The organism is Saccharobesus litoralis, from assembly GCF_003063625.1.
GTDB classification, from domain to species: domain Bacteria; phylum Pseudomonadota; class Gammaproteobacteria; order Enterobacterales; family Alteromonadaceae; genus Saccharobesus; species Saccharobesus litoralis.
Genome location: NZ_CP026604.1, coordinates 5017420 through 5248105 on the forward strand (window position 1 = coordinate 5017420; position 230686 = coordinate 5248105).

Annotated in this window: 186 protein-coding genes, 5 tRNA genes, 1 other RNA gene, 3 pseudogenes and 2 CRISPR repeat arrays (1 of these 197 cut by a window edge); of the genes and pseudogenes, 96 read left to right on the forward strand and 99 right to left on the reverse strand. The window is 41.4% G+C overall.

Going from position 1 to position 230686, the window contains the following annotated elements; genetic code table 11:
• Positions 1-328, reverse strand: partial view of a YgjP-like metallopeptidase domain-containing protein gene (locus C2869_RS18900; protein ID WP_108604410.1) — the 5' portion only. The gene continues 161 nt to the left of window position 1, outside the view; only the first 328 of its 489 coding nucleotides appear in the window; the start codon lies at positions 326-328; the stop codon falls past the left edge of the window.
• 89 nt (positions 329-417) lie between these two features.
• On the reverse strand, positions 418-1272 hold the full coding sequence (gene purU / locus C2869_RS18905; protein ID WP_228710842.1) for a formyltetrahydrofolate deformylase: 855 nt from the start codon (positions 1270-1272) through the stop codon (positions 418-420).
• 151 nt (positions 1273-1423) lie between these two features.
• Here purU and ppa point away from each other — a divergent pair, with 151 nt between their 5' ends.
• Entirely contained in the window at positions 1424-1957 is a 534-nt protein-coding gene (ppa, locus tag C2869_RS18910) for an inorganic diphosphatase (RefSeq protein ID WP_108604412.1), read from the forward strand.
• A 72-nt stretch (positions 1958-2029) separates the two neighbouring features.
• On the opposite strand, the gene C2869_RS18915 is transcribed toward ppa, so the two are convergent.
• On the reverse strand, positions 2030-2431 hold the full coding sequence (locus tag C2869_RS18915) for a globin family protein (protein ID WP_108604413.1): 402 nt from the start codon (positions 2429-2431) through the stop codon (positions 2030-2032).
• Between the two features lie 525 nt (positions 2432-2956).
• Here C2869_RS18915 and C2869_RS18920 point away from each other — a divergent pair.
• The 8 genes from C2869_RS18920 (at position 2957) to cysG (ending at position 14389) form a co-directional block, all read left to right on the forward strand.
• Positions 2957-3766, forward strand: a complete 810-nt coding sequence (locus C2869_RS18920) for a 5'-nucleotidase, lipoprotein e(P4) family (protein ID WP_108604414.1) — start codon at positions 2957-2959, stop codon at positions 3764-3766.
• A gap of 17 nt (positions 3767-3783) precedes the next feature.
• Positions 3784-4260, forward strand: coding sequence for a copper chaperone PCu(A)C (locus C2869_RS18925; RefSeq protein WP_159084239.1), 477 nt, complete (start codon positions 3784-3786; stop codon positions 4258-4260).
• A 63-nt stretch (positions 4261-4323) separates the two neighbouring features.
• Entirely contained in the window at positions 4324-5295 is a 972-nt protein-coding gene (locus tag C2869_RS18930; protein WP_108605128.1) for a DUF2333 family protein, read from the forward strand.
• A 245-nt stretch (positions 5296-5540) separates the two neighbouring features.
• On the forward strand, positions 5541-8306 hold the full coding sequence (locus tag C2869_RS18935; RefSeq protein ID WP_108604416.1) for an ATP-binding protein: 2766 nt from the start codon (positions 5541-5543) through the stop codon (positions 8304-8306).
• A 173-nt stretch (positions 8307-8479) separates the two neighbouring features.
• Complete coding sequence (locus C2869_RS18940; RefSeq protein WP_108604417.1) at positions 8480-10279, forward strand: assimilatory sulfite reductase (NADPH) flavoprotein subunit; 1800 nt, start codon at positions 8480-8482, stop codon at positions 10277-10279.
• Complete coding sequence (gene cysI, locus C2869_RS18945; RefSeq protein ID WP_108604418.1) at positions 10279-11985, forward strand: assimilatory sulfite reductase (NADPH) hemoprotein subunit; 1707 nt, start codon at positions 10279-10281, stop codon at positions 11983-11985. Before C2869_RS18940 ends, cysI begins: the two co-directional genes overlap by 1 nt.
• Positions 11978-12724, forward strand: coding sequence for a phosphoadenylyl-sulfate reductase (locus tag C2869_RS18950; RefSeq protein WP_199915596.1), 747 nt, complete (start codon positions 11978-11980; stop codon positions 12722-12724). The genes cysI and C2869_RS18950 overlap by 8 nt, the downstream gene beginning before the upstream one ends.
• Positions 12725-12943: 219 nt before the next feature.
• Positions 12944-14389 carry a siroheme synthase CysG gene (cysG, locus tag C2869_RS18955; protein WP_108605129.1) on the forward strand — a complete coding sequence of 482 codons (1446 nt, stop codon included), beginning with the start codon at positions 12944-12946 and terminating at the stop codon, positions 14387-14389.
• Here the strand turns inward: cysG and C2869_RS18960 are convergent.
• Complete coding sequence (locus C2869_RS18960; RefSeq protein WP_108604420.1) at positions 14360-15259, reverse strand: TIGR03899 family protein; 900 nt, start codon at positions 15257-15259, stop codon at positions 14360-14362. The two genes, cysG and C2869_RS18960, sit on opposite strands and share 30 nt — an antisense overlap.
• Before the next feature lie 291 nt (positions 15260-15550).
• Between C2869_RS18960 and C2869_RS18965 the strand changes: the two genes are divergently transcribed.
• Together C2869_RS18965 and C2869_RS18970 are read left to right on the forward strand one after the other, a co-directional pair.
• Positions 15551-17788, forward strand: coding sequence for a bifunctional diguanylate cyclase/phosphodiesterase (locus tag C2869_RS18965; RefSeq protein ID WP_108604421.1), 2238 nt, complete (start codon positions 15551-15553; stop codon positions 17786-17788).
• 277 nt (positions 17789-18065) lie between these two features.
• Positions 18066-19292 (forward strand): EAL and HDOD domain-containing protein, encoded by a 1227-nt coding sequence (locus tag C2869_RS18970; RefSeq protein ID WP_108604422.1) that lies wholly within the window; start codon positions 18066-18068, stop codon positions 19290-19292.
• A 99-nt stretch (positions 19293-19391) separates the two neighbouring features.
• Here the strand turns inward: C2869_RS18970 and C2869_RS18975 are convergent, their stop codons facing one another.
• From C2869_RS18975 to C2869_RS19020, 10 genes are all read right to left on the reverse strand, one after another.
• Entirely contained in the window at positions 19392-21287 is a 1896-nt protein-coding gene (locus C2869_RS18975) for a SurA N-terminal domain-containing protein (RefSeq protein ID WP_108604423.1), read from the reverse strand.
• A gap of 203 nt (positions 21288-21490) precedes the next feature.
• Complete coding sequence (gene hupB, locus C2869_RS18980; RefSeq protein ID WP_108604424.1) at positions 21491-21766, reverse strand: nucleoid-associated protein HU-beta; 276 nt, start codon at positions 21764-21766, stop codon at positions 21491-21493.
• Between the two features lie 231 nt (positions 21767-21997).
• A complete protein-coding gene (lon, locus tag C2869_RS18985; RefSeq protein WP_108604425.1) occupies positions 21998-24385 on the reverse strand; it encodes an endopeptidase La in 2388 nt (795 codons plus the stop codon).
• Positions 24386-24604: 219 nt separating this feature from the next.
• Positions 24605-25897: an ATP-dependent protease ATP-binding subunit ClpX gene (gene clpX, locus C2869_RS18990; protein ID WP_108604426.1), complete on the reverse strand. Its 1293-nt coding sequence runs from the start codon at positions 25895-25897 to the stop codon at positions 24605-24607.
• Between the two features lie 134 nt (positions 25898-26031).
• Positions 26032-26643 carry an ATP-dependent Clp endopeptidase proteolytic subunit ClpP gene (gene clpP, locus C2869_RS18995; RefSeq protein ID WP_408011871.1) on the reverse strand — a complete coding sequence of 204 codons (612 nt, stop codon included), beginning with the start codon at positions 26641-26643 and terminating at the stop codon, positions 26032-26034.
• Positions 26644-26737: 94 nt separating this feature from the next.
• Positions 26738-28036, reverse strand: a complete 1299-nt coding sequence (gene tig, locus C2869_RS19000) for a trigger factor (RefSeq protein WP_108604427.1) — start codon at positions 28034-28036, stop codon at positions 26738-26740.
• A 251-nt stretch (positions 28037-28287) separates the two neighbouring features.
• A tRNA-Pro gene (locus C2869_RS19005) sits at positions 28288-28364 on the reverse strand.
• Positions 28365-28379: 15 nt separating this feature from the next.
• A tRNA-His gene (locus tag C2869_RS19010) sits at positions 28380-28455 on the reverse strand.
• Positions 28456-28474: 19 nt separating this feature from the next.
• A tRNA-Arg gene (locus C2869_RS19015) sits at positions 28475-28551 on the reverse strand.
• Positions 28552-28585: 34 nt separating this feature from the next.
• A tRNA-Pro gene (locus C2869_RS19020) sits at positions 28586-28662 on the reverse strand.
• A gap of 228 nt (positions 28663-28890) precedes the next feature.
• On the opposite strand from C2869_RS19020, the gene folD reads away from it, so the two are divergent.
• The gene (gene folD, locus C2869_RS19025; RefSeq protein ID WP_108604428.1) at positions 28891-29745 is read left to right on the forward strand and encodes a bifunctional methylenetetrahydrofolate dehydrogenase/methenyltetrahydrofolate cyclohydrolase FolD; all 855 of its coding nucleotides are present in this window, start codon (positions 28891-28893) and stop codon (positions 29743-29745) included.
• A gap of 134 nt (positions 29746-29879) precedes the next feature.
• Here folD and C2869_RS19030 read toward each other — a convergent pair whose 3' ends face one another.
• The gene (locus C2869_RS19030; protein WP_108604429.1) at positions 29880-30605 is read right to left on the reverse strand and encodes a glutathione peroxidase; all 726 of its coding nucleotides are present in this window, start codon (positions 30603-30605) and stop codon (positions 29880-29882) included.
• 266 nt (positions 30606-30871) lie between these two features.
• Positions 30872-31198: a hypothetical protein gene (locus tag C2869_RS19035; RefSeq protein ID WP_108604430.1), complete on the reverse strand. Its 327-nt coding sequence runs from the start codon at positions 31196-31198 to the stop codon at positions 30872-30874.
• Between the two features lie 573 nt (positions 31199-31771).
• Here C2869_RS19035 and C2869_RS19040 point away from each other — a divergent pair.
• The 8 genes from C2869_RS19040 (at position 31772) to ltrA (ending at position 41377) form a co-directional block, all read left to right on the forward strand.
• Entirely contained in the window at positions 31772-32632 is an 861-nt protein-coding gene (locus tag C2869_RS19040) for a type 2 periplasmic-binding domain-containing protein (protein ID WP_108604431.1), read from the forward strand.
• Between the two features lie 121 nt (positions 32633-32753).
• Entirely contained in the window at positions 32754-33476 is a 723-nt protein-coding gene (locus C2869_RS19045; protein WP_108604432.1) for an RDD family protein, read from the forward strand.
• Entirely contained in the window at positions 33473-34423 is a 951-nt protein-coding gene (locus C2869_RS19050; RefSeq protein ID WP_108604433.1) for a stage II sporulation protein M, read from the forward strand. Before C2869_RS19045 ends, C2869_RS19050 begins: the two co-directional genes overlap by 4 nt.
• A complete protein-coding gene (locus tag C2869_RS19055; protein ID WP_108604434.1) occupies positions 34413-35924 on the forward strand; it encodes a hypothetical protein in 1512 nt (503 codons plus the stop codon). The genes C2869_RS19050 and C2869_RS19055 overlap by 11 nt, the downstream gene beginning before the upstream one ends.
• Positions 35911-37128 carry a DUF4350 domain-containing protein gene (locus tag C2869_RS19060; protein ID WP_108604435.1) on the forward strand — a complete coding sequence of 406 codons (1218 nt, stop codon included), beginning with the start codon at positions 35911-35913 and terminating at the stop codon, positions 37126-37128. Before C2869_RS19055 ends, C2869_RS19060 begins: the two co-directional genes overlap by 14 nt.
• Positions 37125-38144: an AAA family ATPase gene (locus C2869_RS19065; protein ID WP_108604436.1), complete on the forward strand. Its 1020-nt coding sequence runs from the start codon at positions 37125-37127 to the stop codon at positions 38142-38144. The genes C2869_RS19060 and C2869_RS19065 overlap by 4 nt, the downstream gene beginning before the upstream one ends.
• A 59-nt stretch (positions 38145-38203) precedes the next feature.
• Positions 38204-39472: a DUF58 domain-containing protein gene (locus C2869_RS19070; RefSeq protein WP_159084240.1), complete on the forward strand. Its 1269-nt coding sequence runs from the start codon at positions 38204-38206 to the stop codon at positions 39470-39472.
• Positions 39473-40141: 669 nt separating this feature from the next.
• A complete protein-coding gene (gene ltrA / locus C2869_RS19075) occupies positions 40142-41377 on the forward strand; it encodes a group II intron reverse transcriptase/maturase (RefSeq protein ID WP_108601131.1) in 1236 nt (411 codons plus the stop codon).
• Between the two features lie 420 nt (positions 41378-41797).
• Here ltrA and C2869_RS19080 read toward each other — a convergent pair whose 3' ends face one another.
• From C2869_RS19080 to C2869_RS19105, 6 genes are all read right to left on the reverse strand, one after another.
• The gene (locus C2869_RS19080) at positions 41798-42304 is read right to left on the reverse strand and encodes a DUF4234 domain-containing protein (protein ID WP_108604438.1); all 507 of its coding nucleotides are present in this window, start codon (positions 42302-42304) and stop codon (positions 41798-41800) included.
• A gap of 100 nt (positions 42305-42404) precedes the next feature.
• Positions 42405-43220 (reverse strand): adenosylmethionine decarboxylase, encoded by an 816-nt coding sequence (gene speD / locus C2869_RS19085; RefSeq protein WP_108604439.1) that lies wholly within the window; start codon positions 43218-43220, stop codon positions 42405-42407.
• Positions 43221-43313: 93 nt separating this feature from the next.
• Complete coding sequence (locus C2869_RS19090; protein WP_108604440.1) at positions 43314-43652, reverse strand: DUF3802 family protein; 339 nt, start codon at positions 43650-43652, stop codon at positions 43314-43316.
• A 574-nt stretch (positions 43653-44226) separates the two neighbouring features.
• A complete protein-coding gene (gene astD, locus C2869_RS19095; RefSeq protein ID WP_108604441.1) occupies positions 44227-45705 on the reverse strand; it encodes a succinylglutamate-semialdehyde dehydrogenase in 1479 nt (492 codons plus the stop codon).
• 63 nt (positions 45706-45768) lie between these two features.
• Positions 45769-46788 carry an arginine N-succinyltransferase gene (gene astA / locus C2869_RS19100; RefSeq protein ID WP_108604442.1) on the reverse strand — a complete coding sequence of 340 codons (1020 nt, stop codon included), beginning with the start codon at positions 46786-46788 and terminating at the stop codon, positions 45769-45771.
• A 12-nt stretch (positions 46789-46800) separates the two neighbouring features.
• Positions 46801-48027, reverse strand: coding sequence for an aspartate aminotransferase family protein (locus tag C2869_RS19105; RefSeq protein WP_108604443.1), 1227 nt, complete (start codon positions 48025-48027; stop codon positions 46801-46803).
• A gap of 405 nt (positions 48028-48432) precedes the next feature.
• Here C2869_RS19105 and C2869_RS19110 point away from each other — a divergent pair, with 405 nt between their 5' ends.
• Positions 48433-49092 (forward strand): dUTP diphosphatase, encoded by a 660-nt coding sequence (locus tag C2869_RS19110; protein WP_108604444.1) that lies wholly within the window; start codon positions 48433-48435, stop codon positions 49090-49092.
• A 115-nt stretch (positions 49093-49207) separates the two neighbouring features.
• Here C2869_RS19110 and C2869_RS19115 read toward each other — a convergent pair whose 3' ends face one another.
• The 5 genes from C2869_RS19115 to C2869_RS19135 form a co-directional block, all read right to left on the reverse strand.
• Complete coding sequence (locus C2869_RS19115; protein WP_108604445.1) at positions 49208-50077, reverse strand: 23S rRNA (adenine(2030)-N(6))-methyltransferase RlmJ; 870 nt, start codon at positions 50075-50077, stop codon at positions 49208-49210.
• Between the two features lie 79 nt (positions 50078-50156).
• On the reverse strand, positions 50157-51380 hold the full coding sequence (locus C2869_RS19120) for a UbiH/UbiF/VisC/COQ6 family ubiquinone biosynthesis hydroxylase (protein WP_108604446.1): 1224 nt from the start codon (positions 51378-51380) through the stop codon (positions 50157-50159).
• Complete coding sequence (ubiH, locus tag C2869_RS19125; protein ID WP_108604447.1) at positions 51377-52639, reverse strand: 2-octaprenyl-6-methoxyphenyl hydroxylase; 1263 nt, start codon at positions 52637-52639, stop codon at positions 51377-51379. The genes C2869_RS19120 and ubiH overlap by 4 nt, the downstream gene beginning before the upstream one ends.
• Positions 52640-52699: 60 nt before the next feature.
• Positions 52700-54007 carry a Xaa-Pro aminopeptidase gene (pepP, locus tag C2869_RS19130; protein ID WP_108604448.1) on the reverse strand — a complete coding sequence of 436 codons (1308 nt, stop codon included), beginning with the start codon at positions 54005-54007 and terminating at the stop codon, positions 52700-52702.
• 15 nt (positions 54008-54022) lie between these two features.
• Complete coding sequence (locus C2869_RS19135; protein WP_108604449.1) at positions 54023-54595, reverse strand: UPF0149 family protein; 573 nt, start codon at positions 54593-54595, stop codon at positions 54023-54025.
• Between the two features lie 442 nt (positions 54596-55037).
• Here C2869_RS19135 and ssrS point away from each other — a divergent pair.
• From ssrS to C2869_RS19190, 11 genes are all read left to right on the forward strand, one after another.
• Positions 55038-55219, forward strand: a non-coding RNA gene (ssrS, locus tag C2869_RS19140) — 6S RNA.
• A 481-nt stretch (positions 55220-55700) separates the two neighbouring features.
• On the forward strand, positions 55701-56198 hold the full coding sequence (locus C2869_RS19145) for a SixA phosphatase family protein (protein WP_108604450.1): 498 nt from the start codon (positions 55701-55703) through the stop codon (positions 56196-56198).
• 192 nt (positions 56199-56390) lie between these two features.
• Positions 56391-58139, forward strand: a complete 1749-nt coding sequence (locus C2869_RS19150) for a monovalent cation:proton antiporter-2 (CPA2) family protein (protein ID WP_108604451.1) — start codon at positions 56391-56393, stop codon at positions 58137-58139.
• A 215-nt stretch (positions 58140-58354) separates the two neighbouring features.
• Positions 58355-58972 carry a DUF2726 domain-containing protein gene (locus C2869_RS19155; RefSeq protein ID WP_108604452.1) on the forward strand — a complete coding sequence of 206 codons (618 nt, stop codon included), beginning with the start codon at positions 58355-58357 and terminating at the stop codon, positions 58970-58972.
• 401 nt (positions 58973-59373) lie between these two features.
• Entirely contained in the window at positions 59374-60066 is a 693-nt protein-coding gene (mtnN, locus tag C2869_RS19160; RefSeq protein WP_108604453.1) for a 5'-methylthioadenosine/S-adenosylhomocysteine nucleosidase, read from the forward strand.
• Between the two features lie 24 nt (positions 60067-60090).
• Positions 60091-61062 carry a cobalamin biosynthesis protein CobD/CbiB gene (locus C2869_RS19165; RefSeq protein WP_108604454.1) on the forward strand — a complete coding sequence of 324 codons (972 nt, stop codon included), beginning with the start codon at positions 60091-60093 and terminating at the stop codon, positions 61060-61062.
• Positions 61063-61231: 169 nt separating this feature from the next.
• The gene (locus C2869_RS19170; RefSeq protein WP_108604455.1) at positions 61232-62230 is read left to right on the forward strand and encodes an adenosine kinase; all 999 of its coding nucleotides are present in this window, start codon (positions 61232-61234) and stop codon (positions 62228-62230) included.
• A 63-nt stretch (positions 62231-62293) separates the two neighbouring features.
• Positions 62294-63433: an IS110 family RNA-guided transposase gene (locus C2869_RS19175; RefSeq protein WP_108601389.1), complete on the forward strand. Its 1140-nt coding sequence runs from the start codon at positions 62294-62296 to the stop codon at positions 63431-63433.
• A 456-nt stretch (positions 63434-63889) separates the two neighbouring features.
• Positions 63890-65254, forward strand: coding sequence for an adenosylhomocysteinase (gene ahcY / locus C2869_RS19180; protein ID WP_108604456.1), 1365 nt, complete (start codon positions 63890-63892; stop codon positions 65252-65254).
• A 401-nt stretch (positions 65255-65655) separates the two neighbouring features.
• Positions 65656-66924 (forward strand): efflux RND transporter periplasmic adaptor subunit, encoded by a 1269-nt coding sequence (locus C2869_RS19185; protein ID WP_108604457.1) that lies wholly within the window; start codon positions 65656-65658, stop codon positions 66922-66924.
• On the forward strand, positions 66921-70070 hold the full coding sequence (locus tag C2869_RS19190; RefSeq protein WP_108604458.1) for an efflux RND transporter permease subunit: 3150 nt from the start codon (positions 66921-66923) through the stop codon (positions 70068-70070). Before C2869_RS19185 ends, C2869_RS19190 begins: the two co-directional genes overlap by 4 nt.
• A 125-nt stretch (positions 70071-70195) precedes the next feature.
• Here the strand turns inward: C2869_RS19190 and C2869_RS19195 are convergent, their stop codons facing one another.
• The 11 genes from C2869_RS19195 to C2869_RS19245 all read right to left on the reverse strand — a co-directional run bounded on the left by C2869_RS19195 (position 70196) and on the right by C2869_RS19245 (position 83636).
• Positions 70196-71506 carry a capsule biosynthesis protein gene (locus C2869_RS19195; RefSeq protein WP_108604459.1) on the reverse strand — a complete coding sequence of 437 codons (1311 nt, stop codon included), beginning with the start codon at positions 71504-71506 and terminating at the stop codon, positions 70196-70198.
• Positions 71507-71513: 7 nt separating this feature from the next.
• Positions 71514-73580 (reverse strand): capsular polysaccharide biosynthesis protein, encoded by a 2067-nt coding sequence (locus C2869_RS19200; protein ID WP_108604460.1) that lies wholly within the window; start codon positions 73578-73580, stop codon positions 71514-71516.
• Positions 73581-73732: 152 nt separating this feature from the next.
• Positions 73733-74089 (reverse strand): hypothetical protein, encoded by a 357-nt coding sequence (locus C2869_RS19205; RefSeq protein WP_159084241.1) that lies wholly within the window; start codon positions 74087-74089, stop codon positions 73733-73735.
• 115 nt (positions 74090-74204) lie between these two features.
• Complete coding sequence (locus tag C2869_RS19210; RefSeq protein WP_108604462.1) at positions 74205-74816, reverse strand: acyltransferase; 612 nt, start codon at positions 74814-74816, stop codon at positions 74205-74207.
• Between the two features lie 66 nt (positions 74817-74882).
• Positions 74883-77093, reverse strand: a complete 2211-nt coding sequence (locus C2869_RS19215; protein WP_108604463.1) for a capsular polysaccharide export protein, LipB/KpsS family — start codon at positions 77091-77093, stop codon at positions 74883-74885.
• 5 nt (positions 77094-77098) lie between these two features.
• Positions 77099-78718, reverse strand: a complete 1620-nt coding sequence (locus tag C2869_RS19220) for a polysaccharide biosynthesis/export family protein (protein ID WP_228710704.1) — start codon at positions 78716-78718, stop codon at positions 77099-77101.
• Positions 78718-79752 carry a sugar transporter gene (locus C2869_RS19225; RefSeq protein ID WP_108604464.1) on the reverse strand — a complete coding sequence of 345 codons (1035 nt, stop codon included), beginning with the start codon at positions 79750-79752 and terminating at the stop codon, positions 78718-78720. The genes C2869_RS19220 and C2869_RS19225 overlap by 1 nt, the downstream gene beginning before the upstream one ends.
• Before the next feature lie 257 nt (positions 79753-80009).
• Positions 80010-80669 (reverse strand): ABC transporter ATP-binding protein, encoded by a 660-nt coding sequence (locus tag C2869_RS19230; protein ID WP_108604465.1) that lies wholly within the window; start codon positions 80667-80669, stop codon positions 80010-80012.
• Positions 80666-81466, reverse strand: coding sequence for an ABC transporter permease (locus tag C2869_RS19235; protein ID WP_159084242.1), 801 nt, complete (start codon positions 81464-81466; stop codon positions 80666-80668). The genes C2869_RS19230 and C2869_RS19235 overlap by 4 nt, the downstream gene beginning before the upstream one ends.
• 430 nt (positions 81467-81896) lie before the next feature.
• Complete coding sequence (locus C2869_RS19240) at positions 81897-82865, reverse strand: SGNH/GDSL hydrolase family protein (protein ID WP_159084243.1); 969 nt, start codon at positions 82863-82865, stop codon at positions 81897-81899.
• Positions 82866-83162: 297 nt separating this feature from the next.
• Complete coding sequence (locus C2869_RS19245; RefSeq protein WP_108604468.1) at positions 83163-83636, reverse strand: YHS domain-containing (seleno)protein; 474 nt, start codon at positions 83634-83636, stop codon at positions 83163-83165.
• 307 nt (positions 83637-83943) lie between these two features.
• Here C2869_RS19245 and C2869_RS19250 point away from each other — a divergent pair, with 307 nt between their 5' ends.
• Entirely contained in the window at positions 83944-84654 is a 711-nt protein-coding gene (locus C2869_RS19250) for a hypothetical protein (protein ID WP_159084244.1), read from the forward strand.
• A 19-nt stretch (positions 84655-84673) separates the two neighbouring features.
• Here C2869_RS19250 and C2869_RS19255 read toward each other — a convergent pair whose 3' ends face one another.
• The 6 genes from C2869_RS19255 to C2869_RS19280 all read right to left on the reverse strand — a co-directional run bounded on the left by C2869_RS19255 (position 84674) and on the right by C2869_RS19280 (position 91713).
• Entirely contained in the window at positions 84674-85870 is a 1197-nt protein-coding gene (locus C2869_RS19255) for a response regulator (protein WP_108604470.1), read from the reverse strand.
• Complete coding sequence (locus C2869_RS19260; protein WP_108604471.1) at positions 85857-86201, reverse strand: Hpt domain-containing protein; 345 nt, start codon at positions 86199-86201, stop codon at positions 85857-85859. Before C2869_RS19260 ends, C2869_RS19255 begins: the two co-directional genes overlap by 14 nt.
• Positions 86188-88950, reverse strand: a complete 2763-nt coding sequence (locus C2869_RS19265; protein WP_108604472.1) for a hybrid sensor histidine kinase/response regulator — start codon at positions 88948-88950, stop codon at positions 86188-86190. Before C2869_RS19265 ends, C2869_RS19260 begins: the two co-directional genes overlap by 14 nt.
• Before the next feature lie 329 nt (positions 88951-89279).
• Positions 89280-90038 carry a hypothetical protein gene (locus C2869_RS19270; protein ID WP_108604473.1) on the reverse strand — a complete coding sequence of 253 codons (759 nt, stop codon included), beginning with the start codon at positions 90036-90038 and terminating at the stop codon, positions 89280-89282.
• A gap of 236 nt (positions 90039-90274) precedes the next feature.
• Positions 90275-90706 carry a DUF3859 domain-containing protein gene (locus tag C2869_RS19275; protein ID WP_108604474.1) on the reverse strand — a complete coding sequence of 144 codons (432 nt, stop codon included), beginning with the start codon at positions 90704-90706 and terminating at the stop codon, positions 90275-90277.
• Between the two features lie 239 nt (positions 90707-90945).
• The gene (locus C2869_RS19280; protein WP_108604475.1) at positions 90946-91713 is read right to left on the reverse strand and encodes an FKBP-type peptidyl-prolyl cis-trans isomerase; all 768 of its coding nucleotides are present in this window, start codon (positions 91711-91713) and stop codon (positions 90946-90948) included.
• Between the two features lie 157 nt (positions 91714-91870).
• Here C2869_RS19280 and C2869_RS19285 point away from each other — a divergent pair, with 157 nt between their 5' ends.
• From C2869_RS19285 to C2869_RS19295, 3 genes are read left to right on the forward strand one after another with little or no spacing between them, the layout of a single operon-like run.
• Positions 91871-92803 carry a WD40 repeat domain-containing protein gene (locus C2869_RS19285; RefSeq protein WP_108604476.1) on the forward strand — a complete coding sequence of 311 codons (933 nt, stop codon included), beginning with the start codon at positions 91871-91873 and terminating at the stop codon, positions 92801-92803.
• Complete coding sequence (locus C2869_RS19290; RefSeq protein ID WP_108604477.1) at positions 92804-93016, forward strand: SlyX family protein; 213 nt, start codon at positions 92804-92806, stop codon at positions 93014-93016. It begins immediately after the preceding gene.
• 16 nt (positions 93017-93032) lie between these two features.
• Positions 93033-93950: a formate/nitrite transporter family protein gene (locus C2869_RS19295; protein ID WP_108604478.1), complete on the forward strand. Its 918-nt coding sequence runs from the start codon at positions 93033-93035 to the stop codon at positions 93948-93950.
• A gap of 72 nt (positions 93951-94022) precedes the next feature.
• Here C2869_RS19295 and C2869_RS19300 read toward each other — a convergent pair whose 3' ends face one another.
• Entirely contained in the window at positions 94023-94223 is a 201-nt protein-coding gene (locus C2869_RS19300) for a YheV family putative zinc ribbon protein (protein WP_199915597.1), read from the reverse strand.
• Between the two features lie 119 nt (positions 94224-94342).
• Here C2869_RS19300 and C2869_RS19305 point away from each other — a divergent pair, with 119 nt between their 5' ends.
• The 5 genes from C2869_RS19305 (at position 94343) to C2869_RS19325 (ending at position 98281) form a co-directional block, all read left to right on the forward strand.
• Positions 94343-96268, forward strand: a complete 1926-nt coding sequence (locus C2869_RS19305; protein WP_108604480.1) for an ABC transporter ATP-binding protein — start codon at positions 94343-94345, stop codon at positions 96266-96268.
• Positions 96269-96277: 9 nt separating this feature from the next.
• Positions 96278-96850, forward strand: coding sequence for a TIGR02444 family protein (locus C2869_RS19310; protein ID WP_108604481.1), 573 nt, complete (start codon positions 96278-96280; stop codon positions 96848-96850).
• Positions 96834-97508, forward strand: a complete 675-nt coding sequence (locus tag C2869_RS19315) for an HAD family hydrolase (RefSeq protein ID WP_108604482.1) — start codon at positions 96834-96836, stop codon at positions 97506-97508. Before C2869_RS19310 ends, C2869_RS19315 begins: the two co-directional genes overlap by 17 nt.
• Positions 97509-97613: 105 nt before the next feature.
• Positions 97614-97943 (forward strand): hypothetical protein, encoded by a 330-nt coding sequence (locus tag C2869_RS19320; protein ID WP_108604483.1) that lies wholly within the window; start codon positions 97614-97616, stop codon positions 97941-97943.
• A 35-nt stretch (positions 97944-97978) separates the two neighbouring features.
• A complete protein-coding gene (locus C2869_RS19325; protein WP_108604484.1) occupies positions 97979-98281 on the forward strand; it encodes a hypothetical protein in 303 nt (100 codons plus the stop codon).
• 17 nt (positions 98282-98298) lie between these two features.
• Here the strand turns inward: C2869_RS19325 and C2869_RS19330 are convergent, their stop codons facing one another.
• Positions 98299-99069, reverse strand: coding sequence for a peptidylprolyl isomerase (locus C2869_RS19330; protein ID WP_108604485.1), 771 nt, complete (start codon positions 99067-99069; stop codon positions 98299-98301).
• Positions 99070-99322: 253 nt separating this feature from the next.
• On the opposite strand from C2869_RS19330, the gene C2869_RS19335 reads away from it, so the two are divergent.
• A complete protein-coding gene (locus C2869_RS19335) occupies positions 99323-99469 on the forward strand; it encodes a DUF3149 domain-containing protein (RefSeq protein WP_108604486.1) in 147 nt (48 codons plus the stop codon).
• Between the two features lie 433 nt (positions 99470-99902).
• Positions 99903-100892, forward strand: a complete 990-nt coding sequence (locus C2869_RS19340; protein WP_108604487.1) for a hydrolase — start codon at positions 99903-99905, stop codon at positions 100890-100892.
• Between the two features lie 116 nt (positions 100893-101008).
• Here the strand turns inward: C2869_RS19340 and C2869_RS19345 are convergent, their stop codons facing one another.
• From C2869_RS19345 to C2869_RS19355, 3 genes are all read right to left on the reverse strand, one after another.
• Positions 101009-101875 (reverse strand): substrate-binding periplasmic protein, encoded by an 867-nt coding sequence (locus C2869_RS19345; protein ID WP_108604488.1) that lies wholly within the window; start codon positions 101873-101875, stop codon positions 101009-101011.
• Between the two features lie 347 nt (positions 101876-102222).
• Positions 102223-103557 (reverse strand): xylose isomerase, encoded by a 1335-nt coding sequence (gene xylA / locus C2869_RS19350; protein WP_108604489.1) that lies wholly within the window; start codon positions 103555-103557, stop codon positions 102223-102225.
• 83 nt (positions 103558-103640) lie between these two features.
• Positions 103641-105125, reverse strand: coding sequence for a xylulokinase (locus tag C2869_RS19355; RefSeq protein WP_108604490.1), 1485 nt, complete (start codon positions 105123-105125; stop codon positions 103641-103643).
• A 292-nt stretch (positions 105126-105417) separates the two neighbouring features.
• Here C2869_RS19355 and C2869_RS19360 point away from each other — a divergent pair, with 292 nt between their 5' ends.
• Complete coding sequence (locus C2869_RS19360) at positions 105418-106605, forward strand: XylR family transcriptional regulator (protein WP_108604491.1); 1188 nt, start codon at positions 105418-105420, stop codon at positions 106603-106605.
• A 108-nt stretch (positions 106606-106713) separates the two neighbouring features.
• On the opposite strand, the gene C2869_RS19365 is transcribed toward C2869_RS19360, so the two are convergent.
• From C2869_RS19365 to C2869_RS19385, 5 genes are all read right to left on the reverse strand, one after another.
• Positions 106714-108081: a tetratricopeptide repeat protein gene (locus tag C2869_RS19365; protein WP_108604492.1), complete on the reverse strand. Its 1368-nt coding sequence runs from the start codon at positions 108079-108081 to the stop codon at positions 106714-106716.
• A gap of 174 nt (positions 108082-108255) precedes the next feature.
• Positions 108256-108762 carry a hypothetical protein gene (locus C2869_RS19370; protein ID WP_108604493.1) on the reverse strand — a complete coding sequence of 169 codons (507 nt, stop codon included), beginning with the start codon at positions 108760-108762 and terminating at the stop codon, positions 108256-108258.
• A gap of 90 nt (positions 108763-108852) precedes the next feature.
• Positions 108853-109566: an anti-sigma factor family protein gene (locus tag C2869_RS19375; protein WP_108604494.1), complete on the reverse strand. Its 714-nt coding sequence runs from the start codon at positions 109564-109566 to the stop codon at positions 108853-108855.
• A gap of 11 nt (positions 109567-109577) precedes the next feature.
• Complete coding sequence (locus tag C2869_RS19380) at positions 109578-110135, reverse strand: RNA polymerase sigma factor (RefSeq protein WP_108604495.1); 558 nt, start codon at positions 110133-110135, stop codon at positions 109578-109580.
• A 145-nt stretch (positions 110136-110280) separates the two neighbouring features.
• On the reverse strand, positions 110281-111102 hold the full coding sequence (locus tag C2869_RS19385; RefSeq protein ID WP_108604496.1) for a polyphosphate kinase 2 family protein: 822 nt from the start codon (positions 111100-111102) through the stop codon (positions 110281-110283).
• Positions 111103-111252: 150 nt separating this feature from the next.
• Here C2869_RS19385 and C2869_RS19390 point away from each other — a divergent pair, with 150 nt between their 5' ends.
• The 4 genes from C2869_RS19390 (at position 111253) to C2869_RS19405 (ending at position 113686) form a co-directional block, all read left to right on the forward strand.
• Positions 111253-111519: a DUF1289 domain-containing protein gene (locus C2869_RS19390; RefSeq protein WP_108604497.1), complete on the forward strand. Its 267-nt coding sequence runs from the start codon at positions 111253-111255 to the stop codon at positions 111517-111519.
• 14 nt (positions 111520-111533) lie between these two features.
• Positions 111534-112229, forward strand: coding sequence for an SOS response-associated peptidase family protein (locus C2869_RS19395; RefSeq protein ID WP_108604498.1), 696 nt, complete (start codon positions 111534-111536; stop codon positions 112227-112229).
• An 87-nt stretch (positions 112230-112316) separates the two neighbouring features.
• Positions 112317-112886, forward strand: coding sequence for an elongation factor P-like protein EfpL (gene efpL / locus C2869_RS19400; RefSeq protein WP_108604499.1), 570 nt, complete (start codon positions 112317-112319; stop codon positions 112884-112886).
• 128 nt (positions 112887-113014) lie between these two features.
• Complete coding sequence (locus C2869_RS19405; protein WP_228710705.1) at positions 113015-113686, forward strand: 3'-5' exonuclease; 672 nt, start codon at positions 113015-113017, stop codon at positions 113684-113686.
• Positions 113687-113794: 108 nt separating this feature from the next.
• On the opposite strand, the gene C2869_RS19410 is transcribed toward C2869_RS19405, so the two are convergent.
• The 3 genes from C2869_RS19410 to purL all read right to left on the reverse strand — a co-directional run bounded on the left by C2869_RS19410 (position 113795) and on the right by purL (position 118917).
• Positions 113795-114415 carry a hypothetical protein gene (locus C2869_RS19410; RefSeq protein ID WP_108604500.1) on the reverse strand — a complete coding sequence of 207 codons (621 nt, stop codon included), beginning with the start codon at positions 114413-114415 and terminating at the stop codon, positions 113795-113797.
• 27 nt (positions 114416-114442) lie between these two features.
• A complete protein-coding gene (locus C2869_RS19415) occupies positions 114443-114868 on the reverse strand; it encodes a hypothetical protein (protein ID WP_108604501.1) in 426 nt (141 codons plus the stop codon).
• Between the two features lie 152 nt (positions 114869-115020).
• Positions 115021-118917 (reverse strand): phosphoribosylformylglycinamidine synthase, encoded by a 3897-nt coding sequence (gene purL / locus C2869_RS19420; RefSeq protein ID WP_108604502.1) that lies wholly within the window; start codon positions 118915-118917, stop codon positions 115021-115023.
• Between the two features lie 351 nt (positions 118918-119268).
• On the opposite strand from purL, the gene mltF reads away from it, so the two are divergent.
• Both mltF and C2869_RS23000 read left to right on the forward strand, forming a co-directional pair.
• Positions 119269-120768 (forward strand): membrane-bound lytic murein transglycosylase MltF, encoded by a 1500-nt coding sequence (mltF, locus tag C2869_RS19425; protein ID WP_228710706.1) that lies wholly within the window; start codon positions 119269-119271, stop codon positions 120766-120768.
• A gap of 237 nt (positions 120769-121005) precedes the next feature.
• Entirely contained in the window at positions 121006-121131 is a 126-nt protein-coding gene (locus C2869_RS23000; RefSeq protein ID WP_268958764.1) for a hypothetical protein, read from the forward strand.
• A gap of 103 nt (positions 121132-121234) precedes the next feature.
• Here the strand turns inward: C2869_RS23000 and tadA are convergent, their stop codons facing one another.
• On the reverse strand, positions 121235-121750 hold the full coding sequence (gene tadA, locus C2869_RS19430; RefSeq protein ID WP_228710707.1) for a tRNA adenosine(34) deaminase TadA: 516 nt from the start codon (positions 121748-121750) through the stop codon (positions 121235-121237).
• Between the two features lie 124 nt (positions 121751-121874).
• On the opposite strand from tadA, the gene C2869_RS19435 reads away from it, so the two are divergent.
• Positions 121875-122300 carry a DUF3010 family protein gene (locus C2869_RS19435; protein ID WP_108604503.1) on the forward strand — a complete coding sequence of 142 codons (426 nt, stop codon included), beginning with the start codon at positions 121875-121877 and terminating at the stop codon, positions 122298-122300.
• 55 nt (positions 122301-122355) lie between these two features.
• Here C2869_RS19435 and C2869_RS19440 read toward each other — a convergent pair whose 3' ends face one another.
• Positions 122356-122745 carry a MerC domain-containing protein gene (locus C2869_RS19440; RefSeq protein ID WP_228710708.1) on the reverse strand — a complete coding sequence of 130 codons (390 nt, stop codon included), beginning with the start codon at positions 122743-122745 and terminating at the stop codon, positions 122356-122358.
• A gap of 252 nt (positions 122746-122997) precedes the next feature.
• Between C2869_RS19440 and C2869_RS19445 the strand changes: the two genes are divergently transcribed.
• The 6 genes from C2869_RS19445 (at position 122998) to C2869_RS19470 (ending at position 135128) form a co-directional block, all read left to right on the forward strand.
• On the forward strand, positions 122998-123768 hold the full coding sequence (locus C2869_RS19445; RefSeq protein WP_108604505.1) for a sporulation protein: 771 nt from the start codon (positions 122998-123000) through the stop codon (positions 123766-123768).
• Between the two features lie 222 nt (positions 123769-123990).
• On the forward strand, positions 123991-126198 hold the full coding sequence (locus C2869_RS19450) for a tRNA(Met) cytidine acetyltransferase TmcA (RefSeq protein WP_108604506.1): 2208 nt from the start codon (positions 123991-123993) through the stop codon (positions 126196-126198).
• 201 nt (positions 126199-126399) lie between these two features.
• The gene (gene folE2, locus C2869_RS19455; protein ID WP_108604507.1) at positions 126400-127329 is read left to right on the forward strand and encodes a GTP cyclohydrolase FolE2; all 930 of its coding nucleotides are present in this window, start codon (positions 126400-126402) and stop codon (positions 127327-127329) included.
• A 393-nt stretch (positions 127330-127722) separates the two neighbouring features.
• Positions 127723-132198, forward strand: a complete 4476-nt coding sequence (gene gltB, locus C2869_RS19460) for a glutamate synthase large subunit (RefSeq protein ID WP_108604508.1) — start codon at positions 127723-127725, stop codon at positions 132196-132198.
• 9 nt (positions 132199-132207) lie between these two features.
• Complete coding sequence (locus C2869_RS19465; protein WP_108604509.1) at positions 132208-133623, forward strand: FAD-dependent oxidoreductase; 1416 nt, start codon at positions 132208-132210, stop codon at positions 133621-133623.
• 251 nt (positions 133624-133874) lie between these two features.
• Positions 133875-135128 carry a leucine-rich repeat-containing protein kinase family protein gene (locus C2869_RS19470; RefSeq protein WP_108604510.1) on the forward strand — a complete coding sequence of 418 codons (1254 nt, stop codon included), beginning with the start codon at positions 133875-133877 and terminating at the stop codon, positions 135126-135128.
• Positions 135129-135242: 114 nt separating this feature from the next.
• Here C2869_RS19470 and C2869_RS19475 read toward each other — a convergent pair whose 3' ends face one another.
• Entirely contained in the window at positions 135243-136148 is a 906-nt protein-coding gene (locus C2869_RS19475; RefSeq protein WP_228710709.1) for a DUF72 domain-containing protein, read from the reverse strand.
• A 163-nt stretch (positions 136149-136311) separates the two neighbouring features.
• Between C2869_RS19475 and C2869_RS19480 the strand changes: the two genes are divergently transcribed.
• Positions 136312-144744, forward strand: coding sequence for an outer membrane protein assembly factor BamB family protein (locus tag C2869_RS19480; RefSeq protein ID WP_108604511.1), 8433 nt, complete (start codon positions 136312-136314; stop codon positions 144742-144744).
• Positions 144745-145053: 309 nt separating this feature from the next.
• Here C2869_RS19480 and C2869_RS19485 read toward each other — a convergent pair whose 3' ends face one another.
• Complete coding sequence (locus C2869_RS19485) at positions 145054-145965, reverse strand: PhzF family phenazine biosynthesis protein (protein ID WP_108604512.1); 912 nt, start codon at positions 145963-145965, stop codon at positions 145054-145056.
• Positions 145966-146127: 162 nt separating this feature from the next.
• Here C2869_RS19485 and C2869_RS19490 point away from each other — a divergent pair, with 162 nt between their 5' ends.
• The 5 genes from C2869_RS19490 (at position 146128) to C2869_RS19510 (ending at position 152643) form a co-directional block, all read left to right on the forward strand.
• Positions 146128-147399 carry a hypothetical protein gene (locus C2869_RS19490; RefSeq protein ID WP_108604513.1) on the forward strand — a complete coding sequence of 424 codons (1272 nt, stop codon included), beginning with the start codon at positions 146128-146130 and terminating at the stop codon, positions 147397-147399.
• Entirely contained in the window at positions 147389-148015 is a 627-nt protein-coding gene (locus C2869_RS19495; protein WP_228710710.1) for a DUF4194 domain-containing protein, read from the forward strand. Before C2869_RS19490 ends, C2869_RS19495 begins: the two co-directional genes overlap by 11 nt.
• Positions 148005-150806, forward strand: a complete 2802-nt coding sequence (locus tag C2869_RS19500; protein WP_108604514.1) for an AAA family ATPase — start codon at positions 148005-148007, stop codon at positions 150804-150806. Before C2869_RS19495 ends, C2869_RS19500 begins: the two co-directional genes overlap by 11 nt.
• Positions 150807-151174: 368 nt before the next feature.
• A tRNA-Ile gene (locus tag C2869_RS19505) sits at positions 151175-151251 on the forward strand.
• A gap of 165 nt (positions 151252-151416) precedes the next feature.
• Positions 151417-152643 (forward strand): integrase domain-containing protein, encoded by a 1227-nt coding sequence (locus C2869_RS19510; protein ID WP_108604515.1) that lies wholly within the window; start codon positions 151417-151419, stop codon positions 152641-152643.
• 641 nt (positions 152644-153284) lie between these two features.
• Positions 153285-154208: a CRISPR direct-repeat array (repeat unit 36 nt; unit sequence ATCTACAACAGTAGAAATTTAAGCTAAGGCTTAGAC).
• 148 nt (positions 154209-154356) lie between these two features.
• Here the strand turns inward: C2869_RS19510 and cas2 are convergent.
• The 11 genes from cas2 to C2869_RS19565 all read right to left on the reverse strand — a co-directional run bounded on the left by cas2 (position 154357) and on the right by C2869_RS19565 (position 167714).
• Positions 154357-154629, reverse strand: a complete 273-nt coding sequence (gene cas2, locus C2869_RS19515; RefSeq protein WP_108605136.1) for a CRISPR-associated endonuclease Cas2 — start codon at positions 154627-154629, stop codon at positions 154357-154359.
• Position 154630: 1 nt separating this feature from the next.
• Positions 154631-155596, reverse strand: a complete 966-nt coding sequence (cas1, locus tag C2869_RS19520; protein WP_108604516.1) for a type V CRISPR-associated endonuclease Cas1 — start codon at positions 155594-155596, stop codon at positions 154631-154633.
• Complete coding sequence (cas4, locus tag C2869_RS19525) at positions 155590-156147, reverse strand: type V CRISPR-associated protein Cas4 (protein ID WP_108604517.1); 558 nt, start codon at positions 156145-156147, stop codon at positions 155590-155592. Before cas4 ends, cas1 begins: the two co-directional genes overlap by 7 nt.
• Positions 156113-160504 carry a type V CRISPR-associated protein Cas12a/Cpf1 gene (cas12a, locus tag C2869_RS19530; protein WP_108604518.1) on the reverse strand — a complete coding sequence of 1464 codons (4392 nt, stop codon included), beginning with the start codon at positions 160502-160504 and terminating at the stop codon, positions 156113-156115. The genes cas4 and cas12a overlap by 35 nt, the downstream gene beginning before the upstream one ends.
• Before the next feature lie 128 nt (positions 160505-160632).
• A complete protein-coding gene (locus tag C2869_RS19535) occupies positions 160633-161343 on the reverse strand; it encodes a helix-turn-helix transcriptional regulator (RefSeq protein ID WP_108604519.1) in 711 nt (236 codons plus the stop codon).
• Positions 161344-161555: 212 nt separating this feature from the next.
• Positions 161556-161852, reverse strand: a complete 297-nt coding sequence (locus C2869_RS19540; RefSeq protein WP_108604520.1) for a hypothetical protein — start codon at positions 161850-161852, stop codon at positions 161556-161558.
• An 84-nt stretch (positions 161853-161936) separates the two neighbouring features.
• The gene (locus C2869_RS19545) at positions 161937-163130 is read right to left on the reverse strand and encodes a tyrosine-type recombinase/integrase (RefSeq protein ID WP_108604521.1); all 1194 of its coding nucleotides are present in this window, start codon (positions 163128-163130) and stop codon (positions 161937-161939) included.
• Positions 163131-163233: 103 nt separating this feature from the next.
• Positions 163234-164307: a replication initiation factor domain-containing protein gene (locus C2869_RS19550; RefSeq protein WP_108604522.1), complete on the reverse strand. Its 1074-nt coding sequence runs from the start codon at positions 164305-164307 to the stop codon at positions 163234-163236.
• Positions 164294-164494, reverse strand: a complete 201-nt coding sequence (locus C2869_RS19555) for a helix-turn-helix transcriptional regulator (protein ID WP_108604523.1) — start codon at positions 164492-164494, stop codon at positions 164294-164296. Before C2869_RS19555 ends, C2869_RS19550 begins: the two co-directional genes overlap by 14 nt.
• Before the next feature lie 122 nt (positions 164495-164616).
• Positions 164617-165357, reverse strand: coding sequence for a hypothetical protein (locus C2869_RS19560; protein ID WP_108604524.1), 741 nt, complete (start codon positions 165355-165357; stop codon positions 164617-164619).
• A gap of 185 nt (positions 165358-165542) precedes the next feature.
• Positions 165543-165931: direct repeats of the CRISPR family, unit length 29 nt; unit sequence CTTCCATATCACCTACGTAACCGTGAACT.
• Positions 165932-166274: 343 nt separating this feature from the next.
• The gene (locus C2869_RS19565) at positions 166275-167714 is read right to left on the reverse strand and encodes a zinc ribbon domain-containing protein (protein WP_159084245.1); all 1440 of its coding nucleotides are present in this window, start codon (positions 167712-167714) and stop codon (positions 166275-166277) included.
• Between the two features lie 140 nt (positions 167715-167854).
• On the opposite strand from C2869_RS19565, the gene C2869_RS19570 reads away from it, so the two are divergent.
• Positions 167855-168280 (forward strand): hypothetical protein, encoded by a 426-nt coding sequence (locus C2869_RS19570; protein WP_108604526.1) that lies wholly within the window; start codon positions 167855-167857, stop codon positions 168278-168280.
• A gap of 29 nt (positions 168281-168309) precedes the next feature.
• Positions 168310-168771, forward strand: coding sequence for a hypothetical protein (locus C2869_RS19575; RefSeq protein ID WP_159084246.1), 462 nt, complete (start codon positions 168310-168312; stop codon positions 168769-168771).
• Positions 168772-169279: 508 nt separating this feature from the next.
• Here C2869_RS19575 and C2869_RS23005 read toward each other — a convergent pair.
• A complete protein-coding gene (locus C2869_RS23005; RefSeq protein ID WP_268958765.1) occupies positions 169280-169414 on the reverse strand; it encodes a hypothetical protein in 135 nt (44 codons plus the stop codon).
• The gene (locus C2869_RS22715; protein WP_199915598.1) at positions 169411-169551 is read right to left on the reverse strand and encodes a hypothetical protein; all 141 of its coding nucleotides are present in this window, start codon (positions 169549-169551) and stop codon (positions 169411-169413) included. Before C2869_RS22715 ends, C2869_RS23005 begins: the two co-directional genes overlap by 4 nt.
• 77 nt (positions 169552-169628) lie before the next feature.
• Here C2869_RS22715 and C2869_RS19580 point away from each other — a divergent pair, with 77 nt between their 5' ends.
• From C2869_RS19580 to C2869_RS19595, 4 genes and pseudogenes are all read left to right on the forward strand, one after another.
• A complete protein-coding gene (locus tag C2869_RS19580; RefSeq protein WP_108604528.1) occupies positions 169629-170735 on the forward strand; it encodes a hypothetical protein in 1107 nt (368 codons plus the stop codon).
• Between the two features lie 339 nt (positions 170736-171074).
• Positions 171075-172054, forward strand: a pseudogene (locus C2869_RS19585) (IS3 family transposase); the annotation flags it as partial.
• Positions 172055-172247: 193 nt separating this feature from the next.
• Entirely contained in the window at positions 172248-173300 is a 1053-nt protein-coding gene (locus C2869_RS19590) for an IS110 family RNA-guided transposase (protein ID WP_108604529.1), read from the forward strand.
• A gap of 18 nt (positions 173301-173318) precedes the next feature.
• Positions 173319-173534 (forward strand): annotated as a pseudogene (locus C2869_RS19595) (integrase core domain-containing protein); the annotation flags it as partial.
• An 82-nt stretch (positions 173535-173616) separates the two neighbouring features.
• On the opposite strand, the gene C2869_RS19600 reads toward C2869_RS19595, so the two are convergent.
• The 4 genes from C2869_RS19600 to C2869_RS19620 all read right to left on the reverse strand — a co-directional run bounded on the left by C2869_RS19600 (position 173617) and on the right by C2869_RS19620 (position 176379).
• Positions 173617-174201, reverse strand: a complete 585-nt coding sequence (locus tag C2869_RS19600; protein ID WP_108604530.1) for an Arm DNA-binding domain-containing protein — start codon at positions 174199-174201, stop codon at positions 173617-173619.
• A 294-nt stretch (positions 174202-174495) separates the two neighbouring features.
• Positions 174496-175050 (reverse strand): carboxymuconolactone decarboxylase family protein, encoded by a 555-nt coding sequence (locus C2869_RS19605; protein WP_108604531.1) that lies wholly within the window; start codon positions 175048-175050, stop codon positions 174496-174498.
• A gap of 168 nt (positions 175051-175218) precedes the next feature.
• Positions 175219-175773, reverse strand: coding sequence for a peroxiredoxin-like family protein (locus C2869_RS19615; protein WP_108604532.1), 555 nt, complete (start codon positions 175771-175773; stop codon positions 175219-175221).
• Positions 175774-175782: 9 nt separating this feature from the next.
• Positions 175783-176379, reverse strand: coding sequence for an NAD(P)H-dependent oxidoreductase (locus C2869_RS19620; RefSeq protein ID WP_108604533.1), 597 nt, complete (start codon positions 176377-176379; stop codon positions 175783-175785).
• Between the two features lie 144 nt (positions 176380-176523).
• On the opposite strand from C2869_RS19620, the gene C2869_RS19625 reads away from it, so the two are divergent.
• The 3 genes and pseudogenes from C2869_RS19625 to C2869_RS19635 all read left to right on the forward strand — a co-directional run bounded on the left by C2869_RS19625 (position 176524) and on the right by C2869_RS19635 (position 178332).
• A complete protein-coding gene (locus tag C2869_RS19625; protein WP_085286222.1) occupies positions 176524-176880 on the forward strand; it encodes a winged helix-turn-helix transcriptional regulator in 357 nt (118 codons plus the stop codon).
• A gap of 11 nt (positions 176881-176891) precedes the next feature.
• Positions 176892-177011: pseudogene (locus C2869_RS22895) on the forward strand (ACP phosphodiesterase); the annotation flags it as partial.
• 340 nt (positions 177012-177351) lie between these two features.
• A complete protein-coding gene (locus tag C2869_RS19635) occupies positions 177352-178332 on the forward strand; it encodes a carbohydrate porin (protein ID WP_108604534.1) in 981 nt (326 codons plus the stop codon).
• A gap of 17 nt (positions 178333-178349) precedes the next feature.
• Here C2869_RS19635 and C2869_RS19640 read toward each other — a convergent pair whose 3' ends face one another.
• The 3 genes from C2869_RS19640 to C2869_RS19650 form a co-directional block, all read right to left on the reverse strand.
• Positions 178350-179516 (reverse strand): competence protein CoiA family protein, encoded by a 1167-nt coding sequence (locus tag C2869_RS19640; protein WP_108604535.1) that lies wholly within the window; start codon positions 179514-179516, stop codon positions 178350-178352.
• 266 nt (positions 179517-179782) lie between these two features.
• Entirely contained in the window at positions 179783-180739 is a 957-nt protein-coding gene (locus tag C2869_RS19645; RefSeq protein ID WP_108604536.1) for a hypothetical protein, read from the reverse strand.
• A 376-nt stretch (positions 180740-181115) separates the two neighbouring features.
• Complete coding sequence (locus C2869_RS19650; protein ID WP_228710711.1) at positions 181116-183035, reverse strand: alkaline phosphatase D family protein; 1920 nt, start codon at positions 183033-183035, stop codon at positions 181116-181118.
• A 450-nt stretch (positions 183036-183485) separates the two neighbouring features.
• Between C2869_RS19650 and C2869_RS19655 the strand changes: the two genes are divergently transcribed.
• Positions 183486-185183, forward strand: a complete 1698-nt coding sequence (locus C2869_RS19655; protein ID WP_108604537.1) for a VIT and vWA domain-containing protein — start codon at positions 183486-183488, stop codon at positions 185181-185183.
• Between the two features lie 13 nt (positions 185184-185196).
• Here C2869_RS19655 and tnpC read toward each other — a convergent pair whose 3' ends face one another.
• Genes tnpC through tnpA form a run of 3 tightly spaced genes read right to left on the reverse strand, consistent with a single transcriptional unit; the run spans position 185197 to position 187480 of the window.
• Positions 185197-186768: an IS66 family transposase gene (gene tnpC / locus C2869_RS19660; protein WP_108602118.1), complete on the reverse strand. Its 1572-nt coding sequence runs from the start codon at positions 186766-186768 to the stop codon at positions 185197-185199.
• A 35-nt stretch (positions 186769-186803) separates the two neighbouring features.
• The gene (gene tnpB / locus C2869_RS19665; protein ID WP_108602117.1) at positions 186804-187169 is read right to left on the reverse strand and encodes an IS66 family insertion sequence element accessory protein TnpB; all 366 of its coding nucleotides are present in this window, start codon (positions 187167-187169) and stop codon (positions 186804-186806) included.
• On the reverse strand, positions 187166-187480 hold the full coding sequence (gene tnpA, locus C2869_RS19670) for an IS66 family insertion sequence element accessory protein TnpA (protein ID WP_108602116.1): 315 nt from the start codon (positions 187478-187480) through the stop codon (positions 187166-187168). Before tnpA ends, tnpB begins: the two co-directional genes overlap by 4 nt.
• Before the next feature lie 105 nt (positions 187481-187585).
• On the opposite strand from tnpA, the gene C2869_RS19675 reads away from it, so the two are divergent.
• Positions 187586-187966 carry a hypothetical protein gene (locus tag C2869_RS19675; protein WP_108604538.1) on the forward strand — a complete coding sequence of 127 codons (381 nt, stop codon included), beginning with the start codon at positions 187586-187588 and terminating at the stop codon, positions 187964-187966.
• A 429-nt stretch (positions 187967-188395) separates the two neighbouring features.
• Positions 188396-189502, forward strand: a complete 1107-nt coding sequence (gene fic / locus C2869_RS19680) for a protein adenylyltransferase Fic (protein ID WP_108604539.1) — start codon at positions 188396-188398, stop codon at positions 189500-189502.
• Between the two features lie 76 nt (positions 189503-189578).
• Here the strand turns inward: fic and C2869_RS19685 are convergent, their stop codons facing one another.
• The 5 genes from C2869_RS19685 to C2869_RS19705 all read right to left on the reverse strand — a co-directional run bounded on the left by C2869_RS19685 (position 189579) and on the right by C2869_RS19705 (position 197059).
• Positions 189579-190967, reverse strand: a complete 1389-nt coding sequence (locus tag C2869_RS19685) for a sensor histidine kinase (RefSeq protein ID WP_108604540.1) — start codon at positions 190965-190967, stop codon at positions 189579-189581.
• Complete coding sequence (locus tag C2869_RS19690; RefSeq protein WP_108604541.1) at positions 190967-192364, reverse strand: sigma-54-dependent transcriptional regulator; 1398 nt, start codon at positions 192362-192364, stop codon at positions 190967-190969. Before C2869_RS19690 ends, C2869_RS19685 begins: the two co-directional genes overlap by 1 nt.
• Positions 192365-192499: 135 nt before the next feature.
• Entirely contained in the window at positions 192500-194941 is a 2442-nt protein-coding gene (locus C2869_RS19695) for an ADOP family duplicated permease (protein WP_108604542.1), read from the reverse strand.
• 23 nt (positions 194942-194964) lie between these two features.
• Entirely contained in the window at positions 194965-195708 is a 744-nt protein-coding gene (locus C2869_RS19700) for an ABC transporter ATP-binding protein (RefSeq protein WP_108604543.1), read from the reverse strand.
• Between the two features lie 91 nt (positions 195709-195799).
• Complete coding sequence (locus tag C2869_RS19705; protein ID WP_108604544.1) at positions 195800-197059, reverse strand: efflux RND transporter periplasmic adaptor subunit; 1260 nt, start codon at positions 197057-197059, stop codon at positions 195800-195802.
• A gap of 308 nt (positions 197060-197367) precedes the next feature.
• On the opposite strand from C2869_RS19705, the gene C2869_RS19710 reads away from it, so the two are divergent.
• From C2869_RS19710 to C2869_RS19725, 4 genes are all read left to right on the forward strand, one after another.
• A complete protein-coding gene (locus C2869_RS19710) occupies positions 197368-198357 on the forward strand; it encodes an NAD(P)/FAD-dependent oxidoreductase (RefSeq protein WP_108604545.1) in 990 nt (329 codons plus the stop codon).
• A gap of 20 nt (positions 198358-198377) precedes the next feature.
• Positions 198378-198527 carry a DUF2256 domain-containing protein gene (locus tag C2869_RS19715; RefSeq protein ID WP_108604546.1) on the forward strand — a complete coding sequence of 50 codons (150 nt, stop codon included), beginning with the start codon at positions 198378-198380 and terminating at the stop codon, positions 198525-198527.
• A complete protein-coding gene (locus tag C2869_RS19720; protein WP_108604547.1) occupies positions 198524-200065 on the forward strand; it encodes a cryptochrome/photolyase family protein in 1542 nt (513 codons plus the stop codon). Before C2869_RS19715 ends, C2869_RS19720 begins: the two co-directional genes overlap by 4 nt.
• Positions 200066-200297: 232 nt before the next feature.
• Positions 200298-200924 carry a hypothetical protein gene (locus C2869_RS19725; RefSeq protein WP_108604548.1) on the forward strand — a complete coding sequence of 209 codons (627 nt, stop codon included), beginning with the start codon at positions 200298-200300 and terminating at the stop codon, positions 200922-200924.
• Positions 200925-201377: 453 nt separating this feature from the next.
• Here the strand turns inward: C2869_RS19725 and C2869_RS19730 are convergent, their stop codons facing one another.
• The 5 genes from C2869_RS19730 to C2869_RS22520 form a co-directional block, all read right to left on the reverse strand.
• Positions 201378-202112: an SDR family NAD(P)-dependent oxidoreductase gene (locus tag C2869_RS19730; RefSeq protein ID WP_108604549.1), complete on the reverse strand. Its 735-nt coding sequence runs from the start codon at positions 202110-202112 to the stop codon at positions 201378-201380.
• Positions 202109-202549: a thiol-disulfide oxidoreductase DCC family protein gene (locus tag C2869_RS19735; protein ID WP_108604550.1), complete on the reverse strand. Its 441-nt coding sequence runs from the start codon at positions 202547-202549 to the stop codon at positions 202109-202111. Before C2869_RS19735 ends, C2869_RS19730 begins: the two co-directional genes overlap by 4 nt.
• A gap of 340 nt (positions 202550-202889) precedes the next feature.
• Positions 202890-203402 carry a CbrC family protein gene (locus tag C2869_RS19740; protein WP_159084247.1) on the reverse strand — a complete coding sequence of 171 codons (513 nt, stop codon included), beginning with the start codon at positions 203400-203402 and terminating at the stop codon, positions 202890-202892.
• A gap of 102 nt (positions 203403-203504) precedes the next feature.
• On the reverse strand, positions 203505-203828 hold the full coding sequence (locus C2869_RS19745) for a hypothetical protein (protein WP_108604552.1): 324 nt from the start codon (positions 203826-203828) through the stop codon (positions 203505-203507).
• A gap of 51 nt (positions 203829-203879) precedes the next feature.
• Complete coding sequence (locus tag C2869_RS22520) at positions 203880-204152, reverse strand: hypothetical protein (RefSeq protein ID WP_159084248.1); 273 nt, start codon at positions 204150-204152, stop codon at positions 203880-203882.
• A gap of 300 nt (positions 204153-204452) precedes the next feature.
• Here C2869_RS22520 and argJ point away from each other — a divergent pair, with 300 nt between their 5' ends.
• The 3 genes from argJ to C2869_RS19760 all read left to right on the forward strand — a co-directional run bounded on the left by argJ (position 204453) and on the right by C2869_RS19760 (position 207933).
• Complete coding sequence (argJ, locus tag C2869_RS19750; RefSeq protein WP_108604553.1) at positions 204453-205697, forward strand: bifunctional glutamate N-acetyltransferase/amino-acid acetyltransferase ArgJ; 1245 nt, start codon at positions 204453-204455, stop codon at positions 205695-205697.
• Between the two features lie 199 nt (positions 205698-205896).
• Positions 205897-206508 (forward strand): glutathione S-transferase family protein, encoded by a 612-nt coding sequence (locus tag C2869_RS19755; protein ID WP_108604554.1) that lies wholly within the window; start codon positions 205897-205899, stop codon positions 206506-206508.
• A gap of 132 nt (positions 206509-206640) precedes the next feature.
• The gene (locus tag C2869_RS19760; protein WP_228710712.1) at positions 206641-207933 is read left to right on the forward strand and encodes a mechanosensitive ion channel family protein; all 1293 of its coding nucleotides are present in this window, start codon (positions 206641-206643) and stop codon (positions 207931-207933) included.
• A gap of 373 nt (positions 207934-208306) precedes the next feature.
• Here C2869_RS19760 and queG read toward each other — a convergent pair whose 3' ends face one another.
• Entirely contained in the window at positions 208307-209449 is a 1143-nt protein-coding gene (gene queG / locus C2869_RS19765) for a tRNA epoxyqueuosine(34) reductase QueG (RefSeq protein ID WP_108605139.1), read from the reverse strand.
• Positions 209450-209561: 112 nt separating this feature from the next.
• Between queG and C2869_RS19770 the strand changes: the two genes are divergently transcribed.
• From C2869_RS19770 to C2869_RS19825, 12 genes are all read left to right on the forward strand, one after another.
• On the forward strand, positions 209562-211058 hold the full coding sequence (locus C2869_RS19770; protein WP_108604555.1) for an NAD(P)H-hydrate dehydratase: 1497 nt from the start codon (positions 209562-209564) through the stop codon (positions 211056-211058).
• 60 nt (positions 211059-211118) lie between these two features.
• Positions 211119-211577 carry a tRNA (adenosine(37)-N6)-threonylcarbamoyltransferase complex ATPase subunit type 1 TsaE gene (tsaE, locus tag C2869_RS19775; RefSeq protein WP_108604556.1) on the forward strand — a complete coding sequence of 153 codons (459 nt, stop codon included), beginning with the start codon at positions 211119-211121 and terminating at the stop codon, positions 211575-211577.
• A 14-nt stretch (positions 211578-211591) separates the two neighbouring features.
• Positions 211592-212905 (forward strand): N-acetylmuramoyl-L-alanine amidase, encoded by a 1314-nt coding sequence (locus C2869_RS19780; protein ID WP_108604557.1) that lies wholly within the window; start codon positions 211592-211594, stop codon positions 212903-212905.
• On the forward strand, positions 212905-214998 hold the full coding sequence (gene mutL / locus C2869_RS19785; protein WP_108604558.1) for a DNA mismatch repair endonuclease MutL: 2094 nt from the start codon (positions 212905-212907) through the stop codon (positions 214996-214998). The genes C2869_RS19780 and mutL overlap by 1 nt, the downstream gene beginning before the upstream one ends.
• Before the next feature lie 13 nt (positions 214999-215011).
• Complete coding sequence (gene miaA / locus C2869_RS19790; RefSeq protein ID WP_108604559.1) at positions 215012-215941, forward strand: tRNA (adenosine(37)-N6)-dimethylallyltransferase MiaA; 930 nt, start codon at positions 215012-215014, stop codon at positions 215939-215941.
• 272 nt (positions 215942-216213) lie between these two features.
• The gene (gene hfq / locus C2869_RS19795; RefSeq protein ID WP_108604560.1) at positions 216214-216471 is read left to right on the forward strand and encodes an RNA chaperone Hfq; all 258 of its coding nucleotides are present in this window, start codon (positions 216214-216216) and stop codon (positions 216469-216471) included.
• Between the two features lie 23 nt (positions 216472-216494).
• The gene (gene hflX / locus C2869_RS19800; RefSeq protein WP_108604561.1) at positions 216495-217790 is read left to right on the forward strand and encodes a ribosome rescue GTPase HflX; all 1296 of its coding nucleotides are present in this window, start codon (positions 216495-216497) and stop codon (positions 217788-217790) included.
• Positions 217791-217864: 74 nt separating this feature from the next.
• Positions 217865-219055, forward strand: coding sequence for an FtsH protease activity modulator HflK (gene hflK / locus C2869_RS19805; protein ID WP_108605140.1), 1191 nt, complete (start codon positions 217865-217867; stop codon positions 219053-219055).
• 3 nt (positions 219056-219058) lie between these two features.
• On the forward strand, positions 219059-219934 hold the full coding sequence (gene hflC, locus C2869_RS19810) for a protease modulator HflC (RefSeq protein WP_108604562.1): 876 nt from the start codon (positions 219059-219061) through the stop codon (positions 219932-219934).
• A 91-nt stretch (positions 219935-220025) separates the two neighbouring features.
• Entirely contained in the window at positions 220026-220205 is a 180-nt protein-coding gene (locus C2869_RS19815) for a DUF2065 domain-containing protein (RefSeq protein WP_199915600.1), read from the forward strand.
• Positions 220206-220370: 165 nt separating this feature from the next.
• Positions 220371-221690 (forward strand): adenylosuccinate synthase, encoded by a 1320-nt coding sequence (locus C2869_RS19820; protein ID WP_108605141.1) that lies wholly within the window; start codon positions 220371-220373, stop codon positions 221688-221690.
• Positions 221691-222240: 550 nt separating this feature from the next.
• Entirely contained in the window at positions 222241-224271 is a 2031-nt protein-coding gene (locus tag C2869_RS19825; protein WP_108604564.1) for a methyl-accepting chemotaxis protein, read from the forward strand.
• Positions 224272-225266: 995 nt separating this feature from the next.
• Here C2869_RS19825 and C2869_RS19830 read toward each other — a convergent pair.
• The gene (locus C2869_RS19830) at positions 225267-225689 is read right to left on the reverse strand and encodes a CBS domain-containing protein (RefSeq protein WP_108604565.1); all 423 of its coding nucleotides are present in this window, start codon (positions 225687-225689) and stop codon (positions 225267-225269) included.
• A 46-nt stretch (positions 225690-225735) separates the two neighbouring features.
• On the opposite strand from C2869_RS19830, the gene C2869_RS19835 reads away from it, so the two are divergent.
• Entirely contained in the window at positions 225736-226905 is a 1170-nt protein-coding gene (locus C2869_RS19835) for an HD domain-containing phosphohydrolase (protein ID WP_108604566.1), read from the forward strand.
• Positions 226906-226925: 20 nt separating this feature from the next.
• On the opposite strand, the gene C2869_RS19840 is transcribed toward C2869_RS19835, so the two are convergent.
• The gene (locus C2869_RS19840) at positions 226926-227537 is read right to left on the reverse strand and encodes a hypothetical protein (protein WP_108604567.1); all 612 of its coding nucleotides are present in this window, start codon (positions 227535-227537) and stop codon (positions 226926-226928) included.
• Positions 227538-227876: 339 nt separating this feature from the next.
• Here C2869_RS19840 and C2869_RS19845 point away from each other — a divergent pair, with 339 nt between their 5' ends.
• Positions 227877-229814: a RecQ family ATP-dependent DNA helicase gene (locus C2869_RS19845; protein WP_408011901.1), complete on the forward strand. Its 1938-nt coding sequence runs from the start codon at positions 227877-227879 to the stop codon at positions 229812-229814.
• A gap of 9 nt (positions 229815-229823) precedes the next feature.
• Here C2869_RS19845 and C2869_RS23010 read toward each other — a convergent pair whose 3' ends face one another.
• Together C2869_RS23010 and C2869_RS19850 are read right to left on the reverse strand one after the other, a co-directional pair.
• Positions 229824-229946 carry a hypothetical protein gene (locus C2869_RS23010; RefSeq protein WP_268958766.1) on the reverse strand — a complete coding sequence of 41 codons (123 nt, stop codon included), beginning with the start codon at positions 229944-229946 and terminating at the stop codon, positions 229824-229826.
• Positions 229947-230023: 77 nt separating this feature from the next.
• The gene (locus tag C2869_RS19850; RefSeq protein WP_108604569.1) at positions 230024-230494 is read right to left on the reverse strand and encodes a VF530 family protein; all 471 of its coding nucleotides are present in this window, start codon (positions 230492-230494) and stop codon (positions 230024-230026) included.
• Positions 230495-230686: the final 192 nt, after the last annotated feature.

Genomic DNA, 230686 nt, shown 5'->3' on the forward strand with positions numbered 1-230686 from the left:
GCGGGGTTTGTTTGAAAAAAGTCGAAATCCGAATTTCGTTTTTGCTTTTGATCTTGTTGCCTTGTACCCGATTACGATAAGTATGCGTACCTAACGAGTTTGCCGCATCCTTGATGTTTTTATCATAAACCACCTTACTGATAGGTGCCGATTTTTTCATGTATTGGTTTTTGATTTCCATTACATAATCGTACAGCAAGCTATCAGTCTGAATTTGGTGATTATTGGGATATTTATTTTCGAGGTAAACACCAAGCTTATCTTGCTCGATAAGCTTGGTTACTTGTTGCTGTATTTCAGGTGGGTAATGTTGAATATACTTATACATTTTTAGTCATTTTGTAGGGTGGCATGAGCGCAGCGAAACCCACCATCACAATATTAACAGTGCGCCTCACTTCGTTCGACTAACCCTACTTAATCAAACACCACAGTTTTATTTTTGTGAATAATCACGCGGTCTTCTAAATGATAACGCAAGCCACGCGCTAGGGCGTTTTTCTCACAATCTTTACCTTTGCGTACCATATCTTCAGCTGAATCTGAATGACTAATTCGCATCGTATCTTGCTCAATAATTGGCCCGGCATCTAAATCAGCCGTGACATAGTGGCAAGTCGCACCGATCAACTTAACGCCACGCTCGTAGGCTTGATGATAAGGTTTGGCGCCAGCAAATGAAGGTAAAAAGCTATGATGAATATTGATCACCCGACCGGCCATTTCACGACATAAAGCATCTGGGAAAATTTGCATAAAGCGAGCTAACACTACTGTGTCCGCTTCATACTGCTTAATAATGTCAGACACTTCATCAAACGCCGGTTGCTTATTCTCTTTCGGGAATGGCACATAATGGTAAGGAATACCATGCCACTGTGCCATTTGCCGTAAATGATCATGATTGGCGATCACAGCAACAATATTGCACTCTAGCTCACCACTATGCCAACGATGTAATAAGTCAGCTAAACAGTGAGATTCACGACTAGCCATAACCACTACATTTTGTTTTTGGCTTGAGTCGACAATACGCCAGTTCATAGCAAATTTGTCTGCCAATACAGCAAACTCAGCTTTAAATTGCTCTAAACTCAATTGAAAAGATTCTGCGGCAATTTCATGGCGCATAAAAAACCAACCAGCTTCATGGTCAGTATGATGGCTAGCTTCGGTAATAGATGCTTTATGCTCTGCCAAAAAGCGACTCACTTCAGCCACCAAACCAATTTGGTCAGGGCAATCGACAACTAAGCGATAACGTTTCATTATGTATTCCGTCATTACATATTAGGTAACTGGCTGCGAGTATAACCAAGACACATAAACAAGACCACTTCCTATTAGCCATTTGCATAAGAGTCGTTATAATAAGTCCGATATTTATCTTAATTTTGAATCAATATAGCTGAAGGAAAAAGCCATGAGCTTATCTGATGTACCTGCTGGCAAGAACATGCCTGAAGAAGTGAACGTAATTATTGAGATCCCGCAAAACGCTGATCCAATTAAATATGAAGTAGACAAGGACACAGGCGCAATCTTTGTAGACCGTTTTATGGCTACTCCTATGTTCTACCCTTGTAACTATGGTTACGTAAACGACACTTTGTCTTTAGACGGTGATCCGGTAGACGTACTTGTGCCAACTCCTTATCCATTATTAGCCGGTTCAGTTATCAAGTGTCGTCCAGTTGGCGTACTTAAAATGACTGACGAATCAGGTGAAGATGCTAAAGTTGTTGCAGTGCCAGTTAGCAAACTAACTAAAATCTATGACGACGTAAAAGACGTAACTGATTTACCTGAGTTATTAAAAGCGCAAATCACTCACTTCTTCGAGCGTTATAAAGAGCTTGAAAAAGGTAAGTGGGTTAAAGTTGAAGGCTGGGCTGATGCTGCAGCCGCGATGGAAGAAATCAAAACTTCTTACGATCGTGCTCAAGCTGAAAAGTAATTACAGCTAAGTAATAAACCGAAAAAAAACCAGGCTTTGCCTGGTTTTTTATTTTATATCTTAAAATAGAGCCTACTGCATACTGGCTTTCATGAGCCTAACGGCAGGAGATAAAGTACGCCGCCACGCTTCCCCAACTTCGGGATAATATTTACTGTCGAACTCTTCAACCACTTCCACTAGCGTATCCAACCAAATATCGTACATAAAAACTTCAACTAAATACTCATCATGATGTTGCTTAGCTAAGCGAATAAGCTCACGCTGAGCGGCTTCTGAGCTTTGGCAAACTAATAAATAAGCCAATGAATTTTTTAACATACTAATTTGCCGTACCAAATCAACATGGGCAAACCTTTGTTTTATTTGCGGATCTTTGGCTAAAAACACTTGATAAAAGAAGCCATAAAACTCATCTGCATTTTGCATTACGCGTTCGTAGCTATCATTAAATAGTTCTGCATAATCCTGCATTTACCGCTCCATATCCTTAAGTAACTGCTTTGTATAGTCAAAGCGATCAGGTTTTAGGGGAAGCCGTCAAAGCTACCGCGTCCTGCTCTCGCCCCTTACCTGCATCCATGCAGGCAAGCTTCGAGACCCCATGAGCATATGCTCTATTATGTGATTGGGGCGAGTAAGCGCTGACAATGAACCATAAGACCTGAGCGAGAAGACTATAACGAGAATATCCTTATCAAGCGTAGAACAGAAATCAGCAAACGCTATTTTTTGGCCAGAATAAAGCCCAAAAGTGTGTGCGCCAACACATCTATTGTAACTTTTTTAATGGGGGTTTATCTTATAGATTAACGTATCCTCTATATCACCATGAACTCATAAAAAGTTTTATAGCCTTTAACACTACTGATTTTTAATCCCAAAACTGTGCGCTCAAACGCAAATTTATGTCGAGGTAGCTGCCGATTATTAAATATTGGCGTATTATCTGCTTAACACGCTTTTTACCTCGCTTATCAACATGATAGGAGCTTAGGTTTGCGCTTAATATCTCTGTTAGTCACTTTACTTAGTGTATCGTTTTTCAGCACCGCGAATGAGAAAGACCCTCGCTTGAACGCCGTCGCCTGGATGCAAAACTCAGCCGAATACGTCGCCCTGACCAATCAAACATTTAAACTCGCAGCACAAAAGCTGGTTTTAGCCACACAAACACCAGAATGGACTGCCGCACTGGAACAATTCGACCGCAAAGGGATCAATAATTTGCCACCTGCGGTGCTACTGGATTTAGATGATACTGTCATTAGTTCAATGGCTTACTACGCTCAGCTTATCGATAGCAAACAATCGAACACTAACGCCAATTGGGAACGTTGGATAAAAGCCGAAAAAGCCCCTTTAGTACCCGGCGTTATAAACTTTATTCAAAGTGCTGCGCAAAACCGCGTTAAAGTGGTGTTAGTATCCAACCGCTATTGTGTCTCTACCCCACAAGATAAATGCCCAATCAAAACCCAAACGTTAGCCATGTTAAAACGAGCTGGATTAATTTTTGATAGAGATGACTTATTATTTCGATCAGAGCAACCCGACTGGCGTCGTGATAAAAGCTCTCGCCGCAAACACCTTGCAAAACGTTATCGCATCCTGTTAATTGTTGGCGACGACCTAGAAGATATGATCCCAAATGCAGCAGGCATGCCCATCGCATCAAGAAAGTTGTATACTGAGCAATATATGAGTTTATGGGGTGAACGCTGGTTTATCTTACCTAACCCTGTTTATGGCAGTTGGCGCGATGTTGCCGGTAGCCAATTACACAAAACCATTAAAACGTATAAATAAAAAATAAAGAGACAAATTTGAAATCACTATTTCTTTACCCGTTATTAAAAGCTTTTGGTTGCTGTTTAGCTCTAGTGTCTTCTTTAGCTTGGGCAAATTTAACATTCGAAAATGCCCATGTCAGGCTGTTACCTCCGAATGTGAAAAATACGGCCGCCTTTGTCAGTATTACTAACACAGGTCAAGAAGGTATTTGTCTTGTTAAGGCATGGGGCGATAAAAGCCAAACCGTTGAGTTTCATGATCATATAATGCAAAACGATATGATGAAAATGGTACATGTGCCGCGGGTTCATATAGCAGCAGGAGAAACAGTTACCTTGCAAAGTGGTAGCTTACATTTGATGTTGCTCAATTTAACTGAAAAATTAAAATTAGGTGATAGCGTGACATTTACCCTAGAAGATGACACCGAAAAACGCTATACCTTTAGTGCAACGGTTGAAAAGGTACAAAGCTCGGTATCTCACGGGCATAAACACCATCATCACTAAACCTGAATGAACAAGGATTAAGGACGCAGTATGTTAAGTAAATTGCGATCAAACAAAATTGGCATGTCGATCACGTTAGGTTTCATCCTAGTGATTATTCTCCTGTTATCTCTCAGTATCTGGTGGGGATGGATGCCCAACAAATTTGACGTCAAACACCACACAAAACAAGTAGCTAACGAATTAAATCAACCCGTCGTACCTGGCTACACCACAACCACGACATTAATTGAAGTAGCAAACTGGATGCTAGACAAACCAGGCGGTTTTTTAAGTAATGATGTTCTGCCACCAAGTGTAGTTATGGATAACATGCCAGCCTTTGAATACGGTGTATTACAACAAGTACGTGATTTAGCCTTAGCTATGCGACTTGATTTTAGTCGCTCGCAGTCACAATCGACCGATGACAAAGATTTAGAAAAAGCCCAACCTAAATTTAATATCGATCACACTAACTGGGCTTTTCCTAGCGCCGAAGATGAATACCGCAATGCCATTAAAGCGTTAATAAAATACCGAGACCGCTTGGTAGATAACAACACAATGGATGGCCAATTTTATACTCGAGCGGATAACCTTAGCGAATGGTTACGCGAAGTCGAAAAACGTTTAGGTGCCGTTTCGCAACGCTTAAGCGCAAGCGTCGGTCAAGAGCGTTTAAATACCGATTTAGCCGGTGACACCAGCGCCCGACAGTCAACATCGACCCCAAATGAGCTAAATATTAAAACCAGTTGGTGGAAAATTGACGACGTGTTTTATGAAAGCCGCGGTACGTGTTGGGCGTTATTACATTTTTTACAAGCGATAGAAACTGATTTTCACGATGTACTAGTGAAGAAAAATGCGTTGGTGTCATTGCAGCAAATCATTCGTGAATTAGAATCCACTCAGCAGCAAATATATAGCCCAATCATATTAAACGGCTCTGGCTTTGGCTTAGTCGCCAATCACTCTTTAGTCATGGCAAACTATGTGTCACGCGCTAACGCTGCATTAATTGATCTACGTACTTTATTAGAGCAAGGCTAAACCTTGCTCTTGTTACAACCTTAACCCATATTATAGTCAAAGCGATCAGGTTTTAGGGGAAGCCGTCAAGCTTCGAGACCCCATGAGCATATGCTCTATTATGTGATTGGGGCTGCCTAAAGGGATTTAGGTATTAGGACGACGCAGGAGCCAAAGTCGAGAGTAAGCGCTGACAATGAACCATAAGACCTGAGCGAGAAGACTATATTCAACATAATGCCATTCATTAACTCGATTGCCTCGCTATGATTAAACGCAGTATACAAGCCAACGCTTTTCTTTTTGCCGTCGTACCGACTTTACTCACTGCGTTATTCGTTACCCTAGTATTGGCTGTGCGAATGTCAGCCGAGCGCGATCAACTTTTAGCCAGCCAAGCTCACAATCTTGCAGAAGCTATCGCTTTTGCCAGCGAAGGCCACTTAGCCAATAATCAAAAAGCTCAGCTCAGTGCCAAGTTAAAAGAGATCCATGCCAATGCTTCACTGTCGATTGAAAAAATTGCCATTTATCGACCGTCCGGACATTTATACGTCGCCAGTAAATATGAAGATATTAGTCCGGTATTTAACCCAATTAAACTGAAAAACCGTATGTACCAAACCGACCGGCGTGGTGAAAAGCTAATAATAAGCCGTTCTATCATGTCGTTTGATTCCAGCAAAGTTTTAGACGACGCATGGCAAGATGATACGGTCACCAGCCCTCTTGCAGCACCTTTAGGCTATGTATATGTCGAAATAAATATTTCTAGCCAAATGTTTTACGCTCATCGCAGTAATTTGTTGGCCGGCATATTAATTTTACTCGGCACTCTGTTTACTAGTGTGTTAATGCGGGTTTTGATCAAACGCATTGTTGATCCTGTGGTGAGTATTGTCGACACCATCAAAAAAATTGGTGCGGGTAACCTAAATGCTCGGGTTGATATACCCGTGCAATACGAGCTTAACGAGCTAAAAATCGGTATCAATATGATGGCGTCAGAACTGCAGGAGAACAATGAGCGACTGGAAGAAGAAATTGAAACCGCCACCTATGATCTGCAACAGAACCTCCACCTCGTTGAAGAGAAAAACGCTCAGCTAGATATCGCCCGTAAAGATGCATTAGAAGCGAGTAAAATAAAATCACAATTTTTGGCGACCATGAGCCACGAAATTCGCACACCGTTAACCGCGATCATGGGTTTTACCAAAGAACTGAGTAAAATTGAATTACAACAACCTTATAATGAATACGTCAACACCATTAATGCTTCTGCCGACAATCTGGTAGCCATTGTTAACGATATTCTCGATTTCTCGAAAATAGAAGCCGGTAAACTTGAACTCGATAGTGTGGCTTACGATCTCCAGCAAACAGTTGAAGACGTCATTAAATTGGTTTCACCCATCGCATTCGGTAAAAACTTAAGCTTTATTTACGAAAGCGACCGCTTACCAACCGCTGTGATTGGCGATCAACATCGTATTAAGCAATTGATTACCAACTTAGTTTCTAATGCCATTAAATTCACACCCAAAGGTCATGTGGCGATCCGTATCGGAATGCTATGTACATCCAGCACGCAATGCGAGATTACAATAGAAGTAGAAGATTCAGGCATAGGCATTAGCCACGACAAACAAGCCAAGTTATTTACCGCATTTAGTCAAGCAGAAAGCTCAACCACGCGGCGCTTTGGCGGCACAGGGCTCGGGTTAGCCATTTGCCAAGGTTTGGTCAAACAAATGAGTGGCAAACTAAGCTTAGTTAGTGCCGAAGGTAAAGGCAGCACTTTTACTCTAACCATCCCCATTACTGTCACCCAAAAACCGCAAACCTTTGTCGATATGCCAGGGCTAGACAGAGTGTTAATATTAGACAGTGAATCTCGTAGCCACACCAGTTACGAAAAAATTTGCCAACAAGTCGGCGCCACCCCAACAATATGTAATGATATTTCCAGTTGGGAAGAGCAAGTACGCAGTGAACAACAATATGACCTCATCTTAATTGCCAGCGATCATGATGAAGAATCGTTAGAATTACTCCCCTTGCAAGCTAGCTTTGCCAGCAAACTGGCTCCTGATACCCCAGTTATGCTGGTGTTACCTTTACTTAGCCGAGTCGCACCAGAGAACCGAGGCGATTTAGCCGATTGGCAATGTATTGAAAAACCACTGACCTTAATTAAACTCAACAGCGCGTGGCAAAAAATTCAAGACACTAAGCGACTCACCTCGCCCGCGATAGACGGCGAAACAAAAGTAGAGAGTCACATTCGCATGCTCGCAGTTGATGACAACGAAACAAATTTGAAGTTGTTATCTGCCATATTACGTGAAGAAAAAGTCGACTTAGTCACTTGTACTTCTGGCATAGAAGCCTGCGACATCTGCCAGCAGGAAGTGTTTGATTTAATATTAATGGATGTACAAATGCCAGAAATGGACGGCGTTGACACCACCAAACATTTACGCTTACAAGGACTCAATCAGGAAACGCCAATTATTGCCTTTACCGCCCACGCGTTTAAAGAAGAACGTGACATGCTGCTTAAACAAGGCATGGACGATTATTTAGGTAAACCAATCGACATCGAAAAATTCAATAATTTAGTTAACAAGTGGGTGCGTAAAACCGAAAGTGATAACATCAGCCATAAAAGTATATCGTCTAACCAAAGCGCTGGCATTGACTGGTCATTATCGTTAAAAATGGCGGCTAATAAGCATCAAGTGGCGATGGAAATGCTGAATATGCTGGTCGATACCTTTGCTGAAATGAAACAAGATATTGACGCCGCCCGCTACAAACACGATACCGTTGAATTACTCAGACTGATCCATAAATTTCACGGTTCAACCTGTTACACAGGCGTACCTAAACTAAAAAGCTTATCATTTAGTTTAGAGAGCCAACTTAAAAAAGGGGTTTTAGTCAATTTAAACGAACAAGTGGACACTTTATTTGCTGAAATGGATAAAGTCGCGCAAGAGTTAGAGCTAATCCCTGTTAACCATTGATTTAATGTGGGAATTTGTATAAAGTTCACTACCGCTCTGACGCCTTAAAACTTTTTAATCTAGTCTTTTGTATTTTTATACCTTGAAGGTATAAAAAAGTCGTAATTGATCTTTTTCTATCCCGCGTTTCACCACTATTCTATAGCCTAGGAATAACCTAGGACCTAAGTCATATGACGCTTAAGCAAAACAATGAGCTTGTCAGCCCATTAAACCCGCAACAAGCTACACAACTTCAGCAAGTTGTTAGCGAATTAAGCCCAAACCAGCTTTCATGGGTAAGCGGCTATTTGTATGGTTTATCACAAGCGAACCCTGCTGCGGCAGGCACTACTCCAGCAGCAGCTGCAGCACCTGCTGGTAAATTAACCATTTTATTTGGCTCGCAAACAGGCAATACCAAGTCTGTGGCGAATCAAGCTTTCGAAGCAGCTAAAGCTAAGGGCATCGACGCTCGTTTAGTTTCAATGGCTGATTTCAAACCGAAAGACATCAAAAAAGAAACTCACTTATTAGTATTGTCATGTACTCAAGGTGAAGGCGATCCACCTGATGATGCTATCGAATTACACGAGTTCTTAAACAGTAAAAAAGCACCAAAATTAGACGGTGTTAAATATTCTGTTCTAGCACTAGGTGATTCATCGTATGAATTTTTCTGCCAAACCGGTAAAGACTTTGACACTTTACTTGGCAAATTAGGTGGTAAATCAGTTTCTCCACGTGTTGATTGCGACGTTGAATACGAAGCGCCAGCCGCAGCTTGGATTGAAGCCGCCGTTGCCGCTATGGCGCAGGATTTATCTGCCGGTGTTGCAGCAGCTCCTGTGGCAGCTGGCAGTGCTCCAGTTGTTGGCACAAGTCAATACAACAAAAAGAATCCTTTTACCGCCACGTTAGAAACTAACCAGAAGATCACAGGTCGCGATTCATCAAAAGATATTCGCCACTTTGAGATCTCACTTGAAGAGTCAGGTTTAACTTACAAGCCAGGTGATTCACTAGGTGTTTGGTTCAAAAATGACGAAGCTGTCGTTGCGGACTTTATAACAAAAGTTGGCCTTAAAGGCGATGAAACAGTTAAAGTTGACGACGTTGAAGTTAGCCTAACTGACGCCCTAATTAAGAGTTACGAGCTAACCCTTAGTCACCCTGGTTTTGTTAGCAAATACGCTGAATTAACCGGTAACGAAGAGCTAGCTAAATTAGCCGACGATCGCGAAGCATTGCGTGCCTATATTGATGGCCGTCAGCTAATCGATATTGTACGTGAACACCCAAGCGAACTAACAGCTGAACAAATCGTTAGCTGCTTACGTCGTTTAACCCCACGTTTATATTCTATCGCTTCAAGCCAAGCAGAAGTGGAAGAAGAAGTTCACTTAACGGTTGGCGTTGTCCGTTACGACGCATTCGGTGAAGAGCACTTCGGTGGCGCTTCTGGTTTCTTAGCAGAACGCTTAGAAGAAGGCGGCGAAGTTGACGTATTCGTTGAAGAATCTCACTTCCGTTTACCTGAAGACGAAATGGCGCCAGTAATCATGGTTGGCCCAGGTACAGGTGTTGCGCCTTTCCGCGCCTTTATGCAGGAAATCGACGCAGAAGAACTGAATACGCAAACTTGGTTATTCTTCGGTAACCCTAACTTTACTGAAGATTTCCTATACCAAGTTGAATGGCAAGACTACTTGAAACGTGGTGTGCTAAATAACATCGACCTTGCGTTCTCTCGTGACCAAGCTGAAAAAATCTATGTGCAAGATCGCATGTTAGAAAAAGCTGAAGAGTTATGGGCATGGTTAGAAAAAGGCGCTTACTTCTACGTATGTGGTGACGCGACGCGTATGGCTAAAGACGTACACGAAGCCCTTGTCACTATCGTTGAGCAGCAAGGCGGCAAGAGCCGTGAAGATGCTGAAGCCTATGTAACCGAGTTACGTAAGAATAAACGTTACCAAAGAGATGTTTACTAATGAGCAAAACTACTTTACCTGATGGCTTAGCCGTTAACGAATACTTAAAAGACAATAGTAATTATCTTCGCGGTACGATTGAAGAAAGCTTAGCAGACCAAACGACTGGCGCAGTGGCTGATGATGATACTCAGCTAACTAAGTTCCACGGTTTTTATATGCAAGACGACCGTGATATCCGTGAAGAGCGTCGTAAGCAAAAATTAGAGCCAAAGCATAGCTTTATGCTTCGTGCCCGTGTTCCTGGTGGTGTATCGACTATGGAACAGTGGTTAGCGATTGATAAAATTGCTGATGACTTAACCGATTACGGTTCATTGCGTTTAACGACACGTCAAACGTTCCAATACCACGGTATTTTAAAGCCAAATATTAAGCCGTTGATCCAAGGCATTTGTAAAGTGGGCTTAGATTCAATTGCTGCTTGTGGTGACGTTAACCGTAACGTTATGTGTAACACCAACCCGGTTGATTCACGTTTACACCAAGAAACTTACGAATGGTCAGCTAAGATCTCTGAGCATTTATTGCCAAAGACGCGTGCTTACTATGAAATTTGGTTAGACGAAGAAAAAGTGGCTGATTCTGAAGCGGATCAAGAGCCTGTTTACGGCAAATGGTACTTACCTCGTAAGTTCAAGATCGCGGTTGCTGTTCCTCCACACAACGACGTGGATATCAGTGCTAACGATTTGTCTTTCATTGCGATTGCCGATGCAGATGGCAATTTAGAAGGCTTTAACGTGGCTGTTGGTGGCGGTATGGGTTCAACGCATGGTGACGTTGAAACTTACCCACAATTAGCACGTATCTTAGGCTTCATTAAGAAAGAAGACACACTAGCCTTCGCTGAAGCGGTAATGCTGGTACAACGTGACTTTGGTAACCGTATAAACCGTAAGAATGCGCGTACTAAGTACACTGTTGATACCTTAGGTGTTGACAAGTTCCGTGAAGAAACGGAAAAGCGTACAGGTATCAAGTTCGAAGACGAACGTCCTTTCGAGTTCACTCAACAAGGTGATCGTTTCGGTTGGATCAAAGGTATCGACAACAACTGGCACCTAACGTTATTCCTAGAAGCGGGTCGTATTATCGACAAGCCTGGTCAGCCAATTAAAACTGGTTTACGTGAAATCGCTAAGGTTCACAAAGGCGAATACCGCATGACAGCTAACCAAAACATTATCATTGCAAATGTTGCGGAAGAAGATAAAGCTGAAATTGAAGGAATGTGCCGTAAATACGGTCTATTAGGCGAAGTATTATCACCTTTAATGCTTGATAGTATTGCTTGTGTTGCCTTACCGACTTGTGCCTTAGCTATGGCTGAATCAGAGCGTTACTTACCTCGTTTAATCGAGAAGTTTGACGTAATTGCTGAAAAACACGGTATTGCTGATCAACCTATGGTTATTCGTATGACGGGTTGTCCTAACGGTTGTGGCCGTCCTTTCCTAGCCGAAATTGCTTTCGTAGGTAAAGGTCCTGGCAAATACAATATGTACCTAGGTGCAGATGGTCGCGGTACCCGCTTAAATCAAATGTATAAAGAAAACGTTGGTGAAGAAGAAATTTTAAGCACAATTGATTCATTGTTCGAGCAATACAGTAAAGAGCGTGAATCAGGTGAAGGCTTTGGTGATTTCGTCGTTCGCAAAGGTTTTGTTAACGCAGTATACGATGGTAGAGAATTTCATGCCTAATATCGACTTTACGTCATTATTAGCTGCGAACAAAGAAACGCAGCAAGCAACTTTAGCTCAGGTTAATCAAGAGCTTAGCAACCTTACGGCCACTGAACGTGTGCAATGGGCGCTAGGCAATTTACCTGGCAATAAAATCGTCTCGTCGAGTTTTGGTATTCAGGCGGCGGTGATGTTGCGCATGATGACGTTAGAGCAAGCCGATATTCCAGTTGTTTTGACCGACACAGGTTATCTTTTCACTGAAACCTATGATTTTATTGACGAGCTAACCGAACGTTTAAACCTAAATCTTAAAGTGTACAGTGCACCCATGAGTGCTGCTTGGCAAGAAAATCGCTTTGGCAAGCTTTGGGAGCAAGGGGTAGACGGCATCGCGCAATACAACAAGATGAATAAAGTAGAACCTATGCAACGCGCTTTAAAAGAACTTGAAGCCAATGTGTGGTTTACTGGTTTGCGTCGTGACCAATCAAGTAGCCGTGCCGAATTGCCTGTATTACAGATTTCTGGTGGCCGCTTTAAATTCAATCCTATAGTTGATTGGACTAACCGCGACGTACACTTCTACCTGAAAGAGCACGAATTACCTTACCACCCGTTATGGGACAAAGGTTATGTGTCGGTTGGTGACTGGCACACGTCTCGCCCACTTGAGCTTGGCATGAGCGAAGAAGAAACTCGCTTCTTCGGCCTTAAGCGCGAGTGCGGTCTGCATGAAGATGGGTCTGGTATTTAATCCTACCGCTTTAACCGCATGATTTTTTAAAAAAGCCCGCTCTAGCGGGCTTTTTATTTTGTATAATAGAATGCAACGACCGAAACTTCGGCGATTAATTGTTTAATTTGAATTTATGCACATGCTTTATCAAAAAGTGAACAAGCCAATATTAGCTACCTCACTTTTGAGCATAAGTCAGTTTGAAACATGGCAAAAGCAATTAACTTAGAGCTATTTATGCAACAGTTTCCTATCTTCCTGAATCTAAACAACTTTCCCTGCGCCGTTGTCGGCGGCGGTGATGTCGCTTTTCGCAAAGTCAGCGCACTACTCAAAGCACAAGCTACGGTCGAAATAATTGCCCCAGAATTATGTCCAGAATTAGCCGAGTTACTTGAAGAAGATGCATTAAGCTGGAATCAGGCACATTATTCACCTGAGCTGATCCAAAATAAGCGTTTAGTGGTAGCCGCTACCGATAACAGCCAAGTGAATAGTGAAATTTTTACCTATTGTGAAGCGAATCGCATTTTAATTAATACCGTCGACCAACCCGAATTTTGTCGCTATACCACGCCTTCGATCATAGATAGGTCACCGATATTAATCGCCATTTCATCTGGCGGTAACGCGCCTGTACTGGCTAGACGCTTACGGGCAAAAATAGAAACACTCGTACCACAATCAACCAAGGTGTTAGCCGAGTTTTCAGGTCAAATACGCGAGCAAGTTAAAGCTAAATTTACTAGCTTTAAAGCCCGTCGTCATTTTTGGGAACGCTTTTTCAATTCATCATTTGCTTCCAATATTGATAAATACCCAAATGACAAACGCCAAGCGGCATTACAGCAACTCATGAACGAAGAAAGCCAACAAACATCTAATGGTGAGGTTTGGTTAGTCGGTGCAGGCCCAGGCGATCCTGAGTTACTCACCCTGAAAGCCATGCAAAAAATGCAACAAGCAGATGTTATTTTTTACGACAGACTAGTATCAAAGGACATTTTGGATCTCGCACGTAAAGATGCCGAGTTTATTTGTGTTGGTAAACAAAAAGGTTATCACTCAATACCACAAGAAAACATTAATGATTTACTGGTTGAGTATGCAGAAAAAGGCTACAAAGTCTGTCGTTTAAAAGGTGGCGATCCGTTTATCTTTGGTCGCGGTGGTGAAGAAATAGAGCCATTAGTCGCAAAACAAATTCACTTCCAAGTGGTGCCTGCTGTTACAGCGGCTTCAGGTTGTTCAGCCTATGCCGGCATTCCCCTTACCCACAGAGATTATGCCCAGTCTGTTACTTTTGTCACAGGGCATTGTCGCAACAGTGGCGAGCACCCCAACTGGCAAACCATAGCGCAACCTAATCAAACCATTGTCATTTATATGGGCTTGTCGCAATCAGGTGAAATTAGCCAAAGACTGATCTCGCATGGCATTCGCCCTGATATGCCAGTTGCCCTAGTTGAAAAAGGCTCAACGCCTGAGCAAAGAGTCGTAACAACAACTTTATCAACACTCAGTGATACGATTGAACATGAAAAGGTAAAGTCACCTGCTTTAATTATTGTGGGTGAAGTCGTGGCGCTACATAACAAACTAAATTGGTATCAAAGTGCAAACTTATCCAATCTTTCATTTGCTGAACTCAATTCAGATGGTCAAATTAAATACCGGAGCTAAAGATTGCTTGAGCGCGGCAAAATAACTGTCGCGCGGCTCCACCTTAATTAACTTGGCTAATTCATTGCCAATTTGCGTATATTTGTAATATTGCAACACAGCACCATTGACATTACAACGCAATAACATGCGTTTTCCGTAGGTTTCTAACTCTATTTCTTGACCGGCGTTAAACTGCCCTGTTTCTATTTCTGTCGAATAAATCAAATTAAGATCAATCAAGGTCAATAAATTCGGATAACTTAAACCGTGTTGACTCAAATTAATACCATTGCGATTAGGCCCACCAAGTAAACCGAAAAATGCCCCTGGGCGACCATACCCAGAAATAATCCGCCCGCCATATTCTGATTTATCTCTCACTGTCAGTTCAACCGCATGCTGCAGCGCAATAGCATCCCGCATTGTCATTTGTTTTAAGGTGTGCAGGGTCTTCATTGAAAAAGCATTAGGGCGAGAGACTTGTGCAGCCAAAATTTTGCCCCACAAGGCTTGCATATGACTGGAAAAAATCTCTTCTGCCATACAAAAAAAAGCGTATAACCAGTCGGGGTCAACATCCTCTGCCACATTAGCATTGTCCATATAAGATTGAGCGAATTCGAGAATAGTCTCTAAATTCTGCTGTTTACGTGCCGCATTAATCCGCTTTCTGCGCTCAGCTCGTTGCTCTACCGTTATATCTTTTTTACCCGTACTTAATAAACCAAAACGCTTGGCTATTTGCGTCAGTTTATCACCCGCCACATTAGTAGGCGTTTTAACATGATCATTGTTAGTTGCGGCAGGCTCCACCACATCATTTTGTTTACGGCTAACCTGCCGTGTTGCTGCAGAAGATATAGGTTGCTCAGACTGAATGGGGCGCATAAAAATACAAGTTAGGCCTATTTTAATTTAGTTTAGCATTAGACCCGATGAGCTTGTCACGGATTTCAGTACAATTTTCTCTTTGCTTATCGGTTTGATGATTATCAAGAAAGTTTATCAAACAATGTGAATATTAACGCTAAATTACACAAATTAATGGCTGAGCCCCTGCCTTTGGCTATAATTTAAGCAAATAAATCTCTTTAATGAGAATTAAGCTGGAAAGGCTTACAAATCAGGGTATAAACTTAACATTAACGGTACCACAACGGTTGCAAATAAAGGATCAACATGTCTGCATCAGGCTATGACAACGATGAAATTCTTTTCGCCAATGACGATGACCACACGTATGAAGAAACGGTGGAAACTCAACACGAATGGCGAGTCCTTATTGTTGATGACGACCCTGAGATCCATTCAGTAACAAAATTAGCGTTAAATGATTTAGTCGCTTTTGATGGCCATCTAGTATTTAGTCATGCTCATTCGGGTTCCGAAGCTATTGAATTTATGCGTGAAAATGACGACATCGCCATTATTTTACTTGATGTAGTCATGGAGACAGAAGACGCAGGCTTACGTGTTGCTAAATACATTCGCAACGATTTAAACCTGCATGATGTGCGTATTATATTGCGTACCGGTCAGCCGGGTTACGCGCCAGAAGAAAGCATAGTCAAAGATTACGACATCAACGACTATAAAACCAAAACCGAGCTGACTCGCTCTAAACTAGTGACTACCATTGTCTCGTCTTTGCGATCTTACTTACAAATTAAAACGATTAATGAAAATCGTTTTGGTTTAGAGCAAATTGTGCGTCACGGTGCCGATTTATTAAAACAACAATCAGCACTCGGCTTTGCCAGTGCCGCCATCAAACAACTCACGCAAATACTCAAAATCCAAGGCAATGGCTTACTGGTTGCCAATAAAATTGTTGAAAGCGCCAATGAAATAGGCGGTCTTATTGTCCAAGGGGGAAGCGCGGAATATGCTAGCTTAGCCGGACAAAAGTTAATCGAATGCGACAATGGCCGTGCAATTCATCAAATATCCCAAGCTTTTAATTCCACTGAGCATAATCTCGCTCATAACGAAACCGTGCTTTATATCAAAGGCGTAAGTCAGCAAGCCGCTATCTATATTGATGATGGCCGTGACAACTATTCTGAAACCGAATTACAGTTGTTAGATGTGTATCTTGCTAATTTAGTTGTCGCGTTGGACAACACGAGTTTGGTGAGTAAATTAAGCAATGCAGCCTATAAAGATTGGTTAACCGGTTTAGGTAATCGTACTGAGTTTACTAAAATATTAGATTCGTTTGGCCGCACACCTGAATATGGTGAAGTGGTCGCCATTATGGATTTAAACAACTTTGCTGATATCAATGACGGCTTGGGTCAAGATATAGGTAACGAATTATTAATTTCAGTCGCTAATCGATTACGTGAACACTTTGGAAAAACCTGCAAACTGGCGAGGATCAGTGCCGATGTATTTGGCTTAATCGGTAAAGAAGCCGACGTAAACCCTGATAATATTCATGAAGCCTTTGTTTTGCCATTTTCCGCAGGTGAACACCAACTACCCTTGAGTGCTTCTACAGGCTTTTGTCGCCGAAACGAAAGCAGTCATCGTGGTTTAACCATTTTAAAACATACCTACATTTCATTAAATAAAGCCAAAAAACAAGGCCCAGGTAAACATGAATACTATTCTTCTGATATGGAGGAACAAACCGCTTGGCGTTTAGGTATGATCCGCCAGCTCAGAAGTGACTTTGCGATGCGCAAGTTAGAGCTTTGGTACCAACCACAATATAGCCTTGAGCAAACCAGCAAGTTAATTGGCTTGGAAGCGTTACTGCGCTGGCCAGCGTCAAATGGTAGTTATGTTTCACCCGGCACTTTTATTCCACTAGCCGAACATTCAGGGTTAATCGTCGACATAGGCGCTTGGGTTATCGAAGAAGCTTGTCGCCAACTGAAGCAGCTTGACGACATGATAAGCAATAACTTGAGGATTTCGGTCAATGTTTCTATGCCGCAATTTCGTAACCCAGACTTTGCCGATAGTGTCATTAGCACAGTTCAACGTATGGGGGTTAACCCAAAACGTTTTGAATTAGAAATAACAGAAAGCGTGGTAATGGATGACCCTGAAAACGTCATTAACACCTTGAAAAAAATAAAAGCGAGTGGTATCAGTGTTGCTATCGATGACTTCGGCACCGGATTTTCATCACTCAGTTATTTACAACGTTTACCTTTAGACCGAATTAAAGTCGATCGCGCATTTGTTAGTGATATGCACAATACAAGTGGAGCGATAATAGCAGAAATGGTAATTAATTTAGGCAAACGCCTTGGCTTATCGACCATTGCAGAAGGTATAGAAAGCAAAGAGCAAGAAGAGCATTTAAGAACTTTAGGCTGTGAAGAAGTACAAGGTTTTTTATACGCTAAACCTATGCCAGCCTCAGAATTACAACATCTTGTAAAACAAACCTTCCGCTATTAAATCATAGGATTATGTACCCAAACCTAATTAATTAAGCACAGCGACTTGAAAACGGGTTAAATTGGCAAGACATGGAATATATACGCGTTAATTGCCATTAACCAATCGTATTGTCAGCATGTTTAATTAGGGAATACTTAAACAAAATTTAACTGTTACTTTGACATTATTATCATATTGTTAATTATCTGTTTTTTAGTAGAATCACTTATATATGTTTTGTATACATAGACTAACGTGCACAAGCAAAATCGCAGTATAAACATAGGATTTATCAATGTTTTTTTACGCCGCTAGGCAACCTATATTTGACCGTAACAAGCAATTATTTGCTTATGAACTGCTATTTCGCGATAGCTTGGAAAATGTTTTTCCTAAAGACTTTGACGGTGATACTGCTACGTCTAAATTGATTGAAGCCAGCCAATTTAATCTAGGGCTGGAAGATTTTACCGGAAACGTCCCAGCCTTCATCAATTTTTCACAAGAATTACTTGTCAAAAATTTTCCATTAATGGTACCTAAAGAACAGGTCGTTATCGAAATTTTAGAAACCGCTCGTCCAACAAAAACCTTGCTACGCGCGGTGCAAGAGTTAAAAGAAAAAGGCTATAGCATCGCGTTAGATGACTATCAACATGAGCCCGTATGGCTACACTTTTTCCCCTATATTGACATCATCAAAGTAGACTTTAGAGATACCTCACCAGACCAAATGCTGACTATTCGCAAAGCGGCTGCTAAATATCCAATAAAGTTACTCGCTGAAAAAGTAGAAACCTATGAAGAATTTAATATGGCCATTGAATATGGCTTTAGTTACTTTCAAGGCTACTTTTTTAGTGAACCAGAAGTCATGCAAAGTAAAGCGCTTGGTCCTTCTCAGCTAAGTTTAGCGGAGCTGTTGTACGAAACGTCGAAATCCGAGATGGAGTTAGACTCAATCATTACGGTTTTTGAGCGTGATGTTACTTTATCTTTTAAGCTATTAAGGTATGCCAACTCAGCGATATTTCGCCGCAGTAAAGAAATTTCAACTATTCGCCAAGCTTTAGTTGTGTTGGGGCAAGAAGAGCTGAAACGCTTTATTGCGCTATTATTTACCGCGCAAGTCAACACCAACAAACCGGCCGAACTTATCCGTTTATCCATGACCCGAGCTAATTTCTGTGACGAAATAGCCAAACAACATCGCAAGTTAATTGACCCTTCTATGGGCTTTTTAACGGGTATGCTGTCATTAATGGATGCCATTTTGGATGAGCCAATGGATAGTGTTATGACTAAGCTGCCTTTAGCTCAGGATATTAAAGATGCCTTAGTGGACCGCAGTGGTCTATTGGCAGAATATATCGACTTAATTTGTCATTATGAAAAAGGCGAGTGGGTTGAAGCCAACGAGATTATTGACAAACTTGGTTTAGATGCCAACTTGATCCCTGACTTTTATCAACGTTCTGTACAATGGGCAAACGAACATTTGAACGAACTGGAAGCCGTTTAATCGAGCAAATAAAACAATTAGGTATTATTCCAACAGTAAAAATAAAAAACGCGGCAATGGCCGCGTTTTTTATTATGAGTTTATTTGAACCGTTTAGGTTTAGCTATCTGTACTGGTTAACACTGGTGTTTCGATAGACGAATTATCACGTAATGCATCTAATAATGCGCGGTAATTACTATCAGAATACGCCGATGTTAAACGCTGCTTAGCGGCATCGTCAGCTGCTTTATCAGCCACTGTCACGCCATTTAATTTAATAACGGCGATAGAGTTAGCAAACTGGGTCCAAGCGACGCTAGCTTGTTCTGCTGTAGGTTTAGCCATAGCAAATGCTTTACGCTTAATCTGTCCGCCTACATCACTGCTATTACGACCGACGGCTGTCACAGTTTTAAGCTCAGCACCCTTTTCAGTAATTTTCTGAGCTATATCAGCAGTTGCCCACTCACTTGACACATCTTGTGCCCATGCTTCTGCTGCTTGCTTCGCTTTGTCTGCAATCACTTGGTTTTCAATTTGCGATTTAACTTCATCTAAACTTTGAATACGTGACTCTTTGTACTCACTGGCACGTACAACTACAATACGATCAGCACCCAGCTCAATCACTTCACTATTGTAACCATTTTGCGCAACTTCAGCTGAAAACGCTTTATTAAGAATAAGTGGGTTATTCACTTCACTCGGCGCTGTCGCTTGACTAAATAAACCAGTCGATTTGACTTCTACGCCCGCTTCGCTAGCGGCGTCATGCAAAGAATCAGAAACTTCAAAGGCTAAATCTGCAATCAATTGTTGTTTCTCACCAAACAACAAATTAGCTTTATCACGTTTCAAGTTTTGCTCAATTTCCGCTTTAACCTCGTCAAACGGCTGTACCGATTGCGGTTCAATGTCGGTTAATTTAATGATGTGGTAACCGAATGTGGTTTTGACTAACTCAGAAACATCACCCGCTTGTGCTAAAGCAAACGTAGCTTCTTCAAACTCAGGCGCCATTACCCCTTTACCAAAGAAGTCTAGATCACCACCGTTTTCTCCAGAGAAAGTATCATCAGAGTTTTCTTTTGCTAACGCGGCAAAATCTTCACCTGCATTAACTTTAGCTAATAAGTCTTGAGCTTTTTTCTTTGCCGCTTCTTCATCATCACCTAAGCTAACCAAAATATGAGAAGCACGACGACGTTCTTCACGCGTATAAGCCGCAGGATTGCCTTCGTAAGTAGCCAATACTTCTGACTCATCAATAGACACTTGCTCCATCAAATCATCAACACGCAAATCAATATAGTTTAAAGCAACTTGTTCTGGAGTACGGTAAGATTCAAGGTTAGCCTGATAATGTTGCTCAAGCTCAGAATCTTCAACCACAATACCGTCTTTAAACTGCTCTAAATTCACTTCAGCATAAGCAAAATCACGCGTTTGTTCCTGTAATTCAACAAACTGCTTAGCTTCTGACTCCAAGGTAAACTCAGATCCTGTTAACGCAGTCAATAATTGACGACGTTGCATATCAGTACGTAACATTTCACTGAATTCGCCAGGAGAATATCTAGCATTCATCAATAAAGATTGGAATCTGTCGTTATTGAATTTGCCGTCGACTTGGAACTCAGGCATATCAAGTATGTATTGCTTAACCTGATCATCGCCGACTCGCAAACCTAACTCATCAGCTAACTGATCAGATAATTCTTGATTAACCAAACGGTCTAAAATACCCGAACGGAAATTTTTCAAATAATTCTCATCAGACGCCAACTGGGCAAACATTTCGCCAAATTGACGCTCCATACGCGCACGCTCATTTTGATATGCACGATCAAATTCCATTTGCGAAATGGCAACACCATTTACTTCTGCGGCTGGAATATCACCCTTGGTATTGATATACGATCCGACGCCGGCAACGGCAAAACTCGCAATCACTAAACCTAATATTATTTTCGCTGCAACACCTTGGCTGCTTTCGCGGATTCTTTCTAACATTAGTGATTTAAACCTATGTAGCTTCTTGAAAATAGCTGGCAATTGTACCTAGCGAATGCCCACTTGACTAGCGCTAGCACCCGTCTATTTACATTTTTTTAAACAAATTTCTGCGCAGATTTATAACAGTGATATAAAAACAAAACGGGCTTTGATATCTCTATCAAAGCCCGTTGTCAAAATCTGTAAAACGTAGCGAATAATTATTCGTTCACTGCATCTTTTAACGCTTTACCTGGCTTAAATGCAGGAACGTTAGCAGCAGAAATCTCGATAGTTTCACCAGTTTGTGGGTTACGACCACTACGCGCAGCACGCTCACGAACAGAGAAAGTACCAAAACCAACTAATGCTACTTGGTCGTTTTCTTTTAATGCTTCTGTTACAGAATCTGTAAACGCATCTAATGCACGGCCAGCAGCTGCTTTAGAAATGTCTGCGCTTTCAGCGATTTTATCGATAAGTTGAGACTTATTCACTTTTTCATCCCCTTCAATTGTTATTATGCTTCACCAGAGCAGGCGGGATGCAAGCTCTAGCGGATTCCGGAAAATTTATATCAGTCTTATGACTAGGTTTCAAGCGCGATTCTTAATAAATCTGAAAAAAACCGCAAATTTGACCTTTGCGCTAGCCCTTATGCCACAAGGGCTAGCAAAAAATGACCTAAAATGAGGAAAAAACCCTTACTCGGTCTAAATGACGAATAATTACTTTTTGTCCTGTTCTTCCTCTTTACCGTAAAAGTTATCCACAGGTTCGAAGCCATTTGGATCTTCCTGCAAGGCAATTTTTAACACTTCGTCTACCCATTTAACTGGGTGGATTGTTAAACCTTGGGTAACATTCTCAGGGATCTCTTGCAGATCACGTTCATTATCTTTTGGAATAATTACGGTCTTGATACCGCCGCGATACGCTGCTAATAGTTTCTCTTTTAAACCACCAATCGCCAATACTTCACCGCGTAAGGTAATTTCACCTGTCATAGCGACGTCACAACGTACAGGGTTACCGGTTAAGCTAGATACTAAGGCTGTACACATGGCAATACCAGCGCTTGGACCATCCTTCGGTGTAGCGCCTTCAGGGACATGCACATGAATATCACGCTTAGTATGAAATTGCGGATTAATGCGTAAATTTTCAGCACGAGAACGAACCACAGTCATTGCCGCTTTAATTGATTCCTGCATGACATCACCAAGTGAACCGGTTGTGATCATGCCGCCTTTACCTACGACCGAAGTCGCTTCAATAGTCAACAAATCGCCACCCACTTGCGTCCAAGCTAAACCGGTAACTTGGCCAATTTGGTTGTTAGCATCAGCTTTACCATAATCAAAACGTTTAACCCCGAGAAAATCATTTAAATTGTCGGCGTTAATCGTTACTGTTTTAGTGTCTTTATCCATCAGGATATTTTTAACGGCTTTACGACACATTTTAGACACTTCACGTTCAAGGCCACGTACACCCGCTTCACGCGTGTAATAACGTATGGTATCGAGTATCGCACTTTCTTCGATGTTTAATTCTTTATCTTTTAAGCCGTTACGCTTAATTTGCTTTGGAACTAAGTAACGCGAAGCGATATTTAATTTTTCGTCTTCGGTATAGCCAGATAAACGGATAACTTCCATACGATCCAATAACGGACCAGGAATATTCATGCTGTTACTGGTAGCAACAAACATAATATCTGACAGATCATAATCAACTTCTAAATAGTGATCGGCAAATTTATTATTTTGCTCAGGATCTAGAACTTCCAATAAAGCTGAAGCAGGATCACCACGCATATCAGAGGACATTTTGTCAATTTCATCGAGTAAGAATAATGGGTTTTTAACGCCTACTTTGGTCATATTTTGGATCAATTTACCCGGCATTGAACCTATATATGTCCGTCGATGACCGCGAATTTCAGCTTCATCACGTACGCCACCAAGCGCCATGCGGATATATTTACGTCCTGTTGCTTTGGCAATTGATTGACCCAACGACGTTTTACCCACGCCCGGAGGCCCAACCAAACACAAGATAGGCCCTTTAACCTTACTCATGCGTTGTTGCACCGCTAGATACTCAATAATACGTTCTTTAACTTTTTCTAAACCATAGTGATCGGTATCTAAAATAGTTTGAGCCGCAGGTAAGTTTTTCTTTACTTTTGAGCGCTTAACCCATGGAACATTAATAAGTGTATCAATATAGCTACGCACCACTGTCGCTTCGGCCGACATAGGTGACATCATTTTTAATTTTTGTAATTCTGCTTTGGCTTTTTCTTCAGCCTCTTTTGGCATCTTAGCTTCAGTGATTTTATTGGCTAAGGTTTCAAACTCATCTGGCGTATTTTCGTCAAGCTCACCCAGTTCTTTTTGAATCGCTTTCATCTGCTCATTCAAATAGTACTCACGCTGACTTTTTTCCATTTGCTTTTTAACACGGGTACGAATTTTCTTTTCAACCTGTAATAGGTCTATTTCGCCTTCCATTAACGCCATTAAAAATTCTAAACGTTCTGCGACATCTAATATTTCTAAGACATTTTGCTTTTCAGCTAATTTTAATGGCATATGAGCCGCCATAGTATCGGCTAAACGCGCTGGCTCATCGATACCACTCAACGAAGTTAACACTTCAGGCGGGATCTTTTTGTTTAATTTAACATAGCCTTCAAACTGCGATGTTGCAGAGCGTAGTAATACTTCCTGTTCACGCTCATCTAGATCCTCTGCATCTAATTTTTCTATTTCTGCTACAAAGAAATCATCAGTTTGGGTAAATTCTTTAATTTTGGCTCGCTGATTACCTTCAACTAATACTTTAACTGTACCGTCGGGTAATTTTAATAACTGAAGAATTGTTGCAACAGAACCTATTTCATACATGTCACCTTGCGCAGGTTCGTCCACTGTTGCATCTTTTTGAGCAACCAGAAAAATTTGTTTCTCGTTTTCCATTGCCGCTTCTAAACAGCGAATCGATTTTTCACGCCCAACAAATAAAGGGATCACCATATGGGGATAGACCACTACGTCGCGTAGTGCCAGGACGGGCATAGTTACGGGTTCTGTGCTCTCAGTTGTCATAGAAGGGTCTCTTTGCAGGTTAATTTTTTGAATCTTGTTATATTAATTGTTATATGGGGCTAAGCAGGGTGAGATCAATAATTATTTTTGATTCTCTACCAAAAAGTCGTTTGATTGCTGAAATGTTAAACAATTGCCAGCAAATTTAGCTTTTTAAAAGGCTAAAAACTAAAAAAGCGAGTATCAACTCGCTTTTTTACAATTCAAACAAATGTAATCTTATTCAGATACCGCTTGTTTGTTTTCAGGATTATCATAAATCAAAATAGGTTTTGATTCGCCGCTGATCACCGTTTCGTCTATCACCACTTTACTAACATTTTCCATGGTTGGTAAATCATACATGGTTTCAAGCAACACATTTTCGACTATCGAGCGTAAGCCTCGAGCACCTGTATTCCGATCCATTGCTTTACGAGCGATAGCGCGTAATGCATCTTCACGAAATTCAAGTTCAGAGCCTTCCATGTTAATCAATGCAGCATATTGCTTAGTAATAGCATTCTTAGGTTCTTGCAAAATTTGTAACAACGCATCTTCGTCAAGTTCAGCTAAGGTAGCGACTACCGGTAAACGACCAATAAATTCAGGGATTAAACCGTATTTAACTAAATCTTCTGGTTCTACATCCAAAAACTTGTCTGTTAATGAACGTTCTTCGTCTTTACCGCGAACTTCAGCACCGAAACCTATTCCGGTATTTTTCGCTGTTCGTTGCTCAATCACTTTATCTAAACCAGCAAAAGCGCCGCCGCAGATAAATAGAATTTTAGAGGTATCGACTTGCAAAAACTCTTGCTGCGGGTGTTTACGTCCACCTTGTGGCGGGACAGACGCAATCGTGCCTTCAATCAATTTAAGCAAGGCTTGCTGAACACCTTCACCTGATACGTCACGTGTGATCGATGGATTGTCTGATTTACGCGAAATTTTATCTATTTCATCAATATAGACAATACCACGTTGCGCTTGCTCAACATCGTAATCACATTTCTGTAGTAACTTTTGAATTATGTTTTCAACGTCTTCGCCAACATAGCCAGCTTCTGTCAACGTCGTCGCATCAGCCATAGTAAACGGCACATCGAGCAATCGAGCCATGGTTTCAGCCAGCAATGTTTTACCACTACCCGTTGGACCAATTAGCAAAATGTTACTTTTACCAAGTTCCACACCATCAGCCGTTTTATCACCGTTTTTCAAACGTTTGTAATGGTTATATACGGCAACCGCTAAAACTTTTTTAGCCACTTCTTGACCAATTACATAGTCATTTAAATGAGCATGAATTTCGGCTGGTGTTGGTAACTTATCAGGATCGGCCTGAGCGGGCGCAATCTCTTTAATTTCCTCGCGAATAATGTCGTTACACAATTCAACACATTCATCACAGATAAATACAGAAGGCCCAGCGATTAATTTGCGCACCTCATGCTGACTCTTACCACAAAACGAGCAGTATAGGATCTTGCCATTGTCGTCGGTGCCATCACCCTTGCGACTATCTGCCATCTAAATACCTCTATTTATTCGCGTAATGCTTATACATGGGGTTTTACTCATGTAAAACCAAGGGGTGTCTAAACTTTCCTGTGCTTCGCACTTTAAACACCCTAAGTGTAGATTCTTTTTTAACCAGCGTCAGATTATCTAGCGCTTAAAACTTCGTCAACCAAACCATATTCCATAGCTTGCTGTGCACTCAGGAAGTTATCACGATCTGTGTCTTGAGACACTTTTTCAATATCTTGCCCAGTATGTTCAGCTAATAAACGATTCAGTTTCTCTTTAATGCTTAAAATTTCTTTAGCATGTATTTCAAAATCGGATGCTTGACCTTGGAATCCGCCTAACGGTTGATGGATCATCACCCGCGAGTTAGGTAAACAAAAACGCTTGCCTTTCTCTCCGCCCGACAATAAAAAAGCACCCATGCTCGCTGCTTGACCAATACAAACCGTTGAAACATCCGGTTTAATAAACTTCATGGTGTCGTAGATAGCCATACCAGCAGTTACCGAACCGCCTGGTGAGTTAATATAGATATGAATATCTTTATCTGGGTTTTCCGACTCTAAAAACAGCAGTTGAGCCACAATCAAATTAGCCATGTGGTCTTCAACCTGACCAACCAGAAAAATAACGCGCTCTTTTAAAAGACGAGAATAGATATCGAATGAGCGCTCACCTTTAGCGGTTTGCTCGATAACCATAGGGACTAAAGCATTTAATGGGTCGAAGTTGTTGTTATCAGTCAACTTAATTTCCTTTCTTCAAAAAAAATGGCTTGAATGTAAACATTCAAGCCATTTAAACAAGTTATATAGCAACTCGTCAACAAAAGAGAACGAATTATGCTTGCTTGTTCATGATCTCATCGAATGATTTTTCAACTTCACTCACTTTTGCTTGAGTTAAGATGAAATCGACAGCTTGTTCTTCAATAGCAACGTTGCGCATGTTGTTTAACAATTCTTCGTTGCCCATGTAGTAGTCAACCACTTCAGAAGGATCTTCGTAAGCTGAAGCCATATCTTCAATTAAAGCTTTAACTTTGTCGTCATCTGCTTTAATTTCGTTCGCTTTGATCACTTCAGATAATACTAAACCTGTTTTAACACGTTTAGTTGCGTTATCTTCAAATAAGCTTGCAGGTAACTCAGGAACATTTTGTGTGTTGCCACCAAAACGCTGAACAGCTTGTTGACGTAGCGCTTCGACTTCTTGGTCGATTAAAGCTTTTGGAATATCAACTTCAACAGATGAAGTTAATGCATCAATTGCCGCGTTTTTGTTAGCAAGCTTAAGGCTAGCATTTAATTCGCGTTCCATGTTCTTACGAACTTCAACTTTCAATGCGTCAAGACCACCTTCTTCAACACCAAACTTAGCGCAGAATTCGTCATCGATTTCTGGAAGTACTTTTTCTTCAACTTTATGAACAGTGATTTTGAACACAGCTTCTTTACCTTTAAGGTTTTCAGCTTGGTAATCTTCAGGGAAAGTCACTGTAATATCTTGTTCTTCACCGGTTTTCATACCGATAATCCCTTTTTCAAAACCAGGGATCATTTTATCTGAACCAAGTTCAAGTTCGAAGTTTTCAGCTTTACCACCTTCAAACTCTTCACCATCAATTGAACCAACGAAATCAATTGTTACTTTTTCGCCTTTCTTAGACTTACGCTTGATCTCTTTCCAAGTTGCGTGTTGACCACGTAATGTTTCGATCATGTTGTCTAAGTCTTCATCTTTAACCGATGCAGCAACTTTTTCAACTTCTAGCTTGTCTAAACCTTCAACAGTCACTTCAGGATAAACTTCGAAAGTAGCTGTGAATTCAAAGTCTTTACCTTCAGATAAAGCTTCGATTTCGATTTGAGGCGCACCAGCAGGGGTTAATTTTTCTTGAATAACCGCTTGGTAGAAGTTTTGTTGAACAACTTCATTCGCAACATCTTGACGAACAGCCGCACCATAACGTTTTTTGATAATGCTCACTGGCACTTTGCCAGGACGGAAACCATCAATACGTTGAGTTTTAGACAAACGACGTAATTGGTCGTTTACTTTTTGGTCAACACTGTCGCCAGGCACAGTAATTTTTAAACGGCGCTCTAAACCTTGAGTCGTTTCAACTGAAACTTGCATTTGATTACCTCAAACTTAGTAAAGCGATCTTACGCTTTATATTCCTAGAACAGAGTAGTTGACTCTATTCTTCTAACTATAAAAGCGGTTTTATTCGTCAGTTACTTAACGCTTAAACCAGCTCTTCGAATAGGTGTACAAAAAAAGACGCAGCATTATAGCGGCGAGTTTTGCATTCGTCCAATATCACGATAAATAATGAATAATTTAATTGAATAAGAGATGTAAATGCTGAATATCGAGAGATAAAGTGGTCGGTGATGCAAGATTCGAACTTGCGACCCCTTGGACCCAAACCAAGTGCGCTACCAAGCTGCGCTAATCACCGACTAAAGGGGGAAAATGGGGTGACTGATGGGATTTGAACCCACGACAACCGGAATCACAATCCGGGGCTCTACCAACTGAGCTACAATCACCACAGATAGAAAAGAGTAATGGCACGTCCTGTAGGATTCGAACCTACGACCCACGCCTTAGAAGGGCGTTGCTCTATCCAGCTGAGCTAAGGACGCACATCGAACTACAGCACCTAATTTAGCAAAAAAGTGGTCGGTGATGCAAGATTCGAACTTGCGACCCCTTGGACCCAAACCAAGTGCGCTACCAAGCTGCGCTAATCACCGATGTTTTGCTTGTTAAGGTGTGCCTCAACTGCGGGGGCGCATATTACAGACCAGCCCCTACCTCGTCAAACACTTTTTGACAAAAAAATTAAGTTTTTTTGCAATGATTACAATTCAACCAAACGCTGATGAAATATTTATCTATTTAAGCGTTTGCTTATTATTTTGCAATCATGAGAAAATAATACGCAGTTAACTAATTAATTGATCACACATAGATAAGCTTCCATGACTGCAAATCTGATTGACGGCAAAAAAATTGCCCAACAAGTAAAAGATAATGTAAAAGCCAAAGTGGCTGAAAGAATAGCCGCTGGTAAACGAGCGCCAGGTTTGGCTGTAGTATTAGTAGGAGCTGATCCCGCTTCACAAGTTTATGTAGGCAGTAAGCGCCGCTCTTGTGAAGAAGTCGGGTTTGTATCGCAATCGTTCGATTTACCCGCCGACGCTTCACAGCAACAACTATTCGACTTAATTGATCAACTCAACGCTGATGAAACGATAGATGGGATATTAGTGCAATTTCCATTACCGCAAGGATTAGATCAAACCAGCGTTATTGAACGTATTTCTCCGGCAAAAGATGTTGATGGCTTTCATCCCTATAATGTAGGTCGTTTAGCGCAACGCATTCCTGCCCTGCGCTCTTGCACACCAAAAGGCATTATCACCTTACTAGAATCAACCCAAGTTGATCTCCATGGTTTAGACGCTGTTGTCGTAGGCGCCTCTAATATTGTCGGGCGACCTATGGCGCTGGAGCTGTTATTAGCAGGATGCACAACTACAGTCTGTCACCGCTTTACCAAAGATTTAGAAGCTCACGTGCGCCGCGCCGATTTACTCGTTGTTGCGGTTGGCAAACCTGAATTTATACCTGGCGAATGGGTTAAACCGGGTGCCATCGTGATTGATGTAGGTATCAACCGCCTTGATAATAAAAAGTTAGTGGGTGACGTTGGCTTTGCAGCCGCCGAACCTAAAGCGAGCTTTATTACACCTGTACCGGGAGGTGTCGGCCCAATGACGGTTGCAACATTAATTGAAAATACCTTAGCCGCATGTGAGGCGCGCGAAAATTAGAAGATGATTTAAGCGCGTTTGCCGTAGCCGAAATCGTTTCTCAAAATATAAAAGCCGCAACCATCGTTGGATTGTTGCGGCTTTTTAATTGTGGCTTTTAAATTAAGCTACTTAAATTTTAGCCCGTGTTAACACTAAGAAAAATGAGCTTCTAAGTCGTCGCTGCCACCTATGTGTTTACCATCAATAAAAACTTGCGGCACGGTATCTCGCCCAGACAATGCGCGTAAACCTGCAATTGAAATACTCGCTAATTCGATTTCTTGGTAAGCCAAGCCTTTGTCTTTCAACAATGTCTTCGCTTCAGCGCAATACGGGCAACCCGGTTTAGTGACTATTGTGACATCAGCACTTTGCACCGCTTCAGGGGCAACATACTGTAACATGGTATCTGCGTCAGAGACTTCAAACGGGTCGCCTTCAACTTCTGGCTCGATAAACATTTTTTCGATAACACCGTCATTCACTAACATTGAATAGCGCCAGCTACGTTTACCAAAACCTAAGTTCGCTTTGTCGACTAACATACCAATCTTTTCACTGAACTCACCATTACCGTCAGGTAAAAAGCGAATATGCTCCGCATTTTGATCAGCAGCCCATGCATTCATCACAAAGGTATCATTAACTGAAAGACAAATAATATCGTCTATGCCATTTGCTTTAAATGTTGGCGCAAGTTCGTTGTAACGAGGCAAATGACTAGAAGAACATGTCGGTGTAAATGCACCTGGCAAAGCAAATACAATGACTTTTTTACCCGCAAATAGTGATTCGCTAGACCATGTTTGCCAATCGTCATTAACGCGAACTGGGAAATTAACACTTGGAACGTTTTGATTTTCTTTATTAGTTAACATTTAGCTTACCTCGGTGAAATGATTTGTTTGTTGAACACGAGATAATAATAGTAGAAGATTACGATTTAATAAAAGCGATTAAATCGATAGTTACGTTCTATTTTTTAGATTAAAAAGGTGGTTTGTTACGCTAAATAGCCATTTCAAGAATAAAATTTTTATGAGTGAACGTTTGTGCTTACAAAGCCCGCCAACCTTCCTGTCCAACTATGTAACTTATAGGTGACTCGTAGCTCGTTACTTAACATACTGCACTGTTAACAACCTTAAACGAGCTCATCAATTTTTTTATAAAGTTCGATCGCTTCCTGTTCATTTAATCCAAAGCGACTGGCGGCTTGGCCTATACTCGAGGTCACTTTTACAAAATTATTGCTAGAGCCGCTCGATTCATCTGTTTTAAGTTGCTCGGTACGCTCTTGATTATCTTGACCGATTTTTTGGATCACTTGCGCTTGTGGGCTTAATGTGACTTTATCCTGCGATTCAGCTTGTTTAAAAGGTAATTGTAATTCACCCGTATCCGCTTCACGTTGCGCCGTACGCCCCGCTAACCCCGTAGTAAAATTAGAATTTAAACCTGCAACTTGCATTTGACACCTTAACCCGCAACTACCCTATAGCGCACAAAAATAACCTATAGTCTGCTTGCTCGGGTCTTAAGGTTCATTGCCTGCGCTTGCTCGACCCGATCGCTTTGACTATATACTTTACATCCAAGCTTACTGTAATTAAATAAGACCCTAAATGGGTTTACAGTTCAATAATAATTATAGCGTTAATTGCTCAAAAAACATCCACCTCTGAACAATTTAAGAACTTTTCTCAACCGAAAATAAGCAATCTGACTCAATCTGTAAATGCTAACCCATTAATTGGTCATACCCATTCAGTGAGAGATCATATGTTTATGATCTTTAATTTACTAAAATCAAACTAAAGTGAGGCTTAAATTCAACTATAAAAAGATTATGCTTGGCAATTGTTCGATGTAGACGGCAGCCATATTATTAAAAACTCACTATTTATCATGGGTATAACGACAATGCGCTATTATTTTGACAATTTGGTTTGACAATCTGGAATTACAAAAACTATAGTATCACCTACAAACTAATGTTCACTTTATAACCAAAGTACAATTTTAAGTCGTTATTGGGGGTTGTATGCAATACATTAAATCTGGATTATATGCGTTAATTGCGATTATTTTTACATGGCAAACTCAAGCACTAGAGATCGTGCGCCACAATAAAATTGACTCAGCCAAAGAATCGTATCAACTCGGTGTATTAAAATTAGCGCTCAGTTACGCAGCACAACCTTACGAATTTCAAGAACGTTCAAATTACCTAACCCAAACTAAATTACTAAATGAATTAGACGCAAACCGTGTTGATGTGGCTTGGGTTGGCACGTCTAAAGCATACGAAGAACGCTTTTTACCCGTACGCGTACCACTATTTAAAGGACTATTAGGCCATCGCATTTTTTTAATTCGTGAAGGTGAGCAGCAAAAATTTGATGGCATTACGGAATTAACTCAATTAGAAGGATTGAAAGCGGGGCAAGGTGCCAGCTGGTCAGACACAAAAATACTGAAAAATGCCGGTTTATCAGTCGTAACCACTGCTAAATACCAAAATTTATTCCACATGTTAGACGGTAGTCGGTTTGATTACTTTCCCCGTAGTGTTTATTCACCTTGGGCAGAAATGGAGAAGCACCCCGATTTGCCGTTTGAGGTAGAAAAACAACTCATGGTTGTATATCCATTGCCGGCCTATATTTTCGTCAACCGCGACAACTTAGCCTTACATAAAGCCATCGTTGACGGTTTATATAAAGCCATTGAAGATGGCAGCTTCGACAAATACTTTTTCAATCACCAAATGATCAAGCAGGGATTAGAGCGTAGCGATATTAAAAACCGCCGCGTATTCGAATTAATCAACCCTGAACTCAGTGAAGACACACCGTTAGACGATAAACGCTTATGGTTTAACGTAAAGTCTTATGACGCTTGAAAGAGCAAGGATAAATCCAACTCTATTTCTGAATAAGCGTCACCGGATACTGACTTTAGACTTGCATGGAAGCAGCTTTTATCGCATTATCAAAGCGTTAACAAAATATTAATAACAGATAATGCAAGATCAGGGACTCGATAACAAACTCTACCGCGCCTTACCCGAAGGCGTCAGTATTAACCTCCAGCCGGCCGGATTAGCGGTTCGCACCAGCGCTTACCTAGTTGATCTATTAATACGAACGCTAGTGCTTGGCTTATTAGGTATTGCGTTAAGTTTAATGGGCGATGCCGGTATTGGCCTCTTTTTAGTGAGTTATTTCATTATCACTTGGGGTTACTACATTTTTTTTGAAAGCCGTAACGGTCAAACGCCAGGTAAAAAACGCTATAAACTGCGAGTCGTTCAGGATAATGGCTTACCGGCACATTTTAGCCACATAGTCACGCGCAGCTTACTCAGAACCGCCGATAGTTTCCCATTTGCTTACGTGGTTGGCATTATCACTCTCTTATGTTCTAAAGAATTTAAAAGAGTCGGCGATTGGGCTGCTGGCACGCTGGTTGTATATGATGAGGTACAAATAATACCGCCAATCAACGATGGAGGCCAAGCAAAGAGCCCACCATTCACGCTATCAACAATCGAACAATTAGCCATTGTTGATTTTGCCCAACGCTCTGAAAGCTTATCAGAAGCTCGGCAAGTCGAATTAGCTAGCTTACTTAGCCCGTTATTAAAAGAACAACAAAGTCCAAATGAAGAGTTAAAATCCTACGCTCGTTACTATTCAGGCCAAGAGACATCTGGTCAAGAAGCACAGACAGGAAGTAAAGCATGAAGCAAAATCAATTTGTGCGAATAAATAACTCGCGATGGCAAGCATTTGAGCAAGCTTGTAACCAAGGCGACACAACAACATTAACCATAGATTTTCCTGAGCAGTACCGCCGCATTTGCCACGATTTGGCCATAGCTAAAACTCGGCACTACACCCCTGCATTAATGCAGAAACTAAACAACTTAGTGCAACAAGGTCAAACACACTTATATCGCGGCAATAGCATGAGCTTTAAAGAAATCATCAATATATTTACTCGTGATTTTCCTGCCGCACTCTACCAATGTCGCTATTACGTTTGGGGCTCTTTTTTGGCCTTTTATGGCTTAGCCGTTATTGCTTACATTTGGGTTGCCCTATCCCCCGATGCCATCTACTACTTTTTAGATCCGCAAAGTGTTAATGATTTAGAAGACATGTATAACCCGTCTGGCAATGTACAATCACAAGCTAGAGGGGCTGATTCTGATATTCTCATGTTTGGTTTTTACATATACAACAATATAGGTATCGCCTTTCAAATGATAGGCGGGGGTGCCCTATTAGGGGTTGGCGCACTCATCCCACTGTTATTTAATAGCTTTTACTTTGGTGCTGTGTCGGCACACATCGTCAATGTTGGCTACCAAGCACCTTTCTTTTCATTTGTGATCACCCATGGTTCATTTGAGCTCATGGCTATCGTGATCGCTGGAGCGGCCGGTTGTAAATTAGGCTTTAGTTTACTGCGCCCCAGTATATACGCCCGTAGCTACGCTTTAAAACTAGCCGGCAAACAAGTTTTACCCCTGATCATTGGTGCATTTGTTATGTTAGTACTCGCCGCATTTATTGAAGCATTCTGGTCACCAAGAGATATTCCCAATACGTTTAAATACTTAGTTGGTGGATTAGGTTGGGGGCTAGTCTTATATCGCCTATACAAAGGAACACGCTATGGAACTTAATAAATTAAGTTTTACAGCACGTCACCGCAGTCCTTGGCAGATATTTGATTTAACTCAGTTATTTGTAAAACAAAATTACTGGCCATTACTCAAAATTTACTTAAGTATGGTTGTGCCTTTTGCTGCACTTATATTCACGTTCACACCAATACAGTATGCTGGCATCATTGTTTGGTGGTTTAAACCTTTACTTGAACGCCCTTTGTTAGATTACTTAGCCAAACGCAGCTTTAGTTCAAACTGCACAACATGGCAAGCCATTAGTAGTCTGCGTAAACTACGCTTTAGTACCATTTTACTCATGCTGAGTTGGCATCGTTTTAGCCCTCATCGGGCGTATTTAGCCGCAGTCGATCAACTCGAACGACAATATGGTGCAAAAGCAACTAAACGCAAAAACTTACTAACAGCACGCTGCGATGCAAAACAAACTTGGTGGATGATTTTTTGCGTTCATATCGAGCTTGTTTTAGTGCTCGCTATGTTTGCGGCTATTTATTTTTTCTTACCGCAAGGTACCCACATAGACCAAGCTTTTTTAAGCGAAAGTTTTGAAAATGGCTTTATCGAAGAAGTGTATTTCTTTAATTATATAGTGGCAATCAGCTTGGTGGCGCCCTATTTTACCGCTGGTGGCTTTCTTATGTACTTAAATAGCCGTATTAAATTAGAAGCTTGGGATATCGAATTAGCCTTTAAACAGATCGTCAATAAGTTAAGTAGCAGCACACTTGCTATCTTCCTTTTGTTTAGCCTGTGGCTACCTACCGACTATGCTTTCGCTGAACAAACACAAACGCCTGCCGCCGTCGAACAAGCACAAGCCTCACGAGGCGAATTTTCAGATACATTACGCCAACAAGTTGCCAACTTATACCAAGAGCATGAACTGATTGAAAAGCAAATCACTTGGCAACCGGTTTCTGATGAACCTGAAGAATTCACTATGCCTGAATGGTTTGACACTATTATCGAATTCTTCAAAGCAGTCAGCGCAATAAGCCCTTATATCGGCTACATCATGTGGATTATCGTATTGCTTTTAGTGGCTTGGATTATCTGGATAGCTTTTAATCACAAATTACCTTGGATCATGAAAGACCCACAAACCATAAAAAAACCAACCAATCAACTCAATGAATTACCCAGTTTTTTTAGTGAATTAAAACTCGATGATTGGCCAGACGATTTAATAACGGCTAGCCAAAAAGCCATGCAAGACGATAATTTACGACTCGCCCTAGCTTATCTGTTAAGGCATGCTTTAATTTGTGCCGATCAGTTTTACGCGATTAAACTGAGCAAGTCGATGACCGAAAACGAATGCCAACAGGCATTACTTGCAACGTTACCAACGCGTTTTCATGCGGTTTATCGGGCGTTATTCCAATATTGGATCCAATTGGCTTGGGCTCATCGCCCAACAGAAAAAAAGGATATTCAACAGCTACTGAGTCAAATTGCACAACTACAATGGGAAGAAAGCCATGAAGTCGCGTAATTTTGCCTTAGCAGCACTCATTTTTTTGTGCCTCAGCTTAGTCATCGCTCTGCTGGTATTCATCGATTGGGAAAAAAAAGAAATTGAGCTGGGGTTAAACCGCGACGCCGCGCAAAATCCCATGCTAGCGGCTGAACTATTGCTCAAAAAGTACGATAAAACCATCACGCGTCTCAGTGAATCTCAGCAGTTTTTACTAAATAAACAAATAACCCTGAGTACATCGTCAAGCTTAATCCTAGACGAAGCGGCACTGGTAGAACACCCATTTATCAAACCTGCGCTTTCCAAGTGGGTACAAGCGGGTGGGCATCTTATCTACGTCGTTTCTTCACGACGAGAGCAGCTCACTTTAGGTGATAATCCGTTTATCGAAACCGCTGAGATAACACTTCACGAACATGAGTTCGGCTGGCAACGTCAAAACGTATTGGCCGAGCCTGAAGCTAATCTCCACTTACCATATAAAGAGTCCAGTTTAGCTTTATATTTACCTTACAGTTACTACTTTTCTAACTGTGCTGGCAGCGCACATACCTTACTACCAACCCCAGACAAAACAGCGCTCGAGCAACAGGACGAACAAAAAAAATCGGCGCCAAACGAAGATACAGCGCCGGCAGCTCAGCTAATTTGTGAAATAGGCTATGACGACGGCTATGTCACCTTTTTACCCAGTATAGATATCATTTCAAACCACGGCTTACGCCATCTCGATCATGGCGCGTTTTTACTTTGGCTTATCGGCGATAATTCGCATTTATTCTATTTACCGAGTTTACAATCGCCCAACTGGTTAGTGTCTTTATGGAATTGGTCTTGGCAGGTTGTGGTTATGTTTTTATTATTGTCGGCCAGTTGCTTATGGTATTTAGCCATGCGACTAGGGCCTGCCAAGGTGCCAAATCAAGAACAAAAAGTCCCTTTCAGTCGCCATGTGCGAGCCACTGGCCAATTTATGCAAGCGCAAGGGCATGATGAACAATTAAAACAAGCCTTGCTTCAGGATATTGAAACGTTAGTTGAGCGTCGCCAACCTAACTTTAAACATCTGGCAAGACCAGAACAAGCTCGCGTTTTAAGCCAAATTACAGGCAACGACCGCGATACCCTTTTACAACTATTAAACGACCCGTTGCCGGAAGAAGCCAGCGCCAGAACGAAAACGGTTAACCTATTTAAGCAATTAAGGAAAGCAATATGACCACTGATGCAAGCCATGTAGCCGATACCACGGCCGATACTGTAACCGACCCAAGCACAATGACATTGCAACAGGCTTTTGAAGCAGTTAATCATATTAAAACCAATATTAGTCAGGTTCTCGTCGGCCAAGATCTCGTCATAGAGAATGTATTAACCACCTTATTTGCAGGTGGCCATGTATTGTTAGAAGGTGTGCCTGGACTCGGCAAGACCTTGTTAGTACGCGCACTGGCGCAAAGTGTTCAAGTCGATTTCGCCCGCGTACAGTTCACCCCAGACTTAATGCCATCAGATGTACTAGGCCACAGCTTGTACGACATGAAAGCTGGGCAATTTACCACCAAACGCGGCCCTGCTTTTACCAATATTTTGTTGGCCGACGAAATCAACCGCGCGCCTGCCAAAACCCAATCGGCGCTACTCGAAGTCATGCAAGAACAACAAATAACCATAGATGGCACCAGCACAGCGCTTGCCTCACCTTTTATGGTTTTAGCCACGCAAAACCCGCTCGATCAAGAAGGCACTTACCCGCTACCCGAAGCCGAGCTTGATCGCTTTATGATGAAAATTGAGCTGCAATATCCGGATGAAGCCGCTGAAATTGCCCTGCTAAAACTGAATACAGAAATTAAAAGCAATGAGCAAAATGTCGAAACATTAGCCAGTGTTATCAATGCGGACAAAATAGCGCAAATTAAAAATCTCGCCACTGCAACTATTGTCGATGAAAAAATCTTTCAATATGCAGTCGATATCGCTAGGCAAACTCGTACTTGGCATGGTGTACTGCACGGCGCTGGGGTGCGAGCTAGCATTAACTTACTTAAAGCCGCAAAAGTGAATGCATTGATGAATGGCCGTGATTTTGTCACGCCTGATGACGTAAAAATCGTCGCGCCTAATATTTTACGCCACCGCTTGGTATTATCCGCTGAGCTCGAGCTAGAAGGCGTTAGCCAAGCACAAGTCATAACCGAAATTTTAGCTAGCATTGAAGCACCAAGAATATGATGCGTATTGCCTTTCGACCCACTAGAAAAAGCATAATTTTTCTAGCGGGCCTTTTGCTTTTGACTTTGTTACTAAAAGTAACAGCCAATGGTCACGACCAGCCCATGATTTTTGCTTATTTGGGTGCCGTGATCCTCGCTATTATAGGTTTAGTTGATTGGCTACGCTCAAACTCAACCCCGACGATTGAAGTCGAGCGACAGTTGCCAAACAATATCAGCTTTAATCGCTGGCAAAACGTTGATCTACATTTTCGTAATAACTCAACTCAACCTTACGTTTTCACGTTCTCAGAACATACGCCTAATGAATTTGAAACTGAACTCATTAGCGAAAACATAGCGTTATCAGCCAACCAACAAGCCAATAAACGTTATCGTATTAAACCGACTAAACGCGGTAATTATCAAATTACCAGTATTGAACTTTGTATTAATTCTCCCTGGCGTTTTTGGCAACAATATTGGCTTATTGAGCTAAACAGCAATATTAAGGTGTACCCTGATTTTAACCGCCTTAATCAAGGTCAAAACTTGAATGGCGTTAGCACGCAAATGATGACGGGATTAAAGCTGCAGAAGAAACGTGGCGAAGGAATAGAGTTCCATCAATTACGTGACTTTAGGCAAGGCGATAGTGTTAGACAAATAGACTGGCAAGCCACCAGTAAACGGCAAAAGCTGATCTCAAAAGAATATCAGGAAGAACAAAACCAACATGTCATCGTTATGCTAGATGCTGGGCAACGCATGAATATAGAAACCCATGTTGGCACTCACTTTGACGCCGCGCTCAATGCCCTACTCATGCTCAGCCACACGGTATTAAAACAAGGTGACTGGTTTAGCATGCAAAGCTTTGGTCAACACGAGCGTTGGCTAGCTGGAGTTAAAGGCGCACAAAATGTATCACGCGTGATGAACCATTTTTATGATCTGTACCCAGATGAAAGCGCTAGCGACTACAGCCAAGCCGTGCAGAATTTGCTAACCAAGCGCAGTAAACGCGCGCTGATCTTGCTCGTGACGACAATCAATGATCAAGATTTAAATGAGCTTCTACCGGCTATTAAGCGACTACAACAACACCACCTAGTCGCACTCATTAATATCGAAAATCAAGGCTTAAAAGAAGCATTAGCCGAGCCGATAACTGATGCCAGTGATGCCAACAGCTATTGCGCCGCGATAGCATTACATAATCAGTATCAGCTAAATTTAAAACGTTTACGCAAAGAAAACGTGATCTGTGTCGACACCAAACCAGAGCTGCTATTACCCTATGTAGTCAATACCTATTTAAACGTAAAACATTCAGGCTTGTTATAGCGATATTACATCGACACGCCTTGCGTTCGCCGAAACAAATTCGGCTCTCTCCCTACTGCGCAAAATAGCTCATTTAATCTTGCGCTTTTGGAGAGAAAGGTTTGCAGGCTCTGCAAGCATAAATGCTCGCCCAGTGTGTTACGAGTTACCAACAGTACAAGGAAGGCTGGAAGGTAACGCAACTATATAAAACATGATGGTTTGGCCCATCCCATCGGCATTCAGGTGCAGGTGGAAACCACCTTATGCGGCATTGGTTAAGAGTCACTGTCGTGAGCGATAAGGGAAAGGCAAACACAATGATTTGTCAGGTGTGAGTTAAAGAGACGAACAGCGTAGGTGTCGAAATATTTAACCGTTGCATCCCGAAACCAAGCTACTGGGTGGAGTTTGGGAAGAGCTTAGAGGCAACCTGATTACCAACTAAGCGGGAGCCGGCAAAGAGCTGACGTGAATTTAACTCGGGGTTTTATATGGAACGTAAGAACCAGTCGTTTTGATGTTAACAGATATCCTCGAATGGAAACCCCATGAGAGCCAAGTCTGAATGCAAAGCACTGGGGCGGAGCAATTCGTAGTAGTGATGATGATAGCTGTAATGGTTATCTAGCGAAGGGATTGCCTCGTTTTAAATGAAACTTTCATCAACTGCTGCAGCAGGAGGAATGATTGAATTCAGCAAAACCATTTAGTATTTCGAAATGGACAGTTTATGAAGCCTGGTTACGTGTAAGAGCCAACGGTGGAGCGGCAGGAATTGATGAGCAATCGATGAGTGATTTTGAACAGGACTTGAAGAAGAACCTGTACAAGATATGGAATCGAATGTCATCGGGCAGCTATTTTCCACCGACGGTGAAGCGTGTCGAAATCCCTAAGGATAAGGGCGTTCGAGTACTAGGCATACCCACGGTATCAGACCGAGTTGCACAGATGGTCGTCAAGATGGAGTTGGAGCCTGAATTAGAATCGGTATTCGATAATGATTCTTATGGTTACAGACCTAATCGCAGTGCACATGATGCATTAGCGATAACGCGCCAGCGGTGTTGGCGATACGACTGGGTGATTGATTTAGATATCAAAGGCTTCTTTGATAACTTGGACTGGGTGTTATTGGGCAAAGCGTTACGCAAACATACCAATAACCCATGGGTATTACTCTATATCGAACGTTGGCTTAAAGCGCCAATGGAAACCTCGGATGGTCAGATAATAGAGCGAACGAAAGGAACACCACAAGGAGGCGTGATAAGCCCATTGCTAGCCAATTTGTTTTTACACTACGCATTCGACAAATGGTTGCGAAGAGAACATCCACATGTTCAATTTGCACGCTATGCGGATGATGCAGTGGTTCACTGTCGTAGTGAGCAAGAAGCAAAGGCGTTAAAGCAAGCTATTGAGCAACGCATGTTAGATTGTTGTCTAGAATGTCATCCAGAGAAAACTAAACTGGTTTACTGCTTTGATGAAGGTAGACAAGAAGCACATGAAGTCATTAGCTTTGATTTTCTTAGTTACTGTTTCAGGCCAAGGTTAGTAAGGAATCGGTGGGGTCGCATGTTTGTTGGCTTTACACCTGCTATTAGCCCTAAAGCGAAACAGAAAATTAGAGAGAAAGTTAAAGCGCTCAAGCTACATAAGCAAACGGGGTTAACGATACAAGAGTTGGCGTATAAGCTTAATCCGATGATAAGCGGGTGGATAAATTACTTCAGTCGGTTTTGGAAAACAGCATTAAGGCCACTTATGTCTTGGATAAACCTTAAATTGTTGAAATGGGCGAAGAAGAAATACAAACGGCTGAAATTCAGTTACCAAAGAGCAAGAAAATGGATGCAAAGGGTGTGTAATACACAACCGTATCTATTTTCTCATTGGCAATTTGGTTGCAGGCCGTAAATGGTGAAACGAGAGGAGCCGTATGAATTGAGAGGTTCACGTACGGATCTGTGAGAGGCTGAGGGGGAAGCTCCCTCGGCCTACTCGACCAAAAAATTGATTCTTTAAAACGGCGGTTTTCCACAAAAACCGGTAGATTCATTAACCTCAACTCTGATTAAGCATGGCGAAGATATAAAACGAGCGATGGCTTATTAATTTCACTGCGTTGAAGAAAACAGACAACAAACACAAAAAAAGCCGCAAGTGCGGCTTTTATAGTCAAAGCGATCAGGTTTTAGGGGAAGCCGTCAAGCTTCGAATCCCCATGAGCATATGCTCTATTATGTGATTGGGGTGAGTAAGCGCTGACAATGAACCATAAGGCCTGAGCGAGAAGACTATAGTTATCATGTTAAAGCATAAAAACCGTATAACAGCTTAAGCTTGATCTGCTGGCTGTAACAAATCAATCGCTTGGTTAGTTTTGTACTGGAAGTAGATAGCACTAAAGAAGAAAGTTAACACGCCACCTAATTTAACCGGCTCGCTAGCACTTTTGTTAATCACTTCTTGCAGAGCAGCACGCATTGAAAAAACAGCAATAATATAAAAGACAAATCCGATTAGCGATAATACCCCTGACGCAATAGCTAGTTCGGTATTTTCATCAAAAATACCTAAAATGTTGGCCAGAACTGACAACACAATATAAGCGTAAAGCGCATTCATTTTAACTTTTGCTTCTTGGGCAAATTCATTCATTTGAATGCCACGAGAATACAGCCAGTATAAATAGTAAATACCCAAGGTAATTATTGATAGAAAGAACACTCCCCATGCTGAAAAGCGTTTAAATTCAAGAATATCCTGAGCTCCAGAGCCAGATTGTAAATCAGCTTTTGGCGCTTCAAACGCATTTTCAACTACATCATTAGCCTGAGACATTTTTGTTTCCTTTTTGTTAATTAAATATTCCGAGCGGCTTGATAATAGCAAAAAACATGGGAAAAAAAAGCACAAATTTAAGTCGCTAATTGCTTATAATTCACTCTTCAATATTGCGTCCGTAAAATATCTCCTGTCGTTCTCGTTTCAGGAGTTTTTTCACGCTTTCTGCTTCTTTGTTGTCTAAGATATTAGCTGAGCGATCCTTGCTAAAGTTAAATCGATTCATTGGCGTTTCGTTCTGATTTTTCATCAGTTTGGTGTGAAATAAGTTTTCTTGAAACACATTCACATCTAGCATTTGATACTGTTGATGTATATCTTCTGTCAGGAAGTTTTGAATAGAATGAATGTCATGATCGATATAGTGCTTTTTACCGTCAATATCACGAGTAAAGCCACGCACTCGATAATCTAGGGTCACTACATCTGCGTCAAAACTATGGATCAAAAAGTTTAACGCTTTTAAAGGTGAAATAAGGCCACAAGTAGACACTTCAATGTCAGCCCTAAAGGTGTTAATACCATTAGTCGGGTGACTTTCTGGGTAGGTATGCACACATATATGGCTTTTATCCAAATGTGACACAACAGAGGTAGGAATAGGCCCTGGACGCGCTTGGGTATCTAGCTCAAGGTCGGCGGTGGCTTTTTCCTCTATTAACGCTGTAACACTGGCACCTTGGGGTTCATAGTCTTGCAATGCGATATTCAATACATTTGCACCAATCACCTCAACAACCTTGCGCAATACTTGGGTCAATTGCTGGGCATTATATTTACGATTAATAAAAGCCTGATAAGCTTGTTGTTGCTGCGCGCAATTAGTCCAACAAATTTCGTAAATAGAACAACTTAAGCTTTTAGTTAAGTTATTAAAACCATTCAGTTTAATTTTGGGATTAGAACCATTCAAAAATTAAGTCCAAAAGCGAATTAATGTAAAACAATGCCAGTTTATAAAAACAGGCATTGTTTTAATAAGCGTTAGAGCGGTGAAAGGATGTCGTTAGTCGACAAAAACGGAATCAAATAAGTTTTTGATTAATCCGGAATACTCAACAATAAACTCTTCTTGTTGAGCTGTGGCTTTTTGCTCAAGGCGGCGCGACAAAAACTCTTCTAAATCAGTGACGATCGCATCGACTTCACGTACCACATCCATTCGCGTATCTTGATCAAGCGATTCATGTTGCGCAAAAAAGCTAATCATCTTTTCTGCAATGTGTTCTTCAATCAAATCACGTAAAGACTTGTCTAACGACGGGTGGTTAGACTCGTTAAACATGTCGAGATTTTCAGTAAAATAAGAAATTAATTCAATATATGCTTGAGACTCTGTAACCATAGCAATTGTTACCTTAAATACCGCTGGTAATTCTCCTCACCTACTTGTAAGTCACATAACGATAAGCAAACCATAGTTCAAAATCGTTAAATGCACAAAGCTAGTACTGTTTCTACTGGTCATTTCTTTCTTGAAAAGGTACGAGTAGAACCTTAAATCAAAAGCTTTATAGTCTTCTCGCTCAGGTCTTATGGTTCATTGTCAGCGCTTACTCTCGACTTTGGCTCCTGCGTCGTCCTAATACCTAAATCCCTTTAGGCAGCCCCAATCACATAGTAGAGCATATGCTCATGGGGTCTCGAAGCTTGACGGCTTCCCCTAAAACCTGATCGCTTTGACTATATTTATAACCATTTGCCAAAATCTAGGTTCGATTTTACAACGAAAAACCTTGTGTTTGCCGCAGTGAATTCGGCCCGACAAACGATCTAAACCGTAAGTGAAATTATTTTTGCTAGTATGGCGCGTAAGTGAATGACGATCAATGTTGGTGATTATATTTTAATTAACAGTTTTATTACACAAAGTTAAAAAACTGTGGCGGATTCTACGAATAAAGGTTTTGGCATAACAACTAGTTAAACGTTAATCCGGGCGATAAAGTGCTCGGTAATACGACTTGTTTGGCCTCCACGGATGCTACCGGATATGCGCAATAATCAGCCGCATAATACGCACTGGGGTTATGGTTGCCGCTCAACCCCACGCCACCAAATGGAGCACTGCCACTGGCACCAGTAATAGCCCGATTCCAATTGACAATTCCAGCACGGATCAAAGCATAAAATTGTTGCCATTTATCTGGATTATCACTCAACAAACCAGCAGACAGACCGTATTGACTGTCGTTGGCCAGTTCAATTGCTTGGTCAAAATCTTGGTAGCGAGTAATTTGCAATAGCGGGCCAAATATCTCTTTGTCTTCTAACTCACTGACCTCAGTCACATCCAGTATGGCCGGTGAAAGCAATCCACTACCGGCTTTTAATAATCGGCCAGCCAAAAGCGTGTTAGCCCCTTTCGCCTGTAACATTTGCTGAGCGCTTAATACCTGCTGCGCCGCTTGGTGGTTAATTAACGAACCCATAAATGGCTGGGGCTCAACATCATACTCATTCACGCTTATAGCTTGGCTCACCTCCACTAACCGCGCAATGATGTCGTCACCTTGTAGCCCTTGCGGAACATACAAACGCCTAGCACAGGTACAGCGCTGCCCAGAGGTAATAAACGCCGACTGAATAATAGCATGCACCGCGGCATCCACATTAGCCACTTGCTCGACCACTAAGGGATTGTTTCCTCCCATTTCCAGTGCCAATACTTTTTGTGGTTGGCCAGCAAATTGTTGATGTAACAAGCAGCCAACTTGCGAGCTGCCAGTAAATAATAAACCATCAATAGATTTATGCTGACTCAGGTATTGGGCACAATCTAATTGCCCTTGAAGCAAATTAATAACCCCATTTGGCAACCCAACCTGCTGCCATATTTTAAGCATTAATTGGGCAGTGTTTGGCGTCAGTTCACTCGGTTTGAACACAACCGTGTTGCCTGCCAATATGGCAGGTACAATATGGCCATTAGGTAAATGTCCGGGAAAATTATAAGGACCAAACACAGCTAACACGCCATGAGGTTTGTGCCGAGTAAACGCTGTAGCACCGGGCATTTCGGCTTCGGTTACGCCCGTTCGTTGCAGGTAAGATTTTATTGACAATGCAATTTTACCCACCATTGCCGCCACCTCGGTTGCAGCTTCCCATAAAGGTTTTCCGGTATCTTGGGCGATGGCAGCGGTTAACATAGCTTTGTTAGCGGTAAGTGCCTCGGCATAGGCTTTAAGCAAATCTTGCCTGTGCGCCAAAGGCGTTTGCGCCCAACGAGTAAAGGCTTGCCTCGCACTAGAAATTGCTAAATCAATTTGCTGATGACTGGCTGCGTTTCCTGTCCAATATATTTGATTTTTGGCACCATCAATCGCATTGAACAACTCGCCTGAGCCTTGTGTCCACTCACCATTAATAAAAAGTTGGCCTTTGATCACAGTCATACTCCACCTCGCTCAACACTAACTCACTAGTAAATCACTGGTAACTCACTGTTAACTCATTTATTAGGCAATGGTTAACACTCTGACACTATCATCAGGTTTAACTAACAAATAATCAGCTTGTGCCGCACTTAGCCGTATTTTTTGACTGACGCTATCAACCTCAGACTCAACAACTAAAGCTCGAAAATCACTAAACTTAGTGTTGCATACTAAAATGACCTTGTTAGATTGCGGCTCAGCTATTTCTACACTCAATTTACGCGATTGTTTAATGCTATTAATATTTTCCAGCTCGTTTTCAACCGTAGGGCCGCCATCAAAAATATCGACATAACCACGCCATCGAAAACCTTCTTTTTCGAGCAAGGCTAGCGCTGGCTGGGTTTTGTCATGCACCTTGCCTATTACAGCCTGTGCGTCTGCAGATAACAGATTGACGTATATCGGATATTTTGGCATGAGCTCAGAAATAAACTCTTTTTGACCGATACCCGATAAGTAATCAGCGGTCGGAAAATCTAGAGTAAAAAAGTGCTTCTCAAGCCACTGCCAAAAAGGTGATTGCCCCTTGTCGTCTGAAACGCCGCGCATTTCTGCAAACACGCGCTGGGCAAAACCTTGCCTATGTTCAGCCATAAACAAAAAACGCACTTTAGACAATAACTTGCCCGCATAAGCTTTGCGGTAATCCGCTAATAAAAATAAGGTACAGATCTCTGTTTGACCTGTGTAATCATTGCATAAGGTCAACAACTCGACTTCGTTATAAACCTTCAAGCGCCGTGATGCATGCACCACCTTACTAAGATGATAATGGTAAAAAGAATCGGCTAAGCCCACCGCCCCTTCAATACCGGAAATCCCCACCACTTTTTGGCTTTGGGTGTCTTCTAATACAAATAGATAACTGGAGTCAGTTGCTTGACTAGGAATAGTTTGAAAAGCCGCTACTGAACGAGCTATTTTTTGTTGCAGTAGCGCTTCATTGACAGGTAAAGAGGTAAAGCCGTGCCCCGATTCAACCGCTAATCCATGCAAAGCTGGATAATCCGTAATTGATATTGGCCGCACGACTAGCATAACTACACGTTTTTAATCCTCTTTTTGCGCATTATTAGCATTCACTACACTCGCGACTGCTTTAGCAAATCTATCTAAGCCCAGTTGTAGCTCTTCATCACTGATCACGAGTGCTGGCGCAAAACGCAAAACATTTGCACCGGCGACTAATATCATTAAACCTTGCTCAACTGCAGCAGCAATAAAGTCACGCGCTTTGCCATGATAGTCTGGGGTGAGTTCCATGCCTAGCAATAACCCTTTACCTCTAACTTCGGTAAAAATACCAAATTCATCATTTATTTTAGCCAGTGCATCGCGGATCACTTGCTCCCGCTTAGCCACGCCCGCTAATACGGGTTCAGTGCTTATAACATCAAATGCCGCTTCTGCTACCGCACAAGCTAACGGGTTACCACCATAGGTGCTACCATGCGTACCAAAGGCCAAATGCTTACCCACTTCTGTTGTGGTTAACATGGCACCAATCGGAATACCGCCACCTAAACCTTTAGCCGAAGTTAAAATATCAGGTGTAACACCATAATGCTCATAGGCATATAACGCCCCTGTTCTGCCGGCACCGGTTTGCACTTCATCAAACACCAATAAGGCATTATGTTTATCACACAAAGCACGCACACCTGACAAAAACGCTTTAGTCGCCGGTGTTACGCCACCTTCCCCTTGAATAGGTTCGACAACAACCGCACAGGTTTTATCTGACATAATCGCTTCTAGCGCAGCTAAATCGTTGAAATCAACATGATCAATGGCACCAGGTTTTGGCCCAAAACCATCTGAATACGCCGCTTGCCCACCCACAGTAACCGTAAAAAACGTTCTACCGTGGAAACCTTGGTTAAACGCAATAATTTGATTTTTATCGGCGCCGTGTTCGTCTAACGCCCAGCGTCTCGCTAACTTTAACGCCGCTTCGTTTGCCTCTGCTCCTGAGTTACAAAAGTAAACTTTTTCAGCGAATGTCTTTTCTGTTAATTTTTTAGCTAATCTTAACGCTGGCTCATTTGTCCAAATATTACTGACATGCCAAAGCGTATCCGCTTGCGATTTCACCGCATCGACAATAGCTGGGTGGCAATGTCCTAAACAATTAACCGCGATACCGCCCGCAAAGTCGATATACTCTCGGCCTTCTTGGTCCCATACTCGTGAGCCTTGGCCTTTAACAGGCACAATTGCGGCTGGGGCATAATTAGGGATCATTACTTCATCAAACGTGGCCCGAGTGACTTGCATCTTAGATATTCTCCATTCGTTTTAATTCTAAATACCTGTCTACAGGTATGTCGTCGTTATCGCCCCCAAACACAATTCGCTTTGGGGTTAAATTGATTATGCGAAATGAAATAGGATTTGGGTAGCCAGCAGGTTAAAATAATTACAGAAAATTGAGACTATTTGCATATAAACACCATTAAAATGAATATATATGCTAAATAAGAGAATAAAATTGCATTATTATTGAATAAACTCAGCTAAATAGCGATCAACGGGTGTAAATCTGTCAATAAATGTTTACAGCACATATTTAAGTGGCATCCACAAACAAGCCACAACTTAATAAATAACAGTACATTTCACCGCTTAGCTAGATTAAACTTAGCGCCACAAAATAATGCTAACAACTATCAGGATTGCCCCATGCTTGTTTCTGCTCAAGCCGCCACTATGCTGGCCTTGCAAGATAAAATGAACGCCAAAGTAAACCCAGATTGGATCGCCGTTCGCTCACCTTTTTTACGTGCTGTTGTCATTGAAGGCAGCGAAGCCATTGAACACCACGGCTGGAAATGGTGGAAAAAACAAGATTGTGATCTTGAGCAATTACAAATGGAACTAGTCGATATTTGGCATTTTGTGTTATCTGCCATTTTAATTAAACACCAAGGTGATCAAGCTAAGGCACAACAAGAAGTCTTTGCCGAGCTAGACCAAACTTCATTAACCTTTGACGGTAACGAATTTGAATTTAGCCAATTATCTTTATTAGATAAGCTTGAATTAATGATAGGGCTGGCTGCTGCTAAGCGTTATTCAGTGTCTTTGTTTTCTGCTTTATTGACCGATTGCCAAATGAGTTGGGATGATTTGTACGCGCAATACGTCAGCAAAAACGTGCTGAACTTTTTCCGCCAAGATCATGGCTATAAAGAAGGCACTTACATTAAAGAATGGAGTGGTCGCGAAGACAACGAACACTTAGTCGAAATTATGACTAAGTTGGACGTTAAGTCTGATTCTTATCAAGATGATTTATATAGTGAATTAAATAAGCGTTATCAGTTACTTAATGTAACTTAAAAACGTTGAACTGTTGCGCCTATAAACATCGCATAATCGTAGGGCAGATTTTATCTCAGCAACCATGTGTTAGCCGAAATAAATCCGGCCCTACAATATGATATTCTCGCTCAGGCTATTCGCCAACCCACTGTTCAGCTTTATAATGCGCCCTTTCTTCACCAGCTAATTTCTCGGTTAAATAAGGCATTAAGCCTTGTAACTCGTCCATCAGTGTCCATGGTGGATTAATCACTATCATGCCTGCGGCTGTCATACCTATGGCATCTGAATCTGGCGCGATACCTATCTCAAAATTTTGAATATTTTTAATACCTGACGCAACCAATGCTTTTTGCATTTTCTCAATACGATAACGCTGTACAACTGGGTACCAAATTGCATAAGTCCCCGTCGCAAATTTCTTATGCGCCTTTAATACAAAATCAATGACGTTTTGATAATCCTGCTTAATTTCATAAGGTGGATCGATCATCACCAAGCCACGTTTTTGCTTAGGCGGTAATAAACCTAAGGCGTGTTTAAAACAGTCTTTAAATTGCAAATGCACTTGCGGGTTGCGCCCAACAAACTCACTTAGCAAACCTGAATCTGTCGGGTGGATCTCATGTAAAAAAACCTGATCAGCCCTTATATTATGCTCCTGTATAGCCTGAATGCTAAACCAAGGTGAACCTGGATATTGCGTCAAAGACTCAGTGGGATTAAAAGACTGTATTTTTTGTATATAACGCGCCAATAGCGGGTATTTTTCAATCTCGGCAATCGTGTCTTTGTGCCAAAATCGGCCAATACCATCAACATATTCTAATGTTTTTTGCGCATGCTCTTCAGTTAAGCGATATGCACCTGCCCCAGCATGGGTATCAACCACACAGTATGGTTTAGCTTTTTTATTAAGGTGGTCAAGAATGGCAATCTGCACTATGTGTTTTAGCACATCAGCGTAATTACCCGCGTGAAATGAGTGACGATAACTTAGCATTTAAAAACTCAATACAAAAGAATACAAGATGCAAGATGGTTGGTTAATAATTAATGATGAGTACTAGACCACTAACCCATTAATCAGCACTGGCTTGTGCCAATGCGGGTAACTTTCCAACTGTGCCCATAGCTTCTTTAATTAATAGCTGTTTTAGTGGGTTGAAAGTATCTGCTGTTTGCAATGCCAAACCACGCAGTAACTTAATCGGTGCAAACGAAGTCGTGAAACCACGATGGAAGGTTTCCATTGCCGCAATGCGATCAAAGGCTTCCGATTTACGCCATCTTAAGGTTTTGCTTAACTCAGTATGATCAAAACCTTGCTCAATAACGCATTCACTAACGGCTAAAGCATCCATTAAACCTAAGTTAGCACCTTGCCCAGCCAATGGATGAATGGTGTGAGCGGCATCGCCAATCAACACAACATTATCTTTAATAAAATCTCGGCTATAGCGCATGCGTAAAGGAAAGGCTTGACGCTCAGACACCAACTCGATCTGCCCGAGTACACTGTCAGATACCGCCGTTAAACGTTTAGCAAATTCGCAGGTATTTAACGCCATTAACTCTCGACTCGCCGACGTTTGCTGTGAGTAGACAATAGAGCATAAGTGATCATCATACAGCGGCAATAACGCCAAAGGACCATTAGCGGTAAAGGCTTGGCGAGCAATTTTGTCATGAGCTTTTTCTGTTTTAATCGTGGCGACAATCGCTTGCTGGTCATAGTCGTTGTGAACCAGTGGCATATTCATTAGCTTGCGCACCTGTGAGTTAGCGCCATCAGCCGCAATAACCAAGCGAGCTTGCATAATAGTGCCATTATCTAGCACAACTATACTGCTATCCGCTTCACTATTAATTTGGCTTACACTCGCATTAATACAAGTTACTTTATTGCTAGCTTGCAACGCTTGCCAAAGGGCTAAGGTCACTACGTCGTTTTCAATGATGCAGCCTAAATTATCGGCTTGAACATCTTGGCAATGAAACTGTACACGACCAATGTTATCTTTGTCCCAAACATCCATGCCTTGATAGGCACAAAAACGCTGCTGCTGAATATAAGGCCAAACACCCAGTTGTTTAAAGGCGTTAATACTGGCTTGATTGATCGCACTGACACGATTATTGGCAGGTAAGGCATCGGCTGCCAAAGTATAGTGCTGAGCTTGGCTTGGTTCCGGTAAAGTAGGCGCCACTAAGCTTACAGTGTACGAGCTATCCGCTAAGGCAAGAGCTGTTGTTAACCCCATCATACCTGAGCCAACAACCAGAATATCGGTTTTGTTGATCACGCTTTTAATCCCATGGCATGTTGTGCCAACTTATTTTTTAACGGGGTCACTCTGTCCATTAGCCAAAGTCCTTTATTGCGCACACCGCTAAATACAAAATCATCATTAGAAAATACCCGCACCAACACATCGGTCGCGGTTGCCACTTTTTCAGTGTCCAACTTACGTTGCTGACAATAATCACTCCAAGTGCGATAGCAGCCAAGATCTTGCTTGGTATCTAACGCACGCGCCAGAGCGATACACATTTGCTCAATATCGCGAATACCCAAATTGAGCCCTTGACCCGCAATAGGATGAATAAGATGAGCTGAGTTGGCGATTAACAAACAGCGATGTTGATAAACTTGCTCGGCAATCAATCGCGTTAACGGATAAGCACTTCGAGCACTCACCTGATAGATTTTACCCGCGCGCCAGCCAAACGCTTGCTGCAAGGCTTGGGCAAACTCGGTATCAGATAACGCCATTAACTCTTGTGTACGACTAGCATGCTGACACCAGACTAAGCCATATTGTGCAAACTGAGAGTCTTGGCTATACGGCATGGGCAACATAGCTAACGGGCCTTGTGACGTGAAACGCTCAAACGCCGTTACCCGAGTTGCTTTGGACGAAGATGAATGATCAGCTAACTGGGTTAAGACATTGCAACTGATCGCAACTTGACCGTATTGCGTCGCCGTTTGTGCAATATTAAGCTGTTGTCGAACCCGACTTTTAGCCCCGTCAGCACCGACAAGCAGCTTTGCTTGCAAGGTTTTACCGCTAGTAAGGGTAAGGTCAACATGATCTTGATGTTGCTTTAATGTTTGCAACTCATCCGGACAAAACACATCCAGACGATACGCTGGTTTTGCCGCAGCAAGATGATGCAATTTTTGCGACAAGGCGTCGCCAAGCGTATGTGCATGCACAACATAACCCAATGCCGGCACTTGCTGTTGCTCGGCTGTCATTTGGCAATAGCCTAAATGATGACTATCAGAAACCTCAATAACTTGAATATCACCGGCTAATTCGCTTAATGCTGGCCACAGTTGCCAGCGCTTGAGTAATTGAACCGACCCTTGAGATAAAGCCAACGCCCGACCATCAAAACTAGAATGATCAACACTTTTGGCCAACTGTGGTTCAATCACTGCAATCGATATTGCATCGCCAAACGTATGGCATAACGCCAAAGCCAATGTGGCACCCGACAGTCCACCGCCAACAATGACAATATCGTAATTAAGCTCAGTGGCTGTTTGAGTCATTATAGTAATTGCTCGTTATATTTTTGTTGTTTACGTCAGTGACTATGTAGCCAACGGGGGCTATTGGGCCATAATCCTTTGTATTTCATCAATGGTTTTAGGAGCATCACAGGTTAGGTTTTCATAACCTTGCTCAGTTATTACTACGTTGTCTTCAATACGAATGCCAATACCTTGCCATTTAGGGTCAACTTCAGCACCTTTAGCAATATAAATACCCGGTTCCACCGTTAATACCATACCCGGTAACAAAGGCCGATCTTGATCATCTAATTTGTATTCACCAACATCATGCACATCTAAACCCAACCAATGACTAAGGCCATGCATAAAAAACTGTCGATAGGTTTTTTGCTCGATAACTTGGCTTAATGTGCCACTTAAAATACCTAAGTCGATTAAACCCTGGGCAATAACTTCTATCGCTTTATCTGTTGCTTGCTTAATGGTATTGCCTGGTTTAATTAATCGCATCGATTCGGTTTGTGCATCTAAAACCAATTGATATAACAAAGCTTGCGGCTCAGTAAATTGACCATTAACAGGAAATGTACGTGTAATATCAGCCGCGTAGCCTTGCAATTCGCCACCCGCATCTATCAGTAACAAGTCGCCATTTTGCAGTTCGTCTTGATTTTCGGTGTAATGCAAAATATTAGCGTTATCACCGCCTGCCACTATGCTGCCATAGGCTGGAGAACGCGCGCCTTGCATAGCAAATTCATGATGCAGTTCAGCTTCAACTTGAAACTCAAATTTGCCAGGCTCAACAAATTGCATGGCGCGAATATGCGCTTGCGCGCTAATTTGCGCAGCTTGACGCATAATGGCAATTTCTTGTTCTGATTTAATCAAACGCATTTCATGCAATATGGAGCGTAAATCTTTTAACTCATTCGGCGCTTTACGTACCTTACCTTGGCTGCGCAAGCGATTAAGAACAGATTGCACTTTCACATCGGCAAATTCGTGTTCCCCAAAGGGCCAATACACGCAGGTCTTTTTATCCAGTAATTCCAATAATTGATTATCAAGCTCACTCACAGCAAAAGCATTATCCAAGGCAAACTTTTGTTTGGCTGCCTCAGCCCCTAAACGCCGCCCTTGCCATATTTCAGCCATTTTATCTTTAGCTCGACAAAATAAGATATGCTGCGACATGCCCTGACTGTCTTTAGTTAAAACTAGCCAAGAATCTGGCTCATTAAACCCCGTTAAATACCAAAAATCACTGTCTTGTCGGAATAAAAATTCGGTATCACGACTGCGCCGAACTTCGACATTAGATGGGATAATGGCCACACTATTGGTCACCATTTGCGTCAACACTTGTTGACGGCGAGACTGAAAAACTGAATTAGCTAGCATATTATTCAAGACAATTTAGTGCAAAGTCGGTTTATTAGGTAAATCTTCTGGTAACGCATCGCCAAACTCCCCAAAGCATAATATGGCGGTTATACGTATGTATTCGACAATTTCTTCAAACGATTGGAAGTTTTCTTCCGTTTCTTCTAATTCAGTATCCATTTTGCTAATGGCCACTAAATCTTGAAACGCTTCGCGGATCTCTTCATCAGCCGCTTGCAAATTAACACTTTGCACACCAATAGATGATAAAAAGCCATTTAACCATTCAATCAAAGTTTCAGCACGCTCAGTCAAGGAGACATCATCTTCAGGCAGGTAAATTTGAAACGCCAATTGACCATCTTTCAACTGCTCAAATGTCGCTTTATATAAATTTATCATGGCGCTGACTACGTCTTCTGGCACTGACTCACCATCCAAACAAAAATCTCGAACTATGCTCAACCATTCGCGACTGGCCTCACTCATACCACCGCAAATGCTGCCACATAAAATGCCATGCACTTCTGATGCAGAACAAGGTAGCTTGTTATTTTGCAGTAAAAAATCAAAATCATCGTAATCAGGCAAGGTGACATCAGACATAAAATGGACTCTTAATGAATAATTGTTATACAGGGCGTCGATGGCTCAACAATAAAATGAAAAAACTTAGCTTTCATTATCAATAACTTAGTATAGAAGAGCCGAAGCAATATGCCGCCATTATAGCGCATACAATTGGGATATGGCACAATACAAATCATCAATTGCTAAAGACGTTTACTAAACGAGCGTAATAGGTATTGATATTTGACTTTGCAACGAGGCAAAGCCTGCTTGCCAAGTCAATTAGCCTTAATTTCTTCGTCATTATTAAGGCTTATATAATTAAAGCACTGATTGCTTATACTATAGTCAAAGCGATCAGGTTTTAGGGGAAGCCGTCAAGCTTCGAGACCCCATGAGCATATGCTCTACTATGTGATTGGGGCGAGTAAGCGCCGACAATGAACCATAAGACCTGAGCGAGAAGACTATAATTTTATGGTCCCTGAGGTATTCGTTAAAGGTTATGTCCCTGAGCCGATACTTCTATACCCAGGATCCTAGCTTGGCTACTATTGAGCAGGCTCGGCATGTACCGAGAAGCCTACGGTAATCATCTAGCTTCCGCCTTGAACCATACGGTTCAAGGGCTGACACCTGCAGCGGTACCTTGGGGAGCGCCACTTCTTAGCAATACCCTTTTTTAATTTCGCCTGAGTTGGTAACTATTCAAGTTCTCAATCAGCAAGCTCATTCGGCAGTATTGTTCTTTAAGTTAGAATGGTTTGCAGGCTCTGCGAGCATAAATGCTCACCCACAAAAACTTTGATATTTTAATACGGTTATTTTCGACAAAGTCGATAGATTTATTACCTTATTCAACTGAATACTAACCTAACTTTTACCGTTTATTCTCTGGTACAAAACTCCAAACCTGCTAACGCTTTCACATACTCAAGCAAACCATCTTATTACGCTTTGCCAATGTTTTATTCATGGTAAATACTAAATAGATAACGGTTGTAGTCAAAGCGATCGGGTTTTAGGGGAAGCCGTCAAGCTTCGAGACCCCATGAGCATATGCTCTATTATGTGATTGGGGCGAGTAAGCGCAGACAATGAACCATAAAATTTGAGCGAGAAGACTATAGTAGCTGACAATATGAAAACTCTTTATATACTTCGCCACGCAAAATCAAGCTGGGCCGATCCTAATCTCGACGATTTTTCCCGCCCCTTGAATAAACGCGGCCTGCGTAATTTGCCCGATATAGCAACTCGCCTTGTCAACAACTGTTGGCAACCCGACAAAATTATTTCCAGCAGTGCAAACCGCGCTCTGACCACGGCAAAAGCAGTAGCCAACAAAATGACGATTGAAAATATTCAGCAAGATGACGGACTGTATATGTGTTCGGCTGATTATATTTTGTCACTGATCCAACAACAGCAAGATATTAGTAGTTTAATGATTGTCGGCCACAACCCATTATGGACCGACTTAATTAATCTCTTAACCCATTTTGGCTTAGATAATTTACCCACAGGGGGAACCGCAAAAATTGAGTTTAATATTAACAAATGGTCTCTTGTCAATTGGGGCACTGGCAAAGTCACGGGATTAGACTTTCCTAAGCAACCGTTTTCTGCGGTCTGCTAAATTATAGTTCAGCAAGTAATTGATAAATGTCATAATAAGCTTGCCCCTACGGGGTTAATATGCAAACTATTACCCTGTAATCTTACTCACCAATTTATAAAAATATCAAAACATTGAGCGATGAAGCTCATATGGTATCTGGCGTCATGCATGTACAGGCGCAACAGACAGTTCAAAAAATAGGATTTAACGATGGATGGCTTAAGCTCAGCGCTTATATTTTTAGCAGCCGCAGTGATTACGGTTCCACTGTTTAACAAATTAAAACTTGGCTCAATTTTGGGCTATTTGGTCGCTGGTGTGGTTATTGGCCCTTCTATGCTTGAGCTCATAGACGACCCAGAAGATATCTTACACTTTGCCGAGTTTGGCGTGATTTTTTTACTGTTTATCATAGGGCTAGAGTTAAACCCAGAAAAACTCTGGCGCATGCGCGATAAAATCATGTTCTCTGGCGGTGGCCAACTCTTTATCACAGCCATTTTAATAACAGGCATTGTTGTGGCTGGTTTTGGCTTTAGTTTTTCGACAGCTGCGGTTATTGGTTTAGCTTTGGCATTATCGTCAACGGCCTTTGCCATTCAATTAATGACTGAGCAACAAGTCTTACGTACGCCACCCGGTCAACATGGTTTTTCCATGTTACTTATGCAAGATCTAGCCGTGATCCCAATTTTACTATTTGTTGGCACTTTGTCCGTAACTGGCGGTAAAGACCCCGTTGCTTGGTGGCAAAGCTTATTAGCTATTATTGCGGTTATCGCTGCTGGTCACTATGTGGTCAATCCCTTATTGCGTATCATTGCCCGCAGTGGCAGCACAGAGGTTATGACTGCCGCCGCGTTATTAATTGTCATGGCGACTGCTGTGGCTATGTATGCCGTCGGTTTATCTATGGGCTTAGGTGCCTTTGTCGCCGGTATATTATTAGCCAACTCGAGTTTTCGCCATCAATTAGAAACCGAAGTTAAGCCATTTAAAGGCTTATTACTTGGCTTATTCTTTATTGCTATCGGCATGAATATGAACTTGCAACTGCTAGGCGAAAAACCATTAGCCATGATAGGCGGTGCTATCGCATTAGTGGCGTTAAAAGGTTTAGTCATTTTTGCTGTACTACGATTAAGCAAGCAAAGCCGTACCGATTCAGTTCGCCTTGGTATTATGTTATCGCAAGGCGGGGAATTTGCTTTTGTTGTCATGGCGCAAGCGACAGCCGGCGGCATTCTCGACAAAGAAGTTGCCGCCATGGTTAACCTTATTGTGGGTATTTCAATGGCGTTAACCTCACCATTAATTATTTTACATAGCCTAGGCTTTAACAGTAAAAACGTCCGCCCTATATACGATAGCGAGCCTCACGAAACCGAGCCTCAAATCATGATTGCCGGTTTTGGTCGCTTTGCTCAAATTACTGCGCGGATTTTGGCAGCAAAAAACATCCCGTTTATCGCGCTAGATAAAGACGTAGAGCATATTGAATTTCTTAAAAGGTTTGGTAACAAAGCCTTTTACGGCGATGCAACTCGATTAGACCTATTAAAAAGTGCAGGCATTGCTCACGTCAAAGTTTTGTTTATTGCGGTTAATGACGACCAAGCCATTAAAATTGCTGAAACCGTGCGTAAGCATTATCCTCATATCAAAATTGTCACTCGTGTACAAAACCGTTTTGTGGTCGCCAAATATAATGAATTAGGGGTAACAAGCTGTGTACGTGAAATGTTTGCCAGTGGTCTGCAAGCTGCTGAACAAGTTTTATTAGCTCATGGCTACACCGATACCAAAGCCAAAGAAAGCGTGCGACTGTTTAAACAGCATGATGAAAGCCTGTTGCAAGAAGCCATTGACAATAATTACGACTTGCAAACCATCATTGACCGAGCAGGACAAGGTAAACAAGCGCTAGAATCTATTTTCCGCGACGATAAAACCTTATAATTCACTGCAAGTTTTGCTTCTGTTGCCATAGACAATGGTAACAGTAGCAAAGCTGGGTAATGCTCAACCAAAGCTAAGCTAAGCCAAAGTAAAATTGAATCAAAAATACCTACCGTAAAAATTCTTAGTTAAAACCATTCTGGCACACCTGTTGCTTAGTCCTACATAACTTGATTTGCTCGACCCTAAACGTCAATTTTTTGTGAGGACAGACGATGGAATTAGTAATCACCTTAATGATAGTGCTATTGGTTGTTTCCGCATTGGCTATTCGCTTAACCCAATCAGAAACCCCTTTCCCTTACAAGCGCCGCGAAAGCCTGTTTACTAACTCTGAACGCGCTTTTATGGTTATGCTTGAAAGAGCGGTAGGCGATGAATTTCGCATTGTTAACCGCGTACGTTTAACTGAGTTACTCGATATTCGCCAAGGCACCAAAAAGCGTGTCGCCCAAGCGGCTAAACTAAAAGCCACAGGTAAAGTATTAGACTTTGTCTTACTCGACAAAACCAACTTAACGCCAGTTGCGGCAATTGATTTGGTCAATGCCGAATCTAGCACGGGTTATAAAACTAAACAGGATTGGTACCTTAAAGGCGCATTAGACACGGTAAACTTGCCACACATTCGTATCAAGGTACGTAATGGCTATAAAGCGTCAGAATTACGTGAATGTATTTCAGCCAAGTTAGGGGCAAAAAACAACAAGTTGCGCCCGCTCAATGTACGCAAAGTAAAATCGAAAGGCCCGACTCGTCCTATTCGTCCTTTAGTACAAGCCCATATTAATCAAGCAGTAGCGCAAGACGCTCAACAAGCCGCCGTTGCCTAAACGTTGACATTAGGTCTATATTCAACAAGCCGAGCATTAGAATTGCCCTATTGCTCGGTTTTTTTATATAGTCTTCTCGCTCAGGTCTTATGGTTCATTGTCAGCGCTTACTCTCGACTTTGGCTCCTGCGTCGTTCTAACACCTAAATCCATTTAGGCGACCCCAATCACAAAATAGAGCATATGCTCATGGGGATTCGAAGCTTACCTGCATGGATGCAGGTACCAAAAGTAGGCACTTTAAGCGAGGGGCGAGAGCAGGACGCGGTAGCTTTGACGGCTTTGCTTACATGGATGTAAGTACTTAGGTTTCGTCTGGAACTTGAAACCTGTCCCTAAAACCCGATCGCTTTGACTATAATAAGCTTAAGTTAACTAAATAATATCTAAAGGAATTCTCCATGACCATCGCCATTATTGGAGCTATGCAGCAAGAAATTGAAATACTGCGTCAACAACTCGACAATTGTCAGGAAGACAAGCACGGTCCTGTCACTTTGTTTTGTGGTTTTTTAGCTGGCCACAAAGTGGTACTCGTATTGAGTGGCGTTGGTAAAACGGCAGCCGCAATGGCTACCACCTTAGTTATCGACCGTTATAAACCCAAATTTGTCATCAATACAGGGTCAGCAGGCGGTTACGCCAGCGATTTAAATATTGGTGATTTAGTGATCTCCAGTGAAGTGCGCCATCATGATGTCGACTTAACCGCTTTTGGTTTTGCTATGGGCCAAGGTTTTGGTTTTCCTGAGTCTTTTCATGCTGACCCAGCATTAATTGACAAGGCTCAACAAGCAGCAAGTAAACAACCTGAATTACAATGCAAAGTAGGTTTAATTTGTTCAGGCGATAGCTTTATGGACTGTCCAGAGCGTGTTGCCACCGCCAGAAGGCATTTTCCCGACATGATAGCAGTTGAAATGGAAGCTGCTCCCATAGCGCAAGTTTGCCAGCAATTTCAAACACCTTTTGTGGTGATCCGCGCTTTATCCGACATAGCCGGTAAAGAGTCTCATCAAAGTTTTGATAGCTTTTTAGCGCAAGCGGCACAACATTCATCTAAATTAGTTGTCGACTTTTTAGAATCTTTTTAAGCCAATGCGTCAGTATAAATTACCATGAATGCTATTTTCGACACTTGGCCACAGCCCTTGTTGTATCTCGGTGTGTTGCTAGCCGTGGTATTGCTTGACGTCTTTTTGACGATCCCTGAAAAGGCTCATCCACTGACTTTTTTCCGAGTCATTGCAGAGCGCTTAACCGCCAAGGTATTTCCCGATCCCAGTCGCCCAGCTTTTCAACAAAAAATTGCGGGCGCATTGGCCATTTTAGTCGCGACCGTGCCTTGGGTCATTATGATCTTTTTATCAGTGCAATTTACCGAATACCCTTGGTTTTTCGAAGGTTTGATTTTATGGCTTTGCTTGGGCTTAAAACCCTGCTGGAGTGACATTAAAAAAGCAGAATTGGCATTACGTAAGGAACAAAAAATCCTCGCGCGCGATCGCTTAAACGACTGGGTTTTACGCCGCACCGACAATTTATCTGCCATAGGTATCGCCAAAGCCTGCTGCGAAGCTTTACTGCTGCGCAATCTGTATTTTTACCAAACCTTGATCTTATGCTTTATCTTATTTGGCGCTTATTGGACATTAGCTTTGCGCTTATTGTTAGAGCTGCATTTAGTCGCCAACGGTAAAACAACTCGCTTTCGTTACTTTGCTAAAGCCATCGACAGCACATGCCATATTTTACTTTATATCCCTTGTAAAATTAACGCCTTAACGCTAACCATAAAAGGCGGTTTAATTAAAGGTGTGGCCATTGCATTTAGCGCGAGTAAAAGCTGGCCCTATACTAATTCACTTTGGTATTTAAGTATTGCGGCTCAAGCTATTAATACTCGCTTAGGTGGGCCGATATATTATGGCCAAGTCAAAACGCAGCGCCCGCATTTAGGTGAACACAACCCGCAACCCAATTGGCAAACTATTCGCCATTGCCGCTTTCTTGTTATCGCGGCTAACAGCCTAATGTTACTGATAATTGTCGTTACAAGCCTATTTTTGAGCTTAATCGTAAAAAACTAAAGCATATTTAACCTTTTGGCCAAATTTAACCACGAGTTTAATGGCATTTTTTTCACCAATCCGTATGATCGCATGCATTCCTTTCACCCGTATTATGAAAGCAATTCAATGGTCATTATCAAAAGCTGAGCTATGATTATGACACACTCGTTAGGATACTTGATTTTACATGGCAAAATATAACGTTTACGGCTTAGGAAATGCCCTAGTCGACAAAGAATTTGAAGTTACCGATGCTTTTTTAGCCGAGCAAAATATTGAGAAAGGTTTAATGACCTTGATCGAGCAAGAGCAACAACAAAGCTTACTTGCTGGCTTACAAGCAAATTTTGATTTAAAGAAGCGCGCTGGTGGTGGCTCTGCAGCAAACAGCTTAGTGGGCTTAAGCCAATTTGGTGGCAGCGCATTTTACGCCTGTAAAGTCGGCAACGATGAGTTTGGCCGCTTTTACGCGGATGATTTAGCAGCCAGTGGCGTGACTACGCGTTTAAACGAGTTGTCGACCCAAGGTAATACCGGCACTTGTTTGGTGATGGTCACAGATGATGCTGAGCGCACCATGAATACCTATTTAGGTTGTACTGCAGACTTATCAACCAATGAGTTATTTATTGAAGAGCTAAGCCAAGCCGACTATTTGTACATTGAAGGTTATCTTGTTCCTTCGCCTACCGCATTAGAAGCCATTGCCGCAGCGAAACAACAAGCCAAAGCCGACGGCGTAAAAATTGCCATGACCTTCTCTGATCCGAGTATGGTTAAATATTTTAAAGATGGAATTGATCAAGCACTTGGTAATGAACGTATCGACTTACTCTTCTGTAATGAAGAAGAAGCGCAAACCTTTACCGATACCAATACAGTAGCGGATGCTAGCCAAGCGTTATTAAAACGCGCTAAAACTGTGGTGATCACTTTAGGCGCTAAAGGTTTACTTGTGATTGACGATGAAAAACAAGTTGAAGTCGCAGGCCAACCTGCTAAAGCGGTTGATACCAACGGCGCGGGCGACATGGTTGCAGGTGCGTTCTTATATGGTTTAAGCCAAAATTGGGATTACGCCAAAGCTGGCGAGCTAGCTTGTAAAGCGGCAAGCGTTGTGGTGTCTCACTTTGGTCCGCGCTTGTCAAAAGAGCAGCAACAAGAAATATTAAAAGACTTTTTGTAGAAACTATGAAGGACAGTATATCGACTAACCTTAAGGTGACAAAACCAAAAAAGGTGAATAAAGATGAATACTGTCCTTCAAGATAAAGATAACGCAAATTCAAATATTTTGTACCTTGCTTTTGAATTAAGTGCAAAAAGCTGGAAGCTAGGATTTAGTAATAAAGTTAAGCTCAGACAGAAAACGATTGATGCTGGTGATTGGAATAGCCTACTTGCAGAAATTGAACTGGCAAAAGAAAAACTAAAATGCACACCAGACTGTCCGGTTTTTAGCTGTTACGAAGCGGGTCGAGATGGGTTTTGGATACACAGAGCATTGGAAAAAGAAAATATCACCAATTATGTGATTGACTCAGCCGCTATTGAAGTGAATCGGCGTCAACGCCAAGTCAAAAGTGATGGTGTGGACGTAAAAGCCTTAAACAGACTACTCATTCGTTATTGTTCAGGTGATTTGACGGCAATGAGGCCTGTTAGAGTCCCGACTATTGAGCAAGAAGATAAACGACGATTACAACGCGAACGAGGGCGATTAATCGAAGAGCGAGGGGCGCATTCAACAAGGATAAAATCTTTACTTTTTCTGCATGGCATACGGCTAGCAAACATAAAAGATTTAAAAACATTACTGCCTAAACTTAAAGGCGCCGTCACGGGGTATGACATTCCAGTTGATACGAAGAACGAATTACAACGCGAATACGAGCGCTATGTCATGGTAGATAATCAAGTGAAAGAACTTGAAGCGTTACAAAAAGAGCGAGTTACCCAAGCCCAAGACGGCAGTATGGAAAAACAGATAGAGCAAATGATGCAACTCAAAGCCGTAGGATGGCAAACCAGTTGGTACTTAGTTGCAGAATTTTTTAGCTGGCGAGATTTCAAAAACGCTAAGCAAGTGGGGAGTTGTGCGGGATTAACTCCAACACCTTATGACAGCGGAGACAGCCAACGCGAACAGGGAATAAGTAAAGCAGGCAATAAGCGGGTGCGCAAGGTCATGATAGAGTTTGCTTGGCTGTGGTTACGTTACCAAAAAGGCAGCAAATTAAGTCAATGGTTTAAGGAGCGCTTTGACAAAGGCAGCAAGCGGATGCGAAGAGTGGGAATAGTCGCGCTCGCGAGAAAATTATTAGTGGCTCTGTGGCGTTACCTTGAGCATGGTGTTATTCCCGAGGGTGCACAATTAACGGAAGGTTAATTGCACAGAGGCAGTCACAAATGACAACAAACACATAAGGAATTAACGTTAACGATTGTGAGAAGGTGCTCGTGCCCAACCTTGGTAAGCCAAGCTTGACCGTTTTTGTAGAAGGGGCACCTTCAACCAGATTTCACTGCACATACGAATGCAGTTTGAGGTAGCCAGCTTAGGGCTGGAACGGATAGAAGGTGGTTGCGCTCACACTTGATGTTGAGTAGCACGAATAAATTAATCTGGGCAATTGATTAACTTCAAAAATGGGAAAAAGCTTATGGTTTGAAGAAAGAGCATAAGAGATTTTTATAAATTAAAGGTTGGGTATTGACTTCCTGTCCTTCATAGAAGGTTGGTGCTGAGGCACGAAGCCCAACATCTACACATTAATAACCACGTTGGGTTACGCTCATACTTCGCTAACCCAACCTACACTATAAATTTTGGAGTTACCATCCTATGACTGACTACAAAGTCGCCGACATTTCCCTAGCTGAATGGGGTCGTAAAGAATTAACTATCGCCGAAAGTGAAATGCCAGCATTAATGGCCTGTCGTGAAAAGTATAAAGACAGCCAGCCGCTTAAAGGAGCAAAAATCTTAGGTTGTATTCACATGACCATTCAAACGGGTGTGTTAATCGAAACCTTAACTGCCTTAGGCGCAGAAGTGCGTTGGTCATCATGTAATATTTTCTCTACGCAAGATCACGCTGCTGCTGCAATCGCTGCGGCTGGTGTTCCAGTTTTTGCTTGGAAAGGCGAAACTGAAGAAGAGTATGAGTGGTGTATCGAGCAAACTATCAACAAAGATGGCGTTGTTTGGGATGCTAACATGGTACTTGATGATGGTGGTGACTTAACTCAAATCCTTCACGAGCGTTACCCTACTCTTTTGGACAGTATTCACGGTATTACCGAAGAAACCACAACTGGTGTTCACCGTTTACAAGAAATGTTAGAAAAAGGCGAGCTAAGAGTGCCCGCTATCAATGTAAACGATTCAGTTACTAAATCAAAAAACGATAACAAATACGGTTGTCGTCACAGCTTAAACGACGCGATTAAACGCGGTACTGACCACCTACTTTCAGGTAAAAAAGCCTTAGTTATCGGATACGGTGATGTGGGTAAAGGTTCGGCGCAAAGCTTACGTCAAGAAGGCATGATTGTTGCGGTTACAGAAATCGATCCTATCTGTGCTATGCAAGCTTGTATGGACGGCTTTGAAGTGGTTTCTCCATATAACAATGGGGTTAACACAGGTAAAGTTGAAGATATCAACACAGACCTACTGGGTAAAACTGACCTTATCGTTACTACAACAGGTAACGTTAACGTGTGTGACGCGGCTATGTTGCAAACGCTTAAATCAGGTGCTGTTGTATGTAACATTGGTCACTTCGACAACGAAATCGACACTGCTTACATGCGTGACAACTGGAAGTGGGATGAAGTAAAACCTCAGGTTCATCAAGTTTTCCGTTCTGAAGATGCTAGCGACTTCTTAATTTTATTATCTGAAGGCCGTTTAGTTAACCTAGGTAATGCAACAGGTCACCCAAGCCGTATTATGGATGGTTCTTTCGCTAACCAAGTATTGGCGCAAATTCACTTATTCACTCGCAAGTTTGCTGACTTACCTGAAGGCGATAAGAAAGCTAACATCACCTTAGAAGTATTACCGAAGAAGCTAGATGAAGAAGTAGCTTCATACATGGTTCAAGGTTTTGGTGGTGTAGTCACTAAACTAACCAATACTCAAGCAGATTACATTAATGTTGATGCTGAAGGGCCATTTAAGCCTGAAACTTACCGCTATTAATCTGCCAAGCAGTTATTACTTCACTTTATAAAAGTAAGCCGTTGCCTCAGCAACGGCTTTTTATTATCTGTTAGGCCAGTAAATTCTGCTGCCACTCTATTTAGCATCATTTTGACCTATAGCTTTGCCCTATAGCTATGGCGTAAACAATCACTCGGAATAATCACAACGGCTGCTTGTAATCCGTCTAATACCCCAAATATCCAGATTAACAGCAGGGCATTACTTTATCGCAAATTGTTAAACTGGCCTACTAAACCAAATTCATTGCGTTTACGTATTGATGAATAGTCAAAGCATACGTATTCAACAACTCATGGGTTGGTAATACAAGCGACAATTAAAGTTCGCGTTTAATATAGACATAATAAAAACAAAAGAAATTTCAAAAGGTGAAAACTATGTGGCAGCGGATCCCTTTAGCCATAAAAATTCTTATTCCTTCACTTGTCGTGATTGGCTTAGTTGCAACCCAAAAACCCAAGCCCGAACCCGTAAAACAAGAAAATACCACACCCAATAAACCTATGGTTAATGTGGTATATGCTCAACCACAAGCCCATCACCTACAAATCACCAGTCAAGGCACAGTTAAACCCAAAACCGCAATTAATTTGGTATCTCGCGTGGCAGGCAATATCACTTATGTGGCACCACAATTTAATGACGGCGGTTTTATAAAGAAAGAGCAGATACTAGTCAAAATCGATAAAAGTGACTATCACTTAGCACTCATTCGTGCCAAAGCTAATTTGGCCACTGCACAAATGCAACTCGCGCAAGAAAAAGGGCTCGCGCGCCAAGCTAAACGAGAATGGCGTGATTTAGGCAACCAAGAAGCCAATAGTTTATTTTTACGCGAACCACAAATTACGGCTGCTAAGGCTAATGTTAGCGCAGCTCAAGCCGAGGTTAAACAAGCTGAACTCAATTTACAACGTACTGAAATAAAAGCACCATTTAGTGGCCGTATACAGCAAATAATGGTTAATGTTGGCCAATACATTGGAGCAAACCAACAATTGGCCAGCTTGTTTGATAGCACTGTTATGCAAGTCAGCTTACCTCTTTCAGAACAACAAGCTGCCCTCATTAATTTGCCGCTTAATCCGCAAGTGACAAACTTGCCACAAGTGGTGTTATCCGGTTCTGTTGCTGGACAAAATGCAACTTGGCAAGGTCAGGTTGTACGCACACAAGCCAGTGTGAATACGCAATCACGCATGTATTACGGCATTGTTGAAGTTATTCAAGATATCAATAGTCCGACGCCTCTCATAAACGGCCAGTTTGTTAATGCTAAAATATCCGGCAAAGCCATCGAGCAAGTGGCACGCTTACCGAAACAAGCGGTTTTTAAACGAGACCAAATTTATTGGTTAAAAGACGATAAAATCGTTGCTGGACAAGTAGAAGTATTAAATCAAGACAACCAATACGTCTGGGTTAAATCAGCAATGTTAACGCCAGATTTAGCGATTATTGCCGACCGACAAGGCTATGTCACCCCTGGCACCGCAGTTGAAATAAACTTAGAAAACATAAAAAGCCCAGTAGACCCAGAACCGACTAGTACCGCTAATACAGAAAATCCCGAGCAGTCACCCCCCTCTCGCTCCGCAACTGGAGATGCTGCACCGCAAAATACAGCAACGGGAGATAAAGCATGAAAGGCTTAGTTGCTTGGTTTGCCGATAACCCTGTTGCGGCTAATTTGTTAATGGCCGTCATTTTAATCGGCGGGTTAATCGGGGTTGATACGGTTGAAAAAGAGGTATTTCCTTCGCAAGAAACCAAGATTATTAATGTCGGCATGAGCTACCTTGGCGCAGGGCCAAGAGAAGTTGAACAACAAATAGTCGTGCGTATTGAAGAAGCCATCGCTGATTTAGTTGGTATTTTCCAAATCAGCTCAACCGCAACACAAGGGTATGGCAATGTCCGCATTGAAGTTATTGAGGGGTATGACGTAAAAGAAGTATTAAACGATATTAAAGCCCGAGTCGACGCAATAAATACCTTTCCATCCAGTGTTGAACGGCCGATTATCAGCCAAAACATTAACCGTGTGCCTTTAATGTTTTTTACCCTGTATGGCGATGTTGACGATGCCATCATGAAAGCAACCGCACAACAAATAGCCGATGACATGGCCTTACTTAATGGCATCTCCCAAGTGACGTATCGCGGTACTAAAGATGATCAAATGAATATTGAGATCTCTGAATATAATTTACGCCGCTTTAATTTAACTTTTGATCAAGTCGCAACAGCCATTCGCAACTCTTCTCTTAACTTACCCGCAGGTAATATAAAAACCCGCTTGGGTAATGTCCAAGTACAAACCCGCAGCCAAGCATACAATGCCGATGACTTTGCCAACATCACCATTATTAGCTATGCCGACGGTACTCAACTTAAGCTAGGTGATATTGCTAACATTCGCGACGGTTTTGCCGATGTCGACTTAGAAGTCGGGTTTAACGGGGTAAAAGCCATTGATTTTCAGGCTATGATCAGCGATCAACCGGATTTATTTGGCGGCACGCAAAGTGCGCGCGACTATATTGAAAAAGCCCGTAAAGTACTGCCAGCTGGACTGAAAATTGATATTAATTATGAAATGCGCCAGTTATTCGACAGTCGCCTTAATTTACTAACCGGCAACGCCATTGGTGGCTTACTGTTAGTCTTTATTATATTAATGCTGTTTTTACGTCCCATTCTCGCCATATGGGTCTGTGTGGGTATTGCCACCTCTTTTGCAGGAGCACTTTGGTTACTGCCCTATTCAGATATCAGCGTCAATATGATCTCCATGTTTGCGTTTTTAATGGTGCTGGGTATTGTGGTTGACGATGCAATTGTGGTGGGGGAAAGCGTCTATTCACAACAACAAAAAGGCAACCTTGGGGTACCCGGATCCGCTGAAGGTGCCAAGCGAGTGTTTAAGCCGGTTGTATTGGCTGTACTGAGTACCATTATTTTCTTCTTCCCTATGATTGATGTTCCTATGGAGGTCAAACCCCATACCCATTCAATCTTCTTTGTCGTGGTATTTTGTCTGCTATTTTCTTTAATTGAATGCCTGCTGATTTTACCTTCTCACTTGTCGCATATGAAACCCGAGCGCCCTAGCCGCTTTCTATTTTTACAAAAAGTAACGCAAATACGCATATGGTTTTCCGGCAAGTTAAACCAATTTGCTCAACAAGTTTATCAACCCCAATTAGTGAAATGCTTAAACAATGCTGGCGCAACAACGGTTGGCTTTTTAATGGCAGTGTTGTTAGCCATCTCGGTTTTTGTTGGCGGCTGGATGAACGTGTCATTTTTTCCACAAGTGCCGCAAAGCTTTATTATTGCTAATGTAAATTTACCGGAAGGCTCTGCCTACAATGAAGCGCTGCGCATAGCTAACCATATTTCACAAGTCGCCGAAGATATGCGCACCGACGAATCTTTATTAAACGCCAATAAACAACAACCGTTTTTAACGGAAATAAAAAAAACCGCCAGTGGTAACAACGCTAATGTGTTTGTTGGCCTACAGTTATCCGAAAGCAGAACCGTAAGTGCCAAACAGGTTACCGAGCGATTTAAACAGCTCATTGGGCCTATCCCCGAAGCTAAGCAATATTCACTGGCCTTTAGCTTTGGCGGCTCCAGTTCTGATATCAGCTTAAACTTAAATATCACCAGTAATGATCTGCAAGACCAGCAAGCTGCATCACAACAAGTGGTAAAGACTTTAAGTGCTTACCCCGGCATTTCCAATGTGCGCAGTAGTTTAGAGTCGGCTCGAGTGGAAGTAGAACTCGCATTAAAACCTCATGCCGAAACGCTAGGGATCACGCTAAACCAAATCGCGCGCCAAGTACGCCAAGGATTTTATGGTGAAGAAGTACAACGTATACCACGTGGCAAAGAAGATGTGCGGGTCATGTTGAATTACCCAAAAGAACACAGAACCGAGCTCGATTTATTAAATAACATGCGGATCCGCACTAATGCTGGGGTCGAGATCCCACTAGAAGAAGTGGCCGATATACAACTGGTACCCGGTTACACCAAAATAGACCGTGTTGATCGCAAGCGCAATATTCAAATTAGTGCCGACATTGCCGACGGTTATGATGCAATGCAGACCGTAAACCAAATGCTCAACGACAATTTACAAACTTGGCAACGGCAAATTGTCGGCTTTGATTTAAAAACCGAAGGTAACTTACGCGCGCAAGCAACATTTCAAAGCACCATGGCCATTAACTTTATTATGGCCTTACTGGCTGTTTATGTATTAATGGCGGTTGCATTTAAATCTTACAGCGAACCTTTTTTAATTTTAACGGCTGTACCGTTTGGCTTTGTAGGCGCGATTTTAGGCCATACGATCATGGGGCATGATATCAGTATGATGTCTTTTCTTGGTTTTCTGGCCTGTGCCGGCGTTGTTGTCAACGACAATCTTGTTTTACTCGACCGAGTTAATCAGCTACGAGATAACGGCGCTAACGCCATTGAAGCCGTGTTACAAGCAGGTCAAGATAGATTCCGCGCGATTGTCTTAACCTCGCTTACCACCTTTGTCGGGTTAATGCCGATCCTATTTGAAAAAAGTGGCCAAGCACAATTTTTAATTCCTATGGTTATCTCATTGGGTTTTGGGGTTTTACTCGCCTCTACCGTGACACTAATACTCGTGCCTTGTATTTATGTATTGTTTGATAAGGTTAAAAATAGAGTAAAACAGGTATTAAAAATTAACTCAGGTATAGGCAGCCGTAGCCAACTTAATGAGTTAGAGATGGATTAATGGATTAAGCAGGTGGCTGGCTGCGAGCAATAGTCAAAATTAGCACCTCCAAACAAGACGCTAAAAACAAAAAAAACGCTGGTACTCAACCAGCGTTCTATTGTTTTAACTAATAACGTAAGCCGTTATTGAAAGTTAACATTAGCCTTCATTGGCACTGTCAAACGTTGCTTTTGCTGGACTCTGTTAGCATGGTTAATAGCAATACGATTGATGCCGACATTTTTTTCAATGAGCCAATCAACAATATTGTCACACGTCATGTCAATCTGCTTGTAAAAGCTACCATTAATCTGCGTATGCTCTTTTAACAACGCCTTGTACATAGCAAAAAACTCACCATCAACGGAGCAAGGCGCCACCCAAAACTTATCTAAAGGTAAAGAGCTAGTTAACTTGGGAATATCATAGTTGGCTTTACCCATCACTTTAGTAGGCTTGAGGTGATGCAATGATGACAAACCAACCGTGCTGTTTACCGTTATTGTCGCGCGGCAATGCCTTAACATGGTAGGTAAGTTAATTTCATGGCCATAAACCACACGATGACGGATCTGCAAGGTTTTCGCAAAACGGCGGATCAATTTACCATAATGCCTAAACCCTCTGTCCATGGGGTGATGTTTAAATACCAGCGCCGTATCTTTTGGTGCATGCTGACTAAAGGATGTCATCACTTCACGAATAAAATCTTTTACATCGTCGTAATCAGAATGCGATAAAATTTGGCTATCACAATGCACTTGCAACGGCACAAAAAAGTATTTGCCATCCCAATTATCAAGGATCTTGCGTTCCATGCCATATTGGGTCACTTTATATTGCCATTTACGGCGAATCGATCGCGACCAATATTTAGCTTCTTGCAATGCTGAAAAGCGGCGGTGATGGCCATCGTTAATCAACCAAGGTTTTGCAAAAAGCCGAGATGAATAGTAAGTCACCCCGTAGCATAATCGCTGGAAAAAAGTTTGGCCTATTTTAACGTCTTGCTTTATGGTTGTAGCAGATAAGTACTTGTCGATATATTCATCAACATCATCTTGTTTAAGGGTATTTAAAATTGAAAAAGACGAATTAGCGTTAACTCCGTCTTTTTCTAACGTGATCCAATTAGGACGAATATAGCCCTCTTCAAACGCCCAAAACTCCAAACCGTTTTGCGCACAAATATCTTTGGCAATTGAATGATACGAGCGGCAATCACCAAATACCACAACGGCGTGAATATCATTACGTTTAACAAACATAGAAAGGTAGCGTGGCCAAACGTTTAAGTCGCCACGGTAATGAAACTCATGATCCGCTTTTGAATAGTAAACATCACCACCGTTAAAGTTAATTTTAAACGTGGTATTACCTAAAGAAGAAAACTTGCTAGCCAATTTTCCAAAAAATGGCCCAAGTGGTCCTTGCAAAAAAAGGATATTACTCATGGGTATCTTAACGTCTCAACAGTCTAAATGTGATCTCAGCTAGGAATCGAATTTTACGTATTATTCGCGATAATGTTGTAATAATTTGTAAAGGGGCAACAAACGATCCCTTTTTGCCTTGCATGGTGGAAATAATAAACTCTGGAGATGTATACCCGAAGGTGTGTTCATTTACGTATAGGGGATACTCAATCAAAGCTCCATAAACCAACGTCGTTAACGCTAGCTTTTTTTGTCGCCTTTCTATTGGGTATTTATCTTCCGTTAAACCCCAACCAGCGTAAAAAGGCAGGCCATAGCATACGACTTTTTTGCCACGAATTAAAGCTTCAAACCCCGCTAAAGAGGTTAACGTATGCAATTCGTCCACTAACTCAATACATTCAATAATACCGGCTCGAGTCAATTGTAGATCAGCGTATTGCTTTACCTGTTGTGGGGGAATATGCCCTTGGCGATTACCGCTGAGTACATCAGGGTGCGGCTTATAAATAATGCACGCATCTGGGTTAGCCAGCCGCGCATTTTGCAACAAGTGTAAATTGGTTTTTATATCAATACAGCCAGTTTGAATAGACGCATCATCTTCCACTTGACCAACCACCAAAATTTTACGCTGGCTAACATTGGATAATGCGCTTAACTCTTGCTCACCGTCAGACACATTATATTTTGATACCTTGGTTTGAATCAGTTGCGCCAGTAGTAATGCTGCTCTGTGCTGTTGCTCTGTATTTAGATTTAAGTTATTTAAAATAAACTCTAAATCACTTGGCTGGCGAGGATCAAAATAAATACCGCGCGAGTCAACTACTAATGAAGATGGCCGACGCAGATCAGCCCCTAGGCCAACCGAGCGGATAAAACCGTCTTCAATGCGTAATACGTTTGGCTGTTGATTAAGGCTCACGCTAGGTGCCGGCTTTGCCCCCCAAACCACTAAAGCATCATTAGCTTGCCACTGAATTTTAGCGACCTGAGTCGACTTAATAAATTTAACCCTAGGCGCATACTTTTTAAGAAAGTCAGGTAAAAAAGCCTGCTTCCACCAGCTAAAGTCACAACAATACAAGGTATTGTATTGCTTGGCTGCGCTTTTTTGTAAAGCAATGTAGTCAATAACATCTTCAACGTCACAGCGCTGATGGGTATCAGGATGCACATAGCGCACGTATTTAATATAAGCTGCGTATATCAGATCGTATATTGACTTTTTATACCCTCGCCTGCGCTCAGGGATAAAGCCTCTATCGTCAGTTAAGCCCCAACCAGCGTAAAACGGCGTACCAAAAGTAATGACTTGCTTACCTTGTACTAGCGCATCAAAGCCAAGCTGCGAACATACGGTGTAGATTTTTTCACATTGCGCCACCAGCAACATAGGGTTACAGGCTTGAGTTAAAAATTGAATCCGCGCATGTTTGCTTTCTTTAGGTGGCAAAAAACCTTGTTTCTTGCCTAGTATGACATCTGGGTGAGTTTTAACGTATATCGTCTTATTGGGATTTTCATCAAGAGCACACTGCAGCATTTGCCTAAAGCTATCGGCGCTGGCATAGCTATGGGCAACCGACAGATCACCAAAGGTTTGATCAACCACGAGAACTGCATCTTGCTCAATTGCCAACTGCGCTGGTGCCTGCGACGAGAGATTATATTTAGTAATATGATGTTGAATTAATTTAGCCTGTAGCGCCTTAACCCGAGCCATTTTGTCGACACTAGCTCGGGGGCTAACATATTCGTCATTAGATAAATTGAGTTCATCGCCAGCCAAACCATTAATAATATAGGTTTCAATATCACTCGAATTAGTAGCATCGTAGTAAATACCACTAGTATCAACACTCAATGACAACAAGCCTTGCTTTGAACTAGAATGGTTAAGGTAGGCGATAAAACCATCTTCAACTCGCCAAAAAGGTAAGTCGTGTTTATCAGCAATCGCTTTAATTTTTGCTGCTGAGGGTTTTAGGCCCCAGCCAATTACTACTACGTTGTTTGAAAGATTATGAGATATATCTTCAAAAAAACTTGATGCTTTACTAATCAAGTGCTTAGTTAAAAAAAACAATTACAACCCTTTTATAATTTCAAATTTTTTAGCAAAAAGTAAGGAGTATTGATAAAACTATATTATGGGCCATTTATGCTTCACCAATAAAGGTAAAGCACAGTTCATTTATACTTCTGTCTACAACATGTTTAATCAGAATATATTAGGTTCTATTTAATCCAAACCGCAGTGATTTTGCACACGCCATGTCTAGTGGGAAGTGAATCATCAACTTCAATGGTAACTATTGAATTGCTGCTAATAGCGATTTTTAACAACTCCAATATTGCAGAATCTCCGTTTTGAATATCTGCAGCATCAGCTCTACAATTTGTAGCACCCCAGCTACTACTATCGTTGACATACACCCTGCTCAACCCTTGAGTGTCTGGCTCTGCGGGCCTATTTGCAGATACTGCATGAAGCCACTGAATTGAAGTAGAGCGCTTAACTGCGACTTCAGATAATGCCGAATGTGACATTAAACTTAAAATTGCTCCAGCTATTAAAATTATTTTTTTCATCATTTTTCTTCCTTATTTATCGATGCTTATCTGTATACAAATCTAATTACACTTCTTTTTAAAGTCTGATGTTTCTTACATAAACTAATATTAAAACAACTCGCCACCACGAATTTAATTAACCAAGTAATGGCCGCTCCCAATAAACACCCTCCTTGATTATTTTTGCGGGATTTCCAGCAACAGCAATGTTTTTATCTTTAAACGCTTTCGCAACTACGCTACTAATTCCAACAATACTGCCACTACCAATGTAAGAGCCTTTACATAAAACAACATGGGCACCTACCCAAACATTATCTTCAATGACTATATTTTCGGCCTGATTGATCCGTTCGTCAGTTCCCAGATCAAAGACTGCATGAGAATCAGTACTTCTGACGTCAATGTTGTAAGAAAACATACATTGAGATCCTATTTTAATTGTGGAGCTTTCCCCGTTAATAAAATTAGCACCACCAATAGTAGTTCCATCCCCTACAGTGAATGTATTACCGTCAGAAATTTTTTGAATTACTCTACAAGTAACTCGACAATTATTTCCTATAACAATCTTATTGTTTGAGCTTTCTACAATAATTTTAACTTTATTTAAGACTGTGCCATCCCCAATCTCAATGACATTATTCTCACCAGAAATAATAAATTCACTATCATTAGCCCGAACAGAGCTGCCAATAGTTACTTTATTGTTTTTCCCAGTATCAGTTCTTTTCAATCCATCCAACATAATTAACCCCAATAGATTCCTAAAAACATAATTTAATTCCCTATCCGCTACATATAAGCAGGCTTACTACTTAGCGAAAAATCTTAAAAATGGATATTTAGAATCACGAAGAAATGCTTGCCGGTTTTTCCTAAATTTTTTGAACTTTGACTTAAAAGTCCCTTTTGTCTGTTTTTTTAAATAAATTAAGCTTCCATTATTTACTTTAGATTTACTTTTCTGTGTTTTGAGTGAGTCTTCCATGATTGAACCATTACGTCGGTACCGGTCAAATAAAATTGAATTTGCAGTAACGATAGGTTTCTGATTGTATTCGAAAGCTAATTCTCGCGAAATTAAACCTCTAATTACTTTCGGACGAATAGCAATTGTAGCGGTCATCCTAGTTCCATCGTCCATTTTTGTTTCCCTTGTCACGAATTCACCAAAGCTATAATATTCATTTAATAAATAATCAAAAAATCTTAATGTATGGCTCCAACTTGGCTTTTTGGGCTGATAAAGACACTCAATAACATCAGATGGTTTCGAGACTTTGGTATTTAGTTTTTCATGTCCATAAAATGCGTTTCCGGCATACATCAATGGTTTTTCCCACGCCATAGAAATTAACCCTACTCCGGAGTTAATCAGCAATATAGAGTCAGAAAGTTCAATTAGATCATTAATATGTACAGAATTTGATGCTATTAAAACATTCGGCATATCTGGAATTTCATCTTCCAAAGGATGTTTTTTAATAACAATTTTCCAGTTTAACGGTAATTGTTCAGCCGTCTCGTTTACTAGATTTATAAATTCTTGGTAACTTCCTATATCACCAATTTGGTACTTAATTACAGTATCTCCAGGGCGCTGCAATGGCACAAAAAGTACTTTTTCATGAGGTTTAATTCCCAATTCGAAGCGAAGATTATTTAAACACTCTCTGTCACCTTGCTTTTCAAGTGTATTGACCCCTGTTCTTAGCTCCTCAAAATAGCTAATAACATCTCGTTCCTGCTCATATGTAAGACAATTTTTCCAATTTATTTCATCAAAAGAATTGCTGTCCGCTAAAAAACCATTTTTATCAAAGAAAAATGAACCTGGTAAAGCCCCCCTTTCAGCTACAAAGTAATCAACGTTATAGTTTCTACAATAATTGTAAAAATCAATCATTTTGTCTGTCGAATAAGGGTTATGAAATAGTACTTGAGTGATATTATTGTCAATTAAGAATCGCTCAAAGTCTTTGGTTCCATCAATTGAATTTTCATCAGCATACTGAATATCACCTAAAGCGGTGCGAAATTCTCTTTGGAACACAAATGGATTTTGTCTAAACAACAAAGTCTTATTAGGGTTATGCATATCTTGCAAAACATCTGGCTCTAAACCATGCTTTTTAAACATTTTTAGTTTTTTGTTAAACAACAATTGATTACGCTCTTTTCCTTTAGTGTAATCGCTCGTTGGAAAGACTGGATGCCAAGCATGAAACAGAACTTTACCTTTAATAAGGTTTCTATCTCCGTATAATCGATAAATGCTTTTCCAACCTTTATACACATCAATAGAATTGAAGTTTTTATAATCTAATTCGAAGGTGTCTGGTAAAGGATAAATTCGATTTAACCGAATACACCTATTTACGAACTCTAAATCTTCATACCCCCATTTTTCAAATTGGGGATCGTTACCACCTCTAATTAAAAAATAGTCCCTATTAAACAAAGTAACCGATGTTCCTGTAGAAAACTTTTCAATATCCTCTTCGCAATTATCAATCAACTTTTGAAGGAAATAATCTTTTCGAATCTCCGGTTCAAGTTCAAAATAGATATCTGTTGCATTTTTTGTTAAATAAATGACTCCGAACATTAAAAAGCGGTCAATGAAACGATCTAATTGCTGAACTTTTATCTCGGATAAGACCGATTGATAAAAGCCATCATATGTTAAAAGGTCAATATCCTGAAAAAGGATATACGTTGCAGGACAATATGAAGCGGCAATATTTCTACAACGACCAATTGAGAATGGCTTGCTTGCTGAATTGATATATATATATGAATACCCTAAAGCTTCTGCTTTTTCCCTTACCTTGTTAGCACAACTAGCTTCAGAGCCATCATCAACTACCACAAATTGAACATTGTTAGGAATATTTCTATCCAGCGATGCAAAATCTAATCTTTGAATCGCATCTAATCTATCTGTCGTAACCCTAATTGGTAACACAACATATACTAATTTCTCTTCAAATTTTCCTGACAATGAAATATCTATATCCATTGAAATCAAACTCCTAGCACCACAGCCGCACTCACTGCGATCTGATAAATAACTTGTGTAATATCCTTACCAAACTGCAGATACTTGGTATCCACTTTTGGTAGAACAAAAATTTCGTCGCCACCGACAACTTTCACATCTTCTAGTACGTCGGTGTCTTCTGCTAAATACTTTTCAAACTGACCGTTTTTGTGCATGACAATCACATAAGTTGAGTCTTGGCTTTGCGTGTAACCACCTGCCGAGTTTATGTAATCAATTAAATTAGACTCTTTTTCGATTGTGATGGCGCTTGGGAATACCACTTCACCATGCACTAAAATCAATGATGAGCGGCTTGGAATGCGGATCAAATCGCCTTGTTCAAGATATATATCGTCAAATGTCGCGCTATTGGTCAGTATCACTTGGCCACGAGGCTCAATGTTTTTGGCGCGCTCTACCCATTGCAAAATGAGCTCGGCTTCTTTGGCGCGCAAGGCGGCGGCTTCTTGGGTGGAAGAGCGGGCTGTTAATACACTCGACTCCAAAGATTGCAACGAGGTTTTCAGCATTTCTTTTTGCCGAGCTTGAATACTTTTTCTAAATAATTGAATACCACTAATATCAGATAGATTATTGAGTTCAATTTGTGTCACAAGCCCTGCTAATGTCGAGCCGTGCGGCAATATGTATTCTTGCGCGCTCTCATGTTCACCTTCTACGCGCACTGAAATAGAACGTTGCTTTTGGTCTGACACAAACACCAGTTTGTCTCCACTGTATACGAGCTGTGTTTGAGCGCTGGCAATATCAAAGTAGTCGACATATTGCTCTTGACCAGAGTTGCGATAAATACGTACGTGGGTCACTTTGGGTGATGGAGTAACAAACTGACTAATATCGGCCACGCTGGCGGTTTGCTTGGCAAACTCTACCGCGACGGCTTGCCCGACTAACCCTTCCACCGCCACAAAATTATTGCGCGGTGCAACAAATAAAGTGTCGCCATCTTGCACTTGGTGCGGCACCATAGCGCCATTAGCTAAAAAGTCGTAAAGATTGTAAGACTGGATCACTTGCCCTTGGCGAATTTGCCTAACATCTAAATAACTACCCGCTTGGGTTTGAATACCTTGTGCTTTGTCCAAAAAATATAGAATAGAGTCGGATGATAAACCGGCATATAGTCCAGGTTGATTAACCCCTCCGGTGACATACACTTTAACGGGCTGCGCACTTTCCAGTGTGGCGTAAACATGAACATTCTTTTGAAAAACTTGTTTAACTTTTCCCAAAACAACCTGATTTAACTCACTGTTTTTAACACCACTCACGTTAACCGGCCCAACTTGCGGGATAAAAATATTACCTTGTTTATCAACGGTTAACATAGCGTCAAAGCTGGTACCTCCCCACACTTGCACCCGAATATTATCGCCTAAGGTAATTTGATAAGCCGGATTAAAACCATTGAACGACTGATTGGCAAATTCACCATTAAACAACCATTGTCCATACACTTCAGGTTTAGCTTTCGTTTTAACTGAGGTGACTAACGCCTGACTGGCGTTAGCTTGCGCATGAAAAAAACAAGAAACTAGCCACATTGCGGCTAGCCATTTTGCTACATTTAAAATTCGCATTAGTCTTCTTTATGTTCTTTAACTGTGGCCAATATCATGACAACAATGGAGTACAACATGGCCATTAAAATACTAATCGTAACAAACCAATAAACACGTCGCGGATAAAGCGCTTCATCGGCTATGGTTGGGTGTGTCACAACAGATAAATGTTTTAACTTGCGATGCGCTTCAACTCGAGTTTGTTCTAACCCTAACAAAGCGGCTTTATATACATCAGAAGCAAACTCGATCTGCATTGTTAAATTGCGGTATTGAATATCAAGTTGATTTAACGCCGAATCTGAACGGCTAACCAAGTGTGTTTTTTGTTCAGCTATTTGCGATTCTATAGCATTAATTTGGCTTTTTAGCGTCACCACTTCTGGGGCCGAGGCATGCATATAAGCTAACAAGTGCTGTAACTCGGTTTTTTTACTGATCAAGTTAGAGTTAAGCTCGGCCAAGCTTGCCAGTACCGCTGCACTTTGTTGCTCGGTACTGAATATTTGCTGGCTAGATTGAAAATCTGTCAGCTGTTGGGTCAGTTCAGATAAGTTGTTATGCGCACGCTTGAGCTCTTTTTCAACAAAACTCACTTCGTCTTGGGCAACCTGCTGACCTAATTGATTAATAAACACTTCGGCTTGGCTAACAATGGCATTAATCACTTGATGGGAAAATTGCGGTTCAAAGGTTTTAACCGAAATCTCAATCAAGCCCGATACTTCATCAAATCTTACTTCAACCTTGTCCTGATAATAGGCAAAGTAGTCTTCCATGGTGGCTTGAGTATTTAACCGGCTCAGCCAATCAGCATCAAACTCGACATAATGTTGGCGTAAATCCACGGTTTTATCTAAATGCTGAAGCATGTCTTTAGATAAAATATAGGCTTGAATTAAGTAGGCATCTTTTGACTGTCCGCCATCAATCCCTAATAAAGGAATGGCCGACGCACTGACAGCATCTTCTGATTGTTTAACAACTACAGTGGCTGTGGATTCATATTGATCTGAGGCAATAAAAAACAAATAAGCAAACAACACCGCCATGGGTGCTAATAGCCAAGCCGAATAATGAAACGATAAAAAAAGACGTGAAGATGTATCCGCACTGTCCTTAGCAACTCGATATCCAATTGAATCCTTAAAAAACTGCTTTGGATGAGACTTTAATTTACGCAGTTTTTTACCAAAATGTTTAATGCTCTGTTCCTACCCCGTTAACAAGAGCGGCGATTATATCAAAACTTAACAAATTCGATAGTCATCAAAATGTAAAAGTTAGTATTAAATTGTAATTACAGACACTACTTTGAAAGCTTAGCTTGATAACTTTCAATACCTTGATTGACATCATCGTACAAAGTTAGTTCACGGTTATCCAAAACAATACTCATGTTGCATTGCGCACGTAATGTATTCATGTCATGCGCGACCATAATAACGTTAGCGGTTTTACGCTTTTCAGCCATGGACTCAATGCATTTTTTGCGAAAAGAGGCATCGCCAACAGAGGTGATTTCATCGATTAAATACAACTCAAAATCAAACGCCATGCTTAGTGCAAAAGCAATACGCGATTTCATGCCCGATGAGTAGGTTTTAATCGGCAGTTCAAAATAATCACCGATCTCAGAAAACTCTTTAACAAAAGCACTGGTTTTGGCAATTTGCCGATTACCATACACACGACACACAAACTCAACATTTTCTCGGCCAGTCATACTACCTTGAAAACCAGACGCTAACGCTAAAGGCCACGAGATACGCTTGTTACTGGTAATTGTACCTTTGCTCGGAAAGTCGATACCGCCTAACAAACGCAATAATGTTGATTTACCTGCGCCATTACGCCCCAAAATAGCAACGTCGCGCCCTTCCGGTATAGTAAAAGTGACATCGCGCAGTACATATTTTTTACCTAGTTTAGTGGTGTAATACTTAGTTACATTATTTAACTCAATCACGATGCCACCATTCTTGTCCAATGACTGCGATATAAGCGTAAAGCAATAAACAAACTGGTCATAGCACACATAAACACAAACGGATAACTCACATAGCTAGATTCAAAACCATCAATAAAGGCATCTCGAAACAATTCAATCGCATGTAAAATCGGGTTCCAAATCAGATAAACATGATATTGCTGCGGGATCATATCTAAGGTGTAAAAAACACCAGAAACAAACAACATGGGTTTCATAATAATACCCAGTACTTTATCTGACTCAGGAAAAAATTCGGTTAAAAAGGCGGCTATAACACCTAAGGAACTGGCAAACACCACTAAGGTTAGAATAATAACAAAGCACTTTAACACGTCTTCAATCGCGACTTGATAACCAGCCCACCAAAATAAGGCCAATAAACTACAAGCCACAAAAACAAAAATCATCACTTCAAGAATAATACGCGCAATAAACGCAGCAAAAGGCTTAACGTATCGGTAATGAAATAAACCTTTATTGGCCGATGCGGCAGATTTACAACGGTTGAATAAATTTTGGAACAGCAAAAAAGGTACGATACCGGTAAATATAAAAATTGGGGTTTCTACACCACCAAAGCCTTCACGCGCGCGCGCACCAAAAATCACAGAAAACATCAGCACGTGGGCAATAGGCTCAAGCAATGCCCAGATAAAGCCAATGCGATACGCACCAAAGCGAGTTTTCACTTCACGAATAAGCAGCGCAAGAATGACATCTTTTAATACAACAATGGCTGAGCGCTTTTTGCTAGTTTCACCTGTTATAAACAAAACAATACATAGTTAATAAAAAGTCGGCGCAGTATAACACCAGACAAGTCTATAGAGGCAAGAAACAAGCATGAATATCGCGATAACTGACGCCTAGTACGCCGTACCAAGTTGATCCTGCTAACAATTATTCAGCGCAATAAATTTAATAAACCATAGATCGTTTAATACTTTTAACTATGGGAATTAATCTAGCGACTTTTGTGGAAAATAACCGTTTTAAAGTATCGAGTTATTTGTGGGCGAGCATTCATGCTTGTGAACCTGCAAGCTTAACCCAAAAGAGCAAGACTACAGAATTTTGTTCCCGAAAAATTCATAGTAGCAGCATCCATGCCGGAACCCAAAATAATAGCTCCGAAGCCAAGTCTCGCCGACACCTATAACAATTACTGAGCCCACGTTATATGAACATCATTTTTCAGCCCAGTTACAACCTGATTAACTTAGAATCGATTTGTTGATTGAGCAACAAAACTTGTTGTTGAGCTTGCTGTAACGGCAAGCCTATAGGTAAATTAGGACGTAAATGGCCGGTCGTGTTTAACCAAGCATCGCGTTGTAAGCGCATTTTTTGTTTATGTAATTTAACGACTTGGTCTGGTTGACGATAATAAGGTTTTAACATTTCTCGCACGTTGGCTGATTGCGCGGCTTGTGAAAAGCCTAAAAATTCGAACAAGGTTTGGCTCCAAAGCCAAGCTCCTGCATCATTTAAGTGAATGCCGTCGGTTTGTAAACGATAACTCGGCTCTAGTTGGCGCTGGGTATCTAGTTTATTTTGCATAGCGCCCCATAAATCAGCAACTAACCAGCCATGTTCTGCTTGAGCCAACAACCAGTCGCGCTGCGGTTTTAACACGTTTTGATTGTATGTAGAGGGCGCTACAGTACCACTTTGCGCATCATAAATTGGTGAGGTAAGGTGAATAATATCAATGCCACGAGCGACAACTTGACGATGTAAATCCGTGATCCCTTGTTGATACAAAGCAAAATGCTGCGCGGAATAATCTTGATATATGCCACAATTAATCCCGTACGTGGCAATGACTAAATCGGGTTGGGTTTGTTCTAACACTCGGCTTAAACGTTCCGACAACACAGGGCGGGAAAATTTACCATTGGCATGGCCCGCTTCGCTTAAGCCAGATACGGTTTCGCTACTTAAACCTAGGTTAATTATCTCAAATTGTTGCTGGGGAAATTTAGCTCGTAAAAGTGCATCTAAATGAGCGACTACATGGCCTTGATAGGTGGTGCTGTCACCCAAAAAAACAATACGTTGACTATTCGCTACAAGCTGCTGGGCGCTTTGCCTGTCATCCATACGCAACTGGCATCCCAAAATTAACAGCGCACTTAACATGACAATGAGTAAACGTATCAACGAAGCCACCCGTTCCAACCAAACAAAATGCCATTGTTACCCTCCAACCCTCGCGCGGCAATGTACAAAACCACGCAAAATTTATCACTTTATGATGAATAGATCATGTTACGTCTAACATGAGCCTAGGCACTTTAAGTTTAAATGCTCATCTACAAGATAATGCTTGCAGGTTCACAAGCATAAATGCTCATCTACAAAGAAAAGTTTGCAGGTTCACAAGCATAAATGCTCGTCACAAGAGAAAGGTTTGCAGGCTCTGCAAGCATGAATGCTCGCCCACAAAAGCTTAACATTTTTAAACGATTATTTTATCGTTAAGTCGACTAGTTTCGGATAATGACCATCAGCTTGTTGAATAAACAGTTCTTTTTCCGCTAGCCAATGGCCTTGCACACTTTTATTGTAGTTTAAATAGAGTTTGCCATTATGGATTTTAAACACATCAGGATCCGCACTGACTAAGCGCCCATCCGACATGGCGTAAGCACAATAGCCACCATACTGAGGTGCATATTGTTGCGGCGAGGTTTGAAAAGCCATCATATGAGCTCGATTAGCAAACGTCCAACGGGCCCCGCGCCAATGAAAAGCATAGGCATCAGCTCCCTTAACAGCTTTACCTTGCATAAAATAGGCAACCGCATCATAACCACTAAGTGCTGTACTAGAAAAAAAACCTGTATAGATTGGCTCTTCATCCGCCGCATAGCTGTAGGCACTCAAGGCCAACAATAACACGACAAGGCTAGACTGCAGGCTTAAGCTTATGGCTTTCATGTTGATAACCTCAATAGTTTCATGTGGTTAAAAAAGCTTAGCTTATTACTCAAGTATTTTCCTGTAGGTACAAGTAATTAGCAAAATTCAAGTTGAATAATCTACAAGGATTCGCAGCCTTGCGTTGTTCAGCATATACTTGTTTAAGTACTGAGTTTAAACCCGAGTAACTCTATTGCGCATTATTTTAACTACCCTGTATATAATCGGCGTTAAGTCTAGGTTGAGTTTATATGGGATAATATTAACCTGTTTTATCAATTCTAACTTGGCGGCTAAACCAGCTGTAAAAGCACTTACTGTCAGCGTGTCCATTAATCAAGTTACGCATCAAAAGTACATCACTTACATGCATGCTGACATGTGCCGACAATTGCCTAAGCTAGGGCATGAACAATTAGATCGTTCTTTTTTTGAGCTGATCATAGTTTGCAACGCCTTTGCCACACAGCAAGTTCAATTAAACTTGGAGTTTGTACCCACGCCTAGCTATTTACGCGGTGTGCGCATGGTTGAGCAAGGTACAGTAGACACTCATTCCGCCAGCATTTGGTACTCAGATATCAATCAAAGCCAATTGTACGCCAGTGAAGAAGTATTACGCACGGGAGAATTTGAAAAAGGTATTTATGTTCATGAAAGCCACCCGTTATTAATATTGCCGCCAGACAAGATTAATTTAAGTCACTATACCGCGTTGTCAGTAAAAGCTTGGCGGCATGATTGGGCTGTTAGCCAAAGCATTGCACAGTCCGTGGCCGATACTGGACATATGCCGGCTATATTTGAAATGTTAGCCGCTAAACGAGCTGATTTTACCTTATTGGAATTTTCAAACCATACCAGCATGGACCGAGTGCAAAACGATATTAGGCTTAAAATTCTGACCGGCTTAAAGCAATTAAGAGCCAAAGGACTTATCTACCCTGTGTATGTTAAAGCGGGTTTTATTAACCCTAAAGTTAAACATTGGCGTGTTGTTAATCCGCTGGCAATCGCCAGTATAAAGGCCAATTAATTCACACTCTGCAATCAGTTTATTCAGCAAACGCCTTATGCACAGCCGATAATATTTGTTCACGCTTTGAGGGTTTCACAATATAACTGCTAATGCCATACGCCAGCCATTTTTTTACAATTTCTTTATTCTTGTTACTGGTTAAAGCAATAATAGGTAAATCAGCTTTAGGCGCTAACTTACGGATTTGCTTGGTTGTATTAAGACCATCAAGCTTAGGCATAAATAAGTCCATCACAATCAAATCGTACTGATGTTGCCGCACTTTCGCTAACGCTTCGAGTCCGTCCGATGACTCTTCAACATCAAACGAACTTTCAAGCAATATTCGTTTAATCATATCGCGATAAATTTCATTATCTTCAACCAGTAAAACCCGACGCTTTTTCTTAACCCGTATATCTGGCGTTGAGGATGAATTCTGGCTATTTTCTGGCTCAGAGTCAGTAGCCAAACCTTCCATGCTGGCCAATAGTTCTTCGGTCGATTTTTCTTTTTGTGACGTATCGCTCTGAACACGCTGAGTAACAATTTGCATTGCCGCTTGGCTATTAAGCTGTTGTTCAATTAAGTTTTTAATTAAGGGTTGTAAACTTTGTTGTACGCTTTGTTCAATTGCCGCAATCCCAGCATTTAATGCATTCAGCTCATCTTCAGCACTGGTTTGCTCATCTGCCACTTGGCGACATTGATCGATTGATTCACTAATTTCTTGCTCTAGCTCTTTCGCCTCTTCAACTAAATCGATTAAATCAGCATCCATTTTTTTAACGTGCTGGCCTACATCTTCTAGCAGAAGATCTTGCTGCTCGACCAAATTGACCACTTGATTCAATATAGCTTTTAAACGATATTTTTCGTACATAGGCTTAGTCACAAAATAATCGTAAAAAATGCCCTGCTGACAAACATCATAAGCCAGACCCGCTTCCTTGTTGGAGCAACAAATAATAACGTAGTGTGAATACTGTAACAGGTTAAATTCTTTAACCATGGTGAGATAATATCTCAACGTATCAGCAATTGAATCAGTCTCCATCAAGAGTATTTTAGGTTGAAACTCTTCAATGGCGGCTATCGCTTCGTCACAAATACGGTATGAACGAAAATCCTGAATATGGCTAGAAATCAAAGACGAAACGCCACTGTCACACTCATGTTCGTGCAACAAAATGACTTTGGGATGGCGTGTCGCGAGTGAATTATTCACTTTCATAAAAAGCTCCTTTCACTGCTTTTATATCTGAGGTAAGTTGCTGCAATAAAGAACGGACGGTTGTTAAATCATGAGTCAGCGCCGCCTCTTCAATAGCTTGTAAACGCTCAGCGCACTGCACTGCGCCTAGCGCTTTAGCCGATGTTTTTAATTGATGAGCAATGGCTTTTAACTCAGCAAAATCTTTAGCATTAAACGCTTTAGCAAATGTCTTGGTACTGGCTATGCACTGTTGTAAAAATTGGTTTTGATACGAGCGGATTAACGCTTGGTCATCACCAATAAGATCAACTAAAATCGATTTGTTATACACAGAGTCACTTTGCGCCATACCATTTCTCCAAAACGACCTTAAGTTCGCAAGTTTGAATGGGCTTAGTTAAAAAGTCATTCATACCAGCTTGTAAACATTTTTCTTTATCCCCCGTCATGGCGGCTCCCGTTAAAGCCACTATGGGGGTCGCATCAAGCTCTTGCTGCGCTTCATATTGACGAATGGCTTGTGTCATTAAATAACCATCCATCTCTGGCATGTGACAATCACTAATCACCACTTGATAAGGCTTATCTTTAAACATTTGCAAACCTATCTCGCCATTGGGCGCTAGATCAGCTAAAAAGCCTAAGCGTTCCATTTGTTTTAATATTAACTTTTGGTTTAACGGGTTATCTTCGACAATCAGTACATTGGCTTGCGAAGAGGTACTTTGAATAGGCTTGACATCATTAACAACAAAAGTGTTATTTGCCTTAGGTAAAATCTCTTCACTGACCAAGCCCCAACGCTTAAGTTTATAGCTGGAAAAAGGCGGAAACATCACCTGCTTAAACGTTAACTCACTGTCAAATAAATACTGTTTTTGTTGTTTGGACAACCATAGGGTTAATTTACTGCGCAAATCATCGTCAAGCGAGTGCAAAAGCAAAGTTAAATCCGCTTGAGGTACTGTTGCTGCAAAAAATAAAATAGACGAGGCATCTTGTAGCAAGTGTTGATTATCTTGTTTGGTTAAGTCATCAAGCGACAGTCTATCGACCATAGCGCCTTCATTTTCCAACTGTTCAATAACCCAATGCAGAGCTGGTTCAGCAAAGTTAATTAGGCAAATGCTTTCACCAAATAACGGTGAAAGTGGCGCTTCTTCTTTAGCTGGCCACAAAGGTAAAGACAAACGAAAACAAGAGCCTTGCCCTGGTTCACTTTCTACCGCTATGGTCCCGCCTAACAAATCAGACAAGCGTGCACAAATAGCCAACCCTAATCCTGTACCACCGTATTTGCGGGTGGTTGAATCTTCCGCTTGAGTAAAAGCACTGAACAGGTTGTCAACCGCTTCAGGCGCAATACCAATACCATTATCCATCACCTCAAAATTGACCATTTGCAAAGGCCCAAGAGATTGCTGATGATCTTTACTGATTTTAAGAATGATTTTGCCAATTTTTTCATCATTTGACTGGGTAAACTTAACTGCATTACCAACAAGATTACTTAGCACTTGCCGAATACGGGTAGGATCAGAAGACACTAAATCTTGGTATTCAAATGATTCGTGTAAGATAAGTTCGACTTGTTTAGCTTCAGCAATTGGGGCAAATACGCCGACAACACCATCAACGAGTTCAGCAATCGACATATCCACGGTTTCTAACTTAAGTTTGCCCGCTTCAATCTTATTTAAATCCAAAATATCATTGAGAATAGCTACTAGATTTAGCGCGGAATTTTTTGCGGTGGATATAAGTTCTTGCTGCTCGATATTTAAGTTAGATTGCTCAACTAAATCTAACGCACCAATAACCCCATTCATTGGGGTACGAATTTCGTGGCTCATCATAGCTAAAAATCGTGATTTAGTCCGACTGCCAACCTCGGCTAAATCTCGCGAGGCTTCTAATTCTTTGGTGCGCTGCTTAACCCGTTCTTCCAACTCTGAGGTAATTTCTTCTAATTTAGTTTTGGCGATCACCGCTACCGTGTTGTCATACAAAATACAGTCAATACGAACCAGATCGCCAAACACATTTTGCGAAACTTGGCCTTTCGCAACAATATATTTAGTTTTATTCGTCGGTGTAATAATGCGATATTCCACTTCAAAAGGAATGGCATGGTCTAACGATTCATTTAATGCGTTAATTACATTGTCAGCATCGTCTGGATGCAAGCGTGCTTTCCACGCTTGTAAATCTCCTCGTTCTTGTTCAGTGAATTCAAAAATAGCATCTACTCTAGCATCCCATGTCCACGTACTATCCAGTAAATTACCGGTCCAAACACCAATTTTTGCTGCTTCTAAGGCCATTTTTTTAGCCTCTTCCGATTCAAGCACACTGAGCAACATTTCTTTTTGCGCTGTACAGTTTTGAATACTGCCAGTCATTCTAATTGGCCGGCCGATCTCGTCCCGTACCGTGTTGCCCTTTATTTCAAACCATTGATAATCTAGCCCTCGGCAATGAATACGGCACTCAAACAACAAGGGCATTTCAAACTCTATATGATTCGTTAGAAAAGATTCAAACAAAGGTAAATCATCGGGGTGCAAAAGCCGTTTAATATGCTGCCAGTCGCCAATGTTTTTATTTTCTAGGCCAAGGCAAGATAAAAAACTTTCAGAAAAAAACGTTTTAGTACTAGTGAAAAACAAACTTGTGTAATCAACTTGTTCATCAACCACACGTTCAAACTGCACATCCCAAACACCAAGGTTAGTGCCCTCGGCGGCGGCTTTAAAACGCTCTAAAAAATCAATATTGGCATTAACATAAGGCGCTGCAGGCAACGGCTTGAGCCATTCTGTCGAAGTGTAATTAAGATGTTGGCTATGCGATTCAAGATGAATATCAATCGGATTTTGCTGGCATTGCTTACATAATTCAACCTGATTCATATTGCCAACAACATGATTGCCGGTGGTAGCGGTTATCCCCATATTGCCAACATTGCCAACCAGCCAAGAGGTGCCCGTTGCGGGTTGACTTAACTGGCAAGTTAAACTGATCCCCATAGCATTATGCTTAGCCAAATACACCGAATGATAGTGAATTTGGCGACTTGAACAGTCGCTATTTGGCATAGGCCCCCCAACATAGTAATCTTTATTATAGTCTTCTCGCTCAGGCTTTATGGTTCATTGTCAGCGCTTACTCACCCCAATCACATAATAGAGCATATGCTCATGGGGATTCGAAGCTTGACGGCTTTGCCTACATGGATGTAGGTACTTAGGTTTCGTCTGGAACTAGAAACCTGCCCCTAAAACCTGATCGCTTTGACTATAGTTGAGTATTAGGGATAATTGCCACGTTCGCCAGTTTACGAACCGCGAAAAAAGATAGGGGGGATAATTAGGCAGCTTTAGTTACAAACTAACTCAATTTAATAGCAGCCGCTTGCGTTTTTTGCTTACTGGATAACTAATTTCCTAATTCGCTGGTTGGTAAAATCGCCAAATATGGATGAGCTAGAAAAATGCCCTTCCGTATAGGTTTGCACTAATCTATCGTTCACCAACTGAAAACGCTCAGTATTCGCACCACTGCCCTCAAGACTAAATAGCAAATAAGCTCGGCCATGTCCTGAAAATTGCATTTTGGCCTCTAATGGCACACCTTGCTCTGTCATCCAAACTTGATAACTTGCATCGAAACTTTTCACGTAAGAGCGAAATTTTTTGTCGTGTATAATTGCCTCAACCGGTAAAGCGAGATCCAACAAACGAGCCGGTTTTCCCTGATATTCAGTCACAGTTTCTTCTATTAAAGTCGCATGTTTCAATGTTTGCAATAACCCTGTTGCGGCACTTAGCATTTGAAAATAGTCCACTTCGCTATTGCTTTTAATAGCAGTCATGGTTGGGCGCTTTTGTGCTGGATTGTCTACATCGTCGGTATTAACTGCCATTTCCTGGCGCAGACTGGCCGTGATAGTTGGCGCATAATGTAAACTAAAGCCATGCTCATTACTTTGCACCGTGAGTTGAGTCGAGCCTTCAGTGGTAAACTCGTCTCGCTCACGTTGATAGCTAGCTTCAATATAGGCGGTGACTGGGGTTAAACCTTGTAGCAAAGCCAATTGCTTACGCAAATCATCTAAGCCATTGGCGTGGATCAGGCCAGGAAACAGTAAAGTAAGCAATACAGCTGACAAAGTACGATAAACCATGTTAGTTACTCCAATTAACTTATGTGTTTTGCTGAATACGACACTGTATTCATTACTTAGTTCAACTCACAGTACTGAGCATTTGAACTTAACGGTAAAGTTTAGCAACACTACAAGTTACCAAAGAATAATAAAAATAAGTTAGGTTGAAAGTTATGATTTCGAGGTTAAATGAGCAGCTACACTCAGCGCACTAACAGCGAAAGGTCAGAATAGCTATCAGTGCAATATAACACTTAAAACCCTCGTCTTTTCCAAAACATGGCTTCGTTATTAGGTTGCTCTAGGGCTACATTAAAGGTTTTTTCCGCGATAATCTGTCCATTGTGCTCAATAACCATACGCCAATCCCCTTGCTTGTTTTCTAATGGTAACCAGAGGGTATCGCCCAAGTAAAAATCCCAATTATTGTTGCGCACATGCACACTGCCAGTAAACGGCGGCATAATATCGCCATCTTCATCTGGGATATTAGGGTGAAATATAGTGAAGTCGAGCTTTTTGCCTTTGGCTTTTTGGGCATTTAAAATAAATCCAAACTCTATGTCTTCTTCAGCAGGTACTTGAGTAGTAAAATTACGAATTTTAGGTAAGGCTTTGCTACGTTCATCCCACTTGGTATAGATGCCATGGCTAACAATAGTAAAAACAGATTTTAGTTTGGACAAAGTTAAACTCTCAAAATTATCAGAGGAATGATTCTATTTAACTATTTCCGACTTCCTTCACCCTGAGCGCGAAGCAGTCGAAGGGTTGATACTAGTTTAATTACACTAAGTCTTTCATCGAGATGCAGAGACTAGTATAAAAATTTATAGAAAGTCATTATGAATAAATACTGCGCTACAAAACAAAAAACCGGCACTAACTCAGTCAGTACCGGTTTTTTAAAGCAGGTAAAAAAGAATTAACCTTCTTTTTCAGCCTTTTCGATTGAGATTAACTCAACATCAAAAATTAACGCAGCATATGGAGGGATGTTACCCGTACCGTTTGGACCATAAGCTAAATCGAAAGGAATGAAGAAACGGTATTTAGAACCAACAGACATTAACTGTAAACCTTCAGTCCAACCTTTAATAACACGGTTAAGTGGGAAGCTAGCTGGTTGACCACGGTCAACTGAGCTATCAAACTTAGTGCCGTCAATTAACGTACCTGTGTAATGAACAGTTACTGTGTCTTCTGCCGCTGGCTTGTCGCCATCTGCAGCTTGTACAACTTGATACTGTAAACCAGATTCAGTAACGCTTACGCCCTCTTTAGTTTTGTTTTCTTCTAAGAAAGCCGCACTTTCGTCTTTATGCTTAGCTTGATCAGCTTCTTGCTTCTTTTGATGCGCAGCTTGTTGAGCTTGTTGTAAAGCAGTAAGCAATTCACGAATTTCAGCTTCTTCTAATTGCGCTTTACCTTCAAGACCTTGTGCAAAACCTTTAGCGATTAAAGATTGGTCTAACGCAATACCCATTTCGTTAGATTGCTCTACGTGTTGCTTGATGTTAGTCGCAATATTAACACCCAAGCCATAAGATTGTTTTTCGATATCAGTTTGCAAATTAATCGCCTCTTGCTTTTTAGTTTCGGTTTGTGCTGCTGCAGTGTCTTCTTTTTTTGCACCACAAGCGGCCAATGTTAGTGCGGCTGCAATTGCACAGGCACTCGCTAACTTATTCATGTAATTATTCTCCAAATACTTGAGTGTTTACGCACAATTACTTAATTATCGCCAATCGTACGAAGCGCAGTATAATAACCCTATCTTGTTCAGTTAACCAAGTCGTAACCTTGCCTTGAACCGCTTTTTTACTTTTATTAGCGCAATCGTACTGAGTTTGAGCGCATGCTCACCGCCAGCCGACCAAGCAAAACAGCAATGGACCTTGTCACAGACTAACTTAATTGAAAGCCAATTGAGCCAAGATGGTCAGCTATTGCTTACCTCAGAAATAGGGACTGGCGCTACGCTATGGGATACCAACCAGCGCCAGCCTTTATATATATGGACACATTCTAAAAAAGAAAGGCATCATATCTATATTGCTGAAATTTCTGCAAACAATGCGATTAGTGTTACCGCCTCGCGCCAGCAAATTGCAGTATGGGACAACAAAACTGGCCATAATTTAGCTCTGTGGCAAGTGTCTAACAGTCTTATTCGTGACATTGCCGTTAGTCACAATGGTAATGTGATTGCTTATGCGCTGGAAAATGGCCAAGTAGTCGTGATCAATCGCTTAACTAACCGGCAATTAACATTTACTGGCCATCAAGCATCAGTTAATAGTATAGCGATGTCGGCCGATGGTCAGTTTATATTCAGTGGCGGTAGCGATTACCTTGCTTATTTTTGGCGTACACAAGATGGTCATATTCTTAGCCGTTTTGTGCACCCACATCGCGTAGTTAAAGTCGCATTAAATCACAATGCCTCCATCGCGTTTAGTGCCGACAGCAAAGGCACAGCCACTCTTTGGCAGCCGGCCAGTGGCAAAAAAAATGTGCAATTACAATCTAGCCAGCATCAACCTCTATACACAGATGCGGTATTTTCTAACACTGATCCACACTTATTAACGGCCACTACCAGTCGAAATTTGGATATTTGGCAGGTAAATAGCGGAAAAAACCTAAAATCCTTACTCGTTACCCCAAAAGCTAAGGCCAAACCGCCCTCAGCAGTGATATACTCCGCGCGATTTATGGCTAAACCTCGGCACGTACAAAGTGCTAGTTCAGCTGCAATAATTGAAGATTGGATGTACTAAATGAGCGAACTCGAACGCCGCGTCGAAGAATTAGAGACTAAAGTCAGCTTTCAAGAAGATACGATTGAACAGCTAAATGCAGCATTAGCTAGCCAACAAGAAGAAATGTTAATTCTAAAAAAACAACTTACCCTGTTGGCACAACGACTTACGACTTTACAACCGGACGCAGTCATACCACAATCACAAGAAGCGCCCCCACCCCATTACTAACCAATTGAGATGAGTTGTGAGTGAACCTAAAAAAATTCTAGCGCCAGATGGCAGTGAGCTAAGCTCTACTGTTACTGCTAAGCCGAAACGAGGCCAAGAGCGCGAACAAGAAAACCAAGAATACGTATCGGTAATTGTAAAACGCAATGACGAATGCTTTCGCCACCCTGACGATATTCTGGAAAATGCCATTAGTGAAGGCATGGAGCAGTTGTCACGCCCATTACTTTCATTGGGTTTATCTGCTGTAGCCGCCGGTATGATTTTATGTTTTACCGCGATGGCCGTTGCGTTAATGGCGAAAATGCACCATGAGTACCAGTTTGAATTCCCGCTTAATCTAGGATTAGCCTTAGTTTATCCACTGGGTTTTGTTCTTTGTATATTAAGCCGGACAACTCTCTTTACTGAGCACACGGCAACCTCTTTGTATCCTGTGCTTGATAAAAAGGCGCCTTTCTCCCGATTACTTAAATTGTGGACTGTGGTCACTATCGGCAATTTAATCGGCGGTATTTTTGCCTCTTTGTTACTGGCGCGCGCTGATAGCATTATTCATGCAGCTAAAGGCTATGAGATCATAGCTAATCACGTACTTAGCTACTCCACTGCCGATATTTTTGTTAGCTCTGTACTTGCAGGCTGGCTAATGGCATTAGGCGCTTGGATTGTACTTTCAACCCATTCTACTTTTAGCCAAATCACCAGTATTTTCATTGTAACCTTTTTAATTGGTTTAGCTGGGCTACATCACATTATTGCCGGTTCGGTAGAAATGTTTACCCATTATTTTGTCAACCAAAACATGCCATTTACCAGCGTGCTTAATTTTATTTGGCCAACCTTTTTAGGTAATTTATTAGGCGGTAGTGTTTTCGTTGCGGTATTAAACTATGGTCATATCCGTCAATCACAGATAGGTAGCAGTGATTAGTTTTTGTAAGTCGAGGCTCGCTTAAAGTACCTACTTTGGGCACCTCAACTTACACTTTAATTGAAACGCCCCTTATTCCGGCTTAAATATCCCAATCACATCATTTGCTTGTTTGCTAGCTTGTTTAACCTTGTTGTCGGTATTGCTCTTGGTATAACCACAGTCAACGCATTCCACTTTCTCTACATTGTTTTCTAAAAACAACATCAGTGAATCTTGAGCTGAACACTGTGGACAAACGGCACCGGCGATAAAGCGTTTTTTCTGTTTCATGGTTATCTATACTTTTCAATTAGGTCTAAGTCTATTTCTGGCTTGGGATATGGCCAGCGAGCGCGTATCATAGCGCGAATTGAACATTTTATTAATCTGCAATCACATACAAGCGAATAATGCTCACCATAAACCAAATTACCCTAATGCGTGGCAGTAATGTACTGCTCGATAAAGCTGACTTAACTTTATACCCGCAACAAAAAACCGGCCTTATCGGTAAGAATGGTTGTGGTAAATCCAGCTTGTTAGCACTTATTAAGCAGGAAATACAATTAGACAGCGGCGATTATGCTATTCCTAAGCAATGGCGCATTAGTCATGTAAAACAAGAAACTCCAGCGCTAGCCATATCTGCCTTAGATTATGTGATTGATGGTGACGAACAATATCGTGATTTACAACAACAATTAGCGCAAGCTGAAGCCCAAGACGACGGCAAAAAGATTGCTGAAGTCCATCAGCAAATGGATGCAATTGACGCCTACAGTATTCACGCACGGGCTGGCCAATTACTGAATGGTTTAGGGTTTGCACAAGATCAGCATCAATCACAAGTTACCGATTTTTCGGGTGGTTGGCGCATGCGCTTAAACTTAGCGCAAGCCCTGATCAGCCGCTCTGATTTACTATTACTGGATGAACCAACCAACCATTTGGATCTTGATGCGGTTATTTGGCTAAGTAAGTTTTTACGATCTTATGAAGGCACACTCATCCTTATCTCGCACGACAGAGAATTTTTGGACGAAGTCACCGAGCAAATCGTACATATCGAACATGGCAAACTCAATTTATACAAGGGCAACTATTCCGCTTTCGAACGCCAACGCGCGGAAAAACTCAAGCTGCAACAAGCCATGTATGAAAAGCAGCAACGCGAGCGTGCCCATATGCAGGCTTTTGTTGATCGCTTTAAGGCCAAAGCATCCAAGGCTAAACAGGCTCAATCTCGTTTAAAAGCCTTATCGAGAATGGAAGATTTAGCGCCAGCCCATGTCGATTCAGAATTTAGCTTTGCGTTTCGTGAACCTGAAAAAAACCCCAACCCATTAATTTCGTTAAATCAAGTCGCGGTTGGTTATGATGACACCCCCATTCTTAATACCATCAAGCTTAATCTTGTACCGGGTAGCCGCATTGGTTTACTCGGCCGTAATGGACAAGGTAAATCGACTTTAGTTAAATTATTAGCCCAACAGCTAACGCCAATGCAGGGCGAGATGACTGTAGGTCACGGTTTGAATATTGGTTATTTTGCCCAGCACCAACTCGAACAATTGCGCGCGGATGATTCACCATTAAGTGCAATCACACGTATTGCCAATGGTGCACTAGAACAAGAGCTGCGTGACTTTTTAGGTGGCTTTGGCTTTAAAGGTGATCAAGCACTTGACCCTGTAGCCAACTTCTCTGGGGGTGAAAAAGCCCGCTTAGTCTTGGCTTTGCTGGTTTGGCAAAAGCCTAACCTGTTATTACTGGATGAACCGACTAACCATCTCGACTTAGACATGCGCTTAGCCTTAACCTTAGCCTTACAAAATTTTGCTGGCGCCATGATCATTGTTTCGCATGACAGACACATTTTGACCTCGACCTGTGATGACTTCTATCTCGTGAATAATGGCGAGGTTCAGCCATTTTCGGGCGATTTGCACGATTATGAAAAATGGTTAAGTGACGATAGCCGCGAGCAAAAACAGCAAGCCGCACAAACCCAAACCAGCAATGACACTGCAATATCTCGCAAAGAACAAAAGCGAATTGAAGCTGAATTTCGCCAACAAACACGTCCACTTAAGCAAACGATAGAAAAATCAGAAAAAGCGATGGACAAGTTACAAAGTCAATTAACCGATATTGAAAACCAGCTCAGCGATACTAGTTTGTATGAAGCCTCGCGCAAAGCCGATTTGACTATGTTGCTCGACCAGCAAGCGCAAATAAAACAAGAGTTAGAACAAATAGAAGAAACGTGGATGTTAGCGGAGGAAGAGTTAGACGAATTGCAACAAGCATTCGATGCCGAGTATCAATTCAACTAACGCAAAATTATGGTTTCTGACAGGGTAAATATAACAGTCCAAGCTTATTGGCAACAAAGTATCGCGCTTTATCAGCAAGAAGGTGTGCAACAAGCCTGCCTATATATGCAAGACGCACTGAATGCCAATGTTAATTTACTCTTGTTATTAACCTTGTTAGATCAGCAAAAAGTTAACGCCAACACTCGGTTAATTCAAGCGCTACATCACAAGGTTAATCACTTTGGTAGTGAGCATACACAGCCGCTACGCCAATTACGTCGTCAATTAACAATTAGCCGTAATTTAAGCTCTACCACTCGCGCACAATTAAAAAAGCAATTGTTGCAAAGTGAGTTACTGTTGGAACAACAAGAGCAAGCTTTACTTATCGAAAGTCTCAACACGCTAGCCCCTGATCTCACCATGCTGGCGCCTAATCAGAGCCAGAGCGCTTTGGTAGAAAATTACTTGACGCTATTAGCTGAACAACAAACGAACCCAGCGCTAGTGCAAACAACTGATGGCCTATACCTCCAATACCTAGACTGCCTTAAACAACTCGCAACAATTGGGAGTAAGCACAATGAAGACAAGAATTGACGCCATTCTATTTGATATGGATGGCACCTTATTTGATAGCGAGATTATTGCAGAACAAGGTTGGATATTAGCCGCCCAAGAATTTGGCCAAACCTTTACTCATCAAGACTATTTAAAGTTTGTCGGGATCGTGACAGACGTTTGCCATCAACAGGCTCATCGCAAATGGGGAGAATCATTTCCGATGGCACGCTTTATCAAACGTAAATCAGAGATATACAGAGAATTAAAAACACAAGGGGTTTTAGTCAAAGCAGGGGCGCAAGCCTTTTTAAATAAAAGCCGTCAATTAACCCCAAAGTTAGGCTTAGTGACATCGAGTACGCGCAGTGCGGTAAAGGAAAACTTTCAATACCTAGCTGGCTTAGAGCAATTTCAAACCATAGTCACAGCGGAAAATACTCAACGCAAAAAGCCCGAGCCTGACTGTTATTTACTGGCCTGTCAGCAACTTGAAGTTAAACCCGAACACACTTTAGTTATAGAAGATTCTAATCCGGGTTGTTTAGCAGCGATCCGCGCTGGCTGTAAAACGCTTTGTGTGCCGGATATGGTACCCATAACCTCGGAAATCGAAAAACAACTTTTTGCACGATATGATTCACTCAATCAAGCCTTGTCATTATTGGACAGTTTGGATTTTTCACAAAACGCTTAAAAAACCAGCAATTGATAGGCGACAATTGTTTTAAATTAGCTATAATTGATATGAGGCTAACCGAAAAATTCCATACTATTTTTCGGACTATTGAGGGGTAGTACAATGCCAGACAATGTAGGTTATCCGGGCGAGACAGGCTCGGCGGCTTTTGCTGCACAAGCAGCAGCCGAAGCAGAACGTGTTCGCGAGCTTGAAACACAAAGGCAAGAGCAAGTAGCAGAAATTGAAGCTGAAACGCAATCTGTTGAACAAGTGCAAGATCCAGCCGTGGCTGAAACCCAAGCACCAACAGATACACTTTCAGCTGAGTCCTTAGCTGAGGGACAAGCGCAGCAAGCTTTGCAAGAATCGCTGCAACAAATTGAACAAGAACCAGAAGCGGCAAGACAAACTCAGGCAAATTTGAGTGCTGAAGAAGTGGTTGGCGTTTAATTCAATGGTTATCGCTTAACATTAGTGAATGACTGATGCCACCGCCTAATGCGATCCATAAATATAATGTGATCCAGATGCATGCTGAATCACCGATTAGCCGCTTGGTACGTATGTATCAAGTGGGCATTAACGCGTGCCAGCAAAAAGACGCATACAAAGTCACTAAGGTTTTATTTTTATTACATAAAAAATTAGACCACCAAGCAAGTCCTAAACTAGCGGCTAACCTAACTCGCCTTTATAAACATCTACAAGCTTGCTGCGAGCAAGGTGACTTCGACCAAGTCGCCAGCACGTTTAATCAGCTGCAAAGCCAATGGCGTACTTTACACTAATACACAATCACCTTTCTCTAAATGTAGCGCTGCCTGCCAGCAAATAGCGTAACCAAGAGTAATAGCCAAGCAATAGCGCCACTATGAGTTGTTTGCTGCTGTTGTTCACGCAGCACATTACGTACAGGCTGCTGGCCATCCAAAGTTGCTAACTCACTATTAACCACGACAACCGCTTCAACAACAATATAGTTGGTTGTTGTAATCGTCTGCCCATCCTGCGCATCTTGGGCGCTGTAGTTACGCAACGGGGTATTGGTTAAATACTTATCATCAAGGTTAAAAATAGCTTCCTGCGCCATCTTATCTAAAATAGCCAAGCCTTGGGCATCAACCTGACCAAAAACACTTAAACCACCATTTTGTCTATCTAACACAACACTATTATCTGCTATGTTAAAAAACCATTGATGACTCGCACTGTTGGCTTCATCGGCTCGTTTAGCCATAGCAATAGTGCCACGCACATTTGAAAATTTAGGCTCATTAACAATGTCAGCATGAGGTGAGACGGCAGTTAATTGATTTTCACTTGTTAGGTAAAAGCCGCCCCCTTGTATAATAAAATTAGGAATGGCGCGGTGAATAATAGTATTGTCGTATTGACCTTGCTGCACATAGCTTAAAAAATTACTCACTGTGGTTGGTACCGACTCATCATATAAATTAACTTCAAAATCACCCATATTGGTTTTAAACATCACCACGGTTGCCTGTGCCGAACCGCATAAAATGGGCCACAAACCTAATAATATCCAACCACTTATTGTTAATCTCGGCCACCGCATAGCTTTAACTCTATCTAATTTCTCTTTAAAAATAGTACCACCTTCAGATTGGCCAAATCGTAAAAAAATGTAACCGCTAGCAGCCTAACTGCTGGGCTATAAAGCTGTACCAAGAAAATGCATCAATAAAAAATTGCGCCAGATCAATATAGCGGTTAGCTATGAATCAGCACGCCATCAGACTTGATTAAGATCAAGGATCTTCTCCCCTATTCAACTATTGTGTAATCAAGACAACTGAGGAGAATCAATCATGAATGTTTGGGCTGAAATTTTAAAAGATCCTGTCGTTTGGGGTTCTATTCTAGGTATCGCTATTGTCATTGGTTTATGTAGCTATTACGTTTGGTACTTTATGTCTCATCTACATGATGCCGAGCGTGAACTTGAGAGCAAGTAACTGCCATCTAAACAACTATCTAAGCAACCATTTAAACTGGAGTAAAATGTAGCTAAGGAAACACGTTGACTTTTGTTTAGGCAAACGAAAATGTGATCCCCCCCCACATCCTTAGCTACATTTTTTTACTTCATCCGCAACACCATTCATCAGCTAAATGATAGTCAAAGCGATCGGGTTTTAGGGGCAGGTTTCTAGTTCCAGACGAAACCTAAGTACTTACATCCATGTAAGCAAAGCCGTCAAGCTTCGAGACCCCATGAGCATATGCTCTATTATGTGATTGGGGCGAGTAAGCGCCGACAATGAACCATAAGACCCGAGCGAGAAGACTATGTAGTTTTTTTCACTTCACCGCTTGCAAAGTCCTAACTACATAGGAATACTGTAAGCAAGATAACAATCCGCATTTTCTTAGAAGAATAAGCAATTCATGATCATAGAAAGTCAGTTTAAGCCCGTTTGGTGGCTTAGAAACCGTCATGTACAAACCATTTGGCAGAAAGTAGACCGTTACAAGTTAAATTGCCCCGTGGAAGAACAGCGGCTTGAACTCCCCGACGGTGACTTTATTGACCTAGCTTGGACGAGCAAACCAACTGAGGACGACTCTCGCCCTATAGTAATGGTGTTACACGGCTTAGAAGGTTCTATCGATAGCACATATGCTAAAGGCATGATGAATGCCATTCGAGATAAAGGCTGGATCGGCGTGCTCATGCACTTTAGAGGCTGCAGCAAAGAAATTAACCGTAATCACAGGTTATATCATTCAGGTGAAACCCAAGATATTTCCTTTGTTAGCCAATGGTTAATGGAACAATATCCGCAACAAAGCTTAGCCTGTATTGGTTTCAGCCTAGGTGCGAATGCCTTAGTAAAATTTTTAGGTGAAACACCTAACAATGCGTTTACTGCCAGTGTGGCAATTTGCCCACCGTTAGATTTAGCCGCCAGTGCCAAACGTATTCGCCAAGGCTTCTCATGGGTTTATCAAAAATATTTGTTAGACATGATGAAAGCCACTTTTAGCCGTAAAATATTGCGCAGCGATTTATCCCATTTAGTACAAATAGAGCGCGAGCAACTCGACAAGATCCGTACACTGGAAGCTTTTGATGATGCCGTCACCGCACCGTTGCACGGTTTCAAAAACGCTCAAGACTATTACAACAAGTGTAGTGGTAAACAGTTTTTACGCTATATCCAACGTCCTACATTAATACTGCACGCGAAGGACGATCCGTTTTTATCGGCAACTTGTATTCCTTCAAGTAAAGAGTTATCACATCGTGTGACTTACGAGCTTAGTGAATTTGGTGGGCATGTCGGTTATGTTAACGGTGAATCGCCGTTAAAAGTTGAATACTGGTTAGAGCAGCGCAGCCTGCAATATATTGCTAATCACCTGACCGGTGTATAGCCTTCTCGCTTTAACTATAGTCAATTACCTTCTGTTAACGTTGCAATTCATAATACCCAAAGTGAGCTTTTTTACTTCACTTTGGGGTTTAGCATAATAGCAAGCCCTTTTACAGATTACTCATCCTCGCCGTTATTACCTTTATAAGTAACAGGATCAAACCATAATTCTTTTTTATCTAAAGGGGTAAGTGGTGATAGCTCAGGGTTTTTCAAATCAAATACTATGCGATTTTGCACATTGGCTCTTTCAAGGGCATTTTTCACTTCAGGATCGGCAAAAAACATACGTTCGTAAGTACCATCCTTAATCATACTATACAATACCTTTTCTAACTGCGGCGCTAACTCTGGATAGTTAAAACTAACAAAATAATAAAATGGTGCAACGTAACGCAGCATGACACGAGGCTCAACTGTCAGCTCTAATTCATCATGACGCACCACTTCAGCCCATGGTTCATGAATACCGCGCGGAAAATAATCGTATCGCCCGCCCTCTAACATGGGAAATAAATTGGGGTATTTTTCTTCCTTCACCACTTTAATACCGTTGGCTTGCAAAATAAAAGTATCAGACCAATTTGAACCTTGCCCGGCTTTAAACTGTTTTAAATCATCCAATGTTTTCACGTTAGCAAATAAATTGACTCTGTCTTTGCGTACTATCCCGACTCGCATCGCCAGCATGCCTCGATAGATGGGAATTCGAATGGGGATCATGGATTCTTCATATTCTTTCGAGGTTAGCGTCCACATTATATGGTAAACCCCAGTTTGCGCATTCGTTAACCGACGTGACATATTGACGAACTTTTTATCATCCGGATAGCGATAAGAATGCCCCGCTCGTTTAATTGCTTGCTCGATTATTAAGTTGGGAAAACGCTTTTCGTCACTGCCTGATAACCTGAGTTCATCCGCTACAACAATTGAGCTTAGCAGTGCACTCATTACCATCAGTAAGCGGAACATTAAATGCATTGTAATTTACCTTATTAATCTACCATTCATGACTAACCCACTTAACTAAACACAATTAAAAAGGGATTACTTATTAACCCTTACCTTGTCATTTGCCACCATTAAGAATTAAACGATGCTGCTACTCTCTATTAATTGTAGTCCAACTTGGCAGGAGATGAGCGTTTTATGGGCGTGAGAAGTTGTAGAAAATGCAATCTTTATTTGAGCTTAGCACCTTAACTCAAAAGTTTTGAACGGTTGAATTTATAACTAATTGCTAATAAAAAGCCCAGCAAGGTTAAACCTAGCTGGGCTTTAGAAAGCATAACAAATTGGGCTAAACTAAAATCTAGCCTGTAAATCAATTAGATATATTGATTGATGATGTTTTCAAACAATTCTTGCTTACCAGAGATTTGCTCCGGCTCACCGACAGCAGCACCAATTTCAGCTAACTGCTCCATTGTAAGTTTGCCATCAACAAAATCTTTACCTTGACCTGACTCGAAAGTCTCGTAACGCTTGTTACGTAATTCAGTGTATTTAGACTTGCTGATGATCTCGTCAGCAATGATTAATGAACGGGCAAATGTGTCCATGCCACCGATGTGACCTAGGAAGATATCTTCCATATCAGTTGATTCACGACGCGTTTTCGCATCAAAGTTAACACCGCCACCTTGTAAACCGCCCGCTTCAAGGAATACCAACATAGCTTCAACTGTTTCGTTAACGTTGTTAGGGAATTGGTCTGTATCCCAGCTGTTTTGGTAATCACCACGGTTAGCATCAATTGAACCTAAAATACCGTTATCAGCAGCAACTTGTAATTCATGCTGGAAAGTATGGCTAGCTAATGTTGCATGGTTAACTTCAATGTTGACTTTGAAATCGTCGAAGCTTAAATCGTACTTTTGTAAGAAACCAGCAACAGTTGCCGTATCAAAATCGTACTGATGCTTAGTTGGTTCCATTGGCTTAGGCTCAATGAAGAAAGTACCGTTCCAACCTTGGCTGCGCATATAATCTTTAGCCATATGTAACCAACGTGCGAAGTTTTCTTGCTCGCGTTCCATCTTAGTATTCAATAACGTGATGTAACCTTCACGGCCACCCCAGAATACATAGTTTTCACCGTTTAGCTTCATAGTAGCGTCCATCGCTATTTTAAGCTGAGCACCGGCACGCGCTAACGTTGGGAAGTGAGGGTTAGTACCTGCACCATTCATATAACGTGGATTAGAGAAAAGGTTTGATGTACCCCAAAGCAATTTAACGCCTGACGCTTTTTGCTTTTCTAACGCGATATCTGTGATGAATTGAATTTTTTCTTCAAACTCACCAACTGTTGAATTCTCTTCGTCGATCAAATCCGTATCGTGGAAGCAGTAGTAAGGTAAGCCCATCTTTGTGAAAAATTCAAAAGCGGCATCCATTTTATCTGCTGCGCGTTGCTTAGCTGAATCAGCATCATTCCATGCAAAACGTTGTGGACCAGGGCCAAATGGGTCGTGACCTTGACCACAGAAAGTGTGCCAATAACAGCCAGCAAAACGTAACCATTCTTTCATGGTTTTACCCGCGACTTCGCGGTTTTCGTCATACCATTTAAATGCGAACGGATTGTCTGATTCACGACCTTCGTATTTTATTTCTGATACCGAAGGAAAATATTCTTTATCACCGATAACTACAGCCATCTTTTTCTACCTCTACTTAGTGCGTAAACGTTAAAACTGAATTAACTAAACTTAAATTTCTGAACTCTTAAATATCTAAAATCTTAAATTTCCAAATACTGCTTCCATTGCTCATAAGCTTGAGCATAAGCGTCGACTTTATCTGCTTGCGGTTGATAATCCGCCACCACAGCTAAGCCTTTAAACATCTCTTCACGGTTGGTGTAATAACCCAAACCAAAACCAGCGCCACGGGCTGCACCCTCTGCGCCATCAGTATCATATAACTCGACACTAACGTTACAGCTGTTCACAAAAGCTTCGACAAATATTGGGCTTAAAAACATGTTGCCCTTACCTGCACGAACCAATTCACTGCTGACACCCATGTCTTTTAATACGTCGAAACCGTATTTAAGCGCGAACACTATGCCTTCTTGTGCACTGCGCACAATGTGACCCAATTGGTGGCGGTTAAAATCGATACCGCGCATATGACCACCAATATTCTTGTTTTGCAGAACACGCTCAGCACCATTACCAAATGGGTGCATCACAAGGCCATCAGAGCCAACAGGAACTTGATCCGCCAAGTCGTTCAATGCTGGATAAGAAACCTCATTACCTTGGGTATTTAATAATCCACGCACCCAGCTATACAAACGACCGGTACCGTTAACGCACAATAAAACGCCATTACGAGTAGCATCGTCAGTGTGAGAAACATGTTGGAAGGTATTAACGCGTGATTGTGGATCTGCGGCATTTTTATCAGTCACCGCGTAAACCACCCCTGATGTCCCCGCAGTGGCTGCGACTTCACCCGGCTCCATTACGTTTAGCGACATCGCATTATTAGGTTGATCACCGCCACGGTAAGTCACTTTAATACCGGCACGTAAGCCTAGTTCAGCAGCCGCGGCAACCGATACTTGACCTTGGTCGCCAAAACTTGGCACTAACCTTGGGATAAGATTAGATTCAAACCCATAATGATTTAACAAAGTGTGGTTAAGTTCATTAGCACTAAAATCCCATAACACGCCTTCACTTAAACCTGAACTCGTGGTGGTCGCTTCACCGGTTAACTTCATTGCTATGTAGTCACCTGGCAACATTATTTTGTCAATTTTGGCAAATAACTCTGGCTGGTTGTCCTTGACCCACTTAAGTTTGGATGCGGTAAAATTCCCTGGTGAATTGAGCATTTTACTCAAGCATTGTTCAGCGCCTAGCTCGTTAAAGGCTTTATCACCAATTTCAACGGCACGAGAATCACACCAAATAATCGCTGGACGGATCACTTGTTGCTCAGCATCGACACACACCAAACCATGCATTTGATAAGAAATACCTATGGCTTCAATTTGGCTTGGCTCAAACTTATTTGTTGCACAAAGTTCATTAAAGCCTGATTTAATGCAAGACCACCAAGTTTCAGGGTCTTGCTCAGCAAAACCGGCTTGTGGCGCATTGATTGCCAACTCAGTTTTTGGGTAATGCGTTGCGGCAACACAAGCCCCTGTTTTTGCATCAACTACCGACACTTTGGTAGAAGAGCTGCCAATGTCCAAACCTAAAAAATACATATTCGATATCCAGATGTAATCAAATCGTTAAATGGCCGTTCTTAATTCAATTCACAAAATTAGATTTATGCAAAAATTTACACTTCTGATATTGCTAAATTTAATTTTCACTTTACGATGTCATACTTGAATCTTATTAAGCGAATGAATAAATAAGCTATTCAGTAAGGGCTAACAGCCAAGAATTGCTGACAAGTTTAGGGTTGGCTAACAAAAGCAACAAGTATCAAAATTTATTACCTACGTATAAAATTTAATATTCCAAACGCGTTAAAAAATTGTAATTAAACACATGTCTAAGAATAAACGAGTTACCCTGCTGTTTAACGCCAATAAAGGCTATGACAGAAAGATAATCCAAGGCGTCGCCAAGTACATTCGTGGCGGTGTCGACTGGCAGTTGTTTATTGAGGAAGACTTAGTCACGCGTTTGGATCGACTTTCAAATTGGCACGGTGACGGCATAATTGCCGACTTAGACGATCCGCAAGTGGTCGAATTTGTCCAGAAAAAAGGCATTACCACTGTCGGCGTTGGCGGCTCGTATCGAGACGAGCAAGAATACCCAACCAATATGCCTTACATAGCGACCAATAATGATTTAATTGCAAAAACCGCCGTCGAATACTATCTAAATTTAGGTTACAAAAATCTGGCGTTTTACGGTATGCCCAAAAATAATCATAATCGCTGGGCGTTTGAGCGTGAACAGTCCTTTATGCATTGGGCAAAAGTTTTATCCAACGGCAAAGCCAATACCTACTATTTTCGCGGCAATGCAATTCACTCGCGCAGTTGGGCGTTAGCGCAACAAAAACTAGCAGTATGGTTGGGCAGTTTACCTAACCCAACCGCTATATTATGTGCCACCGACATGCGCGCCCGACAAGTGCTAGAAGCCTGCCATTTAGCTGAATTGAAAGTACCAAATGATATTGCGGTTATGGGGGTTGATGACGATGAAATTATTCGCGACATTACCGGTAATACGCTAAGTACCATTATTCAAGGCACTGAGAATATGGGCTATTTAGCCGCTGCCACGCTAGATAAAGCCATGAAAGGAGAAACAATAAACCCGTTAATCAATATGGTCGACCCAAAAGGGATCGTTGAATCAGCCTCAACCGACTATTTAGCAGTAACCGATGAAGTGGTTAATAAAGCGGTGGCTTATATCAAACAACATGCTTGCGAAGGTATTCAAGCCATCCATGTACTTAACCATTTAGGTTTATCGCGCGCCAATGTTGAAAATCGTTTTAAACAACATTTAAGTAGCTCTATCCATCAAGAAATAACCAATGTGCAATTAGGGCAAGTGCGTAAATTGCTGCAAACCACAGAAAAGACCCTAGCGCAGATCTCACAAGAAACCGGCTACAAAACGGCGCAATATATGATGATGGTATTTAAAAAGCGCTACAAAATGACGCCATCAGAGTACCGTAAGCAAGTGACTGTGGATGCGTTTAGCTAATCAAGGCTGCGAAAATTTATATTGCAGGGCCGAATTTATTTATAAGGTTGGTCGATGTAAAATCGACCCTACAATTTAGTGGATTGGGTTAAATTTCAATCGTTCAAACTAAAACTGGTAACTCACACCTGCGGCCATAATCATTTGGCTATAGTCGTAATTTTCTATAGACGAGCTATTGTCGGTATAGGATAGCTCCGCACTGACTGACCATCTATTACTGATAGCGTAATCAAGATCGACACCGGCATTCCATCTAAAGTCACTGCGCGTGCCTAAATTTGTGGTTTGCGGGTTTTCACCATTTTCATCATACGTAATGCTGGTATTGTCATCTGCGTACTGACTGTCTCGGTAGCCGGCTCTGATCGCAACATCCAAGTCAGCAAACGACCAATGATGGCTGGCATCCAAACCTAAGCGTTGTGCTGAAAAGCTGGTGAAGCCAAAGTCACTATCACGATCATTTTTATCTTCAAGCCAAGCCGTTGTACGAATAGTCCAATAACTTGTTGCATTATGCCGCTGGCGCCAGCGTAAACTTAGCTTATGGCTATCGCCTTCAAGGTAACTAAACTGGCTATCATCAGCCGAGTTTTGCTTATAAACCCAACGCAACGACAAACGACTATTACTATCCAATGTATAGTGATAGCCAGAATCTAAACGCAAGGTCGACATATACTCCTGACTTGCTAAGCTCATTTTATCGTAGCCAAGCGTGACAAAGCCCATATGAGTGTTGTCCTCACCTAGAGTAAAATGACGTTTAGCCCCGACACTCCAATAAGAAACATCGTAATCCGCATACTCAGAATAAGAGGAATCATAATAAGTAAAATCAGCCGCCCAATAATCTTTTGAACGAATGTTTGACTGATAGGTTACCGTGCCTAGGGTTTCAAGGTAATTATCACTGGTTTGAGATGTGGTTTCCTCTCCTGGGGCAATCACATTGTCATCAGCACCATAGCTTAAACCAATAGAGCCAAACCAATCATCTTTGCGGGTTAAACCTAATTTTTTCTTACGGGCGCGTTCCACTGGCAGACCCAATGAATCTTTTACCACTAAAATTTGTCGAGTCGCCAATACGCCAATCGTATCGTCTTTGGTTTCCTTCTCAACTTGCTCAAATACAGCTAAGGCATCGGCTAACTTACCCATCTTCTTGAGTGCAACCCCCTTGTTATAAGTGGCTACACCGGTTTCCTCTAGCGCTTGTTCAACTTGACTGAAGGATTGATAGGCTTGTTGATATTGGCCAAGTTTTATTTGGCAAACACCAATATTGTATAAAACAAAAGGATCTTGCTTTAACGCATAAGATTTTTGATATAACGCCAATGCATTGGTGTAATCTTGCAGCTTAAACGCCTTATCAGCATGGTCGGTGCTCATGGCAATATTATTATCTTGACCATGCGCAGAGAAAATCAGGCCGCTAAGTAGCAGCGCTACGGCAGAGTATCTCATGAGAGCTTCCAGAGATGCTTAACAGCATCTTACAAATTGTTTGAGGTGTTTTGTTAACTTATTTTAATTGTACTAACGGTTAACACGTTTGTCGGCTTTATCAGTTTTTTCGGCGTTTAAAAAAGCGCAGAGCAGTTTGCCAAGGCTTACCACCCTGCGCTTACACCTCAAACCTTATTCGCCTTGTTGCTGAGCTTTGCGTTCTTTTTTCTTTTCACGCATGTCTTGACGACGTTGCTCACGCTCTTCTTTGGCTTCTTCTCTTGCTTGCTTGGCTTCTTGCTTGGCCTGCTCAATAACGGTTTGCAATTCATCCGCATTAGCTTCTTTATAGGCTTTCATTTGTTCTCTTTGTGCATCACGCTTGGCTTTTAATTCTTCTTTTTTTATTGCTAACGCGTCTTCATCACCTGCTTCTTTTAACGCTTTAAGTGCAGCGCGATCAGCTTCACGCTCCGTTTTACGTGCTTCGAGCTCTTCTTGAGTGATGTCACCTTTTTCTAACATAAACTCAGTTACGGCTTCACGAATAGGCGAACCTAGGCTGCGCGCGTGACGCATTTTCTTGTCAGCTACTTCCATAGTGACATCATCTAAATCAATATTTTCGTTCGCTTGTACGTTTAAACTCGCCGCCAAAAATGCGCTTAATACACCAATTTTTAAAATAGTCTTAGTCATTGTTCGTTACCTTATATTCGGTTTTTTAAAAGTTGTGAAAGTTCCAGTTTCGTCAAATATTAGTACTAAGTTGTGAACTCAAATTTCACATTAACTAACCACTTGTTGATTCTGGTTTGCGAAAATCACTTGGCTTTCAAGTGAGTTTTGCGCTTGGCTTTGAGGTGTTACCAAGTTCACTTTAAGTTCAAATTCCTTTTGTTTATTGTCATAGTCCAATGTGGCCATAAAACTCATGGATTGGTTAACATCGATACCCGATGCAACCTGAATAGGCAGTGATAAGGCATTAGCGCCCTTTTTTAAATCCACTAACCAATTCAATTCTTCTTCGCCTTCATAACCTTGTACTGCAACATAGTCTGGCAACATTAGGCTTAAATCTGCGTTAGGCATATCTTGCGGCACATTAATTACTAAAGTCACTTCAGTTAACAATTCATGTTGAGTTAAGGCGACAATATTAGTTGGCGCTGTCGGTTCAACAGTTTGATACTGATAAGCACTAAATAAACCTACAAACATGACAGATGCCGCGACAAAGCCTTTAATAAAACCAGACTGTTGGCCATGCGATTGCTGTAAGCGACCTGTCGCTGTACCTAGCATTTCACTTGCACGCTCTGGTTCTAATTCAGGCGCTTTAAAGCGATGCATCATATTTAAATATTGTCTATGCTCAGCCATGTTAATCTGACATTCAGCGCACGTTTCAATATGGCGCTGAGTCTCCAAAACGTTTTCTTTATCTAATGAGCCATCAATGATTTCATCAAGATGGTTATTTACAAATTCGCAGTTCATATCACTTGCCTCTACTTAACTTGACGCAAACCAACATCAGAAGGTTGCAATTTAAGTGACATTTTTAATTTTTCTCTTGCACGGTGCAGATCAGACTTTAATGTGCCTAATGGCTTATCTAAGATCTCGCTTAATTCCGGCAAGCTGTAACCATTCATATCATGCAAACACAACACCGCTCTGTGACTACTCGACAAATGCGCTAATCCAGCAATAATTTGTTGGTGCAGCACCTTGTCGTCATGCTCGCTAGCATAGGCAGCAAGAGATACCACTTGCTCATTGTCTAAACTATCAACATCGGCTAGGTGTTTATTTTTACGATAACTATCAATAAATTTATTGTATAGGCAGCGCATCAACCAAGGCTTGAGCTTTTCAATACCCTGCAATTTTTGTTGATTGGCATACAAGTCAATCAACAAGTCTTGCAACAAATCTTCAGCATCCGCATGGCTACCCGTATATTGATAAGCCACTTTAAACATCAGGTTCATGTAGGGCGCAAGCAAAGCTTCAAATGAAAGCTGCTTTTGTTTACCCGCAAAAAGTTGAAGAAGTTGGCCCATTAATATCCGTTAGTGGTTGCTTATAGTTTTGCACTGCAAAACGTCTTGTACTTAGCAAGACGTCGACAGATTGAGAAAGGTTGCAATTAATTTATAAATTTTTTAAATAAAATCGCAGTAAAAATTAAACCATTGATTTTATTAATTAAATTCCTAACATTTTTTTAGCTTGCCTGACGAGTTCTTTATCAATGGCTGGTGGACTAATATCAACACCTTCACTCAATTGGGCAATAATTGTTTCCAATACAACCAGCCGAGTTTGTTTTTTATTATTGGCATTAACTAAATGCCAATCGGCATGATTAGTCGAGGTATAGGCAAGCATTTGGTTAATGGCTTTTTCATATTCAGGCCACTTTTCTCGATTACGCAGATCTTCACTGGTTAACTTCCAGCGTTTATGCGGATCATTTAACCTCTGTTTAAAACGCTTTAATTGTTCCTCTGGAGATATATGCAGAAAAAATTTGACGATCCTCACTCCATCATCGCTAAGTAAGCGTTCAAATTCGTTGATCTCTTGATAGGCTCGTTGCCATTCTTGCTTACTAGCAAACCCTTCAATACGTTCAACTAAAACTCGACCATAATAACTGCGGTCAAAAATAGAGATGGTGCCGGGTTTAGGTAACTTGGTTTGAAAACGGTATAAATAATGTCGACCCTGTTCTTCATGCTTAGGTGCAGCAATCGGATACACACGAAAGCCACGCGGATCAAGCTTTTCGGTTATCCGCCTAATAGCGCCACCTTTACCACTAGCATCCCAACCTTCAAACACTAAAATAGCGCGACGACCTTGATGAAAATACGCTTGTTGTATCAATAATAATTGATATTGTAACTTTGCTAGCAACTTGTAATAGGTGGCTTTATTTGCAAAGCTGCGCTCGGGTTTAAGATCAGTAATATCGGTTATTTGCGCCGGCTCAGTAACCAGATGAATCGGTGACGGTTTAAACATAGTGAACTTTCCTTGCTTTGGGTGTGATCAATCTTAGCTTTTGATTTAATCCTATATCAAGTTTTCGCAGATCTTAGCTGTTTGTTATACTTATACAATCCTGTCTTTCAATTGCCAGAAAGACAACTAGTTAGATAGTCGTTCATAGAGATGCAACAAGCTGAGTTATTTGAAATTGCCGACGTGAAAAGTCCGTGTATTGGTTTATGCCAAAGCGGGCCGCGTGGCTATTGCAAAGGCTGCCTGCGAAGCCGTGAAGAACGCTATTATTGGAAACACTTAAACGAAAAACAAAAAATAAAGGTGTTATCCTTGTGTGAAATGCGCAAAAAGAAACTATCGAGCAAACAAGCTAAACAACAAGAAGCTGAACTCATGGCTGAATTTAAACAGCAAACCCAGTTTGAACTATTTTGACTAGGTATAAGTTGATGTGTGGCCGATTAAACGTAATAGACGACCCTTCAGTCCAACAATTAATGTTTGAACTAGGCATTACTGAACCTGAACGCAAACTGAATACCGCGCGCTTTAAACGCGCAACCGATGCGGTCACCATCATTTATCAACAACACGGCCAACGCATAGCAGAAGATGCCATATGGTGGTTATTGCTTGATAAAACTGAGTTAGGCTTTAAACCCTCTAAATACACCTCGTTCAATACTCGGTACGATAAATTAACCGTACCGCGCAGCGCCGGATTTATTCCTTTTAAACAAAGCCGCTGTGTGATTGTAGCCAAAGGCTTTGGCGAAACTGAATATGCCAATAAAAAGCCTATTCATTATTACGACATGCAAGCCGAGCACGGGCAAGCATTAGCATTCGGTGGCCTGTACAAAGAATGGCGCCACCCACAAAGTGGCGAGCGGCAATTAAGCTGCTCAATTATCACCTTGCCACCTCATGAAAAATTAAAACACATTCACAGCAAAGCCATGCCTTTAATATTGCCGCAGCATGATAGCTTAGCAAGCATAAACGCTTGGCTGGATACCTGCAAACCTCAACAACTTAATCACCTATTACAAGCTCACTTACCGCAAAACCTAATTGCCCAGCAAATAGATAAACCGAGTCACTATAACCCTGTTGGCCAAACGCAATTTATTGCAGCTGACTAAGTTAACCTCAACCACAGACATCACTTGGTAAAATGCGCGGTTTCTGCTATTTTTCGCGGTAATCAAAACATTTGTTAAGGAACACTAATGCCTAAGGCGAGTGAAATTAAAAAGAACGTTGCCATTGAATACAATGGTCAAGTTGTGATTGTGCGTGATATCGAACGCTCAGTACCCCAAGGCCGTGCAGGTGGCAGCTTATACCGCATGCGCATGTATGATGTGGTCACGGGTCGTAAAATCGATGAAACCTTCAAAGCAGAAGAAATGCTGAACTTAGCTGACTTAACCCGTCGCGATGCCATGCTTTCCTATATTGACGGTGAAGAATATGTGTTTATGGACAACGAAGATTACACGCCATATCACATCAACAAAGAGTCAATCGCCGACGAAGTGTTATTCATTAACGAAGAAACCACAGGCCTGCAAGTTGTATTAGTTGAAGGTAACCCAGTTGCTATTGACTTACCGCCAAACGTACAACTAGTAATTGAAGAAACCGCACCGTCAATTAAAGGCGCATCTGCCAGTGCCCGCACTAAACCAGCTACCTTAACAACAGGCTTAGTGGTGCAAGTACCTGAGCATATCTCGACAGGCGATCGCATTAAAATTAATACGGCTGAGAGCAAATTTGTTAGCCGTGGTGATTAGTTTGAAAGACAAATAAATTGTCCTACCCCTCAACCTAAACAGGCAAGCAGAAACATGTTTTTTGCTTGTCTATTTTGTTAAAAGCTGTGATAGCATAGCCGAAACTTCACTCTTTACATTCACTCGTTTTGTCAAAAATAGTTTCACCTTCATTCTCCGTACAAAAAGACTCTAACCAACAACGATCGGCTGACACACTGATTATTCTCGATTTTGAAACCACAGGCTTGTCGCCAAATATGGGCGATCGCGCTATCGAAATTGGTGCGGTAAAACTAGAAAAAGGCCAAGTGGTAGATAGTTTTCAACGCTTAATGGATCCGGGATTTCGTATTAATAGCTTTATTGAAAACTACACGGGGATCAGCAATGCGATGTTAGCGGGCGAAGCCGATTGTGAGACAGTGATGACAGAGTTTGCTGATTTTGTTGGCGACGCTAATTTAATTGCCCACAATGCGTCATTTGATAAAAAGTTTTTAGATGCCGAATTTGAACGAGTCGGCTTTCAATATAGCGGCGGTTTTAGTTGTTCGCTGTTATTATCTCGCCGTATTAACCAAGATGCACCAAGCCATAAGCTTGGAGACTTGATCCGCTATAAGCAAATCCCATCCGAAGGCCAGTTTCACCGCGCGTTATTCGATGCTGAAATGACGGCCAAGCTTTGGTGTTTAATGATTGACGATATTAAACAGCAATACAACCTCGCCGAAGTGCCATTTGCCTTAGTACAAAAAATTTGTAAAACGCCTAAGGCGAAAGTGGCTGAAGTTATTGGTAAGTGGCGGGGGGAATAACCTAATTGATACACATCTTTTGCACGTAATTTTTAGGATTGTGAGTATTAGGCGGTTTATCAAGCTACAAATAGACTAAATCCGGCCAACTATACAGAGTTAACAACTCTAAAGATTGTTTTTATCTTCAATCTTAGCTTTGATTTTATTAACAATTTTTGGCACGTCTAAATTAAACCACTTTCCTTCATATTTCTTGAATTGCAATCCCTCGATAGGCTCCCAATAATCAATTATATCAGTGCTAGGTAATTGCTTTTTAGTCTCATCTAGGTTGTTTTCCAACAACTCTATTTCGCGATTTTTAAGCGATAATTCGGTTTTAGACAATGACAGTTGGGATTGCAGATGTTGAACCGTCGCGGCCAATTGTTGGTAGCGTACCTGAGCTTCTAAACTATCTTCAACAATTACAATTGACGCCAAATCACTGCTAGGTAATGAAAGATAAGTCGCTAATGCGGAATTGATTTTATGTAGGGCGTCCGCCTCATCTTTTGGCTCAACGGTTAGAATAGTTTGGCTATCTTTGGATTCTATTGAAGTGTTATTTTCGATACCTAGATCTTCGAGGAATTTGCCGAAGTAGAAGAGATATTGGTTAAAAATAGCCTTAATTTCGTTGGGAAAATCGAAGCTATTAAATACTCCACTTCTTTCTTTTATTGCATTGTTACTTGTGACTATCCCTGCATTAACTACTTGGATAATCTGAATAACTTTGGACAATAAATCTTCACTTTCAAGCAGGTCAAATTAAAAAAATAGGCTCGGACCAGTGTCATCTTTAAAAGAACATGTTGGTTCTGTAGATAGATTATCTAAGCTGGCTAGGAAAGACTTGTCTTCAATAAGATACTCTATTACTTTTGAAAAGATTGTAATATCTTCCCAGTACTTGTTCTCAAACCAAATTTGAAACTCGTAGGGAAGTTTTTCACGAGTCGAATCTAATCGAATATAGCCAGGATGCTTGCCTATAACGTTTGGGATAATGTCACAGAAAAATAGACCATCGATAACCTTAAGCCCCTTCAATTCATCAATTTCTAATTCCTTACCACCATCCGCAATTTTATATTCGAATAAGTATGAATATTTCCTATCTTCATAATATTCACCATTAAAAGACCCATTTTTCGTAATTAGTTTAGGATCCTCTTTATCCAATATAAATTCCATTTCCCAACCTCTAGCGATTTATTGATGCAGAGGTCATATTATCCCCTCACCAAATAAAAAACACAAAAAAACCGCCTTTCGGCGGTTTTTATATTTCGGGATAAACTATTGCTAGCGCAATAGTTGCAAGCATAAATGCTCGCCTACCAATCTTAACCAGTAAACACGCGGGCGTTACGGAACATACGTACCCAAGGAGAGTCTTCTTGCCACTCTTCTGGGTGCCATGAGTTAGTCACACTACGGAATACACGCTCTGGGTGTGGCATCATAGCTAATGCACGGCCATCTGCTGAAACTACACCGGTAATACCTTCTGGTGAACCATTCGGGTTAGCAGGGTATGTTTCTGTCACTTGACCATAGTTATTTACATAACGTAAGGCGACTGCGCCTGACTTGTTGAATGCATCGAAGTGCGCTTGGTCTTTAAATTCTGCACGACCTTCACCGTGAGAAACTGCAATACCCATGCGTGAACCCGCCATGCCGTTAAAGAATACTGAGTTAGACTCTTGTACTTCAACTAAGCTATAACGTGCTTCGAAACGCTCGGAAATATTACGCACAAAACGTGGCCAGTTTTCAGCACCTGGGATCAACTCTTTAAGGGTTGATAGCATCTGACAACCATTACACACACCTAATGAGAAGGTGTTGTCACGGTTAAAGTAAGTTTGGAACTGTTCACGAGCTTGTTCGTTGAAAAGAATTGATTTCGCCCAACCTTCACCAGCACCTAAAACGTCACCGTATGAGAAACCACCACAAGCGACTAAGCCGTGGAATTGCTCTAAGGTTAAACGACCTTCTAAGATGTCGCTCATATGTACATCGTGTGCTTCAAAACCGGCACGGTTAAATACCGCAGCCATTTCAACGTGCGAGTTAACACCTTGCTCACGTAATACTGCAACTTTCGGCAATGCGCCTTTAGCAATATATGGCGCTGCAACATCTTCGTTAATGTCGAACGTTAGCTCGGCGTGTAAACCTGGGTCTTCGCTATCAGCTTTAGCATCAAATTCTTGCTTAGCACACGTTGGGTTGTCACGTAAGCTTTGCATATGTAGTGTCGTTTCAGCCCACATTTGACGATAGGTTACGCGCGACTCTTCAAGTACCACATTGTCGTCGCCTTGAGTGATAATAATCTTGTCGTCGCTATTTAAACCACCAAGGTTGTGCACTAAGTCAGCAATACCGTTTGCTTCAAATACGGCGGCAACGGCATCTAAATCGTCATTACTAACTTGAATAACCGCACCTAACTCTTCGTTAAACAACGCGTTAATCGCAGTATCGTCAAGCGAAGCAATATCGGCTGTAATACCGGTTTTACCGGCAAACGCCATTTCAGCTAAGGTGACGAACAAACCACCATCTGAACGGTCGTGATAAGCCAATAGTTTTTCATCAGCGACTAAGGTTTGAATTGCATCGAAGAAACCTTTTAATGCTTGCGCATCATCAACATCAGGCGTTACATCACCTAATTGCTTGTAAACCTGAGCTAAACAAGAACCACCTAAACGGTTTTTACCTGCGCCTAAGTCAACTAATAATAAGCTAGTCTCACCTTTGTCAGTGCGAAGCTGCGGAGTAACCGTTTTACGTACGTCGTTAACACGACCAAATGCGGTAATCACTAGTGATAATGGTGAAGTAACGGTTTTGTCTTCACCGTTTTCATTCCATGCCGTTTTCATCGACATCGAATCTTTACCGACTGGAATAGTTAAGCCTAATGCCGGACATAACTCTTCACCCACCGCTTTAACCGCTTCGTAAAGACCTGCATCTTCACCTGGGTGACCTGCTGGACTCATCCAGTTAGCTGATAGTTTAACGCGTTTTAAATCGCCAATATCAGACGCAGCAATGTTAGTTAATGATTCAGCTACCGCTAAACGCGCTGATGCACCAAAGTTAAGTAGAGCAACCGGAGTACGCTCACCCATTGCCATAGCTTCACCATGGTAGGTATCTAGTGCAGCAGTTGTTACGGCAACGTCTGCGACAGGCACCTGCCAAGGACCAACCATTTGGTCACGAGCTACCATACCGGTAACAGAGCGGTCACCTATGGTGATAAGGAATGTTTTTTCCGCGATAGTTGGTAAGCGTAATAAACGCTGCGCCGCATCAGCTACTGTAATGTCAGTAAAGTCAATTGCCTGACCTTCTGCTTGCGCTGATTTAACATCGCGATGCATTTTAGGTGCTTTACCTAACAATACGTCTAGTGGTAAATCGATAGGCTTGTTATCGAAGTGGCTATCGTTAAGCGTTAAGTGTAATTCTTCAGTCGCTTCACCAATGACTGCGTACTGGGCGCGTTCACGTTGACAGATCGCTTCGAATTTAGCTAAGTCTTCTTTAGAGACAGCTAATACATAACGCTCTTGCGATTCGTTACACCAGATCTCAAGTGGTGACATGCCCGGTTCATCGTTTGGTACATCACGTAACTCAAACTTACCACCACGACCACCGTCGTTAACAAGCTCTGGCATGGCATTTGATAAACCGCCAGCACCCACATCGTGGATAAAGGCGATTGGGTTTGCATCACCTAGCTGCCAACATTTGTCGATAACTTCCTGACAACGACGTTCCATTTCTGGGTTTTCTCGTTGTACTGAAGCAAAATCTAAATCTTCTGACGATTGACCTGATGCCATTGATGAAGCTGCACCGCCACCAAGACCAATGTTCATGGCTGGGCCACCTAATACGATTAAGTGGGCACCAACTGGGATTTCACCTTTTTGCGTATGCTCAGGGCGAATATTACCCATACCACCAGCCAGCATAATTGGCTTGTGGTAACCACGCACTTCTTCACCTGCGTGGCTATTAACTTTTTCTTCGTAAGTACGGAAGTAACCCGTAAGCGCAGGACGACCAAATTCATTGTTAAATGCCGCGCCACCTAATGGGCCTTCAAGCATAATATCTAATGGTGTAACGATACGGTCTGGCTTACCAAAGTCTGTTTCCCAAGGTTGTTCAAAACCTGGTATTTTAAGGTTAGAAACCGTAAAACCAACTAAACCGGCTTTTGGCTTAGAACCACGACCAGTAGCACCTTCGTCTCGAATTTCACCACCTGAACCTGTCGCTGCACCAGGGAAAGGCGAAATCGCAGTTGGGTGGTTATGCGTTTCGACTTTCATCAGAATGTCGATTTGCTCAAAGTTGTAATCGTAAACACCAGTTTCAGGGTTCGGAAAGAAACGACCGGCTTCACTACCATGCATAACCGCAGCATTATCTTTGTATGCCGATGTTACAAAGTCAGGCGTGGTTTCCATGGTGTTTTTAATCATTTTGAACAATGACTTAGGCTGTTTCTCGCCATCAATTGTCCAATCTGCATTAAAGATCTTATGACGACAATGCTCTGAGTTAGCTTGTGCGAACATGCAAAGTTCGATGTCGTTCGGGTTACGACCTAACTTGGTAAAGTTTTCGACCAAGTAATCAATTTCATCGTCGGCTAACGCAAAGCCCATTTTGACATTGGCTTCGGCTAGTGCATCGCGACCGCCTTCAAGAATATCAACGCTGCTAAATTCAGCAGGTTCTGCTGCAGCAAATAACGCTTGTGCTTGCGCCGTGTCAACAAAAATCACTTCCATCATGCGGTCGTGAATTAAACCTTTAAACGTTGCTAACTGGTCTGCTGTTAAGTCGCTTGAGGTTTCAATGTAGTAAGCAATACCGCGCTCAACACGTTTAACTTTGTCTAGGCCGCAGTTTTTAGCAATATTAGTTGCTTTAGATGACCAAGGAGAAATAGTTCCCGGACGCGGTGTGACTAGCAACAACTGACCAACAGGCTCATGTTCTTGAATAGTTGGGCCGTAAGTTAGCAATTTATCTAATTTTGCTTGTTCGTCAGCAGAAAGAGCAGCCGAAACATTAGCAAAATGCATAAATTCTGCGTAAATGCTTGTTACAGGAAGACTTTGTTCCTGACAGCTGGCTAGGAGTTTATTGATACGAAATTCAGAAAGTGCTGGGGCACCACGAAGGATTTCCATAAACAGAATCACCTAAAGAGATAGTAATAAGTTTAAAACCCAAATAGTTGTTCACTATATGGTCAACATGCACTAAAAAATGAGTATAGTCAGATCAGAAAGCACATGCTGGAAAATAAGGTGGCGTAGTATAGTAAAAATTCTGTTGTTTTTAAAATAAACAGTAAAATGCTGTTAGACCATTTTTGACAGTTAAGTGCCATAAAATCATGAAGTGGCGATTTTTGGGGAATATTAGCCTTAGATCTCCGTCAATCGTCACTAAGCAATTGACCTAGTGTCAGCCCATCAGCTACTCTTTCGCCTTACACAAATTAACAAAACCACAACACGAGTGCACAACCAGTTTTTATGATGTTTTTTTTGAATGCTTACAATCGGATTTTATCAAGTACCCCGCATTCAAAAAATGTATCGTCGACTTGTGTACAGATCTTCTGTTTACTGAGTTGCCTGTTTTTTATTGGCTGTAAACCCGACCCTGCACCTGAGCTTAATCACGCCGAGCAAATTCAACAACGCGCAAAAATTCGCATTGGTACTTTATATGGTCAAACGACTTATCATTTAGCTAAGGACGGGCCAATCGGTTTTGAATATGAACTGATGTCAGGCTTTGCCGACTTTATCAATGTTGATCTGGAAATTGTACCGGTTTTTAATTTAAGCGAATTATACCCGCGCCTTGCACGTAATGAGATAGACTTTATCGCGTCTAATGTCGCAATAACGCCTGAGCGACAAAAACGATATCGATTTGCACCGCCATACAAAACGGTTACCCCCAAGCTAATTTACAAACAAGGCGACACTCAACCTAATACGCTTAACGAATTACAAGGCACGTTAGTCGTTACCGAAGACAGCAGTCATGCTGAATGGTTACAAGCCAATCAATCACGATTTCCTAACTTAGATTGGCGCAGTACCGCGGATCAAGATGCCGAAGAGTTAATGCAAGCCGTTTTAAACGACGAAATTGCCTATACCATAGTTGACTCCAATCAAATTGCCATCAACCGTCGTGTTTACCCTGAATTGAGTATCGGCTTTAATGTACGGCAAGCAGAACAAATAGCTTGGGTATTTAATCGCTCGCAAGATGATTCGTTATACGCCTTATTTATTGAATACTTTGGCAAAATAAATCAAGACGGAAGCTTAGCTTTATTAGAAGAAAAGTATTACGGCCATGTACGCGAATTTAATTACGTCGACACCCGCAAATTTTTAGAGCGAGTGGAAACAACATTGCCACAATACAAACCTTGGTTTGAACAATACGGCAAGCAATTTGGTTTAGATTGGCGTTTACTCGCCGCCTTAAGTTACCAAGAAAGTCACTGGAACCCAAAAGCCAAATCGCCAACAGGCGTACGCGGTATGATGATGTTAACTCTGCCCACCGCCAAAGATGTCGGTATAAAAAATCGACTCAATGCAGAAGCGAGCATAAAAGGCGGTGCTAAGTACTTGGCCAGTCTTAAATCGCGTATACCAGCCCGAATACAAGATCCTGACCGACTCTGGTTTGCATTAGCCGCCTACAATATTGGCTTAGGTCATTTAGAAGATGCTCGCGTGCTAACTCAACGGGATGGTGGCCATCCAGATAAATGGGTTGAGGTAAGAGAACGCCTGCCTTGGCTACGCATGAAGCGTTATTATAAAACCGTTAAATATGGTTTTGCGCGTGGTAACGAAGCGGTGACTTATGTCGGTAATATTCGTCGCTACTATGACTCTTTAGTCTGGCTAGATAATCTAGCAGTTAAACCTGCCATTGAGCCCAATATTGACAATAAAAACTCAATCAAACCTGAGTTTGATCAACTCATCATTGCTGAATAACCCGTTAAAATTAAGTTACAGCCTTATTTCTTGCGGTCATCTATCGAATAAATTTGGCAATAAATCGGAATAGGAGTTGAAAAAACAACCGCAACGGTGATATTTTGAACGGACGGCCTGTTATAAAATAAGCAAAATCAATCGCCTTTTGTAATCATGCTGTAACAAATGATCGATTTAATTCGATATGCGTTTTATATGGTTAAGTAAAACGTATCAAACAAAAAAGGAGTAACTATGATTAAACGTAGTATGAAAACAACTAACCAACGTAAGCGTTTGTTGAAAAAGGCTCATTCGAAAGTCGTATGGCGTCGCATCAACTTTGCTAACAAGCAAATGCATGAGTTGGCTGAAGCGTAAGCTTTTTTGCCGACTCATCATTTACCCTTCCCTGTATTATTCAACTTATCAAAAATTCACTTTCCAAAATCAATAACCTTTATAAACACAAGTAAATGCCCAGCTAGCCGTTGGCTTGTAAAGCTTTTTGCTCTTTCTTTAATGCTTTAATTTCTTTACGTCTGCGCTTGAAAAATGCAGATAACTTGTCGCCACATTCTTGGGCCAGCACCCCTGAAGTCACATCTATTTGATGGTTAAGTTGTGGATGTTGCACCAAATCCATTATCGAACCACAGCATCCTGTTTTTGCATCACTGGCACCATAAACTAAACGTTTTATCCGGCTATGCACCAATAAACCTGCACACATAGGACAAGGTTCCAACGTGACATACAAGGTGCAGTCCACTAAGCGGTAATTATTTACCACTTGCCCTGCTTGGCGTATCGCTATCATTTCTGCATGAGCAGATGGATCATTTAAGGTTATCGATTGGTTGTAACCCGTGGCTATTACTTCATCGTTACAGACAACGATAGCACCAACGGGTATTTCATTTATTTGCTCAGCTTTATCTGCTTCTTGCAGTGCGAGTTGCATCCAATATGCATCACTTTTAGGGGTTGTCGAGTTCAAAGGCTTAACTCTTTGGTTAATCTACAGCAATTTTACCTACGACCTTTAAGGAATAGAAGTAATAGCCGCATATTCCTGATAAACTGCGCGCAATCAACATGTATCAATAAAGGTCAATTCGAACATGAAAGTATGTGGCGTTGAATTTAAAGCCAATGACGCGGTAATTAGCGTAGTAGAAGACAACCAAGGTATGTTTAACTTACCTGAAGTTCGTGTTAGTCGTGTGGCATTAGACAGTGCTGAAGATGGCGAAGCCTTGCAGAAATTCCAATTTACCTTTGCCAAACTTATGCAAGATTACCATATTGAAAATGTGGTAATCAAAGCTCGCCCGATGAAAGGAAAATTTTCTGGTAGTGCGGTTAGCTTTAAAATGGAAGCCGCTATTCAACTAATTGAAAATCTGAATATTGAATTGATGGCATCAAATGAAATAAAAGCCGTAATGAAGAAAAATCCACTACCCATTGATTTTAAAGAAACTGGATTGAAAGTATTTCAGGAAGGGGCTTTTACAGTCGCGTATGCTTATTTAATGCAGAAATAATGCTTGTTCTTGTAATGGTCTCTTAACTTAAGAGACCATTGTCATTCTCAACTTATTAAGCTTCGCAGCTTTTACAAGACTTACACAGGCGCATATTCATGACATGCGCAAAAATAATCAAGCCAGCTCCAATTAACAGCACAATAGTTTGTAGCTCCTCACCTAAAAAATCTCGAGAAACATACAAAACAATACCTAATGCTAATGCATAAAGCGGGTAAAGCTTTTTATGATAGCGATGAAAGCCGGTAAACAAAGCTATCGCGCCAGCAGCCAACGTTAAAACAAGGATAAGATGCTCAAAACCATGGCCAGCTAAGAAACCAAGCCCGACCAATGGCAATACAGGCAGTAACACGGGTAAGAAAATACAATGCAAAGCACACAAAGAAGTGACAACAATGCCCAACTTATCAACCAAATTGCCTTTATTTAAATCTCGCACAAGATACACTACCTGTAAAAAATGGGCGGCAACTTTACCACACCCAACTCGGATTTGAAATGTTATTCTATAACATCTGTTACTATATAGCATAACAAAAACGGGTTATTTTTTGACTTAGATCTTGTTTACAAGTCTTATCCGTTTCACCTACTTATAGCTTTTACATTGATAACTATAGTTTTTTGTTGTTGTCGAGCCTATGCTTCGGCCTATATGCTTAGTTGATTGTGTTCTTCACATTGAATATGCATGTCGTTTGTAAAACAACTTTTATCCAGTGTCGGCATTGGTGCAGCCAAAGTCGATACTATATTGCTCAACAGCCGCTATGCTCCGGGCGATACTATTAACGCTACGGTATTAATTAAAGGTGGCAAAAATACGCAAGCTATCGACGCTATTTATTTTAGTGTGCACTGCACATACGATGAAGAAGACGACGATGGTAATATAGTTGAGCGTGTCTGTACCTTAGATAAAACTCAAATAGGCGAGCATTTTTCAATAGCGCCAGGCCAAGAGCAAGAATTCCAAGTACAACTTAAACTGCCTTATAACACGCCATTAACTGGTGGTAATAGCCAAGTGTGGATAGCAACTGGGTTAGACATTCGCTTCGCCTTAGATCCCAAAGATAAAGACAGAATTGAAGTTGTGCCCAATAATCTCATTGGCAATCTGTTTGACGCCTTTGCTGAATTAGGCTTAGAACCTATTACCGCTCATTCAATCAAAACTCGTTGTCCGCTACGCAGTGGTTTACCTTTTGCGCAAATATTTTCTTTTAAAGCCACAAGTGGTAAATATCGCAGCCGGTTAGACGAAGTAGAACTTATTTTTACCTGTTACGAAGAGCATCTGGATGCATTCATTGAGCTGGAAACAAAAACACACGGCGTATCGGGTTGGCTTGCTGACAAATTAGATTTAAATGAAAGCAAAACCAAATTATGTATCACCCGCGACGATATAGAAAACTTACCTATGTTACTCAATGATTTTATTGCTAGTTCTTTGTAGTTTTAAAATATATAGTCAAAGCGATCGGGTTTTAGGGGAAGCTGTCAAGCGGCAAGACCCCATGAGCATATGCTTTATTATGTGATTGGGGCTGCCTAAAGGGATTTAGGTAGTAGGACGACGCAGGAGCCAAAGTCGAGAGTAAGCGCTGACAATGAACCATAAAATCTGAGCGAGAAGACTATACGCACCTAAAAACATTCAGAATATCTATTAGCCTAAATGACCACAGAGCTACAACAACTTCATCAGCAACTCAAACTCTGTGGTTTTCGTTTGCCGTTATTAGTGACAGGCGAAGAAACTCAAGTCAATCAATTAGCAAACGAACTGTTAATCTCTATCCAAACACATCAAAATCTAAATAGCATACTCGCCGTCAACAGCCTGACAAGCTTTACCCCACAAGCTAACACAACTCGGATCAGCAGTAACAAGTTTCGTCATTATTTAGGGCATGAATTTGATTGTGTGCTAATCAATGGCTGGCAAGGCTTTCATGTTGATGCGTTTGCGGCATTATCCGGTACCGTTAAAGCGGGTGGGTTATTTATTTTGTTGATGCCAGAATTAGTAAGTACATCAGAAAGCGAATTATCTGCTCATAAAAAAGGCTGGGATAGTTTTGCCGACCCCGATAGGCAACGATTTTTACAATGGGGCGTAAATAGCCAAGATTTTAAATCAAACTTTCTAACATTTGCGCAAAAGTATCTTTTACAAAGCTTTATCCAAATTATTAGCCAAACTACACCTATACTCGGCAATAATCATCAACAACAAGTGTCTATACCCGAACGATTCAAGCTTGGTATACCAAGTCTGAAAAGCAATTTTCAATTACCTGGATCTATCACTGCCGACCAGCAAAATATTATAGAACAAATACACGATAGCATTGCCCAAGATACAGGGAACAATCAACAGCACTTTATTATTGCAGCCAATCGCGGGCGCGGTAAATCAGCGACTTTAGGCATGCTAGCTGCGCAACTAGTGCGTAAATGTAAAAGTCACAAGCCGCTAACCGTTGGAGTGACCGCACCACGTATGGATTGCGCTAACCAAATCCAAACTTGGTTTCAGCAAAAGCACCCTAGTGAACACGAACTATCCTTTTATGCCCTTGATGTTTTAGCGATTAACAAACCACAACTCGATGTACTTTTGGTAGATGAAGCCGCTGCAATACCTGTTGAGTTATTACAACAATTAACTCGTCAATATAAACACGTGGTTTTCGCGACGACTGAGCATGGATACGAAGGTTGTGGCAGGGGCTTCACAATACGTTTCAAAAAATGGCTTGCTAGACATTTTACGCAACAAAGTTTCAGGCTTATCAATCCGATCCGCTGGTCGCCAAACGACCCACTTGAAGAATGCGTAAATCAATTACTGTTATTAGATGCTGAACCAGCGCCTTCATTAAAAGCGCTTTCCATGAGTGCTAACTCAATCACCACTGCGTGGTTTAGCCAACAAGATATGTTGCAACAAACTGACTTGTTACGCCAAGCCTTCGGATTATTAGTGCAAGCTCATTACCGCACAACACCGTCAGATTTACGCTATATGCTGGATTGCCCAACCATGCGTACCGTATTAATGAAATCGGGTAACCAAGTAGTAGGTGTGGCTTTAATATCGTTAGAAGGTGATTTACCTAGCGATTTAGCCCAGCAAGTCGCTAGAGGGCAGCGGCGACCTAATGGCCATTTATTTGCGCAAACCATAGCCGCACAAACCGGTTTTTATGAATTTGCGACATTAAAAGGCTGGCGCATTGTCCGTATCGCCATTCACCCCGACATGCAACATCGTGGTTTAGGCAGCCAGCTATTGGCATTTATTGACACCGCCTGCCAACAAGAAAAACAAGATTACCTATCAACCAGTTTTGGTCTAACGCTACCTTTACTTAAGTTTTGGCAAAAAAATCAATTCTCGTTGGTGCGCTTAGGGCAAACACCTGAAGCCAGTACTGGCGAGTATTCTGCCGCAATGCTGCGTTGTATTAGTGTTACCAGTGACAATTACATTGCCGAATTACGGCCTATTCAATTGCTTGATGTGCAACAACAACTCACTCATCGTTACGTTAATCTAAGCCTCGAGCTCAAAACCGCCCTAGGCAAAATACTGGCAAATAGCGCAAAAATGACAATGACGACGAGCAGAGCAAGCCAATTAGCCGAAAACTTTGCCCAATATCATGCGACACTCGCCAGTTGCCGATTAGCCATCGTTAAATTAATTAATGACCAACAATGTCAACAACACTTTCCCTTATTAACGTTAGCCACCGACCCAACCATTGACCATGATCAGTTAATCTTGCAATTTAGGCTCAGCGGCAAAAAACAGCTCATCCGAAAATTGCGCAGTCTCACTGGGGAACTATTAAATCAAATTCGACCTAAAAATTAGCCCCACTGCCGACAAGTATTAATTTGTAAAACTTAAGGTAAAATTAACCTTTGTAAACTGCCTTATACCCCAACAATGACCCTTTATCTTTCTTTAGGTCATAGTCTATCGCAAAAAATAACCAACATTTGCCTGAATTTGTGGTATAAAGTGCGCCCTTTTTTCAGCAATCAAGATCCGAGTTAAGTTTCAGGAGATTAAATGCCTACAGCAATGCCTGACATCGCGAATTCAGCAACGGCTCAAACCGAGGGTACGTTAGACTGGGTTGGCATGAGTGAAATTGAAGTGCCTATCATGGTAGCAGCCAAAAATGAAGCTGAGCGCCCTGTTAGTGCACGAGTCGAAGCCTTCGTCAATTTAAACGAAGCTAAGGCTAAAGGCATTCATATGTCTCGCTTGTACTTATTACTCGATAAGCTTTCTACCGAAGACACGTTAAATCTGCAAAATTTAACAACATTATTGCAGCACTTTATCGAAAGTCATCAAGAGTTAAGCGACCGTGCCTTTATCAAATTTAATTTTGATTATCATATGCGTCGCAAGTCACTCATTAGTGGCAAACAAGGTTGGAAAGCTTACCCAGTTGAAATAGTGGGAGTGTATCTCGACGGACATATCGAGACCGAACTGAAAATCGATGTACCTTACTCTTCAACATGCCCTTGCTCAGCTGCGCTTGCCCGCCAGTTAATTCAACAAGCATTTGAAGATAAATACGGTCACGAAGATACAGTAAACAAAGCTGATGTGCATGAATGGTTAGGTACCACCGAAGGTATTGTTGCCACGCCACATAGCCAACGCTCTATTGCTGAAGTCAAGGTAAAACTCAGCAAAGAAGTCGAAGACTTCCCGATCACTGACTTAGTAGACGCTATTGAATCAGCCTTGAGCACACCTGTTCAAGCGGCGGTAAAACGCGCCGACGAACAAGAGTTTGCTCGCTTAAACGGCCAAAATTTAATGTTCTGCGAAGATGCCGGACGACGTTTAACTCATGCGTTAAACCTTGTACCTGGCTATAGCGATTTTTGGGTAAGAGTGAATCATTACGAATCACTACACGCCCATGACGCAGTCAGCATCAATACAAAAGGAGTGAAGGACGGCTACTTACCTTACTAAGGCAAGTAAAAACCCTTGAAACCATACCTAAACTAGATAAATTACAGATATATTTATTCAACAAACAGGAATAAATATTCAATAAGAGCCAGATTAAACTTTGATATAGCGATTTATTTTAAATTTTATTAATTTTTCAATACTGGCAATTTAACTAATTTTATCTACACTTTAATCCTTATTTCGCCGCAGTTAAGCGATTTTTGGAAATATAAGCCTAACCACAGGGTATACCCCTGTGGATTGACGTGTTTAGAATAAAAAGTTATTGTACTAGGTTCTCTACACAGAATTTTTGAATAAAAATTACGATACGACTTGCTTTGATCACATGGCTGAGCCATCTCAATAGCCTTAAAGCTTTATTGAAAGTCGTAATATCGGAGGTTTTTGATGAAACTATATGACGCTAGCCAGTCCAAAGACAACTGTGGCTTTGGCCTGATCGCCCATATGGACGGCGAAGCCAGCCATAAGTTGGTAAGCACTGCAATCAGTGCGCTTGATAGAATGAAACACCGTGGTGGTATTGCTGCCGATGGTGTGACAGGTGACGGTTGTGGCCTTCTAATGCAGAAGCCCGATTCTTTCTTCCGCACTGTAGCTGAAGAAAACAATTGGTCACTGGCCGATAACTATGGTGTTGGTACCGTTTTCTTAAACAATGACGAAGATAAAGCAGCATTTGCCCGCAACGTTATTGAAGAAGAATTAGAAAAAGAAACCTTAACAATTGTCGGCTGGCGTACTGTGCCAACCGTAAAAAGCGTATTAGGTGAAATTGCAACGGCTTCAGTTCCAACTATTGAACAAGTTTTTGTCAACGCGCCGCAAGGCTGGAAAGACATCGATTTAGAACGTCGTTTATATATTGCACGTCGCCGTGCAGAAAAACGTATTGAAAACGATGATACTTTCTACATTGCTTCTTTATCTTGCTTAGTCACGATTTTCAAAGGCTTAGTCATGCCGGCTGACTTGCCGCGTTTCTACACAGACCTTGCTGACTTACGCTTAAAATCAAGCATTTGTGTATTCCACCAGCGTTTCTCAACGAATACCTTACCACAATGGAAATTGGCTCAGCCGTTCCGTTTCTTAGCGCATAATGGTGAAATCAATACCATTAAAGGTAACCGTCAATGGGCTGATGCACGTATCGCTAAATTCGCAACGCCATTGTTACCTGATTTAGAATCAGCTGCGCCATTCGTTAACAAAGTTGGCTCAGATTCATCATCACTAGATAACATGCTTGAATTGTTACTAGCGGGTGGTATGGATCTGTTCCGTGCGATGCGCTTATTAGTGCCACCAGCATGGCAGCAGCATCCTGAAATGCCAGACGAATTAAAGGCATTCTACGAATTTAACTCTATGCATATGGAACCATGGGACGGCCCAGCAGGTATCGTTTTAACTAATGGTCGCCATGTAGCATGTAACCTAGACCGTAACGGTCTGCGTCCTGCACGTTATGTTATTACTTCTAACCGCTTCATTACCCTTGCTTCTGAAATCGGTATTTGGGATTACACACCGGATGAAGTAGTCGAAAAAGGCCGTGTAGGCCCTGGTGAAATGTTAGCCGTTGATACTAAAACGGGTCAATTATTCAATTCATCAGCCATTGATAATCAATTAAAAGATCGCCACCCGTACCGTGAATGGTTAGATAACAATGTAAATTATGTAACGCCTTTCGAAAAATTCGACGGTAATGTTGCAGGTGAGCGTGTATTAGATAACGACGAATTAGCGGTTTATCACAAGCTATTTAACTATAGCTACGAAGAGATGGACCAAGTAATCAAAGTTCTTGCAAAAGACGGGCAAGAAGCGGTTGGCTCTATGGGTGATGATACCCCTATGGCTGTGCTTTCTTCACAAAACCGTACTTTGTACGATTACTTCCGTCAGATGTTCGCACAGGTTACTAACCCACCAATCGATCCATTACGTGAAGCACACGTAATGTCACTGCAAACCTGTATCGGCCGCGAGAAAAACGTTTTTGGTGAAACCACCAATCATGCGGGTCGTATCTTGTTTGAATCACCAGTACTGATGAGTACTGACATGCAGCAATTGGTTGAGTTTGATAGTGAAAAATACCCTGTTGAAACCATCAACTTAAACTACTCACCAGAAGAAGGCTTAGAAGCCGCAGTTAAGCGCATTGTCGCAGAATCTGTTGCAGCTGTAGAAGCAACCAATGGTGAAGATAGCGTTATTTTAGTTTTATCAGATCGTAAGATTGAAAAAGGCTTATTGCCAATTCCTGCGCCAATGGCGGTAGGTGCTGTGCAACTAGCCCTAGTTGAAAAAGGCTTACGTTGTGACTCTAACCTAGTTGTTGAAACTGGTTCAGCACGTGATCCACATCACTTCGCGGTTCTTATCGGCTTAGGTGCGACAGCGGTTTACCCATACATTGCTTTTGAAACGATCGAACAGTTATTAGATAGCGGCAGCCTAGAGATTGAACCACGTCAAGCGATGATCAATTACCGTAAAGGTATTGATAAAGGTCTTTATAAGATCATGTCTAAGATGGGTATCTCAACTATTGCGTCTTACCGTTGTTCACAATTATTTGAAGCTATCGGTATCAATAACGATGTAATGGAACTGTGCTTTAAAGGGGTGACAAGCCGCTTACAAGGTGCAACCTTCTCTGATTTCCAACAAGATGCGGTTAACTTAGACCGTGTTGCTTGGTTAAAACGTAAGAAAATCACTCACGGTGGTTTATTAAAATACGTTCACGGCGAAGAATATCACGCCTTTAACCCAGATGTAGTTAAGACATTACAAACAGCTGTAATGTCAGGTAAATATTCAGATTACCAAAAGTTCTCATCAACGGTTAATGAGCGCCCTGTTGCAGCGCTACGCGATTTATTAGAATTCACTAGCGACAAAGAAGCCATCTCGATTGATGACGTTGAACCAGCTGAAAACTTCTACAAGCGTTTTGATACAGCAGCGATGTCAATTGGTGCTTTAAGCCCAGAAGCGCACGAAGCACTAGCTATTGCCATGAACACCTTGGGCGGTAACTCAAACTCAGGTGAAGGTGGTGAAGATATTAAGCGTTACGGTACGCTTAAAAACTCGAACATCAAGCAAGTTGCTTCAGGCCGTTTCGGTGTAACGCCACACTACTTAACCAACGCTAAGATCATTCAGATCAAAGTAGCGCAAGGTGCTAAGCCAGGTGAAGGTGGTCAGTTACCAGGTGATAAAGTTAACCCTTATATCGCGACATTACGTTTCGCGGTTCCAGGTGTAACCCTTATTTCACCACCACCGCATCACGATATTTATTCAATCGAAGATTTAGCTCAGCTAATTTTCGATCTTAAGCAAGTTAACCCAGAAGCACTCATCTCAGTTAAATTAGTATCTGAGCCGGGTGTTGGTACTATCGCCACTGGTGTTGCTAAAGCTTATGCAGACTTAATTACCGTTTCTGGTTACGACGGCGGTACAGCTGCATCACCATTAACTTCAGTTAAATATGCAGGTTCTCCTTGGGAATTAGGTGTTGCAGAAACTCAACAAGCCCTAGTTGAAAACAACCTTCGTCACAAAATTCGTTTGCAAACGGATGGTGGCTTGAAGACAGGTTTAGACGTTGTTAAAGCCGGTATTTTAGGTGCTGAAAGTTTTGGCTTTGGTACTGGCCCTATGGTTGCATTAGGTTGTAAATTCTTACGTATTTGTCACTTAAACAACTGTGCGACAGGTGTTGCAACTCAGGACGAGAATTTACGTTCCAAGCACTATATTGGTTTACCTGAAATGGTAATCAACTACTTCAAGTTTATCGCGCAAGAAGTTCGTGAAATCATGGCTTCTTTAGGTATCGCGAAATTTGAAGACTTAATTGGTCGTACTGATTTACTAGAAGCGATGGACGGTTTTACTGCAAAACAATGTAAATTGGATTTATCACCAATTCTTGCAGAAGCCGTACCGACAGAAGCGACGAATCGTTTCTGTACTGAAGGTAAAAACGAACCGTTTGACCAAGCTGTATTGAACAAAAAAATTGTTGCCGATGCGGCTGATGCAATCGAAAATGCTACAGGTGGTGAATTCAACTACACAATCTGTAACTTAGATCGTTCAGTGGGTGCTACAGCATCAGGTAAGATTGCATACAAATACGGTAACGGTGGCTTACAGCACAACCCAATTACTATTAACTTTACCGGTACGGCAGGTCAAAGCTTTGGTGTTTGGAATGCTGGCGGCTTGAACCTTATCCTAACGGGTGATGCTAACGACTATGTAGGTAAAGGCATGGCTGGCGGTAAGCTAGTTATCAAATTACCTAAAGGTGTTGATTACAAGTCAAACGAAAGCTCTATCGCAGGTAATACCTGTCTGTACGGTGCAACCGGCGGTAAATTATTCGCTGCAGGCCGTGTTGGTGAGCGCTTCGGTGTACGTAACTCAGGTGTTATCACTGTTGTTGAAGGTACAGGCGATAACGCTTGTGAATACATGACTGGTGGTATCGTTTGTGTACTTGGTTCAACTGGAGTTAACTTCGGTGCCGGTATGACAGGTGGTTTTGCTTACGTATTAGACGAAGACAACACATTTGACAGCAAGTTAAACAAACAGCTAGTTGAAACAGTTGATTTCGCCGACAAAGCAATTTTAGTTGAGCACTTACGTGGCTTAATTAACCAACACTATGAAGAAACGGGCAGTACTCATGCTCATAACATTCTAACTAACTTCGACAACTACTTGCCTAAGTTCAAGCTAGTTAAGCCTAAAACAAGCGATGTTAAGAGCTTATTAGGCCATATCAGCCGCTCTTCGGCTGAGCTCAGAGTTGAAGTACAGTAGGAGATCAAGATGGCTAAGAATGTTTATCAATTTGTTGACGTAGAGCGTATTGATCCACCGAAAAAGTCGATCGACACGCGTAAAATCGAATTCGTTGAAATTTATCAGCCGTTAACGGCTGAGCAAACTTCAGGTCAAGCTGACCGTTGTTTAGATTGTGGTAACCCATACTGTGAATGGAAATGTCCTGTTCACAACTATATTCCACAATGGTTAAAATTAGCTGAAGAAGGCCGCATTATTGAAGCGGCTGAGCTATCACACCAAACAAACAGCTTACCTGAGATGTGTGGACGCGTTTGTCCGCAAGATCGTTTATGTGAAGGCGCTTGTACCTTAAATGACGGTTTTGGTGCTGTCACTATCGGTTCAATCGAAAAATACATCACAGATGAAGCCTTTAAGATGGGTTGGAAACCTGACCTGTCTGACGTGGTTAAAACCGACAAAAAAGTTGCTGTTATCGGTGCTGGTCCTGCAGGTTTAGCTTGTGCTGACGTATTGATCCGTAACGGTGTACAACCTGTTGTTTTTGACCGTTACCCTGAAATTGGTGGTCTATTAACGTTCGGTATCCCTTCTTTCAAATTAGAGAAAGAGGTTATTGCTAAGCGTCGTGAAATCTTCGAAGGCATGGGTATCGAGTTCCGTCTTAATACTGAAGTCGGTAAAGACATCAAGCTTGAAGACATGCTGAAAGAATACGATGCTGTATTCTTAGGTATGGGTACATACAAGTACATGAAAGGCGGTTTCGACAATGAAACTGCTGGTGGTGTTTACGATGCATTACCTTTCTTAATCGCTAACACTAACCGTGTTATGGGTATCGAAAAAGATCCTGCTGATTTTATCGATATGAAAGGCAAAAAAGTTATCGTACTTGGTGGTGGTGATACTTCAATGGACTGTGTACGTACCTCAGTACGTCAAGGTGCAACTGAAGTTTACTGTGCATACCGTCGTGATGAAGAAAACATGCCTGGTTCTGCACGTGAAGTCCAAAACGCCAAAGAAGAAGGTGTAAACTTCCTTTGGAACTTACAACCAGTGGGTATCGAAGTTGATGCTGACGGCAACGCAACTGGCGTTAAGTTCGTTAAAACCCGCATGGGTGAGCCAGATGCAAATGGCCGTCAACGCGCTGAAACGGTTGAAGGTTCAGAGCACGTTATCGAGTGTGACAACGTGATCGTTGCTTTCGGTTTCAAACCATCGCCTACAAGTTGGATGGCTGAGCACGGCATCGAATTAGACCAATGGGATCGCGTAATCGCACCAGAGAATGGTCAATTCGCTTACCAAACGACTAACGAGAAAATCTTCGCTGGTGGTGATATGGTGCGCGGTGCAGACTTAGTAGTAACAGCAGTTGCTGAAGGTCGTGGTGCAGCAGAAGGTATCTTAGATTACCTAGAAGTTTAGTCTTAAACTTCTAAATATTTATTTAAAAACGCCAGCTAACTAGCTGGCGTTTTTGTTTATGCTATTCACTATTTTGTCGTTAACTCACCATACAATATAGTCAAAGCGATCTGGTTTTAGGGGAAGCCGTCAAGCTTCGAGACCCCATGAGCATATGCTCTACTATGTGATTGGGGCGAGTAAGCGCTGACAATGAACCATAAAGCCTGAGCGAGAAGACTATAAACTAAATTTTTCGTACTAGCTCCATTATGCATACACTAGAAGATATCCGAGCAGGAAAGCACAGCCAAGAAAAACGCCTTAACATTAGCCAGGGCTTAACCGAATTTCCAATAGACATTATCGAATTTTGCCAACAGGTGGAAATTCTCGATATCGGCAACAATCAATTAACTGATTTACCCAATGAAATCAGCCAGCTAAAGAACCTAAAAGTACTATTCGCTTCTAACAATCAATTTAGCCATTTGCCAGAAGCTTTAGGTCAATGTGAAAAGTTAGAAATGGTTGGCTTTAAATCGAACCAAATCAAAACCGTTTCAGCCGAATCCTTACCCCAACAATTACGCTGGTTAATATTAACTGATAATCAAATTGAAACTTTACCAGAAGAATTAGGCAATAGACCTAGGCTGCAAAAGTGCGCATTAGCCGGCAACAAGCTTAGCGAACTGCCTCAAAGCATGGCGAATAACCATAATCTGCAACTTTTGCGTGTCTCGGCTAATCAGCTAAAAGTATTCCCTAAACAGTTACTAAAATTACCTAAACTGGCATGGCTCGCATTTGCTGGCAATCCGTTTTGCCAAGCCTATGATCTACAATCTGATTTACCTATTTATCAAAAACAGCAATTCGAGTTCGATAAAGTACTTGGTATGGGTGCATCAGGGATTATCTCACTCGCCCACCCTATCGATATTGCAGAGTTACCACAGCAAGTGGCGATCAAAGTATTTAAAGGTGACGTTACCAGTGATGGTTACCCCGCAGATGAACTCAGTGCCTGCTTGCATGTGGGTGAACATAGAAACCTCGTTAAATTTATTGGTCGCATTGAACAAGATGACTGTTCTGCCGTTGTAATGGAATTGATCCCTGATAACTTTCATAACCTAGGCTTACCGCCAAGTTTGGCATCTTGTACCCGCGATACCTTTGCCGACAGCCAAAGTTTATCAATCAAAGCTATCGAAGATATCTGTAGTCAAATGGCTAATATGACGCAATATCTTGCCCAGCATCATATGCAACATGGTGATCTGTATGCGCACAACGTACTGATTGACGCTGATAACCACGCTTTATTTGGCGACTTTGGTGCCGCATCCCACTATGAATATTTATCTGAAGATATTCAGCAACAGTTACAAAAAATTGAAGGCCGAGCATTAGGTTATTTTATTGAAGACTTACTATCGATTTGCGTAGCAGAAGATAAAAATACCGAGCTTTATCAGCATTGGTATCAAGAAGCTCAGCGTTTGATTAACTGTATTTAATTCAAAGACATCGGACAAGGTGCGACTCGTTGCACTCGGTGCACCCTACTTAAATTGAATTTTTGCGTAGGGTGGCCGGCGTCGTACGACTCCCACCACTCACAAACCATCAAATCAGAATAAACTGGGCTGATTATCAACCAAGCCTTGATCACCTTGATTTGGCCAAGCCTTGTCTTGATATGGCCGATAACCTAGGTATTCAGTTAACATGTCTAACCACAATTCAACCAAATCATGAATACTGGCGTTATCAGCGGTGTGGACAAATAAATAAGGTTGTTTACCTTCATCCAACCAAGCTTTCATCGGCTTTAACCAATTTTGAATAAAAGGTCGGTTGTTTTCTAAATCCATTGTGCCAACATAACGCACCGTCGGGTTATTGCCTGTCGACAATAAATGCACCGGCAACTTAGGCTTTTTACTTTGCGCATCTTGTATGGCCTCATGGTTGTCTGCACCCGGCACTGCCACTTCACTATGTACTGGCCGCGTATCCATCATCACCCTATCAACTTTGTGATCCATCAATAGTCGATTAAGACAACGTTCAGCTTCACCCTTAGCATAAAAATCAGGATGACGAACTTCGACAGCAAATGGCAAATCCCTTGAATAATCGTTTAGCCAAGCTTCAAGCAAGGTAAATTGTTTAAATGAAAAATAAGGCGGTAATTGCAGCCACAGTTTACCCAATTGCTCAGACTCAATGATTGGCGCCATGACCTCAAGAAACGACTCAAACTCGGCTCGGCCTTGCTCTAAACCCAGTTTATGACTGACTAATTGCGGCACTTTAAAGCAAAAACGAAAATCAGCAGGCACTGACGCTATCCAAGTTTTAACCGTGTCTTGACTAGGCAATGCGTAAAACGTGGTATTACCTTCTACCGCCGTATAGTAACGTGAGTAATAATTAAGAAATTGCTTGGCTGGGGTTTTCGCTGGAAAAAACGAACCTTTCCAAGCTTGATGCCCCCACATAGGTGCGCCAATGAGTAATGTTGGCTTATGCATTGTAGTTGCGCATAGTTTTTTATGTATAGATAAGTGAAAATCAGAATAATTTTGTAAACATTTTAACCTAGAATTAACAGCTTTTATAATGTAAATTAGCGCGGTTAAATTTGCGCCAGCAAATTATGGAATTTAAGTCTAATAAGACAGGAATACGTCTCATATGTTAAAACCGCAGCAATTCTACGTTTCAACCCCAAAGCGTTTTATAAAAAAAGCCAGCTCATTGCTTGCTATTTGTATTGGCCTATCCGCCTGTGGCGGCGGTGGCGATGACACCGCCGCCCCAGAGCAAACCACCACAATTAACGGTAAGGTTATCGACGGCTATATTAGCGGCGCTTTGGTCTATCTGGATTTAAATTTAGATAAACAGCATTCAAACAACGAACCATCAGCTACCACCAATGGCCAAGGACAATACAGCTTATCTATTCCAGAATCGCTGTTATCTGAATTAAAATACAAACCGATCCGTGCTTATATTGGTGCTGGTGCAAAAGATGCTTCTCGTCCGGAATTAGACTTTAGTCAAACACCCATCACCCTCTCAGCGTTCCCGCTAGCGACAAACAGCGACTTAAATACGCCACTCAATGTATTTGTCACACCATTCACTGACAAAATTAGCCAACAAATTGAAGGGCAACTCAACAACAAGGGTGAAAACGACGAGGCAAGTCTTAGCAAACTAACCACAGCCATAGAGCAAGCTAAGCAGCAAATGGTTAACGATTACCAAAGCCAGTTAGCAGCGGACGGTTTATCGTTAGACGAACAAACCTTAATGGCTAATTTATTTGTCGATTTTGCTGATAGCTTGCCACAAATATCAACCGATATTAGTGCAAACATCCAAGCTAAAGCAGAAAAATTAACCGATACGGCTATTCAAGAACAAGATCTGCGCGATTTAGATAATGATGGTATCGCCAACAAAGACGATACCGACGATGACGGCGACGGCCACGCTGATACCTTAGATGCGTTTCCACTTGATGCATCAGAACATCAAGATACGGATCAGGATGGTGTTGGTAACAACGCCGATGTTTACCCTAATGACGGCAGTTGCTTTGCAGAAGAAGAAGGCGATGGCTCGGTTTGTTATAGCGCATGGCTAGCCGATAACCACCCAACCATGAGTGTTGTTACCGATACCTTGTTGTATCTAACCGATGCTAACTGGGACAAAGTTCTGCGTGTCGACTTAGCCACCAATCGCTTTATTAGTAGTGTGGCAATCGCTAATCCTCGCAATATCAGCTATTCAGCAGAACTCAAACGGCTCTACATCAATACTCAAACGCAAGGCTTACATTATTTAGCAGATTCAGCTAACCAAACCACTGAGGTTAACAGCAGCTCAAATTACCAAAGCATTATCGCCATTGGTAACTATGTTATCGCCAATGATTCATACAATAGTAACAAGCTTTATACAATAGCCGCCGACGGTGAAATAGTACAAACGGTATCTAATTTTTATTATAGCGCGTCCAACATGCAGTGGGATCCTGTCAAAAACCGCCTATACTATTTTACCCACCAATTAACTTACGCTAACGTTAACCTCAACACAGGGGCAATCACACCTGCCAACATCAATTACAACGACATTCCTTGGGCAAATACCTATATCATCCATCCCGATGGCAAAACCATTATTTTTCCCAATGGCAACGTCTACAATACAGATGACTTCACATTCGTAGAGCGTAAAAACATTAACTTTAGCCAAGCAGTTTTTCACAACGATCAGTTAATCACTTGGAATAAATACCGTAATCAAGTCACGCTAAACCGCTACAATCAAGATGATCAAATATTGCAATCTTCCGTTTTCAATAGTGATTTATCTTTATTTGCAATATCGGGGCAAAACGCACCTTATTTTTTAAGCAAAAAAGACGGCGCATTTAATCTGGCACAATATGTAGTCAATGACGACCTCGACAATGACGGGGTGGATAACATCGCCGATGCATTTCCCAATAATGCCAGCGCGTCACTTGATAGTGATTTAGATGGTTATCCGGATAGTTGGAATACTAATTTCGAGCGTGATCCAACAAGCCAGTTAACCCTAGATGCCTTTCCACAAGACAACTTATGTTGGCTAGCAAGCCAAGGGCAAAATGACATTTGTGATTATGCTAGCGCAATCGACCAATTTGAACCGAACCTCACAGCGTCAAATGGCCAAGACACCATTTATTTTTACAACCGACGTACCGCCACCATCTATCGCTGGTCAAAAGAAACTCAGGCCTATACTAATACCTTAGTACCTAACCAGATTACGCCAACAAGCGATATTACCCAGTTACATTATGCCAAACAGCAACAGCGTCTTTACGTTAGCTACAGCGATGGCACGGTGAGCTATTTTGTTGATGGTAGCTATAAAGAGCAGCTTTTCAAAAAATTCACCTACAATATAGACATCTTCTACCCTGTAGCAGACTACCTAGTCGTTCAAGAAAATGGTTATTACTACGACGCAACTATCGATGTTTATAATAGCAATGGCAGCAAAGCTAGCTTTATCAAAAAACAATCGCGTATTGTCGATTTAGCTTGGGATGCAACGTCATCACGTTTATATACTGTTAGCAGAAACCCCTATTCGTCAGGCAATATTCTCGGTTACTTTCCTTTCAATACAGATAATGGCCGCCTTTCTAGCTTAGTGACCAACCCTAATCACGAAAACGACGACAATGTTTATTCGTTAACCAAAATCACAGTCGCTGATGATGGCCAACATTTAATCGACAACCTAGGCCAGATTTATACATCTGACTTCAGCAAAAAAATTAAAATTGTTGGCCCGGGTGACACGATTGCCAACCAGTGGGCCGATGGCAACTTATTCTCGTTGCATCAATCAACACTAGAATTCAATAAGCATTACCTACGTGTTCAACGTAAGTCTGATCTGCGTAATCAAAACTTATTGTCTAAAGAAGGACGCGGCATTGCGGTTGTCACATTAGACGGAGCCATTGCCGCCGTTTCAGAAAACAATAACCAACTAAGTGTTCGTTTGTTATCTACTTTAGATAGTGATCAAGATGGTATTCCTGCATGGTGGGAAACCCTCTATGGCCTCGATGATAGCAATGCTCAAGATGCCACAAACGATGATGATGAAGATGGACTAACCGCCTTACAAGAATTTGAAAATCGTACCTTCGCCGATAAAGCCGACTCTGATGACGATGGCTTAAATGACTATCAAGAAGTGAATGAAACTAACACGCTAGTACGCGATAGTGATACAGATAATGATGGCTTAAAAGACGGTGAAGAAGTTAATCAACATTCAACCTCACCACTGTTAAGTGACACTGACGCCGACGGCCTAGATGACGCACAAGAAGTAAACGAATTGCAAAGCAATCCACTACTAGCAGATTCCGATGGCGACGGTTTATCAGACAAATTTGAATTTGACAACGGTTTGCAAATCAACGTTTCTGACGCCGATATTGATACAGATAACGACGGCTTAAGTAACGCCCAAGAAGTCACTTACAATACCGACGTTAACCTGGCAGACACGGATGGCGACGGTTTGAGCGATGGTGATGAAATCAATAGTCATTCAACCGATCCGCTGAATTTTGATTCAGACTCAGACAAAATGGCCGATGGCTTTGAAGTGCAATATGGCTTAGATCCAAATACCAATACTGATGCCAACACAGATACTGACTTAGACGGCTACTCGAATTTATTTGAATATTACTTAAATTCTGACCCAAGTGATGCCCTTAGTATACCAATGGCTACCGCTTGGCGCTCCGCTCACGGTGATTTACGTCAGTCTAGCTTCAAACCTGTGTCGGTCGACGCCACGAACATCACGCAACTTTGGCATATTCCGTTAGTATCCAATAATGCTACGCAGGTTGTTAGCGACAACGGCGTTGCCTATACGCTTTCACAGTCGTCACAAACTACACTAACCGCACACAATGAATTAAGTGGTGCGCAAATTTGGCAACAAGCCTATAGCAGTCGCTACGGCTATGTCACCCCAATCATTACCCCAGAACAAATCATTTGGCGCGATTCAGATTACTTACGTCGTCTTAATCGAGAAACGGGGAGCCTGATCTCACGCAAAGATCTCTCGGGTTCATACAGCAACCAAATCGTCGCATTAGACAACGGTACCGTTTTCAGTTCGACTTACTCTGGTATACAAGCCATTGATAATCAAAACTCAGAGCTATGGCGTAGCAATGAAGATATTCAAGGCCATATGCTAGTTGAAAATGGCAAGCTGTATACCCATAACCGCGATGGACTCATTATTCTCGATAGCCTAACAGGTACTAAGCTTCACTCGATACAAGTACCTAGCGATGACAGTTATTGGTGGCTATCAGTGAATGGTGGCCCAATCAAGACCTTTGATAATCAGCTTATTGCTATCGTTAATAACAAATTAACCAGCTATAACCTAAATAGCATGACCATAGCTTGGCAAAAGGCTCCTGAGCAATACAGCAATTGGCACCATCCTGTCGCAGCGATGGGCAAACTATACGTCGCCTCAGACAATCACCTAATCGCGATCAATCCAGAAAATGGCAACGAACTTTGGCGCTGGTCTGCGAGCCCGTCTTACCGTGACATACGTTCTATCGTGGCAAGCTTAACCCATATTTTTGTCAGTACCGACTCGGCAAAAACCTACGCGATAAATATTGCTAACCAACAAGTCGACTGGCAAGTTGAGCACGGCGGCGAGTTATCCTTAAGCAACAGTGGTATTTTGTATATTAATGGCAGCAGCACGTATGCTTATAATGTTGGCGCTGACAGTGACGGTGATGGATTAAACGATTTAGTTGAACAAAACGTATTACAAACTAACCCAGCAGCTGAAGATACTGACCAAGACGGCCTAACTGATGGTTATGAATTCCGCTACGGATTAGACCCAACTAAAGATGACTCAGCCCTTGATCCTGATGCTGACGGCTTAACTAACGCAGAAGAATTTACCAACTCGACCTCGCCCATTGTCGCAGATACAGATAATGACGGTTTAACCGACAGTGAAGAAGTGAATATTCACCTAACTGATCCAACATTAATAGATACCGATGGTGATAAAATGGCCGACGGTTGGGAGATCAGCAATAACTTTGATGCAAACAGTAATAGTGACGGCTCATTAGATTCAGATGCCGACGGCTTCAACAATGCAGAAGAATTTTTCCTTGGCACCAATCCAAATGACGCAAGCCAAACGCCAAACGCTAGCAATTGGGCAATGAACCAAGGTAACGCCCAACATACTGGCTTTATTCCAATGGCGCTAAACACAACAGAGTTTGCTCGTCGTTGGCAAATCACCTTAGAAAATAGTGAACAGGCGTCTAATATTGCCATTGCCAATGGTAAATTATTTGTTAGTTCTGGCAGCTACAGTTCGACCAAAAATTTGTATGCTTTTAATACCATTGATGGCAGCTTAGCTTGGCAAACCATTGCCAACGCAGGTAGCTATAATTATATCTCACCACCGGCAACAGACGAGGATCACGTATACCTGTATAGCGGCGCTAACCTTATTCAGTTTCAGCAAAACGATGGAAGCCAAGTTTATACAACAGACTTACAACTCAGATCCGAACGCTTTGAAGCGCCAACGTTATTTGATAGTAAAATTTATGTACCTACATCAAATTACACAACGGCAGCCTTTAATTCAGATGGCACAGAAATATGGCAAACCAATGGCTTTGATGGCGAATACAGCGCCGTTGCGCTTGACAACGACTACGTTTATACAACTAAAGGCAGCGGCTTAATAGCATACGATCGCGCTTCTGGCGCCAAAGCCATATCAATTGGTTACGACACTAGACATAGCCGAGCCGCAACCCCAGTTATTACCCAGCCTAAGCGAGTGATTGCGATTACAGACGGGACGTTACGTCGTTTTAATATTGATACTCAGTCAGTCGATTGGAGCTTAACCAATAACTTTCAAGGCCAACCCGCATACGCTTACGGCGTTATTTACGCTAATCAAGATGGTATTTTATCCGCCATTGACGAAACAAGCGGGCAAGTATTATGGTCATGGGAAGCGCCAAGCGGTAATCTAACCAGCAATATTGTCGTCAGCCGTAATCTTGTTTTTGTACAAACGTACTCAACAACTTACGCCATTGATATCAATAACCACTTGTCGCAATGGAGCTATGATTCGGCGGGGCATCTAGCCATAAATAACGATGGGGCAATTTACATCGTCCAAGGCAGTCAAATCACCGCGATCAATATAGAAGGCGATTCAGATAATGATGGCATTCCTAATTGGTGGGAAAACGCTCACGGGTTAAACAAGGATGACAGTAGTGACGCAGCATTGGATCCAGATAATGATGGTTTAACTAACTTAGAAGAATTTCAACAAGCCACAGATCCTACCAAAAGCGACACCGATGGTGACGGCTTAACCGATGGTGATGAAGTCAACAGCCACTTATCTTCACCCACTTTAGCCGACTCTGATCATGATGGTTTAAATGATTATATCGAAGTGACGACCAGCTTAACTGATCCTAATTTAGCCGATTCAGATGGCGACTTTTTAAGTGATAACTGGGAATACTTAAATGGCTTTGATGCCAACCTAGCCAGTGATGCACTTGAAGATAAAGACAACGATGGCTTTACTGCACTAGATGAATTAACTTTCAGAACGGATCCAGAAGATGCAGACTCCGCACCACTGATTTCTGGTTGGGAACAATACCAAGGAAACGCCTATCATAACGGTTACGTACCATTAACCTTAGACACGGAAGGCTACACACCGTTATGGAACAAGCGGGTTGACTCGCAACAAGGCCTCAACACCATAGCAGTCAATGGCCAATATCTAGCAGTCACTTCGTCGAGTTATTCTGACGGCGATAAAATAAGCCTATTATCGGCACAAACAGGTAACACACTGTGGAATGTCAACTTAGGGCAACGCCAACAATTGAGTGCACCCAGTTTCAGTGGTGATCTAATCATCGTCAGTTCAGAATCCGCTTTGTATGGCTACAACCAAGCATCAGGTACGCAAGCATTCAGCACTAGCTTAGCCAACTACTCGTCAAGCGTATTAAACAGTGCCGTTTTTGACAATACCATCTACACCCCTAATCGTTATTGGAATCACGGTATTTATGCTCACGACAATACAGGTCAAGAAAACTGGTATTGGCAAAGCTCAATTATGCGTAATTCAATACCCGCCATTGATAATGATTACGTATATAGCTATGCAGGCAACCAGTTAGATTTAATCGACCGTGCGACAGGGATCACAGTGCAATCGATCGACGACCCGCGCGGCAATGACTACAGCCATTTAATCTCAGCACCCATCCCCGTTTCAGAGCAACGGGTTTTGGTGAAAAATAACAGTCGACTTGTTATGTTTGATACGGCCACCAATCAAATTGCTTGGCAACGCCATGACGACTACAACATACAACCTAGCTATGCTGCAGGTCGGATATTTGCCGCTAGAGGTAATCAATTAGATGTTATCTCAGAGTACACAGGACAACTTCTCTGGTCATGGATCAGTCAAGATAACGAGTACCTGACTAACAATATCATAGTGACGCGTAACGTGGTGTTTGTACAAACATACAACACTACCTACGCCATTAACCTCAGTACACAACAACAAATTTGGTCCTATGCGGCGGCTGGTAGCATGGCGCTCAACAATGACGGTACTTTGTATATAGTGACGGCCAGCAATATTTATGCATTTGGCACTTTAAATGGTGATCAAGACAGTGACGGCCTGCCAGACTGGTGGGAGCAGCGTCATCAACTGTTAATAGACAGTGATGATGCCAATGAAGATGCTGACAATGATGGCCTAACCAACATCCAAGAATACTCAGCCTATACCGACCCCAATGCATCTGACACAGATCAAGACGGGGTTAGCGATGGTGACGAAGTGAATACGCATCAATCTAACCCATTATTAACCGACTCAGACAACGATGGTCTTAATGATAATCAAGAGCTCACGCTGGGCACGAATATTATCAAGGCAGACAGCGACGATGATAAGTTTAATGACGGGGCTGAGGTTAATGTATTTAATACCGATCCACTCGATGCCAACTCAGTACCGGATAGCTTACAAGATTCATTTGAATCCGATACATTAGCTAGCATGTGGCAAGCCACGGATAATTCAAATGCCGATTGGTTTATAACAGATTCAGATGCATCTGATGGCAGCCAAAGCTTAAGAGCCGGTATAATTAATAATAGCCAGCAAAGCGGCGTGCAAGTTACCTATAATTTTTCAGCCGGTAAACTCAGCTTTGATGTTAGAGTCGATTCAGAGTCTTGTTGCGATAGCTTATTGATTTTCTTAAATGATGAAAATATTGAAGGTACTAGCCTGCAACAATGGCAATCATTTAGTTTTGATATTAGCGAAGGCGAACACACAATTAAATTTGTTTACCGCAAAGATGGCAGTTCTTCACGTGGTGAAGACACGGCGTGGATAGACAATATTTTATTTACCCCTAATTAGGGTCTTTTCAAATTAATTTTGATTAGTTGAAAACATTGGTGAGCCCTTTCACACTGAGCGCGAAGCAGTCGAAGTGTTGGTAAGTTAGAAAGTAACAAGACTTCGACACCAAAAGTAGGCGCCTTAAGCGAGCTCAGCCTGAAGTTGTTTATTTACTCTAAATGTGGTTAAAAACATCATGAGTGATTCAACTGATCATTTCTTTATTGAAACAGTACTAGCCCTAGCGTTCAATTTGAAAAATAATGAAAAGCACCGCCAACATTGCGGTGCTTTTTTATTTGATCCTAAGGTAAAGCAGAATTGAGGTTAAATGTATATTTGTCCTTCACTGACTAATACTGCTTCACCGCCAATTTTGACCGTTAATTCATCGGCATTGGCCTCAGCCAATTCAACATTCAATACACTCTTACGCCCAACAAAAGCACCACGCTCGGCAACAAATTGATACGGCAAAGACTGGCCAGCAAAAAACTGCTGCAAATAACCAGCAAAAGCCGGAATAGCGGCACCGATTGGCGGATCTTCATGATGGCCAAAATTAGGCCCCACCAAACGACAATGAAAATGCGGCCCAGAATTAGAGTTACTCATACTGAACAGAAAAATCGCATTCGCCAAGGTCGCAGGCGCTGTCGATTCAGCCCACGCCTTATAGTTAAAGCTTGCAGCACTTAACGAGGCAAAATTATCGACTGGCACAAACAAGTAGGGTAAATGCGTTGATACGAGTAACGGTTGAAAACCACCGACGTTAAAATGATAAGACTTAAGCGACAACATTTCGCCAAGTTCGTCTTCACTTGGGGTAAATTTGTCATATTCAGGTTTTACATGCGTAGTAAATTGATTAAAGCTAGGCTCGCCATTTTGCATGTCTACCATGCAATCTACATCACCATAATGCTCACTCAATTTAAAATGGTTTTTGCCATCCTGCAACGCAAGTTGACCTTTTTTGGCCAATGCATAAATAGCCGCCACGGTTGCATGACCACCAAACTGAAATTCTTTTTTCGCATTAAAAATGCGTAATCGCCGCTCTGTATTGGCAGAGTCTGCTGGCAAAACAAAAACCGTGCGCCACAAATTAAACTCTGTCGCAATTTTTTGCATTTGCTCATCAGTTAAGCCTTGCGCTTCTGGCACAAGGGCAATTTGTGCACCTTCAAAACGCGTATCGGTAAACACATCTACTGTTAAATATGAGTAAGCCATAGTTAAATCCCTAATGCTATTCAATTGTTAAGCTGTTGTTAATTAAGCATGTATGCAAGTTGGCAATTTTGCCAATTAATTACTGGGATATTTTTTTAAGTAAGATAGCCAATAGATCCACGGTAAGTTAAAATCGCCCGCCTGCAAAATGGAAATAACACTATGATCCCAGCCCAGCGAATAATTAGAACCATTAGCGAGCATTGGCGCGTAATAGAGCTATTGGTCGAGCGTTATTCAGGCCTTAGCTTTAGCCTGCAAGACGTACAAAACCTCATGGCGCGCCGCCAGCCTGATTGGCCTAGCGATAAAGTTTACAAAGAGGCTTTTAAGCTGGTGCAAATGGAAATTCTAATTCCGCAGGCTAAGTCTTCACACCTACAACTCAATCAAGGTCTGTTGGAGTTTGCTCAGTATTTAATGCACGAGCAGCAATTGGGGTTAGCACAAGAGATAAGTTTACTCATAGATAACTTAAAGCGCCTTGCCGATAAACTCGACACTGCCCTAAACCTGCGCGACATTGACGACACGCGACGCTATTGCCGACAAATGGACGACCGTGTGCGTAAAATTATTAAGCAATTCGACAATAACGAAAATGCCATTTTCAATATTGTTGAAGCCGCCAAAGCCGACATTTCAAGTTTGTCGCTGCAAAAACGCTACAAAGCCGTTATTGAAGCCTTTGACGAATATATCGAACCCATGCTGGAGATGGTCGATATTAATGGCGGGGTAAAGCAAACCTTCGACGAAATCGAAATTATACTTTCCAACGCGATAACCCGTATTGAAGCCACGGGCTTATTAGCCAATGAAAAAGAGTTAATCATTCAATTACGCAGCCGCATTCTTGAAATGCATGGCTTAAGCCTGGCAAGTTTACGACGCTGTGCCGATTTACTTATGCCGCTGCGTGAAGAGCTGCGTAAAAACACTTTACTCACCCAACAAGTTTCCGAAGTGCTAGCTCGTATGCGTAAAAAAGGCATAGAGCACACCTTACAACCGGCGGCTACACATTTATCAAGCGATATTCAAAAGAGCTCGCTCGGCAGTGCCAACCAAATTACCGCGTACATGGCTGAGCTAGTCGATTACCAAGACGAGCAAGTTGAAATACCCGATGAGCTTGAAGGCGAAGCTCAACTGTTGCCGACATTACCAGAGTTTGACTTTGTGCTTGACCAAGCTCGTCAAACCAAACAGATCGACAACGTGCTAAGCTGGCTGCAACGTCATTATCAAAATGTCGCCCCTGAAGAGTTACTGTATTTGTATCAAAAATTAGCTAACAGTGACGAGCTCAATGTTGCGCCATCTTCCGAAGCGCAAACTATTCAAATTCAAGATATTAAAGTGACTTTGCACCCTTACGCCAGCCAATATCAAACGCGAAAATTATTTAGAAACCAAAACGATGCAAATTAATTTAACCGAACTGAGCTTACTGCAAGACATCAATAAAAAATTAGTCAGTGGCTATCATATTAGCGAGCAAGACATCCAACTTTGGCAACAGCTCGATCAATACCAAGACGAATATAGCGCCTTGTTCTCTGCCCTTGGCTATCACTTAAAACACGATGCAAGAGGATTCTTTTATATTGATGCTGACGACAGCACAGTTAACATGGGTAAAATTTCGCGTAGTTTTGCTGTTACGGTTTTTGTCTTAATCGAATACTTTGCCGATCAAGGTTTTGATCCGCTGCGCGCCTTATTCGACAAAGTGATCACCGAAGAAACCATGCAAGCTTTAGTGCAAAACCAATATCACCTATTCGAACAACTTGAAATCACCAGTGCAAGCGAATTAAAGCGCGATGTATTTAACCGCATGTTACGTAACGGCTTTGCCATTGAAGCACAAAACATTGACAGCCACAGCTTAGAATCAGAACAAACTGGGCAAATGGGATTCAAACTGCTCTCCCCTGTTTATCGCTATTTAGACGCCCTAGATTTAGTGCAACCAAGCGAAACCGCAACCACACCTGAGCCAGAACAAACATCATTAGCGCAGGAGCCAAGCCATGACAACTAATCAAACCAATAACAAAATGTATGGCTTAACCCGATTAGCCCTGTTAAACACCGCAGGCTATGCTAAATGTATCATTCCATTGGATGATTCCGCGTCTATTTGCGCACCCAATAATACGGGTAAATCCTCTGTTATTAATGCGCTGCAATTTCCGTTAATTAACGATTTACGCATGACAGAGTGGGACGGCCACGATTTAGATGAAACCAAACGCTTTTATTTCGCCAGTGATCAGTCCTACATTTTACTAGAAGCAGAGCTAGCAGACGGCCCCGTGGTTATCGGCGTCGCTGGGCGCGGCAAAGTGGCCGGTTATGCATACCAGTTTTTTACCTATCGCGGCCAACTCAAGCTCGACGATTATCTAATTAACAATAAAATCGTTAAATACACCAGCTTGCCGCGTCATTTGGTAGACAAGGGCTACCACCCTATTGAACTTAAAGCCAATGAGCTTAACGCCCTACTAACAGGCGGCGCTACGCAATTTGATATGGATATTGCGTTAAAAATGATCCCGCTTAACAATGCGAGTGATGCCCCTATCTACAAAGAGATTTTTCGCAAAATACTCAACTTGCACAAACTCAGCTCACAAGACGTAAAACGCTTTATACTGCGCGTATTCGAGCGCCATATGTCGAATGCCAAAGTCGACTTTTTCGATGTTTGGAATCAAGCGTTTGAAAAAGTAAATCGCGCCCGTAAAGAGCTACGCGCGCTAGAAAAACAGCAAGAAGCCATAGCCGCACTCGAAAACATGTTAGACAACCGCTCAGTATTACGCGGAAAAATTAATGCCTATCAACCTAAACTTGAAACCGCATTAGTTGAATGGGACGACTATTACACGCATAGCTGCGAAGCCATTAGCCTAGAGCTAACCGACATACTTGAAGAACACAATAGCCATACCGACAAACGCCACCTGTTTGAAGGTCAATTGCGCGACATCGCCACGCAAAAAGCCGAACTCACTAACTGGTTTAACAACTACAACCGCTTTGAACAAGACTTTTCGCTAACCAATCAAGCCACGCTTGAACAAAATTTAGCCCAAGTTAAAAACCAATACGAAAGCCTAACTCATACCTTAAAAGGCGCAGAAGGCAAAGATTTAGAAAGCATTCAACGCCGCCGCTCATTTGCCGAGCGTGATTTACGCCGCTTAAAGCTGCAATATCAAAATTTAGAGTTCAACTTATACGCGCATTTATGCGAAGAGCTGTCACTCAATGAAGTAAAAGAATTATCCCGTTTACTCAACCCAGATTTGCTATCGCTTTCGACAACCAAAAATGGCGATATTGAGATCACCGACGAAAACGCTTTTGCCGATCATATCGACAACATTGCCAGTACCATTAAAGGCGGAAAACTACACCTTAATGGCGCAACTATCGATTTGAAAAACCTCGAACCCGCCAGCGTGCCCGACGGTGAAGGCAAAAATCAAATTAAAGCCCAACTAGAAGACTTAAAACTATTACTTGAAGAGCTTGGCGAATTAGAACAAGTAGCCGAAGACATCACCGGCAAACAACAGGAACAAGCCGAGTTATATAAACAAGTTGTTGCCGCAGAACAAGATCTTAAACTGTTTGCCCGTTATCAAAGCATGTGCGAACAATTTGCGGAAAAACAAAGCCTACGCGACACCTTAGAACTTGAAGACGACGCACTACAAGAAAAACTCGACGGCTTACAAGCGCGCGGACAAAGCTTAAGTGACAAACGCACAACGTTAAACGCCCAGCTGGAACAGCTCAAGCGCCGTGCTGAGCGCCTGCAAAAAATAAAAGAAGAAAGGCAAGATCATCAACTCGATTTGTTCTCGGGTCGCGCAACGCCCTACCCATTAGAAGTCGTCATCGACTTAGATAATCTTGAAGACGAGTTAGACAGCTACAACAAAACGGTTGTCGAGCTAAACGCCATCGAGATGAACATTAAAAACACCTATTTGGTTATTACCAAAGCCGGCATCACCAAATTTGAGATCGAAGAAGATGAAGAAGTCAGATACAGCAAACTGATCTCCGCCTTTCATCATATCGACGACGAGCGTGAAGCTATCGAGCGTCAAGCTCGGGTTGCCTTAACCGAAGTAGCAGCAACCATTAAAGGCCTACGCCAAGATCTCGATCGCTTAAAACGCGAAATGCTGTCCTTTAATAACAGCATTTGGCGTAAACCTATCTCCAATTTAAAATCCTTCACAATAGAGGTAGTTGAACGCGATATGTTAGTTAAACATATCGACACCATTATCAGCACATCCAGTGCGTACGATATAGGTGAAAGCTTTGATTTACTCAGCAGTGAACCGCAACCGAAAAATGATGCCGAAGTTAATTTAGCGAAAGATTACCTAGTTAAAATAGCCAGCGAACGCGGCGGCCTCAGTTTAAGTGATCTGTTCGATATTCGTTTTAAAGTCATCAACCGCGAAGACAAAGCCGAATACTACGACAAAATTGATTCAGCTGGCTCAAACGGCACACGTATTACCATCAAGTTACTGTGCGGCATGATGTTTATTCGTCACTTATTAGTCGAAAAAGAGCGCGGTCTATATCGCATTCCTATCTACATAGACGAAGCGGCGGATATCGACCCAAGCAACCAAAGTGCTTTAATTGAAACCGCATTAGAATTTGGCTTTGTACCGATTTTTGCGTCGGTTAAACCCCAAACCACCTGTAAATATATAGTCCCTATTCGCACCACCAGCGACGGCGCTACCAATTGGGTCGATGAAAAAGATTGGCTACGCATAGAACGCGCTTAGTCCATTTAACAACAAATTTAGCGGTTGAGATTATCCCAACCGCTTGTTTGCATACGATTTAATTCACACCAAGCAATAAAACGAATATAAATTAACCAGTTAGCACCCTTAGTTTTAAAAAGGTGATGACAATAAAAAAAATCTACCTTATACTGCGCGGCACTTTTTAGAGATACCTTCTCTAAAACCTTAAAAGCCTGCACCTTAGCAGCAAAATAGCCCTATAGCTCAGTTGGCAATTCTTTTGAAAAAAGAATTGGTCGAGGAAGCGAGGGGATACAAAGCGAAGCGCCCCCGAGCGTTGATTCCGAGACCGGAACCAAGCGACAGGGAAGTATTTAAAAGCCCAGCTTTGAACAATTTGAAATGGCCCTATAGCTCAGTTGGTTAGAGCACCCGACTCATAATCGGTAGGTCCCTGGTTCAAGTCCAGGTGGGGCCACCATTTCTTTGTTAACCATCGTTCGAAATCAGCCTTTATACCAATAAAAATCAATACTTTAGCCTAGTTTAGCGTTCGGCTCGGTTTGCTATTATCTTGTAATATCCCGATCTTTTTGTACCATTGGATGTACCAACAGGTTTTAACTCAAATTTCATTGGTACATAAATGCCTAGAGTCGTCACACCGCTAACTGATACAAAGATCAAAAACGCAAAGCCCACAGAAAAAGAATACACTTTAGCTGATGGAGGCGGCCTGCAATTGCGGGTTAAACCAAATGAATCAAAGCTATGGGTATTGAAGTACACTCACCCTTTTTCAAGTAAGCGAACAAATTTAGGATTGGGAAAATATCCCGATATTAGTTTGAAAGAAGCTCGCGTTAAGCGAGAAGAAATAGCAAACTTACTTGCCAATAAAATCGATCCCAAAGCTTACTTTGAAAAACAGCTCAACGAGCAGAAGAGCAAGCTTATTAACACTTTTGGTTGTTACGCTCAGAAGTGGATCACATTAAAAAAACAGTCAGTTAAACCAGATACAGCAGCAAAAATGTGGAGCAGATTAGAAAACCACGTTTTGCCAAAATTATCAGCTACACCAATCGAAGATTTAAAACCCCAATTAGTCATTAAAACGTTACAGCCATTAGCAGCACAAGGTAAATTAGAAACGGTTAAAAGAATATGCCGCTATATAAATGAAGTGATGGAAATTGGAATTGCTGGAGGCGTATTAGAGGTCAATTACGTTCAAAACGTCACAAAATCCTTTGCAGCGCCTAATTCAAAGAATATGGCTACCATTAAGCCAGAACAACTGCCTGAATTAATGAAGTCTATAGCCTTGTCACAAACAACTCTGCTAACAAAACTACTGTTAGAGTGGCAACTTCACACCATGACAAGGCCAAAAGAAGCGGCCACTGCTCGCTGGGATGAAATTGATATTGAAAATAGCTTATGGACGATCCCAGCCGAGAAAATGAAAATGAACAGACCACACACAATACCACTTTCACCTCAAGTAATAGAATTACTAAAAAAATTACTCCCAATTTCCGGCCATAGAAACTATTTATTTCCAAGTCACAGAAACCCGAATAGTCACGTTAATACCCAAAGTGCCAATATGGCTCTGAAACGAATGGGGTATAAAGGTACTTTGGTTTCACATGGCCTAAGAGCACTTGCGAGTACAATACTCAATGAAAAAGGCTTCAACTACGACCATATTGAAGCCGCCTTAGCACATAAAGACCGAAATCAAATTAGGGCGGCATATAACAAAGCACAATACATTGAACAACGACGCGAAATGATGAATTGGTGGAGTCAACATATTGAGGAAGCATCAATAACAAAGACATCACAGGGAATAACAAAAAAGTAGCAACCAATAAGTTTACCTGACTTATATGAAGCAAATTAATTGTTATAGATTCTATCAACGCAAACACTGACACTTTTGTATAACGGCGACAATATAGGAGTGGATACAACTGCAGTATCCCAGCTGTCCCCGTTAGCGATCCAATTCTAACCACTTAATAAGGAAAAAATAAAATATTGCACAGATAGGAAATGTAATTGTTTGAATCGTTGATACGAGTAGAAGTAAAGAGCCAGAACAATGCCCCTAGACCCACACATTCTTGTTTTTACCGGTACCGTTTTTATTACCCATTCAAGACTCCCTTACAAGCCAAATAAAATGTAGGCTACAAGCAATTTTTATTATCCGGTACAAAGGCGGTAAATCCGGTAAGCCAAGTCAAAGTCATAATTATTATCCCATGATACATAATCTCTTACTGCCATTGAAAAGTGGTCATCGAATACAAAAAACACACCAAAGTATGTAACTATTAGTTCAAGGATGATGCAAAATGGCTGAAAGGCAACTCTAGTAAGGCATACAGCGTAGTTTAAACTTTTGCTATCTAACTTATTTCTAGAAGTTAAAAATTAATTTAACAGTAGTAGAAATAAAAGCTAAGGCTTAGCCCCCTATGTAAACACCTGACGTTTGATATCTACAATAGTAGAAATTTAAGCTAAGGCTTAGACATCTAATCCTAAGCTAGAGGCATACATCTACAACAGTAGAAATTTAAGCTAAGGCTTAGACGGTATCACAGGTTTGCTGGTGACTTTCATCTACAACAGTAGAAATTTAAGCTAAGGCTTAGACGTTTGGTCTGTCTGACAGTATTAATTGCTATCTACAACAGTAGAAATTTAAGCTAAGGCTTAGACTTGCTATCGCCAATGCTAAGCTTGTAGTATCTACAACAGTAGAAATTTAAGCTAAGGCTTAGACTTTCGGGTCAACCTGATCAATCACATACAATCTACAACAGTAGAAATTTAAGCTAAGGCTTAGACCAACATTGCTCTATGACAACACATTTAAATCTACAACAGTAGAAATTTAAGCTAAGGCTTAGACAGTCACCGATATAAGCCGGTGGCGAAATCTACAACAGTAGAAATTTAAGCTAAGGCTTAGACCGCAAAAGCAAACATGGGCTAAATAAATCTACAACAGTAGAAATTTAAGCTAAGGCTTAGACTTGCTTAAGGGTCGACTTAAGTACCGATCTACAACAGTAGAAATTTAAGCTAAGGCTTAGACTGTATCAAAATATGCAGACGGGACAACGATATCTACAACAGTAGAAATTTAAGCTAAGGCTTAGACGAAAGGCACGAATATCATGCTGAAGAACATCTACAACAGTAGAAATTTAAGCTAAGGCTTAGACTGCGACTACCATTGCCATACAATCATATCTACAACAGTAGAAATTTAAGCTAAGGCTTAGACGCCAATAATTCAAAATTGGCCGATATATATCTACAACAGTAGAAATTTAAGCTAAGGCTTAGACATTTAAAAAAGGTATGAACCTTACAACTATCTACAACAGTAGAAATTTAAGCTAAGGCTTAGACAGGTAAAGAGTCAAAAAGCGGGCAACAGCGCGTTTTTCTATCAATTTATCTGTGTTTTCTAACCTTACATTCATCATTTTTAACCTAATTAGCCATTAAGACTGAGGTATGCAATTTTGCTTGCCTAAGCATTAGCAGTTAAAGAGTATCAAATTATGATTAAATCTTCATCGCTATTTTTGGCATAACCAAATTTGGTCATTTTGCACTGTTTACTCATATTAAAAATAATAATACTGTCAGTTTGAGCAAACCTGTCGGCAAACTCACCTTCAATTTCTGCCAACACTATATCTAGCACTCGTTTCGAGTTGGTAATTTCAAAAACAGAGTATTGCAGTCTGCCGCCAAACTTCTCTAAAAATTTGGCAAACTTCGTTCTTAATTTATTGTTTGAAATATCATATGCAACCAGCAGCATTTTAAGGCTCCAAGCTAAACCACGGGTAACCATCAATCGGCTTATCCTGCATGAATGCACGATAATATTGTTGAATGTACAAAAACATTTGGTCTTTATGCGCCATTATAGCTTTCAATAAAATGGCAATATAAGGTTGTGCCGGCTTACCAATGATCCGATATTGATTTTGGACAAAACTAAAATCCTCTTTATTGATTTGGCTGAGTTTGTAAGCATTACGAATAGCTAAATCAACCACGGGCCTAAACGGCTCTACAAGATCGCATACTAACGATTTACGTTGGTAAAAGGTTTGATGGTAAACCCCTTGATACAAATCAAAACCATATAAATTGAGCATCGCTTCAACAATGTTAAACAATTGGGTATAGCCAACATCAAGCAATAAATTAGTAACATCGTGTTTTACCCGTGGCTTTCTACCTCGCCAATCCATTTCATCAAACATGTGGGAAAAATAAACTCGCGATGCTATGCCTTCTACACCAAGCACTCCTTGTAGGTCTAGGTTTGAATTTGGCAGTCGCTCACTATACTGTCTTAGCTTTTTTATCGCTTGTTTAAGTTCTGGCGACTTTTTGCGGCGGCGATTTAACGCCGCTATTTGACTAGCGAGTTTATTTGCAACAAGACGCTGAGCTATCTGCAAATCATCATACAAGTACTGTTTTTTTCGCAGTACAACGTTGCCCTCTGCTTTAGCAAACCAATTACCATAGGGTGATAAGCCGTGAGTTAGTAACACTATGCTAAAACCAAATTTCTTTGCTCGCTGCAATAAACCACTGGTAATGCTGATGTGACCTACTACAAAAATGGCAAACAATTTGTGGCACGTCGTTTGAAACCGAATCCCGTCTTGGTTACTGACAACGACATTGTCGTTTTTAAAACTTAATTTTTCACCGTAGCTTAGCATCGCCACAATGATCTGCTTTTGACTAAAATCAGGAGCGCTTAACATAAGGCCGTATCACATAAGTTGTTATAAATGCAGTTGCGGCATTTATTGGGGTTAGCTGTAAAAGATTGAGTTAACCGATAACGGTTCATCTCCTCAATCAGGGCTTCAAATTTTGTTAAGTAGCTTTGGTTGTTAGCGGGCAGCTCTATGGGGTAACTTTTATTGTCATCCATGCTATACAGTTTGATAGAGTTGACCTGATATCCCATTTCAACCAACGCAAAGTATTGCGCGAAGAGTTGGAACACATAACCATCATATACGGTTTTGATCTTTTTCTTACGTTCAACAAGTTGCCGTTTCTGTTGGTCGTAAATGTCTATTTTTCCGCAAAGCCCGTACTTTTGGCTGTAAACCTCAATACCTTGCAATATATGTTTAGCGGTTGAATAGCGCTTTTCATCTACAGCTTTATGGGCATTTAAACCTTTGGTTTGAACACTAGAGTGATACACCTTAGTGCTCATCCGCCCATATAGCTGATGAAAGTAAATTGAACGCGGACAAAATATGAAATCATTTAAATGCGAGATCATTAAATAAGCTTCCATTGCTGTATTCCGTCTTTAATTTAACCAGTTTTTTCTTTTGCTTATTGACCATCTCTGGTCGCTGAACAAAGTTCTGCCAATCATTATTGCGGATCAGTAAATCTGGATATTTTTTATTACCTTCTGGCACAAAATCACCAATCCTTTCTAACAGCATGATGCCTTTACGCGCTATGTTATACGCGCCATTAGCATCACCATTTTCTGGCAGTTGTTTATTTAAGTTTCTGCTATCAAAGTAAGGCGCGACTGGCGATAAAATAAAGTCGTTTTCGCTGGTTGCCGATGGCTTGCTGCTGTCTGTCACGCGCATTGTCAAAATGCTGTTAAATAGCCAAATAAGCTCTTTATGTAGCGCTTTAGATTGGCAACTGGCTAAAGCAGGAATTAAATCGTTTTGGTGCTGGTAACTTATTTCGGCTTTGCTAAGCAATTGTTGTATCCGAGCTGTTACTTCAAACAGCTCATGCTGTTTAGTTTGTTGGTTATAGTACGAGCGAGTCACGTGACTACTCACTGTCCATTGTGTTTTCGCAAGAGGTGTTTGCTTGGTTTTACTCTCTAATGATTTTTGTTTGAGATCAGCTAAGTCGTAGCTAAATTCAAATCGATTCTCGCTTGCGATATAGCGAATACTATTAAACCGCTGCCAAAATTCAGTACTGTCTTTGACGCTGCTATAGGTTTTATAAACGTTTTTAATATAGCCCGTTAGTGGATCAGTGGTTGAGGTGTAATCGGCATTCACATAGAACAAAATGCCCGACTGTTTACCGAGGTTATTAAACCCTTTAAATTTACTAGTTAGCTGAAACGCATTGAGATAATGGCCTGTTTCTAAACAGGAAGTCCTGTCTTTAAACGCAAGGTAGCTAAGCTTATCGATAAGCGCTTTTTCAAATTTTTGATAAACCTGTTTTTCAATTTTAAATCGCCCACGCTTAAACCCATGATTTAAATCTTCGAGCGCAACAATGGCATTAAACTCAATAATCAATTGTGCTAGTCGATGGACAACATGCGACAAATAGCCAGCCTTGAGTTCTTTTATATTTTCGATTGTCGACCAAGATTTTCGGGCTTTGTCACGCTTATCTTCACTCATATCAAGCTTTTGGTGATAGTCTGTGACTACTTGGCGCTTTTCACCGTTAGCTGTTTGATAACTGTTGGTGATGGTATTAAACGACTCTTGGTGCAGCACTTCACCTTGTTGATTAATAACAGAAATATACAGTAAGTGCTTTTCACCCCGATCAATACCAATAATGTTGATTTTTTTATTATTCGCTAAAAACTGATTAACACGGGCATTGATATTGTCTTGCCCATTCGCCTTGAAATTTAAGGTGATTGGACAATGAAATAAAAACTTGTCTACCGAATAGCGGCGATTTTTTATGATCGCGAACTCTGCTTTTCGCCCGATTTCTTGACCATTATATTGAACTACCCTCTGATTATTATGATTCGTTTTTTCAGTGATAGAAGGTATTTTTAAAGCATCATCCCAGCTTAATCGAGTTCCTATTGGAGAATCTAAAGCTTCCCATACTTTGCTGTAAGCTTTGTGTTTCAAAACTTCGCCTTTTTTATGGGTGTATGCTTTAGTTTCAGCGAGACTTGCAGGTCTGTAAAAAATTTCCGCTTGCCCATTCAGCTTTAGAACTACGTCTTTGAGGTTTTCTGCGCTAAATAGCAGCTTCCAGTAACTGGTGTGTAAGTTATCTCGCCCCTGACCTCGTTTATTTTTAGAAAAGTCTTTGTTGTAAATTTCAAATAAATAAACTTTTCCTGCACTTGATAACTCCCTCAACACGTTAAAATTTATGTTTTCTTCTTTTAGTGTGTAGCAAAAGCTTGCAGTATGAGCATAGAATTCTGCGATATCAGAATATTGATGACTGGCTTTCCATTTAAATGGGTAATGCTTATACGAATCATGGCGACTAAAACCTAGCTTAAAATAATCAATTAGCCTAACCAGGCTGTCCTTAAACTCGGCCTCATTTTTTTTCTTATGCTCAGTTTTAAATTTACCTTGATCGTAAATATCGATTATGTCACCAATTGGCAATTGATATTTTTCAACCGCTGGAGCAAATGAACTACCTTTCGATCTTATAAATACTCTTGGTGGGTTTGAGTTATCTATTTTTTGAAAATCATAAATAAATCGCTTCGCATGTTCCTCCCCTCCAACTAATTTAAGTTTCTCCTCTTCTTCACTGCTAAGGTTTTCGTTTACTACGCCAAGTAAATAATTTTCATTAAATTTAAATAGCAGAGCAGAGTGCCTTTCATAATCAGCAGTCCAACCGGATAAAAAATGGCTATTATCAAAATTAATTTTTACTTTTTCGGTCGAAAATGGCTTTTTCGAAAGGTAGTTTCTAACCTTGTTGTAAAGCTCATAGATAGGGAAAGCATCAATATAAGCTTGCAGTTTTTCGTACCAAAACTCAGCTCTATCTTCCGGTAATTTATCTTTTTTGTTAACCGTAAAACGGGCTAAAAAGTGATTTAGTTCATTGCAGGCATCGAGTAACGTTTTAATAACGGCGATTTGCTCAAACCCTTTACTCGACTCACTTTCTCGCTGTTTGTCTATGGCCGTTAAGTTATCACTTAACTGGCGATATTTTTCAGCAGCCACGCAAATATTGGTTAATAACGTTTGCACCTGCTGCTCAAACGCAGTCAAAATAGAATGACCGTCACTACTTGTAGTTACATTGGCTGGCTGTGTATCCTTGTGCTGCTGGCGTTCCTTTTCTGTTTGATAGAAGTTCTGTTGCTCTACCTCAGTCGCGAGCCATCGTTCTACCTGTGCTAACGAAAAAGAATATTGCTTTTGCTGTTTATCCAACTGCTTTTGGTCAAATAGCTTGTAACGCCATTGGTTAATGGCCTGCCAAGATCCAGTCAGTAACAACGACAACTCAGTTAACTTATCTTTTGGCACATATATTTGTTGCTGTGCTGCTCTGGCTTCATTGATAAAGCTTTCTAACTCATGATTGATTAATTTAATCGCGCCGTGCTCACCGTGGATCTGACTACTAACAAATTCATTTAACTCGGCGATCAACTCTTGGTCTGATTTAAAATCATCAATAAATGGCTTATCACCTTTGCTAAGAATTTGTTTGTATAGAAGTTGCAACGTTGGCAGTTGTGAACGCTTAGCTGATAATTTTTGTCGGGCAAGGTTAATTAATTCGTTTAAACCTTGTGTTTTAGGCTGTCCTGCTATTTCAGCAATACCCGCTAACACTTGGTTATATTTTTCAATGCCCTGTTGAGCCAAAGTTTGACTGAAGTTGTTTAGTGCAAAAAATTCGGCAAGACATACATCTAACTTGTGTTCTAATGCGGCAATTTGCTTGTTCCAGTCAATGCCATGTTCTTGCAATAGCTCATAATTATTCGCTTGGTTAATAAATTCTGTAACCTTATGCCACTTAGCAATATTGCCAAGACAAAACATTAAGTTTTGTTCAAACGTTCGCGCAATAACAGATGTTGCTTTGTAACCGCTTCGCCTATCAAACTTAGTTGAGTAAACATTCTCTCGGTTTTTACTAAAGCCACTAAGATAGGTCGCAAAATTATTGAAGTTACGATGTATGTCCTTCAATTCAACTAATGGTACTAACTCGTTTAGCTTTTCATTCTCCTTACCTATTTCCAAATAGGTTAATTTAATATCACCTCGTCTGACTAGCCACTCTAGCAGCTGTAAGCTTTCTGTAGGCGAGTATAATCCTTTATGGGTTTCAGCTTTCAACTCGCTCTTTTGAATTTTATTTTTGAGCTTTTTAATTATACCTTTATAGAATTTTTGATCTTTAGCGTTAGCTGAAACTTGTAACTTTTGTTCAAGCTCTGCAATGTCTTGGCGCCAAAAATTAGGCATATCCTCTTTATATTGGTAAGCCCAATCTTCAAACTTTTTATCGAATAAGTCAGTCGTTAATTTACTTAACCCGTTTGATATTTTAATGGTTTTATCAGTGCTTAATGACGGATAGTCTCCTGCCAGTAGGTCATTGTTATTACAATAGTTATTCTCGATAGCGCGCAATAATGCGGTAAGTTCTTGCGCTTGATTGCTATTTGGCTCTAGCACTAAAGCTTGTTGTAAAAACAAGCGATGCATTTCATCAAGCATCTTTTTAAGATACTTGTAGTTTTGAAAGCGAATCGCATCTTTGCCAACCAACTTACCGTTATGATAACGGATAACATTGTGCTTGCGAATCCAATCTGCTGTTGCGCCAACTGGCTTTAATTCGAAACGCAACGTTTTAGATAGTGGATATTGGTTGGTTAAAACATCTAGACGATCACTCATTACAGAACTCCGTTCGTTTTGGCGATAAAACAGTAAGTTTTTATTTGGTTGTTAAAACGTAAGCTAAAGGCAAAAGTTGAATTAAACAATAACTGTACGTATACACCTGTAGTAAAAGTAAACAGGTATTAATTGATGCGGTATGGCTCTATTTGTTGCCAGCAATTAGACTCAACAATAATTTGCTGGCCTTCTGGCTGGTGATGTAACGCATGTAAATTAAGGCGTTGTAGTAAATATTTTATTAACGCCGCACGACAAGGGATAGCCAACACTCCGTTTTCCATCATATAGTCAATTTCTATACACTTACGTTGAATACTGGTTAAACGCGGATCAGGCTGAATAACAATTTCAACCCACTTATTCCATTCATTGTCATCTTTGACAGTATGCGTAGCTACTTTGTATACACACTCATCAACTTCACTATGGAATCGAGACAATACAAAGTCACGAAAGGCTTTATTCTTTTCACAATATGCGCGCACATGCCAGCGCAAGCCATCGTTAACCAACGTGTGAGGAGCGATAATCCTAGCTTCCATATCACCACTTTTTAGCGATAAATAAGCAATATCCAAGCGCTCTTGGTCACGACATGCATTTATAATCTTGCGCACTAAATAAGGGTCAATATTTCTCGACGGTAAAATGAGCTTTTCGATTGAGAGTTGAGTTGAAACATCTTCTATAAAATTATTGTGGTCAGTAAAAAAAAGATATTCCTCAATACTGCCAGATGTAAGTTGTGGTCGAAATTTATCTGTAGCTTTGAATACCTTTTCCAATTTATCGTAAGCAAAACAATCTGGGTTCATCAGCTTGTATTTTTCCATATCTTTTTGAGCTGTTGATCGACTGATTTTAAAGTGCTTAATCAGCTTACTAGTATTAACACTATCCCACTGTAATAGTATTTCAATGTATTTTAGCCTACGTAGATTGTTGCCCAGCAAAACTGATTACCCATAAATCCCCTCTATATAAAATATATTACGATTTAAGTATTTATGTACAGTTTTTACGCAATAATACAAATAAATTAACGTTACTTTCTGAGAATGGCTGGCATATCAAAATATGCATCATCACCTTCTTCTATTGCTTTACGAAGTTTGGCTTTTTTATCTTTGCGCTCGGCGACAGTCACACCAAATACGTCCATATGGGCTTTTTCTATGATGGCTTGGCCCTCATTCGCAGAAATAAGCCCCATAAACTGACCTGCAAATAGAAAACCTTCGGCTCTACCTTTGGCTAAGGTATCAGTATTGTTCGCTTTAGTTTGGGTGAATAGGTTGACTAACTGGCGGTAACACTCTTGTTCAAATGACGGTTTATCCACTTTAAATTCCTTTGTTTAACGTTTCCGTATGACCGCATCATATAGTGCAAAACAATGCCAAACAAGCCATAGTGTTTAGCATGATTATTTGATTGATGGCGCTAAACCATTTGCCTGTAACCACTGGCACCAATTATCTAGCGCTGAACGGCAATTCGGCATGGCTATGGTTTGAATGTAAGTTTGATCTAACTTGTTTAAGGTATGGTTAAGTAAAAACTCCCCTACCATGTAATCTACACCAAGCTCCATCCAACTGGAGCGGGCAAATTTGCGTAAGTCATGGGCTGACCATTTACCGTTTGCTAGACGTGATACCATGGCCGAGCCTTGATTCGCGCTAATCGGTTTACGAGAATTGGATAGCTGAGCAAATAAGTACGGAGAACGTCTGCGGCTATTTTGGTGTTTTTTATAGTGCTTGAGCCATGTGTTCACAGGCTCTACTAACGGCAATATGTGCGCCTTTTTATTTTTGGTGTGAGTGGCGGGAATTCGCCATAATTTTTCCTCAAAATCAAAATGCTCCCACTTGGCCGATACCGTTTCCCCTATTCTCGTGGCATGTACCAATAGTAAAACAAATAACATTTGTTGACTCACGGGTTGGTCTGGCAAGGTTTTGAGTTGTTTTTTCAGCAATTGATGCGTGAACTTGGTTGATTTAATTTTCGGTCGCTGAGAAGTAAACTCCGCCAGCGTACATTGGGCTAATGGATTAAACGGGATCAATTCGACTTTACTAGCGCGTTTAAACGCAGCTCCGAGAACAGCCAGTATATTTTCTAAACTGGAAAGCGCGATTTTTGTTTGCAGCGGTTGATACAACAACTTATCGATTAAAGGCAAACTGATGTCAGTAACATTAACACTACCTAACAGGGGTAAAAGATGTTTGTTAATGATGATGGCTTGGTTTTGTTTGGAATGCTGAGTCAGCATTTGATTAGCGGCTATGCGATCATGATACCAGTTGAGTAATTCTGCTACCTTTACAAACTCCAGTTGTGCAACCACTTGTTGCTTGTTTGATGCCTCACCCAGCAGCTTAATTGCTTTTTCTTTTGCATTGGCTGCGGTTAAATACGGAAAAACACCTAGCTTTAACCAATGCGTTTGATTGTTTTTATTGATAACTAAATAAAACGAGCCTTTTTCCCGATTGGTAAAATATCGAAAATAGACTGGGAGTTTATGATCGCGTAATTGCAAAATAGTCGTTTGCCGTTGGCTTTCTCGAATAGAAGAATGATTCAACCCTACGATTTTCGTCCGCATAACATGAATACCTGAATGTAACTAAATTTTTGTTTTGATATGATTAGTTTGCGTTTGAATAAACGGCGTAACCGGTATGGCCGAGTATTCAAATCAAAGACGATTAATCAAATGGGTAATTCTTTTTATCCTCCTCTGAAATAAACGATGGGTAAGCCAACTTATCTTTGCTTGTTCTCCTTATGATTTTTGAGACAATAATTTCATCACTCAAACCTCGCGTTGAAGCGCGATATATCGTTTTACCCACCTGATGTCGTGCATATTGCAGCTTTTGGGTTAAGTTTTTATCAACCGTTTTCAATACCTCTCGCTTAATTGAACGAGGCTGAACCCCAGTAATTAGTTTACGATTTGCTTTAGGATAGGCCCCAACAAAAAACTCATCCGGTTGAAGTATTGCATCCAACGGGATCGTTGCACCTTGTCGACTTCGTAATTTAACTTCAAATCGAACCCAAAGTTTATACTCGTCTGTCTCTTTGGAAAAACCTAACTGTCGACCCTTTTCATAGCAAATAATTTGCTTATTTGAATGACGAGAGCCTATGACAACGGATTTACCAGAAGGGGTTGAGTAAACTCTCTTTTTGGGTTTAATACCCGAACTTGGAGAGAAATCACCTCTGCTGTAAGCTTGTTGAGCAAAGCGTAATCCATGTGTTTTTGAAAAAGAATCAACGGCAATATCAATTCTCCTAATTTCCGTTCTAATCGTTTTACTAATGCTAACTAAAGGCAAAAAGTAGTACTCACTTGTATTAACATAACTACATCCATTTCCCGACAACTCCAATTGTAAAACCGAGTAACAATTGCGCCATTTAAAGCTTCCGCAATACTTTTTAGTTTCATCGTTAGCTTGAAGTAACATACCATCATCGAAATACCTCACATCAGGTTTAGATTGAATTGATTTAATACCGATATAACTTAGAAACTGAGTAACATTATGAAGAAGTAGTTCAAACTCTTGCTTATTACTCGGTTTGTATTGAATCGTTAAATAATCCACTCTGCTTTTGATATTGTTACTCGATAAGTGGTGACAATCTGTGATCGATAATTGATCCGTACCGTTCACCTCTGATCGCCTATTATTACTAGGGATCTGGTCGTTACTTGTTACTGCTAATGGCTTAGTTATGATCTTAGAGTTTAAATTAAGCTGCTTCATTAGAACGCTCCTCAATCCAATTCATCAGATCAGATAGTCGCCAAGCAACAGCCCTTTCACCCAGTTTGATACGTTTTGGGAATTTACCAACTTGCTCTAATTCCCAGCGACGGGTTCGTGATAACCCAGTAATTGTTTTACATTCAGCTTCGCGGACGAAGCGATCTATTACATTAATATTTGTCATGCAAATAGCACCTATTCATTGTTGGTTCGAAATTGAACGGTTGCTATTTGAATCGATCGTGGAGGTTTTAGCATCTGCGGAGAGGTCGTAGGATGCGGAGTACGACCTCTCCGCATAGTTTTCTATGAATTTTCTTTGTTTTCTTTCGCTAGCTTTACCAAAATAGCTCTAGGTTTATGCACACATTTGTTATTCAATAGCTTTTCGAATGATTCCAACCACCTAGACATTTCACTATGCATTTTAGCCTCATCAGATATATAGCCACCTAACTTTTGGCTAGCATCATAAAAAGCTTTATAGTTTTCTTGAACAAAGTTAAAAATGGCTGGTTTTCCTTCACTAAGCCATTGGCTTATAACTTTAGATATTACCTCATCGATAACCTTATGCTTTTTATTTACATTGTTCTTACCTTGCTTGCTAATAGCTGCTTTAATCTCCTCCGCCAGCTTAAGCGCAAAAACTTTTTTTTGTTTTTCTTCTTCGAAGATCTTTTTTATGCTTTCACATACAACAGCAGAATGGAGACTGTCGCCAACAGTTTCGCAACCTAAATAAGCAAAAAATAATTGAACATCTACTAATAACTGGTAGTAGTTTATGTCTTCTTGAGCATTTAAATTTTGATTAAATGTTCGAATACTCTCAATTAACTTTTCATCAGGAATATCTTTTTGAATTTTATGATACTCGAACTTACATTCCTTTGAAGCTTGTATAATATCCTGCCTAAACTCAGCACTACTTTTATCAAGTTGCTCAATAATCTCGGACAGGGAATCGTAACGGGAAGTAATTTGATTAATACGGTCATTTACTATTTTAGATAAATCATCGGGGACAAATCTGAGAGCATCCATTTTTTATACCTTACTACTCATGAATAAATTAGTAAGATTTTAAATACCTTTCAACAACCTGTATAGAAAAACATGAATAAAAAAACCAAAAACCACTTAATAAACAAAGGGTTAACTGAAACAGATTAAAAATAATCTACGTAATCGTGGGCTGGGTTTTTGAGACGGAGTACCGCGTGTTTTTTCTTCCAAACCACCTACGTAACCGTGAACAAACGTGAAATTGCTGATCGTGCCCATCGTCACTTCCATATCACCTACGTAACCGTGAACTAGATACCCCAGCCGACAATGAACCGTTAGCCCTTCCATATCACCTACGTAACCGTGAACTTAATGATCCTGAAAATAACATCTATTCTGATCTTCCATATCACCTACGTAACCGTGAACTTGTGTTTGCAACGTATCGGTATGCATCTTAACTTCCATATCACCTACGTAACCGTGAACTGGGTGATGTACAGCAACATCATGCTGATACCCTTCCATATCACCTACGTAACCGTGAACCGTTACTTGGCTGGCCATTTAATTGAGATACCCTTCCATATCACCTACGTAACCGTGAACAATAAAAATAATCTCTTAAAACCCATGTTCGCGGGGTTTAAATGAAAATATTGCTAAAATACCCATTTAATTCAACGAAAAAAAACATCCTTATTTATCAATAATTTAAATTTTGCTTATTTTTTTTGGTAAAACAAGTTGTAAGTGATGTGCTCAATTGCCAACCAGTGCTTAAGAGCAACGCCTGACGATGTACTTTCACAAAAGACACGCCTATTGTTTATAGGTTGAGAGCACTTTCTAACCTAGAGTAGAGCAAGGCCAAGATAGGCTCATACACTTTACACCAAGATAATGGAGCGGAAGATATACCAAACCCCATTTAATAAACTTAGCACCACATTCTATGATGGTAAAGGGATCCAGTCTGAGAACCTATTTTTCATTTTTTTATGTTCTTTATCGAACTGAGTAGTCAACCATTCACCTTTCATTGAAATTGTAACTGCTGCATTAACATCAGCGTTATCTTGATAATTACAGCTTTTACACAAAAACAACGATCGCTCATTTAGGTCGCGATTTTTAGAATCATAGTTCCCACACCTATTGCAAGTAATTGATGTACCTGCAGCTCTAACAAATAGCGGTGTTGGTAGCCCAACGTAGGACAGCTTATAATTTAATAAATGCTGTAATTTTTGATATTGCTGACGACTTAAAACTTTATTGAAATTAGTTTTTCGTGCAAACCTAGCTCGCCTGTGATGGTGTCCGTTCGCAATATTTGTCAAATCTTCCAAAACTACTTGTGACCTATACTTTAGCGCTGTATTGACGATCTCATTTGCAATTTTATGCATTATTAAATCAGTGTAACCACGCCATCGGATATACTTGGCATTGCCTTTTGTTTGTTTTTTTCTAGCGTTTGTCTCACATTCTTTTTGATAGTCTCTTAGTTCATTGCCATCACAAAAATCTTTCTTTAAAACTTCTTTTTTTGAAGTAACAGCAAAAGCCGCAATTTTGTCTATACCGCGATCTACCCCCAAATAGGTAGCAGGCTCAATTTTTTCAGCTTTAAATTCAAAAGTGACTGCCAATATGTACCCGTCTGCTTTTTTTATTAATCGATAAGATTTAGGTTTACCTTTAGCCAAAAATTCAGATTGATGCCACTTAGAGAGTTGTATGGGCAACAATAAACCAGTGGAACTAGAGAAGTTTTCGGTTTCCCCTGTTCGAACATTCACCAAATCATTAATAACAACTTTTGCTTTCGAAAACTTCGACTTAGAACTATGACTGTTAATATAAACAAAATATCTGCCTAAACCATCTCTCAACAACATAGCCCCATCCGATGGCCGAGTCCTAAGCCATAGTAAAGGTCTTGGCATACCATCATAAGGCTTTGAATATATTAATTGCTTAGCCAAATCTTGAGATTCAAGATCTAACGAACCAACTAACATATCCATTCCAATATCATAAGTGTCGATGTCTCTATTGTTTCGTGTGGGTAATTTTGCATCTTGCCCCGTTAAACGAAGCTCAACAGTTGAACTAATCTGTGCGATTGCATCTGCGACGACACCTGATTTAGAGGCGTTGGATAAAGGATGTGGTTTTATAAGTTGACTAGCCTCTTTTTTAAGCCGTGTTAACATGTCCTTTCTTTGTTCTTTATTTAGCTTAATAAGGGGCTCAACATGATGTGCCAGCCGTTCTATAACATCATAGAATGCGTTTTCGGCTAAACGCATCTGTGTATCTATTATATTTCCTTTTCTCTTACTAAACTTAACATTGAAAACCGCGGTCTTAAATGTTTTGATCATTCTCATAACGAAGATTATTAAAATAATAGCAAGTGCAAATAAATTTAATCTTAGCTAGCATTCTGAGTTATTCAAATCACTAACAAATGAACCTAGCCCTAATTTTATTCGAATAGAGCAAATGGATTTTAAAAGGAATTATGACTTTTCAAGTAACAGATCGCATTAAAATAGATGGCAATAAGCTCCCTCTTCATTCATTTCCATTGGAGTCATATTTATCGCTAATGGATATAACAATTGAAAATGACATTGACTGCACAGCCATGGCTTTTCGTAGTTATTTCGCGACTTGGGAGATCGTCGACAGTCATCTTTATTTAATCTATTTATCCAAAGGCTTCTCTCACGATACAGAATTCGGATTGAACTCAATATTTCCAAGCTATGCAGATAGAGTTTTTGCGCATTGGTATACGGGAACATTATCAGTTCCATTGGGCGAAATAGTTTACGACGGCTCTAGGAAATTTGGCCCCGTGCATAAATACGCAAATTATCTAAAAATAGTAGTTAAGCAAGGCAAAGTTATTAAGCAATATGAATCAGACAAGGATTACGAATAATGTGGGAGTTCAGTTGGCTTGATTACTGTTTGATTTATTTAGCTATCGGTTTTGTGCTTGGCATCAGCTTGTTTATTTTTGAAGAAAACGTAGTAGACAGTTTTGGTTACTATGCTGCAATTATTGTTATTGTCGTCATTGGCGTATCTATACTTTGGTTACCCTTCGCCATTATGCTGGTGGCCGCCGAGATAAAAAGCAAATTTAAACCAAAGAAAAAACCTGTTCCACCACCTGTTAAAAACTGCTTTTTCTCAACATATAGCATCAAGGAAATAGAAAGAAACCATTTAGTTGAAGACCCACTAAAGGCCTGCCCTAAACTGCCGTTTGGTTTTTTGAATGATAAATGGAAACGTTTTTCAGCACATCTTAGCAGCGATTCATTGGTGTTATTCGAGCGATATGATGGTAAAGGTAATATCACCCGAGGATATGCTGAGGTTTTACCTGATTTGTCCGTTAAGTGTTTTGTTTTTGAGCTAGAGTGATAATGTAATACAACCTGACTTTAATAATAACTATCACTAAGCATGGGTTTAGCTAAACAAAAGCTAATTTATACGAATCAATTACGATAAACTGATTGTATTGAATGATTTTGTTAGATCAATTTATCATTACTTAAAGAAATTTAGCTCTAAATATCATAGGAAGTATTTTTAACCTACCCGTTAAACTATGTACCAACATAAGTACCAACGAAAACAAAATAAATAACAAAACAACATATAAATCAAAAGCTTAAATAATTATATCAAGTTCAGGTGGGGCCACCATTCCCACTAAATAAGCGGAATGGTAGGTAAGTAACTACTCACAATTTCCTATTTTACCGAATAAGTCTCCTATTCCAACCATGGTCAGCTAGGACCACATAGCTTTCCTGTATATCTGACCATGTTTAGTCGCCACATTTAACAGGTAATCAAACATCGTAATAAAACTCGTGTAAATTTTAGTGGAAATATATCAAGCTCTTACCCTGCAGTTTAGCGATTACTCAGTTTCCTCCCCTTGATACTCTTCATTATTAGGGTTTAATTGATTTGCATGATTATCCAAGCTATCCCAATAAGCATCGTTGTTAGGATTCATACTATCGCTTCTATCATCATTCGGTGTACGACTCATTGCTTTTTCCTTCTTTGTTGTTGAATTTGTTTACCACGATTACCCTGCACTTGGTCATATTGCCTATTCGTCCCTTTGGTTCCTAAATTGGCATTTTTCATGTTTGACGAGTTATCTTGAGGTTTAATTTTCTCCATTTAGCATCTCCTTCATTGTTGCTTGAGGGGTATTCTGGTTTAATAGCATCCAGAAAAAAGGGACATTTCACTGAAACATGCTTGATCCAAAGCTACAAACAGGGTTGTTGTTTAATCAACTACCCAAACTACTTTTTATAGCGTCTAACCTAGCCACCTCAGATTCAGACGCTATGGTAAAAGTTGCGCGTATCTCCAAATCCAACCCTAACATTTCTCACGATGAGCAAATTTTTCGAAAGATTCGATCTGGTGCATTAGACGAAATCGATTTGGAAAGTTACTTAGATATAGGCAAATTAAATCTACAGATACCGAACATTAAAGATAGCGAATTACCAGAAGTTGGCAGTTGGCTATTAATCAAGGCGATGGTTGCGGGTTTAAAAGCTCACAACACTCATCAAGCGGACAAATACAAACAATTTATCGAAGCGCACTGTGAACTAGAGCAATTGGCAATTAGGCACCTACTCAAAGAAAAAGACTTTACTTATTTACAAAAATTTTTGAAGGATTGGCTCTTAGTAACCTCATTTGATAACCCCAATCCAACACCTCAACAAGGTGCCAGTTATTTGATCAAATTAACTATGTACTGGGGAGCAATGATCGAGCTTTATCTTGAGCTGGAACTTGAATCTAAAAATATCTCGTTCTTAAGCTATTCATTGCCTTATACAAAAATAAGAAGCGGATCTTCCAAATTACAATTCTCCTCAAGACGTTTTTTGGAACTCATCTTACAAGGCTGGGCTGAAGAGAATTACAGTAAAAATAGAATTACAAAAAACCAATTCTACAGAGATATTTTACGCAAACAGATAGTTGATCTAACCTTAAACCCGTCTAAAGACCTATGTGAATTAGAATTGATTGACCCGGACATTGATGCCATCAAAAAACGTTTTCAACGATGGGAGAATGCCCAGGTATTGTTTTCATATGACGACGTTAAGAAATACTTAGCAATACTACGGACTCCCTATTCTGAAAACGACCTAGGAATCTGGCTCGCCCCATATCTACTAATAAATTTATTTACATATATGCAGAAGGAGTTACTAAGCTCGGGGATATCACCAACACAAATTGAGCGAGAGTTTTCAGAATATCCGAAATACAAAACACTGGTTTCTAAGCGATATAAACGCTTCAATGCCGATACGAAGCTGAGTCCCTAGGTACAGCCATTAAAACCTCTATATCTCGGTTACACAATATATTATCCCTACAATAACGTTCTGTAGATACTCGACATACTCGAGTGTTCCAAGCGCCATCAAGCTATAAGCTATCTATAGACACTTTCAAACATCCAAAATAGTCGAGTATAACAGCGTATTAATTCAAGCAGACTAGGCTACCACACTAGTTACATTAACTATTACCAGCTAGATATGCGTTAATCTGGCTCAACATTTCTTCACCTCTAGTATCTTTATAACTGTAGTGGCATAGTGATTTTGGCCACCTAATTAGAGGATGTTATGATTTGTTCATAGCAGTATTAGATGAAGATAATGGCTAAGAAGTCACGTAAAAATTTCAGTCCAGAATTTAGATTAGAAACGGCTCAATTGGTGCTTGAACATGGTTATACCCATGAAGAAGCAGCCAAGGCCATGAATGTGGGTTATTCGACAATTGGTAAATGGGTTAAACAGTTAAAAGAAGAACGCCAAGGTAACGCCCCGAAAGCGTCACCAATGACCCCAGAGCAAATTGAGATCCGTGAACTCAAGAAACGGATTGAGCGCATTGAATTAGAAAAGGAAATTCTAAAAAAGGCTACGGCTCTGTTGATGTCGGACTCACTGAACAATTCGAATTAATCGAAAAACTCAATCAGAGCCATAAAGCCAAATATCCGATTAAAATATTGTGCGATGTATTTAATGTTCATCGCAGTAGTTATAAATATTGGTTAAAACGAGATAAGTCACCGTCACTTGAGTATCAAGTATTACTAAAGAAGGTTGAGAATGCTCATGAGTTAAGCGGTGGCTCCGCAGGTGCAAGAACGATAAGCGAAATCATAACTCAAGATGAAAGTGACGTAACCTTGAGCCGCTATCGGGCTGGTAACTTAATGAAAAAGCTTAATTTAGTGAGTTGCCAGCAGCCTCAACATGCTTATAAAAAAGCGACAAAAGAGCACGTGGCAATCCCCAATTTGCTTGATCGCAAGTTTGATGTGGCTAAGCCAAATCAAGTTTGGTGTGGCGATGTGACTTATATTTGGGCGGACAATCGTTGGGCATATTTAGCGGTAGTGATTGACTTATTTTCCCGTAAACCGGTTGGTTGGGCAATGTCACATTCACCAGATAGTGAATTAACTGTTAAAGCACTAACGATGGCATACGAGCTGCGCGGTAGACCTGATAACGTGATGTTTCATAGTGACCAAGGTAGTCATTATACAAGTCGTAAATTCAGGCAACGACTATGGCGTTACCAGATAACACAAAGCATGAGTCGTCGCGGTAATTGCTGGGACATAGAGAATATACTTAGTCTTACTGACAATGATGATTTGACCCGTGCTGGGATTGATCTAGTATCTTTGTGTTGACCTGTCGATCTTCATTCGTCAGTAATTTCATAATATTCAGTACCAGTGACCTAATAGGAGCATTGTGTTGCATCATCTGTGTCCAGTCCTGTTGCTGAAACTATGAGGGCTGACAGATATGAATACTAATAAAACTACCAATTTTTTAACGTTAGGCGTTGATACTCATCTTGATAACCATGTTGCTGTGCTTGTAAATAGCATTGGACAAGTCATTGATACTAATGATTTTAAAGTAAATTCTAGTGGATATGAAAAATTGTACAACTGGTGCAAATCGTTTGGTTCAGTAAAACAAGCTGGTTTAGAAGGAACAGGAACTTATGGCGCTGGATTGTGTAAGTTTTTGCAAGAGCGACAAATTGAAGTCTTTGAAGTAAACAGACCTAATAGAGCAATCCGTCGGCTAAGAGGGAAATCAGATCCTACAGATGCTGAAAATGCAGCTCGCTCTGTATTATCCAAAGAATCTACGGCAATACCCAAGTCTCACGATGGTATCGTTGAAGCCATGCGGTATTTAGTTGTAGCGCGAAAAAGTTCAGTCAAAGCTAAAACACAGGCCATCAATCAAATACGAGCTTTGCTTGTAACGGCTCCTGAACAAATTCGTGAAAAATGCTACCTGCCTTCCAGCTATCAATGTGTATCAGCGTGTAAAGAGCTTGAAGCTGAGCCAGATAACTTACTGGAAGACACACTAATATCAATGCTAAACCTATTATCACTGCGTTGGGAGGCGTTAGCTGAAGAATTAAAAACTATAGACAAACAGTTAAAAAAATTAACTTCTTCGGCTGCTAGCAGTCTTTTAGAACAATACGGAGTGGGGAGTTATGTTGCCGCTACTTTGCTTGTAGCTGCCGGTGATAACCCTGAGCGTCTAAGAAAAGAATCATCGTTTGCTGCTTTATGTGGCGTTAGTCCATTGGATGCCTCATCTGGTAAAAAACAACGCCACAGGCTTAATCGTGGAGGAGCTAGAGATGCCAACAATGCCTTATGGACAGTGGCCTTGATAAGAATGAGAAGTGACTTTAGAACAAGGAAATACGTAGAAAAACGTTCGTCAGAAGGGAAATCAAATAAAGAAATTCAGCGTTGCTTGAAGCGTTATATAGCTAGAGAGCTATATCCAATTATCGTATCAGACCTTTCTAAGTTAAGCTGACCTTGACATAGGAGCGTCAACGCACCAATGGAACGATTTTTTAGAAGTTTAAAGACGGAATGGATACCCACTATAGGCTATCAGAGTTTTAACGAAGCTAAGATAGATATCACGAAATATATTATTGGCTATTACAGCCAAGTTAGGCCGCATCAGCATAATGGCGGTTTGACACCAAACGAGTCAGAAAAAAGGTACTGGCTAAACTATAAAACCGTGGCCAATTTAACTTGACCACTACAAACCATCAATAGAGTTATAAATACTCACATCAGTGCGAATTTTCACCGAATCACCAAGCAGCTCTTTGCAAGCCTCATCCATGCATGCAACTACATCTGAAACAACTTGCTGTTGGCTCTCGACAGAGGCATTCGCGTAGCACACTCAAACATTTGTTATGAATACAATAGCCTTTACACTCTAGCTCTTTGAAAAACACTCTGACAAATTTCTTGGATAATTCTTCAATTAACACATCTCCCAATACCGGTTGAACATGCTTTCGATAAGCGATTTCAAGACCGTGTGTGCGACCTGCAATGGTATTTCGATAATCTAATTCCCCTATTTTATACAACTCAAAAATATCATTTAATCGTAGCTGTCTATTATTGGTTAACGAATCGAGGGCGGAATGTGCTTGCAGACGATAGCTATTCAATAACTCAACAACCCTACTTCTTGCATCGTCCAATGACATGCTCGAAGCATCCCCTACCCTGATGTTGTGGCTTTTGCTCGACACTTTAAATCGAGCGAAGTAAGTCTTGGTTCCTTTTTCCGTAACCGTTAACTTTAAATTAGGTTGTTTCTTATCTGAATAAGTCCGAGACTTATTGTCTGCTTTAATTGCGTTAATTCGTTTTTGAGTGAACGAAAATGTTGAGTCAAAATTCATATTTACACCTTTTTTACACTGACCAAAAGTGTAAAAAAAGGTGCTATTTGCATTAAAAACGGGGATAAAATCGGCCTATAGCCCGCATTTAACCGCTAAAAACCGAACAGGTGGGGCCACCATTTTCCTTACACTGTTCATATTTCTAGCGTTCATAAACACTACTTTTTAAACTCTAACCTGTTTGAAACTATTTTATAGCTTCATGAGATGGCAAAAGCAGATGAGATCCATGATTTCTTAAAAACATCATGCTTTGGCAATCGCCACATTGGATGATTTTCTAGTGACATACTATTTCTCCGGCTTTTCCCAAACATAAGACTTCATAGCATCGTCCACTTTTGTATGTGTTAATGCGTTTGTGAAGTTTGAGATTAGTTTTGATGCCAGTCCGGTGAGCACTTCCAAAGCTTGGCGCTTAGTATATCCCGCATTCAAAAACTCATTTAACTTATCGTCACCAATATGACCTCGGTTGTCTAATAAGGCTTTTGTGAAATCATGAAGCGCTTGAAGTTTTGCGTCTGGCAGATTAGTGCCATTTCTCAAAGCTTCAATAACATCGTCTGGCATTTTAGATGACTTCATCATCCATGTATGGCCCGGAACACAATAGTGGCAATTATTCTCAAAGTTTGACGTCATAAAAACAACTTGTTGCTCAACTGGGCTAAACGCTGTTTCTTTCATGAAGCTTGTAAAGGTTTGGTTATACGCTTTATATGTTGCTGGCGCTTCAGCTAAAATCTTGTGGAGGTTTGGGATCATGCCAAAGCCAGCTAAAGATTGCTCCATCAATGGTTTCGATTCTTCTGGTGCCGTATCCAGCTCATAGTAAGTAAACATAATTAATAGTCTCTATTTAAATATTGATTGAGTAAACGTTCAAAAATTTCTGCTTCTTGTGCACCTGAAAGGGCCTGTTCGCCATTAAAAATAAATAATGGTACGCCATGTACTCCTCTTTGATGCCAGTGCTATTCGATTAACTTCACTTCTTCAGCGTATGAGTTATTACAGGCATTGCTTGCTTAGCGTTCCGCGAATAGGGTAATTGTTATCAGGATTGCGTATCCAACCTAAGCCGTTTATTAATGACTGAAGTTCTGGTCTTATAAACGGGTTGTTTGAAATATCTGCAACGTGCACTTTACCTTCACTGTTAACGACAAATAATCCCGGCTCAGCAAATGGATGATCTGTTTCTTCAGGCGATCTAGGGGCTGATATATACAAGCCAAGCTCTTCCATTTGTTCAGTAGTAAGGCCGTAGGCGATAGGGAAACTAACATCAAGTCTTTCCATATGACTTTCTAGTTGTTTTTTACTGTCTCCGGAAACGGCGATCAAATCTACGCCTGTTTGAGCCAGTAAGCTTTTCGCATTTTCTAACTGGTTTAAGTAGCGGGTACAAAGCGGGCAGTGCTGACCTCTGTAAACAATGACCATCTTCCAATCCAAACCATTTTCAGGAACAGACAACTTTTTAATATCGCCATTCAAAAGTTTGGCTTCGATATTTGGAAAGTCAGCACCTGCATGCAATTTATTGGTATATTCAACGCTCATGACTGTTCCTTAAAAATGTTTGTTAATGTGCGCTTCAAATCGTTTGAAGTCATTTTCTACATCGGCATTCTTCATAACATCGAAACAGGCAAATGTTTCCATTGGTTTCATCCCAAAGAACTTGAAGTTCATATGCATAGGGAACATTAAGTCGTCGATTGATTTGCCATCAAAAAATTCACCTTCATCGTTAAATGCTTCTTCCGGTGCATTAAAAGTAAGAGACATCATATATTTGGTTTTAGTTAACGTGCCGCCCATACCATAGTTTTTCTTTGGTGCCTCTTTTGTACGGCCGTCACCAACACATAACGCTCCTCCCATACCAGCGGTATAAACTTCATCCATATACTTCTTAAATGACCAAGGCACACCCATCCAGTTACTGGGCGATTGCAGGAATACAATGTCTGCCCATTGATGATGTTCTAATTGCTCTTCTACATCGTACTCATCACTCATTGTTACGACGCGAGTGTTATAACCTTTACTCTCAAGCAGTGTTATTGCTTTATCAATTAAGGCTGCATTTAGCTTGCCTTCGGAAAATGGGTAATACTGGTGGGCATTAATAATTAACACGTTCTTCGAATCAGTAGCGCTCATAAAACAACTCCAAATTAAATTTCAGCAAAAATAAATAAGAGAAACATTCTCTAATTCAACCTATTTATGGTATATTTTAGTTACCTGATTTAAGTTATCAATTAGTATACTTTTAGTAACCTACTATTTTTATAAGGAGGATTGATGGAAAGTGTCGTAAAAACAGATAGTAAAGGTAGAAAAAAAGTTTTGAATGCATGCACTGAACCCTGCGCTATTGAAAAAGGCATGCGTTTAATTGGCGGAAAGTGGAAAGGCTCCATTATTTATCACCTTAAAGATGAACCTGTAAGGTTTAATGACCTAACCCGTATGCTTGGCGGTGCCAGCAAAAAAATGGTCGACCAACGCCTAAAAGAACTAGAAAGTGAAGGGATGGTACTCAGAAAAGTGATAAGTGATAGACCTGTTGCTGTAACTTATGAGCTAACCGATTTCGGTAAAACTGCACTGAATATCTTAGATGAACTCAGGATTTGGTCAGAATCCCATCAAATATAGCGATAACGACTTTGGATTATTTAGCTCACCTTTACTTAGCACAACCCAATGCAAATTCTCATTTTGGTAATCTTCTTGGCGATTTTGGTGGTAAAAGGTATGTAAAGCGTAACCGATCACTGCGCAATGGTGCTAGATACATGACACTTTCTCAATAAACCAGACAAATAGCCGCCTACACAAACTAGAACATTACTGGCTACATCTGTGAATAAGTGAAAAACAAAATGAAAAGTTACCATGTCAATTTCATTGATAAAATCACAACCCCAGCACAGCTTATCATCACGATAAGCACTACCTTTCATCCTAATAAATAAACATATTTTGTATTAACACAAATATTTCAAACCAAGCTACACTCAAATAAACGGTCGCAAAGGCCAGACAGCTGACAGCACTCGCTTAAGCGATTAAATCTGAATATCTTGTTACCTGTTCGGTAATTTTTTGAGATTGGGGTTAATCTAAGTGACAATAAAATCCTGTTTCATAACCAGCTTATTAGCGGGTTGTTTATTATTTAATAACGCGCAGACGCAAACATTACCTGTCGCATTCGATATCTTTGTTGATTATTCAGTCATCGATAATATTAATACTCAGCCGCTACGTGGTCTCGCTGTTGTGAGTTCCGAGTGGGCGTTAAATCAGTCTGAAAATATTTGGCTAAGTGGCAGTCTTATCGCTTATACAGGTGACAATGGCAGTGAGTTATTAGGTGATTGGCAAGGCTTTGATAATATTGATGCTAGTGACCAGATAAGTCTTTACCAAGCATTAATCGGCTTTAAACCGCAAGAAAACTGGCAAATATTACTCGGCCAGATTGAAGCCAATGATCACTTTGCGTTTACTGATCATGGCGGACTGTTTTTAAACTCATCTATGGGATTTAGTCCAAGCATTAATGGCTTATCTTCCTACCCTGATACTCAATTGGGCTTAGTTGCAAATTATCAAACAGATAACTTAGGGATCAGCGCTGGCGTTTTCAAAATACATAACCAAGAAAGTCAACGTTTTGACCAGCTACAGCAGATTGTGCAACTCACTTTACCCATGAATAGCGTAACCATGCGCTTGGGTATTTGGCAAGCACCAGATGATACAAGATCACTAAAAGGAGCTTATGCAGTAGTGGATTGGCAAATGGCTAGAAAATTGTCGGCTTTTGTTATGCTCGCTAACAATGACAAAGACTCAATTAACATAGCTCACAGTCACCTAGGTGCGGGGGTGCAGTATGATAATGTGTTTGATAGCAATATATCTTTAGGGGCAGGATATACGCAAGCTAAACTAGAAAACGATAAAGAGTCGGTTGTTGAATTTTTTATCCACCTCCCCATTAATCAGTACCTTAAAATCACCCCAGATCTACAATGGATCAAATTGGCCGATCAGTCTAGCCACAAGGTATTGACACTGCGAAGCAATATCACTTTTTAAACCCAATCTGTTAGCAACTATCTATTATCCCGCTTTGCAACTTCAATACGATACAAATGGCTTTTACACTGCGGGCATGGGTTAACTCCCGAAACCGTGCCCGTGTAGCTAATATCGCAAGCTGCACAATAATATTGACAGGGCTGTTGCTTAGCTTGCTCTTGCATCGCTTGCTGACGTTCAGCAAGTTTACGTTTATGTTGTTGTAAATTGGCTTCTTGCTCCGCTAAGCGTTGCTGTTTCTGCTCGGCTAAAACCTTTAAACGTTCAGCTTCATCATTCGCTTGCTGACGTTCTAGTTCAAGATCGCCTGATGTAGTTGATTCAAGCATAGCTTGTTGTTTTGCCACCTTGGCTAACGCTTGCTGGCGTTGGTAATCTTGATGACGAGCTTGCGCTGCTCGTTGTTTTTCTAATTGTTTTGCTCGAGCCTGTTGGCGCTGTTTTTGTGCTTTTTCTTCTTCTTGTCGTTGTTCTTGACGGCGTTTTTCTGCTGCAGCCTGTTGTAGTTTACGTTGCTGTTTTTGCTGTGCTACTTTTGCTTGTTGGATCTTTTCAATTTCTTGCTCTATCGCCTGTTGACGAACATGATACACCCAACGCTTTGCTTGATGTTTCGACGCCGCTAACATACTTAACAAATAAGCTTTGGTTGATTGCGTGGTATCCGACTTAGTTAAAGCTTGAAGCAATTTTTCAAGGTTTATAATAATAACGCCAGCGATAGATTGACAACGATGCGGCGAATAATAACGACCTTTATGCTCAAAAAAGATCCCCAGTTTTTTACCTTGTACATCCAAAATAACGTCAAACTTACCCCGCTCAATATCAAGATGCTGATACTCAATTGCCTTGGCTTGTGTAACAAGACGCCGCGATCTTAATAATGTATGGTTGAAATAGTAATCGGGTGTCGTAAAGTGCGTATGCTCAACAAATAATTGTTTAAGCATTAATTTAATTGCCGAATACCAAGAGTAATCGCATTCTGAATAATTAATCCCGCTATCAAAATGACTGTTATGCGCAAAGTGCCAATCGTTTTTAGTGCCATGACGGGCAACCAAAGGATGACCACAGCTCGGACAAATACAATTGCATTTAGCCCCCTGCTCGACATCTTGAATGTCGACCAACTGTTGGCTATCAACGGCGAGTCCAAACGGTATTAAATGCTGCATACTAGGCGAATTTTTATCTCTGTGAACGACTTAAAATGAGTTCTTCGCGAACACAGTTTAATCATAGCCACTTATTTTCTTTTTGTTAGGCTTAAACTGCAACAGGATCGTGTTGCGATTCGCTGCGCTCATGGCAACCTACGGTTAATTCTAATCACTGTAGGTTGATCCGAGTATAACGAGGCGCAACATTTAAAGCCGCAATCGGTGCGGTTCGTAGAACTCACGGCACCCTACGACCTACGACAACATTGTCCATCTAATTCCTATCGTTCTCTAAACATAGCCTCCGCAAAAGCATCCAACTCAGCCTCGTCTAATTGAAAAAATGGAAACTGTTTAGCCCTACGGCGGCGATTTGATAAAACACTGGCTAATGCCTTGACCGTTTTAAATTCACTAGCAAATTCTTTCAGCTCAGCAGTATCAAACTTCAAGTTAGCTATATACGTTTGTAAGTTTTGCTGGGTAGCTTTTTTCGTTCTAGCGTGGAAACGACTAAAAACCATAGCTTCAATACCGGGTTGATTATCAATACCAGCAAATTCTTCTTGTAGATCGTACAATTTATTTTCTAATAAAGTTTCAAGAGCGGCGACTGTATTATCATCAAATTCAAACTCTGCACCTTTAATATGCTGTTGGTATAAAGATAGGATAGTAAAAGCATCATTACTTTGTTTGGCTTCAGCTAGCACTTGCATCAACTCATGCCGCTCGCTTTTCTGTTGTTCATCAGTAACCTTGTCTGGATGCAAGGCGCTAGCTAAGCGTTTATACATTTTATTGAGTTGGCTTGATTTAAATAAGTTATCGAGCTCCACGTTAGAGTTGGCAAATTCAGGGGCTGCCTGACGCTGCTGTTGATTCCCAAATGGGTCATCATCTACTTCATCATTAGTAAAATCAAAAGGGTTTTCGTCTTCCAATTCCTCTTCCCACATTTGCATGTGCAATTTCTTTATAAGCTCTTCCATGTAAGCGGGGTTTTGCGCCACTTTCTTCAATTCTTCATCGCTAACCTCAGCTTCATCGACTTCCCCTCCCATCATTTCAGACAACATGGCGCGTAATTCATCTATTACATAATCGTCTTCGAAATCCAATGGCTCAACAAGACTGTTCATTTGCTTGCCAAACTCATCTCGTAAAGCACCAGTATCAATATGAGAAGCAAATGGGTGTTCTTCCAAGTCACCTATATCTTGGCCTATCCAATCCATTAATTCGTCACGCTGGGCATGGCTAAAAGACTTACGCGGAATAAACTTGATTAAGTGCTTAATTTTAGCCTCTACTTGTAAGCAATATTCGTGTTCTAATGGTTCGGCTAATTGCTTAAATTACTGATAGAAATCAGCCTGCTTCACCTTATGCTTGGCAATTTTAGTTTTTTGTTTTTCAATTTTTTGCCACAAAGTTTGCAGCCGAGATGTTTTTTTATCAGAAGATATCTTCTTGGCTTTTACTACCAAGTTTAAATTAACGACTTGTCCCAAAACCAAACCACTTTAAAAAATATAATTGGCTAAATACTAGGGGGGAAATAAAAGAAACAACCAAGGCTATTTTCCGCTAACTAATATCAAGTTAGCATACTCAATCAAACTCCACTTCTCTACCATCACTGGTATGCACTTTTACCACCACATCATCGATATTATCAGCCATTATCACCTCGCCAATGGCAGCGTGATTAAATAGCACAGCATCATCTTTGATTTCGCCATTTTGTTTAATCAAGCGGCGTTTAACACTCATTTGCCGGCGTTTGGTAAACCAGTTAAGTGGTGAACGGTGCGAGTATAAAGCGCGATTGATTTTATCTAAACGGCGGATCAACGTATCAGGAAAAGCATTTTTTAAGCCGCTAGCTGTCACCTGTAGAATGCGTGGGCTATTGCGACGGAAACGCAAAGTCACATCGTAGGCAAATGAGTAATGGACATCACCGGATAAGATCACAAAATGTGGTGGGGTTTTAGCATGACGGAAGATATTTAAGATGACGCTAGCTGAGCCTTTATGTGCCATCCAATTTTCAGCGTCCACCACCAAAGGTTTGCCAAAAAAGGTGAATATGGCTTGGATAGCCTCAATTAATTTCACGCCAAAGACTGGCGCGGGAGACACCATGATCACACTGGGTTCGTTGATAAGCTCACTTTGCAACTCACTTAAGGTCTCCCAATCCATCAAGCCTGATGGCTTGTTAGCATTAGATTCAGAGCGCCATCTATGAGTGCGGGTATCCAGCACTAATACTTTAGGTTTAGTATCTAAGTAAAAATGCCAATGCGGCCAATCTAAAATGTTGTCTACAACTGTGTCGTGCTCAACTACGCCTTGCGGCGTAAACTTATCAGCTATTTTTTCGGCCAATATATCAAAATTTTGTTTTTGATTGCCCCAACCTTGGCACAACCAATAAGCGATTAATGCATTACCAATAATACGTTTTGAGTATGGGTTACCGTACGCTGCCTCTTCCCAACCCCGAGTTAAATTCCAGTCATCGGTTACGTCGTGATCATCAAATATCATGTAAGTGGGAATATGCGCTAAAGCACGACGGACTTTAGGTAAGGTGTCAACAAAGCGTTCAATACACTTAGCTTCGTCGTCAAATCTCGCGTTAAACTCGGCAGGTAGTTGTGGCTTAAGTAAGTTTAAATTCACTTTTTTCCATAAAGTTGGCGACCATACCAACAAATACATAGCCAACATTTCTGAAAGGGTGATTAAATGGTTATGAGCGCCAACTGAGGTAAATATCGGTTTACGGGCGCCCAAAAACACCAGATCTAGCACTTTTTGACTGGCTTTATCATCGGGCAATAACGCTTCTCTGTAGTAGTAGCATTTATCGCTAGTTAATAGCTCTTGGGTGTCATTGATTTCCGTACCTTGCCAGCTTTCTTCATATAGGCCCAACTCATCCATTACTTGATGAATTACACTTAACATGGGGCCTGCCACGTCATCCACATACACTTGGTCGCCCGACAATATCAACATGGCTGGGCGCTGTGTCGCATCATCCGCAACGACAGCTAATTTATCATCCAACACTGCCAGTGCATCATCCTGATTATGATGCGGTTTACGACAGGAGCCATGCATTAAGCTTTTTATTTCAGACGCGATAGTAAAAGTCACGCACTCTTGGTCTTGATAACAAAGCTCAGGCACTAACTGCTTTAAATTAACTTTGCTTTCTGGATTTTGACCAAGCGCAGCTTGAAACAATAAGTCATAGCTTAATAAAGTATCTTGCGGTAAGGGTTGCTCGAAATGAACATCGATATGATGAATAAAGCACTGTTCACCAACTTGAATACTAGAACAATTATCCGGCTTTAAATCAGCGGAAAACAGTTGCTTACTTTGCTCCTTGATCACTAGCTCAGCGCAAATTGGCTGGCGGGTCACTAGCCACAATGTCAATTGCGCTGACGAAACATGGCGTAAAATCGGCCCTGCTAGGATTTCTGTTTGATGCTCTAGATTATTATTCAAGGCAAGACACCTTTTATAGAAAGTACTGCGTTATATAACTAAGTAAAATATAAAAGAAAAATGGTTACAGCCCAATAAGCCCTTTTTTATAGAGAATCAAGCTTGATTACTTTCACCCTGAGCGCGAAGCAGTCGAAGGGTTCATTTTATCTAAGATACGCACAATTACTTATATCCCTTTTCAGGCGATTAATAAAGCCACACCCAACATGTAAAAAGTGCAGTTTAGCTAAGACTTTCAATGCTAGTCGGTCTTTAGACCAATGGATACACCTTCTACATAGGTTTAAATATTGGCCTACAGTCCATATAAAAGTATTAATATACGCGACTTTTTGTCCTCTAGAACAGCACTTTTGTTGTTCACATTGTTCTAACTCATACATAGCGCCAAGATTTGTCCGCTGACGCAAACATAGGGTTTGCGAGCACTAAACCTAAGGACAAATCATGTTTAACTCATTTAACAGAGCGCTTGCCATGTTAATAGTTGGCTTGGCGAGCTTATGCAGTTTACCCAGCCAAGCAAGTGGTTTATTACAAGCCAAGCATGCTCAGCATACCGAATTAGAAATTAGACAACATCACGTTAATGTTGTTATTGAAAATGGCTACGCCATAACATCAATCGAGCAAGTATTCTTTAACCCGAATCAACAAGATCTCGAAGCGCATTATTCATTCCCGGTACCACGTAAAGCCGCGGTCAGTGAGTTCAGCTACTGGATCAACGGCCAACAGATTGTTGGCGAAGTGATTGAAAAACAACGCGCTAAAAAAATCTATCAACAAGAAAAAAGCCAAGGCCGCGAAGTCGCTGTTACCGAACAGAATGACTTTAAAACCTTTAGCTCAAAAGTATATCCCGTGCGCGCCCAACAAGAAGTGCGGATCCAACTGGCTTATATCCAAGCCGCTCACGTTGATACTGGCATAGGTCGTTATGTTTATCCATTAGAAGACGGTGGTGTTGATGAGCATCAATTGGCGTTTTGGACTAACAACGACAAAGTCACCGAGCAATTTAGTTTTAATTTAACGTTTCGTTCTGCTTACCCAGTGTCGCAATTTCGTTTACCCAAACACCCTAGCGCGCAAATAACCCAAGTCTCAGCACAAGAATGGCAAGTTTCTCTTGGCAATAACAAACTAAACAACGGCGCTAACAACGGCCAGTTCGTTGAAGAAGGCGCTAACGCCCCCCCTAATAACCAGAATTCTCTTGGTGTAAACCAACCAATATTTTCGCTTAATCAAGACATAGTGGTCTATTGGCGTCATCAAGATGGCTTACCGGGTTCAGTTGATTTAGTCACTTACAAAAAGCCGAATGAACGTAAAGGTACTTTTATGCTGACCTTAACTCCCGGTGATGATTTATCCCGAATCACTGAAGGCCGCGACTGGGTATTTGTTTTAGATTACTCCGGCTCAATGCAAGGTAAATATCAAAGTATGGTCGATGGTATTCAACAGGGTTTAGCCAAATTGAATCCTGACGATAGGTTTCGCCTCGTCATATTCAATGACTCAGCGCAGGAGATAACGTCACACTTCGTTAATGCGACACCACAAAACGTTAATCAATGGATTGAAACCCTAAGCCACTATCAACCAGGCGGCAGTACTAATCTTTATGATGGCGTTAAACTCGGTATTAAAAGCTTAGATGCCGATCGCAGTAGTGGCTTAATCCTTATAATTGACGGTGTTGCTAATGTCGGGGTAACCGAGAAAAAGCGCTTTTTACAACTAATGGAAAAACGCGACGTGCGCTTGTTTACCTTTGTCATGGGTAACAGTGCTAATCGCCCCTTGTTGGAAAGCATGACTAATATTTCCAACGGCTTTGCGCTTAATGTTTCAAATAGCGACGACATCACAGGGCAACTTATGCAGGCAACCTCAAAGTTAAGCCATCAAGCCTTGCATGATATCGAGCTAGAATTTAATGGTGTAAAAGTAGGTGATATCACACCTGAGCGCATCACTAGTTTATATCGCGGCCAACAACTTATTGTATTTGGTCACTACTGGGGTGATGGTCAAGTTGAGATTGAACTAACCGGTAAAGTGTCAGGCCAGAAAAAACACTATCGCACTCAATTCGAAATGCCAAAACAAAGCGAATTAAACGTAAGCGCCTAATGAACTGGCGGGGCTAGCTTTCTTTATTTTCTGTTTTAAAATTCCAAGGTAGGAGTGCTTCTAACTTTTCAACCGTATCTGCATATGGCAAGGCTTTGAATACCGCGTTGAGGTAATGATAAGGTTCAAGGCCATTCACCTTAGCCGTTTCAATCAAGCTATAATGTATTCCGCTGGCATGAGCGCCAGCTGGACTATCTGCAAATAACCATGCTTTTCTGCCAACAGCGAACGGGCGTACTGCGTTTTCGGCTAAGATATTACTGATATTCAATCGACCATCTTCGCAGTAAACCATTAACTTGTCCCATTGATTGTGTAAATACGTCATGGCTTTGCCGGTTAAACTGTCTTTGACCACTTTGGGGCGCTGCACATCTAACCATTTCTTTAATTTGTTCAGGACAGGAACACTTTGCTTTTGACGTGCTTGATATTTTTCATTGGCACTCAAGGATTTGATATTACGCTCTATCACATACAGTTTGTTGATATAGCTAAGCGCCATATCCGCTTTACTCGCTTTGTTCTTGACCTTTTTCGGTTGCGCGACCTGAGCGTCTTTAAATTTACGCCTTGCATGATCCCAACAACCCAACGAGGTTAGTTTGTATTCTTTGCAGACAGCATTGTACCCTGCATATCCATCGGATTGCAGATAGCCATTAGTGAATCCATCCAGCAGGCGCAAGGGTACCTCCTCACCGCGCGAAGGATCATATTCAAACAGGACTGATTGTCGTTCTGGCTCTCCACCGAGGGTGACCCACATGTATTTGTTGCTCGTTGGGGATGCACCAGGCTCTTTGAGTACCTGAATTCGGGTTTCATCGACCATTATCAGTGAGCCGTTATGTTGATACTCACGAAGTAAATGGATAAGTGGCTGAACCTGCCTCGCTAACGCGATAACCCAATTGGCTAAGGTCGCCCTTGATATATCACCACCGTAACGACGGACGATATTTTCTAAACGATACAACGGCATACCATCAGCATATTTCGACACGATAATATAAGTCATCAAGTTAACACTGCCCATGGCTTTAGCCACAGGATGTAATATCACGTCAGCAGTTTTGATAATGCGCTTGTCTTGCTTATCTTTAAACACCGCCTTTTCTTGCATGTATTCCAACACTCGAACTTGAGCCGGAATGATATCTAACTCTTCTCTGACTTTGACAAAGAAAGTGTCAATGGCACCGACTTTGTCTTCTTCAGATAAATAAGCGAATACTTGCTCACGTGGTAACTTATCAGAAAAAGGCTTGCGTCCTGTTTTGGCTTTTGAAGGGGTATCCGGTAACGGTAACTCTTCTTGTTCTGGCTCAGCGGTGATTTCGGCTTCATTAAACAAGTTACCTTGCTCGGCTTTGGTTTGCTCACTGCTGGCGCCAAAACGTTTTTGATTAGCAAGGTTGAGGTACTCTTCTAATAAAGCGATACGCTGTTGTTGCCAAGCAATCACTTCTGTTTTTTTGTCAATAATATCGTCTTTTTCAGACAACAATGCCGCCATATCTTCCATGATGTTGGTCGAGTCAGATGCTAGATTTAGTGGGGTGTTCGGCGGCAATTTCATGCCACGAATTATACCAAACCTGGGTCATAAAGTCGTTAAAAAACAGACTCATAATTGAGTTTTTTATGGCCTCGCATAGCACTGATATCATAGCCATCCAGTAACCAATTTATCTGCTGGCCGGTTAACGTCATCACCTCTTCATTGTGACGAGGCCACCTGAATTTTTCTTCGGCGAGGCTTTTGTAATAAAGGACGAAGCCATTGTTTTCCCAGAAAAGGCATTTGATTTTATTGCGTTGACGATTGGTAAAGGCATATAAATGGCCTTCAAATGGATTATGGCCTAACTCACATTCAACGATAGCGGATAACCCACGAAATGACTTTCTAAAATCAACTGGCTGACAGTAAAGATAAACCTGTGTGAGTGCCGTATTGGGGCGCATCACTTGGCTCATGACAACACCTGAGCCAATTGTTTAACCAACTCTAAGTTATGATGGTTAATCCCACACACCTTAAGGCCATTGTTCAGTTGTACACTCAGTGGCTCACTGGTTGTGTAACTTTCCATGACTTGCACACGAGCAAATCCGTTGGTAACGGTGCTCACATGGCAGGGTGGATTGGGATTGCCTATTTTATGTTTATGGTAACTTAAACTGTTTTGAGATAAGTTGTGCTGACGGCAATAGGCGGCTTGGCTTAACCCTGACATTTGCCATTGTTCGATGTGAGTTTGCCAGAATGCTTGTTTATCTGTAGTCATGTTATTTCCTCGCGTGAATGATGAGGAAATTATGCGGTTCTCAGTTCTCGAAAGTAAGTACGTCAGTTCATTAGGCGCTTACAATTAAACCCAGAATTAGAACGCTTGTGGGCATTTGGCAAAATTGAAGATCTGCAAGACAAAATGGCTTATTTTGGCAAAGACCAAGATAGTGAACATGCCATTCGTGATTTAGCGATGCAGTACAGCCTAGTGACTGACTACACCTCGATGATAGTGATGACGGAAGAGCAATTTGCCGCGCACAATATCGATCGTAAAAACAAGCAGCGTGTCGGTAACGAGAAGCAAGCTCGCCAACAACGTCAAGCGCAAGGCGTACAAGATAATCGTGTAGATAAGCAACAACCTATGTATAACTCACCACGACCAAGCCATAGTGGAAGCGGCGGTTCTCTAGGTTATGGCTTTTTAATCCTGATATTGGGGTTAACAATAGGTCGAGTTGCTAGGGTGAAACGTTAACACCTCTTACCTTTGGGCTTGCAAGTTCGTAAGCCTAAAGGCTCACCTACAATAAATACTAAATACACCAAGCCGTTCGATCACCAATGAGAAATACACCATCACCAGCACAAAAATAACGGCAGCAGAAAAGGTCACCACTCCCACCGAAAAACATATGCCAACTTAAGTGCATTAAACGAACCTTGTAATAAATATGCGCAGGGGATTATACAGGATTTGGATAATGCTTAATTGAATCACACGATTCAAATTTTGTGCTTAAATGTTTATCCAATTAATTATACAGATAATACTATTTCTGGATTTGGAACACTTATATAAACTGGTATATGTCGATTTTTTCAGATTATATCGACATATGAACTTCTCATGTCGATACTATCGACATATACTCATAACATGTCGAAATAATTGCAAAACATAAACATGACTTGGTATCCACAGCGTGCTTTTAACGATATACCGTTATTACCCCCCCAAAATGACGAAATAGAGTCAGTTTCAGTGCTTAAAGTTTGTATATCCGCACGTGCTGCCTTAGCAGAACTAAAACAAGCTGGGCAACTCTTACCCAATCAAGGTCTGCTAATCAATTTATTGCCATTATTGGAAGCAAAAGACAGTACCGAAATTGAAAATATTGTTACGACATCTGACCAGTTATTTCAGTACGCCCAAGAAGAATCACTAGCCGATGCAGCTACAAAAGAAGCTCTCCGCTATCGCACAGCTTTGTACAATGGGTATATAGAATTAAACCGCATGCCTTTGTGCACGAATACTGCGATAAAAGTATGCAGTACCATAAAAGGTGTGCAAATGGATATTCGCAAAGTACCCGGTACTACACTCACCAACCAAACAACAGGAGAAGTGATCTATACACCACCAGAAGGTGAAAAACACTTACGTGATTTATTGGCGAATTGGGAAAATTTTTTACACAGTGAACAAGATGAAATTGATCCCTTAATCAAAATGGCTGTTAGCCATTATCAGTTTGAAGCTATTCACCCATTTACCGATGGCAACGGTCGTACAGGAAGAGTACTAAACATGCTCTACTTGATAGATCAGCAACTATTAACCCTACCTATCCTCTATCTCAGCCGCTACATTTTGCAACATCGCGCCGAGTATTACCGTTTACTAACAGCAGTAACTCGTGAACAGAACTGGCAAGACTGGTTGGTTTATATGCTTAAAGCAGTCGAACACACTGCAACTTGGACGGTTGGAAAAATCGCAGCTGTGCGCCATTTAATAGAGCATACATCCAACCACATTCGCACATCATTACCTAAAATATACAGCTATGAACTAGTACAAATTATTTTTGAACAACCATACTGCCGTATCAATAATTTAGTCGATAACAATATAGCTAAGCGTCAAACAGCATCAGTGTATCTTAAACAACTAGCAGAAATAGGCGTGTTAAACGAAATACAATCTGGTAAAGAAAAACTATTTGTCCACCTAAAACTGATCCAACTTATGACAGCAGATAGCAATGAGTTTAATCACTATTAACTATTAAGCTGTAACTGGGGTAAATGATTAGAAGGTGCAACTCACTTCGTTTGGGGCACCCTACCTCATCAGATATTTATGAATCCGCCACACTCGGCAATCTAATCTCAGCCACACAACCACTGAATTTACCGCGATTACTTAAACTTAGCTCACCATGATGGGCTTCAATAATCTGGCGACTGGTGGCTAAACCGATACCGGAACCGGATTGTTTGGTGGTGTAAAACGGTACAAACAGGTTGTCTGGGTTACTAATGCCTGTACCTAAATCTTTAACCTTAACCACGACATTATCCTTGTCATTTAACGCTTCGATTTCTATTGACGGATGCTGGTGGGGATCGCTGCTGGCGTTAACGATGGCGTGTGATTCAAAGGCGTTTTTCACCAGATTAATTAGCACTTGTTCCAACTGACTACTGTCGCCCATCACCCACAAAGCTTGTTCTGGCAGTTGTAATTCAAAACTATAATCAGGATACAAGCTAACTACCGAGTTAACCCAATCCAAAACATTAACTTGGGTTTTATCCGGATTCGGGATTTGTTTAACCTGTTTATAGCCTTTCACCAGTTTGATTAAGCCATCGGCGCGTTGATGGATAACCCCAAGGTTATCTTTAAGTTTTTGGCTTTTATCCGGTCTATCAACGTAGGCGGTTAAGGATGCGCTAAGGCTGGAAATAGGCGCTAGCGAGTTGTTAATTTCGTGACTCAGCACGCGGATCAACTTCTGCCACGCTTGGTTCTCTTCACTGCGCAATAAGGCTTTTACGTCTTTGATTAGCAGTAACTGATGGGGTTGACCTTCTTCGATAAAGTGATCTCGATATATGCTAAAGCGTCCGGATTTATTCGGAAAATGCCAATCTAAAGGTTGATTAGGATCACATTCAATTAATGGCGTGATCTGCAACTCATTAACATGGCGATTTAGAATTTGCTCTTGCTCACCGCCAAACAATAAACAGAAAGCCTGATTAGCTAAGGTTACCTTGCCCGACTCATTCACCGCCACCAAAGCGATATCAATATTATTGATAACTTTACCCACCAATAGCTGGCTTTCGCGGGTTTCCAAACGCTGTGCCATTAGGGTATCGGCAAGGGTATTGATCTGAAAAATCAGTTCGGCAAGGGCATCTTGGTTATCGGGTTTCTGGTTTTCGCTATTACCACGGTTTTTCTTAGGTGTGCCACTTAACCGACCGCGCATCGATAAGTCACCATTGGTGATGGCTTCTAGCAAATTGCTTAAGGTGCGAAATTGAAAGCTAACTTTGTTAAAACAGTAAAACGCTAAAAACAGTATTTTGCCGCCCAATAATAAACCCACTAAGGTGATAGCAGCGGGTGACCAACCAAGAAAGGCTAAGCACACCAATAACAAGCTATACGCAGGTACACCTGCCAGCAAAACTAGACGAAATAGTTGTTTATCAAAAGCGGTATGTTTTGCCATTAGAGTTGGTATTTTTCCAAGCGACGATAAAAAGCGCTACGACTTAAGCCCAATGACTTAGCAGTTTCGATAGCATTGCCTTTATATTTATCCAAGCGCTGAATAATGACTTGTTTTTCTATATCGTCCAAGGTCATATCTGAGTCAAAGGTCGTGTTGTTTTGTGCGTGTTCCGATGCATCTGCACCGCCAGAGACAACATCTAACGTTAATCTTAAATCGCTCGGTTCAATAGTCTCACCTTGGCATAACACCACAGCTCGTTCAATACAGTGTTGCAACTCGCGCACATTACCCGGCCAATCATAAGCCAATAAAGCTTGCTCAGCTAAAACGGAAAATTGAATTTGGGATTTTTGATACTTATTAACCCATTTTTGTAAACACTGCTGAGCTAAAGGCAATATATCATGCTGGCGTTGTTTTAACGCAGGCACGGTAATATCGATTCCAGCTAAGCGAAACAACAGATCACGACGAAACTTGCCCTGCTCGACTAGCGCCGTTAAATCGGCATTGGTGGCGCAAATGACTCGTACATCAGCTATTTGGGTTTTATTACCACCCACCCGTTCAAACTCCTTACTTTCCAATACTCGCAATAGCTTAGCTTGTTGCGACAAAGGGATATTGGCAATCTCATCTAAAAACAAAGTGCCTTTATCGGCTAACTCAAAACGCCCTGCTCTATCTGCTTTGGCGTCGGTAAAGGCACCTTTTACATGACCAAACATTTCGCTTTCAAATAGAGATTCAGGAATAGCGCCCATATTGACCGACACAAAAGCTTGCTCGGCACGAGACGACATGTGATGAATTTTCTTAGCTAGTAAACTCTTGCCTGTGCCGTTATCGCCGTAGATCACTATACTCAATTCAGATTGCGCTACTTGCAGGGCGGTATTGAGCATTTGACTACTGCTTGGCGCTTGGGCGATATAATCTTGATTGTCGCTACTGGATTTTTGTAACAGTTGGTTGTGCTGTGCGAGCTTTTCACTCTGACTACGGCTATCTTTTAGCTTAAGTTGGTTGGCAATAATGCTCAGTAAACGTTCGTTTTCCCACGGTTTTTCAATAAAGTCGTTAGCGCCTAACTGCATCGCTTCAACACTCAGTTCTACTGAGCTCCAGCCCGTCATTACCACAATCGCACACAAAGGCTGCGCATTACGGATAGACTCGATCAACGCCAAGCCTTCGGCACCCGATGTGGTATCGAGCTGAAAATTCATATCGAGCAATACCAGATCAAAGTCTTGTTTTTTAACTAAATAATTAACCTGCTCTACCGAATTAGCCGTTGTCGTCGCATAGCCTTTTCCATCGCATAGAATGTCTAATGCCGCGACTATCGCGGCATCATCATCGGCTATTAGTATTTGTCGTTTTTCCATGTAATTTATTCTGATTATTTACGTCATTCTAGGCTTATATAGGGAGCCAATGTTTTTGTAGGGCAGAATTTACTCCTGCCAACGCAGGTTGCGTTAATTATTTAGCGTTGGCGGGTATAAAACCCGCCCTACACATTACTCATACCTTAACGCTACACTTGGCTCCCAACTTACCGCACGTAATGCCGGTACATAGGTAGCAAAGCTCACAACTGTCGCTATGGTTAGTGGCATAAACAACATCATAGAATAAACCGTAAACGACAAGTCGCCCATAAAGTTGAGTATGGCATTTGCTAATACATACGCAATAGGTAAACCAATAGAAATACCAATCACTAATTGTAACCAACCTTGTTTCATCAGCATCATAATCACACTGTGATCGCTAGCGCCTAGCGCGCGACGAATACCTAATTCTTGCGTGCGCAGGCTAACCGAATTAGCAATAACCCCATAAATGCCAGTGGCTGCTAACAAAAGCGCCGCCAAAGCGAAAACGCTAAATACGTTAGAAATAAACTTCATGCCGCTGATATTGCGTTCTAACAACTCGTGGTAAGCAATAAACTCAAATGCAGGAATATTGGTATCTAACTTTTGCAACGCTTTATTAATGCTTTTGCTCATCTCGTAAGGGTCGCTACTGCCACTTACCCCTAAAGAGACAAAACGCCATGCATTTTGTGCGACAGAGGTATAAATCGTCGGCCGATCTTTCACTGGGATAAAAGGTTGTCCATGAATAACATGCTCAACTACCCCAACTACCGTCATCCACTCAAATTCTTTTTGATTAACATCAGCGACATAGCGCAAGCGTTTACCAATAATGTTAGTTTCGTTTGGCCAAACATTTTCAACAAAAGATTGCGTTACCACGGCCACCTTTTGGCTGTTAGCATCGTCAGTGCGTTCTAAATAGCGACCTTGTAGTAATTGTATTTTTAGTCCTTCATGCGCCCCGGGCACTATTTCGGCGGACTGAGCACGGTGATATTGGTTATCTTGGGTTTTCTCAAAACCATCCACATCAATATCTCGATAGTAGGCGTGTTGCCCCGGAAGCGGATTGGCAGCAATAGCGAGTTTAACAACGGGATCGGCATTTAATTCATCAACTAAATCATAGAAAAACTGCGTGCGCGCTTCTGGTGTTTTGTATGTTGCAGTTGGCAGCCCGACTCGCGCAGTCAACATATTCTGAGTTTCGATACCATAATCTGTGTTTTGCGCTTCTTGTATGGCAACGCTGATCATAGCTGAAGTCGTTAATAATGCGCATGACAAGGTCACTTCCAAAATCACCAGCGCTTTGTTTAATCGACTTGAGCTTTGGCTTTGCGCACCTCGTGTGCCGTCACGTAATACTTGATTAAAGTCACCACTCAATATTTTCCAAGCAGGTAATACACCGGTGACCATGGCCGTTGCGACTATTATTAGCAAAGATACTTGGATAACGTGCGGATCCATCGTCAGCTCCCAAAAATAAGGCGAGCGCTCCGACAATATTTTATCCATTACTGAGGCGGTGATCTCTAAGCCGACTTGCGCCAACAAAAAGGCAAGTACCCCACCCAGTACACAAATAATGATACTTTCCCACATCATCTGCATCACTAAGCGATTAGCCGGTGCGCCTAACGCCACACGAATGGCTGTTTCCTTGGCACGCTCGTTAGCCCGCGAATAAAGCAGGTTGGCAACGTTTATACAAGCTAATAGTAAAACAAAAGCCACTGCCACCGTCATTGAGGTTAATATTGGTTTAGTGCCGCCGCCCATAAACATCATTGGATAGGTATTTATCATCGGCGTACCATGGTTGCGGTAACGCTCTTTGTGTTGATTCTTTAACCTGTCATAAATTGCCGCTAACTCTTGTTGTGCTTGCGCTTTACTCACCCCTTCTTTTAACAAACCAAATAGGTTTACATTTTCAAAAGCACTTTGTTCCGCTTTTGCTAAATTATGCCGCACAGGTATCCAAAGGTCTTGGTTAAATGGAAAAGAGAAATGCTCAGGCATAACACCAACCACTTCGGTTAATGTGCCATTCACATAGAAGCTTTTACCAATAATATCTTGCTGACCGGCAAAATAATCTTGCCACATTAAATGGCTAATGATGGCAACATCCTGCGCCCCTTGAACATAATCTTGTTCATTAAAAGTCCGCCCTAGACTCGGTTGCGTAGAGGTGATCTCGAATAAATCTTGTCTAGTTTTTAGTCCTTTGTAACGAGAAGCACGATCACCACCGCTAATATTCATGTTGTCGTCTTGATAGTAGCTAAAATGCTCGAACGACGTTTGCTCCTCCGCCATTTCTCGAAAAGCAAGAGTGTCCCAAACGCTACCTTGATCCATCAAGCCATTAATCTCCATATTGACCACAACAATTCTCTCTCCTTGCGGTAAAGGCACAGGTCTTAATGAAAGGCTGTAAATAAATGAATAGTTATAAATACTTAAGCCTAAACCTATAGCCATAATCATTATGGTCATCACGGCAAACGCTGGTTTTTGCATTAACAGACGCACTGCGTATTTAAAATCGATCCAACTGTTCATGTGCTTATCTCCTCCAATCCAAGCTAGGCAATCGCAGCTTCTGCGGTGTTATTGTCAAAGTTAATTTTAAAGTCACGCTTAACTGGATTATCCGCCACCACGCGACCATCAAATATTTCGATAATGCGTTGGGCGCGTTGCGATGAACGCGGATCATGGGTAACCATACAAATGGTCGCGCCTTGCATATGTAATTTGTCTAACACTTCCATTACTGCTTCGGCATTTTTCGAGTCCAAATTACCCGTCGGCTCATCCGCTAATAAGAATGATGGCTTGCCGGCAATGGCTCGGGCAATGGCTACTCGCTGTTGTTGACCACCAGAAAGCTGCGACGGGAAATGTTTAGCGCGATGCGACATATTGAGTTTATCTAATGCATCTTGTACCCAAGCTTTGCGCTCATTTTTGTTTAAGTCTTTGCGATACGTTAGTGGTAATTCGACGTTTTCTTCCACGGTTAAATTGCTGATCAAATTAAATGACTGAAAAATAAAACCGATTTCGCGATTACGAATTTCCGCTCGCTCGGCTTTGCTTAAGTCACTTACATCCATATCTTTAATATGGTATTGACCATCACTACAGGTATCTAACAAGCCCAACAGTGATAACAAGGTCGACTTACCACAACCCGAGGGCCCAGAAATAGACACATATTCGCCTTGTTGAATGGTAAGGCTAATATCCGATAAAGCATGGGTTTCGATCTCATCGGTAAAGAAGATTTTTTTAACCTTATCTAAAGTGATTAGTGCTTGGCTCATGGTTTATATCCTTTTTAATTTGTTGTAGGTCGAAGCTTGCTTCGTCAAACGCTCTATGTACGACGCCAGCGTCGAACCTACAAAACTAATATTAATTCAATGCAATTCGGTCTAGGTGTTGCCAGCTAGAGTGATCAGAAATAATCACTTTATCGCCGGCAGCTAAACCTTGGTTTATAGCGATATGACGTGACGAACCACGTCCGAAAACAATTTGGGTTTTGTCGGCAAAATTCTCATCTGTCGATAAACGATACAACGTGCCGCCTTGCTGGCTTTGCGCAACAACAGGACGGCGCACATATAAAGCGTCGTCTAATTGCGCAACCATAATGTCGGCGTTAACGGTTAAATCAGGGCGAGCTTCGCTCGGTAATGTCTCGGTAAACTCAACATCCACTAACACACTGCCGTTGATCACAGCAGGATCGATACGCGTGATCTTGCCGCTGACAATGCTTTTGCGAGTATCGATAGACACTGTTTGTCCCAGCGCAACGTCATTGATTAAGCGCTCAGATACATTAATTTCAGCAATTAGATCGTCTTGGTCGGCTAATTTAAGTAAGTTACTGCCTATCGACAGTTGTTGGCCTAATTCAGCATTAACTTCTTGCACCACGCCCGATTGCTTGGCTTTTATGGTTAAATTGGCAACCTGATTTTCAATCCGCTTTAAGCTATTTTCCTGCTTGTTTAATCTTGCTTGGCGCGCATTTAACTGTGCCTGTTTGTTTTTCTCTAAACGGCTTAAACGTAATTTTTCTACCGCTAAATCATTGGTTAAGCGCTGTACATCTAACTCGGTGCGCTTGTGATCCAAAGCCGAAATAGTGGCATTACCTTGTTTAACCAAAGTAGCTTCAGCATCAAACTGCAATTGCGCGCTTTGCAGTTGTAATTCCACCGTTTGCACGCGTGCCTGCTGATTTAGTAAGTCACTTTCCAGCGATACTTGCAGAGCTAATAACTCTGCTTGGGCGGCTTGTACTTCCCATTTCATTTCTTCGGCATCTTGCAGTAATTCGGGGTTATCGAGTTGATATAAAGTTTGGCCTTGTTGCACCACACTGCCAGGTTTAACCAAAACGCGATCGACACGCCCCGCTACTTGGGTAGCCACCCAACGTATTTCGCGCGGCACCAATGTACCTGTGCCAAATACTTTAACTTGCATATCGCCTTTTACGACTTCGGCAATCAACAAGCCATCACGACTAAAGCTTTTATAACTAAGCTTGCTTTGACTCACCCAAACCAGCACAACAGCTAACGCCAAAGCAGCACCGCCATATAAAGCGTACTTTTTTATTGGTTGAGGCTTTTTCGTTTTACGAGCAACGTCCATCATCAAATCCAGTTAGTTGAAAAAAGCCCATTCACAAAAACAACAAACTAATCAGAATGGGCAAACATGGAACAATTCACTCAAGGTGTTGCCAAAAGCATTCCAACTTTATAACCATCTGATTTTTAAACACTTATATCTAAATCATCATGCGAGCCTATTTATTTCGTCCCATAAATGGGAAAAAAGCTAAACCCATCTTGTTTCGAAAATGGGACATAACAAAAGCATTGATCTTTTCATCACATACAAGCGTATGTACTAGAGTTAACTAGCGGTGTTTACATTTCGGATAAAAAATGTGAGGTAACATGCGAATAGCGGTAATAGGAGCGGGGTTAGCTGGGCTGCACTGCGCCCACCAATTAACTAAACTGGATTACGACGTAACGGTTTTCGAAAAGTCGCGCGGTTGTGGCGGACGCATGGCTGTTAAACGTTTAGACTGGGGCGAATTAGATTTAGGCGCACAATACTTTACTGCCCGTAGCCCTGAATTTAGAGCGGAATTGGCAAAATGGCTTAAACTAGGAATCGTTAGACAATGGCGCTTTACGCCATATCAAGTAACGAACCAAGGACTAGTACCTTCTCCCGATACTGACACTAATGCCGAGGATCACAGTACGGCTCGCTATGTTGGCAGCCCTTGCATGAATAGTCCGGTAAAATACTTGGCGAGTACTGTTAACCTCCAGTTAAACACCTGCGTCACAAACCTTGAATACACTAATAATCGCTGGCGTTTAACAGGCGACAATAATTTGGCTTTGGGCAGCTATGATTGGGTAATTGTCGCCACTCCCGGTGAACAAGCAAGCGCCTTGCTAAACCAACAAACACATATAAGCTATCTAATTGCCAAGCAAGTGCACACTCCTTGCTGGGCACTAGGTGTCGCCACTACCGGAAAAGTCGCCCCATCAATTCAAGGCGTATTTGGTGACAATACGGTTTCTTGGTTATCACGACTATCTAGCAAACCTGAGCGTTGTATTAAACACAATTTTGACGACATCTGGATGCTACATTTTTCACCTGAAACATCAACAGCCTTAACGGCAGACACTGTTCTACCTCAAGGCCAACAATGGCTAGATAAAGTATTCAACAATCAGCTCACTATTCACCATCATTACCAACACTTTTGGCGATACGCCAATTTAGTCAACGACACATCACTACCCCCTTTGATTGACGACAGCCGCCGCGTGGTTGTTATTGGTGATTGGACGCAAGGAGGCCGAATTGAAGGCGCATTCTTATCAGCGCAACGCGTTATTAACTATATGTTTGCCTAAAGCCAACCATCAATCACACCATGAAAAAAGTTCATTTACCGACAAAAGACTGCCCTGTATGTGAACGATCATTTACATGGCGCAAAAAGTGGGCGAAAGACTGGCAGCAAGTTAAATACTGCTCAGAGCGTTGTCGGCGCTCAAGCAAACAAAAGGCAAAACGAATATGACAACGCAATACCATAAGCTGCGTCTAATATTGGGTGACCAACTTAATGCGAGCCATTCTTGGTACAAACAAAAGCAACCGAATATATTGTATTTAATTGCCGAACTACCCCAAGAAGTTAACTATGTTAAACATCATACCCAGAAAATAGTCGCGTTTTTCGCGGCCATGCAGGCCTTCGCCAATGGCTTGCAAAGCGCGGGGCATCAAGTTTTGCATTTAACGCTAGACGAAAGCCAAGCCCATAAAAACTTACCTGAATTGCTCGCGGCCATTATGCAACAGCATCAAATCAGCATATTTGAATATCAAAGACCTGATGAGAACCGCTTGCTGCGCCAATTACGTAACTTGGCTTGTGAAAAAATTGAATACGACACCGAGCATTTTTATTTACCCTTTGACGAGTTTGATACCTATCTCAAACCCGGCAAAAGCAGCAAGATGGAGTTTTTCTATCGTAAGTTACGTAAGCGCTTTGATATTTTAATGGACGATCAACAACCGGTTGGTGGCAAATGGAATTATGACGCGCAAAACCGTAAATCGTTTAAACCCGCCGATATCAAACAGCTACCTGAACCCTTGGTTTTCGCTAACCCAGTTAAGGATATTCTCAGCCGCTTGCAACGTCATCAAGTTGTGAGTTTTGGCAAATGCGAAGATAACCTACTTTGGCCAATTAACCGCAGCCAAGCACTCGAATTACTCAAGTATTTTTGTCGTTATTGCTTACCCCTGTTTGGTCAATTTCAAGATGCCATGACTTGCCAATCGGCACATAGCTGGTCGTTGTACCATAGCCGCTTATCATTTGCGCTCAATAGTAAAATGCTTTCACCTAAGCAAGTGATTGCTCATGCGCTTGCCGCTTATCATCAAAATGCGAATATTGACCTAGCCCAAATCGAAGGCTTTGTTAGGCAAATTTTAGGCTGGCGTGAATTTGTTAGGTTGGTGTATTGGCAAAATACCGAGCAGTACTCACAACTCAATTATCTAAATGCTAGCCGCACACTGCCCAGTTACTTTTGGCACGGCAAAACCAAAATGAACTGTATGCAACAATCGATAAACCAATCGCTAGATTATGCATACGCCCATCATATTCAACGCCTAATGGTAATCGGCAATTTTTGTTTGCTAACCGGCATTAACCCAGAAGAAGTCGATGCATGGTATTTAGGCATTTACATTGATGCCATTGAATGGGTAGAAATGCCCAACACCCGCGGCATGGCCTTGTATGCCGATGGTGGCCTATTCGCCTCAAAACCTTACGCCAGCAGCGGTGCCTATATCAACCGCATGAGCGACTACTGCAAAACCTGCTATTACGATGTTAAACAAAAAACAGGCCGCAAAGCCTGCCCATTTAACAGCTTGTATTGGACTTTCCTCAACAACCATCGTCCAACCCTAGGTAAAAACCCACGCCTCGCCATGCCGTATCGCAACTGGGATAAAATGGATAAAGAGCAACAACAAGCGATTATTCAACAAGGTCAAGTTTGGTTGGATAATTTGCAAGAACTTTAAAAACTTGTCCCAAGAATGTAAATAGTTGGGGGGACGCAACAAATACCCCAACCGCTTCGTAAAGGCTTTAACGCGAAGCCGACACTACCTGAAATCCGCACAATTTAGCTGTAGCTTATCGCCCATCCTTTATAAATTTATAAATAAGGGGTTGATCCACACTCAAAATAATTGTTAACTATTAAATGTTTTATTAAACATTAAAACAACTTAACAATTAAAAGGATAAAAAATGAATAAATTAATACTGGCACTATCAACAATTGCGACGGGTTTAGTTATGTCAAGCAATGCTTTGGCGGCTGAAAAAGTGTTTGATTCGCCGCGTATGGTAACAACACCCTATGGTTACAACTTGAATATTGTGGCGACATCAGGAGATGTTTTCTGTAAAGCCAAAGGCTATCAGTATTACAAAAACACTGAGCTTAAGTTTTTTCCTGAAACCAGTGGTCAACCCCACTACTACGCGATACCTGTAGGACAAAGCGCCAATACCGAATGGAAAATGGGTGAAACTCTTGGTGGCGAATATTCTTCACCTTACATTTCAAAAATCACCTGTTACTCGCCAGAGCCAGTTACGCCTGCAAATGGCGTATTTATTGACCCTACGGTAAACGTTAACGGCCAAAACTTACGTTTTGCCGAAACTGCTGTATTAAATGGCTGGTCACTACCTATTAATGTTATTTTCTGTACGGGTAATGGTTTCATGCCTGGCACACAAGAAATCGAGACCATTTATCAAGGCTCTTATGCAGAGTACAACGCGCCTGCCGGTGGATGGGTGAAGAAAACAGCATCAGGTAATGGAATCAACATAGTTTCAAAAATTGAATGCGGCGATCCTATGTAATCTCGCTTAAAGCTTAATTTAACCTCAACTCTGGTTAAGAATTGCGACACTATTAATTTCCGTTAGTTAACAAGTTTTGATAACCAACAGAACTTCCTTTCTATTTCTGGAGAGAAATTTGAGCCAAGAACAAAGATAATTGCTCCATGCATTATCTCCTTACCCTCCATCCATGGAGGGCAAGGCAAGTTTACGCGTCAATAGCTAGCCTATTGCAAGTGAACTTAACGCCCAATTGTTTACAAGAGCTTGGTTCAAAGAGCCTCCAGAAACGGATTTATTATCCAGAATTGAGGTTAATTTATTAACAGGTAAGATCTTAAGCCTTACCTGTTTATCCAACAATATCCGCGGGATCACCCACAAACTCAAGAGTTCTCAAGGTAACTTTCTAAACCACACTGACAAAAATCTGGGTTATCCACAATAGGATTCGAGCAATGCCTTGCCCCCCTAATACGCTATCTCTTCACCTTGCCAATCTATATACGCCAGCTCACCGTCTGGCACTAAACCTTGTTGGATAGCCAATAGCTGTCTGGCAACAAATTCTGGAGTAAAAAGCTTGCCTTCTTCGACCCGTTTTTGAAATGGTTTGGATAAAGGTGTATTTGTGGTGCCGGGATGAAAGGCTATTAATTTAACGCCCTTGGCGCGGCGTTTTAATTCAATGCTAGCAGTTTTTAACATCATATTCAGCGCAGCTTTAGATGCTCTGTACCCATACCAACCACCTAACTGATTATCACCAATGCTGCCGACACGGGCACTAAACACGGTGACATAGGTGCAAGTTTGCTTGGTCAGAATAGGTAATATTTGCTTTAGCCACATAACAGGAACGACAGTGTTGCAATGGTAAAGTTGCTCAATATAGCTAAATTCCAAATCCTCTAGCTTCTTCTCCGGCATTTTTTCATTATCGTGTAAAACACCATGACAAATATAAACATCATGGACCCGCCCCACTAAATTCGCGATTTGATTAGTCGTACGCGCAATACAAGTCGCGTCATATTCTGTTTTAAGCCAAATTAAATTATCCGCTGCTAAGTCTTTTGGACAATCACAACGGCTAACGGCAATAACCTGTTTACGCGCAACCAATAAACGCTTGATAAGCGCTTGCGCAATGCCACTACTGGCACCAATCACTAAACTATCGGCTAAAATATCAGTATGTGTCATAGTGTTTCTTTTGGATCTTTTGACGAAAGCATTTTTGCTTTAGGGTTTGACGATTGGCAGGTTTCACAGTGGCGTTTGCCTGTTAACAGCAAAGAAATTGACGCTCGGTGTTGGGCAAAAAATCGATAGGCGAGATCTAAAAACGGCCTTAACCATGGCCAGTTAATCGGTGAAAACCATAAACCTTTCCCCACTAAATGCCATGCTCGGTAGGTAACATCTAACCCGACAAGTAGTTGACCTTTATCCGTTAAACCATGCAGTTTTTTAAGCGCAGCGAGTTTATCAATACGCTGGCTAAAACTTTCGAATTGCTCAGAATACACATCGACCATACGAATTTTATTATCCGTATCTAACTTCTCTAGCTGTCGCACCTCAGCCAAACAAAGAGGACACAAGCCATCAAAAAAGAAAATGAGTTTTGCGTTAGTCATAGGCGTTCGAGTATTTGTATTTTATAACTAGGCTTTACGCCGTTTTTGCTAAATAAGATCACCCAATTTTGATCTGCTCCAGAAGCGACTACCGACAACGTAATAACTTTGGGCCATTTGCTCAGTACAAACCGGAAAGGATCGTTAATTTATTAACGCGTTGGCATGGTGAAAATGATGAATACAATTCAAAGACGATTAATCCACCGTGTAGTATGCCGCCAGCGGTGTTGATTACAGAGTAGGTTTTTTAGAGTGAGTAAATCAAGCTTGGTTATACTTAATGAAGGATCATGCCTAGCTTTGTTAAAAGCTCTACTTGACGTACTAGTTATGAATATTAATTGGCGTCCCAAACCCAGTACTTCTTGTTATCTAAACTGAACAGATAAACTGATATATCACTAGCATCCTCATAACTAGATAACTTTTTATCAGGAAGAGTATCCCAAATCCATTCAACCTCTTCACGAGTTTGATTATCTTCAATAAAGCAATCTAGAAAATCTTGTTTGTTCAAAAAATCCTGCTTCGACGCAATGCACTCGAATGTAGGCTGTCTTCCTTTGATTGTTGGCCAAGCAGTTTCTTGCCAAGTAGGTAAAGCAGGTGTTTTGTATGTTATTGTCTTAGACGCCTCTGAACCATCATCAAATATCATATTTGGTTCAATGTCTAAATCTATAAGCTTTCCAGATGCAAGGCACTCAAAACAAATACAATCAATACTATTAATGCCCGAGTAACCTCCAGCATCAAAACAAACTTCGAGCTTTCCACAAACAGAACAAGCTTCAGGCTCTGATGTTAAAAAAGCAAATTTATCTGGATTTTTAAAATACTTGAATTCCATAACATTAATGCTCCTGTAGTCAGCGATACTTGGGAATAAAAGCATGGCTTCAGTTAGTTAGGAACTAAAGCCATGCTTTTGACACTTTACATTATGCGACTGTTAGTTTGTACACTGCCCTGTAACATCATCATACGTATAACCACCCGTGTAGGTAACTAAGTTGTCATTAATTACCTTGGTTACAACATTATCTGCCGGATCTGAGCTTAAAACATAATGCGTATATTCTTTATACGAATCATTTCCTGATAACCCATAATCATTGACTTTAGTATATTCGATCACGACTTCACCAAAATAACCAAATGAAGGGGAAAATGAACTAGCAATATCTAAGCTTTTATTTCCATTTAGGCGAATATCTGCATAGTAATTTGTAATATCGTAACCGGAAAACGTATTGTTTCCGCCAGACTGCCTCATATTTATTACGTCATTTACGAGAAAATCAATTTCAGGGAATGTTCCTAACGTTCAATTATAAATGCCGTCTACAGGGATTACTCTACGATAGACAGGTCTATCTAAATATATAATGTTTGTTAGGGTTTCTTCAGTAGAATACTTTTGCACTTTTCTTATTTTAGGACTATCCAAACTCGCTGAGTTATTTGAATAGCTATAACTCTTAACACAAGCACTTTCTATTAAATTTTCCGAGGAATCTTTTAATTCCATTAAATAGTCTGCTTGAGCGCAAAAACTAGCTGCATACACGGAAATTGCTATTAACAGAGTTTTTTTCATTATTTTTTCTCTTATGATTTGATGAATTGTAAAACTGCCAGTTTATATTTGTCTCGCGACACCATGTTCTCAATGGATGGTCACTCAACTCAAAAAACTAATCCAATTTACTTAAAATTACAACATCTATAATTCGTGGTTAACCTTTAACCCGCAGCTAATTTTTAAACTCACTCTTAATAATCGTCACACCTCAAAACGCCCAAACTCGATAAGCTATTCCAACTTATTTTTGCATGCTGGTGTACCTAATCGTAAAATCACTTGATACCCAATGGATTAATCACTAGCAGAAGAGTTATGCCAGTTAATTTACCCGCAATTGAAGATCAAGTTTTAACCCCGATTAAGGGCATTCGTTTAGGCTGGGCCGAAGCCGGCATTAAAAAAGCCAATCGCAAAGACATGCTGGTTATTGAAATAGCCGCAGGCAGTTCAGTATCCGGAGTGTTCACCTTAAACCGCTTTTGTGCAGCGCCCGTTACCTTATGTAAAAAGCACCTTGCTGCCAAACAAGGTATTCGCGCTATGGTGATCAATACTGGTAATGCTAATGCGGGAACCGGTGATGTAGGCATGCAAGATGCTCAAACAACTTGTCAGCAACTGGCTGAAATAATGCAAATATCACCAGAGCAAGTGCTACCTTTTTCAACCGGTGTCATTTTAGAACATTTACCGATGGACACTTTGCTTGCTGGTTTACCGAAAGCCGTGGCTAATCTTGATGCCGATAACTGGCACAACGCCGCTTGGTCTATTATGACTACAGACGTCGCGCCGAAAGCCTACAGCAAGACCTTGGATGTCAACGGCAATACCGTGAATATCACAGGTATGTCAAAAGGCGCCGGTATGATCCACCCGAATATGGCCACCATGTTGGCTTACATCGCGACCGATGCCAACATTGAACAAAGCCTGCTAGATGAAATCACCAAAGAGATCACCGACGTGTCGTTTAACTGTATCTCGGTCGACGGTGATACTTCAACTAACGACTCTTTTATGATTATCGCTACTGGCCAAGGCGATAGCCCTGCGATTACTAGCCGAGAAGATGCTGGTTTTAACGAGATATATGCGGCCCTAACCGAAGCCGCACAATACCTAGCGCAGTGCATAGTACGCGATGGCGAAGGTGCAACTAAGTTTATGACGGTCTCAATTCAAGGTGCCAAAACCGTTGAAGAAGCGAAAACCATCGGCTTCTCAATTGGTAAAAGCCCATTAGTCAAAACCGCTATGTTCGCCTCTGATCCTAACTTGGGTCGCGTATTAGCCGCCATCGGTTACGCCTCGCGTGAATGTGCATCACTAGAAGATTTAAATACCGACAGCCTTGAATTGTATTTTGGTGATGTTCTGGTTGCCGAAAAAGGTGGCCGCGCCGCAAGCTATCAAGAAGAAGACGGCCAAGCAGTGATGGATAAAGAAGAAATTGACATCACAGTCAAACTTAACCGTGGCGAGCAACAAGCCACAGTATGGACCTGTGATTTTAGTTACGACTATGTGCGTATAAACGCAGAGTATCGCACCTAAGCAACATAAAACACTCATTTTGGCTCTGGTTTAATTCAGAGCCAAAAAACATAGCTTGCCTAATCACAATTACTATCACTCATTATTTGGCTAAACAGGCATTTCACCTTAAGTCATCCCTCCTTTGCAGCACATACCCCTTTGTTTATTTTTACGTTTCGCCTAAGATGTTCGTTCACATACACGATAAGGAAATACTATGTACACTGTTTACGGCGATTTGCTGTCTGGCAACTGCTATAAAATCAAACTACTGCTCGAGTTTTTACAAATACCCCATCAATGGCAACATGTGGATATATTGGCTGGGGAATGCCAAACAGTCGAGTTTAAGCAGAAAAATGCCAATGGAAAAATACCATTATTAGCCTTGGATAATGGCGAATACTTGGCTGAATCAAACGCCATACTTAACTACCTAGCCGACGGCACAGACTACCTACCCACAGATAAATTACAGCGCGCTCGTGTTCTACAGTGGCAATTTTTTGAACAATATAGTCACGAACCTTATATTGCTGTAGCTCGCTATATCAATAAATACTTAGGTTTACCTAAAGAGCGTGAAGCTGAATATCATGCCAAACAAACCGGTGGCCACAAGGCTCTGGCTGTCATGGAACAGCAATTGGGTAAAACGCCATTCTTGATAGAGGACAAACCCACAATTGCTGATATTAGTTTATATGCATACACCCATGTCGCGCATGAAGGTGGCTTTGACCTGTCAGACTACCCAGCTATCAATGATTGGCTTAAACGCTTTAGTCAAATTCCACACTATACAAAAATGTCTGGCGACAATGGTTAAACAGGCTCATTAGCTTGGTGTGATAAAACAGTAATCAATAACCCACTTTTCACTAGGCAATTTTAAAATTAGCGCTATAGTGTCGTTTCTTACTATTCTTAGACTATAGTCTTTCTGATGGACTTAAGTTACATGCAAATATCTGTTATTAATGAAAAAATAAAACGCCTGTGGGAGATGTTACAAACCAGCATTAGCTCGGGCGAGTTTTTTTACCAACTGCTGTTTATCATAGGATCTATCGGCTTAGCTTGGTTTTTAAGTCGTATGGTTTTTTCCAATACCAAAACACAAGCTAGTAAAGACGACACAGTACAAGAACGCAAAGCCTTTAAAGTATTGGCCGCTATTCAAACGTTAAGCGTTCCCATTTTAACCTTTTTATTTTTAAGCATGAGTGCCCACTATGGCGAGCAATTACTTAAGCAATCTTGGTTAATTACGATTGCCATATTCTTTGCTTCGCTAGTTATGATCAATGGTTTTATCTCCTACATGGTCAAAGGCAGCGTCGCCACCAAAGCGGTACAGTGGTGCACGATAACCGTATTGTTGTTACACATGCTGGGCTTGCTGTCTTCATTAACCGCTATTCTGGAATCGATTGCCATCTCGGTGGGTGATAAATCCATATCCGCTTATGACATTGTTAAAGTATTGATATTTGGCGCTTTATTATTTTGGGTTGGTGGCGTATCCAAAAAAGCCGGCACCAACGCTATCAATAATCAACCTAGTTTGGATCTTCGCACCAAAGAAGTCGCCACCAAGCTATATGAAATAGTGCTATTCGTGGTTATTTCGCTGGCGTTTTTACAAATTATTGGCATCAATATCACCACACTGGCGGTATTCGGTGGTGCTGTTGGTTTAGGTTTAGGTTTTGGTTTACAGTCAATCGCCTCAAACTTTATTTCAGGTTTGATTATATTGCTCGACCGCTCAATCTCGCTGGGTGACTATGTTGAGCTAGAAGAAGGCAAAGAAGGTTTGGTGCGTGAGATCAAACTCAGAGCCATCACCTTAGAAACCTTTGACGGTAAAGACATTGTCGTACCTAACGAAAAGTTTATCAGCTCAACCTTTACCAACTGGACCCATAAAGATAAAAAACAACGCTATCGCGTCGACTTTTCAGTGGCCTATGATTCAGATATTCACAAACTCGTCCCACTAATAAAAGAAGTCGTCGCCAGCCACCCAACAGTCATTAGCGGTGAACATCTACCTATTGAAGAACAACCCGATTGCGAGATCGCCAGCTTTGGTGATTCAGGCATCAATATGTTTGTCGAGTTTTGGATGGAAGGTATTGATGATGGTAAAAATCGTGTCGGTGGCGATTTATTATTAATGATACTCGATACTCTACGCCAACACGGTTTTGTTATTCCGTTCCCGCAGCGCGAAGTACGTATGCTGTAATATTTCAATTATCAAAACTGGCTCTCTCGCGCTGTTCTGTTGTAGCGCGGGAGAGTATTATTCTGCCGCAACCGCCAATATTTGACAGATCAACAAGCGCGTTCTACTGTTGTTAAAACAAAACCCGATATTAATGCAGGTCAAGCGCCTTTTTCTGAGTATAAATCAGTTGATATTAAACAGTCTGTCCTGCACATAATCGACCATCAAGTACAGTAAGCAAAACAACAAATTCCGCATATAATCCAAGTCACTATCACCAGCAAGTGTTACAGGCGATGTTGCAGTATTTCAGCGCAGATATGACTCAAACTTTTCATCAATTAGCCAAACAAAAATAATTCGACCGCCTATTACCAAGTATAACATTTAGCTAAGCATCACGCGGTAAGCCTTTTTCCACAATGCGGATCAGGCGTTGTGTTTTTTTATCCAGATTAACTTGTTGCTTTTGTTTTTCTGCCTGCTGAGCTAAAGCCCAATCGATATGCTCAACCACTAGCTCACTCACCTCAACTCGCTTACTGGTTAATGCGCTGACAATCGCCGCAGAGTATGGCGCATTACCTAGTGCGACCGCGATATTACGTAACCAACGCTGATGACCAATGCGGCGAATGGCCGAGCCCTCGGTATTCTTTAAAAAAGTATCTTCGTCCCATGCCCACAAGGTAAGTAAGTCCTGACTTGCAACATTACCTCTTTTTTGAAAATCCTGCTCACAGCTTAACTCGGCATAACGGTTCCATGGGCAAACTAACTGGCAATCGTCACAGCCGTAGATTCGATTACCGATTAACGGTCGAAATTCTTCAGGAATTGCCTCTTGCAGTTCAATTGTCAGGTAAGAAATACAGCGTCGGCCATCGACGACGTATGGCGCCACAATAGCTTGGGTCGGACACATGGTCATACAAGCCACACAACTGCCACATTGCTCTTGAACTGGCTCGTCAACCGGCAAGGGTAAATCAACTAACAACTCACCTAGAAAAAACCAAGAACCGGCTTTTTCATCCAGCAAAAGTGAGTGCTTACCAACCCAGCCCAACCCGGCTTTAGCGGCAAGTGGTCTTTCTAAAATGGGGGCGGAATCAACAAAAGGCCGAAAGCCTAATTCTTGTTCTAGCTTTTCACTTATCTGTTGCCCTAAGCGTTTTAAACGATTGCGGATCAACTTATGATAGTCACGCCCCAAGGCATAGCGGCTAATAAAGGCCGTGTTTGGTTCTTTGAGATCTTGGGCGAAATAAGCCTCTTCGGGTAAATAATCCATGCGCACAGAAATCACGCGCAAAGTGCCAGGTTGCAACTCGGCAGGACGGGCGCGCATCATGCCGTGGCGCGCCATATAATCCATTTCTCCGTGATAATTGTTATCTAACCAAGCTTGTAAACGAGGCTCTTCAATTGATAAATCAATATCACTTACCCCCAACGCCTGAAAACCTAACGTTTGCGCCATAGCTTTAATTTGGCTTTTAATGTGTACGAGTTGTTCAGCCGTTAATGTCATTTTAGGGATAGATCCAAGAAAATAATCAGAGAATTTTGCCACGTTCATTTTTATGTTACAAAGACAACATAAAACGTACGCAAAGTTTATTTAAAAAAATCAGGGCAATGTGATGATAACGTCATCTTTACCGTTAGCGGTTTACACTCCAGAACAAGTGCGTAATCAAGAGGCACAAGCGGCTATCGCCAACAATCTTTCTCTTTATCAGTTAATGCTAAATGCCGGCCAAGCTACATTTAGTTTAGTGCAAGCGATTTATCGCCAACCAGCAAAAATGCTAGTTGTCTGCGGCGCAGGTAACAACGGGGGGGATGGTTTTGTCATCGCCAAGTTAGCCAAACTCGCTGGCTGGCATATCGATGTGATGTCTATGCCCGATTGCCCACCGTATAAAGGGGATGCACTAACCGCTTACAACGATTATATCGCGCTAGGCCGCAACGTACTGCCATCAGAGCAAATTCAATTTAACCAATACGACGTTATTATTGACGCCATTTTAGGCACAGGCGCACTAAGACCCTTGGCAGCCAGTTGGTCAACCATTGTCGATAACATCAATCAAGCCAGCGCATTAACCATTAGCGTTGATATTCCCTCGGGTTTAAATGCGACAACCGGTGCCATTTTAGGCAACGCGATAATAGCAGACCACACAGTCACTTTTATTGGTGTTAAGTCAGGCTTATTAACCGCCAAAGCGGCTGACCATGTAGGCACTCTGCATTTTGCAGACTTAACGGTGGCAAATACCTTTGAGCAACAAAATAAGCCTTATTATCGCCGCAGTGAATGGAGTGAGCTACGCAGCTTATTACCCGCACGTAAACGCGCCAGTTATAAAGGTGTATTTGGCCATGTTGTGTGTATTGGTGGTGACAAAGGCATGGCGGGGGCGATAAAAATGGCTGCCGAATCCTGCTTACGATCGGGTGCAGGCTTAGTGTCGGTTATTACTCACCCAGACAATGTATTACAAGTTGCCAACGGCCGCCCTGAACTCATGGTATTTGGTGTCAATGGCCTTGAGCAGACCAGTCAAGAGCTGATAGATAAAGCCGATGTGGTATTAGCAGGACCAGGTATGGGACGTACAGGTTGGGCTAATGGTTTAATGAGCCATATCTGTCGCCTAAATAAACCCATGGTGATAGACGCGGATGGCTTGAATTGGTTGGCTGAACATCCACACAAAAATACCCAGTGGATTTTGACACCACATACAGGCGAAGCGGCACGTTTAATGGCGCAAAATACCGACAAAATAGAGTTAGACCGTTACGCGGCCAATTACGAAATATCGGCTCGCTATGGCGGCATTAGTATTTTAAAAGGCGCAGGAACACTCATCACTTCCAGCCAGCAAACTCATATTTGCACTGCGGGTAACCCAGGCATGTCGAGTGCCGGCATGGGCGATGTGTTAGCAGGCATATGTGCCGCTATGCTAGCCCAACAACCAGCTCATCAATATTCAAGGTTTCAAGCCGCCGAATTAGCCGTTTGTTTGCATGCTGCTGCGGGGGATCTTGCTGCACAAACAGGAGAACGTGGTATGATAGCCAGTGATTTAATTGCACATATTCGAACATTGGTCAATCCGTAAGCATTGCGCTAGATGGTTTAATTCATCCAGCTCGCCACGAGACCAAGCATTTTAGTGGCTATGACAGAATTATACTTTGAACTTATTGATGCTGACGCAACCGTTGCGTTTGGCAAAAAATTGGCAGCTTCACTTGAAATGCCTTGTATTATTTATTTAGAAGGCGACTTGGGGGCGGGCAAAACCACCTTTAGTCGCGGTCTCATTCAAAGCTTTAATTATCAAGGCAATGTAAAAAGCCCGACTTACACCTTGGTGGAACCTTATGAGCTCGAGTCAGTCAATATTTATCATTTTGATTTATATCGCCTAGCCGATCCAGAAGAGCTTGAATTCATGGGCATACGCGATTATTTCAGTGGTAATAACCTTTGTTTAATAGAATGGCCGGAAAAAGGCGTCGGTTGGTTGGAACCTGCCGATATTCTGGTTAATATGCAATATGTTGACGACCATCGTGCGATCCGCTTAAACGCAAACTCGGCGCGCGGCGAAAAAATACTTTCGGCACTAACTTAAACACATTAATCATCATGAAAAAGTGGCTATCTCACAGTTTGATCTTTTTCAGTTTGCTTTTGACCTTTTGCGTCAATGCAGCGAACAAAATTAATGGTGTTCGAATTTGGCCGTCCCCCGACAAAACCCGTGTCGTATTTGATCTTTCCAACAAACCAAGCGTTGAACATTTCTTTTTAACCAACCCGAATCGTCTGGTGCTCGATTTTAAAGACACTGGTAAAGGGTTAGATTTAACCTCCGTCGCGGCCAAAGGCAAACTAGTTAAAAAGATCCGCTACAGCACGCCAAAAATAAAAAATAGTCGGCGAGTCGTGATTGAACTTGCTCAGCCACTCAACGCCAATATTTTCGCATTAGCCCCCACTCAACCTTATGGCGATCGTTTAGTGGTTGACCTAGAAGGCAAGCAAACCGTCAATCAACCGGTCAAAACCGCAACCAACACCACTAACCGCGATTTAATTATTGCTATAGATGCCGGACATGGTGGTGAAGACCCTGGTTCCATTGGTGCGAAAGGCAATTATGAGAAAAAAGTCACGCTGCAAATTTCCAAGCGGCTTAAAGCCTTAATTGATAAACAAAAAGGCATGAAAGCCGTCATGATCCGCACTGGTGATTATTATGTTGGCCTAAACAAACGCTCCGAACTGGCAAGAAAGAGCAAAGCTGACTTACTGGTTTCCATCCACGCTGATGCGTTTACAACACCACAACCTCGTGGGGCGTCGGTTTGGATGCTATCTATGCGCAGAGCCAACAGTGAAATCGGTCGCTGGCTTGAACAAAAAGAAAAACATTCCGAATTACTTGGTGGTGCAGCTGAAGTTATCAGTGACACAGCTAACGAAAAATATCTGGCTAAAGCCTTGTTGGATATGTCAATGGAGCACTCAATCGCCACAAGTTATGAGATAAGTAACAAAATAATTGGCGAATTGAAACGCGTAACTAAAATGCATAAAAAAGCGCCGCAAGCCGCGAGTCTTGCCGTACTGAAGTCACCGGATATTCCGTCTATCTTGGTTGAAACCGGCTTTATTTCCAACCCAACAGAAGAGCGCTTATTAAACCAGCGCGATCATCAGCAAAAACTAGCCAATGCGTTGTTTAAAGCCGTAAACAACTATTTCCGCGCCAATCCACCTGATGGAACATTGTATGCGTCCTTATACAATGAGCGTGAATATATTGTGCGGCGTGGCGATTCTTTGTCTGTGTTGGCCGCTCGCTATGATGTGAGTATTAATGCCTTAAAAAAAGCCAATCGGCTCCGTACCAACACCTTGCGTATTGGCCAAAAACTTAAAATTCCTCAATCCTAATGCCAATTAAAATTTTACCGCCGCAACTCGCTAACCAAATCGCGGCGGGTGAAGTCGTCGAGCGACCCGCATCCGTAATTAAAGAACTGCTCGAAAATAGCTTGGATGCCGGCGCAACCAAGATCGATATTGATATTGAAGCCGGTGGCAGCCAATTGATCCGTATTCGCGACAATGGCAGTGGTATTGCCAAAGAAGAGCTCGGTCTCGCGCTAAGCCGTCATGCCACATCAAAAGTCAGCAGCCTGAATGATTTAGAAGCGATTCAAAGCTTAGGCTTTCGCGGTGAAGCATTAGCCAGTATTAGCTCGGTTAGTCGGTTAAAACTCACCAGTCGCCCTGAACATCAAACCGAAGCTTGGCAAGCAACGGCGGAAGGTCAGGAAATGGCGGTAGACATCAAGCCAGCCGCTCACCCTGTAGGTACAACCATTGAAGTCGCTGATTTATTTTTTAATACCCCAGCCCGTCGCCGCTTTTTACGCACGGATAAAACCGAATTTACTCATATTGAAGAAGTCATTAAACGTATTGCGCTTAGCCGTTTTGACGTACAAATAAAGCTAACCAATAACGGAAAAATCCACAAAAATTACCGAACCGGACGAGAAGACAAAGCACAATTACAGCGTATAGCAGCCGTGTGTGGTGGCAACTTTATTGAACACTGTGTTGAATTAGATAGTAGCTATGATTTAGTTACCATTAAAGGCTGGTTAGGTGAACCTCACATAGCCCGCCAGCAACGCGATATTCAATATTGTTATGTTAATGGCCGCATGATGCGCGACAAGTTAATTAATCACGCGATCCGCCAAGCGTATGAAAGTCGCATTACAAGTGAGCAGCATGCGGCATACGTATTGTATATTGAAGTTGACCCCAAACAAGTAGACGTCAATGTCCACCCTGCTAAACACGAAGTGCGCTTTCATCAAGCTCGCTTAATTCATGACTTTATCTATCAAGCCGTTTACGCGGCACTTAACAATGAATTAGTGGATAACGCCATTGCCGAAGCTACCTTGGTGCAACAGAGCTCGGGACAACAGAGCTTAGTACAACAAAACAAATTAGACACAGGTTATCAAGCCGGTCAGTTATATCCAGGGCAAGAAGTAGCAAGTCAATTTGAGCGGGAGCTCGCCGATAGCACTTTGCCCAATTCGTCGGCGACAAGCTCGTCATCAGAGCCAAGCTTAAACCTAGAGCGTAATATTGACGGTGACAAGGTTGCGCCTTCAGCGCAAGGCTCAGCTTCCTATGCCAATAGCCCTTATACCAATCACGCCAATCATACCAATAGCTCGAACCGGCCAAGCCATGGCAATTCAGCTCAATGGCAATCTGAATACTCACCCAAGACTAGTGTTAGCACAGAGCAACAAATCGCTCATTATGCTGAACTAGTGGCACCATTATCAGATACTAAAGCGTTAGACAAAACATCGGCTTCATCACCCGCAGAGCCGCTCGACGCAGCTGAGTCAACGAACATTAAAACGAACATCAATATAAAGGCCAGTAGCCAACTCAGTGATGTACAAATACTAACGACTTTGCAACAGCATTATTTGCTCGCCAAGTATGCAGACAACTTATATTGTTTGCCGATAGCTCAACTCCAGTTAGCTATCATTGGCGCTAAATTAGAATATGTTTGCAATCAACCCGACGCCATAGCACAACCTTTATTGTTGCCTGTAGCGATAAAAGTTGATCAAACTTGTTTAAATAAATGGTTAGTGCATCAAACCTGTTTAACCCAACTGCAATTTGTTATCAATCAGCCACGAAAAGACACTTTAGTGATTCAAAAAGTTCCAGCCTTGTTGCGCGAGTTAGACTTAGCCAGCATTATCGGCGACTGGCTTTTACAATTGCCCGAGCAGGACACGCCAATAAGCACAGATCACAGCATAAAATTATTGGCTAATCTTGTTCAACAACAACAAAACTTGCCGAGTTGGTCTGAAATTACTCAATTATTAAACGACTACCACAACCTAAAATTGCCAGATTTTGCTACCTTTATTAAACAACACGCCAAGCAAATCGATTATTCGCATTGCTTGCTTAGCGCACCAACCTAAATGATTTTATTTAATGACAGCAACTACAGATAAACCTCAGGTCATTTTTTTAATGGGTCCGACTGCTTCTGGCAAAACCGCATTAGCAATAGACCTGTACCAAGCGATGCCTTGTGACATTATAAGTGTCGATTCAGCTCTAGTTTACAAAGGCATGGACATTGGCACAGCCAAGCCCAATGCCGAAGAATTAAACCAAGCACCACATGCTTTAATTGATTTTCTTGACCCGAGTGAAGTTTACTCTGCAGCTGATTTTCGCAAAGATGCACTGGCTTTAATTGAAAAAAGCCTAGCCGCACATCGCACACCAGTGTTAGTTGGTGGCACCATGCTTTACTACAAAGCCTTGTTACAAGGTTTGAATGAATTACCCGAAGCGGATGAAAATATACGCGCTCAAATAAAACAACAAGCCGAGCAACATGGCTGGCAGGCCTTACACAACGAGCTATTGCGCATTGACCCAGTTGCTGGACAGCGAATTAACCCCAACGATACGCAAAGAATAAATCGCGCATTAGAAGTGTACTATGCCAGTGGTAAAACATTAACAGAACTGACACAAACTAAAGAAGACGCATTGCCCTATAATACCTTGCAATTTGCCATTGCGCCCCAAGATAGAGCTGTACTGCACGAGCGAATTGAATTACGCTTTAAACAAATGCTTACACAAGGATTTGAACAAGAAGTACGGGCGTTATATGAACGCGGCGATCTTCATGCTGATATGCCTTCAATACGCTGTGTCGGCTATCGACAGATGTGGGATTACCTAGAAGGTAAAGTCGACTATGACGAAATGGTGTTTCGCGGTATAGTAGCAACGCGTCAATTAGCCAAGCGACAATTGACTTGGTTACGCAGTTGGCAGGAATTAAATTGGTTAGAAAGTGAAAATAAGCAAAATTTGACTAGCATTTTGCGCTTTTTTTCCTAAAATTTGGATATTATAAGGTTTTCCTCATAATATTAATGAATCAAAACAATTAGTTACCACTAGCGTTTAGTCGCCTAAACTAAGTGGATAATTAAGTTTGATATATAGTCAAGGCACTCAGGCTTTAGGCGCTGCTTTCAAAGTTCAAGCGAAACCTAAGCTCCTACTTGATGTAGGCTAGGTAGAGAAAAGTGATGGCAGTTAAGTTTTAAACCCAGAGCAAGAAGACTATATAAATACTTCTGGTCTAATAACAATAATAGGAGCCAACTATGGCAAAGGGACAATCTTTACAAGATCCGTTTTTAAACGCACTACGTCGCGAGCGTATCCCTGTTTCTATCTATTTAGTTAACGGTATTAAGCTACAAGGACAAGTAGAATCATTCGATCAGTTTGTCATTTTACTGAAGAATACCGTTTCACAAATGGTGTATAAGCACGCAATCTCCACTGTTGTGCCTTCACGTCCATTCCAAACTAACCCTAATATGCAAAATCAATCGGGTGAAGGAAATATTGCTGAGTAACATATTATTAAGAGGTAACCTGCTTGTTTGATCGTTATGAATCGGGTGAGCAGGCGGTTTTAGTACACGTTGACTTAGATGACGAAGTAGCAAGAGAAGACCTACAGGAATTAAAACTGTTGGCCTCTTCGGCTGGTGTCGAAACTCTTGCTGTCATTACCACCTCAAGATCAACACCCCACCCTAAATTTTTTGTAGGTTCAGGTAAAGCACAAGAAATAGCTGATGCAGTGGCTGCATTGGAGGCTAAGCTAGTGATTTTTAATCATGCTTTATCCCCCTCACAAGAAAAAAACATAGAATCTCTCGTTAAATGTCGTGTTTTAGACAGAATTAGCCTGATCTTGGATATTTTTGCGCAACGTGCACGTACCCACGAAGGTAAACTGCAAGTTGAATTAGCGCAATTACGCCATATTTCTACGCGCTTGATCCGAGGCTGGACCCACTTAGAACGCCAAAAAGGCGGTATAGGTATGCGTGGTCCGGGGGAAACCCAGCTTGAAACCGATAGACGTTTAATTCGAGGCCGCATGAAAAACATTATGCGCCGCCTAGAGAAAGTAGAAAAACAACGAGAACAAGGCCGACGCGCCCGAAAACGCAACGATTTACCTACCGTTTCGCTGGTTGGCTATACCAACGCGGGTAAATCAACCTTGTTTAATCGCATTACCGAAGCAGACGTTTATGCGGCAGATCAACTCTTTGCGACGTTAGACCCTACATTACGTAAGTTGGTTATTGACGATGTTGGCCCCATAATATTGGCAGACACGGTTGGTTTTATTCGCCATTTACCACACGACTTGGTAGCAGCCTTTAAAGCAACATTACAAGAGACACGTGAAGCTGATATTCAATTGCATGTGGTCGATGTTGCTGATGAGCGCCGTGCTGAAAATATTGATGCGGTGCAAATTGTGCTCGATGAAGTCGGAGCTGATGAAGTCCCTCAACTACTTGTCTACAATAAAATTGATATGGTAGATGAGATTGATGCGCATATCGATCGTAACGAAGATGGTATGCCGATCCGCGTGTGGCTATCAGCCCAAACGGGAGAAGGCACTGAACTGCTAATGCAGGCCATTGCTGAGCGTTTAGCAAAACAAATGGCGCATCATGAATTAAAAATCCCGCCGGCTGATAGCCGCTGGCGTGGAGTATTTTATGAGCTAGAGTGTATTCAAGAAGAAAGCTATGCCGAAGACGGCAGTTGGCTAGTTAGAGTAAAAATGAGCTTAACAGACTGGCAACGCTTAACAAAGCGTGATACAAACCTAGCTAATTATGTAATAAATCAAGATGTTGAATGATTTTTGCGCAAGCAGCGATCCTTCACTAGATATTTTTCCGTATAAAGTTCAAACATTTAATAATGGAGCTGATTATGGCCTGGAATGAACCGGGTAATAGCAATAATAAAGACCCGTGGGGTAAAAATAAAAAAGGTGGCAACGATCAAGGGCCACCTGATTTAGATGAAATCTATCGCGATACGGTAGTGAAACTGAAAAAAGCCTTTGGTGGCAAAGGGGGTTCCCCATCAGGTTCATCCGGCGGTTCCAATGGTGCAAGCAGTGCAGGTATCGTAATTGCACTGTTTATTGCTTTGGCAATTTGGGCATGGATGGGCTTTGCGACTATCAAAGAAGCTGAGCGTGGTGTGGTTTTACGCTTTGGCCAGTTCCATAGCATTATTGAGCCAGGCTTAAAATGGCAACCTGCATTAATCGACCGTATTATTCCGGTTGATGTAGAGTCAGTCAATTCTTTAACGGCTGATGGCGAAATGCTCACCCAAGACGAAAACGTCGTTTTAGTATCAATGGATGTGCAATATCGCATTCTTGATCCTAGAGCTTACAAGTTCAACGTTATCGACCCAGAATTTAGCCTACACCAAGCAACTGATTCAGCCTTACGTCAAGTTATCGGCCACACAAATATGGACGATATTTTAACGACGGGTCGTGAGCTAGTGCGTCAACAAACTCGCGAACTATTAGAAAACATAGTTGAACCTTATAACTTGGGTTTAGAAGTCGTCGACGTCAACTTCCTACCTGCACGTCCGCCGGAAGAAGTTAAAGAAGCATTTGATGATGCGATAGCCGCGCAAGAAGACGAAGAGAAATTTGTCAACGAAGCCAATGCTTACGCTCGTGAAATTGAGCCGACTGCACGTGCTAAGGTACGTCGTATGGAACAGGAAGCGGAAGCCTATAAAGAGCGTGTTATCTTAGAAGCGCAAGGTGAAGTCGCTCGCTTTGAAAAGCTGCTACCTGAGTATCAAGCAGCCCCTGAAGTCACGCGCCAACGCTTATATATAGAAACAATGGAATCTGTATACAGCAACACATCAAAAATTATGGTTGATGTTGAAGGGGGCGGTAACATGATGTATCTACCACTAGATAAGATCATGCAACAGCAACGCTCTAATACACCTCAATCAAGTTCACCTTTTAGTCAGTCAACAACGACTCAAGGGTTACCGGTAGAGCCTAACCGCTCGAATGATCGCTATAACTCAGGCCGCTACAGCAATAACGGTCGTTATACCAGTGGGAGAAACTAAGCCATGAGAAACTTAAGCCTAGTTTTAATCGCTATCTTTGCTTTTTTTGTTTACACATCGGTTTTCGTTATTAACGAAGGTACGCGTGGTATTGTTATTCAGTTTGGTAAAGTTAAGCGTGATGTTGATAATTCAACTGTAGTACACGAACCAGGTATTCACTTTAAGTGGCCATTTATCGAAACGGTGCGCATATTGGATGCTCGTGTTCAAACCATGGATGATGAGGCAGATCGCTTTGTTACCTCTGAGAAAAAAGACTTAATTGTTGATTCTTATGTTAAGTGGCGCATTGAAAGCTTCGAAACCTTTTACCTAAAAACCGGTGGCGACACCATGCGCGCCGAAGCCTTATTGAAGAAAAAAATCAATAACGGCCTACGCAGTGAATTTGGTAGCCGAACCATTGCCGAAATTGTGTCGGGTGAACGTGATGAATTGATGCAAGAAGCCCTAAAAGAAACCGCTGAAAGTGCGGCGGATTTAGGTATTCAAATTGTTGATATTCGTGTTAAGCGGATCAATTTACCAAGTGAAGTGAGTAACTATATCTTTGCTCGTATGCGTTCAGAGCGCCACGCTGTGGCCAAAGAGCACCGTTCAGAAGGTAGAGAGAAAGCCGAATTCATTAAAGCAGATATTGATAAGAAAGTTACCATTATGCTAGCGGATGCCGAACGTAATGTACGTACGGTTCGTGGTCAAGGTGACGCTGAAGCCGCTAAAATTTACGCTGACACTTATAATAAAGACCCTGAGTTCTATAAGTTTTTGCGTAGTTTAGATGCCTATAGAGCCAGCTTTAATAACAAGGGCGATGTGCTTATTGTTAAGCCTGACAGTGATTTCTTCAAATATTTGAAAGAAACGGGTAAATAATCACAATACCAACATCGGTTAATAGAAGAGCTTACTATTGCAGTAAGCTCTTTTTGTTTGAGCGTTTAAATTTTTACGTTAGGGTATCGAGATGGAAACCATTTTACTCGCCATAGGTATAGTACTCATCATTGAAGGTCTTGGCCCTTTTCTATTCCCCAACCGTTGGGCTGACTATCTTGCTAAGATGGCGAAAATGCCTGTACGTCAACTGCAACAAACTGGTGCCATGTTACTTATCATTGGTTGTTTATTTTTGTGGTTAAGTTAAAACTTCGTTAACCGACTGCGGTTCAATTTTCGTTTAGGTGTTTTATTTCAATTTTTGGTTAGCTTTTATAGCCAAAAGTTTGGATCTGTTCCTGCTTTGTTGATGATTTTATGCCAACATCTTGATAGAATCGCCGCCCTTATTTTGACAAAAGATTTTTTAAAAATGGGTAAAAACGTCGTAGTACTAGGCACCCAATGGGGTGACGAAGGTAAAGGTAAGGTTGTAGACCTTCTAACTGATAAAGCTAAATACGTTGTTCGCTACCAAGGCGGTCACAACGCAGGCCATACATTAGTTATCAATGGCGAGAAAACCGTATTACACCTTATTCCTTCTGGCGTATTACGCGATGGTTTAACCTGTGTTATCGGTAATGGTGTTGTACTTTCGCCTGAAGCATTGATGAAAGAAGTTACAATGCTTGAAGAACGTGGCGTACCGGTACGTGAACGTTTAAAAATCAGTGAAGCTTGTCCTCTTATTTTGCCTTACCATGTTGCTTTAGACCAAGCGCGTGAAGCCGCTCGTGGTAATAAAAAGATTGGTACAACGGGTCGTGGTATCGGTCCTGCTTACGAAGATAAAGTCGCTCGCCGTGGTTTACGTGTTGGTGACTTATTCTGTGAAAAACGCTTCGCTGAAAAGTTAAAAGAAGTATTGGAATACCACAACTTTGCCTTAACTCAATATTACAAAGTTGAACCTGTCGATTATGACAAAACATTGGCCGATGCTTTAGCATTAGCGCCAATATTAAAAGACATGGTAATCGATGTTACCGAAACACTTGATCAAGCGCGTCGTAATGGTGATCGCATCATGTTTGAAGGTGCGCAAGGTACATTACTTGATATTGACCATGGTACTTACCCATTTGTAACCTCTTCAAATACTACCGCTGGTGGTGTTGCAACGGGTTGTGGTTTCGGCCCTACTCACTTAGATTATGTTTTAGGTATTGTTAAAGCCTATACCACGCGTGTCGGTGAAGGTCCTTTCCCTACTGAATTATATGACGGCCAAGACAAACAAGATCCTGTAGGTAAACACTTAGGTGATAAAGGTCATGAATTTGGTGCGACTACAGGTCGTTTACGCCGTACAGGTTGGTTTGATGCTGTAGCAATGCGCCGTGCTATTCAACTTAACTCTATCACAGGTTTCTGTTTAACTAAGTTAGACGTATTAGATGGCCTAGAAGAGATTAAGATCTGTACTGGTTATAAACTAGCTGATGGTACAGTGACGAATGTAACTCCACTTGACGCTGAAGGATATGCTGCAGTTGAGCCAGTATACGAATCCGTACCTGGCTGGAGCGAAAATACCTTTGGGGTTAAAAACTTTGACGAGTTACCACAAGCAGCCAAAGATTATATCAAACGTTTAGAAGAAGTTTGTGAAACACCAATTGATATCGTCTCAACCGGCCCTGATCGTGTTGAAACTATCGTATTGCGCAACCCATTCGACGGCGAATAATTAAATAAATAGACTACCTAGTCTATTTACATAATGCTTAAAAACCACAGCTTGCTGTGGTTTTTTGTTTTTTAAAATAAACAAAGTAAAGCTACATCAGCTCTACTGATGCCCACCCACATAATAAAAGGAAGGCGATGGCCGCAAGCCACTGATAAGATAACTTTTTCTGATTTGTCATTATTATTTCCTGTCTAATACATGCGTAAATAGCTCGCCTAAATATTGTTAATATTTTGTAACTTTATTTATCAACCAATACAAGTTTTTATTTGCTTAAAAACCAACCAAATGGATTTATATAAAAAACGAAATGGCATTAAGCAAAAATACCACCTAATATTTTTAGCTAACTAACAATTAAAAACAGTCAAACAAACGACAATGACAGATTTACTGGCAACCCAAAATGCAAACATCATATCTTTACATTGTAAAAACCTATATGGACTTATGTAAATCATATGTTATAGTCAGATTTAAACGCCATACAATGTTAACCAACATAAATTACTAGGATGTGGTTTAGTTAAAACGAGCGAGAACGCCTGTGAATATTCTCAATCATTTAAAAATTCGCACTCGTATTTTGGTACTAGTGCTATTCCCTACCCTGATCGTCTGCGCTTTTGCCATTAACCAATTTGGTCAAGCATCAGCTAAACAAACAGCCATGCAGAAATTGTCTATTGCCATGGACTTAGTGAGGCAAACAGGTGGGCTATTGCAAGAAATGCAATCAGAACGCGACTATTCGTATGGTTATATTGCAGGTAACCCTGTAGGCAGTAATAAACACAAATATGCCGAGCGTTTGACTAATCAAAGAACAAAAGTTGATGCGACTATCTCAAATTACAAGCGCTATGTAGCAGCAAATAATGACAAGTTTAACCAACTCGAAGGTATCCCTAAACTGATTTCCGATACAGTGAATACCTTTGAAGATACCCTCGACGCACGTGGCTATATTGATAAAGTACAGCTACAGGACGAAAACAAAAAGTGGGTAATCAATCGTTATATCACAACTAATAGCAGAGCACTGGCTATCGTCAATGGTACGGTTCGTTTAGCCGCCAACAATGAACAGTTAAGCTTACTCACCAGTGCTTATGCTGCTTTGATGCAAATAGACAATATTTATTCAGCGGAACGCAGCTCGAAAATACGCCTGCTAAATCAAGATGCCATTGACTATACATCCATAGGCAACAACAAGGGTGATTGGCGTCAGTTACAAGATGCCAACGCTAGGCTGCGCACCTATGCTCCCGCCGACGTGATGCAAGTTTACACAGAAAAACACATGGACAGCGACTTACAAAAGGAGCTGTACAATATGCGTCATAAACTATTGCAAATGGGTGGTCAAAAATACGATATGAACCCTGATGTATGGTTTGATAAAGCCAGCCAAAATATGAACACGCTGCGCGAGGTCATTGCTTATGTTGAAAAGCGCATTGCACAAGAAACCCAAAAGCAATTAGAGCAAGCTACAGCCAGTGTCAATTGGAATATTTTTCTAGTGGTATTCGTCCTTTTAGCGATTACCTTTATTTCCTATCTCATTATTCGCTCTATTAACGCTCCATTAAAAACCTTAATGCGTGAAATGGGGCATGTCGCCACCTCAAAAGATGTTAGCCAAGCAATGCCAGTGGCCGGTTCAGATGAATTAGCTGAAGTTGCAAAAGCGTTTAATATCTTACAAGAAAGCTTTAATCAGGCTCTACTTGGTGTTCGTAACGAGGTCAGCACCATGAATCGCCTAACAACCTCAGTGTCACAGGCCATGCATGAAAATCAAAATAGAGCCGAGAGTCAAACAAGAGCAACCGATAATGTATCGGTTGCGGTTAACGAAATGACCGCAACTATCGAAGAAGTCGCAGGCATAGCACAAAATGCCGCAGGTGCTGTCTCTGCTGCGCATGACAGCTCAATTCAAAGTGCAGAAAATGCCAATGCCTGTAAAGAGATCATGGAGAAACTCGTCACCGAGTTAGCCAGCACCCAAGAGCAAGTAAATCAACTCAATTCAGAAACCGAAGTTATCGGCAATGTATTAGAAGTGATCCAAAGTATTGCCGAGCAGACTAATTTATTAGCTTTAAATGCCGCAATTGAAGCAGCGCGAGCGGGTGAGCAAGGCCGAGGCTTTGCAGTGGTTGCAGATGAAGTTCGTAACCTAGCCAGCCGCACTCAAGAATCAACCGAGCAAATACGCCAACAAATCGAAGCCTTACAAACAGGTTCGCGCGCGACAACCAACAGTATGGGCGAATTACAGAAACAAGGCTTACAAGCAGTCGATGTCGTTGTTAACAGTGTGGCCGCATTTGACGTATTGCGTGAAGAGTTAGATAAAATTTCAGGGTTATCGTCGCAAATAGCGACTGCGGCTGAACAACAAACCGTTGTCGCTTCAGAGATCAATGAACGAGTGCACGGTATTAAAGATGATACTGAAGAAATGATGTCGCAAACCGACGCCACTGTACAAGCATGCGGTCAATTAGAAAATACTGGCTCAACGCTCAATAACTATGTGAATGCGTTTAAAGTACACGAATAAGTTAAATTATAATTAATTAACCGCTCAGCCTTCTATCACTCGCCCACGTTCGTTTTTTAACCGTGGGCTGCTCCTGACACTTATCGGCATTCCCCACGTCCATTTAGGTCGAAATTAATTTCGACAATAGTTGCATAGCTGCTCCGCACTTGGTTTCTAGGCGCGATGTTGCCTAATATCTGCGACCTTGATCGAAGTACGACCTTTTGTTCCAAACTAATCCTAGCACCCACTTTCCATGCAGGCATAGCCCTGCTCTATCTACCAAGGTGGTTGCAAGTAATCAAAAATAAATTGAAAGGGTCCCTCCCTCTTGACCAACTAAGAACTGTACAAAAAATTAGCAATTTTTCGATTAAAAGGCTTGAATATACAAACATCATATGTTTATATATATACCACTTTATTAACAGTGAGAATCACAGGTTATGAAACTACGTTATGCCAGCTTATTACTCCTATGCTCTTTAGCTTATAGTTCATTAGCTAGCGACCAACCTAGTGATATCGAAAAGCAAGTTGTTATAGTCAAAGCGAACAGGTTTTAGGGGCAGGTTTCTAGTTCCAGACGAAACCTAAGTACCTACATCCATGTAGGCAAAGCCGTCAAGCTTCGAGACCCCATGAGCATATGCTCTATTATGTGATTGGGGCCGCCTAAATGGATTTAGGTGTTAGAACGACGCAGGAGCCAAAGTCGAGAGTAAGCGCAGACAATGAACCATAAAACCTGAGGGAGAAGACTATAAAACAGAATTGCGGTCGTTAGGCTAACCCTAACAACGCTCATGGTTTGCCTAAGTTGTATATAGGGGGTCGTGTCCCTAGTTAGGCAAAGGTTCTTTGAGTTTGCTAATTGGCTCAAAGAATAAAGTTGAGAGGTTACTCTCTCGTCTTGTGAATGGACTCTCGTCCCCTTCGGGGGTAGTGTGTGTGCGTCTGTATTGTGTTGCAGATGATCTTAGGCCGCTTCAGTTGAAGCGGCTCTTTTTTCTTTAAAAGCCCTTTCTTTTAATTTGTCGCTCTAGCTCTATGAGTACATCGCGCCATGTAACAATACCAACAACCTGGCCATCTTGGCTTACCACTGGCAAACAAGAGACTTTATGCTGATTAAATAATGTTACAGCATGCGCAATAGACGCTGACGGGTCAATTGTGACTAACTTACGTGTCATCACTTGATGTATACGCCTATTCAATGTCGCTACATCACGATTTTTTTCACTCGCTAAGCCGATAAAGGGGCTTATGGCCCTAAGAATATCGCGATCCGACACGACGCCACACAATTTATCTTGATTAACAACAAGTAAATGATGAAAACCTATATTGTCAAAGATTTCCTTAGCTACACTTAATTTATCATCCATTTCCACCGTAACTGGATGAGGTGACATGATATTTTTAACAGCCATCGTGATTATCTTGTATTTTTTAACAGGTTGTATTTAACTCAAGTTTATGACTCAATTTAACCGTTGTAAAAACCTAATGGATCAGGAACTCAACTCGGAATTTCAGGCTTTCTTTAAGCATAAATTCACATCAACTCGTGACGTATCTCAACAATATTTAGAATTAATCGTAAAAGCTAGCCAAAGCGAGATAGGTTATTTACATCTTTACAACGCCAATACACAAGAAATTAAACTCAATGTATGGTCACAAAAAGTTCTGGATATGTGCGCCACAACCCATGATAGTCATTACCCAATTAAAGAAGCTGGCATTTGGGCCGACTGCATTCGCCAAGATCATTACGTAATTCACAACGATTACCCAAACCAAGCCTCGAATGCCGGATTGCCCAGTGGCCACTTTCCCCTGACACGTCATATGAGCTTTCCGGTTAAAGTAAAAGGTGAAATTGTTGCCGTCATTGGCGTAGGTAATGCTATATCTGCGTACACTCAAGAAACAGCCTGCTACATAAACCAAATTATTCAAGATACCGTGGCTAAGGTCTCGTTCAAAATAGAACAAATTAAAGATCAAGCCGAAGCAATGAAACGGGAATTCAATGAAACGCCCAATGAAGAAATCTTAATTGATATGCTGGAGGCCATATCAAAAGCGCTAGAAATGCATGATGTATACACCACCCATCATCAACAAAAAGTATCAAAAATATCCGAGCGCATTGCAGAAAAACTAGAGCTTCCTCAACAGCAAATTACAGGTTTGGTTATTGGTGCACTCATCCATGATATTGGCAAAATATCCATACCAACCCAAATTCTCAATAAAGTAAACAAATTACATGCCGTTGAATACGAACTGCTAAAACTGCATACCACTAATGGCTCAGCTATTCTTAAAGGGGTTAAATCGCCTTGGCCTATTTTTGAAATGATTAACCAACATCATGAAAGATTAGATGGCACAGGATACCCACTAGGATTAACCAGCAAACAAATTTGTATTGAAGCAAAAATAATAGCTGTCGCCGATACATTTGATGCAATGGCGAGTGATAGGCCTTACCGTTATGCACAAGGAGCCGATAAAGCCATTGCCGAATTAAAACTCAATAGAGGTATCAAGTACGATCATTATGTTGTTGATGCTTTTATGAGTTGCTACAACGACGACGCTACATTTGGAGGCTTATATAACCCTCCACCGCGTTAACATAGCGTCCAATGGTGTTTTTAGTGGTGATCCGCCAGTTCTAGCTCTACCGCTTCCACTATTTTCTCAGGATGTTTTAAATACAAATGATGATTAAGCAAAATAAGCTCGTCTCCTTTTGCCAAAAGCAAGGCAGGGATCGACTGCGTTTCAATCACCTCTTGTAACTCTTCGACACCCAATAGGTTTTCTTCGGCGTCTTTAGATAATTTATCACCTGCAAACGCTTTTTTCGGCGCAGATAATTTAAAGTGTTTAACTAAATCGGCAAAGTCATCTTCCTCTCGCAATGTAAGGCCTTGCTGAAAATGTAAGTCCTGCATCATGCAAACAATATCTAACACTTGATGTGGCAGTTTATTTTGCGCCCACGCAATAAGGTTGGCACAAATCGTCGAGTCAGCACCAATTTTGCGCTGCGCATGATAGTTAGCACTAAACGACACATGGCTATCAGCTTCCACTTGCTCTATGGTTTTAATGCCAATATTTTCACCGCCGTCATAGTAAGCAGCATGTAACAGGTGGATCGGCATATCAGGATAAGCTTGTTGAATCGCTTGCAGTAAAGGCGTAGTTGCGTAACTCCAAGGGCAGTGACTATCAAAAATAAAGAAAATTTGGTTAGACATAAAAGCAGATATTGAATGATAAAATTAATGAAACTAACACGGCATTTTACGCCGATTTATTTTTAGATCCATGGCAATTCATTGAATAGATGAAAATGCGCGACAAGCATGTTAATTTGAGCAATTACCACAAGGGGTTGTATAACACACCATACAACTTGAGCTAATATAGTCAAAGCGATCAGGTTTTAGGGGAAGCTGTCAAGCTTCGAGACCCCATGAGCATATGCTCTACTATGTGATTGGGGCGAGTAAGCGCTGACAATGAACCATAAGACCTGAGCGAGAAGACTATAACGACAAAAGGGAATTAAAGGAAACCACATGCAAGACACACTATTGAGCGCACAACAACTTAGCCAACTGCAATCACAATTTGGTTTTGAACAATTTAGACCAGGCCAAGCACAAACGGTAAACCAACTGTTAAACGGACACTCTTCTTTGGCTATCTTTCCGACTGGCTCGGGTAAATCCTTGTGTTATCAATTTACAGCCCTGCAATTACCGCATTTAACCTTAGTGATCTCGCCTTTACTGGCATTAATGAAAGATCAACTCGAATTTTTAGCCCGTAAAAATATAGCCGCCGCCAGTTTAGACTCAACGTTAAACTATCAACAACAACAGCAAACCATGGCCGATATTAAAGCCGGCAATATCAAAATACTCATGGTGTCGGTTGAACGTTTTAAAAACGAACGCTTTCGTCAGTTTATTAGTCAAATCCCTATTTCTATGCTGGTGGTCGACGAAGCGCATTGTATATCTGAATGGGGACATAATTTTCGCCCCGATTATTTAAAACTGCCACAATACCAACAACAGCTTAATATTCCGTTAGTCTTGCTACTCACCGCCACCGCCACTAAAAAAGTAAAACGTGACATGGCCGCTAAATTTGCCATTAACGAAAAACACATAGTACAAACCGGCTTTTACCGACCCAACCTCAACCTTAGCGTTAAAGGGGTTGAACAAAGCAGTAAAAACCAACAACTATTGGCAACCATTAACCAACAACAAGGCGCGGGAATTGTATACGTTACCCTGCAACAAACCGCCGAGCATGTCGCCGAGTTTTTACAGCAACACAATTTGAATGCGGCGGCCTATCATGCCGGCTTAGCAGATGATATTCGCCAAACCATACAGCAAGACTTTATGCGCAACCAAGTGGATATTGTGGTAGCAACGATTGCCTTTGGTATGGGCGTAGATAAAGCCAACATTCGTTTTGTTATTCACTACGATTTACCCAAATCGATAGAAAACTACAGTCAAGAGATCGGCCGAGCCGGACGCGATGGCCAAGCGTCAAATTGTTTAACCTTAGCCAATTTAGACGGCTTAAATACGGTCGAAAATTTTGTGTATGGCGATACCCCAGAGCCAAGTGGCATCAACACGTTATTAGATGATATTCAACAAAATAGTCCAAACGATAACTGGGAAATGCAGTTATACAACTTGAGTACTCGTACCAACATACGCCAACTCACATTAAAAACTATTCTAGTCCAGTTGGAGTTACAAAACGTACTGCAAGCCCAATACAGCTATTTTGCCGAATATAAAATCAAATGTTTAGTTGACACCCAAACCATTGTTGCCAACTTTAAAGACGAGCGCCAACAATTTATTCAAGCCATATTTGCCGCCACCACCTTCAAAAAAATATGGGGCGTCATTAATTTTGATTTACTGCAACAAACCTACCCGAGTGATCGCAAACGCGTATTAACCGCCTTGGAATATCTACAACAAAAAAACTTAATTGAATTACAAGCCAGCGGTATGACAGAGGTTTATCAAGTTAACCCGAGTAACTTACAAGCGCCGAATTTAGCGCAGCAATTAGCCGACTACTTTAGTCAAAAAGAACAATCAGAGATCAAACGCATTGCCACGTTAGTACGTTTTTTTGAACTGGATTCTTGCCTGAGTTATAACCTTGCGCGCTACTTTGACGACCAACAAGCGCCGTCTCAATGTGGACATTGCTCAGTATGCCAAGGACAGATCGCCAAATTACCCTTGGCCCCTACACCACCATTACCAAGCTTAGAAACCCTAGCGCAAGTCAAAAACACCCTACAAAATGCGATCCAAGCAATTGATCATAATATTGTGGTTAGTCACGAACTTACTTGTCGATTTTTATGCGGTTTAACCCAACCCATTTTTACCAAAATCAAAGCGCGTAACCTGCAAGGTTGGGCCAGTTGTGAAAAGCAAAGATACGCAGAGGTAAAACAGCTTTTAATGTCTTTGTAACTAAGTGTATTAAATGGGTTGTGTTGTGCTTATGTCGGGTATGGTGTTTATGTCGGGTGGCGTGGCTTCGCCACTTAACCGACCTACGTAAAATTTAGGTTTACCGTGCTCTGTTCCAGACGCCCACGGCATTTACTACATCCTGTAGAAGCCACTGGCGCATTCAACGTTGCAAAGGGTGATTTTATGAGTAATGGCGATGGCTATTATTATGGCCAATTTGCCCAAGGATCAGAGTCTTTGTTAGCCGTTCGAGCTTTTTGTTTGCCGCGCGATGTTTTAGATGCTTGCCTTCTTTGGTTGTTATTTCTTTGTTCCGCTTTTTCAGCACGCTTTTGTTTTAAACGTTTGGCGTCGGTAAAACTAAGTTCGGCTGGCTCTCCGGGTTTTTGATCGTCCGGTACAATCCGCTCGCGAGGCGGCAGCTCAAATTGCTCAGCAGAAGCGCGTGGTAAATTTTTGTACTGATAAAGATAAAACGCTTCCACTTTCTCACGCGCCCAATCAGTTTTTTGCAAAAATTTAATACTAGACGCAATACTCGCATTGGTATTAAAACAATTAATATTTAGGTATGCGTACAGTATTTCAAATCCGTATTGATCTACCAATTCCGTTGAAACTTGCTTTAAGCCAACGCCGTGCAAAGGGTTATTGTGATAATTGATGTTGTCGCTCATGCTGCAAGCCAAGAAAAGGTATTTGTATGTATTATACCCAATTCGCTCGCTAGGCGTAGAAGAAAACGATCATAAACAGGTTTGGAAAAATTAACCGTAGGTTGCCCTGAGCGCAGCGAATCGCAACACGACCATATTGCAGGGTTAAGCCTATCAAATAGACATTACGGTATTAGGCTTACATCGAGAACG

Bases quoted from the DNA above. Each gene is read 5' to 3' on its own strand.
- ppa (WP_108604412.1), top strand. From the start codon at position 1,424: ATGAGCTTATCTGATGTACCTGCTGGCAAGAACATGCCTGAAGAAGTG.
- C2869_RS18915 (WP_108604413.1), bottom strand. From the start codon at position 2,431: ATGCAGGATTATGCAGAACTATTTAATGATAGCTACGAACGCGTAATG.
- C2869_RS18930 (WP_108605128.1), top strand. From the start codon at position 4,324: ATGTCGATCACGTTAGGTTTCATCCTAGTGATTATTCTCCTGTTATCT.
- C2869_RS18935 (WP_108604416.1), top strand. From the start codon at position 5,541: ATGATTAAACGCAGTATACAAGCCAACGCTTTTCTTTTTGCCGTCGTA.
- C2869_RS18940 (WP_108604417.1), top strand. From the start codon at position 8,480: ATGACGCTTAAGCAAAACAATGAGCTTGTCAGCCCATTAAACCCGCAA.
- cysI (WP_108604418.1), top strand. From the start codon at position 10,279: ATGAGCAAAACTACTTTACCTGATGGCTTAGCCGTTAACGAATACTTA.
- C2869_RS18950 (WP_199915596.1), top strand. From the start codon at position 11,978: ATGCCTAATATCGACTTTACGTCATTATTAGCTGCGAACAAAGAAACG.
- cysG (WP_108605129.1), top strand. From the start codon at position 12,944: ATGCAACAGTTTCCTATCTTCCTGAATCTAAACAACTTTCCCTGCGCC.
- C2869_RS18960 (WP_108604420.1), bottom strand. From the start codon at position 15,259: ATGCGCCCCATTCAGTCTGAGCAACCTATATCTTCTGCAGCAACACGG.
- C2869_RS18965 (WP_108604421.1), top strand. From the start codon at position 15,551: ATGTCTGCATCAGGCTATGACAACGATGAAATTCTTTTCGCCAATGAC.
- C2869_RS18970 (WP_108604422.1), top strand. From the start codon at position 18,066: ATGTTTTTTTACGCCGCTAGGCAACCTATATTTGACCGTAACAAGCAA.
- C2869_RS18975 (WP_108604423.1), bottom strand. From the start codon at position 21,287: ATGTTAGAAAGAATCCGCGAAAGCAGCCAAGGTGTTGCAGCGAAAATA.
- lon (WP_108604425.1), bottom strand. From the start codon at position 24,385: ATGACAACTGAGAGCACAGAACCCGTAACTATGCCCGTCCTGGCACTA.
- clpX (WP_108604426.1), bottom strand. From the start codon at position 25,897: ATGGCAGATAGTCGCAAGGGTGATGGCACCGACGACAATGGCAAGATC.
- tig (WP_108604427.1), bottom strand. From the start codon at position 28,036: ATGCAAGTTTCAGTTGAAACGACTCAAGGTTTAGAGCGCCGTTTAAAA.
- folD (WP_108604428.1), top strand. From the start codon at position 28,891: ATGACTGCAAATCTGATTGACGGCAAAAAAATTGCCCAACAAGTAAAA.
- C2869_RS19030 (WP_108604429.1), bottom strand. From the start codon at position 30,605: ATGTTAACTAATAAAGAAAATCAAAACGTTCCAAGTGTTAATTTCCCA.
- C2869_RS19035 (WP_108604430.1), bottom strand. From the start codon at position 31,198: ATGCAAGTTGCAGGTTTAAATTCTAATTTTACTACGGGGTTAGCGGGG.
- C2869_RS19040 (WP_108604431.1), top strand. From the start codon at position 31,772: ATGCAATACATTAAATCTGGATTATATGCGTTAATTGCGATTATTTTT.
- C2869_RS19045 (WP_108604432.1), top strand. From the start codon at position 32,754: ATGCAAGATCAGGGACTCGATAACAAACTCTACCGCGCCTTACCCGAA.
- C2869_RS19050 (WP_108604433.1), top strand. From the start codon at position 33,473: ATGAAGCAAAATCAATTTGTGCGAATAAATAACTCGCGATGGCAAGCA.
- C2869_RS19055 (WP_108604434.1), top strand. From the start codon at position 34,413: ATGGAACTTAATAAATTAAGTTTTACAGCACGTCACCGCAGTCCTTGG.
- C2869_RS19060 (WP_108604435.1), top strand. From the start codon at position 35,911: ATGAAGTCGCGTAATTTTGCCTTAGCAGCACTCATTTTTTTGTGCCTC.
- C2869_RS19065 (WP_108604436.1), top strand. From the start codon at position 37,125: ATGACCACTGATGCAAGCCATGTAGCCGATACCACGGCCGATACTGTA.
- C2869_RS19080 (WP_108604438.1), bottom strand. From the start codon at position 42,304: ATGTCTCAGGCTAATGATGTAGTTGAAAATGCGTTTGAAGCGCCAAAA.
- C2869_RS19090 (WP_108604440.1), bottom strand. From the start codon at position 43,652: ATGGTTACAGAGTCTCAAGCATATATTGAATTAATTTCTTATTTTACT.
- astD (WP_108604441.1), bottom strand. From the start codon at position 45,705: ATGACTGTGATCAAAGGCCAACTTTTTATTAATGGTGAGTGGACACAA.
- astA (WP_108604442.1), bottom strand. From the start codon at position 46,788: ATGCTAGTCGTGCGGCCAATATCAATTACGGATTATCCAGCTTTGCAT.
- C2869_RS19105 (WP_108604443.1), bottom strand. From the start codon at position 48,027: ATGCAAGTCACTCGGGCCACGTTTGATGAAGTAATGATCCCTAATTAT.
- C2869_RS19110 (WP_108604444.1), top strand. From the start codon at position 48,433: ATGCTTGTTTCTGCTCAAGCCGCCACTATGCTGGCCTTGCAAGATAAA.
- C2869_RS19115 (WP_108604445.1), bottom strand. From the start codon at position 50,077: ATGCTAAGTTATCGTCACTCATTTCACGCGGGTAATTACGCTGATGTG.
- ubiH (WP_108604447.1), bottom strand. From the start codon at position 52,639: ATGACTCAAACAGCCACTGAGCTTAATTACGATATTGTCATTGTTGGC.
- pepP (WP_108604448.1), bottom strand. From the start codon at position 54,007: ATGCTAGCTAATTCAGTTTTTCAGTCTCGCCGTCAACAAGTGTTGACG.
- C2869_RS19135 (WP_108604449.1), bottom strand. From the start codon at position 54,595: ATGTCTGATGTCACCTTGCCTGATTACGATGATTTTGATTTTTTACTG.
- C2869_RS19145 (WP_108604450.1), top strand. From the start codon at position 55,701: ATGAAAACTCTTTATATACTTCGCCACGCAAAATCAAGCTGGGCCGAT.
- C2869_RS19150 (WP_108604451.1), top strand. From the start codon at position 56,391: ATGGATGGCTTAAGCTCAGCGCTTATATTTTTAGCAGCCGCAGTGATT.
- C2869_RS19155 (WP_108604452.1), top strand. From the start codon at position 58,355: ATGGAATTAGTAATCACCTTAATGATAGTGCTATTGGTTGTTTCCGCA.
- mtnN (WP_108604453.1), top strand. From the start codon at position 59,374: ATGACCATCGCCATTATTGGAGCTATGCAGCAAGAAATTGAAATACTG.
- C2869_RS19165 (WP_108604454.1), top strand. From the start codon at position 60,091: ATGAATGCTATTTTCGACACTTGGCCACAGCCCTTGTTGTATCTCGGT.
- C2869_RS19170 (WP_108604455.1), top strand. From the start codon at position 61,232: ATGGCAAAATATAACGTTTACGGCTTAGGAAATGCCCTAGTCGACAAA.
- C2869_RS19175 (WP_108601389.1), top strand. From the start codon at position 62,294: ATGAATACTGTCCTTCAAGATAAAGATAACGCAAATTCAAATATTTTG.
- ahcY (WP_108604456.1), top strand. From the start codon at position 63,890: ATGACTGACTACAAAGTCGCCGACATTTCCCTAGCTGAATGGGGTCGT.
- C2869_RS19185 (WP_108604457.1), top strand. From the start codon at position 65,656: ATGTGGCAGCGGATCCCTTTAGCCATAAAAATTCTTATTCCTTCACTT.
- C2869_RS19190 (WP_108604458.1), top strand. From the start codon at position 66,921: ATGAAAGGCTTAGTTGCTTGGTTTGCCGATAACCCTGTTGCGGCTAAT.
- C2869_RS19195 (WP_108604459.1), bottom strand. From the start codon at position 71,506: ATGAGTAATATCCTTTTTTTGCAAGGACCACTTGGGCCATTTTTTGGA.
- C2869_RS19205 (WP_159084241.1), bottom strand. From the start codon at position 74,089: ATGATGAAAAAAATAATTTTAATAGCTGGAGCAATTTTAAGTTTAATG.
- C2869_RS19210 (WP_108604462.1), bottom strand. From the start codon at position 74,816: ATGTTGGATGGATTGAAAAGAACTGATACTGGGAAAAACAATAAAGTA.
- C2869_RS19215 (WP_108604463.1), bottom strand. From the start codon at position 77,093: ATGGATATAGATATTTCATTGTCAGGAAAATTTGAAGAGAAATTAGTA.
- C2869_RS19220 (WP_228710704.1), bottom strand. From the start codon at position 78,718: ATGCGAATTTTAAATGTAGCAAAATGGCTAGCCGCAATGTGGCTAGTT.
- C2869_RS19225 (WP_108604464.1), bottom strand. From the start codon at position 79,752: ATGGCGGTGTTGTTTGCTTATTTGTTTTTTATTGCCTCAGATCAATAT.
- C2869_RS19245 (WP_108604468.1), bottom strand. From the start codon at position 83,636: ATGAAAGCCATAAGCTTAAGCCTGCAGTCTAGCCTTGTCGTGTTATTG.
- C2869_RS19255 (WP_108604470.1), bottom strand. From the start codon at position 85,870: ATGAAAGTGAATAATTCACTCGCGACACGCCATCCCAAAGTCATTTTG.
- C2869_RS19260 (WP_108604471.1), bottom strand. From the start codon at position 86,201: ATGGCGCAAAGTGACTCTGTGTATAACAAATCGATTTTAGTTGATCTT.
- C2869_RS19265 (WP_108604472.1), bottom strand. From the start codon at position 88,950: ATGCCAAATAGCGACTGTTCAAGTCGCCAAATTCACTATCATTCGGTG.
- C2869_RS19270 (WP_108604473.1), bottom strand. From the start codon at position 90,038: ATGGTTTATCGTACTTTGTCAGCTGTATTGCTTACTTTACTGTTTCCT.
- C2869_RS19280 (WP_108604475.1), bottom strand. From the start codon at position 91,713: ATGAATAAGTTAGCGAGTGCCTGTGCAATTGCAGCCGCACTAACATTG.
- C2869_RS19290 (WP_108604477.1), top strand. From the start codon at position 92,804: ATGAGCGAACTCGAACGCCGCGTCGAAGAATTAGAGACTAAAGTCAGC.
- C2869_RS19300 (WP_199915597.1), bottom strand. From the start codon at position 94,223: ATGAAACAGAAAAAACGCTTTATCGCCGGTGCCGTTTGTCCACAGTGT.
- C2869_RS19305 (WP_108604480.1), top strand. From the start codon at position 94,343: ATGCTCACCATAAACCAAATTACCCTAATGCGTGGCAGTAATGTACTG.
- C2869_RS19310 (WP_108604481.1), top strand. From the start codon at position 96,278: ATGGTTTCTGACAGGGTAAATATAACAGTCCAAGCTTATTGGCAACAA.
- C2869_RS19315 (WP_108604482.1), top strand. From the start codon at position 96,834: ATGAAGACAAGAATTGACGCCATTCTATTTGATATGGATGGCACCTTA.
- C2869_RS19320 (WP_108604483.1), top strand. From the start codon at position 97,614: ATGCCAGACAATGTAGGTTATCCGGGCGAGACAGGCTCGGCGGCTTTT.
- C2869_RS19325 (WP_108604484.1), top strand. From the start codon at position 97,979: ATGCCACCGCCTAATGCGATCCATAAATATAATGTGATCCAGATGCAT.
- C2869_RS19330 (WP_108604485.1), bottom strand. From the start codon at position 99,069: ATGCGGTGGCCGAGATTAACAATAAGTGGTTGGATATTATTAGGTTTG.
- C2869_RS19335 (WP_108604486.1), top strand. From the start codon at position 99,323: ATGAATGTTTGGGCTGAAATTTTAAAAGATCCTGTCGTTTGGGGTTCT.
- C2869_RS19340 (WP_108604487.1), top strand. From the start codon at position 99,903: ATGATCATAGAAAGTCAGTTTAAGCCCGTTTGGTGGCTTAGAAACCGT.
- C2869_RS19345 (WP_108604488.1), bottom strand. From the start codon at position 101,875: ATGCATTTAATGTTCCGCTTACTGATGGTAATGAGTGCACTGCTAAGC.
- xylA (WP_108604489.1), bottom strand. From the start codon at position 103,557: ATGGCTGTAGTTATCGGTGATAAAGAATATTTTCCTTCGGTATCAGAA.
- C2869_RS19355 (WP_108604490.1), bottom strand. From the start codon at position 105,125: ATGTATTTTTTAGGTTTGGACATTGGCAGCTCTTCTACCAAAGTGTCG.
- C2869_RS19360 (WP_108604491.1), top strand. From the start codon at position 105,418: ATGTCTAAGAATAAACGAGTTACCCTGCTGTTTAACGCCAATAAAGGC.
- C2869_RS19365 (WP_108604492.1), bottom strand. From the start codon at position 108,081: ATGAGATACTCTGCCGTAGCGCTGCTACTTAGCGGCCTGATTTTCTCT.
- C2869_RS19370 (WP_108604493.1), bottom strand. From the start codon at position 108,762: ATGACTAAGACTATTTTAAAAATTGGTGTATTAAGCGCATTTTTGGCG.
- C2869_RS19375 (WP_108604494.1), bottom strand. From the start codon at position 109,566: ATGAACTGCGAATTTGTAAATAACCATCTTGATGAAATCATTGATGGC.
- C2869_RS19380 (WP_108604495.1), bottom strand. From the start codon at position 110,135: ATGGGCCAACTTCTTCAACTTTTTGCGGGTAAACAAAAGCAGCTTTCA.
- C2869_RS19385 (WP_108604496.1), bottom strand. From the start codon at position 111,102: ATGTTTAAACCGTCACCGATTCATCTGGTTACTGAGCCGGCGCAAATA.
- C2869_RS19390 (WP_108604497.1), top strand. From the start codon at position 111,253: ATGCAACAAGCTGAGTTATTTGAAATTGCCGACGTGAAAAGTCCGTGT.
- C2869_RS19395 (WP_108604498.1), top strand. From the start codon at position 111,534: ATGTGTGGCCGATTAAACGTAATAGACGACCCTTCAGTCCAACAATTA.
- efpL (WP_108604499.1), top strand. From the start codon at position 112,317: ATGCCTAAGGCGAGTGAAATTAAAAAGAACGTTGCCATTGAATACAAT.
- C2869_RS19415 (WP_108604501.1), bottom strand. From the start codon at position 114,868: ATGGAATTTATATTGGATAAAGAGGATCCTAAACTAATTACGAAAAAT.
- purL (WP_108604502.1), bottom strand. From the start codon at position 118,917: ATGGAAATCCTTCGTGGTGCCCCAGCACTTTCTGAATTTCGTATCAAT.
- mltF (WP_228710706.1), top strand. From the start codon at position 119,269: ATGATGTTTTTTTTGAATGCTTACAATCGGATTTTATCAAGTACCCCG.
- C2869_RS23000 (WP_268958764.1), top strand. From the start codon at position 121,006: ATGATTAAACGTAGTATGAAAACAACTAACCAACGTAAGCGTTTGTTG.
- C2869_RS19435 (WP_108604503.1), top strand. From the start codon at position 121,875: ATGAAAGTATGTGGCGTTGAATTTAAAGCCAATGACGCGGTAATTAGC.
- C2869_RS19445 (WP_108604505.1), top strand. From the start codon at position 122,998: ATGTCGTTTGTAAAACAACTTTTATCCAGTGTCGGCATTGGTGCAGCC.
- C2869_RS19450 (WP_108604506.1), top strand. From the start codon at position 123,991: ATGACCACAGAGCTACAACAACTTCATCAGCAACTCAAACTCTGTGGT.
- folE2 (WP_108604507.1), top strand. From the start codon at position 126,400: ATGCCTACAGCAATGCCTGACATCGCGAATTCAGCAACGGCTCAAACC.
- gltB (WP_108604508.1), top strand. From the start codon at position 127,723: ATGAAACTATATGACGCTAGCCAGTCCAAAGACAACTGTGGCTTTGGC.
- C2869_RS19465 (WP_108604509.1), top strand. From the start codon at position 132,208: ATGGCTAAGAATGTTTATCAATTTGTTGACGTAGAGCGTATTGATCCA.
- C2869_RS19470 (WP_108604510.1), top strand. From the start codon at position 133,875: ATGCATACACTAGAAGATATCCGAGCAGGAAAGCACAGCCAAGAAAAA.
- C2869_RS19475 (WP_228710709.1), bottom strand. From the start codon at position 136,148: ATGCATAAGCCAACATTACTCATTGGCGCACCTATGTGGGGGCATCAA.
- C2869_RS19480 (WP_108604511.1), top strand. From the start codon at position 136,312: ATGTTAAAACCGCAGCAATTCTACGTTTCAACCCCAAAGCGTTTTATA.
- C2869_RS19485 (WP_108604512.1), bottom strand. From the start codon at position 145,965: ATGGCTTACTCATATTTAACAGTAGATGTGTTTACCGATACGCGTTTT.
- C2869_RS19490 (WP_108604513.1), top strand. From the start codon at position 146,128: ATGATCCCAGCCCAGCGAATAATTAGAACCATTAGCGAGCATTGGCGC.
- C2869_RS19495 (WP_228710710.1), top strand. From the start codon at position 147,389: ATGCAAATTAATTTAACCGAACTGAGCTTACTGCAAGACATCAATAAA.
- C2869_RS19500 (WP_108604514.1), top strand. From the start codon at position 148,005: ATGACAACTAATCAAACCAATAACAAAATGTATGGCTTAACCCGATTA.
- C2869_RS19510 (WP_108604515.1), top strand. From the start codon at position 151,417: ATGCCTAGAGTCGTCACACCGCTAACTGATACAAAGATCAAAAACGCA.
- cas2 (WP_108605136.1), bottom strand. From the start codon at position 154,629: ATGCTGCTGGTTGCATATGATATTTCAAACAATAAATTAAGAACGAAG.
- cas1 (WP_108604516.1), bottom strand. From the start codon at position 155,596: ATGTTAAGCGCTCCTGATTTTAGTCAAAAGCAGATCATTGTGGCGATG.
- cas4 (WP_108604517.1), bottom strand. From the start codon at position 156,147: ATGGAAGCTTATTTAATGATCTCGCATTTAAATGATTTCATATTTTGT.
- cas12a (WP_108604518.1), bottom strand. From the start codon at position 160,504: ATGAGTGATCGTCTAGATGTTTTAACCAACCAATATCCACTATCTAAA.
- C2869_RS19535 (WP_108604519.1), bottom strand. From the start codon at position 161,343: ATGGAAAAATACAAGCTGATGAACCCAGATTGTTTTGCTTACGATAAA.
- C2869_RS19545 (WP_108604521.1), bottom strand. From the start codon at position 163,130: ATGCGGACGAAAATCGTAGGGTTGAATCATTCTTCTATTCGAGAAAGC.
- C2869_RS19550 (WP_108604522.1), bottom strand. From the start codon at position 164,307: ATGAAGCAGCTTAATTTAAACTCTAAGATCATAACTAAGCCATTAGCA.
- C2869_RS19555 (WP_108604523.1), bottom strand. From the start codon at position 164,494: ATGACAAATATTAATGTAATAGATCGCTTCGTCCGCGAAGCTGAATGT.
- C2869_RS19560 (WP_108604524.1), bottom strand. From the start codon at position 165,357: ATGGATGCTCTCAGATTTGTCCCCGATGATTTATCTAAAATAGTAAAT.
- C2869_RS19565 (WP_159084245.1), bottom strand. From the start codon at position 167,714: ATGATCAAAACATTTAAGACCGCGGTTTTCAATGTTAAGTTTAGTAAG.
- C2869_RS19570 (WP_108604526.1), top strand. From the start codon at position 167,855: ATGACTTTTCAAGTAACAGATCGCATTAAAATAGATGGCAATAAGCTC.
- C2869_RS23005 (WP_268958765.1), bottom strand. From the start codon at position 169,414: ATGAGTCGTACACCGAATGATGATAGAAGCGATAGTATGAATCCTAAC.
- C2869_RS22715 (WP_199915598.1), bottom strand. From the start codon at position 169,551: ATGGAGAAAATTAAACCTCAAGATAACTCGTCAAACATGAAAAATGCC.
- C2869_RS19580 (WP_108604528.1), top strand. From the start codon at position 169,629: ATGCTTGATCCAAAGCTACAAACAGGGTTGTTGTTTAATCAACTACCC.
- C2869_RS19590 (WP_108604529.1), top strand. From the start codon at position 172,248: ATGAATACTAATAAAACTACCAATTTTTTAACGTTAGGCGTTGATACT.
- C2869_RS19600 (WP_108604530.1), bottom strand. From the start codon at position 174,201: ATGAATTTTGACTCAACATTTTCGTTCACTCAAAAACGAATTAACGCA.
- C2869_RS19605 (WP_108604531.1), bottom strand. From the start codon at position 175,050: ATGTTTACTTACTATGAGCTGGATACGGCACCAGAAGAATCGAAACCA.
- C2869_RS19615 (WP_108604532.1), bottom strand. From the start codon at position 175,773: ATGAGCGTTGAATATACCAATAAATTGCATGCAGGTGCTGACTTTCCA.
- C2869_RS19620 (WP_108604533.1), bottom strand. From the start codon at position 176,379: ATGAGCGCTACTGATTCGAAGAACGTGTTAATTATTAATGCCCACCAG.
- C2869_RS19625 (WP_085286222.1), top strand. From the start codon at position 176,524: ATGGAAAGTGTCGTAAAAACAGATAGTAAAGGTAGAAAAAAAGTTTTG.
- C2869_RS19640 (WP_108604535.1), bottom strand. From the start codon at position 179,516: ATGCAGCATTTAATACCGTTTGGACTCGCCGTTGATAGCCAACAGTTG.
- C2869_RS19645 (WP_108604536.1), bottom strand. From the start codon at position 180,739: ATGGATTGGATAGGCCAAGATATAGGTGACTTGGAAGAACACCCATTT.
- C2869_RS19655 (WP_108604537.1), top strand. From the start codon at position 183,486: ATGTTTAACTCATTTAACAGAGCGCTTGCCATGTTAATAGTTGGCTTG.
- tnpC (WP_108602118.1), bottom strand. From the start codon at position 186,768: ATGAAATTGCCGCCGAACACCCCACTAAATCTAGCATCTGACTCGACC.
- tnpB (WP_108602117.1), bottom strand. From the start codon at position 187,169: ATGAGCCAAGTGATGCGCCCCAATACGGCACTCACACAGGTTTATCTT.
- tnpA (WP_108602116.1), bottom strand. From the start codon at position 187,480: ATGACTACAGATAAACAAGCATTCTGGCAAACTCACATCGAACAATGG.
- fic (WP_108604539.1), top strand. From the start codon at position 188,396: ATGACTTGGTATCCACAGCGTGCTTTTAACGATATACCGTTATTACCC.
- C2869_RS19685 (WP_108604540.1), bottom strand. From the start codon at position 190,967: ATGGCAAAACATACCGCTTTTGATAAACAACTATTTCGTCTAGTTTTG.
- C2869_RS19690 (WP_108604541.1), bottom strand. From the start codon at position 192,364: ATGGAAAAACGACAAATACTAATAGCCGATGATGATGCCGCGATAGTC.
- C2869_RS19695 (WP_108604542.1), bottom strand. From the start codon at position 194,941: ATGAACAGTTGGATCGATTTTAAATACGCAGTGCGTCTGTTAATGCAA.
- C2869_RS19700 (WP_108604543.1), bottom strand. From the start codon at position 195,708: ATGAGCCAAGCACTAATCACTTTAGATAAGGTTAAAAAAATCTTCTTT.
- C2869_RS19705 (WP_108604544.1), bottom strand. From the start codon at position 197,059: ATGATGGACGTTGCTCGTAAAACGAAAAAGCCTCAACCAATAAAAAAG.
- C2869_RS19710 (WP_108604545.1), top strand. From the start codon at position 197,368: ATGCGAATAGCGGTAATAGGAGCGGGGTTAGCTGGGCTGCACTGCGCC.
- C2869_RS19715 (WP_108604546.1), top strand. From the start codon at position 198,378: ATGAAAAAAGTTCATTTACCGACAAAAGACTGCCCTGTATGTGAACGA.
- C2869_RS19720 (WP_108604547.1), top strand. From the start codon at position 198,524: ATGACAACGCAATACCATAAGCTGCGTCTAATATTGGGTGACCAACTT.
- C2869_RS19725 (WP_108604548.1), top strand. From the start codon at position 200,298: ATGAATAAATTAATACTGGCACTATCAACAATTGCGACGGGTTTAGTT.
- C2869_RS19730 (WP_108604549.1), bottom strand. From the start codon at position 202,112: ATGACACATACTGATATTTTAGCCGATAGTTTAGTGATTGGTGCCAGT.
- C2869_RS19735 (WP_108604550.1), bottom strand. From the start codon at position 202,549: ATGACTAACGCAAAACTCATTTTCTTTTTTGATGGCTTGTGTCCTCTT.
- C2869_RS19740 (WP_159084247.1), bottom strand. From the start codon at position 203,402: ATGGAATTCAAGTATTTTAAAAATCCAGATAAATTTGCTTTTTTAACA.
- C2869_RS19745 (WP_108604552.1), bottom strand. From the start codon at position 203,828: ATGAGGCAGTCTGGCGGAAACAATACGTTTTCCGGTTACGATATTACA.
- C2869_RS22520 (WP_159084248.1), bottom strand. From the start codon at position 204,152: ATGAAAAAAACTCTGTTAATAGCAATTTCCGTGTATGCAGCTAGTTTT.
- argJ (WP_108604553.1), top strand. From the start codon at position 204,453: ATGCCAGTTAATTTACCCGCAATTGAAGATCAAGTTTTAACCCCGATT.
- C2869_RS19755 (WP_108604554.1), top strand. From the start codon at position 205,897: ATGTACACTGTTTACGGCGATTTGCTGTCTGGCAACTGCTATAAAATC.
- C2869_RS19760 (WP_228710712.1), top strand. From the start codon at position 206,641: ATGCAAATATCTGTTATTAATGAAAAAATAAAACGCCTGTGGGAGATG.
- queG (WP_108605139.1), bottom strand. From the start codon at position 209,449: ATGACATTAACGGCTGAACAACTCGTACACATTAAAAGCCAAATTAAA.
- C2869_RS19770 (WP_108604555.1), top strand. From the start codon at position 209,562: ATGATAACGTCATCTTTACCGTTAGCGGTTTACACTCCAGAACAAGTG.
- tsaE (WP_108604556.1), top strand. From the start codon at position 211,119: ATGACAGAATTATACTTTGAACTTATTGATGCTGACGCAACCGTTGCG.
- C2869_RS19780 (WP_108604557.1), top strand. From the start codon at position 211,592: ATGAAAAAGTGGCTATCTCACAGTTTGATCTTTTTCAGTTTGCTTTTG.
- mutL (WP_108604558.1), top strand. From the start codon at position 212,905: ATGCCAATTAAAATTTTACCGCCGCAACTCGCTAACCAAATCGCGGCG.
- miaA (WP_108604559.1), top strand. From the start codon at position 215,012: ATGACAGCAACTACAGATAAACCTCAGGTCATTTTTTTAATGGGTCCG.
- hfq (WP_108604560.1), top strand. From the start codon at position 216,214: ATGGCAAAGGGACAATCTTTACAAGATCCGTTTTTAAACGCACTACGT.
- hflK (WP_108605140.1), top strand. From the start codon at position 217,865: ATGGCCTGGAATGAACCGGGTAATAGCAATAATAAAGACCCGTGGGGT.
- hflC (WP_108604562.1), top strand. From the start codon at position 219,059: ATGAGAAACTTAAGCCTAGTTTTAATCGCTATCTTTGCTTTTTTTGTT.
- C2869_RS19815 (WP_199915600.1), top strand. From the start codon at position 220,026: ATGGAAACCATTTTACTCGCCATAGGTATAGTACTCATCATTGAAGGT.
- C2869_RS19820 (WP_108605141.1), top strand. From the start codon at position 220,371: ATGGGTAAAAACGTCGTAGTACTAGGCACCCAATGGGGTGACGAAGGT.
- C2869_RS19830 (WP_108604565.1), bottom strand. From the start codon at position 225,689: ATGGCTGTTAAAAATATCATGTCACCTCATCCAGTTACGGTGGAAATG.
- C2869_RS19835 (WP_108604566.1), top strand. From the start codon at position 225,736: ATGACTCAATTTAACCGTTGTAAAAACCTAATGGATCAGGAACTCAAC.
- C2869_RS19840 (WP_108604567.1), bottom strand. From the start codon at position 227,537: ATGTCTAACCAAATTTTCTTTATTTTTGATAGTCACTGCCCTTGGAGT.
- C2869_RS23010 (WP_268958766.1), bottom strand. From the start codon at position 229,946: ATGCCGTGGGCGTCTGGAACAGAGCACGGTAAACCTAAATTTTACGTA.
- C2869_RS19850 (WP_108604569.1), bottom strand. From the start codon at position 230,494: ATGAGCGACAACATCAATTATCACAATAACCCTTTGCACGGCGTTGGC.